This window comes from Neohoeflea coraliihabitans, from assembly GCF_019334345.1.
GTDB classification, from domain to species: Bacteria; Pseudomonadota; Alphaproteobacteria; order Rhizobiales; family Rhizobiaceae; genus Pseudohoeflea; species Pseudohoeflea coraliihabitans.
The window spans coordinates 285366-512081 of record NZ_JAHWQX010000003.1 but is presented as its reverse complement, the minus strand read 5'-3'; the positions used below and the strand labels follow the sequence as shown (position 1 = coordinate 512081).

Genomic DNA, 226716 nt, shown 5'->3' with positions numbered 1-226716 from the left:
GCCGCTGCAGCGCCGCATCGCGCGTCACGCCGATCCCGGATGTCTCGCTGAGCAGCCAGTAACCCTTGTCGCTCTCGTTCATCATCTTCTCCTCAGCATGCCGTTTTCGCGGCCCGATAGGCCATCCCGTTCTGTGCTGGACCGCTGTGCGCGACACATTCGGGCTGCGAACTGACCGCCACGTAAACCAGATGCGCATTCGCCCCGGCGACCAGTGCCAGCCCGGCGGGCACCAGCATCCAGGCAAGCCAGCGCCCACAAATCCGTCGCGGACCGCGCCGCGTCACGGCGCGTTCTCCCCGAGCCCATCGACATACAGCGCCAGGATACGGATCTCCGCATCGCTCAAACGCTCGTCCCAGGTCGGCATGTGTCCCTGCCGACCGCCGTGGACGGAGGTGACGATCGTCTGCAGATCCCCGCCATACACCCAGTAGTCATCGGTCAGGTTCGGCGCTCCGAGATCGCGCATGCCGGCTCCATCATCGCCATGACAGGCGGCGCAATTGGTCGCAAAGACCTCGCTACCGGCCGCAATGCGCTCGGCCGTATCCGGCGTTTCATAGTCCGGGTTGCTCAGGGCATAGACATAGGCGGCGACACTGCGCACCTCATTGCGCGCCAGCATCCCGTCCTGTCCGAAAGCCGGCATCTGCGCGATCCGGCTGTCGGGATGGGCACTGTTGATGCCGATGCGCAATGTCTCCTCGATCAGCTGCGGCCCGTCACCCCATAACCAGTCATCATCGGTCAGATCCGGGTAATTCGCCGCGCCTTGGCCGTTGATGCCATGGCATGCCGCGCAATTGTCGCCGAACAGCTGCCGCCCCGTCGAGCGGACGATCTGCATCAATTGCGCATCGGCGCGGATGGTCTCATAGGGCTGGCTTTCAATGCGGCCCATCCATTCGGCGCGTTGCGCCTGCGCCGTCTCGAGACGCTCCTCGACAGCCTGTTGCTGATCCAGCCCGAGCAGGCCCTTGGTATAGGTCACGCCAAGCGGCCAGGTGGGCGCCAGAAACCACCAGGCGATGGCCCACAGATGCGTGACGATGAGAAAGATCAGCACGCCGCGCGGCACCGGCGTGTCGAGCTCCCTGATGCCGTTCCACTCGTGACCGGTGGTCTCGCGACCGGTGACGGGGTCCCGTTCGTTCACTTCCATGGCTTGTCGTCCCGCTCGAGAATGCTGTGCTTGGCGCGTGTGAAACGTTTCCGGTTCGACGGCCAGAAGGCGTAGATGATCACGCCTATGAAGAACGCGAAGAGGTAGAAGAGACCCCAGCTCTTCGAGAAGGCCACCAGTGTCGTGTGATCAAGCTCCATCATCGGCCTCCTCAATCGCTCGCGTCAGGCATCTGCTCGGTCGCCGCCGTCGCCTGATAGGCAACATCCGTCAGCCGTCCGAGCACTTGCAGATAGGCCACCAGCGCGTCCATTTCGGTCACCTGCGTGGTGACCCCGTCAAAGCCGCGCACCGAGGTGTCCTCGCCATAACGTTGCATGACACCGTCGGCGAATTCCGTATCGGGCGTCGCCTGGCCATAGGCATCGCGCCCCGCATGGGCGATCATCTCGTCGGTATAGGGAACACCGAGCGCCTGCTGCGCCGAAAGGTGGGCGGACAGATCATCGGTGCGCAGTTCGGTGCGGGCCAGCCAGCGATAGGCCGGCATGTTCGATTCCGGCACCACATCGCGCGGATTGGTCAGATGCGCCACATGCCAGAAATCGGAATATTTGCCGCCGATCCGCGCCAGATCCGGCCCGGTCCGTTTCGACCCCCACAGCATCGGACGGTCATATTTCGATTCGACAGCCAGCGAATACGGCCCGTAGCGCTCGACCTCATCGCGCAGGGTGCGGATCATCTGACTGTGGCAGGCATAGCAGCCTTCGCGCACATAGATGTTGCGCCCGGCCAGTTCGAGCGGCGTGTAAAGCCGCATGTCTGGCGCCGTCTCGACGGTCTCGTCGATCGTGAACAGCGGCGCGATCTCGACGATCCCCCCGACGCTTGCCGCGACGATGATGGCGAGCACGAAACCGATCGCCGAACGCTCGAGTTTGCGGTGAAACAATTCGGACATCGCCCTATTCTCCCGGAACCGCTGGAGCCGGAGCGGCGGGCAGATCCTGCCCGCGCGCCGCCGTCGATGGCATGGAGCGCACCGTCATCCAGATATTGTAACACCCCACCACCGCTCCGATCAGGAACAGCAGGCCGCCAAAGGCGCGCGCGATATAGTAGGGATACATCGCCACCAGCGAATCCAGGAAGGAATAGGCCAGCGTGCCCTCTTCGGTGTAGGTCCGCCACATCAGCCCCTGGATGATGCCGGAATTCCACATCGCGAAAACGTAGATCAACGTCCCGGCGATCGACAGCCAGAAGTGCACTTCCACCAGCCCGGCCGAATACATCCGCTCGCGCTTCCACAGGCTCGGCACCAGCGTGTAGAACGAGCCGAAGGTGATCAGCGCCACCCAGCCCAGCGCCCCCGCATGAACATGCCCGATGGTCCAGTCGGTGTAGTGCGACAGGGAATTGACAGGCCGGATCGCCATGAACGAGCCTTCGAAGGTCGACAGGCCGTAAAACACCGCCGCCGCCATCATGAAGCGCAACGTCGCATCATCGCGAACCCGGTGCCACGCCCCGTTCAGCGTCAGCAGCGCATTGCCCGCCGAGGCCCAGGACGGCACCAGGAGCATCACCGAAAACGTCATGCCGAGGGTCTGCACCCAGTAAGGCAAGGCCGTGTAGTGCAGATGATGCGAGCCGGCCCACATGTAGAAAAACGTAATGCCCCAGAAACTCAGGATCGACAGGCGGTAGGAGAAGATCGGCCGCTGCGCGCGCACCGGCAGGTAATAATACAGCATGCCGAGAAACCCGGCCGTCAGGAAGAAGGCCACGGCATTGTGGCCGTACCACCATTGCACCATGGCGTCCTGCACCCCGGCCCAGACGGTGTAGCTCTTGGCTTCCCCGAACGAGATCGGCAGCGCCAGATTGTTGACGATGTGCAGCATCGCCACGACCAGAATGAAGGCCATGAAGTACCAGTTGGCGACGTAGATATGCGGCTCCTTACGCCGCGCGATGGTCCGCACATAAAGAAGGAAATAGGTCACCCAGACGATCACCAGCCAGAGATCGGCGTACCATTCCGGCTCCGCATATTCCTTGGACTGCGTGATGCCCATGAAATAGCCGGTCACCGCGACGATACAGAACAGATTGTAGCCAAGGAGCACGAACCAGGGGCTGATCTGCCCGGCCAGCCGCGCCCGCGAGGTCCGCTGCACGACATGGAACGAGGTGGCGATCAGCGCATTGCCGCCAAAGCCGAAAATCACCCCGGTGGTGTGGGTCGGGCGTAGGCGCCCGAAACCGGACCATGCCGCATCGAACGCCAGATCCGGCCAGGCCAGTTGCGCGGCGACCCAGACGCCCATGAACATGCCGAACACCGCCCAGGCCATCGCCAATCCGATCCCGACTTTGATCGGATCATCGTAATAGGCGCTTTGCCGATCCTCGTCGGGCTCCGGGGCGTAGAGCGCCGAGAGCACGTAAAACAGCAATCCTCCGGCCAGAACCGCGGTGATCACACCGTGCACGGCGAGCGCATTGCCATAGCCGAGCACCGCCAAGGCCAGCCCCGCTAGGGTGACACCCAGCAGGAGGACTGCCGCCGTCTGGCGCTCGCTTGAAGTCAATTGCCTGATCATGATCCGGTCATCCCCGTTTTTCCGGTCTTGCGAATGTGGTCGGGTTCCGCCCGCGCCCCGCTCGTGGTGCAAAGGTCACGCCCCGTTTCCGGTCCAGCGGTCTGCAAAAGCTCGACCAGGAGCTCCCGGTTGCGCGTCAGATCGGCGATCGTGTAGCGGTCAAGGACGGCCAGAAAGGCTTGCATTGCCTGCTGCACCACCCCTTTCAGGCGGCAGACCGGAGCGATGACGCAGGATCCGCCGTCGGCGCGCAAACACTCGACCAGGGAAAAATCCTCTTCGATGGCTCGCACCACCGCGCCGAGATTGATCTCACAGGCCGGACGCGCAAGCGAGATGCCGCCATTGCGCCCGCGGCTTGTAGTCACGTAACCCAGGCGCGAAAGGTTGAGCGCCACCTTCAAAAGGTGATTGCGCGACAGACGGTAACTGGCCGCAACGTCCGAGACACGGCTGGCCTGCTTTTCGTTGATCGCCAGATAGACCAGCATCCTGAGGGCATAATCGGTGTGAAGGGTCAGCCGCATCGCTCAAACCCCCCGCAGTCGCCGCAGGGCGCGGAAGCCGATTACCGCCAGCACCACGGCCTTGCCCGCCTCGAGCGCGGCATAACCGAAATGATGCCGCGAAGCCGGAAGCGGCGCGCCGGCGATCACCGCCTCGATGCGCGCATCGAGCACCGGCAACAACCACAGGCTCTGCAGCCCGACGGCTGCGACGAGCAGCGCCCCGGCAATGAGATCCGCCGCGCGGCGAAACGCGGCGAGCAAGGCAATCATCAAAAGCGCCGCCAGCGCGATTTCCACCCGCGAAAACAGCTTAAAGGTCACGTGGCCGACTTCCAGCGCCACCGGAAGCGACAGGGACGGCGCTTCGAACTTGACCGGAGTTGCCAGGAACGACACACCGATCAGCATGCCGAGCCAGACAAGGGCAAGGCTTGCCGTCATGCCCGAGGCCAGAGTGGGACGGGGACCGGTGGTCATCGGCTTGATCCCACGTTCTGCGCCGGAGAGGCTTGCGGAAGTCGAAAGAACATCGCCAGTTTCAGGCTGTGCGCGATGCGTTCGGCCCGGTCGACAAAAGTCGCAGCCAGCTCCGGCCGGCACAGATCCGCGGCTGTCTGGCGAAACAGCGCCAGCCAGATTTCGAAATCCTCTTCCCGCACCTGTTTCAGCTTCAGATGCGCGGGCACCGGCCGGCCCTTATAGGCGCCATTCTTCAGCATCACGGCGCACCAGAAATCGGTCATCTTCTCCAGATGCGGCTCCCAGTGATCGCCGATCACGCCCGCAAAGATCGGTCCGAGCCGCTCATTGGCGCGGATCCGGCCGTAGAATTCGCGCACCAGCCGGCCGATGAAGGCCCGATCGACAGAGGGATCCGTGACCGGCAATTCCGGAGGCGGCGGCACAGGACGAGAGCATGCAGACATCATCGAATCCTAAAGTGGTATTTCGAATGCTAGTTATAGGAGCCTGTCAGATACCCTGGCAATGGACCAATCTGTCGCACCCATCCCCGCCGCGCCGCAGCGGTGACAATCATGCTCCACAGCCGTCATTCCCGCTGCCAGTTTGCGTTGGCGCAAAGTCCGAGGTTCCGGGCGCGTTTATTCTCGGAGGTTTGTGGAGCAACGAAAACATGCATGATGCAATGACTGACCCGCACATGTCCCTTGAGGAGATCATGCGGCGCTGGCCGAGCACGGTTCGGGTGGTGATGCGCTACCGCATGCTGTGCATCGGCTGTCCGATCAGCCCGTTTCACACGATCGCCGACGCCTGCGCCGCCCACAAGGTCGACGAGAAGACATTTTCAGACCATCTGCACGCGGCGATCCGCCGCGATGAGCAGACCAAATCCGTCTCTGCATTCGGGCGCAGCCCGGAGGCAGGCGCCGCACCGCACGGCTCCCCCCGGCGTCACGGCTGAGGCTTGCCGGCGCGCAGCGCCTCTTCAACGCCGGTGTTCGGCAATCAGCATCAAGCCGTGCGGGTCGGTGACGATGACTTTCTGGCGGCCGCCGCGCACAAGGCCCGCCTCTTCCCAGGCGCTGAGAATACGGCTGACGGTGTGTAGCGTCGTTCCCGTCATCTCGGCGATGTCCTGACGCGTGATCGGAAAATCGATCTCGATGCCATCCGCGACCTTGCGGCCCGATTGCCGCACCAGCCGCAACACCGTGTGCGCGATGCGCTGCTCGACCTGTTGCGTCGACAGCTCCATCACCCGCGATTGCGTGTCCTGCAGCCGCGCGCCGATGGTCTGGTAGGCTGCGCCGCCAAATCCCGGTATTGTTTTCTGCAATTCCGCCGCGGCGCTGTTCGGCCATGTCAGCACGACACAATCCACCGCCGCCACGGCATCGGCCGGATAGTCGCTTCGGCCCAGAAAGATGGCCAGGCCGAACAATTCACCCTCATTGATGTAGCGGGCGATCACCTGATGACCTTCTGGCGTGGTCTTGACCACCCGCACGTGCCCCGAAAGCAGAAGGAAGAACGAATGCGCCTCCTCGCCCTGAGCGAAGATCGTCGCATCCTTCTCGAACCGTGAGGCATGCGCCAGAGACAGGACCCTGTCGAGATCCGCCTCGGACAATCCGGCGAAGCCGGGAATTTCGCCGATCAACGACCGGTCGAGCGCTGGCATGACACTATCCTTCGTGCTGCCGTCCCCAGGGGACGCATCGTTCTTTTTATCGCGTGTTTGCGGCAGCGCAAACAATGGCCCCGGCAAACCGCCTAGGACGGGGACGACACATGGTGAAACGCCCACAAGAAAGGCAAACTCATGCACCCGATCGTCACCCGCCTGGCCCTTGCCGCCACGCTCACTTTCACAATTGGCGCCGTGCAGGCCGCCGAGTTCGAAGTCAAGATGCTCAACAAGGGCGCGGCCGGCACGATGGTGTTCGAGCCGGATCTGATCCGCGCCGCGCCGGGCGATACGGTCCGCTTCATACCGGTCGACAAGGGCCACAATGCCGAGACCATCAAGGGCATGCTCCCCGACGGGGCCGAGCGGTTCAAGAGCAAGTTCAACGAGGATTTCACCGTCACCCTTGATCAGCCCGGGGTCTACGGCATCAAATGCACGCCACACTACGGCATGGGCATGGTGGCGCTGATCATTGTCGGCGACGAAACCGGCAACCTTGAAGCCGCACAAGGCGTGCGCCAGCCCGGCAAGGCCAAGGGGCGGTTTGCCGACATCTTTGCCCGCCTTGGCGAAAACTGACCAAGGTCAGGCGTCATTGTCCCGGCAGGAGGCAGCCGGCGCGGCACGCGCCCGGCTGTCTCCGCGCTTCATCCTGCCGCAGCCGGCAACACTTGACAGTTGAGCTGCAAGTGCCAATCTTGGCTTCATGTTGATGTTCGCACCGTCCATTCCTGCCACTTACAGGGTCTGTCCCATCGCGGGACACTGACCCCCGGCCCGGTTGCGTCGCGCACCGGCCGCGGGGCATGGCCGAACCGGCAGCGCAGCAACGCGTTGCCACGACCGGACTGGCGACATCGTTTTCCAACGAACTGAAATCTGACCGCACTGCGACCCCGGCCGCCGTGCGTGAATAAATGCAAGGAGCGCGCCATGGCCGCTGCCACGAAGAAAACCCGCAAGCCGGCGATCCGTCTTTGCGAAACCGATCATCAACGCCTGTCAAGCCTCGCCGAGGCTGCGCTCGCCGGGGGTGCGCTGAGAAATGCCGGCGCGGCGGCGGAAACGCTTCTCGCGGAACTGGATCGGGCCCGCGTGGTCTCTGACAGCAAGCTGCGCGACGATGTCGTGCGCATGGGATCGGACTTGCGTTTTTCCAGCGATCTTGGCGAGGATCGCACCATGACGCTGGTCTATCCCGGCGAAGCCGACATTGCCGCCGGCCGCATCTCGGTCCTCACCCCGATCGGCGCCGCGCTGATCGGGCTGTCCGTGGGCCAGTCGATCGACTGGACCGCGCGCGACGGCCGCGTCCACCGCTTGACGGTGCAATCGGTCGGCGCATCCGAGCCGCTGCGTGAGGCGTCCTGATGCCTCTCCCGCCCTGTCGTCTCTCCCTCTACGGAGGCAGCCTCATCGCAGGATCGTGACCCCTGAGCCATGCGTGTGGCCAGGGGATTTCTCGAACCATTGTCAATCAGCCGCTTTTGCAAGCGCGATGGAGACCTGTGATGTCCATGCACCAACCCTGCGTCCTGACCACCAAGGATTTCAGCATAATCGAGACGATGCGCGAGCGCTGCCTCGGTCAGGATGATCCACTCGCCCCGATCCTCAAACAAAAAATCGAGACGGCGCGTGTCGTCTTCCGCGAAGATGTCCCGGAAAATGTGGCAACGCTCAGCAGCCGTGTGACCTTCACCATCAATGACGGCCCGCCCGGCACCCGGGTGATCTCGCATCAGCACATGACCACCCCGGTCGGCATGTTCCTGTCGATCGCGACCCGCCGCGGTCTGGCGCTTCTCGGGCTTGCGGAAGGCATGCAGTTTCAGCTTGCCGGGATGCATGGCGGCATCGAGACCGTGCGTCTGATCGCGGTCAACTACCAGCCCGAGGCCACCGCGCGGGCGCGTGACCTTGCCGCGCACGCGGCGCCGCGGCCCGCCAATGCCGTCGCCGCTGAACACCGGATACCGGCTTTGACGCTGGTTCGGTCCGCGTCTCCCGCGCCGCGCTCGCACACCCCCGCTGCCGATCTCCCCGACGATCCGGGACCCTCGGCGGCATAGCGCTTGGCTGCCCCATTAAGACCGCATGTCCGGCGTGGTGCCTGACGCCACGCCGGGCTAGCGCCCTGCCCTGTGATCGATTCGCGCCGCAAACAGCTTCGGACCATAGCTCAGCGCGAAAATGAGGAACGCGGCGCTCCAAAGGGCACCGCCGGCGATCAGCGCCGCGGCGCTGCCCTCTTCGAGCAGCGGCGCCAGCACCCGCAGAGCAGCACCGATTGTCACCACCGCATAGAGGATGAGCGTTGCTGCATCCGCCGCTATCGGGCGGCCGGTGTGACCAAGGCTGGCACGGCTCATCACTGCAAGCGTCATGGTGCCGACCGCCCCGGCGGTCAGCGCATGCACCGCCATGCTGGCCGGCAGCGCCGCGATGAACCGCCCGGCGCCGAGCAGAAGCAGGGCCAGTCCCAGCCAGCCATAGCCCAGATGCAGGACGATCAGCATCGGCTCGCGCCAGGCCAGCCAGCCGCGCCAGCGCAACAGACGCACCAGCACCAGCAGCCCGGCCCCGATCAGCATGCCACCGGTCAAGGCGGCTTCGGGCCGAAAGATCCAGTTGCCTAGCGCAATGACTGTGACCGCGAGTGCCAGCCGGTCCAGCGCTGCGAAGGGCACGGGCGGGCGTTTGCGTCCTGCTTTCGCCAGCCAGTTGCGTGTGAAACTCGGCACGATGCGCCCGCCGATCAGGGCGATCATCAGGGCGGCCACCGCGAGCGCTAGCCGCACGCCATAGCCCTCCAGCGCCGGAACAAGCCCGGCTGCGTGATGCCCGGCATTGGCCAGGGTGAACAGCGTCAACAACACGGCAACCGGCGCGTTGCGCCAGTTGTTTCCCGCGCGGACCTCGCGCCAGACCGCCAGAGAGAGCAGCGCCGGAAAAGCCAGATCGATCCCCATTGCCAGCCAGGGATCGGGAACGGTGGCGACCGCCACCCGCCCGGCAAGCCACAGGATGATGAGCAGCAGAAGCGGCCAGCCACTCAGCGGCAGCCGGCCGGTCCAGTTGGGAATCGCCGTCAGCACAAATCCCGTCAGCACCGCCAGAAGATAGCCGAACAGCATTTCGTGCACATGCCAAGCAAGCGGCGAAAAAGGGCCGGCGAGCGCCACGCCGTGAAAATACATCGCCAGCCAAAGGGGAATGGCCAGCCCGGCATGAACAGCGCCAAGCAGGAAAAACGGCCGGAATCCGTAATGCAGGATCGGCGGCATCGCCCTGTCGCGACCCCGCCCGTCATGCCGTGTGAAACCCGAGGCGAGCAGTCGCCTTGGGACTGAACGATCATTCTGGCTCATGCCGACTGCCTTTCCGCGCGCACAAACGGCCCGGCAGCGGGCCGCCGGGCCGAAACCTCCCTGTCATTCAGTTGGTCCGGATCGGTCCCGGCGCCTCGACCTGTTTCATCAGATCGTCATTCCACTCGCCCTCGACCTCGAAATGCGCCACCGCGCCCAGTTCGATCGCTTCGATCAGATTGTGGTTGACATAGGCATACAGACCCGGCTGCAGGAAGGTGTAGAGCGCCGATCCCGCGGATCCGCCGCGGATGAACCATGTCTCCAGGTTCTTGGCGGGCGGGTTGGCGAACTTGCCCTCTTCCCAGACATAATCGCCATGTCCGCCGATCAGGTGCGGCCGCGTATCGCGGTTGGCCTGCGCATGCACGATCAACACGGTCTCGCCGACCTTGGCGCGCAAGGCATTGTCACCCGTCAACGCGCCCTTGGCCCCGTTGAAGACCACATGCGTCGGCACCAGCCCGATCATCACCTCGCGCGTATCGGCGTAGCTGTCGCTGACCGTCTCATAGGACTTGTAGGTCCCGTCCGCATCGCGCGGGATATAGAGGTCGTTCTCGCCGATATAGACGACCTTGTCATAGCGCAGCGGCGCGCCGTTCTCATCCTTGAGCCCATCGCGCGGCAGCACCATGATCGTGCCGCTCATTCCGGCCACCACGTGCCAGGGGATCATCGGTCCGCCCGGAGCGCAATGATAGACGAATGTTCCGGCGCGGCTCGCCTTGAAGCGCAGCTTGACCTGCTCGCCGGGATCGATCAGCGTCAGTTCGCCGCCGCCCATCGCACCGGTCGCGGCATGAAAGTCGATATTGTGCGGCAACGCGTTGCTGGCAGGGTTGATCAGGGTGAGTTCGACATAGTCGCCCTCATGCACCACCATCATCGGCCCGGGGATCGAGCCATTGAAGGTCATCGCCTGCATCAGCGTGCCCTCATCATCCACCACCACCTGTTTTTCCTCGATCGGCAGGTTGAATTCGATGAGTTTCGGTCCGCCCTGCGCCACCTGCTCATGGGCATGAACGAAAGGCGGGGCGACGAGGCTGACGCGCTCGCGCGGCAGCGCCGCAATGTCGCTGTCCGTCACCGCAGCGGCCTGCGCGATCTGCGGGGATGTCTGCAGCGCCGCCGCACCGAGGATCGCAGTCGCGGCCGTGCTGATCATTGCTTGTCGACGCGTGAACATGGTCTTTCTCCTTGAGGTTCACCATTGCGTTGACCCCGTGATAGCGCGACGGAACAAACCGTTCTTTGTGCCAGCACAAACAACCAGGCAATCGCTCCACCCGCCGCCATGTCCCGGCGTGACGGCCCGCCGGTTCTTGTCCCGTGCCGTAGACTGCGCTACGCCATAAGCCCGTTGCCTGTTGCGCTGATCGCCGGGCAGTTACCGAAGCAAGTAACAGCGCTGGCCCGCCCAATGTCAGTCCACCCTACGCCCGGAGGAGCCCTTGACGTCCGATCTCATCTGTCTCGGTGAACCGCTGGCGGAGTTCAATCAGCAGCCCGATGGCACCTACCGTTTCGGGTATGGCGGCGATACGTCAAACTGCGCCGTCGCCGCCGCCCGCCAGGGTGCGCGCGTCGGCTATGTCACCCATCTCGGCGCCGACATGTTCGGCCAGGCCTTTCTCGATCTCTGGCAACGGGAAAATATCGACACCACCGGCACACGCAGCGTTGGCGATGCCCCGACCGGCCTTTACTTCGTCACCCACACCGCACGCGGCCACACCTTCACCTACAGGCGCGCCGGGTCGGCGAGCAGCCGCATGCGCACTGAGGACCTGCCCCGGCAGGTGCTGCGGCAGGCGCGCATCCTGCATGTTTCGGGCATCAGCCAGGCGATCTCGCCACAGGCCACCGATGCCGTCCTTGCCGCCATCGACGAGGTGCGCAACGCCGGCGGCCGGATCTCCTACGATACCAACCTGCGGCTGGCGCTCTGGCCGCTGGACCAGGCGCGCGCCGTCACGCATCAGGCCATGGCGCACTGCGACATCGCCTTGCCGGGGCTCGAGGATGCCGGACAACTGACTGGCCTTGCCGATCCTGATGCCATCGCCGATTTCTATCTCACCCTCGGAGCCAAGGTGGTGGCGCTGACGCTCGGTGCCGAGGGCGTGCTTGTCGCCACGCATGACGAACGCCGGCGCGTCAGGGGATATCGGGTCGCGGCGATCGATGCCACCGGCGCCGGCGACACTTTCGACGGGGCCTTCCTTGCCCGCCTTCTTGCGGGTGACGACCCCTTTGCCGCTGCCCGTTACGCCAATGCGGCCGCGGCCCTGTCGACCCTTGGCTACGGCGCCGTTGCGCCGATCCCGAATGAAAAGGCGGTGCTTGCCTTTCTTGCCGATCATCAGGAATGATAGCCTGTGCCTGCCACGGGAGCGGGCCCATCGGCCGACACCGTGGCCGCCCCATCACCGCTGCGCTTTGAGGACCGGATCATGACCGAGAACGCCAAACCGGATCGCAGCATCAATGGCGTCAACGGCATGGTCGTCTTCACCTATACGGACGATCTTGCGAAGGGCTGCCGTCTCTGGGAACAGGTCCTCGGCTTGACCTGCGCCGTCGACCAGGGCGTCTGCCGCATCTATCAGACGGCCCCGACCGCCTATGTCGGCGTGTGCACCCTGTCCGACCGCCCACGCGATCCTGCGGGCGTCACCATCAGCCTGCTCGCCGACGATGTCGATGCCATGGCCGGCAAGATCATCGCCGCCGGTTATCAGGTGATATTTGGTCCCGCCTACGCCGAAGAGTTCGACGTCTACACCTGCATCTTTCTCAATGATGACGGCTATCGCGTCGAGATCCAGCGCTTCGGCCGCTAACGGCGCGCAAGAACATCGGCCGGCGCGCGTGGGGCGTTGCGCAGCCGGCCGGCACCCTCAGCCAAGCAACATCCTGAGCGAGGTGATGGCGAGAAACAGCGCAAAGGCCCGCTTCAATGTGCGTGCATCGAGCGCGTGCGCCAGCCGCGCACCGAGCGGCGCTGCGAAAAAGCTGACCGGTGCGATGATCAGCGCCGCCGGCAGGCTGACATAGCCAAAACTGCCCGGCGGCAGGTCTTCTATGCCCCAGCCCGCATAGATGAACCCGATGACGCCCGGCACGGCAATCACAAGGCCGAGCGCCGAGGCAGTGCCCACGGCGCGGTGCGGCGGAAAGGAAAAAGCATTCAGGGTCGGCACCGACAGGGTTCCGCCACCGATCCCCATCAGCGACGAGATCAGGCCGATGATCGCCCCGATCACACGGTTGACCAGACCGCTCTGCGGCAGATGCGCGGCAATGACCAGGGTCTTCGGGATGGCCATGTTGACGGCAACGGCGAGCCCGACAACGCCGAACAGAAACCGCAGGCCGGCCCCGGAAACGATCATCGCCATCCCGCCGCCGATCAGTGCGCCGACGAACACGGCGGGGCCCCACAGTTTAAGCAGATCCTTGTCGACCGTGCCGCGCTTGTTGTGGGCGCGCATCGAGGAGATCGATGTGGGAATGATTGTCGCCAGAGACGTCGCCACGGCCAGGTGACTGGCGTGCTCTGGCGCGATCTGCAAAAGCCCGAGCACCCAGAACAACACCGGCACGATGACGATGCCGCCGCCGACACCCAGCAGACCGGCCAGCGTGCCGCTCACCAGACCGGTGACCGCCATGCCGGCAATCAGCATGGCGACCGTGACGGCATTCAAGGTCGAAGGATCGAAAACTGTGGGCACGGGCATAATTCCGAGGCAAAAGAGAGAGGCTGCCGGGGCGCGATAAAAGGCCGTGCCCCGGCACTACGTGCGTTGGAAAACGCGGATCGGTTTAGTGGCGCACCATGCCGGCGTCGACATTCAGCGTCTGGCCGGTGATCCAGCGCGCATCATCGGAGGCCAGGAAGGCCACCACATCGGCGATATGCGCCGGCTGTCCCTTGCCCTTCACCGCCTGCAGCATCTCGACGAATTCGAAGGCATTGTTGTGCGGGCTGTCCTTCACGCCATCGCTCTCGATCAGGCCGGGCGTCACCGCATTGACGGTGATGTTGTGCTGGCCGAGCTCCGTCGCCAGCGCCCGCGTCAGGCCGATCACGCCGCCCTTCGCCGCGACATAGGCCGCCATGTTCGGCGTGCCGGCAAAAAAGGTGTTCGAGGAGATCGAGATCACCCGCCCGGCCTTGCCATTGGCGCGCATCTGATCGGTCGCCGCCCGCGTCACCAGGAAGGTGCCGGTCAGATTGACCGAGATGATTTTCTGCCAATGCGCCAGATCGACATCATCCCAGGCGATGAACGGCACGATGCTGGCATTGTTGACCAGAATGTCGATGCCGCCATGCTTGGCGATCTCCTCGAACAGTGCCGTCACCGCTTCCGGATCCGAGACATCGGCGCCGACCGCCACGGCCTTGCCGCCGATCGCCTCTGCTGCCGCCTTGCCGCCGTCCGTGTTGACATCGCTGATGATCACGGTGGCACCATCCGCCGCCAACCGCTCGGCGATCGCCTTGCCGATACCCTGTGCCGCACCGGTGACCAAGGCCACCTTCCCCGCCAGACGTTCACTCATGACTTCATTCCCTCTTGTTCTGTCTTGAAATTTTTCAATTGGCGGCGTCGATGACCGCCATGGCGGCCGCCAACCCGGCACCGGCATCCACCTTGCGCCCGAGCGCATTCAGCGCGCCGGCATAGGCGGTCAGCCCGGCGATCGCATAAATCGGCTGCGCCGTCGGTCCCATGTGCCCGATACGCGTCAGCTTGCCGGCGGTCTCGCCACGCCCGGAGGAGAACACGACGCCGTAACGCGCCCGCGCCTCATCGCGTATCGCCTGTTCATCGAGCCCGTCCGGGGTGCGGATCGTGGTTGTCGTCGGCGAGGCGATCGTCTCGTCGGCAGCCCACAGTTCCAGCCCCATCGCCTTGATGCCGGCCCGCGTTGCCCGCGCCGTCAGATCGTGCCGCGCCCAGACATTCTCCGGACCTTCCTCGAGATAAAGATCCAGAGCCACGTCGTAACCGTTCAGTTCCGCCACCGAGGGCGTGAACGGAAACGGCTCCTTGTGCGACCAGGCATTCTCCCAGTCGAGAATGCTCAGCATCGAGGCGCGCGGGGCGCGTTCATTGGCCTTCATCTTTGTCCAGGCGCGATCCGACACGCCGACCATCGTCAGTCCGGGCGGCGCGCCGAGACACTTGTTCGGCCCGGTAACGTAAAGATCCGCCTTGCAGGCGTCCGGCGAGGTTTGCATGCCGCCGAAGGACGACACCGCGTCGACGATCAGATAGGCGCCATGCTCGGCAACGATCGCGCCGATCTCGTTGATCGGATTGATCGTCCCCGACGGCGTGTCATGATGACAGGCGCACACCACCGAGATTTCCGGATGCTGTCTCAGCATCTCGGCCACCGCCTGCGGATCGATCGCCTCATTGTACGGCACTTCGATCTCATGCAGCTCGTTCCCGGTATAGCGCGCCGCCCAATAGCCGAACCCCTTGCCATACACACCGGATGCCAGATTGAGCACGGTGTCCTCAGTCGCGATCAGTGACGCGGCCGCCGCCTCCAGCCCGAGCACCGGCTCGCCCTGCATGATCAGGGGGCGCGTTGACAGCCCCATCACCTTCTGCGTCTTGGCGACCAGCTCCTCGTAAAACAGCTGGAACGCCGGATCATAATCATAAAGCACCACCCGGCCGAGACCGCGCAGCACGTCCGGATAGGCGTTGACCGGCCCGGATGTCAGGGTGATCACCGGCTGCATGTCGTTGCTATAGCGCATCGTCGTCTCCTTCGCGTGTCAGCTCAGCCGTAATATTGCGTGCCGGTCTTGTAGGTCTTGAAATTCTCCATGTCGTGCGAATAAATCAGTTCCGCATCATGGTCTTGCGCCAGTTTCTTGATCTTCTGCATCGACTCGACGCCCGCCACCGGGTCGATGTGGAAGGACGCCTGGCACAGGGTCTCCAGGCTCTTTTGCGTATAGGCGACATCGATGGTGAACAGGATCGGCCGCCGGTTGGCGAACTCCACCATCAGGCTGTAATGGCCGATCGAGTGACCCGGCGTGAACAAGAGCTTGACGCCCTTGGCCAGTTCGACGTCCCCCTCGACCCCTTCGAAGGTCGAGTTCTTGGCCGTCGTGCCGGCCAGCAACTGATCGGTGGCGCCGCGTGCCTCGGCGACTTCCGCCGAAAAGCTCAGATCCGAGTAACCGAGAATTTCGAAGGGTTGCGGCTTGGCCGCCTGCGGCACTTCCAGCTTGTGACACATCTTCTTGGCGTCCGGAAAATACTTGTTGCCGCCGCAATGGTCGAAATGGAAGTGCGAGTTGAACACCACGTCGATGTCCTTCGGCTCGAGACCAAGCAGCCCGAGCGCACCGGGAATGGTCTGCTCCTTGGTCTGCATCGGCTTTTCGAACGGCAGCACCTTCATGACATGGTCGTAATCATAGCCGGTGTCGATCAGGAACCGGCCCTCGGCATGCTCGATCAGGATCGAATAGACCGGAAAGCGCACCTCGCCGCCCGGCCCCTTGTTCCAGAAGACGTGAAAGCCATCGAGCACCAGCGAGCCGCCGTCGAGCAGGTAAACCTTGGTATCTGACATGCTATTCTCCTCTTTATAGCGACTGCGACGGCAGCCGTTTTCGTTGATTCAAGTCAGCGCGCGCCGCGCTCATAGGGCAGGCCCAGCGCGGCCGGCAGGCTCGAGCGGCGCCCGAACGCCACCAGCATCGCCATCACGGCCAGGAACGGGATCATCTGGATCACATCGGTCGGGATATTGATGCCGGCCACCTGCAGCGCCGTGGTCAGGCCCAGGCAGATGCCGAACAGCATGGCCCCCAACAGAACCCACAATGGCCGGCCGCGCGCCAGCATGGCGAGCACGATGCCGAGAAAACCGGCGCCATTGGTGATGAACGGCACGAACAGACCGGCGCCGATATTGGCGAGATAGGCGCCGCCAAGACCTGCCATCGCGCCGGTGAACACGACGGCGATGGTGCGCGTGCGGAACACATCGACCCCGGCCACATCGAGCGCCGCCGGTTTATCGCCGGCCGCCTGCAGATTGAGACCGAGCTGCGTGCGCCGGTAGAGAAGGCTCATCACGATGACCAGCACGAGCGCCAGATAGACAATCAGGTGATGCCGAAACAGCGCCGGCCCAAGCACCGGAATATCGGCGAGGATCGGGATCGGAAATGGCTCGGCGGCCGGCAGCCGCGGATAGGTGCGCGAGAACTGGAAATGGTGCAGAAGCGCCGTCAGCCCCTCAAAGCCGAGGGTCAGACCGATGCCGATGACGATCTGATTGAGCCCGTAGCGCACGCACAGGACGACCATGATCAGGGCGACGAATATGCCGCCGAGCATGCCGGTGGCAAAGCCGAGCCACAGCGATTCCGACAGATAGGCGCCGAGAAAGCCGGTATAGGCGCCGAAGATCATCATCCCTTCAATGCCGATATTCAGCACGCCTGCCTTTTCCGACATCTGTTCGCCGAGACCCGCGAGCAGCAGCGGCACCGCGGCCGTCACCGCACCGAAAAACAAGGCTCCGAGAAAGACTGTCGTGAAGAGATCACTCATGGGTTCAAACCTTCGCCGCCTTGCTCAGCCGGTGATCGATATATTCGGCGATCGCCAACACGATCAGCACGATGGCCACCAGAAGAAGTGTGAAATCATTGGGCACGCCGAGCCGTCGCGCCGCGCTTTCGCCACCGATCGACAGGACCGACAACAGCCCGACAAAGGCGATCGACGCGTAGCCGTTGAAGCGCGCCAGGAACACCATCGGGATCACCGTCAGCGCATAGCCGGGGTTCCAGTCGGCCCGCACATTGCCCTGCACGCCGAGCACATCCAGCGCGCCGGCGATGCCGCACAGTCCCGCTGACAGGGCAAACACCGCGACTGTCAGCTTCGGCACGCTCAGACCGGCATGGATCGCGGCGCGCGGATTGGCACCGACGATGCGCAGTTTCAGACCGAACGAGGTTTTCACCATCATCAGATGCACGGCGATGATCGCCGCCAGCCCGAACAGCAGCCCGCTTGAAATCGTCGTGTCGAACAGCCGCGGCAACCGGTCGGCGACCGGCAGGGTGCGGGTTTGCGGCACCGTCGTGCCGGGATCGAGAAAGATCAGCTTGACCAGTACATTGGCGAGCGAAGCCCCGAGAAAGGTCATCATCAGCGTCGTGATGATCTCGTTGACGCCCTGATAGCCCTTGAGCAGGGCCGGCACCAGCGACCACAGCATGGCCACGACAATGGCAATGACAAACGCGATCGCCACGGCGAAACCGGCCGGCATGATCATCGCCAGCAGCGGCGCGCTGGCCGCCGCCGCGACGGCACCGAGCAGGAACTGCCCGTCACCGCCAAGATTCCAGATTCCGGCCCGGAACGACACGATCAGCCCGGCAGCGAGAAACAGAAGCGGCCCCATGCGCGTCAGCGTCTGCTGCACGCCGCTCGGCGACAACAGCCCGCGCTCGATCACATAGGTATAGTAGGTCAGCGGATTGACGCCGAGCGCCATCAAAAGCAATCCGGCCAGCGCCAGGGCGACCAGCACCGGGCCGACGGTCATCGCCAGGCGCTTGCCGACGCCGCGCGCCGCCGGGGTCGCCGGCTGCCCGGCCTCACCTTCCGGCGCTGCCTCGGTGGTGCTGGGGCGTGTGGAGATATCCTGAGCGCTCATTGCGAGATTCCGATCATCAGCCGTCCGACATTCATGCGCGCGTCCGGACCGTTATCGACAAATCCGGTAATGCGCCCCTCCGCCATCACCGCGATGCGGTTGGCAAGACCCAGCACTTCCTCAAGCTCGGTGGATATCAGGATCACCGCCTTGCCTTGCGCCGCCACTTCGCGGATGCGCTGGCGGATGCTCAGCGTGTTGTTGAGATCAAGGCCATAGGTCGGCTTGTTGTAAATCACCACGCGCGCGCCCTCGGCCAGTTCGCGCGCCAGCACCACCTTCTGCACATTGCCGCCGGACAGTTGCCCGATTGGTGTCTGCCGGCTCGGCGTGCGCACGTCGTAGTCCTTGATCAGCTCGGCGGCGCGCTGATCGATCGCCGCGCCGCGCTCGAACGCGCCTTTCCAGTACGGCGGCGCGCCGACCTCCTTGATGAAAAAATTGATTGCTACGGGAAAGCTGCCGACGGTGCCCTCGCCCAGCCGGTCATCGGTCAGATAACGCAGCCCCCGCGCCCGCCGTCCGCCGACCGTCAGACCGTCGATTGCCGCACCGTCCAGTGTGATGGACCCCTCGGCATCAGCCCGCTGCCCCGCCAGCGCTTCGGCCAGTTGCTTCTGCCCGTTGCCATCGATCCCGGCAATGCCGAGGATCTCGCCCGGCCGGACATCGAAGCTGATCTCGCTCAGGCCCGGCGCATTCGGCCCGGCGGGCAGCGCCAGGTCGCGAACCGAAAAGAGCGGCGCGATCGTGTCATCGACCGGGCCCGGCACCTGCGCCACGCTCTCGGGATCATCGCTGCGGATGCCGAACATCATCTCGACGATCTCCGCCATCAGCGTGTCCTCGTCGAGCTCGCGGAACCGCCCGGGCTCGATCTCGCCGACCTTGCGTCCAAGCTTGAGCACCGAGATACGGTCGCCGAAGGCCGTTGCCTCACGCAATTTATGGGTGATGAACACCAGCGCCATGCCGCGTTCGACCAGCCGCCGCATCAGGGCGCCAAGTTCCTCGACCCCTGCCGGTGACAGCATCGAGGTGGATTCATCAAGGATCAGCACCCGGCTGCCGCGCAACAGGGCGCGCAGGATCTCGACCATCTGCTGCTCGCCGAGCGACAGATCCGCCGCCAGCGCATCGAGCTTGATGCGCATGCCGAGCTGCTGCGCCAGGGTCTCGACCTTTTCGACCAGACCCTCCTTGTTCGGGCGCCGCCACCACGGTCCGCCAAGCAGAAGATTTTCGGCGACCGTCAGCGTGGGAACCAGCATCGCGTGCTGAAAGACCGTGCCGATACCGTGGCCGAGCGCCTGGCTCGGAGAACCGATGCTCTGCACTTTGCCGTCAATGCGGATCTGGCCGGCATCAGGCTGCAACAGCCCCGACAGCATGCCGATCAATGTCGATTTGCCGGCGCCATTCTCGCCGAGCAGCACGTGCACTTCGCCGGGCCGCAGGGCCAGATCGACGCTGTCATTGGCGATGATGCCGGGAAAGCGCTTGGTTACGCCGTCCAGCTCGATGATCGGCGCGGCTTCGCCGGGATGATGCGCGGGAGAGAGCATGTCTCCATCCGATTCTGGTATGCGTGCGGATCGCCTGGCGGCCCCGTCTCTGGCGCCCGATCCTGCCCCTGGAACTGAAAGCTTGGAGAGGGGCCCCGGCCCCTCTCCTTTGGCTAGAGCTGCGAGCCTATTCTTCGACTTCGCTCATCAGCTTGCGCACTTCGGCGGCGTCGAACACCGGATCAATCGACAATTCGCCGGAGACCATCTTTTCGCGCACGGCCTGCACCTCTTCCCAGACGGCCTCGTCGACCTGCGGGGTCTTCAACAGCCGCACGGAATCATCCTTGATGCCGATGGCATAGGACTTGGTGCCAAACGTGTCGTCTTTCAGATCCTGGATCATCGCGGAGTAGACCGGTTCGATGTCCCAGATCACCGAGGAGAGCAGATAGCCCTTGTCGATCGAGGACTTGTCGCCGATCACGTCGATGAACATCACCTTTTCGCCGTCGGCCGCCTTGGTGGTTTCCACCGCCTGCAGCATGCCGAAGCTCGAGCCATTGCCCTGGCCGAAGATGACATCGGCGCCGGCAGCGATGACACTTTCGGTGACGCGCTTGCCGCCGGCCGCATCGGAATAGGCCGCCGGTCCGATCACCGCATAGATCACCTTGATGTCGGGATCGGTGGCCTTCACGCCCTGGGCGAATCCGGCCGACTGCGAGTTCCAGGACGGCGGCTCACCGGACACGACAACGCCAACCGTCTTCGAGCGCGTCGTCTTGGCGGCGAGAACACCGGCCAGATAGGCGCCTTCATGTCCTGACAGCGTGTAATCGGCGATCAGGCCTTGCTTCAGCGCTTCCGGCGTGTCGACGATGGCCACCGCAACACCGGTTTCCTCGGCGATCTCCGGAGCCGACGTGTTGTAGCCGCTGGCATGCGCGATCATCAGATCCGCACCTTCCTCGGCCAGTTCGCGCAGCGTCGGGCGCACATCGCCATAGCCAAGGCCCTGGGCGACGATCAGTTCGACGCCGGCCTTCTCGGCAGCCGCACGCGCCGCATCGACGCCCTGCTGGTTCCAGCCGTAGTCGGTGCCTTCTTCCGGCGTCAGGATGGCGATGGCCTCCACGTCCGCCGCAAGGGTTGCGCTGTAGCTCATGCCGAGAACAGCAAGAGCGCTCACCGTAGTCATGATTAGCTTTTTCATATTCGCCTCTTTAGGTTCTGGATTCGTTGCATAAAGTGTGCAGAATTTACATCTATCCTGTTCTTTTTATTGGGTTGTCTCTGTGAAAATCACTCCTCCACTATGTTGCATTGCCATGCTTTGGCTGTCCTCCCCCGCCGCGGCGGTGGAATTGCGTGAAATCGAAGTCCGGCGTGGCACCGACGGGCTGGTCGAAGCGCCGCTGACGGTATCCAATGCCTCGCCCGAAGTGTTGTCCTGCACCGCAGAGCTCGCCCACTGGTACTCAAAGGACATGGGCACCATCGCCCCCGGCGCGCGCTCCACCTTCGCCCTCTGGTTCGATCCCGAAAGCGGCACATTCTCGTTGCTGAATGCCGGTGAAGACAACATGCCGGTCGAAAAGTTGTGGTGCGGATTTGCCGGCCGGGCATACGAGACGCGCGCCGCATTCAGCCTCGCCCGCGCCGCCGCCAGGGAGCGCAGCGTCGACTGCGCGCCCTCCGGTGACCATGCGAGACTGGAATGCGAATAGGCCGGCATCGCTGCGTTACTCCTTGCCGCCGGCGTCAACCAGCGCTTTCAGCTTCTCATATTCCGCCTTCACCGCCGGGTCGGCATCGACCAGGGACGTTGCCAAGGCTGCGAAATCCTCTTCCATCTTCGCCTGCTCTTCATCGGAAAGCTGGTTGATGGTACCGCCATTGTCGCTCCAGATCTTGTAGGTCCGCTCGACATTCTCGACCCCCCACGGGAACACCTCGGTTTCCGCGGCGCGTCCTGCCTCGATGATCGCGGTTTTCACTTCGTCACTCTGACTTTGGAACCACGCCTCGTTGACGACCGTGACGGAGACGATCTCGGCAAAACGCAGATCGGTGATGTTCTTGCCGATATCGTAGAACTTGAAGGCCGTCAGAATCGGCATGCCGACCAAGAGGCCGTCGAGACCGCCATTTTCCAGTTGCGGCACCACTTCCGACAGGGCCAGCGGCAATGCACTGGCGCCCAGTTGCTCCATCGGCTTGACCTGCATCGGTGAGGCGAAGGTGCGGATTTTCAGGCCTTGCATGTCGGCGAGGCTGGTCACCGGCTCCATGGTGAAGACCACGGTGGGGCTGTTGTAGATCGCACCGATGACCCGCAGGCCCTTGTCGAGGAACATTGTCTCCAGATGATCACGATAATCCGCATCATGGATGGCCCGGTCGACATCCTCGGGGGTTTTGAACAGGCCCGGCACATCGAATGCCTGGAACCGCGGATCGACATTGGTCATGAACGAGGTCGGTGTCGTGAACGCCTCGATGGTGCCGAGCAGCACGCCTTCGGCCATGCGCGGGATCGGGCCGAGCTGGCTGGCCGGATAGATCTCCGTCTTCACCTCGTCGCCGACGCGCTCCGCCAGTTCCCGGGCAAAGACCTTCTGCCATTCGTGCTGAACGTCGTTGATCGTTGCCGAGGCCAGCTTCATGGTCGATGCAGCGACCGCCGGACCCTGCATGGCAGCAAGCGGCAGCGCGGCGATGGCAACGCCCAGAAGTGCCTTGCGCAGGAATGATTTCAACATTGTCTTCCCCTTTGTCTTGTTCTCAGTTGGCGGCGCCGAGCGTCAGCGACAGACCCGGCATGTAAGTGATGATCAAAAGCGCGATGATCTGCACGCCGACAAACGGCAGCACACCGCGATAGAGCTCGTGCGCCGAAAGCCCGGTGACGCTTTGCGCCACGAAGATGTTCAGGCCGAAGGGCGGTGTGAACATGCCGATCGCCAGATTGACGGTCATGATCACGCCCAGATGGATCGGATCAACGCCAACCGACACAGCAATCGGCACCAGAAGCGGCGCCAGCACGAGGATGGCGGAGGTCGGATCAAGCACGCAGCCGATCAGCAGAAGCACCGCGTTGACGCACAGCAGGAATGTGAACTGATCCATCTCGAGCGCCTGGATCCATGCGACCAGCGCCTGCGGCACGCCCTGCGCGGTCAACAGCCAGGTCAGCGCACCGGCGGCGGCGACGATGATCAGGATCTGCGCCGAAAGCATCGCCGCATTGGCACCAGCCCGCACAATGTCGGCGAAACTCATCGAACGGTAGATGAAGCGGGCCACGATGATCGCGTAGAAACAGGCAAATCCGCCCGCCTCGGTCGGCGAAAACCAGCCCTGATAGATACCGCCGAGCACGACGACCGGCATCAAGAGCGCCCAGAAGGCCCCCAGCGCCGCGTCCCGGATCTCGCGAAAGTCAAAACCGCCGGAGCGCGGAATTCCCTGCCGGACGGCGATGTAGACGATCAGCACCGACATCAGGGCGGCAATCAGCAGACCGGGCAGGATGCCGGCGAGAAACAGCCGCGAGATCGACTGCTCGGCAGCCAGCCCATACAGGATCATCGCGATGCTCGGCGGAATGACGATGTCGATCGCGCCCGAGGCGGCGATCAGGCCACCGGCCCGCTCGCGGCCATAGCCGCCGGCAGTCAGCTTCGGAAACAGGGTTTTGCCAAGTGCCGCGACAGCCGCGGCGCTGGAGCCGGAAATCGCCCCCATCATCGCCGATGCGCCGACCGTCGCCACGCCGAGGCTGCCGGGCACCCGCCCGGTCAGGGCCAGGACAAGCCGCACCAGCCGCGCGGCAATGCCGCTGGTCGACAGCAATTCACCGGCAAAGATGAAAAACGGCACCGCCAGCAGCGCGTAATTGTCGAGCCCGCCAAACAATGTCTGGTGCAGGACCAGCGGCTGCATTGGCACGAAGAACATCAGCGCCAGCACCACCCCGGCCAGCAGCGCCAGGAACACCGGCGTGCCGATCGCCAGCAGCGCCATTGGAACGAGGGCCAGGGCGGCGGTCATCGCGCACCCCCCGCGATCAGCCGCAGAATGCCGCGCCCGACGCGGATCAGCGCGATGAGCGAAAGGCCGGCAAAACCAAACAGCAGGGCGCTGTGCGGAATTGTCATCGGCAGGCCGAGCGCCATACTCTTGGTCGCCAGCCGGTTGATGGTGGTCACATAGCCAAGCGACGCGTAAGTGGCAAACAGGGCGATGCAGAGCGCGACGAGATCCTGGACGAGGAACAGCAGCTGTTCGGTGCGTCCGCGCGCATAGGACGGCAGCAGATTGATGGCGATATGACTGGCCGACCATGCCGCCGTCACCATGCCGGCCATGACGATGAACACCATGGCAAAGACCATCAGTTCATCGGCTCCGGCGATCGCCCGACCAAACACATAGCGTCCGGCCGCATTGGCGACATTGACCAGGACGATCGCGATCAGCGCCAGCCCCACGACCCACTCGACCGCAACCGACAGTCCGGACGACACCCCGCGCCGCGTTCCGTCGCCGGTCGCCCTGTCCATTCCGATCTCCGGGTCGCGCGCCATGTCGGTCATCCGATCAGTCCCGCCCCTCCAGAATCCGCCGCACCGCGATCAGCTTGCGGGCCCGCTCGGCCTGCAATTCGGCGCTCTGTTCCGGGGTGTAGGCATAAATGCCGCCACCCGACTTGATGCCGAGATTGCCGGCCTCGATTTTCTCCTTGATGAGCGGCGCCACATCCTCGCGGCGCGACAGATCGCTGTTCAGGAACGATGAGACCGAGCGATAGATATCAAGACCGGCCATATCGAGCAGCGCCATCGGCCCGACCACGGCGATCTTGTAGCCGATGCCCCACGACACGCAGGTGTCGATATCTTCCGGCTCGATGACCCCGCGCTCGACCAGATCGACCGCCTCGCGCAGCAAGGCATACAGCACCCGGTTCTCGACAAAGCCCGGCACATCCTTCTTGACCACCACCGGCAACAGCCCGAGTTCGCGGATGAGATCGCGGATCGTCGCGACCGTCTCCGGCGCCGTCTGTTCGCCGGCAATCACCTCGATCATCGGAATGATATGCGGCGGGTTCGACCAGTGCATCCCGACGAACCGGCCGGGATGGCTGACATGCGCCTGCAATTTGGTGATCGGGATGCCCGACGTGTCGGATGCGATGATGACATTCTCACCGACCAGAGGCACGATCTCACCATAGGTCGAAGCCTTGATGCTCTCGTCTTCGGGCACATTCTCGATCACCAGATCGGCGCCCTCGACGGCCTCGGCAAGCGTGGCCGCGAAGCTTATGCGCCCCTCGCCCTGCTCCGGCGCGCCGATCTCCAGCCGGTCAAGCGCACCGCGCGCGATCTCCAGCATGCCCTTGGCGCGTTCAACGGCCGCCGGCGCCGTATCATAGGCGGCGACGTTGAGGCCGCCGCGCGCCAGCCGCGCGACGATGCCGGGACCCATTGTCCCGAGACCGATTAGGGCGACGGAACGGATGGACATCAGGCCGCCTTGCCGGCGTCGGGCGACAGCGCCCGCTGGAACGCCGCCTCACTGTCGATCGCATTCATCCAGCGCTCGAGTTCGACAAGCTCAGGCCGGTCGATCTTGAAGCGGAGGCAGCGCTTGACGATCGGCGCCAGGCAGATATCGGCGATCGTCAGCTTGCCGAGCGCCAGGAAATCGCGCCCCTTCAGATGCCCATCGACAATCTTCAGCTGGTTGACCAGATCCTTGACCATTCCCTCATACTCCGGGGCCCGCTCCTCGGGGGCCAGCTTGCCGCCCTTGAACGCGGCCATGTAGCCCGGATTGATCGCGGCCAGCTGGAAATCCATCCAGCGCTCGACCTCGGTCTTTTCCGCCGCCGAAGCACCGGTCAGCTGCGGCCCGTCCTTGTCGGCAAGGTAGCGCAGAATGGTGTTTGATTCCCAGATCACCTTCTCGCCATCGACAAGGGTCGGAACCTTCGACGTCGGGTTCATCGCCTTGTATTCGGCGGTGGCGGTGTTCTCGAACTGCCGGCCGTAATCCTCACGGCTGTAGGAGGCTCCCGTCTGTTCGAGCATGAACAGCACTTTCTGAACGTTTCCCGAGGTCTGACGGCCTAGAAGCTTGTACATTCTGCGTTCTCCTGTTGTGCCCGCTCAAGCCTTGTCGGCAAGCGGTTTGTAGACAATGGCATCCATTTCGATCTTGGTATTGATGACGGCCCGGGCCTCGACGGTGGTGCGCGCCAGAACAGCATCGCCGATGCCCTGCAGGAAGGCACGGTTGTAGCGCCCGAAATCGCGCACATCCTGCAGATAGGTGGTGATCCGCACGACATCCGACAGCGTCGCCCCTTCATGCGCGATCACACGCTCGATGGTCTTCAGCGTCGCCAGCGTCTCTTCCTCGATCGTGCCGTCGATCATGTCGTTGTTTTCATCCTTGGGCACCTGGCCCGAGACGAAAATGTAATCGCCGGCGCGCACCGCCGGATGAAACGGCAGGTTCGGGTTCTTGTTGCCGATGGCATAATGCCGGTCCGACTTGGCTGCGTTGTCGCTCACATCCTGCTCCTTCAAACTTCACTCACACCCCGTTTCGCCCCAGGCCGGCCGGGAAAACCCTGACCCTAGAAAACCGAGGTCTCGATGATATCGACGCCGCGCACCCGGTCGATCAGATAGACGATGCCGCGATGATCGATGGTCACATCGTTGGACGAGGACCGCTCGGCACCGGCTGGCGGATCGGGCATGAAGTACCCGACCTCCGTCGGCGCGAAGGGATCGGCGATGTCGACCAGCCGCAGCCCCTGCGCGAACCAGGCAAACGGAATGATCGAGCCGGTAAAGCGCTCGGAGGGCTGGTGACAGCCCATCATTGGCGGTTGCGGCGCGCCATCGGGATCGAGCCCCGGCACCTGCCAGGTCGAGATCGGCAGCGGATTGGTCTCATCGGTGATGTCGTAGATCCAGGTGAAGGACGGTGCCGCCGGATACAGCTTGGCCACGTCCTCATCGGCCACCACCATGATGTTGCGGCCCTTCAGCTTCTGCGGAACCGGCAGGCAGGTATGCGTTGGATGCGGGAAGCTCGGGCTGGAATTGATATGCGCGATGGCGCGCGGCTTCGACATGTCGGAGATGTCGAGGATGAACAGGCCATGATGCCAGTAGCTGACATACAGCCGATCGCCCATGCGGATCGGATGATGGCACCGCGGCGTCACATATTCGCCCCAGGGATACTCTTCGCCGCCGCCGACCCACTGGCCGGGAATCCACCAGCGGCCGACCTCGACCGGGTTTGCCGGATCGATCAGATCGAGGATCATCACGAAATTGCCGACATAGCCGTCCTCGGTCGGCGAGATATAGGCATAGCGTCCGTCATAGTCATACCGGTGCACGCCCTTGCCGCTGGTGATCCACTTCGAGATCTGCTTCGGCTCCGCCGGATTGCTGGTGTCGTAGATCGCCAGCCCGCCGCCGAAATCCGCCGGCCCTTCATTGCCGAAGCGCTCGTGATTGATGATCATCACGCCGTCCTGGGCCCGCACCTTGTGCGAATGCCAGCCCGGCGGCACGTCGATTGTGGCGAGCTTCTTCGGATTGCGCGGATCGGAGATGTCGACCAGCGTCGTGCCGCTCGGCGGCCGCATGTGGCCGATATACAGAATGTCGCCATCGATCCAGACCTGCCCGCCGCCGGGACAATCGACATGGCCGATATGCTTGGTATTCAACGAGGATGCCACGGAATGAACGCCTTTGTACTCTTACGGAAAAAAGCCACCCCCCGCCGGTGCGGGAGATGGCGCAACAGTCTTACGCAAGGCGCAGCAGATCACCCGCCTGGTTGCGGCCCCAGCGCTTGTAGAGCAGCAGATGCTTCTGCGTCGGCGCATCGGTGGCCCCGAAGAAGATCACCGGCTCGCTCGACGAGGCGTTGACATGCTCGACCCAGCAACCGCCTGGCACCGCCAGCGTGTCGAACTGGTCCCAGTCATAGCGTTCGCCATCGATGATCGAATGCCCCTTGCCGCGGAACGGCGACAGCAGCAGGCTCGCCGTCTCGCGCTGCGGCAGGGTCTTCTCGCCGGGCCGCAGCATCTGCACATAGAAATTGATCGTCTGGAAAACCGGACCGCCGGTGGTCGGGTCGGCATAATCGACGACAAGGCCTTCGTGCGGATCGCCGTCCCAGTCCTTGTGCGCATCGAGCAGCGCTTCCATCTTCTCCCAGCGATAGACATACATCGGCGAAGACAGTCCGCCGCCGCGCTTGTGATCGACGAAGCGCGGCAGCATGCCGCCTTCGCCATAGACACTTTGCGAATAGTCGTCGGTGAAGCGGGCCGTCTGCACCTTCTTCTCGACTTCCTTGCCGTTCTCCATCTCGGTGTAGCGGTGATCGAAATGCACCGCGTGCAAGGTTTCCACCAGCGGCAGATCGAGGATCGAGAGATTGACCGCCTGCTCGCCGCCGACCGTGCCGTGATTGTGCCAGGCATCGTTCGGCGTCAGCACCATGTCGCCCGGCCCGAAGGTGACATCCTCGCCCTCGACGCCGGTGAAATTGCCCTCGCCGGTCAGCCCGAAGCGGATGGCGCTCGGCGAATGCTTGTGCGGCGGCATGATCTCGTCGGGATCGTTCAGGCGGTAGGCCGTATACATGGTCGAGACCGAGGCCCGCTTCGGCGCCAGGCCGGGATTGACCAGGATCAGCGAACGGCGCTCGCTGTCATCCATCGTCACCAATTGCGCGGCACGCTGCAGCAACGGCTCGATGTCGGTGTATTTCCAGACGAACGGCACCGCTTTCGGCGTCGCCATCAGCTGCTTGATCTCGTCGTGATCCACCCCTTCCGAGGTCGCCCAGAACGGGAACATGTTCTTGGCGTAAAGATCGTCGTACAGCCCTTTCAAGGCGGCCTTCTTGTTGCTGCTTCCGGTATCGCTCATCGTTGCAACCGACATATCAACCATCCTTTGCGGTCGAGATTTTGAATTAGAACCAGCTCAACCGTATCAAACTGGTTGAGACCCGCAACCATAAAATAGCCGGGGCTGGAAGAAATTTCCGACGCGCATCACAGCGCGTGGTCAACCAAGCTCAACCAAGCTATTTTTATCACAATTCTGTGGAAAAACAGATGTATAGACAGACGCGACGAATTTCACAGGCAGCATTGTTCATGCCTCTGGACCCGTCGTCTGCGGCTTTTCAACCAGATTAACGCTTGGTCAGGGCTGGCTCAGGCAGCCATCCGCTCCGCCCGGCGCGCGGCGCGGATGATATCGGCAGCCTTTTCGGCGATCATCAGCACCGCCGCATTGATGTTGCCGCTGACGAGATCGGGCATTACCGATGCATCGACGACCCGCAGACCCTCAAGGCCGTTGACCCGCAGTTGCGGATCAACCACCGCATCCGCATCGACGCCCATCCGGCACGTGCCGGCCGGGTGATGCACGGTGATCGAGGTGTTGCGGATATGCGCATCGATATCGGCTTCGCTCTGACAATCCGGCCCCGGCAGGAACTCGGCACCGACGAAAGGCTGCATCGCCGGCTGTGCCGCCAGGGTGCGCGCCACCTTGATCCCGGCGCGCAATGATTGCCAATCGCGGTCCGAAGACAGGAAGTTCTGATGGATTTTCGGTGCGGCGAGCGGATCGGAGGAGGTCAGCGCCACATGCCCGCGGCTTTCCGGCTGCGTCGCCACGATGCGGGTCGCGAACCCGTCCGCGAAAGGCTGCTTGAACGGCGGCAGATAAGGCCAGGCGGCAAGCGGTGCGGCGGTGAACAGCAATTGCACATCCGGCACCGGGCGATCGGCGTCGCTCTTCAGGAAGGCCACCACGCCGCCCGGAACATCGGCGGAAAATCCCTTGCCGGTCAGATAGGTCTTGAGAAAATCCAGGCCGATGCGGTCGGCCCGCATCATGTGATGAAAGGGACCATTCTCGCGGCGGCGGTACATCAGGATGACCGACACGTGATCCTGCAGGTTGGCGCCGACGCCGGGCGATGAAACAATTGTTTCAATACCGTGCTCGGCCAGTTGCGCGCTCTCGCCGATGCCCGACAGCATCAACAGTTGCGGCGTGTTGATGACACCGCCCGAGAGGATGACCTCGCAGCGCGCGCCGACATGGGTGATCTGCTCGCCGCGGCTGTATTCGAGTCCGGTGGCGCGGCCGTTTTCCATCACCACCCGGCGCGCCATCGCACCGGTCACCACCTTGAGGTTCTGCCGCTTCATCGCCGGCCGCAGATAGGCAGAAGCCGCCGAGGCCCGCCGCCCTTCGGAAATGGTCATCTGCAAGCGGCTGAAGCCTTCCTGTTCGGCCCCGTTATAGTCCTCGGTCTGCGGATATCCCGCCTGCCGGCTAGCCTCCGCGAAGGCATCGATCAGCGGATCTTCGTAGCGACAATGCTGCGTTCTCAGCGGCCCTTCGCCGCCGCGATAGGCATCGGCGCCGCCCTCCCAGCTCTCCGTCTTCTTGAAATAGCGCAGCACCGATTCGTACGACCAGTCGCGCAGCCCCGCGGCGGCCCACCGATCGTAATCCCGGCGGTTGCCACGCACATAGGCCATGGCATTGGTCGAGGAGCAGCCGCCGATCACCTTGCCGCGCGCGCATTCGACGCTGCGTCCGCCGACATTCGCTTCCGGCTCGCAGAAATACATCCAGTCATGCCGGCGCTCGGTCAGGATCTTGCCCCAGCCGAGCGGGATATGGATCATCGGATCGCGATCCCAGTCGCCCGCCTCGATCAACAACACCGAGATGTCGGCATCCTCGGTCAGGCGATTGGCAAGCACGCAGCCGGCCGAACCCGCCCCGACGATCACATAGTCGAATGTCTCGGAAAACGGCATGCACATCCCCGCGGTACGGCTGTCGGAACCATCCCGGACCGCCTGTTTCAACCAAAGTCAACCATGCGCTTGACGCGATTGTCAACCAAGAAAAAACCAGTTAGTGTGGTTGAGAATTGAATCATCCTTCGGCGACGCTATCTGTGCAGCGAACCGAACAGCGCGCCACCAGCGCCAACCAACCGCGACCAAGGAGACAGGGCTTTGACCAATTTCGATGAAGCTTCCACGAAGGGGTCAGTGGATGAAATTGTCGAGGCCGTGAGGCAGTTGCAACGCACCGACGGCACCTTGCCGTCCGAACGCGCATTGGCCGAGCGGCTGCAGGTCAAACGGCACCAGTTGCGCAAGGCGCTCGTGCATCTGCGCGAGACCGGCGATGTCGAGGTGCCGCGCCAGCGCGGCAGCGGCACCGGCCGCGCGCCGATGAACGAAGATCTCGTGCGCATTACCAATCCGCTGGAAATCCTTGAGCTGCGCATGCTGCTTGAACCGGGTTTCGCGCGCCTTGCCTCCCTGCGCGCCACGGCCCTGGAAATAAAGGCCATCAAGGCGGCCGCGGCAACGCCGGCGGACGCCAGTTCGGGCGAAGCCGATTTGAGTTTTCACCTGGCCGTGGTCAGCGCCGCCCGCAACCACCTGGCGCGCGAATTCTACAAGATGCTGCGTAATGTCGGGGTTGATACGCGGGTGCGCGTCGCCTCGTCCTCGCCGACCACCTGCCCGAAACGCATCGCCCAGCGCGACGCCGAGCATCGCCGCATCGCCAATGCCATAGCCAAGCGCGATCCCGACGCTGCCGAGGCCGCGATGCGCGAACATCTGCTCTCGGTCGAGCAGCAGATCAACGATCGGGCACGGGCCTTTGCCGCCTGAGCGCGGCAGGACCTCTCCGCACATGCTTTTCAGCGGTGAATTTGCGTGACGCGCCATTTCGACTGGCTGGTGCTTGGTGCCGGCTCCGCCGGTTCCGTGATCGCCCGCCGTCTGAGCGACGATCCTGGTCTTTCGGTAGGCCTCGTCGAGGCCGGAGGCTTTCCGGCAGATCCCGATATCGACGATCCCCTGCAGTGGCCGGCCTTGCCGGGCCGGGCGTTCGACTGGGCCTACAGAACCGAGCCGCAGCCGCACACCGCCGATCGCTGTCACGACTGGCCACGCGGCCGGCTTGTCGGCGGATCGAGCTGCATGCATGCCATGGCGCATGTGCGCGGCCACCCCGAAGATTTCGAGCCCTGGCGCCACGCCGGCGGCGACCGCTGGTCCTACGCCTCCCTGCTGCCCGCCTTTACGAGGAGCGAATCGTTCAGCGGCGGCGACACCAGCGGACGCGGCACCGACGGCCCGCTCGATGTCATCCTGCCAGATGACGCGGTCAGCCCTGTGGTGCGCGCCTACATGGCTGCCGGCAACGCGCTCGGCGCCCCCGAACTCGGCGATCACAACAGGGGGCGGCTCAATGGCACCGCGCCCAATTCGCTGACCCTCCGCAACGGCAGGCGTCTGAGCGTTGCCACCGCCTATCTCGACCCGCAGATCCTGGCGCGCGACAACCTCACGCTGCTCACCGAGCATCGTGTCGACCGGCTGCTGATCGAGGGGCCCAGGGCCACCGGCATCTTGGCCCGGCACACCGGCCAGCCGGTAACGCTTACCGCGGACCGCATCGTCATCTGCGCCGGCGCCATCGCCTCGCCAATGCTCTTGATGCGCTCGGGCATCGGCTCGGCCGATACGCTCAGGCAGATCGGCGTCGATTGCCGCTTCGACAGCCCGGAGGTGGGGCGCAATCTGCAGGATCACCTGCTCGTTCTCGGCAATGTCTATCGCGCCCGCCAATCGGTTCCACCCTCGCGCCTGCAGCACTCCGAATCGTTGATGTATCTCGACAGCTCCGATCTGAGCGCCCGCCACACGCAGCCGGATATCGTTTTGGCCTGCGTCGTGGCGCCGTCTGCCGCGCCGGGCTTTGAAACCCCGCCCTATGGTACCGCCTACACGCTGCTATGCGGCGTGACGCATCCCGCCAGCCGTGGTGTCGTCAAGCCAGGCAGCGCCGATCCGGACCAGCCGCCGCTCATCGATCCGCACTATCTGTCGACCGATCATGACCGCGCCACCTTCCGTACAGCCTTGCAGCTTGCCCGTCAGCTCGGCCATCACAAGGCACTCGAGGCGTGGCGCGACTGTGAAGTTCTGCCCGGAGCGGACATGCGTTCGGACGCCGAACTCGATGCCTTCATCGCCCGCACCGCCTCGACCCATCATCACCCGTGCGGCACCTGCCGCATGGGCCGCGATGAGACCGCCGTCGTCGACCCCGACTTGCGCATCAACGGCCTCGGCAACGCCTTCATCGTCGATGCGTCGATCATGCCGGCCATCCCCAGCGGCCCGATCAATGCCGCTGTTGTCGCCATCGCTGAGCACTGGGCGGCCGGTCTAAAAACGCCCTGAGCGCGACGCGGCAGCAAGAGCCGCGGCGGGCTTTATTCTTTCACGAGTGAATATCTAAATGCCGGATTGGGTTGTTTCGGCGGCCGTAGAACGCTACGCCGGAAGCTACAGCGCCGAACATGGCATCGGCCGCCGCAACCAGGCCTATTTTGACCGCTACACACCCGCCGCACTTCGCCGCATCGCCGCCGGATTGACAGGCACATTGACACAAGGTTCCTTCGCCGCGGTCCGCTTCCAGACAGAGCCCGGGCGCGATACACCAGGACAGCAACTGAATAAATGACGGAGCATTCCATGGCCCAATCACTCGATCTCAAGCACGAAACGGTTACCCTCATGCAGCGGCTCGGCGTTTCTGCCGATGTTCTGTCCGGCGGCGACATGCCGACCTACTCTCCGGTCAGCGGCGCCGAAGTGGCACGTCTCAAGACCTGCTCGGCAGAAGAGTGCAACGCGGCCATCGAGGCCGCGCACACCGCCTTTTCCGCCTGGCGGCTGGTTCCGCCACCGCGCCGCGGCGAGTTGATCCGCCTGCTTGGCGAGGAACTGCGCGCCGCCAAGGCCGACCTCGGACGGCTCGTTTCGATCGAGGCCGGCAAGGTCCCCCTCGGAAGGCGAAGGCGAGGTTCAGGAGATGATCGACATCTGCGATTTTGCCGTCGGTCTGTCGCGTCAGCTTTACGGTCTGACCATCGCCACCGAACGCCCCGGCCACCGCATGATGGAAACCTGGCACCCGCTCGGCGTCGTCGGTGTCATCACGGCGTTCAACTTTCCCGTCGCGGTCTGGTCCTGGAATACGGCGCTGGCGCTCGTCTGCGGCAATGCGGTCGTCTGGAAACCGTCGGAAAAGAGCCCGCTGACGGCGCTGGCCTGCCAGGCCGTGCTTGACCGCGCTCTGGCCCGCTTCGGCGATGCGCCGGACAACCTCTCGCAGGTCTTGATCGGGGACCGGGTTGTCGGCGAGGCGATCGTTGACCATCCGAAGGTGGCGCTGGTATCGGCAACCGGCTCGACCCGCATGGGCCGCGAGGTCGGACCCCGCCTGGCGCGCCGTTTCGCCCGCTCAATTCTGGAGCTTGGCGGCAACAATGGCGGCATTGTCGGACCCACCGCCGACGTCGATATGGCGCTGCGGGCCATTGCCTTCGGCGCCATGGGCACCGCCGGCCAGCGCTGCACCTCGATGCGCCGGCTGTTCGTGCACGAGAGCCTGTACGATGCGCTGGTGCCGCGCCTGAAAGCCGCCTATCAGAGCGTCTCCATCGGCAGCCCGCTGGAAACCGATGCCCTTGTCGGCCCGTTGGTCGACAAGGCGGCCTATGACAATATGCAGAAAGCACTCGAGGCGGCCCGCGCCGAGGGCGCTACGGTGACCGGCGGCGAACGCATCACCGATGCGGGCCCTGAGACGGCCTATTATGTCCGTCCGGCGCTCGTCGAAATGCCGCGCCAAACCGGGCCGGTGCTCGAGGAGACCTTCGCACCGATCCTGTATGTCATGAAATATGATGATTTCGACCAGGCGCTGGCCGATCACAATGCCGTCGCGGCTGGATTGTCTTCATCGATCTTCACCCGCGACATGCAGGAGGCGGAACGCTTTCTCTCCGCCGATGGCTCCGATTGCGGCATCGCCAATGTCAATATCGGCACGTCCGGTGCGGAAATCGGCGGCGCTTTCGGCGGTGAGAAGGAAACCGGCGGCGGACGCGAATCCGGCTCGGACGCGTGGAAGGGCTACATGCGCCGTGCCACCAACACGATCAATTATTCCCGCGATCTGCCGCTCGCACAGGGCGTCTCCTTCGACATCGGTTGATAACCAATGGCGCTGCACACAAGCCAACGGGAGACGGGCGCAACGCCCGCTCCCCACCTCGCCGAGCCGGCCTCGGCAGCCTGCCGGCGGCTGATCTGAGATGCCGGCCGTGGAGGAAGCAGCGCAGAACGCCGCACTCCATTCCAGCCTGTGGGCCCGGACGGCGCGCGAACAGTTCGATGCGCCGCCCCTGACGCGCAACCACGCGGTCGATCTGCTGGTGATCGGCGGCGGCTTTACCGGCACGGCCGCGGCGCTTGAAGCGGCAAGACGCGGCGCCTCGGTTTGCCTTCTGGAGGCCGAAACGGTCGGACATGGCGGTTCCGGCCGCAATGTCGGGCTGGTCAATGCCGGCCTGTGGCTCCCGCCCGATGCGGTGCTGAAAGCGCTCGGTGACAAGGAGGGCGGGCAGCTGGTCTCGGTTCTTGGGCAAGGGCCGCAGAAGGTGTTTTCCTTAATCGAGCGCGAAGCGATCGACTGCGAGCCCGTGCGCCGCGGCACGCTGCATCTCGCCCATGCGGCGAAGGGTCTTGCCGATCTCAGAAAGCGCCTTCGCCAGGGCAATCGACACGGCGCCCCGCTGTCGATCCTCGACCCGGCCGAAACCGCCCGCCGCACCGGATCCGGCGCCTTTCTCGGCGCCCTCTTCGACCCGCGCGCCGGCACTATTCAGCCGCTCGCCTATTGTCGCGGCCTGGCCCGCGCCGCCACAGCGCACGGCGCTCAGGTCCATGAACAGTCGCCGGTCACCGCGCTGACACGCAGCAATGACACCTGGTGTGTTGTGGCCAATGGATGCACGGTGCGCGCCGGACACGTTCTGATTGCCACCAACGCCTACCATTTCGGCTTCGAAGAACCCTGCAAGCCGGCCTATGTCGCATTCAACTACTGCCAGTTCGCCACCGTTCCGATCCCGCCCGACATGCGCCGCACCATCCTGCCCGGCGGTGAGGGCTGCTGGGATACGGCCATGGTGATGTCATCGATCCGCATCGACGGCGCCGGACGGTTGATCGTCGGCGGGGTCGGCAGCCTTGAAGTGCGCGGCGCCTCGGTCCACCACGCCTGGGCCCGGCGCAAGCTGCGCGCCCTTTATCCGGCCCTGGCCGATATTGCCTTCGAGCAGGCCTGGAGCGGCCGCATCGCCATGACATCCGATCATATTCCGAAGATCGTCGCCTGCGGGCACAATGCGCTGGCCTGTTTTGGTTATTCCGGGCGCGGCATCGCGCCGGGGACCCTGTTTGGCACACAGGCTGCGACGGCGCTGCTTGACGGCGACCCCGGGTGCCTGCCGCTCCGGCCTGTCGACAGCCACGTCGAGCGTTTCGCCGGCGCCCGTGCGGGCTATTACGAATTTGGCGCCAAGCTGATTCATGGCCTGTCGGCACGCCGCCGACCCGTCTGAGCGGTCTCCGGCGAAAGCCCGGTCTAGGCGTTACCGGACAGGGCGATCTCCAGACCATCGGTGCCGACCGTCAAGGGCCCGGCCCAGTGCTTGCGCACTTCCTCGACCCAGCTCTGGTTCGTGATCTCGGGATCATCGGCCGGCACCAGGTGGTTGAGAACGAGATGCCGCACCTGCGCACTGGCCGCAAGACGCCCGACATCGGCAGCCAGCGTATGACTGGCCATCAGATGGTCCCGCAGGCGCGCACCATTGCCGGTCCGCGCCACCAGTCGGTCGACGCCTGCCGGGTGCATCGCCTCATGCACCAGAATGTCGGCCTCACGCGCGAAATCGGCGAGCGGCGGGAAATAGGCCGTATCGGCGGAGAACACGATCGACCGGCCACCGAAGACGAATTTGAGCGCAAAACAATCGTCCACCGGCGGATGATCGACCCGCAAGGCCTCCACGCCGAGATCGCCCTCGCCGAGCACCGGCCCTTCGCCGCGCTCTTCGATCATCACCAAATCGCGCAGATCCGGTCGTCCCTCATCAATGATCCGCAACTCGATATCAAAGGTCATCGACTGGCAGAACCCATCCCAGACGGCGCGCGTCCCAGGCGGGCCGAACACGCGAACGCGCTGCGCCAGTCCCGCCGTCCAGGCCGTGTGCAACAGTGGCCCCAGTTCCAGGACGTGGTCGGAATGCAGATGCGTGATGAAGATCAGATCGATGCGCGGCAGCGCCACGCCCGCATCGACAAGGCCACGCGCCACGCCGAGCCCGCAATCAATGACGATCCGGCGCCCGCCGATCTCGAGCAGGCTGGCGGTCGGCGACGGGCCGCCGGGACGGATGGCCGGCCCGCCCTTGGTGCCGAGCAGCACAAGGCGGTCGCCCGAAATCCGCTGCGGCTGCGCTGCGGCTGCATTCACAGCCTCAGGCGTCCCTGCCCTTGCCGCTCAGCCACGGCAGCACGGCGGAAAAATCGCGCCCCTTGCCGCCCTCGCCGACAAAGGCCTCGTAGATCTCGGTCGCATGCTGGCCGAGCGGCGTCGGCGCATTCGCCGCGGCGGCCGCCTGCTGTGACAGGTTGAGATCCTTGAGCATCAGGTCGGCGGCAAAACCCGGCTTGTAGTCATTGTCCGCCGGGCTTTGCGGGCCGACGCCGGGCGCCGGACAATAGGTGTTGACCGACCAGCACGAGCCCGATGAAGTCGACACCACATCGAACATCTTCTGCCGGTCGAGGCCGAGCTTGTCGGCCAGCGCGAATGCCTCGCACACGCCGATCATCGAGATGCCGAGAATCATGTTGTTGCAGATCTTTGCCGCCTGACCGGCGCCCGCCTCACCGCAATGCACGGCTTTCTGACCCATGATGTCGAACAGCGGCGCCGCCTTCGCAAAGGCCGCGTCCGATCCACCCGCCATGAACGTCAGCGTGCCAGCAGCCGCGCCACCGATACCGCCGGACACCGGTGCATCCACTGAAAGCAGCCCGGCCTTGGCGGCAAGCTCATGCGCGGCGCGGGCACTGTCGACATCGACGGTCGAACAATCGATGAAGCTGGCCCCCGGCGCCCCGGCCGGCACGATCTCCTCATACACCGATCGCAGGATCGCGCCGTTCGGCAACATGGTGATTACCGCCTCCTTGCCGTCCACCGCGTCCACCGCCGAGGCCGCCATTTTGACGCCGTCGACGCTGACTCCGGCCACGTCGAAGCCGGTCACCTCGTGGCCGGCCCTGGCCAGATTGACGGCCATCGGGGCCCCCATATTGCCCAGTCCGATAAATCCGATCCGCATAGCTTGCTCCCGTCTGCGCCTGTCTCAACCCGTTCCGTAGTGCCGCCGGTCTTAAAGCTCGATATCGCCGCCCGGCGGTTCCGCCAGCATGGAGGCGACATCCTCCTGCGTCACTGCTTCAAGTCCCGGCTTGGAGAATTTCGGCTGCCGGTCCTTGTCGATCACCGCGGCGCGGATGCCTTCGAGAAAATCACCATGCTCCATGCAGCGCGAGGAGAAGCGGTATTCGCGCTTCAGCGAATCTTCCAGCGTCAGATCGGTCCGCGAGGCACGCACCATCTCGAAGGTGCAGGCCAGCGAGATCGGCGAGCCGCCGCGAATGGCCTTGGCGGCCTTGGCGGCCCACTCCTCGTCCCGGCTTTCAAGCATCCTCAGGCAGTCGAGCGCCGATCCCTGCTCGAACACCTCGTCGACATCGACTTCGATAGCCGCAAGCCGCCCTTCCGGCGGCTCCCCGGCAAAGTCCTCGATCACCGCCGGGTCGCCACTGTCGAGAAGCGCCGCGCGCAAGGCCTCGAGCCTGTCCAAAGGCACATAGCTGTCCGCAAAACCGGCATAGATGGCATCTGCCGCGCCGAGCCGGGTGCCGGTCAGGCCGAGATACTCGCCGAGCCGGCCGCGCGCCCGCGCCAGAAGAAAGGTGCCGCCAACGTCCGGGATCAGGCCGATCGCACATTCCGGCATTGCCAGCATCGTCGTGTCGGTGACAATGCGGTGGCGCCCATGCGCCGACAAGCCGACACCACCGCCCATCACGATGCCATGCATCAGTGCCACGAAGGGCTTCGCATAGCCGGCGATCTTCGCATTGAGCCGGTATTCGTCAGCCCAGAAACGCCGCGCGTAATCGTAGTCGCCGTCCTTGCCATGCCGATACATCGCCTGGATATCGCCGCCGGCGCAGAACGCCTTGTCGCCCGCCGCGTCAATCAGCACCATCGCGATGTCCGGATCATCGCGCCATGCATCGAGCGCCTCTTCGAGCGCCAGCACCATATCGTAGGTCAGCGCATTCAGCGCCTTCGGCCGGTTCAGCGTGACATGCCCGACACGTCCTTCAACCTTGATCAGAATGTCCTTGTCTTCACTCACGCCTGACGCTCCTGCAACATGGCCCGCGATACGATCAATCGCATGATTTCATTGGTTCCCTCGAGAATCTGATGCACGCGCAGATCGCGCACGATCTTCTCGATGCCGTAGTCGGCGAGATAGCCATAGCCGCCATGCAACTGCAACGCCTGATTGGCGACGTCGAAGGCCTGATCGGTGACCAGCCGTTTCGCCATGGCGCAGTATTTGCTCGCATCCGCCGCCTGCTGATCGAGCTTCCAGGCCGCCTGGCGCAGGAAGGTCCGGGAGGATTGCAGCGCGATCTCCATGTCGGCGAGGCGGAACTGCAGCGCCTGGAACTGATCGAGCGGCTGACCGAAGGCCTTGCGTTCGCCCATATAGGCCAGCGCCTTGTCGAGCGCCGATTGGGCGCCACCAAGCGCACAGGCGGAAATGTTCAGCCGGCCGCCGTCAAGCCCCTTCATGGCGTAGCGGAACCCGGCGCCTTCTTCGCCAAGCAGGTTGCCGGCATCCACCCGGCAATTATCGAAGAGCACATCCGAGGTGGGCTGGGCGCGCCAGCCCATCTTGTCTTCCGGCGCGCCGAAGGACAGGCCGGGCGCATCGCTTTCCACCAGCAGCGTCGAGATCCCTTTCGGGCCCGAACCGCCGGTGCGGCACATCACCAGGTAGACATCGGAATAGCCGCCACCGGAAATGAATGCCTTGCTGCCGTTCAGCACATAGCCTTCATTGCTGCGCTCGGCCTTGGTGCGCAAAGCCGCCGCGTCCGAACCCGAACCCGGCTCGGTCAGGCAGTAGGAGGCGATCGTTTCCATCGAGATGATCTTTGCCAGCCACTTGGCCTTGAGCTCTTCCGATCCCCAACTCGCCACCATCCAGGCGCACATATTGTGGATCGACAAGAACGCCGCGACCGAGGGACAGGCCTGCGACAGGGACTCGAAGATCAGCGTCGCGTCAAGCCGCGACAGGCCCGAGCCGCCATCCTCTTCCGGCACATAGATGCCGCCGAGGCCAAGGCCCGCCAGCGCCTCGAAGATCTCGCGCGGAATGGTGCCCTGCTGTTCCCATTCATGAGCATGCGGGGCAATCTCCGCGGCGCCGAATTCACGCGCCATCTCGTAGAAGGCGCCCTGTTCTTCACTCAGTGCAAAATCCACGTCATTCCCTCCCGCTTGGTATTTGCGACCTGTCGGAGAACCCGCTCCCCGGCGCGGCCAGTTCGCGCCGGGTTGTGGTTTTCCGGCTCACGGCCAGGATCAGGACCCTAGTTCATGGTCGGAATGACGAACTCCGCGCCTTCCTTCACACCCGACGGCCAGCGGGAGGTCACTGTCTTGGTTCGGGTATAAAAGCGGAATGCGTCGGGGCCGTGCTGGTTGAGATCGCCGAAGCCCGATTTCTTCCAGCCGCCGAAGGTATGATAGGCGAGCGGCACCGGGATCGGCACATTGACGCCGACCATGCCGACATTGATGCGGCTGACGAAATCGCGGGCCGCATCGCCGTCACGGGTGAAGATCGCCGTGCCGTTGCCATAGTCGTTTTCCATCGGCAGGCGCAGCGCTTCCTCGTAATTCTCGGCCCGCGCCACGCACAGCACCGGACCAAAAATCTCCTGCTTGTAGATGTCCATGTCGCGGGTGACACGATCGAACAGGCAGCCGCCAACGAAATAGCCGTTTTCATAGCCCTGCATCGAAAAATCGCGGCCATCGACGACAAGCTCGGCACCCTGCTCGACGCCGGAATTGACAAGGCCCAGTACCCGGTCGCGCGCCTGCGCCGTCACCAGCGGGCCGAAGTCGACATCATTGCCATCCGTATAGGGGCCGATCTTCAGCGCCTCGACACGTGGCGCCAACTTTTCCACCAGCCGGTCGGCGGTCGCATCGCCAACGGGGACCGCCACCGAAATCGCCATACAGCGTTCGCCAGCCGCACCGTAGCCTGCCCCGACCAGCGCATCGACCGCCTGGTCGAGATCGGCATCGGGCATGATGATCATGTGGTTCTTGGCGCCGCCGAAACACTGCACGCGCTTGCCGTTCGAGCAGCCACGTCCGTAAATATACTCGGCGATCGGCGTCGAACCGACGAAACCGATGGCCATGATCAGCGGATGATCGAGAATCCCGTCGACCGCCTCCTTGTCGCCATTGACCACGTTGAGGATACCGTCCGGAAGGCCGGCTTCGCTCATCAGCTCGGCGAGCATCAGCGGCACAGAGGGATCGCGTTCCGACGGCTTGAGGATGAAGGCATTGCCCGCCGCAATCGCCGGGCAGAACTTCCACATAGGGATCATTGCGGGAAAATTGAACGGCGTGATGCCGGCCACGACGCCGAGCGGCTGGCGCAGCGAGTACATGTCGATCCCCGGTCCGGCGCCCTCGGTGAATTCGCCCTTGAGAAGATGCGGCGCGCCGAAGCAGAATTCCGCCACTTCCAGGCCGCGGATGATGTCGCCCTTGGCATCGGGAATGGTCTTGCCGTGCTCCCGCGACAGCGCTTCGGCGAGCTTGTCCATGTTCTGATGCAGAAGATCGACGAATTTCATCAGCACCCGCGCCCGCTTCTGCGGGTTGGTCGCCGCCCAGCCGATCTGTGCCTCAGCGGCGATCGCCACCGCTTCATCCAGTTCGCTGCCATTGGCCAGCGGCACCTTCGACTGCACTTCGCCGGTTGCCGGATTGTAGATGTCCGCAAAACGGCCCGAACGGCCCTTCACATGCTTGCCGCCGATATAATGGGTGAGTTCGTCCATGCCTGCATCCTCCCGAATGATCAGCCGGTCGAGCGCCACTCCGGGACGGGGGATCGACCGGCACATTTCTGCTCGGCCGCCACAGTGCAGCCGAAAGGAGTGCAATTCAAGCCGCGATTCTCGGCATCCGTTGTGCAGAATTTATAGTTCGGGCGAGGTCAGCCGCCCGGATTGCGCCGTGCAGCCAAGCTCCGGCGAACTAGTCCGCCGCGTCGATCACCGCGCAGGCCATCTGCGCCATCAGCGGCACCGACTTGCCGATCTCGCGGGCCCGCTCGGGGTTCGAGGCATTGCCGTCGAGCGCCCGCTTGTAAACGCCTTGCAGAATCGAGGCCAGCCGGAAGAAGGAGAAGGCGATGTAGAATGGCCAGTTGTCGATCCTCGCACCGGTGCGCTCGGCATAGCGCGCCACATATTCTTCCTCGCTCGGAATCCCGAGTTCGGCGCGGTCGAGGCCGCCCAGGCCCTTGAACCCGCTGTCGTGTGGCAGCCGCAACTGCATGCACTGATAGGCGAGATCGGCGAGCGGATTGCCGAGCGTCGACAGTTCCCAGTCGATCACCGCCAGGACCTCCGGCTCGTGCGCCGCGAAGATCATGTTGTCGAGGCGGAAATCGCCGTGCACCACCGAGGCGGCACCCTCATCATCGACGAGATGATCGGCAAGCCAGGCCATCAGCCGGTTCATGTCCGGCAGATCCTCGGTCTTGCTGTTCACATACTGCTCGCTCCAGCGCTTGACCTGCCGCCCGAAATAATTGCCGGGCCGGCCGAAATCCGCAAGCTCCGCCTGTTCCGGGTCCACCATGTGCAACTTTGCCAGCGTTGCATTCATGGCGTCATAAATGCCGCTGCGGTCGGCATTCGACATTCCCGGCAGCGTCGGATCCCAAAAGATCCGGCCCTCAACCAGTTCCATGACGAAATACATGCGCCGGATGGCGCTGTCTTCACCGGCCAGCGCCAGCATCTTCGGCACCGGCACGCCGGCGGCGCCGAGCGCTTTCATGACGCGATATTCGCGATCGACCTGATGCGCCGATTTGAGAAGCTGTCCGGGCGGCTTGGCGCGCATCACATAGGTGCCGCTGTCGGCGACCACCTTGTAGGTCGGATTGGATTGGCCATCGCTGAATTTTTCCAGCGCATGCAGGCCGGAGAAACCGGGAACGATCTCGTGCAATTCGTCGGCGAGCGCCTCGAGATCGAATGTGCTGGTGTCCGTATCCATCAGTGGGCGTCCTGAAACAGCGTGATGCCGTGACTGACCGACAGGCCGCCATCAATCGGCAGGATGGCACCGGTGATATAGGCGCCGGCTTGCGAGCACAGATAGATCGCCGCACCGGCAATGTCTTCCGGCGCACCGATGCGCCCCAGCGGTACATTGGCGCTGACCTTGTCCACCTGATCCTCGGTGGTCGTGGCAAAGGCGGTCATCTTGGACTGAAACGGGCCCGGCGCAAAAGCGTTGACGGTAATGTGCCGACCGGCGAATTCCTCGGCCAGGATGCGCGTCAGCTGGTGCACCGCCGCCTTCGAGGCGGAATAGGAATAGGCACCGTCGGCAAGCGGCGCATCGCCCATGATCGAGCCGAGATTGATGATGCGTGCCGGATCATCGGCCGATGCCGAAGATTGCAACAGCGGCATCAGCTCGCGAGTCAGATGAAACAGGCCGGTGACATTGACGTTCATGACGCGCGCCCATGCGCTGTAGGGAAACTCTTCGAACGGCGCCCCCCAGGATGTGCCGGCATTGTTGATGAGAATATCAAGCCGTTTCGTGCGGCCCTGCACCGCCGCCGCCAGATCCGCGACACCCTCCTCGCTGCCGACATCTCCGGCAAAACCTTCGGCAGAACCGGCCAGCCCCAGCGCGTTGATCTCGCCGGCAACCGCCTCGCAATCGCCACCCTTGCGCGATGCGATCAGGACATGCGCACCGGCGCTGACCAGGCCCGTGGCAAGCATCCGGCCGATCCCGGTCGCGCCGCCGGTGACCAGCGCCACCTTGCCCTCGAGGCCGAAAAGGTTTCCGAGATAGGTCTGTGCGGCCGCGTTCATAAAGGAAATCTCCACATGCATTCCGGTGAAGGCCACCAGAGCGCCAATTGACAACATACTCCATAGTATGTTCATCTTGCCCGGCTTCGCAAGCCCCGATGCAATTTCAATCCGCCGGGCGCACGACCGGCCGGGATGCCGGGCAAGGATAACGCATTTCCGATGACTTCGCCGGCCAAACCGCACCGATACCGCCGCCAGCAGGACAGCCAGCTCTCGCGTCTGGAAATCCTCAAGGGCGCCGCCCTGTGCTTTCAAAGGCATGGATTCGCGGCGACGAGTCTCGACGCGGTCGCTGCCGCCATCGGCTCCACCAAGGGCCGCATCTACCACCACTATGCCTCCAAGGCGGACGTCTTCTTCGATGTCTACCGCGCCGGCATGGCGGCCAATTTCGAAGCCATCGAACCGCTCATCACCGCCGCCATGCCACCGGGAGATCGCCTGGCCGCGATGTGCCGCGCGCATGTCATGTCGGTCATCCGCACCCAGCCCTTCCAGAAGGTGGTCGCCGAAGGGGTCGAATTGATGCGGCGCAGCGCCCTGCCGGCCCGCGAACATGCCACCCTGGAAGAACTGGCCGGATTGCGCGACGCCTACGCCGAACATTTTCTCGCCGCCCTGCAGGCCGCGCGGCGCAGCGGCGACATTGACTTCCTCACGCCGAAGATCGCCCTGAACCAGCTGTTCAGCGCTCTCAACGGCCCGATCACCTGGTACACCCCGCGTCCCGGGCAGGACGATGCGGCCATTTCTGCCCTGGCTGACGAATGCACGTCCTACAGCCTGCGCATGCTCGCTCACGGCGGCCAAACTCCGGTGCCGGGCGCAAAAGCGCGCCCGCAAAACAAGGTATGAACTTATGAAAGCGATCATCTGCAATCAGTACGGATCCGTTGACGATCTGGTTTACGGCGAACGGCCCGACCCGCAGCCCGCCGCCGATGAGGTCGTCATTGCCACGCAGGCCGCCGGCGTGAATTTCCCCGATGGCCTGCTCGTCAAGGGCCTCTATCAGGCCCGCCCCGAAACCCCCTTCGTTCCGGGCATGGAAGCCGCCGGAACCATTTGCGCGGTCGGCGACAAGGTCACCGGCCTGAAGGTCGGCGATCGCTGCGTCGCAACCGTTGCCCTCGGCGGCTACGCGGAAAAACTGGCCGCAGCGCAGGACAGCGTCTTCAAGATGCCGGACTCGATGCAATACGGTGAAGCCTGCGCCTTGATGTGCGCCTGGGGCACGTCGCACTATGCGCTCAAGCAGCGCGGCGCCCTCAAGGCCGGCGAAACGCTGGTGGTGCTCGGCGCTGCAGGCGCCACCGGCATCGGGGCCATCCAGTGCGGCAAGGCGATGGGCGCCCGCGTCATCGCCGTCGCATCCTCGCAAGCCAAGCGCGACACCTGCCTGAAAGAGGGCGCCGATGCCGCCCTGCCCTACGACGATCTCAAGACTGCGCTGAAGGAAGCCACTGGCGGCAAGGGCGCCGATGTTGTCTTCGATCCGGTTGGCGGGGCGGCATTTGACGCGGCCAGCCGAGCCATGGCGCGGCATGGCCGTTACCTGGTCATCGGCTTCGCCTCCGGCGAAATCCCGAAACTGCCCGTCAATATTGCCCTTCTGAAGGAATTTTCCCTGGTCGGCGTGTTCTGGGGCGCCTTCACCCGGCATCAGCCGCGTGCCTTCGCCGACAACATGCGCGAGCTGTTCGCCTGGCATCAGGAAGGCAAGGTGCGGCCGCATGTCGAGGGCGAATGGCCGCTTGCCGAAGCGCCAGCGGTTCTCAACCGCATCCTCGAGCGCGGCGCCATCGGCAAATCGATTCTCGTGCCGTAAACCGACTTGGCGCGTCCGCTCCGCCTGCGCCGCACCTTTTCTGTCGATAGAGCCTGACGGGCAGCCATCAACGCCTGTTCTTGCGCTGCGTCATGTTGTAACCATCGGCTGTTGGTCCGAGAACCTGCCGCAGCGGAAGCTGCGCCAGGACCGGACGGGAGACTTTCGGAGAACGAAAAATGTCTATCAGAGATATTGTATTTATTGCCCTTTTTGCTGCCATCATTGCCGCCCTGGCGCTGTTTCCGCCAATCATCATTCCGTTGATCAACGTCCCGATTACCGCCCAGTCGCTCGGCATCATGCTCGCCGGCGGCGTGCTCGGCGCCACGCGCGGCGGCCTGTCGGTCATCCTGTTCCTCGTTCTTGTCGCCATCGGCCTGCCGCTGCTGTCGGGCGGGCGCGGCGGTTTCGCCGTCTTTTTCGGCCCGACCGGCGGCTATCTGATCGGCTGGATCGTCGCCGCTGTGGTGATCGGCTTTCTCACCGAACGCTTCTGGCACCGCCTGAATTATGTCTCCTCCTTTCTCATCTGCGTGTTTGGCGGCATTGTCGTTCTGTATGCCATCGGCATTCCGTGGAGTGCCGCCGTCGCCGACATCCCGGTCGCCACGGCCGCGGCCGGCTCGGCGCCGTTCATTCCCGGCGATATCGTCAAGGCCCTGATTGCCGCGGTGGTCATCGTTACCGTCAAGCGCTCCTATCCGCTGATCGAAGCCGAGCGCGCCGACCGCCCTTCGGCCGCCTGAGCCACGGACCGGGCGGGCGATGATCGTCTTTGAAAACGTGTCGGTCGCCAAGGGCGGCCGCCCGGTCCTGCATGACATCAATCTCACTCTTGGCGACCGACGTATCGGCATTATCGGCCGCAACGGCTCGGGCAAGAGCACTCTTGCCCGTCTGTTCAACGGGCTGGAAAAACCGACGCGCGGCCATGTCCGGCTGGGCTCCGCACCCGTGGCTCCAGACCAGGGCGCAGGCCCGGATCCAAAGGCAGGTGACAGCGCGGCGGACGCCTTGCGACATCTGCGCCGCCACGTCGGCTTCGTGTTTCAGAACCCGGACAACCAGATTGTCTACCCGATCGTCCGCGAGGATCTCGAATTCGGCCTGAAGAACCTGAAATTGCCGCCGGATGAACGGCGCCGGCGCATTAAGGCAACGATGCAGCGGCTCGGCATCGCCGAGCTCGCCGATCGCTTCACCCATGAACTCTCGGGCGGCGAAAAACAGCTTGTCGCCCTCGCCGGGGTTCTGGTGATGCAGCCGGCGATGATCGTTCTCGACGAACCGACAACGCTTCTCGATCTGTGGAACCGCCGCCGCTTGCTCACCGTCCTCGAAGCGCTCGAACAGCAGGTGGTGCTCGTCACCCACGACCTTGACCTGCTCGACGGGTTCGACCGGGTTCTCCTGATCGATGAAGGCAGGGTGATCGCCGATGGCCCGCCGCATGAGGTCACCGACCGCTACCGGTCGCTGGCGGCATGATCACCGATCTGTATATTTTCGGCGACACTGTCGTGCACCGGCTTGGCCCCGGCAAGAAGTTGCTGGCCTTGCTCGTTCTGTGCTCGCTGCTCTTCATCTTTGAAAGCTGGCTGGCCCTTCTCCCTGCTGCGCTTTTGGTGCTCGCCGGTTTCTGGCTCGCCGGCCTGAGCGCGCATCACGCTTTTGCAGCCCTGCGGCCGGTCCTGTGGATTCTTGCGGCGATCTTTCTCATCCAGCTGTTCTACAGCGGGGTTGTCGGCGCCGGCTTCGTCGTGATGCGCTTTGCCGTCCTAATTCTTGCCGCCAGCCTGGTTACCCTGACCACCCGCACCAGCGAATTCGTCGATGGCATCATGGCCGGCCTGCGCTATGCGCCCCGCTTCGTGCCACGCGAGAAGATCGCCCTTGCCATTGCCATGACCATGCGCTTCATCCCGCGCCTGCGCGCCCAGTTTGACGAGATCCGCGAGGCGCAGCGCGCCCGTGGCCTTGAGCGCAACCCGATCGCCCTGCTCGTGCCGCTGATCGTGCGCACCCTCAAGGACGCCGATGAGATCGCCCAGGCGATCGAGGCACGCTCGGTCGATTGAAACCGGCGGATGTCTCCTCATTTCGCGCACGAGACGCGAAACTTTCCTTCCGCCGCCACCGTCCTATCTTCGAGACAGGAGGCCAGACATGACATCAGCAACCGCTATGAGGGCGTTCTGCGCCGTAATTTTGCTCACGCTGTCCGCAGCCGCCGGCGGGATCACACTCGGTCCCGCTGCCGCCCAGGAGACGGGCAAGAGCGCCGTGGAGCTGGCACGCGAGGTGATTGACGGGCAGATCCAGGCCTTTCTGGAGGATGACATTGCCACCGCCTACAGTTTTGCCGCCCCCGATATCAAGGCCATCTATCCCACCGAGGAGCAATTCGGCGCCATGGTCCGCAAGGGCTATGGACCGGTGTTCCGGCCCGGAAATTATGCGTTTGGCCGCGCTCAGGAAGCGGGCGACGGCTCAATCATCCAGGAAGTTTTGATCTCGGCGCCGGACGGCAAGGACTGGACGGCGCTCTATGTCATGCAGCCGCAGCCCGACGGATCGCTGAAGATCAGAGGTGTCCACATGCTCCCCTCGGCCCCGACCGGAATCTGAGGCTGCCGACCAAGCCCACCGGCCAACCTCAGAGCGGCGGCAGATCGCCCCGTGCCCAGCCGGCCTGCATCTCCGCCGTAAAATCAGCAAAGCGGCCGGCTTCGATCGCCGCACGGGTTCCGGCCATAAGGTCCTGATAATAGGCGAGATTGTTCCAGGTCAGAAGCATCATGCCAAGCATTTCGTTCGAGCGCACCAGGTGATGCAGATAGGCGCGCGAATAATCGCGCGTCGCCGGACAGGCGCTGTCCGCATCGAGCGGCCGATGATCTTCCGCGTGGCGTGCATTCTTCAGATTGATCTTGCCGTGGCGCGTATAGGCAAGACCGTGCCGCCCGGCCCGGGTCGGCATGACGCAATCGAACATGTCGATGCCCTTGGCCACCGATTTGAGAAGATCGTCCGGTGTCCCGACACCCATCAGATAGCGCGGCTTCTCCTCAGGCAGCAGCGGACAGGTCACCGCCAGCATGTCGAGCATTACCTGTTGCGGCTCGCCGACAGCCAGCCCGCCGACCGCATAGCCCTTCAGATCGAGATCGCTGAGCACCCGCGCCGAGCGCTCGCGCAGACCGGCATTGTCGCCGCCCTGGACGATGCCAAACATCGCCTTGCCCGGCTGATCCCCGAAGGCGCGCTTGCAGCGCTCCGCCCAGCGCAGCGACAGTTCCATCGCCCGCTCGATCTCCGCTGCGCTGGCCGGCAGCGCGACACACTCATCCAGCTGCATCTGGATGTCGGAATCCAGCAGACCCTGGATCTCGATCGAGCGTTCCGGCGTCATTTCATGTTTCGAGCCATCGATATGCGACTGGAACGTCACCCCTGATTCACTCAGCTTGCGCAGGCTCGACAGCGACATCACCTGGAACCCGCCGGAATCGGTGAGGATCGGGCCGGGCCATCGCGCAAATTCGTGCAGGCCGCCAAGCCGCGCCATGCGCTCGGCACCCGGCCGCAGCATCAGGTGATAGGTGTTGCCCAGGATGATGTCGGCGCCGAGATCGCGCACCTGGTCCATGTACATCCCCTTCACCGTGCCCCCGGTGCCGACGGGCATGAAGGCCGGCGTGCGGATTTCACCGCGTGGCATGACGATCCGGCCGCGCCGCGCCGCGCCATCGCGCGCCAGCACATCAAAGGCAAAGGAGGGTGTGGACTGCATCATGGCGCTCCCCTGAACAGCAGGCTGGCATCGCCATAGGAATAGAAACGGTAGCCCGATGCAATGGCATGCTGATAAGCCGCCTTTATCGTCTCGGCGCCGGAGAAGGCCGACACCAGCATGAACAGGGTCGAGCGCGGCAAATGAAAGTTCGTCATCAGCACGTCGATGGCGCGGAATTGGTAGCCGGGGGTGATGAAAATGTCGGTGGCCCCGGACCACGGCCTGATGGTGCCGTCCGCCGATACGGCGCTTTCCAGTAACCGCAGCGAGGTGGTGCCCACCGAGACGATGCGTCCGCCCCTTGCCCGCACCTCGTTCAGCGCCGTCGCCGTGGCCTCGCTGACCACACCGATTTCCGCATGCATGCGATGCTCGCTGGTGTCTTCGGCCTTGACCGGCAGGAAGGTGCCCGCCCCCACATGCAGGGTCACGAAATGCTGCGAGACACCGCGTGCTTTCAGCGCCGCGAGCAGGTCCTCGGTAAAATGCAGCCCCGCCGTCGGAGCCGCCACGGCTCCGTCCTCGCGCGCATAGATGGTCTGGTAGTCGGTGCGATCGCGCGCATCCTCGCCGCGCTTGGAGGCAATATACGGCGGCAGCGGAATGTGTCCCGACGCCATGATGGCCTCGTCGAGCAACGGCCCCGAGAGATCGAAAATCAGCTCGATCTCGCCACCCTCGCCGCGCGGACCGGCAACAGCATCCAGCACCCCGGCAAGGCACGCTTCGCCGTCGCCGCCGAACCGCAGGCGGTCCCCTTCGCGCACCCGCTTGGCGGGACGCAGGAAAGCCTGCCATCGGTTCGCACCGGTGCGCATATGCAGCGTCGCCGAAATCCGCGTCCTGTTCTCACCGCGCCAGCGCTCGCCTTCAAGCTGCGCCGGAATTACCCTGGTATCGTTGAAAACCAGCGCATCGCCCGGTTCGAGCAGGGCGGGAAGATCGACCACCCGGTGATCGGCAAACCGGCCATCGGCATCAATCCGCAACAGCCGCGCACTGTCGCGCGGCTCGGCCGGACGCAGCGCGATCCGCTCTTCAGGCAGCTCGAAATCGAACAGGTCAACGCGCAAGATGCGACCCCGCGGTCAGAGAGTGGCGGATCGCGCCGCCACCCCGGTCTCAGGCGAATGCGCCCCTCAGGCGTCGGCCGCCACTTTCAACGACACGATCTTGTCGGGATCGACAACCGGCTCGCCACGCTTGATCTGATCGACATTGTCCATGCCCTCGATCACCTGGCCCCACACCGTATATTGCTTGTTGAGAAAACCGGCATCCTCGAAGCAGATGAAGAACTGCGAATTCGCCGAATTCGGGTTCTGCGCGCGCGCCATCGAGCAGACACCGCGTGCATGGTTCATGTTGGAAAATTCCGCCTTCAGGTCAGGCTTGTCGGAGGCGCCCATTCCGGCCCGGCGCGGATCGAAATTCGGCCCGCCGGACTTGCCGAACTTGACGTCGCCGGTCTGCGCCATGAAGCCGTCGATCACGCGGTGAAAGACCACGCCGTCATATTCGCCGGCCCGCGCCAGTTCCTTGATCCGCTCCACATGCCCGGGAGCCAGGTCCGGAAACATTTCGATGACGACATTTCCCTTTGTCGTTTCCATGATCAGGGCGTTTTCGGGATCTTTGATTTCGGCCATGCTGTTCTCCTAAATGGCTTTTGCGGGCGACGTTTCAGCCGCCGGCTTTCATGGTGATGATCTTGTCGGGGGCGCTGACCGCGCCGTTTGGCGGACTGCCGCGCTTGATTGCATCGACATGCTCCATCCCCGAAACCACCTCGCCGACAACCGTGTACTGGCCGTTCAGATGCTCTGCGGGCGCGAACATGATGAAGAATTGCGAATTGGCGGAATTCGGATCGGCGCTGCGGGCCATGCCGACGGTGCCGCGCTTGAACGGCTGGTCGGTGAACTCGGCGTTCAGATCCGGCTTGTCGGACCCGCCGGTGCCGGCCCGGCGCTCATCGTAACCGTCTTCCATGTCGCCGAATTGAACGTCACCGGTCTGCGCCATGAACCCTTCGATTACCCGGTGAAAGGCGACATTGTCATAGGCGCCGGCGGCAGCCAGTTCCGACAGGCGTTTCGCGTGCTTGGGCGCCTGATCGTTCAATTCGATGACCACCGGTCCGTCGGCCAGCTGCATGGTCAGCCGCTCGGCGGCCTGCGCCGCGCCCATGCCGCCTGAAAATGCAGTCAGGGACAGCGACAGCGCCACGGCCGTTGCCGCTGCGGTCAGATATTCACGTATGCGCATGAAAAACCTCCAATGCCGCCCGCTTGCGGGCGCTTGCGTGTGCCATACCGGGCGCCGCTTGGCAATGCCGCCACGCCGCCCTGGACAGGACCATTCGCCTTCAATCCGCCGTGCCGGCACGGCTCTGCATTGCCTTGAGCACGGCCCCGGGAACGAAGGCGCTGATGTCGCCGTCCATCGCCGCGATCTGCCGCACCAGCGTGGCGGTGATATGGCGATGCGCGCTACGCGCCGGAAAGAAAATGGTCTGCACCGCTGGCGCCATTTGCGCATTCATGCCGGCAATCTGCATTTCATAGTTGAAATCCGTCGTGTCGCGCAGGCCGCGGATCATCGCGACGGCGCCGGCTTTTTGGGCCGCCTCGACAGCCAGCCCGGAAAAGGTCTCGACCCGGATGTCATCGACCCGTTCGGGCAGCACGTCCGACAGCGCGGATCGGATCATCTCGGCGCGCTCGTCAAAGGAAAACAGCCCCTTTTTCGTCGCGCTGACGCCCACGCCGACGCAAACCGTCTTGAACACCGCCAGCCCCTGCACCAGCACATCCAGATGGCCGTGGGTCATCGGATCAAACGAACCGGCATAATAGGCGATCGGCATGAGCATTCTTCTCCCTTGCTTTCAGATGCCGCCCGGCTGCCGCAAAGCGGCCGGTCCGGCTCTCCCCATGTCTTTTGCCACGCGCCGCAAGCTGCCGGCAAGCCGCAAGCCGCCAGAGGCCGCGCGGCGCCCCGGCCCGCCGTTCAGACTTCATTCATCGGCAAGGCGCACACTGCCTGTCAGTATCGACCTGCGTATCGAGGAGTCCATGCCATGATCGAAGCACTCGGATTGATGACGGCCCTGGTGGCCCTGGCGTTCAGCGGCCTGACCGTGGCGGCGCTGCGCAATCAGATGATGCCGGCCGAATACCTTCCGCACCAACAGGGTGAAAACGAGCCGCATGACGAAGCGGCCCGCCGGGCCCGCTAAGCGCCTGTCCCTGCGGTCAGGCCCCTAGCTGTCCGTCTCGTCGGATCCGGCTGCATCGGTTGAGCTTTCCGGATTTTCCGCCGCGCCATCCGTCTCGGGCACGATCACCGTATCGACGCTGTCGGAAATATCTCCGTCGGCATCGATGGCTTCTTCCTCCGGCTCGCGAATGCTGTCCACCGACACGACCCGCTCGCCCGGTCCCGTGTTGAAGATCGTCACGCCCTTGGTCGCGCGACTGGCCATGCGAATGTCATGCACCGGCGTGCGGATCACCTGCCCGCCGTTGGAAACCATCATGATCTGATCCGCATTGTCGACCGGGAAGCAGGCGATCAGCGGTCCGATCTCGGCGGTCTTCGAGGTATCGGTGGCGCGGATCCCCTTGCCGCCACGCCCGGACGTGCGGAAATCATAGCTTGACGAGCGCTTTCCATAGCCCTTTTCGCTGACGGTCAGGATGAACTGTTCGCGCTCCTTCAGTTCCTCGTAGCGCTCCTGCGTGAGTTCGCCCTCGCCCGCCTCTTCGCCGACCAGGTCGACTACATCGACATCCTCGCCGGTAACGGCGCGGCGCTCGGCCGTCGAGCGGCGCAGATAGGCCGCACGCTCCCAGGGCTCGGCATCGACGTGATGCACCACAGTCATCGAGATCAGGCGGTCACCATCGGCCAGCGAAATCCCGCGCACGCCGATCGAATTGCGACCGGCGAACACCCGCACATCACCGACGGAAAAGCGGATGCACTGGCCGAGCGCCGTGGTCAGAAGAATGTCATGCGCCTCGCTGCACGTCTCGACATTGAGAATGGAATCATTCTCGTCCTCGAGCTTCATGGCGATCTTGCCGTTGCGATTGACCTGCACGAAGTCCGACAGCTTGTTGCGCCGCACCGTTCCGCGCGTCGTCGCGAACATCACGTCGAGCTGCGCCCAGCTGTCCTCGTCCTCCGGCAGCGGCATGATCGAGGTGATGCGCTCGCCCTGCTGCAACGGCAGCATGTTGATCAGCGCCTTGCCCTTCGATTGCGGTGTGCCGATCGGCAGGCGCCAGACCTTCTCCTTGTAGACAATGCCGCGCGAGGAGAAGAACAACACCGGCGTATGGGTATTGGCGACGAACAGCCGCGTGACGAAATCCTCGTCGCGCGTCGCCATGCCCGAGCGGCCCTTGCCGCCGCGCCGCTGCGCCCGGTAGGTCGCCAGCGGCACGCGCTTGATGTAGCCCGCATGACTGACCGTCACCACCATGTCCTCGCGGGCGATCAGGTCCTCGTCATCCATGTCCGGACCACCCTCGGTGATCTCGGTACGCCGCGGCACGCCGAACTCGTCGCGCACCGCGATCATCTCGTCCTTGATGATCTGATGCACCCGATCGCGCGAGGCGAGAATGTCCAGGTAATCCTTGATCTCGTCCCCGATGGTGTTGAGCTCGTCGCCGATCTCATCACGGCCAAGCGCCGTCAGGCGCGACAGGCGCAGTTCCAGAATGGCCCGCGACTGCTCTTCCGACAGATTGTAGGTGCCATCCTCATTGATGCGGTGACGCGGATCATCGATCAGCCGGATCAGGGATTCGACATCGCGCGCCGGCCAGCGCCGCGTCATCAGCTGCTCGCGGGCCGTGGCCGGATCGGGCGCATTGCGGATCAGGCTGATCACTTCATCGATATTGGCAACGGCGATCGCCAGTCCAACCAGCACATGTGCCCGCTCGCGCGCCTTGCGCAAGAGATATTTCGTGCGGCGCGTGACCACCGTCTCGCGAAAGCTGATGAAGGCGCGCAGCACATCCATCAGGTTCATCAGTTCCGGCTTGCCGCCGTTCAGCGCCACCATGTTGACGCCGAATGACGTCTGCAGCGGCGTGTAGCGATACAACTGGTTGATGACGACGTCGGCAACCGCGTCGCGCTTGAGCTCGATGACGACGCGGTAGCCCTGACGGTCGGACTCATCGCGCAGATCGGAAATGCCCTCGATGCGCTTGTCGCGCACCAGTTCGGCCATCTTCTCGATCATCGCCGCCTTGTTCACCTGGTAGGGCACTTCGGTGATGATGATCGCCTCGCGATCCTGGCGGATCTCCTCGACATGCACCCGGCCGCGCATCATCACGGAGCCGCGCCCGGTCTCGAAGGCGGAGCGGATGCCCGCACGTCCGAGAATCAGGCCGCCGGTCGGGAAATCCGGTCCGGGAATGATCTCCATCAGTTCCGGCAGCTCGATCGCCGGATTGTCCATCAGCGCCATGGCGGCGTTGCACACCTCGACCAGATTGTGGGTCGGAATGTTGGTCGCCATGCCGACGGCAATACCGCCGCCGCCATTGACCAGCATGTTGGGAAAGCGCGCCGGCAGCACCTTCGGCTCGGAGCCGGAGCTGTCATAGGTTTCCTGGAAATCGACGGTATCCTTGTCGATGTCCTCGAGCATCTCGTGCGCCAGCTTGCTCAGCCGCGCCTCGGTGTAACGCATGGCGGCTGGCGGATCGCCGTCGATCGAGCCGAAATTGCCCTGCCCGTCGATCAGCATGGCGCTCATCGACCAGTGTTGCGCCATGCGCACCATGGCGTCGTAGATCGACTGGTCGCCATGCGGGTGATATTTACCCATCACGTCCGAGACGGGGCGCGCCGATTTGACGTATTTCCGGTTCCAGTGATAGCCGCTCTCATGCGAGGCGTAGAGAATGCGGCGATGCACCGGCTTCAACCCGTCGCGCACGTCCGGAAGCGCCCGCGACACGATCACGCTCATCGCGTAATCGAGGTAGGACCGCTGCATCTCCTCGATGATCGAAACAGGCTCGATACCGGGTGCGGAAGGCGTGTTGCCGCCGTTGGTCTGGTCAGTCAAAGGGGTTCACATTCCATTTCAGAATCACTGACGCCTGTATAGCGGAAAGCCGCCGCCGCCGCCAATTGCACGGGCCGCGTCCTCGACTTACCCACCGCATTTCCACACGCACTCGCGTCCACATGCAGCCAGAGCGAGCACCGCGGCACGCAACCCTTGGCGGTTGACAGCGGCCCGCGAACACCGGACGGTTCCCAGACCGCTCACAGGATCGCCTGCCATGACCGTCGAAACGCTCGTCAACGCCTTCATCACCCTGATCGTCATGTATGATCCGCCCGGCATGGCGGCGATCTTTCTCGGTCTGACCGTCGGCATGACCGGCGCCGAGCGCGCCCAGGTCGCTTTGCGCGGCATCGTTTTGGCCACAGTGCTGCTGATCATCTTCGCGCTGGCCGGCTCCACCATCCTCGCGGCTCTCGGCATCTCGCTTGATGCCTTCCGCATCGCCGGTGGCATCTTGCTGTTTGTCATCGCCTTCGAGATGATTTTCGAAAAACGCCAGGAACGTCATGAGAAAAGCGCCGAGCGCGCGGTGACCAAGGATCACATCGCCAACATCGCCGTTTTCCCGCTCGCCATTCCGCTGATTGCCGGACCCGGGGCCATTTCCGCCACCATCCTGCTTGCCGGAACCTTCGCCTCGCCGCTCGATCGCATCGGCCTGATCGGCGTCCTCATCGCTGCCGGTCTCGTCCTGTTCGGCTCGCTGGTCATTTCCGACCGCCTCGACAAGATGCTCGGCAACACCGGCCGCGCCATCCTCACCCGCCTGCTTGGCGTTCTCCTCGCCGCACTGTCGGTGCAGTTCGTCGTCGACGGGCTGAAACAGTCCCTGTTCGCGGCCTGATCTGCCGGCAGATCCTCCATCAGCCGCGCAACCACGCGCAAAAAGACCGGCCGTTTGCAGCGGCCGGTCTGGTGAATTGGACGGGTAAGCGGCGCTGGCGCCGCCGCCATCGATCAGAACGGAATATCGTCGTCGAGATCGCGCGAGAAGCCGCCGCCCCCAGAGCTGCCCGAGCCAGCCGAGCCGCCGCCCGAGCCTCCCGATCCACCACGATCATCGTAGTTTCCGCCACCGCCGCCGCCGCCGCCGCCGCCGCCGCCGAAGTCGCGGCCGCCGCCACCACGACCGCCCTCGCCGTCGCCGCGGCCATCAAGCATCGTCAGCGTCGAATTGAAGCCCTGCAGGACCACCTCAGTGGAATACTTGTCCTGGCCGGACTGATCCTGCCACTTGCGCGTCTGCAGCTGCCCCTCGAGATACACCTTGGAGCCCTTGCGCAGATAATTTTCGGCGATCTTGCACAGGCCCTCGGAGAAGATCACCACCCGGTGCCATTCGGTCTTTTCCCGACGCTCGCCGGTATTGCGGTCGCGCCAGCTTTCCGATGTCGCCACCGACAGATTGGCAATCGGGCGACCATCCTGCGTCCGCCGAATTTCCGGGTCCGCACCGAGATTGCCCACCAGTATGACCTTGTTGACGCTACCTGCCATTGTTCTTGCCTTCCGCTATTGCTGCCGCCGCCCGGCTGATCCTGCCCGGCCCGAATGAATTGTCATCACTCTACAGGAACGCCGACCGCCACTCACAGCGGCAGCCGACAATCCACAACGCTTTTTTGTTCCATTTTTGTTCTGCGTGTCAACCGGTCGCGCTTCACCCTCCGAGGCGCAACCGTTCTGACGGCCCTCAGGCCAGGCCGAAATTACAGCGCCTCGCCGACATTCACCCGCCGCCAGATGGCTTCACAGAAAGAATAGACGGCAAAAAGGATGATTCCGATCCCCATGGCGCCGAGAAGGACGCTGCCCATTGGCAATCCCTGCAGGAAAGACATCGCATCCTTGATGTTCGGCGGCGAACTGCCATTCTCTCCCGCTTCGGCGCCGCGGTAAAACAGCAGGAACGCCAGGATGAAGAACACCATACCGCGCGCGATCAGACCGCTGACCGCGATCGGGCGAAGCACTTTCATGGTCGATTCCTGCGCCACGAAATGCTCTTCGAACTTCATCTTGACCGCTTTCCACAAATGCGCGCCACCGACGATCAAAAAAATCGCCGCCAGGATCAACGCCACCGGACGCGCGCCGACGAAGGACGTCATGGTCTGGGCGAAACCGCCACCCGACCCGGACCCACCGCCACCACCGCCAGAAAACAGCCCGATCTGCGAAATGGCGAACAAAGCCAGCGTCGAATACACCACAGCGCTGGTCAGCAATCCGGCGCGCACCGCCAGCCCCTTTGCCGAGGTGCCGTGATCATCGGCGTCAGCAAGAGACTGGATCAATCGCCACATCGCGTAGCCGATCAGCCCGACGATCATCAGCGCCACCAGGATCGTCCCGAAGGGCTGCGAGAGCAGGTTCTGCAGGGCGCCTTCACTGTCCTTGTTTTCGCCGGCGCCGATGGCCGCCAGCAGGGCAAAGATGCCGATAATCAGATACACGATGCCGCGCGAGGTGTAGCCGGCACGGGCCAGATGTTCGATCACGGTGCGATGCTTCTTCACAATTGTTCCTGCCCTCTGATGCGGATCACGATGTCTGACCCAATTCATTTCTGCGTCTGAAAGTTCGCCCGATCATGTTGGCGGCCATCCAGCACATGCCCGCCCAGGCGGCGCCGAACAGCCAGCCGGCAAGCACGTCGGTCGGCCAGTGCACGCCGAGATAGACCCGCGTGATCCCGACCATCAGGGCGATCGTCACCGCGCCGACCAGGATGAAGACGCGCAGCGCCGGGCGCGAGACGAACCGCACCGCCACCGCCGCCAGCGTCAGCCAGGTCAGCGCTCCGACCATGGCGTGCGCGCTGGGAAAGCTCGATGTGAAGGTCACATCCATATGGTTGACGAGATCCGGCCGCGCCCGGTCGAAAACCCGCTTGGCGAGCGTCGAGACCAGGCTGCCGGTCACCACCGCCGAGATCAGGAACAGCGCCGCCGTCATCTTGCGCGCCAGCATCAGGGTGACAACCGAGATGAACACGACCACCGAAAGGATCGTGTAGCCGCCCAGCGCCGTCAGTTCGGCGGCAGATTCCTCGATCCACGCCGGGCCGAGAGCGTCAGCCGTGTCGTCGAGACTGCGGAAGAACAGGAGAATGGAGCGATCAAGCGATTGGCCGACATCGTAGAAGACGCCGATGGTCAGAAGCACGAACAGCGAGAAGCTGATCACCGTCCCCGCGGCAACGATCCGTTCGGTGCTGTTGGGCCGTCGGGACCATGTCCGCGCATGCTGGTTCACGACTGCATTTCTCTTGTCTCAATCCGCATGCCGGTGCCTTCGGGTTTTCGTTCGGTCAAGCAAAAACCCTCCGCACCGCCATAGGTTCCGCTGCGCCGCCGTGATCGTCGGCGCCGCGGAGAAGCGACCTTGCTCGCCAGCCAGCCCTTGCCAGCCGGGTCCGAATCGCCGAAACATTCCGTGTTCCTTGTTTGTTCTTTTTAGTTGAGGGCCTTCCGCCGGGTTTCAGGCCTTGCAGACAAGCCGCAAAAGAATGGCAGGGCAGACCCTCGAATTTGCTGATAAAGCACCTATATTGGCGAGGCGCGGCACAGAGCGGATGCCTGCGAAATCCGAAACACCAGTCTTGACGGCCAGTCCGGGCCGATCAGCTTGAGCAGATAGTCGAAGGCATGAGCGAACAGAAATTCATCTCCATTCGTGGCGCGCGCGAGCACAATCTGAAGAATATCGATCTCGATCTTCCGCGCGACAAGCTGATTGTCATGACCGGCCTGTCCGGTTCGGGCAAGTCATCGCTCGCTTTTGACACGATCTATGCCGAGGGCCAGCGCCGCTACGTCGAGAGCCTGTCCGCCTATGCGCGGCAGTTTCTCGAAATGATGCAGAAGCCGGACGTCGACCAGATCGACGGCCTGTCCCCGGCGATTTCCATTGAACAGAAGACCACCAGCCGCAACCCGCGCTCGACTGTCGGCACGGTGACCGAGATCTATGACTATTTGCGTCTGCTGTTCGCCCGTGTCGGGGTCCCGATCTCGCCGGCCACCGGCCTGCCGATCGAAAGCCAGACCGTTAGCCAGATGGTGGACCGGATCCTGGCGCTCGAGGAAGGCAGCCGACTTTACCTGCTGGCGCCGTTGGTGCGCGGACGCAAGGGCGAGTACCGCAAGGAACTTGCCGAACTGATGAAAAAGGGGTTCCAGCGCGTCAAAGTCGACGGCATCTTCTATGAGATTGCCGAGGTGCCGCCGCTCGACAAGAAGTACAAGCACGACATCGACGTCGTCGTCGACCGGGTGGTGGTTCGCGACGATGTCGCCGCGCGTCTGGCCGACAGTCTCGAAACCTGTCTGTCGCTGGCCGACGGTCTGGCTGTCGCCGAATTCGCCGACAAGCCGCTGCCCGACAGCGAGACGGCGGGCGGTTCGGCCAACAAGTCGAAGAACGAGACCCATGAGCGCATCGTCTTCTCCGAAAAATTCGCCTGCCCGGTCTCCGGCTTCACCATTTCCGAGATCGAGCCGCGCCTGTTCTCCTTCAACAACCCACATGGCGCCTGCCCGTCCTGTGACGGTCTCGGCAGCCAGAACAAGATCGACGAAGCGCTGGTCATTCCCAATCGCGATACGGTGCTGCGCGCCGGTGCCGTCGCGCCCTGGTCTCGCTCCTCCTCGCCCTATTACACCCAGACGCTCGAAGCCCTCGCCCGGCATTTCTCCTTCAAGCTCGGCGACCGCTGGTCGGATCTGCCCGAGGCAGCTCAGAATGCCATCCTGTACGGCACCAGCAACAAGATCGAATTCCGCTACGACGACGGCCTGCGCTCCTACAAGACCTCGAAGACCTTTGAAGGTGTGATCCCCAATCTCGAGCGCCGCTGGAAGGAAACCGACAGCGCCTGGGCGCGGGAGGAGATCGAGCGCTACATGTCGGCAGCCCCCTGCCCGGCCTGTCTCGGCTATCGCCTGAAACCCGAGGCGCTGGCGGTCAAGATCGACAATTGTCACATCGGTCAGGTCACCGAAATGTCGATCCGCAAGGCCAATGACTGGTTTGCCGACCTGCCCGAGCGCCTCAACGCCAAGCAGAACGAGATCGCCACCCGTATTCTCAAGGAAATCCGCGAGCGGTTGCGCTTTCTCAACGATGTCGGGCTCGAATATCTGACCCTGAGCCGCAATTCCGGCTCCCTGTCGGGCGGCGAAAGCCAACGCATTCGCCTCGCTTCGCAGATCGGCTCCGGACTGACCGGCGTGCTCTATGTGCTCGATGAACCGTCAATCGGCCTGCACCAGCGCGACAATGCCCGCCTTCTCGAAACCCTCAAGCATCTGCGCGACATCGGCAACACCGTGATTGTCGTCGAGCATGACGAGGACGCCGTGCTGTCGGCCGACCATGTCGTCGACATCGGACCGGCGGCCGGCGTGCATGGCGGCGAGATCATTGCCGAGGGGCGGCCGGGCGACATCCTGGCGCATCCGAAATCCCTGACCGGCCAGTATCTCTCCGGCGCACTGGAAGTGGCCATTCCAACCGAACGCCGCAAGCCAAAGAAAAAGAAGGCGCTGAAGGTCGTCGGGGCCCGCGGCAACAATCTCAAGAACGTCACCGCCAGCATCCCGCTCGGCGTGTTCACGGCCGTCACCGGCGTCTCGGGCGGCGGCAAGTCGACCTTTCTCATCGAGACGCTGTACAAGACGGCGGCGCGCCGCATCATGGGGGCCCGCGAAAATCCCGCCGAACACGACAGCATCGAGGGTTTTGAGCATATCGACAAGGTGATCGACATCGATCAGTCGCCGATCGGTCGCACGCCGCGCTCCAACCCGGCCACCTATACGGGCGCCTTCACCCCGATCCGTGACTGGTTTGCCGGCCTGCCGGAAGCCAAGGCCCGCGGCTATCAGCCCGGACGCTTTTCCTTCAACGTCAAGGGTGGGCGCTGCGAGGCCTGCCAGGGCGACGGCGTCATCAAGATCGAGATGCATTTCCTGCCGGATGTCTATGTCACCTGCGATGTCTGCCATGGCAAGCGCTACAATCGCGAGACGCTCGACGTCACCTTCAAGGGCAAGTCGATCGCCGACGTGCTCGACATGACCGTCGAGGAAGGCGTCGAATTCTTCGCCGCCGTCCCGGCCGTGCGCGACAAGCTCAAGACGCTCAATCGCGTCGGCCTCGGCTACATCAAGGTCGGTCAGCAGGCAACGACGCTCTCGGGTGGCGAGGCGCAGCGCGTCAAGCTGGCCAAGGAACTGTCGAAACGCTCCACCGGCCGCACGCTTTACATTCTCGACGAGCCGACCACCGGCCTGCATTTCCATGATGTCGCGAAACTGCTCGAAGTGCTGCACGAACTCGTTGACCAGGGCAATTCCGTCGTTGTCATCGAGCACAACCTCGAGGTGATCAAGACCGCCGACTGGGTGGTCGATCTCGGCCCCGAGGGCGGCGATGGCGGCGGCGAGATTGTCGCCGAGGGCACCCCTGAGGACGTCGTCAAGGTCAAGCGATCCTACACCGGCCGCTTCCTCAAGGACCTGCTTGAGCGCCGCCCGGGCAGCAAGCGCGTCGAGGCGGCGGAATAACCTAGCTGTCGTCCGCCGTATCGGACGCACCGGCCCGGTTGAGCGCCAGCGGTTCCTTGAAGGTCAGGGTCCGGTACGGGAACGGGATCTCGATGCCGGCCTCGTCAAGCGCCCGTTTGACCGCCGCCACCACCTGGTCGCGGGAGCGGCGCAGATCGACGGGTTTCGAGCCGGTCCACCAGGTCACCTCGAAATTGATCGAGGAATCGGCGAATTCCTGTGCGAAGACCTGCACCGGGCGAGCGTCGCTGATGACCGTGTCGCAGCTTTTGACCGCCTTGGTGATGACCTCACGCGCCTGATCGACATCCTCGTCATAGGCCACCCCGCAGATCACCGTGGTGCGCCGCTGATCGAGATCCGTGCGGATTGTCAGGGGATTCTTGAACAACACCGAATTCGGCACGATGACCAGTTGCCCGTCGGTCTGGCGGATATGGCTTTCACGAATGGCGATCGCCTCGACCTTGCCCTCCAGACCCTCGCATTCGATGAAGTCGCCGATCCGCATTTCCTTGCGGAACAGGATGATGATCCCGGCGAGGAAATTCTCGAAGATATCCTTGAAGGCGAAACCGATCGCCACCGACCCGAGCCCGAGACCGGCCAGGATGCCGGCCGGCGTCAGCGTCGGAAAGACGATCACCAGCGCAATCGAAATGCCCAGCGCCCAAAGCCCGATGCTGATCAGGGTGACGAACAGGCTTTGCAGGCTCGGCCGCAGGCGGGTGCGCGCCAGCATCCGCGCCGCCAGCCGCGACGCCAGCGCCACGAACAGCGCCGTCACCACCAGGACGACGATCGCCACGGCCAGTTGTGGCAGCAATGCGATGGTGCCGCGCGCGATCGCATTGACCTGCGCCATGACGATCTGCAGCGGATTGAGATCTTCGGTCAAGCGAGCTTCCCTCTCTTTTCTCGTTGGCCGGCGGCGGTCGGCTTTCGGCTTGACTTGCAAGCTAGCGCCGCCGAAACGATTATCCAACACTTGGATCTGCGGCGGGAGGATGGTCGATGCACGGCGGGGGCAGAATACGCAGCGGTATTGGCGGCTGGAACTTCGAGCCATGGGAAGGCACATTCTATCCCGACGACCTGCCGAAGAAGCGCCAGCTTGAATATGCCGCCGGCAAACTGGCGACCATCGAGGTCAATGCCACCTATTACCGCGGCCAGAAGCCGGAAACCTTCGCCCGTTGGGCCGCCGAGACGCCCGAGGATTTCATCTTCGCAATAAAGGGCAACCGCTTTGTCACCAACCGCAAGGTTCTGGCCGAGGCTGGTCCGTCGCTGGACAAATTCTTCGCACAAGGCATCGAGGAACTGGGCAGCAAGCTCGGTCCGCTCGTCTGGCAGTTCGCCAACAGCAAGAAATTCGACCCCGAGGATTTCGAGGGCTTTCTTCACCTGTTGCCGGACACCCATCAGGGTTTGACCCTGCGCCACGTCCTCGAGGTTCGGCACCCCTCCTTCATCGACCCGGATTTCGTCGCCCTGGCACGCCGGCACAATGCCGCCATCTGCTACGCACACCATCACGACTATCCGGAAATCGCCGACGTGACCGCCGATTTCGTCTATGCCCGCCTGCAGAAGGGCGAGGACAGCGTCCCGACCGCTTATTCAAAACCGGATCTTCGGGCCTGGGCCGCCCGCACCGCCGCCTGGGCCGCCGGAGGAGAGCCGGATGATCTGCCGCGCGCCGCCCCTGAGCAAAAACCGCCAAAGACGCCGCGCGATGTCTTTCTCTACATCATCCATGAGGGCAAGGTGCGTGCGCCACAAGGCGCCATGGCGCTGCAGGAGAACGTTCACGCGCTCGCGTCTGAGGACGAATAGAAAGCCGGACTTCGGCCTGCTTCAGGCCGCCGTCAGGGGCAACGGCCGGACGGCGGCAATCAGATCCTCCGCCGTCAATCCCGGCCCGTGCCGCCGCGCCGCAGCCGCATGCATGGCCACCCCGGCACAGGCGGCCTCGAATGCCGGCATGCCCTGCACAAGCAGCGCGCCGATCAGGCCGGCGAGCACATCGCCCGACCCGGCGGTCGCCAGCCACGCCGGCGCATCGACATTCACCGCCGCCCGCCCATCCGGCGCCGCGATCACCGTATCGGCCCCCTTGTAGACGACGATCGCGGCGCCCCGTGCGGCTGCAGCCTGCGCCCGCTCGATCTTCGAAAGGGTCTTATCCTCCGCCAGCGGCGCGAACAGCCGCCGGAACTCGCCCTCATGCGGCGTCAGAACCAGAGGAATGGCGGCCCCGATAGCGTGCAGCGTCTCCCCGTGCCCGGTAAAGGCGCTCAACCCGTCCGCATCCAGCACCAGCCGGCGTCCTGCCGAAGCGACAGCGGCGGCATAGGCACGCGCCCGGGCCGCGCTTGTCGCATCGGCCCCGAATCCCGGTCCGAGGATGAAGGCGGCAAGGCGCCGGTCGTCGAGCCATCCTTCAAGCGTCTCCAGACCATCGATCGAGCGCTGCATCACGGCGGTTACATGCGCCGCCTGCGCCATTACGGCGGCCGGCGGCGTGGCCAGGCTGACGAGCCCCGCACCGGCTTTCAGGCCGGCCTCTGCCGCCATGCGCGCCGCGCCGCCGGAGATCAGCGGACCGGAAAACACCACCAGGTGACCGCGCGAATATTTGTGCGCAGCCGCATCCGGCCCCCGCAGATGCGGCAAATACAGAGCCGGGTGATTGATCGACACCGGTGCAGGGGCGGTCAGCATGCGGGCCGGAAAACCGATATCCGCCACCTCGACCGCTCCGCATAGCGCGCGTCCGGGCAACAGGACGTGTCCTGGTTTCTGCGCCGCGAAGGTTACCGTCCGCTCAGCCGTGAAACAGGGGCCGGTCGGACGGCCGGTGCGGCCCGACACCCCGGACGGAAGATCGACCGCCAGCACCGGCACCGCCGCCGCATTCACCCGTTCGATCAGGACCGCCACATCCCCCTCGAGCGCGCGGTCGAGACCGGCGCCGAACAAGGCGTCGATCACCAGATCGCCGGCCTCCGGCCGGCACAGGGCAAGATCCGCCACTGCGCCGGGAAAGCGCCCCAGCGCCCAGGCCGCGTCGCTGCCGGCTTTCGCCGCCAGCCCGAAGCGCTCCACCTTGACCCCGGCGGCCGAGAGGTGCCGGGCCGCCACATGGCCATCGCCGCCATTATTGCCGGGACCGCACAGCACCAGTGCCCGTTTCATCTCCGGCCAGTGCCGCAAGGCCGCAGCCGCCACCGCCGCGCCGGCCCGTTCCATCAGGCCGCGCCCGCACAGACCATTGGCAATCGCCGCGGCGTCAATCGCCTGCATGGCGCTCGGCGGGAACAGATCGGTGTGATTGACGGCCATTCCACCGGCGTGCCACGGCCCTGCCGGCCGGTCAAGCCGGACCCTCTGCAAAGGGAGCTCCTGCGAGAATGCGCATCGTCCAGACCGTTGCAACACCGCGCCGGCCACGCGATCTGCACAGATATTAGGCAAATTGCCTATTCTTGTGTCGGCCCACGCTTCTGCAGCACCTGTATTCGCCCCGGCCGGCCCCCGCGCCGCCGGGACCACCCTTTTTTGCCGGCGTCATCAGCCAATGGACCGGCACCCCTTCGGCATCCCTTGCCCGGCGTTTTGCCGCTTAATCGTCCCGAAAACCGGCATGCCCCTGCCGCGGCAGCAGGTTTTTCGCCGTTTCTGTAGCCGCAGCGGCGAATTTCCGTCAATCTGGCACGTTATGTGCTTACAGACAGTCGAGCCGGCACGGCCCGTCCTCGGCTCGTGACTGCAAACAGCGGAGGCAAGCTGCATATGAAGAAGATCGAAGCGATCATCAAACCCTTCAAACTCGATGAGGTGAAGGAAGCGCTACAGGAGGTCGGGCTGCAAGGAATCACCGTCACCGAGGCCAAGGGCTTCGGACGCCAGAAAGGCCACACCGAGCTCTATCGCGGCGCCGAGTATGTCGTTGATTTTCTGCCCAAGGTGAAGGTCGAGATCGTGCTGTCCGACGATGCCGTGGAAACGGCGATCGAGGCGATCCGCAATGCGGCCCAGACCGGGCGCATCGGCGATGGCAAGATCTTCGTCTCGAGCATCGAGGAAGCCATCCGCATCCGTACCGGCGAGACCGGCGACGAAGCGATCTGACCACCGCCCCATCAACCCGCCGCCGATGGCGGCACTTCAATTTTGTCAAACAGGAAAACTGCCAATGTCGACTGCCAACGAAATCTTGAAACAAATCCAGGAAAACGACGTCAAATTCGTCGATTTGCGCTTCACCGACCCGCGCGGCAAGCTGCAGCACGTGACAATGGATGTTTCCGCCGTCGATGAGGACATGTTCGCCGATGGCGTGATGTTCGACGGCTCATCGATCGGTGGCTGGAAGGCCATCAATGAATCCGACATGGTCCTGATGCCCGACACGACCACCGCGCATATGGACCCGTTCTTTGCCCAGTCGACGATGGCGATCGTCTGCGACATTCTCGACCCGGTCTCCGGCGAAGCCTACAATCGTGACCCGCGCACCACCGCCAAGAAGGCCGAAGCCTATCTGCAGGCCGCCGGCGTCGGCGACACCGCCTATTTCGGCCCCGAGCCGGAATTCTTCGTCTTCGACGACGTCAAGTACAAGGCCGACCCCTACAACACCGGCTTCAAGCTCGATTCCTCGGAACTGCCGTCGAACGACGACGCCGATTACGAGACCGGCAACCTTGGCCACCGTCCGCGCGTCAAGGGCGGTTACTTCCCGGTGCCGCCGATCGACAGCTGCCAGGACATGCGTTCGGAAATGATGACCGTGATGGCCGAGATGGGCGTCACCGTCGAAAAGCACCACCACGAAGTGGCGGCCGCCCAGCACGAACTTGGCGTCAAGTTCGACACGCTGACGCACAATGCCGACAAGGTGCAGATCTACAAATACGTCGTGCACCAGGTCGCCAATGCCTATGGCAAGACGGCCACCTTCATGCCCAAGCCGATCTTCGGCGACAACGGTTCGGGCATGCACGTGCACCAGTCGATCTGGAAGGGCGGCAAGCCGACTTTCGCCGGTGACGAATATGCCGGCCTGTCGGAAAGCTGCCTGCATTACATCGGCGGCATCATCAAGCATGCCCGGGCGATCAATGCCTTCACCAACCCGTCGACCAACTCCTACAAGCGTCTGGTCCCGGGCTATGAGGCGCCCGTGCTTCTCGCCTATTCGGCTCGCAACCGCTCGGCCTCCTGCCGTATCCCGATCGGCTCGTCGCCGAAGGCCAAGCGCGTTGAAGTCCGTTTCCCGGACCCGACCGCCAACCCCTATCTCGCCTTTGCCGCCCTCCTGATGGCCGGCCTTGACGGCATCAAGAACAAGATCAACCCGGGCAAGGCCATGGACAAGGATCTGTACGACCTGCCGGCCAAGGAACTCAAGCGCATCCCGACCGTGGCCAGCTCGCTGCGTGAGGCGCTCGAGGCCCTCGACAAGGACCGCAAGTTCCTGACCGCCGGCGGCGTGTTCGACGACGATCAGATCGATGCCTTCATCGAATTGAAGATGGAAGAAGTGCTGCGTTACGAAATGACGCCGCATCCCGTCGAGTTCGACATGTACTACTCGGTCTGACGCCCGGCAGCGACAACCGACAAAAAAGAACCCCGGCGCCAGGCGTCGGGGTTTTTTCTTTGGCCATGCGGTCTGAAGTGAAGCGCCTCAGCCCACCTGCGCGCCTCTCAGCCGACTTGTGCACCGATGAAATCGCGCACGATGCGCGCCACGCCGCGCGCCAGCACCTGGTCGAGTGCTGAAATGAACGCATCGACATGCGCTGTCTCGCAGGTCAGCGGCGGTTCGAGCCGAATGACATTGCGGTTATATTCGGTAAAGGCGACCAGCACGTCATGATCGCGCAACAGTTCGGCGCCGACAAAGCCCGACAGCGAGCCCTTCAGCTTGTCATCGAGCATGCCCACCATCGGACGCAATAGCGCCGGCAGGGTCTGGCTGAAATCCTGGAATTCCAGTCCGACCATGAAGCCGCGCCCGCGCACATCCTTGATGATCTGCGGATATTTTGCCTGAAGGCGCTTCAACTCGCTGATCAGATAGTCCCCCACCCGCTCGGCGTTGCCCATCAGGTCTTCGTCATACATGACGTTGAGACCCTCGATCGCGGTCACGCAGGCTTCGCCGATGCCGCCAAAGGTGGCCTGGGCGTGGATCATCGCCGTCTTCGGCGTGCCATAGGCCTTCATGTAGACCTCGCGGCGCGCGATCATTGCCGCCATCGCCGTCTTTCCGCCGCCCAGTGACTTGGCGAGCGCCGTCACGTCCGGAACGACGCCGGCAAATTCGAAGGCAAAGAAGCGTCCGGACCGGCCCATGCCGCATTGCACTTCGTCGGCGATCCACAACACATCGTGCTTGTCGCACAGCGCCCGCAACTGCTGCCAGAACGTCGCCGGCGCCTCGATGATGCCGCCGCCGCCCTGGATCGTCTCCAGGACGATGACGCCAATTTCCGGATCGGATTCGAACGCATTGCGGATCGCCTCGATGTCACCGAACGGCACCTTGATGCCATTCTCGGTCAGCCGGAACTCACCGCGATACAGCGGCGAGTCGGTCACCGACAGCACGCCCTTGGTTTTCCCGTGGAAGGAATTTTCCGCGTAAACGATTTTCGGCCGCTTCGCTCCGGCGGCGCGTTCGGCAACCTTGATCGCCGCTTCCATCGCCTCCGAGCCGGAAGAGCCGAGAAACACCATGTCGAGATCGCCCGGCGCGATTTCCGCGAGGTTTTTCGCCAGCGCCGCCGCATACTGGCTCATGAAGGCGATGGCGATCTCGTGCCGCTCTTCATCCTGGAAGGCCTTGCGCGCCGCGATCACCCGCGGATGATTGTGTCCAACCGCCAGTGACCCGAATCCACCGAAGAAATCGAGGATCCTGCGTCCGTTCTGGTCGGTGTAATACATGCCCGAAGCGGTCTCGATCTTCACCTTGTGAAAACCGAGAAGTTTCATGAAGTGCAGCTGGCCCGGGTTGATATGGCTCTTGAACAGATCGGTCATCGTCGCAAGGCTCATCGCCTTGGCATCGTCGACACTCAAAAGGTTGGGTTTGCGCACGGCCGGCTCATCGGCAAGCGGCGGCGCTTCAGTCGTCATTCGTGCAGGCACGTCAAGCATGGCAGTTGTTCCCTTTGTCGGCATTTCAGCGCCATCGCTGTGTCGGCGGAAGGCCCTCATTCGGCGGGGGCCACCTGGGCGGCGTCCTGCGCGCGGACACCGGCCTTTTTGGCGCGGTATTCGTCATAGGCCGCCATCAGCATGGCGATATCGTCATGCTGCGGCACGAAATTCAGGTCGCGCTCGGCGCGATCGGTCTCGCGCACGCACATCTCGTCGGCGATCAGATACTGTTCCGGATCCATCAGCGGCTTGTTGATGAGATCGAGCAGCGCCAGCGTTTTCTTGACCGCGAATCCCGGCGTCGGAACAAGGATCGATTTCGAGCCCGCGTGCCGGATCAGGGTGCCGAGCAAAGTGCGCACCGACGGCGGATTTTTCGATCCGAGATTGTATTCGCTGTTGGGGAAATCATGTTTCCAGGCAAGCCGTGCCGCCTCGGCGCAATCATAGACCGAGATGAACTGGTAGGGCGCCTTGCCCGATCCGATCATCGGCACCGGCAGATTGAGATCGACCAGCTTGAACAGCTTTTCCAGAATGCCCAGGCGCCCCGGGCCGATGATCAGCCGCGGCCGGAAGATCGACACGTTCATGCCGCGCCTGCGCCATTCTTCGCACAGCTTTTCCGTCGCCAGCTTTGATTTGCCATATTCGCCAAGCGGTGCTTGCGGATGATCCTCGGTTTGCGGTGAAACCACCGTGTGCCCGTAAATCATGTCGGTGGTGAACTGCACCAGCCGCGAGGCGCCGCGCGCATCCATCGATTTCATGATATTGCCGGCGCCGTGAAAATTGACCGGCCAGAAAAATTCGTGACGCTTGGCGCGCACCTGCAGCGGCGAGAGCATTTTTGCCGACATGTTGTACACCGCGTCATCGGCATCGATCGGCACGGCACGCACCGCCTCGATGTCGCGCACATCGCAGTCGATAAACTTCACCGCGCCATAATGGCTGTGCTCGGACCGGCTCACATCCGCGACAATCACCTCCTGGCCTTCCGCCAGCAGCTTCTTGGCCAGGTGATTGCCGACAAACCCGTCGCCGCCGAAAATGATGTGTTTCATCGCGAAGCCTCGCTTGCTGCTGCTGCTGTGACCGAAGAAATCTTGACCTCGTCCGCGTTACGCGCGTCCGGCGTCGTCCGTCCCGACTGCGCGATCAACACGGTGCCGACGCAGATGAAGGCGATGCCGCCGATGCGCCAGGCATTGAGGTCTTCGTGAAAGACGAAATAGGCGAACACCGCCACCGCCACATAGGCGAGGCTCAGGAAAGGATAGGCAAAGGACAACTCGACCTTTGAAAGCACGTACAGATGCGATGCCATCGAGATGACAAACGTTGTCAGACCGGCGAACACCCAGGGATTGAAGATCACCTGAAACACGCGCACCACCGCCGTCTCGGCGGTAAAGTTGAGCGGACCGAGCGACAGCATGCCCTGCTTGAGCATCAGCTGCGCCGCCGCATTGGTCAGCACCGTGAAAAGTATGAAGACCAGATATTTCATGGGCAGCTCGCTCCGCTTGTTCGCGACAAGATCAATAGGCGGAAAACGCCAAGAAACCGTTCAGGCCGGCTGGCGCATTTGCTTCAAATTGTCATCAGTCCCGGTCTGGAACGTTTCTTGGTTAGCAAAGGATTGCCCGCCATCCGCCGGCAGTTGCATGGCCGTGCGCCGCCAGAAATCCGACATCAGCTTCGGATCACGCATTGCTTCCAGCGCTCCCCATTCCGGGAACGAGGCAGCAAACACGTCCGGGCTCATGCGCTGGTCCTTGTAGGGATTCACCGCTCCCCCGGCCGCAACAACGATGCCGTCCAGTGCATCGAGCATGGCCACGGTCTTCCCGCCCCGATTGGCAAAATCCAGCGTCAGCGTGAAACCGGGCCGCGCAAACGACAACAGGCCCGGCTGCGGGCGTTCGCCGAACCGTTTCAACACCGTCAGGAACGAGGCATGGCCATGCGCGCGGGCGCAGGCCATCAGCTCCAGGGTCGTCTGCCGCGCAGTTTCTGCGGGAAAGACACTCTGGTGCTGGTACAGGCCGCGTGGACCGTACAGCCGGTTCCAGTTGCCGATCGCATCGAGCGGATGAAAATAGCTGCGCCAGCCAATTTGTGTGACCGTCCGGGCCTTCGGAGCGCGCCCGAAATACAGCGCGTTGAAGGCGCGCAAGGTCAGGCGGTTGAGCAGGTTGACCGGCGGCTGAACCGGCACGCTGAAACGGGGCGGAAGCGGCGCTGCTGCCGCCCCGCCCTCGGCGTCGTGATCCCCGGCCATCAGCACGCCGCGCCCGGCCGCGCCGCCAGTGGCCAGCTGGTCGATCCAGGCCACCGAATATTCATGTTCGGCATCAACCGCATCGATGGCATCGAAATAGCCGTCAAGCGAGAAAAACCGCCAGGCGCGCTGCCGGATATTGGCGGACGGCACGCGCATCAACTGCAGGCGCACGCGGCCGATCACGCCGGTCAGCCCCATGCCGCCGATGCTGGCCTTGAACAAGGCGCCATTGTCGCTCGGGCTGCACGACACCCGCCCCTGATCCGAACGCATGAGGTCGAACGCCAGCACCGAATGCCCGAAACTTCCGCGCCGGTGATGATTCTTCCCGTGCACGTCGTTGGCTATGGCGCCGCCGAGGGTCGCTTGCGCCGTACCGGGCGTTACGGCAAGAAACCAGCCCTTCGGCATGACCTCTGCAAGGATCGCCGCCAGCGTCACGCCGGCATCAGCCTCGAGGATGCCGGTATCGGCATCGAAATGATGAATGACGGCCCCTGGCTGCATCGGCATCAGCCGGCCCGCATCATTGTGACAGCTGTCGCCGTAGGAGCGTCCATTGCCGAAAGCGAGAAGACCGGCCGGCGGCGCATCGGCAGCCGTCAGGGCCGCGGGTTCGCAATGGGCCCGCTGCTGCCGCCTGATCCGACCCCAGCTGTCGAAACGCATTGCCCTGTCCTTGGCGGCCTTGCTCACAGGACGGCCGCCACCAGCACCAGAATGGCACCGGAAAGCGTCACCACCTGGCTGCGCCAGTCGCGCAGGATGAAGATCACCGGATCGTCGTGCATCTGCGACCGGCTGGCCAGCACCCAGATGCGCATCAGCATGTAGAGGATCAGCGGACACAGCGGCCACAGCACCCACGGCGCGCCATACATTTCGACCACCTGGTCAGAATTGACATACAGCGCCAGAACCATCGCCGCCGAAAAGGCCGAGGCGATACCGCCCTGCGCCACCATGTCCTTGTCCGAACCGAGATAGCTGCGCCCGTTCAGTTTCTTGCAGGCATCGATTTCCGTCTCGTCGAGTTCGACAAACCGCTTGACCAGCGCCAGGCTGAGAAAGAAGAAGATCGAGAACGCCAGCAGCCAGAACGACGCGGCTGTCGCCGTCGCCGCGATCCCCGCCAGGATGCGCACTGTGTAGAGCCCGGCCAGCGTGAACACATCCACCAAGAGCTTGCGCTTGAGCACGAAAGTGTAGGCGGTCGTCACCAGGCCATACAGCGCCAGCACCGCCCAATAGGCTGGCGGCAACAGACTGGCCAGCGCCAGCGAACCGACAAGCAGGGCCGCGGCAATCGTCAGAGCCGAGGGAATCGATACCGCCCCGCAGGCAATCGGGCGGAACTTCTTGCGCGCGTGCCGCCGGTCATTGCCCAGATCGATGATGTCGTTGAGGACATAGACCGCCGAGGCGAAGAAACTGAAGGAGAAAAAGGCGCAGGCCACGGCGATCAGCAGCGGCAGGCTGGCATATTCGTGGTTGAGCACCAGCGGCACGCCGATCAGCACGTTCTTCAGCCATTGATGCACGCGGATCGCCTTCAGCGGCGCCAGGCGCGATACCCGCGTCGTCTCGATGAACGTGCCGCCATTCGTCAGCCCCCAGGAGCGCGCCGCACGGTCCGGAGCGACGATCAGCGCCCGCCGCGCCGCATCGAACACCTTGATGTCGTCGCGGCTGTTGCCGACATAGTCAAATCCGCCCTCGCCGCACAGCTTGATCAGCGCCTGACGCTTGTTGCCGGAGGTCAGATTGGTCTTGTCGCAGGAGTGCAGGACCCGATCGAAGAGGCCGAGATGGCTGGCAATGTCGGTCGCCACCTGTTGCGCCGCGCCGGTGACCAGCCAGACTTCGCGGCTCTCGTCGCGCGCGGCGTCGATCAGCGCGAGAACCTCGTCGCGATACGGCCAGTCCGCCGCCTGGCGGCCGCATCGGCGCGCCACTTCCCGCTTGAGAACATGCTTGCCGCGCAAACCCCACAGGAACGCCGGAAAAATCAGCCACGGCTTGTGCAGGAGCAGAACAGCCAGACTTTCCCACAGGCTGTCGGCCGCGATCAACGTGCCGTCCAGGTCGATGCAAAGTGGTATCTGTCGCGTCTCTGCCCGAGTGTCCATGGTCGTCCCCAAATTTGGCGTCGATGACACCTATGCGGGAAACAGGCTGCGATTTTACAAACACGGGACGCTTCGCGCCCAGCTTTTGTCTTCTATGGTTAAGGCACATCAAAACCATCTCGGACGGCGAATTCCTAAAATGACATGGGAAATACCACCGGTGAGCCCCGTCGGACGGCCTAGTTTTTGAGCATCTGCGTCAGCACGGCCTTCCAGTCAATCATCCGGATGGGCGTGCCATGCGACCCTGAGTTGAACAGGACAAAGCGCGCCGGGTAATTGGAGGATTGATTGCGGATCCGGTCAAACACCGCTTTCTGCGCCTGCCAGGGATAGACGCTGTCATTGCTGCCATGCGCAAAGGTGATCGGCACCCGCGCGGCCGCCAGCGGTGTTGCCGCAAGGCGCGCATCGGGCATCCCGCCAAGCAGGGCCATGCCCGCCAGTCGCGGCGCCAGCTCCGGGTCCTCTGCCACTCCCTGACAGATCATGGATCCCATCGATGCGCAGGCGACAATCACCGGTGCCCCGCCGCTGCCGGCCCGAAATTCGCCGATCAGCGCTTTGACGTCGGCAAGTCCGGCCGGCGAGAAGGCACGCACACTCGGCACGATGTAGCTGCCGCCATTCCTGACCACGAGGTTTTTCAGCCGGTTGAAATTGCCGCCGAAACTGTAGTCATTTATGCCGAGCCGCCGGTCGCCGCCGCGGCCGTGAATGAACACCACCGCGAACCGCGCCGTTGACCACCGTCCGACACGCCCGATCTCGACAGTCCGGCCACTAGCCTCGAGCGTCAGATTTTTCGTCTGCCGCCGCACGGAAAGATCGACATATTGCCGCTTGACGCGCCGCTCCGGCACCTGATCGCGGCCATTGATATCGCGCATCTCGCGGTAGTCGATCACCTTGAACGCACCGCTGTCCGATTGCGACAACACCGGCGGCGAGGCAAACAGCCGGTCCTTGTGCCCGGCGATATCGGCAGCAAAGGCGCTGCTCAGCAGACCGGCACTGACAAGCAGGGCTGGAAAAACAGCGCTGAACGGCTTGAATTTGCGCCCGCCATATCGCTTGACGCCGCGCATTCTGGCACACTCGCATTGATTCGGCATAGGCCCGTCTCACCCCTCTCTGACCGGCAGGATAAAGCGACGCATGGACGATTCCAACGATCTCTTTTCGCAATTGAACGGACCCGCATCCAATGAGGCGGCAGGTCCCTCAAAGCCTGCCCGGTCCAGCGCGAAAACGGACCCTGCGAAAACGACCGCCCCGCCCAAAGCGCCAGCCGCTTCCGCAGCGCCGGCGCGCGCCAGTGCGCCCGCCGCCAACCGGCCTGCAACTCCGGCGGCCCATGGCGCCGAATACGACGCCTCGACCATCGAGGTGCTTGAGGGACTGGAGCCGGTGCGGCGCCGGCCGGGGATGTATATCGGCGGCACCGATGAACGCGCCCTGCACCATCTGTTCGCCGAGGTCATCGACAATTCCATGGATGAGGCCGTGGCCGGCCACGCCAATTTCATCGAGGTCGAGCTCGACGCCGAAGGCTGTCTGACGGTGACCGACAATGGCCGCGGCATCCCGGTCGAAAACCATCCGAAATATCCCGGCAAATCGACCCTGGAGGTGGTGCTGACCGTCCTGCATGCCGGCGGCAAGTTCGATTCCAAGGTCTATGAGACCTCGGGCGGGCTGCATGGCGTCGGCGTCTCGGTCGTCAACGCTTTGTCCGATGTTCTCGAGGTCGAGGTCGCCCGCAATCGCAAGCTCTACCGCCAGACCTTCTCGCGCGGCATTCCGCAGGGACCGCTCGAAGAGATCGGCGATGTGCAGAACCGGCGCGGCACCCGCATGCGCTTTCATCCCGATGCGCAGATCTTCGGCGCCGGAGTGAAGTTCGATCCCGGCCGCATCTACCGCATGGCGCGATCGAAAGCCTATCTGTTCGGCGGCGTCGAGATCCGCTGGTCCTGCGCCCCGGAACTGGTCGAGGGCAGCGAGACGCCCGACAAGGCGGTATTTCATTTCCCCGGCGGGTTGAAAGACTATCTCGAAGCCTCGCTCGGCAAGGATCACCGCGTCACGCGTGAGATCTTCGCCGGCAAGAGCGAAAAGACCGGCGGCCACGGCTCCCTCGAATGGGCCGTTGCCTGGTATGGCGGCGATAGCGCCATCTCCTCCTATTGCAACACCGTTCCCACGCCCGAGGGCGGTACCCACGAGGCCGGTCTGCGACTCGCCTTGACCCGCGGCCTGAAGGCCTATGGCGAACTAACCGGCAACAAGCGCGCGGCGCAGATCAGCACCGACGATGTGATGATCTCGGCAATGGGCATGCTGTCGGTGTTCATTCGCGAACCGGAATTCGTCGGCCAGACCAAGGACAAGCTGGCCAGTGTCGAGGCGCAGCGCATCGTCGAAAACGCCCTGCGCGATCCCTTCGACCATTTCCTTGCCGATTCTCCGGCCGAGGCGGACAAGCTCCTGGACTGGGTCATCGAGCGCGCCGAGGAGCGCGTCCGCCGGCGCAAGGAAAAGGAAGTCAACCGCAAGACCGCGGTGCGCAAACTGCGCCTGCCGGGCAAACTGTCAGACTGCACCCAGACCACCGCGCTGGGGGCTGAGCTGTTCATCGTCGAGGGCGATTCCGCCGGCGGCTCGGCCAAGCAGGCGCGCAACCGCGCCAACCAGGCGATCCTGCCCCTGCGCGGCAAGATTCTCAACGTCGCCAGTGCCGGCCGTGAGAAACTGTCCGCCAACCAGCAGATCGCCGATCTGGTGCAGGCGCTGGGCTGCGGCACGCGCTCGAAATATCGGGACGAAGACCTGCGCTATGACCGCGTCGTCATCATGACCGATGCCGACGTCGACGGCGCCCATATCGCGTCGCTGCTGATCACGTTCTTCTATCAGGAAATGCCGGAACTGATCCGCAATGGCCATCTCTATCTGGCCGTGCCCCCCCTCTACAAGATCTCGCAGGGCGCCAAGACATTGTATGCGCGCGACGATGCGCACCGCGCCGAGCTGATCGAGACCGAGTTCAGCGGCAAGGGCAAGATCGAGATCAGCCGCTTCAAGGGCCTCGGCGAAATGCTGCCGGCGCAGCTCAAGGAAACGACGATGGATCCGCGCAAGCGCACGCTGCTGAAGGTCGCGATCGACATCACCGATCCGCAATCGACCCGCGACGCTGTCGACAATCTGATGGGAACCAAGGCTGACGCCCGCTTCCGCTTCATTCAGGAACACGCCGCTTTCGCGGAAAATCTCGACATTTAAAGCGAGCTGCATTCACCCTTGAAGGTGCTCAGGCCGCCTCGGCAATCAGCCGCGCCGCATGCGAGCGATGCGCCTGCTGCTGCCATGCGTGCTGCATCGTCTCGACAAGCCGCAGGATATCCATCAGCGCCGGCTCGTCCGCCATCGCATCGGCAAATTGCGCCATGAGCTGCGCGGCGATCCGCTGCGGATCGACCGGCTCTGAATGCCGCAAGGCCCGGCGCCACATCAGGGTGGCCGCCACGAACAGATCGATCAGAGCGCCGTCCAGTCCGCTTTCGCGGAACAAGGCGCGCATCGCGGTCTCCCGCCCATCGACAAGAATGCCGCGCACTCGCCCGGCGCCAAGACCCGACAGCGACACGAGCGCCGAAGCCAGGAAATCGATATTGCCGGCGCAGACCGCATGCATCAGAAACCCCGGCGTCAGGCGGCCGGACACCCGCAGATGCTCGACCAGCGCCGGCATTTCCGGCAGCGGCACCGTCTCGGCCAGCGTCAGCGTCGCCGTGCGGCAAGCCTCGTCCGTGACCCTCTTCAAGCGCTCTTCTCCGACGCTCGACCGGCCGAGATCAAAGGTGGCAAGGGCCATGCCCAGCTCTTCGATCAGCGCCTGCCGCGCAACGAAAGGAAGGTCCTCACGCTCAAGCAGCCGGGCCCGGATGTCCGGATGCGCGCCGAATCGTTCGACAAGGCGCTTCAGCGATATCGCGGCCAGCGTGGCCGTACGATTGTCCAGCATCTCGAGGACCGCCGCCGCGCTGCCGACTTCCGCCAATGCGGCGCAGACGGCGAGGCTCAGCTTGTGCCGGCAGGCAGCCAGGATCTGCACCGGCGCGCGTCCGCCCGCAACCAGGTCGACAAGATCGCTGTCGCGCAGCACCGGCGAAATCGCCACCACCCGTGCCGCGACCTCGATCTGGTCGCCCGCCAGCTTCAGGATCAGGCTGCGCGGCGCATGCGGCGCGTGTGCCACCCCTTCGGCAAGAGCGATGCGGACAGCTGGCGCCGGATCTTCGGTCAGCATCGCCATTGCCGCTTTGGCGGCCCGGCGCTCGTCTTCACTCATCCGGCTGCAGGAATAGGCGCGCGCCAGAGCTCCGGCCGCACGCGCCCGTTCCGACGCTTTTGCGGTTTCCGTCCATTTGAGAAAAGATTGCACCAACATGAACTTACCTTGTCCCCCACGAGCAACTGATGCCGTCAGGCTAGCGCCAAAAGGTTTACGTTCTCTTCACCATGTCCATTAACGGTGCGCTAAGCTTCAAAGCGCTGCTCGGGGCTTGCGGACCACCCGCAAAATGGCAATGATCGCGCCCGCTCGCGAGGCGGCCATTTTGCCACGCGGCCAATGCTTTGAAGGGGGTGGGACAGCCATGGCGGGATTGTATTTCGAGGATCTGACCCCCGGCCGCGAGATCGCCCATGAATTGCGGCGCACGGTGACCGAAAGCGACAACATGTTGTTTTCCAACATGACCCTCAATCCGCAGCCGCTGCATATCGATCACGATTTCGCCAGCCGCACCGAATGGGGCAAGCCGCTGGTCAACTCGCTGTTCACGCTCGGGCTGATGATCGGCATTTCCGTCAGTGAGACGACGATCGGCACGACGATCGCCAATCTCGGCATGACCGACGTCACCTTCCCGCATCCGCTGTTCCACGGCGATACCGTGCATGTGCTGACCCGGGTGGTATCGGCACGTCCGTCGAAGTCCAAGCCCGATCGCGGCATCGTCGAATTCGAACACCTCGCCTACAACCAAAACGACGTCCTGGTCGCACGCTGCATTCGCCAGGCCTTGATGAGAAAGAAACCCGACTGATGCTGCGATCCCTCCTTTTCGTCCCCGGTGATTCGGAAAAGAAACTCGGCAAGATCGCCGACAGCGAGGCCGATGCGATTCTCCTCGATCTCGAGGATTCCGTCTCCGCCGCCCGCAAGCCCGAGGCGCGCCGCATGGTGGCCGAGTTTCTCGCCGCATCGCCGCGCGGCAAGGAGCGGCCGCGCCTGATCGTGCGCGTCAACGCCTTCGACACTCCCTTTACCGACGACGATCTCGCGGCTGTGGTCAGGGGCCGTCCCGACGCCATCCTGCTGCCGAAAGCGGGCTCTGGTGCACAATTGCAGGACCTGTCGCAACGATTGGCGCTGCACGAGGCCGACGCAGGGCTCGAGGAGGACAGCATCGCCATTCACGCGCTGATCACCGAGACGGCGCGCGGCATGCTGAATGCGCCAAGTTTCGCCAACAAGACAGCGCGGCTTGAAGCCATCGCCTGGGGCGCCGAGGATCTGGCCGCCGATGTCGGCGCGTCCGCCAACCGCGACGACAAGGGTGTCTATACCGATGTCTTTCGTCTGGCGCGCACGCTGACGCTTCTGGTCGCCGCCGACGCCGGGGTCGATGCGATCGACACGGTGTTCACCGATTTTCGCGACAATGACGGCCTCGAGCGCGAATGCCGCGCCGCCGTGCGCGACGGGTTCTCCGGCAAGATGGCCATCCATCCCGGCCAGGTGGCGACCATCAATGCCGCCTTCACGCCGCCCCCGGCCGATGTCGAGCGCGCCAGGCAGATCATTGCCCTGTTCGCCGAGGCGGGACCGGACGCCGGTGTGCTTTCCCTTGATGGCAAGATGATCGACATGCCGCATCTGCGGCAGGCCGAGCGCGTCGCCCGTCGCGCCGGACTTGATCCGCAGGCGCTTGCTGGCCGCTGACTAAGCGTCCGCGGCCTGGCCCTGCTCGTTCCATTTCGGGCGGCGCTTTGAGAAGGTCTCCGCCGTCACGGAATAATCCATGTAGCCGAGCCGCGCCACCGGCGCCGCTTTCGCCATGTCGACCAGCCCATCGGTCAGCACATCATCGCGTATGTGCACGCCGACCACTTCGCCGAAGACCACCCAGCTTTCGCTGAGCTCATCGTTCAGCGCCTTCGGCTGCATGATTTCCGTCACCCGGCATTCGAGAGCGGCCCAGGCTGCCGCCACGAAGGGCGCATCGACCAGCCGGGCCTCTGCCATTTCAAGCTCCGCATAGGTGAACTCGCTTTCACCATGCGGTGCGTCCACCGACGTGGCGACCATCTTGTCGGCCAGCTCGCGGCTGACCAGGCTGCTGGTAAACACGCCGGTCTCACGCGCATTATGCAGGCTGTCGGTCGGCGTCGAAGCGGAGAACATCAGAATTTTCGGCCTGTCCGAGACCGCGTTGAAGAATGAATAAGGCGCAATGTTTGCCGCCCCGTCGCGGCTCCTGGTGCCGATCCAGCCGATCGGCCGCGGCGCTATCAGCGCCTTGAACGGATCGTGCGGCAGACCATGCGCGGCGCGGCCTTCATAAAACATCGTCTTCTCCTGAAAAGTGCACGAGCTCGGCAAGCGTCGGGCGGGCTCGTTCGCTGACCGGCAATTGGGCCGTGCCGATATGCACGAAGCCGGCAATCTTCTCGCCGTCCGCAACGCCGAGCAGCGGATAGACGCTCTCATCATAGGCATACCACTCGGTCAGCCAGTTTGACGAATAGCCATGCGCATGCGCCGCCATCAACAAATTGAGGCACACCGCACCGGCGCTCAGCACCTGCTCCCATTCGGGAATTTTCACATGCGGGCGGGCGCGCGAGACAACGGCGATCACCACCGGCGCGCGCGTCAGACGGCTGCGCTCGACGGCTTGCATCTCCTCGGAAAGATCGGGCTTGTTGCGCATCGCCACCGCGCTCAGTTGCAGCGAAATGCGCTCGCGTTCAGCGCCGCGATAGACGATGAACCGCCACGGCGCCAGCTTGCCATGATCGGGAACCCGGCTCGCCAGCTGCAACATGGCAAGAATCTCATCGGTGTTCGGGCCGGGATCACCCATCTGGAAGGCGGGAGATGACCGCCGGGTCTCGAGATAGGATTTGAGAGCGGGATTGGGGTCCATTGATTTCTCTGGGTTTGTCGCGTGGGAGGGTGAACAGGATGCGACCGCGGTGAGCGCGGCCTTGAAATCGCCCTACCCTTTATGCTTTGAAGTGACCTCGGCGCAATGGGAAGTCAACCGCACATGCATTCGCAGCCTCTTCTTTCGCTATTGCCGCGCCATGGCCTCGGCCTCGGTCTGCTTCTGGCTGCGCTCATCACGCCTGCCCTCGCCCAGAACGGTCCGCCACCGCCGATCCCGCAGGCGCGCCCGGCGCCACCCGGTCCGGGTGGTGGAGCGATCGCTCCCCGCCGTCCGGGCCCTGAGGGCCGTGCAGCGCCGCAGGGCCGGCTGCCGGCTTTGCAGCCCTTCACCGCCGAACCGGACCCGCAGATCGATCTGCCCGGGTTGAGCAGCTATGCGCCGGCGGACAGCGATACGACCGCAGCGAATGCAACCCGCAGCGTCTCGATGCAGGCCCTGCTGACCCCGGATGGCGAGCCGCTGCGCCAGGGTCTGACCTGGCGGGTCTTTCATCCGATTCCCGGCGCCGACGGCAAGCTGCCCCTGCTCGCCTCGGCCGAGGGCGGCACCGCCACGCTGGAATTCGCCCCGGGCGACTATTTCATCCATGTCGCCTTCGGCCGCGCCGGCGTGACGAAAAAACTGCATGTGCCGGCGTCCGGCCCCGTCGAGACGCAGCAGCTCGTACTCAATGCCGGCGGATTGCTGCTCAATGCCGTGTCCGGCAACGATGTGAGTATCGCCGCCAATCAGCTCTCCTTCAGCATCTACCAGGCCGGCATCGACGGCGCCGACATCGAGCAGCAGATGGTGGCGGAAAACATCGGGCCGAACACCATCATTCGCCTCAATGCCGGCATCTATCACATCGTCTCGCACTATGGAGACACCAATGCCGTCATCCGCTCGGACATCCGGGTCGAGGCCGGCAAGCTGACCGAGGCGGTCATTCAGCACCGCGCCGCCGAGCTGACGCTCAAGCTGGTTTCGGAAAGCGGCGGCGAGGCGATCGCCGACACGGCCTGGTCTATCCTGACATCCGGCGGCGATGTGGTCTCCGAAACAGTCGGCGCCTTTCCCTCCATCGTGCTCGCCGAGGGCCAGTATGTCGCCGTGGCGCGCAACAAGAACAACACTTATACCCGCGACTTCGAAGTCACCGCCGGGCGCAATTCCGATCTCGAAGTGCTGCTGCAATAAAGCAGGCCCCGGCCCGACAACGCCCGGCCGCGCCCGACAGCGCCCGACAGCGCCCGACAGCGCAAGTCGGACGGGATCGAAACGCCCGGTTCAAGCGAAGAAGATTGAACGGCCCGATGCGGCGGTCAGCCCGCGCGCCGCGCCGCCCTCTTCGCCTGCCGGCGTTTCACGTCCGGCGGCGTGGCCTCCGATTCAAGCAGCGAGATGGCATCGTCGAGGCTGTAGGAGGTCTGCTCCCGGCTGCCCAGCCGGCGCATGTTGACCGTCCGCTCTTCCGCCTCGCGCATGCCGATCACCAGAATGACCGGCACTTTCCCGACCGAGTGCTCGCGCACCTTGTAATTGATCTTTTCGTTGCGGAAGTCCGTCTCCACCTGCAGACCGGCCTCGCGCAGCAGCTGAGCCACTTCCTCGCCATAGGCATCGGCGTCCGACGTGATGGTCGCCACCACCACCTGCAACGGCGCAAACCACAACGGCATGTGGCCGGCATGGTTTTCGATCAGCATGCCGAGAAAGCGTTCCATTGAGCCGCAGATCGCCCGGTGGATCATCACCGGCTGGCGCTTTTCCGAATCGCGGTCGATGTAAAACGCCCCGAAGCGCTCCGGCAGGTTGAAATCGACCTGCGTCGTGCCGCACTGCCATTCGCGGCCGATGGCATCGCGCAACGTGTATTCGAACTTCGGACCATAGAATGCGCCCTCGCCTTCGAGGACGCCGGTGCGGATGCGGCCGCCCGACTGCGCCTCGATGGTTTCGAGCACCTGCATCATGACGCTTTCGGCCTTGTCCCACAGATCATCGGAACCGACCCGCTTTTCCGGGCGCGTCGACAATTTGACGACGATCTCCTCGAAGCCGAAATCCTGATAGATAGCCAGGATCAGATCGTTGATCCGCAGGCACTCGTCGGCAAGCTGCTCGTCGGTGCAGAACACATGCGCATCATCCTGCGTAAAGCCGCGCACCCGCATCAGACCGTGCAGGGCGCCGGACGGCTCATAGCGATGCACATTGCCAAATTCCGCAAGCCGAATCGGCAGTTCGCGGTAGGATTTGAGACCATGCTTGAAGATCTGGATGTGGCCGGGACAATTCATCGGCTTGAGCGCGAACACCCGGTCGTCCTCGATCTCGTCATCGGCACAGGTCACCTGGAACATGTTTTCGCGGTACCAGCCCCAGTGTCCGGAGGTCTCCCACAAAGCGTGATCGAGCACCTGCGGCGCGTTGACCTCCTCATATGTGCCTTCAAGCTGCCGGCGCATATAGGACACCAGGCTCTGGAACATCCGCCAGCCCTTGGAATGCCAGAACACCACACCGGGACCCTCTTCCTGGAAATGGAACAGATCCATCTCCCGGCCGAGACGCCGGTGATCGCGCTTTTCCGCCTCCGCCAGCATGTGCAGATAGGCATCGAGTTCCTTCTGGTCGGCCCAGGCGGTGCCATAGATCCGCGTCAGCATCGGGTTGTTGGAATCTCCGCGCCAATAGGCGCCCGCCACCTTCATCAGCTTGAAGGCGGAGCCAATCTGCCCGGTCGAGACCATGTGCGGGCCACGGCACAGGTCGAACCAGTCGCCCTGCTTGTAGATCTTCACATCGTCGCCGGCGGGAATCGCGTCGATCAGTTCGACCTTGTAGGTTTCACCCTTCTCGGAAAAGACTTGCTTGGCCGCATCGCGATCCCACACTTCCTTCGTGAAGGGTGCGTTGCGGGCAATGATCTCGCGCATCTTCTTTTCGATCTTCGGCAGATCATCCGGCGTGAACGGCTCCTCGCGCGCGAAATCATAATAAAAGCCGTTCTCGATCACCGGCCCGATGGTCACCTGCGTGCCGGGCCACAGCTCCTGCACCGCCTCGGCCATCACATGCGCCGCATCATGGCGGATCAGCTCGAGCGCGCGCGCATCGGTACGCGTCACGATCTCGATGGTGCCCGGGCGCACCGGATCGGCAAGATCGGCAAGCAGGCCGTCGATGGCGATAGCGACCGCCTTCTTGGCGAGGGATTTTGAGATTGATTCGGCAACCTCGCGGCCGGTCGTACCGGCGGCGTAGTCGCGTTGTGAACCATCGGGAAAAGTCAGCGAGACGGCATCAGCCACGGCTCTGCTCCTATCCAGTCCCGCCAACGAACGCGGGTGGTTGATCGGAAAATTTGCGTCCCGCTCTTAGGGGATTCTGCCGGCAGGGGCAAGATTGCGCGTCTCAGCCATCGGCATCGCCCGGCTTGCGGGCCGAAAGATGCCAGAATCGCCAGGGCCAGGTCGGCCGGGCGCCGCCCGCAAGCTGCTCCGGCACCGGATCAAGGCCATGCGTGCCGCCGGGGCCGCAGCGGGCAACGCGAAACAGCGCCATGAAGCCGCCATTCCACAATCCGTAGCGGGCAATCGCCTCGTAGCCATATTCCGAGCAGGTCGGAATATGCCGGCATGAATGGCCGACAAAGCCCGACAGTGTCAGCTGGTAGAGGCGAATCACACCGGTTCCGAACACCCGGCCCGGCGTTTTGCGCCACGCTCCGGCCCAGTTTCGGCCGCGCCGACGACCCGCGGGCACAGGCTCGCGCCCCATCAGTTCCGCGCGCCGCCCGCACCGCCGGCTTCGATCTGGTCGAGACAATCGACGACGGCGTCGAACGTCAGCATCGTCGAGGCGTGCCGCGCCTTGTAGTCGCGCACCGGCGCCAGAAAGGCGAGATCGGCAAAGCGTCCATTCGGCGCCGCCCCGCCCTCTTTCAGCATAGCCAGCATCTCCCTGCGCACCTGGCGCAATTCGCTGGCCGAGGCGCCGATCACATTGCGCGCCATGATCGATGACGAGGCCTGTCCGAGCGCGCAGGCCTTCACATCATGCGCAAAATCGATCACCTGATCGCCATCCATCTTCAGCCACACCCGCACCTTCGAGCCACACAGCTTTGAATGCGCATCCGCTTCCGCGTCCGCGTCAGGCAGCGAGCCCAGGCGCGGGATGTTGCCGGCGAAATCGAGTATCTTTGCATTGTAGACGTCGTCAATCATGGCAATCAATTCCGGTTTGTCGCCTCTGGACGCGCCGGAACATCTCGACGCGGCCTCTTACGCCACCTATATAAGGCGTCGACCTGACCTTCGAAAGGGAAGGAATGGGGAGGTGACAAGGGTGGGCCATGTCAGCCGATGCCGGACCGTCGCATCGGGCAGCACGCGCCTTCGCATGCAGGGGGCGAGATGCCATGCCAGGGCAGTCGAACACATCGCTCCACGCCATCTCGGGCGAGAAGGCCCAGAATATCACGGAGAAGAAGATGGACGCCATTGCGGACCGCGAAACGAAACTTGATCCGGCGCTCGAGGCGGCCACCGACCTGACCCCAGCGGCGCCACATGACCGGCCGAGCCGCGCCGACGCCGAAGACGCCGTGCGCACGCTGCTGCGCTGGATCGGCGAAGATACCGGCCGCGAAGGCCTGCGCGACACGCCGCGCCGCGTCGTCGATGCCTATCGCGAAATGTTCGGCGGCTATGATCTTGACCCCGAGGAAGCGCTCGGTCGCACCTTCGAGGAAGTCTCCGGCTACGACGATATCGTGCTGTTGCGCGACATCGAGTTCTCGTCCCATTGCGAGCACCATATGGTGCCGATCTTCGGCAAGGCGCATGTTGCCTATCTCCCCGATCAGCGCGTGCTCGGCCTGTCCAAGATCGCCCGTGTCGTCGACATCTTCGCCCAGCGACTGCAGACGCAGGAAGCCATGACGGCGCAGATCGCCCGCACCATCGATGAGACACTGCGCCCCCGGGGGGTGGCCGTGATGATCGAGGCCGAGCACATGTGCATGTCGATGCGTGGCATCCGCAAGCAGGGTTCGACCACCACCACCACCACGCTGACCGGTCTGTTTCGCTCCGACGCTGCCGAACAGACCCGTTTCTTCAACCTGGTACAGCGCCACAGCTGAGCGCAGTCGAACTGCGAGACGAAAGTTCAGGGCCCATGGTAACGCGTTTCCCCCCGCCTCTGGCTGACAAGCAGGAACAGGAAGAGGGCGATCGTCTGGCACCGCGCTTCGATTCCGATGGGCTGGTGACGGCGATCACCGTCGATGCCGCAGACAATGCGGTCCTCATGCTCGCCCATATGAACGCCGAGGCCCTCGCCCGCACCATCGACACCGGTATCGCCCATTACTGGAGCCGTTCGCGCCGCAGTCTCTGGAAGAAGGGCGAAACCTCGGGCAATCTCCAGCACATCGAGGAAATCAGCGTCGACTGCGATCAGGATGCGATCCTGTTGCGTGTCCGCGTCGCCGGCCATGATGCCAGTTGTCATACCGGGCGCCGCAGCTGCTTTTTCCGCTCCCTCACCCGCGGCGAGGATGGCAGCCTGCGTCTCGTCACCGGACAGGACCAGCGATTTGAACCCAAAGCCGTCTACGAGCGTTAACGTTGTGAGCTGCTTGGGCTGGACCGTGACGCCATCCTTTAACATATTGGAAACCATATAGGTCTCTACTGGGCAGTTAACGGAAACGTTCAGCGAGAGGAACGCACATATGCTGAACTGGGCCATACATCGTCAGCTCGACCCGTCCCGCGGTGGCGGTGGCGCGGGCGGTGAGACGTTGGAGCCCATTCCGCAGGAAGATCCGCCCAAGCCGATCGCCCTGGCGCTGGGCGGCGGTGCGGCGCGTGGCTGGGCGCATATCGGTGTGTTGCGTGCGCTCGACGAAGCCGGCATCGAAATCTCGATGATCGCCGGGACCTCGATCGGCGCACTTGTCGGCGGATCCTATCTTGCCGGTCGCCTTGACGAACTGGAAGAATTCGCCCGTTCCCTGACCATGCGGCGCATTGCCGGCTTTCTCGATTTCGCCGTCGGTGGCGCGGGACTGCTTGGCGGCATGCGCCTCAACGATCGGATGCAGCAGCACATGAAGGGTGTCGAGATTGAAAGTCTCGACCGCACCTTCGTCGCTGTCGCCACGGAAATCGAGACCGGGCACGAGGTCTGGCTGCACTCCGGCTCGCTGATCACCGCCATGCGCGCCTCCTATGCCTTGCCGGGCATTTTCGAACCGGTGACCTGCAACAACCGGACGCTCGTGGACGGCGCGCTCGTCAACCCGGTCCCTGTCTCCGTCTGCCGCGCCTTCGAGCAACCTTCGGTCGTCGCGGTCAATCTCCATTATGACCTGTATGGCCGCTCGGCGGTCGTCAAGCACATTGCCCGTGATGGCAGCGCCGAAGTGCTGCAGCCCGAACGCGGACGGTCCTCGCGCAAGAACCGCCTCGGCGTCACCGGCAACATGGTGCAGGCCTACAACATCATTCAGGACCGCATTTCCCGCGCCCGCCTGGCCGGCGATCCGCCCGATCTGTCGCTGCAGCCGCGCCTGTCCGATATCGGTCTGTCGGAATTCCACCGCGCCGCTGAAGCGATCGATCGCGGTTATGAGGAAACGACGCTCAAGCTGGCGGAGATCCGCCGCATGCAGCGCGCCGGTATTCCTGGATTCTGATTGCGGCAAGCGCCTGTCACAGCCACCAGCAAAGCCCCGGGCGCAGCCTCAGGCGCCCGGGGCCGTCGGATAGCGCGGCGCGCTCCGGCAGGCGGCGATCAGTTGGCAATCAGCTGGCGATGTAAGCCTTGATCTCTTCGGCTTCGCGCTCGATCTCCTCGATGCGGCGCCGCACCACGTCGCCGATCGAGATAATGCCGACGATCTTGCCATTTTCGACCACCGGCAGATGTCGGAATCGGCCGCGGGTCATGATTTCCATCACCTGATTGACCGTGTGCTCTTCGCTGCAGGTCACCACTTCCTTGGTCATGAAGGTGGCGGCGCTGGCCTCGAGCGCGGCGGCGGATTTTTCAGAAACGGCCCGCACGATATCGCGCTCCGACAGGATGCCGGCGATCCCATCCGCGCCATCGCTGACAACAACCGCTCCGATCTTTTGCTCCGAGAGAAAGCGCGCTGCGGAAATCAGCTCCATCTCGCGCGGCACGGTCACGACGTCGCGCCCCTTCTCGTCGAGAATCTGTCTTACTTTCACGCCGTTTCCTCCTCAGTTCCAGTCTGGTGCGGGAAAAGCCGTGCGGCCCTTCGCGAAGACACGTTCGCGGTCATCGTGCGCCAGATTGGCGGGCCTGACAAGACGTTACAGCAGCATGGCCACAGGTAAGGTGTAGGCTGCGGCCAATGCAACCGGACGCGACTATCCTCCGCCGCGCGCGGCTCGGGCGCTCAGCGGGGCTTCGCCACCGGATCAAACAGCGCAAACGCCAGAAAGCCGAACAGAAAGCCGCCGACATGCGCTTCCCAGGCGATCGCCGTGGCGCCATCACTGCCCGGGGCCACGCCGAATGCGGTGAGAAAATTGATGCCGAACCAGACCGCCAGAAAGGTGATTACCGAGCGGTTCGACAATGCGTCACGCACCGACAAGAGCGGCAAGCCCTCGCTCCCCGCCGGGATCAGCCCGCCCCGTCCCTGGAAAGCAAAGCGCGCCGCCGCGCCCATCAGACCCGACACCACGCCGGATGCGCCGACCATCACCGTCACCTCGCCCCAGTGCATCAGGCCGAAGAGACCGGCTGACGCCAGCGCCGATAGCACCCAGAAGAGGCTGAAGCGCAGCGCGCCGATGCGCCGCGCCACCACCGCGCCGAAGGCGGCCAGCCAGAAAGTGTTCAACAGCAGATGCATCCAGCCGCCATGCAGGAGGGAATAGCTGATCGGGCTCCACAGCCAGGCACCGTCCACCGCCGTGCCTTGCGCCGAGTAGCGGGCCGGAATGAACGCGAATTGGAAGAGAACCTCCCGCAGCATGGCCGGGCTGAAGACGAACGCCTGCAGCGCTTCAATCGCCACCATCACGGCGATGACGACAACGACGGCCGTCGGAAGATTGAACATCGGCTGCCGACCGCCACCGCCATCCGGAGCCCCCGGCCCGCCCGGCCAGTTCGGTCCACCCGAACCGGAAGGTCCTGTCGGCCCATCAGGCCCGTCCGGTCCGCCGGGCCGCAGCTCATCTCGCTCACCGTCCGCGGCGCCGGAACCGTTACCCCTTTGCATCGAGATCCGGCGCCATGAAGCGCCGCCGCGCGCAGTGGCGGGCAAGCGTGCGTCTGCACCTATCTCTAAAGGGTATCTAGGGCTCTCTGCGCTCTGAAATCGGGTGGGTATCATCGTGGTCTTTCGTCTGGCCGCGCGGCGAAGCTCGCCATGGCGTAAGGGGCACAGATGCGAAGTGCCCGTTTTGCCTGGCGACCGCAAGGCGATCGGAAAAAAAAGCCGCTCGCAATCTGCGAACGGCCACATGACGGACACTCCCGTCGAAACATTGTGCTGAAGGTTCCACCTTTGCGAAGCGCGCCCCAACCCGGCTGCCCGTCCCGGCTGCTCGACCCCGCGAAACCTGAGCCGGACCATGCCACCGGCCCCTTCGTCTTGCAATGAAAGGGGTCCGTTAACCTTAACGGAGGCAGCGCGGCATGGTCTTCGCATGGAAGGGTGAGAAACACGAAATCGATCCCGATCTGTGCCATGGCGGCACAGGCGCTTCTCGAAAGGTCCCAATGCGACACGCCAACTCGCTCGCCCTGTTAACTTATTGGAACCGCCGTCGCGGCAACCGGCCCTATCCTCTGCGCTCGGAAATCGAGCCCGGCGATATCGCACGGCTGCTGCCGCACGTCTTCATCGGCGAGCGCAGCACCGCGCAACCGGGCCGGCCGCGCTATACCTTTCGCCTGGCGGGCACCGCCATCTGCACCCTTGCCGGCGGTGAGCTGAAGGGCACCGCCGTGTCGGGGCTGTGGCTGAGCGAGAACCAGCGCAACATCACCAGCATCCTTGACGCCGCCGGCAACGGCACCCCGGTTGTTCTCGCGCTTGACGGCTTGTCGGAGGACGCCCGGGTTCTCAAGGCCGAGGCCGTGATCCTGCCGCTTGGCGGGCTCGACGGGCGCAGCGAGCGGCTGCTCGGATGCATCTCGGTCTTTTCCCCGCCCTACTGGATCGGCCATGATGTGCTGGCCGGTTTTGCCACCACCGGCATGCGCTTTCTCGATCCCGAAAAGACCCACCAGTTTCTCGAAAACAGGCCCGAGGTCGCCCTTCCCGCTTCACCCCACACGCCGGCCTTCGCGCCGACACAGGCCAACAAGCGCCATTCCGCGCGCCTGTTTCTGATCGAGGGCGGCCGCAAGGACTAGGGACAGGACCCATTAATCTCAGGATGCCGCATGACAGCTCCGCGCCCATTCTGACGATGCCGTCAAAGGAATCGAATGTCCCCATGGTGTGGCATCATGCGGCGATGTGGCTATTTCATAAAGGACCTGCTCGGGCCGAATCGGGTGCCTATCGAACAAGTTGACGAGCGCTTTCAGGATTGTCAGAAAGCAGAGCTTGGTAGTACGCTTCTTCCGAACGCGGTTCCCGGGAGCTGGGCATGTATATCAAGACAATCGAACCAAACGAGGCTACCGGAGATATCGCGAAACTCTACGATGCGGAAGTTGCATCGATGGGACGTGTCATGGAAGCGACCCAGTGTTGGTCAGCCCGACCCGACATCATCGTCCCGGTCGAGGCTCTCTTGCACCAGATCAGGGATGGTTTCTCCCTGGACCTCGTTGATTTCCGGCTTATTACCTTCGTTGCGGCGCGTCATGTTCCCTCCAGTTACTGTTCGCACGTATATTTCAAGATACTTTCGGAGATGCTCGATCGTGAAACCGCGCTCGCCGTTCATCAGGATTACCGGAATGCCGGATTGAGCGAGCGACGGGTCGCGATGCTTGAGTATGCCGAGAAGATAACCCGAAACTCGTCAAAAATCTCCGAGCAGGACATCGACAAGCTTCGAGCAGTGGGATTCAGCGACCTCAATATCGCTGACATCGCACTCGTGGCTTCGTTCCGGAACTTCATGAGCCGCTATTTCGACGCTGTCGGCGCATCTCCCGAAGCAGCTTTCCTCGACGCTGACCCGGCAGTCAGGGAAAAACTGGCCGTCGGTCGGAAATAGCCTCTTCCGCAGACTCCCATCCCTTAGGCAGGTTCACCCCTCCGCCGGCAAGAAATCTCGATCAAGCTTTCTGCAATATTCTAACGACTTGTTAAGTCGCGATACCTATCTTTCACGTATCGAATGGCGGACGAAGAACGAGACAACACCGATGCTGAATACAGCGGCCCGAAAACTTCGCGACAGCCCGGCTCTACCAAATCCCGGGCAGTACAACCGCGTCGGCGTCCATCTCCACGCCCGCCTCATGCGCGCCGATCATTCCGAACACGAATGCATTATTGAACTGATGTCGCCGGGCGACGCGGTCATATCCTGCGAGTCCCTCGCCGAGGTCGGAGAGCGCATCGTCGCCTATGTCGACCATATCGGCCGCATCGAAGGCCGCGTCTCGGAATCGGGCGAAGCGCGCTTCACATTGGCCTTGATGGCCACTGAGCGCAAACGCGACAAACTGGCCGCCCAGCTCACCTGGCTGGCCAACAAGCATGAGCTCGGCCTGCCCGAGGACCGGCGTCACGAACGCCTCTCCCCCGACCGCGCCGCCTCCGAAATCCACCTCGACGATGGCCGCCGCTATCCCTGCCGCATCATCGACCTTTCGATGTCCGGCGCCGCCGTGGAAATCGACGTGCGACCGGCAACCGGAACCATGGTCACCCTCGGCCAGATGCGCGGCCGCGTCGTGCGGCACTTCCAGGAGGGCATCGCCATGGAGTTTCTCCGGGTCTACACCCCCGAACAGGTGCGCCAATTCGTCTGACCGCCGCCATCCCGGCCGTCGCCAGCGCAACACCCACACCGCTCTTACCCAATCACGCCTCATGCCGAGGACGGCTGAAGCTTCCAGCGCCAGCGGAAGCAACGCGCGCCTTCACCCGCTCTGCAGCTTTCCTGTTACCGCGCGCGTGAGAAATATCGGCGTTCGCGAACGGGTGCTGATCTTCAGCGCTGCCAAGGAGCACCGCGAGCTTGGCCCCGCAGCTGCAAACAGGGTTAGCCGAACCTTTCCAAAAACAACCCGTCCACGCACCTTGTGATCAGTTTCGCAACAGCCTGCGCTTCGGCGCGACGCAATACGACGCCCTGTGCTGCGATCCGAAACCACTGCCGGCGTCCAAAACAGCGCTGAAACCGCCGGTTTCGCCGCAAAAACCGCCAAAAGCGCGAAAACCCCTACCGGAATATGAATGCAAAGCCGACATTTTTATACTTGTTCTAATCGTATTTAGTGCTTTTTTTCTGAGATTTCGCTGCGTGTTTTACTTTAAAGCTACTTCGCAAATCGACCTGATCTAAAAAGCTTCATGTGACAGTTCCCCTCAGAAACGGGGAGAACTGAAATGACGCCGACATTCTGTGCCAGACACCTTATACGCGCCGGCCTCGCGCTGATCGCCTTGTGCGCCATCACCACGACAGTCAGTGCCGCGCCGGTCAATCTGGTGTCCACCGGACGCACCAGCCCGCCGGTCGGTCACTACGAATTTTGCCGCAGCAATCCCGGAGAATGCCGTGCGCTTGGCCGCGATGCCGGCCCGATGCAACTGACCCGCGCCGCCTGGCAGCACATGCTGACGGTCAATGCCAGCGTCAATCAGCAGGTCGCACCCGATACCGATGAACGCATTTATGGTGTTGCCGAACTGTGGATCTATCCGGATGCGGTCGGCGATTGCGAGGATTATGTGCTGCTCAAGCGCAAGCGCCTGATCGAGCGCGGTTTCTCGCCGTCCAATCTGCTGATTACCGTGGTCCTGCAGCCCAATGGTGACGGCCACGCCGTTCTCACCGTGCGCACCGATTACGGCGACTACATTCTCGACAACATGCGCAGCGACGTGCGCCTGTGGTCGGAGACCGGCTACACCTTCGTCAAGCGCCAGTCACCGGCGCATGCCGGACACTGGACCAAGCTGGGGCCGGGCACTGCCAATTCCGTGGCCGCCATCCGGTAATACGTCAGCACTGCGGCCGCAGCCCAGCGGTTCCGCCACCAACCTGCCTGCCGCCGGAAACGGCAGGCCACCGAGATCCGGACCTGCTCACACAGTTCGGATAAACCGAGCCTGGAACGCACGGACTTCCCCAACTTTCCAGGCAAGAGCCGGCCCCAGTCCCCAGGGGTCGGCTCTTACGGTTTTTGAAAAGCTTCAGTCCAGCCGCCGCAGTCCCGCTGCGAATCGCCGTGCATTGGCGACATAATGGGCGGCAGCATGACGCAATTCCTCCTGCGCCTCCGCATCCAGCGTCCGTGCCACCTTGCCCGGCGCCCCCAGCACCAGCGAATTGTCGGGTATCACCTTGCCTTCGGTCACCAGCGCCCCGGCCCCGATCAGGCAATTATTGCCGATCCGCGCGCCGTTCAGTACCGTCGCCCCCATGCCGATCAGCGTATTCTCACCGAGCGTGCAGCCGTGCAGCATCGCCTTGTGGCCGATCGTGCATCCGGCCCCGATCGTCAGCGGAAAGCCGATATCGGTGTGCATGACGACATTTTCCTGCACATTGGTGCGCTCGCCCAGCGTGATCGGTTCATTGTCCCCGCGCAACACGACATTGAACCAGATGCTCACATCCTCACCGACGCGCACCTGCCCGATAACCGTCGCATTGTCGGCGATGAAACTGAAACCGTCGGGCAGCGTCGGCTGATGATCGTCCAGGCTGTACAAGGCCATAGGGTCCTCCATGTTGTCAGGGGTATAGCCGCTTGGCGAAAGGTCGATCAAGCCCGGCCGGGTTTCACGCCGGTCCCGTGCGCATCACCTGCCCGGGTACAGACCATACGACAGCAACTCAAGGGCAATGATGCCGATCAGCATCGCCCAGCCTCCGGCGATCAGAAAGAGCGTCAGGCACCACCCGGCATGCAACTCGCCCCGTCGGACCCCGGCAACCGTCACGCCGCATAAGAGCTCCGGACCGGCAAGGCTGGCAATCAGCAGGTCAGCGAACCGGAAAAGCTCGAACCCCTCACCGGTGTGAGCCGGCGGCTGCCAGCCGCCGATCCGCACCAGCCGCGATGCTATCCACGACACCGTCGCGCCAACCGCCAAAACGCCAATCGCAAGCTGTATTCCGGTCAAATTTACCATGCCTTAACCATGTTTGATCAGTGTTGAAACGACAGGCACGCAGCAAGAATCATGCCGCGCGCCAATGTGCCAATTTGAAACGCCAGTGCGGATCCGATCATGACCGAGCAGACGGCAGATTACGATCAAGCCCCTTTGCTGTCCCCGCGCTTTGTCTGGAAACTGACGGCGGGGGTGGCGGTGCTCTGCCTGCTCACACTTGCCATCAGCATCGGCGGCCGCATGTTCGGCCGGACGGTGCTGCTCGCCGGCCATACCGCAGAGACGCATCCGGTGCACATCCGGATCGGGGCGAACGACATCACCCTGCCGGCCAACGTCATCCGGTTCCAGGCGGAACGCCGCGATGGACCGCGCGATGCCGTTGATACCTATTTTGCCTGGCCGGGCATGCGCGGCTACAGCCCCCGGACGCGGCCGATTTTCGATCAGACCGATCCATCGAGCCGCGACAGGGGTTTGCTGTTCGCGTCCCTTGCACAATCGACCATGTCGCGCGACATGTCGGGCCGCTACCGGCCGATCTACAGCCGTCTCATCGAGGGTCCGGCGGCAGCCGGCCCGGGCGGCCTCGTCTCCTATCGCCTGCGCGCCACCACCGGCTATAGCAATGAACTGCTCTATGTCGATCCGGCTGGCGGCGACACGCCCTATGTCGTGCGCTGCCTGGTGGCAGCCCCCAACGAGCCGACGCTCGACACCATGACCGGCTGCCAGCGCGATGTCTTCATCGGCACCGGACTGACCATGACCTATCGCTTCTCGATCAATCTTCTCGCCCATTGGCGGCAGATCGAGATTGATCTGCGCAACCGCATGCAGACCGCTCTCTCGCCGTCGAACTGAAGGCCGCAACCAGCGCCCCCTCGCGCGACAACCGTTTCGGTTACTGCGCGATCGGCCGGTGCGGGTGTCAGCAAAAAGCCGCCCCGGTTTAGGAGCGGCTTTTTCACTGTCTGCTTGGCTCTTTCACGTCCATTCTCGGACGCCGCGGCGCCTCAAAGGTCGACGTCGAGTATCGCCATCGAGAAATTGTAGGAGCGGTCGCCGTCTTCGTCATCCAGGTAGAGAATTCCGAGAAATTCCTCGCCCAGATAGACCTCGGCCGAATCGTCCTTGCGCGGCCGGGCGCGCACCTCCAGCTGCGGGTTGAGAACGCGCTTGAAATAGGCTTCGAGCTTGCGGATTTCTTCTGGCTTCACGATCGGCTCTCCAAAGTCTGAATTGAGTGCGGGCTTGTGGCATGCCCGGCCCATGAAAGCAAATAGCCTGAAATCGCGAAACGAAAACCCCCTGTCAGGATGAGCCGCTCAAAAGTTGATCCATCGAGCGCGATGGTTCGCGGCAACCGGCCTCGCCGACAACCCGCGCCGGCACGCCGGCCACCGTCTTGCAGGCCGGAACCGGCTTGAGCACCACCGAGCCGGCGGCAATGCGCGAGCAATCGCCCACTTCGATATTCCCCAGAACCTTGGCGCCGGCCCCGATCAGCACACCATTGCCGATCTTCGGGTGCCGATCGCCCTCCGCCTTGCCGGTGCCGCCTAGGGTGACGCCCTGCAGGATCGAGACATTGTCGCCGATGCGCGCCGTCATGCCGACCACCAGCCCGGTCGCATGATCGAGAAAGATTCCCTTGCCCATCGGCGCGGCCGGATTGATGTCGGTCTGGAAAATCGCCGAGGCGCGGCTTTGCAGATACAGCGCGAAATCCACCCTGCCCTGTTTCCACAGCCAATGCGCCAGCCGGTGTGTCTGAATGGCGTGAAAGCCCTTGAAGTAGAGGACCGGCTCTAAGAACCGCGTGCAGGCCGGGTCCCGATCGTAGACCGCCTGGATATCGACGCGCAGGATCTTGCCCCATTCTGTGAAGGAGTGACGCATCTCGTGAAAGGTCTGGCGCAGCAGATTGGCCGGAATGTCGGGATGGTCAAGCCGCTCGCAAATGCGTTGCACCACGGCTTCCTCAAGCGAATCCTGGTTGAGGATCGTCGTGTACAGAAAAGCGGTCAGCAACGGATCCTTCTCCGCTGCCGCCTTCGCTTCACTGCGAATGCTGTCCCAGATCGGATCGATCGGTTCGATCCTGCGTTCGGTATCGGCGTGCGGCGTGGCCGGCATGGCGCTCTCCCGTAAATCGCGGCGCTGGTCGGCCGGCAATTGCTTCGGCCCTTAAGATAAGCGACAAGACCGAAAATACAAATGGACATCTCTTATGCATGCTTCAGAAAAATTGGCCGAGGGCGGCCTCGATCTGGCGGTTGAGGAGGGCATCGGCCGCCTGCGCCTTGACCGGCCGCACCGCAAGAATGCCGTCAATCAGGCAATGTGGCAGGCGATTCCGGCAGCGCTCGCCCTGCTGAGCGGCGACATGCAGGCGCGGATCATTGTCCTCTCCGGCGCCGGCGGAAGCGATTTTTCCGCCGGCGCGGATATCACCGAGTTCGATACCGTGCGCCGGGATGCCACAACCGCCCGCGCTTACGAACGGGCCAACTCCGAGGCCTTCGCAGCCCTCCGGACAGCATCGGTTCCGGTGATCGCCAGTCTGCGGGGCGTCTGCTTCGGCGGTGCTTTCGGCCTCGCCGCCGCCTGTGATCTGCGCATCGGAGACACATCCTGCCGCTTTGCCGTTCCAGCCGCCCGCCTCGGCCTCGCCTACCCCGCCGACGCTGTGGTCGATATGGTGACTGCACTGGGCGCACAGCGCGCCCGGCATCTGCTCCTGACCGGCGACGAGATGGACGCAGAAACCGCCCTTGCCGCCGGCTTTCTGCTGACGCGGACCACGCCCGACGCCCTTGAGGCGGAAACAGTGCACCTCGCCCAGCGCATCGCCAGCGCCGCGCCGCTGTCGATCGCTGCCGCCCGCGCCACGGTGGCCGCCGCCCTGAGCGGCGATCAGGAGCGCATGCACGCCGCGCGAGAGCTCGGGGACACCACCTTTGAAAGCGCCGATTATGCCGAGGGCCGCGCCGCCTTTCGCGACCGGCGCCGCCCCGTCTTCACCGGCCGCTGAAGAACCGGGGACACCTTCTATCCGGCAAGCTTTTACGCCGCCGCAAGACTGTCGAGAAAACCGGCAATCGCATCCGTGAAGACGTCGTTGCGATCGCCGGCCACCATGTGCCCGGCGCCCGACACGTCGACATAGCGCATCGATGGTACGAGGGCGCGAAAAGCGTCCACCGCCGCCTCGGAAACGAGTTCCGACTGCTGGCCACGCACCAGGAGCACCGGCATGTCCAGCTGCTGTGCCGCTTGCACGAGATCCTCCTGGATCGCCGCATCTCCGGTGGAAATCGGGCGCGGCCCCTTCAGGAAGGACGGGTCCCAGTGCCAGCGATAGCGCCCGTCCGGATCCCGCCGCAGGTTCTTGGCAAGCCCCGCCAGGGAACGCGGCCGCTTGCGGTTCGGCAGATAGGCCGCAATGGCGTCGGCCGCCTCCTCCAGCGTCGCAAACCCCTCTTCCAGCCGCTCCGCCATGAACCCCTGCACGCGGCCAATGCCGTCCGGGTCCATATGCGGCGTGATGTCCACCAGCACCAGACCTGCCAGCACCGCATTGCCGGCATGCCGCACGGCGAGCAGGCCGGCGATGCCGCCAAGCGACGCGCCGACCAGCACCGGCGGGCGGCCGCAACGGGCCGTAATCTGTTGCGCCAAGGCGATCGCGTCCAGGGCGAAATCATCGAACGCATAAGCGCCGCTCGGCACCCAGGCACTTTCGCCGTGGCCCCGCTGATCGACGGTAAACGCCCGATGCCCATTCGCAGCGAGACGTCCCGCCGCGCCGCCCCAGGCATACCGGGTCTGACCGCCGCCATGCAGCAACAATACCGGCGCCCCGTGTACCGGCTCCTCGCTCGGTCTGATCTCGTCGGCAATCAGCGCATTGTCTTCCGCGCCGCGGAAACTGAGCGTCTCGCTAATCGGTTCGCTCACGCCTTTGCCTCGCCATGCTCGCCGAGAAAGTCGAGAACCGCCGCCTTGAACGACTTGTCGCCGACCGCCAGCATGTGATCACGACCGGCGATCTCGAAAGCGCGGCCATTCGGCAGCATGTCGGCCAGTGCGCTGGCAGAACCGGCAATTTCGTCCTTGCTGCCGACGCCGACCAGCGCCGGGGCCTGCAGCTGCTCCAGCTGTGCCGCCGTGACCTCCTTGCGCGAAGTGCGGATGCACGCGGCAAGCGCCTTGCGGTCGCTGCCGGTCTGCTCGGCAAAGGCCCGGAACATGCGGCCGCGCTCATCCTCCACATCGTCCAGCGATGGCGCCAGCAGCGCCGCGGCAATCGCGTCCCAGTCGCCGACCCCGTCAACCAGGCCGCTGCCAAGGCCGCCAAACACCACCCGCGCGACGCGCGAAGCGTGATCGAGCGCCAGGAAGCAGCTGATCCGCGCGCCCATCGAATAGCCGAACACATGCGCCCGCTCGACCCCTGCCGCATCGAGAACCGCCGCCGCATCCCCCGCCATGATTTCCGGCGTATAGGCGGCCGGATCATGCGGCTTGTCAGAGTGTCCATGACCGCGATTGTCGAGCGCGATGACGCGATAGCCGCCGTCCCCGAGCGCCTTGAACCAGCCGGGATGCACCCAATTCACATGTGCGGTCGAGGCGAAACCGTGGATCAGCAGCACCGGAAAGCCGTCCGGAGAGCCGCCCTCGTACCAGGTGATGCTAAGGGCGCCATTGTGCGCCACCTTCGGCGCGTAGGGTGTCAGGTTCATGATGCATCCTTTTTCTTCCGCCTAGCCGAAAATGCATCTCTTGCAAAGCCGGGATACGGATAGCGCAACCCGCGCCGGGCATTTCAAACCAGATTCCGCAGCTGAATTTCGCCCTACACATTTGCCGGAACCGCGTATATGGTCGCCGCGAAAATCATGCCAGGAAAACGCTGCGACGGAGACGATGATGGCCGGCGACCGGATCCCCCATTTCCAGAATGAAGACGGACATGCGTCGATCGAGATCGGCGTCAAGGAATTCATGTGCGTTGGCGCCAATCCGCCCTTTGACCATCCGCACGTCTTTCTCGACATGGGATCGGACGCCGAGAAGGTCTGCCCCTATTGCTCGACACTCTATCGGTTCAACGACACGCTTGATGCCGTGACCACGATTCCCGCCGGCTGCAGTTTCCGCCAGCTGGTTGCCTGACCGCTGGCCGGCGCCATGGCGCCTCCTCCTCTCCACATCGCCGGGGCCGGGATCGCCGGCCTGACAGCCGCCCTGGCACTGAGCCGCCGCGGCTTCAAGGTGTGCATTGCCGAACGCGCCGACCGGCTCGCCGAAGTCGGCGCCGGCCTGCAACTTTCTCCCAATGCCAGCCATGTGCTCGAGGCCCTTGGCCTCGGCCCTGCCCTTGCCAAGGTGATGCACCGGCCAGCGCGGATCACCCTCGCCGACGGCCGCTCTCTCGCCACGCGCGCGATGCTGCCGGCCGGCATCTTTGCCGAACAGCGCTGGGGGGCGCCCTACGGCGTTCTGCATCGCGCCGATCTGCAAACCATCCTGTTCGACGCGGTCGAGGCCGATCCGGCCTGCGATCTGCAATTTGGCCGCCCCGTCTCACCACAGGACCGCACAGCGGCCGTCACGGTTTTCGCCGATGGCGTCTGGTCGGACAACCGCAGATCAATTCCCGGTGCCGGCCGCCTCGTTCAGACCAGGCACACGGCCTGGCGTCTGACGCTGCCGGCGACCGCCCTGCCCGCCGCCGTCGATCCGGCCAGTGTCAGCGCGTTTCTCGGGCCTGACAACCATCTCGTCGCCTATCCCGTCCGCCAAGGCGAATTGATCAACCTGGTTGCCATCACCACCGGGACGATGGCTGAACGAAACTGGGCCGGCAATGCCGGTCACGACGGGCTTCAGCAAGCTTTTCGCCGCTGGCATCCCGACGTGCGGCGTCTTCTCGAAGCCACGGACGAGATCACCTGCTGGCCCCTCCATCAAGTGACCGATGGCGCCTATCACGATGGAGCTGCAAGACTGCTGATCGGCGATGCGGCGCATGCCATGACGCCGTTTGCCGCCCAGGGCGCCGCCATGGCCATCGAAGATGCCTGGGAACTGGCCGCTGCCCTCGCCATTCAAGGACCGGATGCATCTGCGCAAAGCCACCGGCAGGCCTTGCAGCACTGGCAAAGCGCTCGGCGCGCCCGCATCGCCCGTGTGCGCCGCCGCGCCGCCCTCAACCGCTTTGCCTACCACGCAAGCGGGCCATTTCGCCTCGGACGCGATCTGGTGCTTTCGCGGCGCAGCCCGCAAAAGCTCGCCGCCGATCTCGATTGGCTGTATGGCTGGCGCGGCACGGAGCTATGAAGGACGGCCGCTCGGGGGCGACCGCCGCCGGTTTTTGCCCTAGTGCAGGATCTGGCTGAGGAACAGCTTGGTCCGCTCATGCTGCGGGTTGTCGAAGAACTCGTCGGGTGCGTTCTGCTCGACGATCTGTCCCTGGTCCATGAAGATCACCCGGTTGGCGACCTGCCGCGCAAATCCCATCTCGTGCGTCACGCACAGCATGGTCATGCCTTCTTCCGCCAGGCCGACCATCGTGTCGAGCACTTCCTTGATCATCTCCGGGTCCAGCGCCGAGGTCGGCTCATCGAACAGCATGATGCGCGGGCTCATGCACAGCGAGCGCGCGATCGCCACGCGCTGCTGCTGTCCGCCGGACAACTGGCCGGGATATTTGTGCGCCTGCTCGGGAATCTTGACCCGCTCGAGATAGTGCATCGCCACTTCCTCGGCTTTCTTCTTCGGCATCTTGCGCACCCAGATCGGCGCCAGCGTGCAGTTCTCGAGAATGGTCAGATGCGGGAACAGGTTGAAGTGCTGGAACACCATGCCGACTTCGCGGCGCACCTCGTCGATCTTCTTGATGTCGTTGGTCAGTTCGATGCCATCGACGATGATCTTGCCCTTCTGGTGCTCTTCCAGCCGGTTGATGCAGCGGATCATCGTCGATTTGCCCGACCCGGACGGCCCGGCAATGACGATCCGTTCGCCGCGCATCACCTTGAGATTGATGTCGCGCAGCACGTGGAACTCGCCGTACCACTTGTTCATGTTGATGATTTCAACGGCAACTTCGGTGTCGGAAACCTGCATGTTCGAGGTTTTGACGGGCGCCGTGGCGGTGCTCTGGTCAGCCATTTGCTGTTCCCTTTTTGATTAGCTTCGGTGTCCGGTGTCCAGGCGCCGCTCCATGAAGACGGAATAGCGTGACATCGAGAAACAGAAGATGAAGTAGACGAAGGCAGCGAAGATCAGACCCGTGGCCGGCGTCACCGGAGTGATCCAGTTCGGGTCGGTGAAGTTCTGCTGCACGATGCCGAGCAGGTCGAAAATGCCGATGATCAGCACCAGGCTGGTGTCCTTGAACAAGCCGATGAACGTGTTGACGATGCCCGGGATAACCAGCTTCAGGGCCTGCGGCAGGATGATCAGACGCATGCCTTGCCAATAGGTGATGCCCATGGCGTCAGACGCTTCATATTGCCCCTTGGGGATGGCCTGCAGCCCGCCGCGCACCACTTCCGCCATATAGGCCGAAGCAAACAGCGCCACGCCGATCAGCGCCCGCAGCAATTTGTCGAAGGTCACGTTTTCCGGCAGGAACAGCGGCAGCATCACCGAGGACATGAACAGGACGGTGATCAGCGGCACCCCCCGCCAGAACTCGATGAACACCACCGACAGCGTCTTGACGATCGGCAGATTGGACCGGCGCCCGAGCGCCAGCAGGATGCCGAAGGGGAAGGACACGACGATGCCGACGATCGCCACCACCAGAGTGACCAGCAGCCCGCCCCAGCGCGAGGTCTCGACCGGGACAAGGCCGAACTGGCCGGTCAGCAGGATGAAGGCGAGGATCGGGAATACCACCAGCAGATAGATGGCGTTCTCGCGCTTGTACGGCACGCTCGGAATGGCGATCGGCACCAGACCGATGATCAGCAGAACCGCCGTCAGATCGACGCGCCAGCGCTCCTCGAGAGGATAGCGGCCATAGATGAACTGGCCGAACTTCGCCTCGACGAACGCCCAGCAGGCTCCGACATCCGGTCCGAGACAGGCCTCGCGGCCCTCCCCGGTCCATACCGCGTCGATGAACAGCCACTGCACCATCGGCGGGATCATCCACACCAAGAGCAGCAGCACCACGATCGACAGCACGGTGTCGCGCGGCGTGGCGAACAGATTGGTCCGCATCCAGCCGCCGAACCCGCGCTGTGATGTTGGCGGCGGAAGTTGCGGCAGCTCTTCCCGGGCCACGTAATAGAACGGATTTGCGCTTTCGATACCGGGCATCTTAACGCTCCACCAATGCGACGCGGGAATTGAACCAGTTCATGAAGGCCGAGGTCAGAAGCGAGATCCCCAGATAGACGAGCATCGTGATCGAGATCACCTCGACCGCCTGGCCGGTCTGGTTGAGCACCGTCCCGCCGAACACCGCCACCAGATCCGGATAGCCGATGGCCACCGCCAGCGACGAGTTCTTCGTCAGGTTGAGATACTGGCTGGTCAGCGGCGGGATGATCACCCGCATGGCCTGCGGAATGATAACCAGCCGGCTCGTCAGGTTGGGACGCACGCCCAGCGCGAACGCCGCTTCGGTCTGCCCTTTCGGCACGGCAAGGATACCGGCACGCACGATCTCGGCGATGAACGAGGCGGTGTACAGCGACAGGCCGAGCAGCAGGGCCATGAATTCCGGCCGGATAACCCAGCCGCCGGCCATGTTGAAGCCCTGAAGGCTGGCGTATTCGAGATAGAACGGAAAACCGCTGATCAGCAGAGCCAGGAGCGGCAGGCCGAACAGCAGGCCAAGCCCGGTCCACAGAACCGGGAAGCGTTGCCCGGTGGCCATCTGCCGCTTGTACGACCAGCGGCCGATCACGAACCACAGGGCCAGCGCCACGAGAACCGAGATGAAGACGATCGCCGAGCCATCTTCGGGCACCAGCCGCGGCAGATAGAGCCCGCGATTGTTCAGGCTCCAGACAAGGCTGACATCCTGTTCGATCCCCGTCTGCCGGGGTGACGGCAGCACCGCGAGAACGGCCTTGTACCAGAACAGGAGCTGCAGCAGCAGCGGGATGTTGCGCAGCGTTTCGACATAGACGGTCGCCAGCTTGCGCACCAGGTAATTGCGCGACAGGCGCGCCAGCCCGACGATGAACCCGACCACCGTGGCAAGAAAGATGCCCATGGCCGCCACGACGAGCGTGTTGAACAGTCCGACAAGGAAAGCGCGGAAATAGCTGCTGTCATTGGTGTAATAGATCAGCGACTGGCCGATATCGAAGCCGGCGCGCTCATTGAAGAATCCGAAACCGGAAGCAATACCGGCGCGCGCCAGATTGTTGGCGGCATTGGAGATCCCGACATAGACAAGATAGCCAACAATCAGGATCAAGATCACCTGAAAGAACAGGCCGCGCACCTTTGGATCGTAAAAAGGTGATACGCGTTCGCTGTCCTCGGCGCCGTCTGCGACGCCATCGGTATGAGCCATTAAAACTGTCCCCATTTTGATATCCGGTTGTTGCCACCGGATTGATCGTGAAGCCGCCCCTACGGGTCATTCTTCATGTCGAAACGGCGCGGGGAAATCCCCGCGCCGTCCCTTGTTCGTTTAGCGTACCGGCGGAGCGTATTGCAGGCCGCCCTTCGACCACAGTGCGTTCAGGCCACGGGCAATGCCGAGCGGTGTCGTTTCACCGACATTGGCCTCGAAGACCTCACCGTAGTTGCCGACATGCTTGATCACCTGGTAGGCCCAGTCGTTGGTCAGACCGATGTCCTCGCCGAACTTGCCTTCCTTGCCGAGCAAACGCATGACGTTCGGATCCGTGGATTCGCGCATCTCGTCGACATTCTCCGACGTGATGCCCATTTCCTCGGCATTGATCATCGCGAAATGCACCCACTTGACGATGTTGAACCACTGGTCGTCGCCCTGACGGACGACCGGGCCGAGCGGCTCCTTGGAGATCACTTCCGGAAGAACGATGTGCTCGTCCGGCGAACCAAGGCCGAGACGGATCGCGTACAGGCCGGACTGGTCGGTCGTGTACACGTCGCAGCGGTTGGAATCATAGGCTGCGTTCACTTCTTCAAGCTTTTCGAACACGACCGGGTTGTAGGTCATGTTGTTGGCCTTGAAGTAGTCCGTCAGGTTCAGCTCCGTGGTCGTCCCGGTCTGCACGCAGACCGAAGCGCCGGACAGCTGCAGCGCCGAATTGACGCCGAGCGACTTGCGCACCATGAAGCCCTGGCCGTCATAATAGTTGACGCCAGCAAAGTTCAGGCCGAGTTCGGTGTCGCGCGACATCGTCCATGTGGTGTTCCGCGACAGAAGGTCGATTTCGCCCGACTGCAGCGCCGTGAAGCGTTCCTTCGCTGACAACGGCGAGAACTTCACCGCGTCCGCATCGTTGAACACCGCAGCAGCGACCGCGCGGCAGAGATCGACGTCGATGCCGTTCCAGTCCCCGGCATCATCCGGTGCGGAGAAGCCGGCCAGGCCGGTCGACACGCCACACTGCAGGAAGCCTTTGCCCTTCACGTCATCGAGTGTCGCGGCAGAAGCAGCCGTCGCGCTCAAACCGGCGGCGACGGCTACGCCGGCGACAGCCGACAGGATCGAATACTTCATATGATACAACCTTTTTTCTGTTGCCCTTTTACAGGCGCCCACAGACGGGCGACAGCGTTGATCCACTGCCCTCCCGTGGCGCCCGGGGCCCATACCATTCCGAATTGACCTATGCGTCAAGTGTTCCTCCGCGAAAACGCTCCGAATTCAACTAACAGCTGATGATCATTCACATATGGACGCAGCGCGAAGACGGTCTGACGCCATCGTCGAAAGTCCGTTGATACCCCTGCTCTTCATGGTTGTTTCCGCCGCACAGCCGCGTTAAGCGTGAGCAGGTTTTCATGCGCCACCACGCAGAAAAAAGCGGCGAATCGGACAGGATCAGGATGAGCAAGAAAGATTATCTGGCGCAGGCAGGCGTCAACACGCGGCTGACCAAGATCGGGTATGAACCGAGATCATTTCACGGCTTCGTCAATCCGCCGGTCGTGCATGCCTCGACCGTGCTTTTTCCCGATGCGGGGACCATGGAACGCGGAGATCAGGCCTACACCTACGGCACGCGTGGCACGCCAACCACCGACGCCCTGGCGTCCGCCATGGACGCCCTGGAAGGATCGGCCGGCACCGTTGTCGTTCCGTCCGGCCTCGTTGCGGTGACACTGCCGTTTCTTGCCTGCCTGTCAGCGGGCGATCATGCGCTCGTCGTCGATTCGGTCTATGGTCCGACCCGCCGCTTCTGCGACACGATGCTCAAGCGCCTTGGCATCGAGATCACCTATTACGACCCGATGATCGGCGCGGATATCGCCAGCTTGATGCAGCCGAACACCCGGCTCGTGCACACCGAGGCGCCCGGTTCAAACACCTTCGAGATGCAGGACATTCCTGCCATTGCAAAAGCGGCACATGCCGGTGGCGCCGTCGTCACGCTGGACAACACCTGGGCGACACCGCTGTATTTCCGGCCGCTGGAGCATGGCGTCGACATTTCGATCCACGCCGCCACCAAGTACCCTTCCGGCCATTCCGACACTCTCATCGGCACCGTCTCGGCCAATGAGCAATGGTGGCCGAAGCTGCATGACGCCTTCGTGACGCTGGGGGTGTGCACCAGCTCCGAAGATGCCTACACGACCCTGCGCGGCTTGCGCACCATGGGCGTACGTCTCGAGCGCCACGCCAGCAGCGCGCTCTCGCTTGCCCGTGAACTCGAGACACGCGCCGGCGTCGCCCGGGTTCTCCATCCGGCGCTCGAATCCTTTCCCGGCCACGCGCTCTGGAAACGCGATTTCTCGGGATCGAGCGGCATCTTCTCGATCGTCCTCGACATCCCCGATCAGGCGCGCCACAAGCCGGCGGCCCACGCCTTTCTCGATGCCCTGCAGTTTTTCGGCCTCGGTTACTCCTGGGGCGGCTACCAGAGTCTGGCCGTGCATGTCTGGCTCGCCGACCGAACCGTCGCCAAGGCCCCTGCGGAGGGACCGGTCATCCGCCTGCAGATCGGGCTTGAAGACGCCGAGGATCTGCTCGCCGACATCGATCGCGGCTTGGCGGCGGTGCGCAGCGCCTGAGAATCAAACGCTATCTTGGTTTCGGCAGGCGCAATGCGGCCTTTCCGCCAGCCCGCCTGCGCACAAAAATGCCGGATTCCGATGGGAGGAGAACGAAGCCGTAAGAAACCGTGGCATTGGACTGGCATTCCCAGCGCCAAAAATGATAGTCTTTCGAATTATTCTTTCATTTATCTATTTGATATTTCTAATATATTTAAGGCTTCTCACAAATGTCTGCGCATATATTTGCCCATTCCATGTGGCGCACCGGCTCGACGGCACTCGCCCACTGTTTCCTGCAATCTGACGCCTACATGGTCTTTTATGAGCCCTTCCACGAATATATCGGCTCGGAAAAAGCAATTCTTCACCTAAGGGCGAAGTCTGCAGCCACCGCGCGAAACCTTCGCCATCCCCGCTGGGAAGGCGGCTATTTCGACAACTATCTCCTCAAGGATCCTGAGACCGGTCAGACGCTCTCCGCCCTGTTCGATCGCTCCGCTTCCGAACAGACCGTCTATGCCGACGCGCCGTCAGACCGGACGCTCGCCTATCTCGACGCCTGCCGGCGGGTCGCCGAACATCACGGAAAGCGGGCCTTTTTTGGCTTTTGCCGGTCCGGCACGCAAATGCGCGGCATCCCGTTGCGGCCGGGCGAAAGGGCGTTTTACCTGGTGCGCGATCCTCAATCTCAGTGGCGCAGCTATGGCTGGCCGGCCAACCGCTATTTCGTCAACAAGTCCTACGCCCAGGTCGCGGCCTCTCCGAACATAAGCGCTGCTCTCGGTCAGATCGAGACCATACGACCACGCCTTTGCGGCCGCCTCCTGCGCCGCCTGCCGACCCTCGCCACCAATGATCGCCTCATCAATTTCGCGTGCCGGAACCTGTCAGCGACCGATGCGCGCCTTCTCCTGGCGGCAACCCATGCGACAACGCTGCAGGCGGCACGCGAGATCGGCCTCGAGATCCTCTCGGTGACCGACATCGCGACCGGCAGCAATGCCGGCCGGGATTTCGGAGCAAGGTTCGAGGTCAACACGCAGACGCTGCAGCCGCTTCCCGGCTCACAGGACCAGGAGTCAAATGCACTCTCGGGGAGTGGAACGCCCGGTCACTGCGCGGGATCGCACCGGAATTAGCGCGCTCAGAAGCGGACGGTGTAGTGATCGCCCATATCCGGGGTGTCGCCGGTCATCTTGGACTTGGCCATTTCCACCATGAAGCCGATCGAGTTGGTCGTCTCCCAGATCTCGGCTTCGGACGGGATGAATTCGATCAGGCGGATATCCGGGTCATCGATCCCGTCGAACCAGCTGGAGGCCACGGGATTCCACAGATCCTCGAGCTTGCCGCGATCGCTCGACAGGCTGGCGCGCCCCTCGATGCGGGCATAGACATGATCGGCACCGGTGACGATCAGCGAGCCATCGCTCTGCCCGGCATCAAGCGCCTCGACAAGATCGGTGCCGGCCGCGCCGATGAACCACATCCGGTTCCTGTCCGCCTCCGGGTAAGGCGACATCGGGACGTGCCGCGCCGAACCGATGGACAGCATCGCGGCCCGCACATCATCCATTGCTTCCCAAAAACGTTTGTCCGACATGAAAACTTCCTCGCTGGTTGCTGCTGCGCCGCGCCGTGGCCAAGCCTTGATCACCGCGGCACTTCTCATCTCCCAACGCGCGACGCAAAGCCTTCGTTGCATCGCACCGCGGCGGGCACATCCAGCCCGCGGCAAAACAAGGACGAATAACCCCGCACCTCAGGTCTCGGTGCGGGATTAATTCGAAATAATTAAGCGAATTCAGCGCATTAAAAAATAGATGGCGACCCCTGCAGGATTCGAACCTGCGACCATCGGCTTAGAAGGCCGGTGCTCTATCCAGCTGAGCTAAGGGGCCACTCGTAACTGCGCCACGCCAGGCGCGGCGCGCTGCTGATCTTTCGGAAGGTCAATGCGTCCAGGGTTGCCGGCGGTCATAGCGGAAATTGTCCGCATAAGCCATCTTGCGGCGTTTTGCCACTTTCGGCTCGACCACACGATAGGCAATGCCATGCTTTTTTGCGTAGGCCACCGCTTCGTCGAGCGAATCGAACCGCAGATTGATCTGCTGTTTCATGTCGCCGGATGACGTATATCCCATCATCGGGTCGATCTTGCGCGGCATTTCCGGATCGAATTCCAGTTGCCAGTGACGCGTATTGCCGCGGCCCGATTGCATTGCCGTTTTTGCAGGCCGATAGATTTTCGCCGACATGCCTTGTCTCCGCCTTCATTCTCGCGCGCTCGCGGCGTCAAACGCTGCAGGCGAGCCCGCGGTTCCGCACGCGCCTGCACCCCCGTCGTCGCCGCGCGGGCTCATGCAAGCTGTTTGTCCGCCCCGGCAGGCGATGTCAAGCTTGGCGATCCCGGTCAGCGCCGGGAAACCAGCGTCCTAGCCCTCTGCCTGGCCGGACATGTGAATGCCGCCGGCGCTGCGCGTGTGAAAAGAGCCGGCGTCCTGCGGCGCCACGCAGACATCGAGTCGCCGCCCGCCGATTGCCGGTAACTGGCCGCGATAGCTGAAACGCGTCGGCGTATGACCCAGCGTCGTCGCGACCCCGTTGAGCAGCAGGCTGGCCTGCAAAGGCCCATGCACCACCAGCCCCTCATAACCCTCCACCTCGGTGGCATAAGGCAGATCGAAATGGATGCGGTGCGAATTGAACAACAGCGAGCAATAGCGCACCAGAAGCGTCGGCGGTGTCTCCACTTGCCACAACACCGGCAACCGGTCCGGCTCGGCGCCGGTTTTCGCCTTTTGGCCGGCCGCGGGTTTCGCCTTGGGCTCGACCGGCGCCCGGTAGACGATGTCCTGCCGCTCGCGAATGGCCACGCCGCGATCGGTGTCATAGACATGGTCGACGGCCATGAACCACAATTCGCCGCTGCGTCCCTGCTTGTGCTGAATGTCCGACAGTGTCGTTGTCCGCCGCACCTTGTCTCCGATGCGCAAGGGAGACACGAATTCCAGCGATCCGCCCGCCCACATGCGCCGCGGCAAGGGCGGCGGCGGCAGATGCGGATAGGTCTTCGGGTGTCCATCGTCACCGAGTTCGGCCATCGGCGCTTCGGTCGGAAACAGGCACCAGTGGCTGGCCAGCGGCGCTTCGCCGTCACCCACCTCGGCCAGATACGGCGCGAGGGTGGCCCGATAGGTGGCAATCAGCCGCTCCGACAGCACTTCCTCGGCAACGAAAGTGCGCCCCTTCCAGCTGTCGATGTCCTGTTCGTTCATGATCTCTCCTCAAATGAAGGGCCGGCGGTGCCCATCTGGTCTGTCGCTAGGTCCGGCACGACAAGTCAGCTCTTGCGATCTGCGCCGGCCACCACGCTCCAGGTCTCATAGGTTTCGTCGCCGACACCGGCCAGCATCTTTTTCAGCGCATGCGTCATCGGCAGCGGTCCGGAGTTCTCGCCGATCGACAAGGCGAGGTCGATGTCCTTGCGCAGGATCGATTGCAGCGAATCGAAGTCGCGGCGCGTTGACGCCCACGCCGTGTAGGCTTCGGCCGCATCATTCGGCCCGGCGGTCAGGAAATTGCGCCCGGTGCCGGCCTCGAACACCTCCATCGCTTCGGGCAGGAACAGCCCGTTGTCGAGCCCGATGCGATAGGCTTCCGCAGCGGTCATCAGGATCGAGATCCCGACCAGATTGTTGACGATCTTCGTCGCCTGCCCGGATCCCAGCGCTCCGCAATAGAAGATCTTCTCGCCCATCGCCTGCATCAGTGGCCGCACCGCATCGCAGTCCTCTCGCGCTCCGCCCATGATGATCGCCAGCGTTCCCTCGCGGGCCTTGACGACGCCGCCACTGATCGGCGCATCGATGATCGCCAGCCCGTAGGGCTCGATCTGGCGCGCGAAGTCCTGCATCGAATCGGGGGCAAGCGTGCCCATCAGCACGATCATCGGCTTGGCATCGCCCAGGCCGGATATCACCCCGCCCTCCCCGAACAGCACGGAGCGTGCCTGATCAGGCGTCGCAACGAGTATGATCACGACATCGCAATTTGCGCAGGCGGCGGCACTGTCGGTGGTGGCAATCCCTTTTTCCGAAAATGGCGCCAATGCTTCTGGGCTTCGATCGCACACCGTCAGCGTGAAACCGGCCGCGTGGATGTTCATCGCCATCGGCGCGCCCATGGCGCCGACGCCGATCACCGCAACGCTTTTAACGCTCATTGCGCGCCTCCGTGAATGGTCACCCCGGAATCCACCGACAGCACCTGGCCGGTGACGACGCGGGATTCCTCGGCAGCCAGATACACCGCCATCTCGGCAATATCGATCGGCTGGCACGGGCCGAGCAGGTGAATGTCGGCCAGAAGCCGGATTTCCTCGCGCTCGGCCATGATGCGCTCGGCCCGCGGCGTCAGCACCAGGCCCGGCGCGATGGCGTTGACGCGGATCCGGTCCGGTGCGTATTCCACCGCCATCGAGCGGGTCATCGACGCAACGCCCCCCTTCGCCGCCGTATAGCAATCGCGCTCGGTCAGCGCCATCAGCGCCGCCATCGAGGACATGTTGATCACCGATCCGCCACCGGCCCTGGCGATCTCCGGAATGGCGTATTTGCAGCACAGGAAGGTGCCGTACAGATCAAGCTTGATCACCCGCCAGAACTCCTCGTCCGGCGCCTCGGTCACCCGCCCGTCCGCCCGGCTCGAGCCGCCGGCAATGTTGCACAGCGTATCGAGCCGCCCGAAGCGCTCAATGGTGCGCGCGATGCCCGCCTTGACGCTGTCCGGGTCGGTGATGTCACAGACGAGACCGAGACCGTTGTCGCCGGCCTCGGCTTCCGCCAGCGTTTCCTCGACGCTGTCGGCGCTGATGTCGGCCGCCACGATGCGCGCCCCCTCCTCGATATAGCGCCGGCACACCGCCCGGCCGATACCGCCTGCCGCCCCGGTGATGAACGCCACCTTGCCCGCAAGTCTTGCCATTTATCTCTCCTCCCCGATCATCCATCCGGCGCGTTCGCCATCGACGATCGCCACATCCGCCTGCCGCGGCGCCAGCGCATCGCCAATGATGAAGGTCTCAAGGCCCAGCGCTTCGCAGTCTGCCGCCATGCTGTTTTGCGCCACATTGCCCATCGCCAGCACCACTGGGCCGCCATGCGCCCTGAAATGCGTCCCGCCACCGAAGCGGTCTTCGCATTCGAGCCCGTCTTCGGTCACCGCCGTGACGAAGGTGGAGGCCATGGTGGCGATGCCGAGCGACGCCAGACGCCGGTACAGATGCGGCGCATGGTGCACCGGCAGATCGGCTCCCGCATGCATGTGCGGCGTGATGATTGTCACCCGGCAGCCTCTCCCGGCAAGCTTCTCCGCCGCCGCCGTGCCGGACAGATGCGGATCATCCTCGATGACCACCACGTCTCCGGCAAACAATTCCGGCCGCTCGAAGACATCGAAAACCGTGTGCACACGCGCGTCATCGGCACCACCTATCCCCGCGGCGCCGGGCCTGAGCGACGTGTAGCCATCGCGGCGCGGCACCGAGCCGGTGGCAATGATCGCGGTCTCGAAACCCGCCCCGGCAATCCCTGCCGCATCGGCGTCTTGCCCAAGCCGGATCTCGACCCCGGCGCGCCGGAGCATTTCCTCCTGCCACAGGTGAATCTCGGCATAGCCGCGCCGTGACGTCACCGACGCCGTCATCAGGTTCTGGCCACCGAGCGCTGCGTTCCTTTCGAACACCACGACCTGATGGCCGCGCTCGGCCGCCACGCGTGCCGCCGCCATTCCCGCCGGGCCGCCACCGATCACCGCGACCTTCCGCGCTGTTTGCGCTGGCCGCATCGATCCGATGCCGATCTGCGCTTCGCGTCCGACCGCCGGATTGTGGATGCAGCCGACACCGCGCCCCCGGTCGAGACCGACAATGCAGGTCTGGTTGGAATAGGTGCAGATGCGGATCGCCGCCCGGTCGCCACGCTCGGCCTTCACCGGCAGTTCCGGATCCGAAATCAGGGCGCGCGCCATGCCGATGAAGTCGGCCTGGCCGGCAGCCAGCACCGCCTCGGCATCCTCGGGCGTCGCAATGCGCGAACTCACGCAGACCGGCAGACCGGCAGCAGCCTCCCTGATCTGCCCGGCATAGGAGGCAAATTGCGCTTCCGGCGCCGAAATGTCGGATATCCAGCCCGGATAATGCAGCGACGTCAGACCGCTGACATTGACATAGCTGGCGCCCTGATCGCGCAGCCGCGTGGCAATCTCGATCGAATCCTCGATCTGCAAGCCGCCCGGCACGTCATCGACACTGTTCATGCGCACGCCGATCAGGAAATCGCTGCCCGCCGCCTTGCGCACCGCCGCCAGGGTTTCGCTGAGAAACCGCATGCGGTTGTCGAGATTGCCGCCGTACGCATCGCTGCGCTTGTTGGTGGCCGGCGACAGGAATTCATGCAGCAGGTAGCCCTGCGCCGCAAACAGTTCGACACCGGCCGCGCCCGCTTCCTGCAGATTGCGCGCCGCGTCGACCATCGTCTCGATATATTCGGCAATATCGCCGTGGTCCATTTCCTTGGGGATTTCGCCGGTGCGCGGGCATGGCAGCGGCGATGGCGCAAACAGCGGCAGCGAGAACTGCGTCGTGCCGGGTGAGCGCAATTGCCGTCCGCTGGCATTCAGCTGTGAGACAAAATGCGCGCCTTGCGCCTTGATATCGCTGATCATCTGGCGGTAGTGCGGCTGCAGGGAGAAATCATTGGCCAGATCGAGACCGCCGAACGGCGTCGTCTCCAGTGCGCCGCCCCAGCTGCCCTGCCGCCGCCATGAATCCGGCATCAGGAAATTCGACATGATGATCAGGGCGGCGCCGCCCTTCGCCCGCTCGACATGGTAGGCCATGGTGCGCTCGATCGCCGACCCGTAGCCGGCGCCGAACATCACCGCATGCGGCATCATCGCGATGCGGTTGCGCAAGGTCACATGACCAAGCTCGAACGGCGTGAACAGACGGCGGTACGGGCTCTCGGTCATCGGCTCAGAACGGCGCTTTTTTCGGAAAATTCGGCGGCCGCTTCTCGCTGAACGAAGCCAGTCCTTCGCGCGGATCGTCACCGGAGAATCCGAGCATTTCCAATGCCAGCGACGTATCGAAGGTCGGACCGGCCATGCGCAGCCAGTTGTTCAGGGCGTATTTCGTCCAGCTGATCGCCGCGGGCGCGCCTTCGGCCAGGCGCGTGGCCACCTCCAGCGACTTGGATTCGAGCTCGTCATCCTCGACCGCCAGCGCCACGATGCCGAGCCGCTCCGCCATTTCGCCGGTCACCGGCTCGTTGAGCAAAAGATGATATTTTGCTTTCGCCATGCCGCATAAAAGCGGCCAGATGATCGCCGCATGGTCGCCGGCCGCCACCCCGAGCCGCACGTGCCCGTCCACCAGCTTGGCCTTGCGGGTAGCGATCGGAATATCCGAGACCAGCGCCGCGGCAAGCCCCGCACCGACCGCCGAGCCATTGATCGCCGAGACGATCGGCTTTGAGCAATTGATGATGTTGTAGACGAGATCGCGTGCCTCGCGCCACATATTGGCGCGTTCCTCGAAACTCTGCGTCAGCTTGTCGACGACCGCGAAATCGCCACCCGCCGAGAACGCCTTGCCCTTGCCGCACAGGAGGACGGCGCGCGTGTCCGCATCGCGGTCGACGACACGCCAGATATCGGCCAGTTCCCGGTGGCCGTCGGCATCGAGGGCATTCAGACGATCCGGACGGTTGAGCGTCAGACGCAACACGCCGTCAGCCGGGCGATCGACCAGGATCGACTTGAAAGGCGCATAGGCTTGCTCGGTCATGAAGGGCTCCAGGTCTGCGAGTGGGTCAGATCGAGCGGCGCGACGTCAACCCGCCATCGATGGTGATGATTGTGCCGGACGTGTAGCTCGAGCGCGGAGACGCCAGGAAGGCGAACAGATCGGCGACCTCGCGCACCGATGCGGCGCGTCCGAGCGGATAGGCTTCGAGAAGTTCCGTATAGCGGCTTTCATCGTCCCATTGTTCGATGGCGCGCTTTTTCATGATGTTGACGATACGATCCGTGGCAACCGGTCCCGGATTGATGCCGAGCACCCGGATTTTGTCGTCGAGGCTGCGTCCGCCGAGCGCCCGGCTGAAGCCCATCAGCGCCGCATTGCCGGTCGAGCCGGCGATATAGCGGAAATCGAAATTCTCGCCGCCATTGCCGATATTGTTCAGGATGACGCCGCCGCCCGCCTCCTTCATGCGCGGATAGACGGCCCGGCACAGGTCGATATAGCCAAAGACCTTGACCTCCCAGCCCTTGCGCCAGGCCTCACCGTCGACCTGCCAGAGATCGCCGCCGGGGATCGCGCCGGCATTGTTAACCAGCACATCGATCTGTCCCGCCGCCTCGATGATCGCCTGCGCCGCGTCGGGCGCTGCGATATCCTGCTCCTGGGTGATCACCTCAACGCCATGACTGCCCTGCAACCGTTCGGCCAGCGCCGCCAGCTTGTCCCGCGAGCGGGCCACCAGATGCAGCTTGCAGCCTTCCTCGGCAAACACCTCGGCCAGTCCTTCGCCGATGCCCTGCGAGGCACCGGTTATCACCACCGTCTTGCCGCTCAGCTTCAGATCCATGCGCGCCTCCTATGCCATCTCGATTGTCTTGGCGATGTCATCGATCGCTTCCGGATTGACCAGCGACGACAGATCCCCCGGCGGCTGGCCGGAATAGACGCTGCGGATGACCCGCCGCATGATCTTTGAGCTGCGTGTCTTGGGCAGCTGATCGACAATATAGATGGCGCGCGGCTTGAACGGCCGCCCGAGCCGCTCCTGAATGCGCGCCGCCGCCAGCTCCCGGATGTCCTCGCGCGCGCCTTCGCAAGTGATGAAGGCGACGATCGCCTGCCCTTTCGTCGCGTCCTCGGCACCGATCACCGCCGCTTCGACGACGCCGTCGATCTCCACCAGGATTTCCTCGACCTCGCCGGGGCCGACGCGTTTGCCGGCCACCTTGATCGTGTCGTCGGAACGTCCGAGCATGAAATAGTGACCGTCCTCGGTCCGCATGGCCAGATCGCCGTGGATCCAGATCCCCGGCACCGTCTGCCAATAGGTCTCGAGATAGCGCTCCTCGTCCTGCCAGAACGCCGCCGTCATCCCGGTGAACGGCGCCCGGATTGCCAGTTCGCCGATCGTTCCGGTCACCGAAGCACCGCTCGGGTCGACCACATCGACAGCCACGCCCGGCGAGCGCGCATTGAATCCGCCCGGCACGATCGGCTTGGTGACGACACTGGAGAGCAGCCCGCCCGACACTTCCGTGCCCCCCGTGTAGTTGATCAGCGGGCATTCGCCGCGCCCGAAATGTTTCTCGAACCAGACAAAATGCTCCGGCGCGATGGCCTCGCCGGCGGTGATCAGGATCTTCAGGCGCGACAGATCGGCGCTGGTGGCGATGTCCTGGTGCGCCGCCAGGCCGCGGATCAGCGTCGGCGCCGAGCCGAAATGCGTCGCCTTGTGCCGCGCGACCAGCTTGCCCATGCGCGACCAGTCCGGATAATCCGGCGCCCCGTCATAGCACACCAGCGTCGCACCGCGCAGCAGCGCCGCCGACAGGATCAGCGCTCCGGCGATCCAGCCCATATCGGCGGGCCAGCAGAACACGTCGCCCGGCCCGACGTCGAAATGCACCGCCGAATCATGCGCGATCTTCACCGGGAAACCGCCATGCACATGCACCGCGCCCTTCGGCTTGCCGGTGGTTCCCGAGGTGAAGATGACCATGAAGGGGTCATCCGGCGACATGCGTTCCGACGCTCCGGCATCGTCCGACGTCTGCGCCAGGCTGTGCCAGTCGACACTGCCTGGCGGCGTGTCGCCAGGCGCGGAAGGATCGTCGGCGGACCGCTTGAGAATGAGAAACTCCAGACCATTCAGGTCCTCTTGCACCGCCGCAAGCGTCTCGGCGGTCGCCACGAAGCGGCCGCGCCGCTGGAACCCGGTTGTGGTGATCAGCGCCCGCGCGCCGCAGGGCTTCAGGCGCGAGACGATCGCGTCGCTGCCAAAGCCGCTGAACAGCGGCACCACGATGGCACCGATATAGGCAATGGCCAGCAGCGACACCGAGGCCTCGATGCCGTTTTCCATCAAGAGCCCGATGCGATCGCCGCGTTTCAGCCCCAGCGACTTCAGGCCAGCGGCGAAGGCGCGTACCTCGTCACCGAGTTCGCCATAGGTCACGCTGCGGCAGGCGCCGCTCTCGCTCTCGCCGACAATGGCGGTGCGCTCGCGCGCCTCCGCATTGTCGAGCACCATGTCGACCCAGTTCAGTTCGCCGCCGACAAACCACGAGGGAAAAGGGGCGCCGCGGGAGACATCGCAATAACGCTGATAGTCCTTGCTGAAACGCACGCCGCAGAAATCGACGATCTCGCGCCAATAGGCTTCCGGCTGCTCAAGCGAGAAATCGTACAGCGCTTCGAAATCCGCAACGCCAAGGCGCTTCGCCAGCGCCGTCACCTGGGCGTTGTCGATATAGCCGGAGGTCGGCTGCCAGATATTGTCTGCATCAAGGGCCATGCTCAGATTCCCAGATAGGCGCGCTGCACCTCTTCGCTTTCCGCCAGAATGCTTGCCTTGTCGCTGCTCACGATTGCGCCGCCTTCGAGAATATAGCCGTAATCGGCCACATCGAGCGCCGTCTCGGCATTCTGTTCGACCAGCAGGATGTTGACACCGCTGGCGGCAATCGTCGTCACCAGTTCGGCAATCCGGTCGACGATCGCCGGCGCCAGTCCGATCGTCGGCTCGTCGAGCAGCAGCATTTTCGGCGCGCTCATCAGAGCGCGCGCCACGGCGATCATCTGCTGCTGACCGCCGCTGAAGGTCGATGCCTGCGTCGACAGCCGATCACGCAGTTCGGGAAACAGATCGAGCACCCGCTCGAGATCGGCGCGCACCGCCTTGGCGTCGTTGCGAGAGAAGGCGCCCATTTCGAGGTTTTCCAGGAGCGTCATCTCGCCAAACAGGCGCCGCCCCTCGGGCACGACGGAAAGCCCCTTGGCCACCAGCTTGTCGGGCGCCTGACCGGTCACATCCTCGCCGAACAGTTCAACGCGCCCGGCGGTCGGCGCCACCAGCCCGCAGATCGTCTTGATCAGCGTCGACTTGCCGGCGCCGTTGGCGCCGATGATGGTGACGATCTGGCCCGTCTCTACCGCCATGTCGATCGCGTTGATCGCCGGCACGACACCGTAGCGCGCCGAAAGCCCGCTGACTTTCAGAGGAAGAGGATCAGTTTGCATGGCGGTGCCCCAGATAGGCTTCGATGACCGATTTATCGGCACGGATCTCGGCAGGCGTGCCGGAGGCCAGCACCTGCCCGTGATGCAGGACGACAATGCGGTCGCACACCTTCATCACGGCTTTCATATTGTGTTCGACCAAGAGCACCGAGCAGCCATGCTCGTCGCGGATTTTTTCAAGCACCGCCAGCGTGTTGGCAACCTCCGTCTGGTTCAGGCCGGTCAGCGGCTCGTCAAGGCACAAAAGGCGCGGCCGAGCGGCAAAGGCGATGCCGATCGACACCAGGCGCTGGATGCCATGCGGCAGGGTACCTGCCTCCTCGCTCAGATACGGCGTCAGACCGAGCATCTCGGCGGTCTCGGCGGCGCGTTCGCGCCGCTTGCCGGCGCCGCGGACCCCGTGGATCGTGCCGAGCAGGATATTGTCGCGCACGCTCATGCTCGGCATCAGGCTGCCATGCTGGAAGGTGCGCACCAGACCCATGCGGCTGATGGTCAGCGGTGACTTGCCGGTGCAGTTCTCGCCAAACACTGTCAGCTTGCCCGCCGACGGCTTGTAAAAGCCGCTGATCAGATTGAACGTCGTCGACTTGCCGGCGCCGTTCGGACCGATCAGCCCGAGAATTTCTCCCGGAAGGATATCGAAATCGACGTCGGAGACCGCCACCAGACCGCCGAAGCGGCGGGTCAGTCCCTCGGTGCGCAGAAGCGCTTCCTTGCCCTCATGCTGCATGTCGCTTGCCTTTCCCCATCAGCCGGTCACGGCCGCGCCGCAACAGGCCGGTGATTCCCTCGGGCATCAACAGGACCGCCAGGATGACGGCGGCGCCATAGAAGATGTGCTCGTGTCCGCCAAGGCCGAGCGCGTAGCTGCCGAGAACGACCAGCAAGACCGCGCCGACCAGCGGACCGACGATGTTGTCTTCGCCGCCCACCTTGACATAGGCCAGCGCGAAGGCCGCCAGCAGGAAGCTGAAATCGCCGGGGCTGATGACATTGTTGGTCACCGCGTGCAGGCTGCCGGCCATGCCGGCGGCGAACGAGGCGATGGCAAAACAGGCGATCTTGACGAACAGGATGTTCAGCCCGACCGTCCGCGCCACATCCTCATTGTCGCGGATGGCGGTCAGGATCTTTCCGAAGTCGGAGCGCTCGAGCAGATAAAGCCCGAAGATCATCAGCGCCACGACCGCCATGACGAAGGTCGGCATCCAGGGATCGAAGGCGATCGGCGGAAAGATCCCGACCATGCCGGAATTGCCACCCAGCACCATGCTTTTCGAATAGACGATGCGCACCGCCTCCGTGAAGGCGAAGCCGATCAGCAGGAAATAGGGTCCCTTGGTGCGCAGCGTGATATAGCCGAACACGATGCTGACCAGCGCCGCGACGATGCCCCCGAGCACCAGCGCCACCAGGAACGGCCATTCGAGGATGGTGATCGCCGATCCGGCCGTATACGCCCCGATGCCGACAAAGGCGGCGGTGGCGAAATTCAACTCGCCGATCAGCATCACGAAGCGCAGGCTGACGGCGATCAGCGCGGCGATCGACACGATGTTGACGACGCTCGCGACATAGGGATCGCTGACCAGCAGCGTTGCGCCGAGCACCAGGGCGATACCGAAGAACCAGTATGGAAGCTTGAGATTCTCACCCATGGCCGAGCAGCCCCTTCGGTCTTACGAGCAGGACGACGATCACCAGGACAAAGATGGCGATGGTCGCGGATGTCGGGTCCAGATAAAAGCCGCCGAAAGTTTCGATGGCCGCGACGAACAGCGCGCCGAGAATGGCGCCCGGAATGCTGCCCAGGCCGCCGACGATCACTGCAATGAACCCCTTGATCAGATAGTCGGCGCCGATGACCGGCGTGACGATGGAAATCGGCGCGATCAGGGCTCCGGCGAGCGCCGCCAGAGCGGCGGCGATCATGAAGCCGGCAAGCGCCATGCGATTATACGGCACGCCCTGCAGCATCGCCGCTTCGTGGTCGAGTGAGACCGCGCGCAGCGCCTTGCCGAGTTTCGTCTTGGTCAGCGCCCAGTACAGGATGGCGGTAATGAGTATCGCCATGGCGCACAGGAACAAGCGCTGGATGGTCACCGAAGCACCGAGAATTTCGGCGTTGCCGGGCAAAATTTCCGGCACCGGACGGACGGCACCGCCGAAAATTTCCAAAAGGATGCCGTCCAGAAGCAGAACCAGGCCGATCGACAGGATGAAGGACCCCACCATGTCGCGTTGGAAATACTTGAATCCGAACACGTACATGACGTAGCCCAACGCCATCGAGACGGCCACGCCGGCCACCACCGCAAGCAGATAGGCAGGCAGCACGGGAAACCCCCGTGCTGCAAGCCATGAGACCACCGTAGCCACAACCAGAGCCGACACGGCGAACAGATGTCCGTGGGCGAAGTTCACGATCCGCATGACGCCAAAGATGATCGTCAGGCCGAGCGAGAACAGGATGTAGACGGCGCCGATCTGCAGGCTCGTCAGAATGAGCTGTATTGCGATTTGCATGGCCAGCGTCGCTTTCTCAGTTCACACGTACCGGCGTTACTTGCCGGACGGGACGACTCGGTCCAGTTCGACCAGTTCGCCATCCTGAATCTGGGTGACGATCACCGGCAGCTGCATCTGCTGCTTGGAACCGTAGGAATCCACGCCGTAAAAGCCGATTTCACTGCCGTAGAAGGTGCGGAAGGTGACATCGGGCATCACTTCTGCCACTTCCTTCGGATCGACGCTCTGCGCCTTCTCCATGGCCGCCTTCAGGGCATAGACCGAATCGTAGAAGCCGATATGGATGGCGTTCAGCGATTCACCGATATCCGCCTTGGCTTCCTCGTTCACCTCACGCTGGTGATCCGAGATGTCGTCGCCGGCAAAGGACACGGCAGCGCCCATATACACGCCCTCGACCGCATCGCCGCCGGTGGCCTTCAGCGCATCGGCGCCCGTGCCCACTTCGACGACCTTGACGCCATCCCAGCCGAGTGCATCGAGTTCGCGAAACACGGCGCCGGCATCAGCGGGAGGCGAACCACCCAGATCGATGATGTCGGGGTCAAGCGCTGCAAGACGCGTGGCGATCGGCTGGAACTCGGTGGTGCCGCGCTCATAGAAATCGCTGGTCAGGATCTCGATACCGGTGTCCTGCCAGACCTTGTTGGCGACTTCTTCGGTTTCCTGGCCCGAGGCATCGTTCGGGTTCAGCATCGCCAGCGTCTTGGCCTCCGGATGCGCTTCGCTCACATAGGGGATGAGGTTCGGCAGAATTTCGAACGGTGTGTTCATCTGCGTGAAGGTGAGCGGGTACTTCGGACCCTTGATGCTCGAACCCCAGGCTGTGGTGAACAACAAAACGCCCTGGCGCTCGGTCAGAGACTGCATCGCCTTCACCGGCGCGGTGCCGAGGCTGCCCCCGATGAACTTGACGCCTTCGCGATTGAGCAGCGTCTGCGCGACCTTGGTGCCTTCGGCGGCATTGTACTTGTTGTCATAGGCGACGCATTCGAAATTGTAGCTGGTGTCACCGACCTTGACGCCGCCAGCCTCATTGATTTCGCTGGCTGCCCGGTTGCACATGAACACCGAGCCCTTGCCCCAGATGGCACCACCACCCGAAAGCGGGGCCGACAGGCCGAGCTTGATCGTTTCCTGCGCACTGGCGATCGCCACCGAGCCCATCAGCCCGAGTGCGACGCCGAGAGCAAGCCTCTTGACGGTATTGGCTTTTGTCATTCCATTTCCTCCTCGTTGGCCGGACGGTTCCCGCCGCCCGGTTGACAGCCCTCAAAGGGCTGGTTGTGCAGACACCAGCCTGCGAATTTCATCTGGACCGTAGCCAAGTCCGGACAGCACCTCTTGCGAATGCGCACCAAGCCGCGGTGCCGTCTGGCCCCGCGTCTGCGATGCGGCCCGCGTCCGAATCGCCCTGGCGGCAATCGGCACCTCGACGCCGCCGTCGATGGCATCATTGCGGAAGAACCCGCCCGTGACGTTCTCGGGGGCTGTCAATGCGCCGGCCGGCGACAGAGCCGGACAGGCCGGAATACGCGCCGCCTCACATTGCGAAAGACACTCGGAAACGCTGCGTTCGCCGCACCATTCCGCCATGATCGCGCTCAGCGCGGCACCATTCTCGCCGCGCGCCAGATCCGAAGGAAAACGCGGATCCTCGGTCAGCTCCTCGCGTCCGACCAGACGCGTCCAGCGTGCGAACATGCCCTCGCCGATCACCTGCACCATCACCCAGCCGTCACGCGCCGCGAAAAGATCGGAAGGTCCGGCGATCGGACTGCGGTTGGCCTGCGCCTGGCGCTGCCGGGCCCCCGTCGCTTCCTCGATAAGCATCGGGTTCATCATCGTCAGCGCGGTCCCGAGCAGCGACGCCTGCACATGCTGGCCCTTGCCGGTCCGCTGGCGTTCATAGAGCGCCGAAACCGTTGCAAACGCCGCTGCCATCGCCGAACTGTAATCGACATAGGAGACCGCCGCCCGCATCGGCTGCGATCCGTCGCCGGTCAGATGCATGGCGCCGCTCAGTGCCTGCCCCGTACCGTCGAAGCCGATCCGGTCCTTCGACGGCCCCTCGAAGCCGAGGGCGGCGATCGTCGTTAAGATGATGTCCTCGCGCAGTGCGCGCAGCGTGTCATAGTCAAGACGTGCCCTCTTCAGGGCTGCCGGCGGCAGGTTGACGATGACCACATCCGATTGCGCCACCAGTTTCTCGAACGCCGCGCGTCCAACTTCGCTGGCAATATCAAGGGCCAGCGACTTCTTGTTGCGATTGACCTGCAGATACAGCGCGCCGCGGTCTTCAACGCCGATCGGCATGACATTGCGATCCGGCGCCCCGTCCGGCGTCTCGATGCGGATGACTTCCGCGCCCTGGTCGGCAAGCAGTGCCGCACAATAGGGCGCAGCGATGTAACGGCCGAGATCGAGCACTCTGATTCCCGCCAGTCCAAGCGCGCCCGAACCGGACCCGTCGCTCGATACTGCTTGCTCAGCCGCCTCTGAAACCCTGTGGTTCGACAAGTACTCGGTCCCGCTTTTCTTGCTTTGGGGCTTCACACAGCCGCTGCGTCTGTGCTAGCTATTCTCTATAGCGAATGCCATTCACGTTTTTCTGAAAGCCATTCATACATGAGTGTCACCGACGATCAAGCCCCCGCGACGAAATTGGTTGGAGCCGTCTCCAACGCGGTTTCGATCCTGCGATCGCTGGCCCAGGCGAGCGAGCCGGCGGGGGTTGCAGCCATTGCGCGCAACACCAATGTCAGTGTCTCCACGTGCTTCAACATCCTGCGAACGCTGGCCAGCGAGCGGCTGGTGGATTTCGATCCGATCGACAAGTCCTATCGCATCGGCCCGGGCGTGCTCGAGTTCTCGGTACCGCTGCTCGGCGTCAACCAGGTGGATCTCATCCGTCCCGAATTGCAGCGCCTGTCGGACCGGCACAACAGCCTGATCTGTCTGTGGCAGATCACCGAGAGCGAACGCGTCCTGCTCGTCGATCGCGTCTCGGCCGGCAAGACGATTCGCGTCGACATGTCCTTCGGCTCGCGGCTGCCGGCCTATGTCGGCGCTGTCGGGCGCTGCTATGCGGCACTCGCCGATCTCGACCGCAAAGAGTTGAAGAAGCGCTTCGATACCGTCCAGTGGCAATCGCCCCCGACCTTCGAGGCCTATCTCGAGGATGTCGAACGCGCCAAGTCGAACGGCTTCGCCTTTGATTTCGGCCAGTTGTTCATCGGCCTCGAGATTGCCGCCGCCATCGTCACCGACAGCACAGGCAAGACGCGGCTGGGGATCAGCGGCATCAATATTGCCGGTCAGTTGCAGCGCCGCGATGTCGAACGTCTCGCCGTCGACCTGCGCGATTCGGCCGATTGGATCAGCGAAACCCTGTTCGGCGTCTCCAAGGGCGTCCGCCAGGCCGGGCGCCGCGCCGCCGGTGCCGAGCCGGCCCCACCTTCGAGGCGCCCATGATGAGTGAAAGCCAAGCCCTCCCCCCAGCGCAGGACGAGGTCTGGACCTTCGAGCGCTTTTCGCCCGGCCTCGCTTTCGGTGAAACAACAATCCGGCTCGACCGTGCCCGGCTCGAACGCTGGCAGGCGATTTACGGCAAGGCCGGCGAAGATTCCGTGCCGCGCGGCCTGCTCGTCACCGCCATGATGGAGGCCTATCTCGATCTCATCCAGCCTCGCCCCCCGGGCAACATTCACGCCAGCCAGAAATTGACCTTCGGTCCGCGCGCGGCCCGCCTTAACGAGCCTCTGGCTTTGCATGTCACCTGTGGCGACAAGACAACGCGCAAGGGCCGCGGCTGGGTGACATTCGAGGTCACCGTGAAAGCCGGTGAGGACATGCTTCTGCGCGGCGAAATTCGCACCATCTGGGCGCGGTAGAGACCGGACGGCCGATGCGCCGCACGCAAAACAGACGAAAGACACACTATGGCGCACGCCCTCAATTCGCCTCTGCCGCAATCGATCATCGCCAGACAGATTGTCACCAGCGCCGCGATGGCCCAGGCCTATGCCGAATTGACCACCGACTTCAATCCGATCCATCTCGATCCGGACTTCGCAGCCGGCACGGCGTTTGGCGGACCGATCGTACATGGCACGCTCAGCCTCAATTTGCTGGTGACGGCCATCGAAGAGACTTTTGGCAACAATGCCGAACTTGCCGTCGATGTGCGCTTTGTCCGGCCGGTCCCGGTCGGCAGCTGCATTCGCGCCGGCGGTCACCTGCGCGACGCTGACACGCGCACCTACGAGATTTTTGTCGAGATGGAAGCCGGGGAGCGCGCCGTCGAAGGCACCTGCACCCTCGGCGCCTTGTCCCCGCCCCCGGCGGCCCCTGAAAATCCCCCGCCCCCGGCGCCCCCCGAAAACGGAGTATCTGCACCATGAGCGACGCCGTCGACGACGACACATTCAACCAGCTCAGGGACATGATCCAGCGCTTTGTCACCGAGCGGCTGGTGCCCAATGAACATCGCCTGGAAATCGATGACGAGATTCCCGAGGAGATCGTCGATGAAATGCGCCAGCTTGGCCTGTTCGGCCTGACCATTCCGCCCGAATATGGCGGCATCGGTCTGAATGCCCGCCAGGAAACCCAGATCGCCCAGATTTTTGGCCACACGGCCCTGGCCTTCCGCTCGCTGCTTGCCACCAATATCGGCATCGGTGCGCGCGGCCTGATCTTCGAGGGCACCGACGAGCAGAAGCAGCAATATCTGCCGTCTCTGGCCAGCGGCGAACTGATCTGTGCCTTTGCGCTGACCGAGCCGGACACCGGCTCCGATCCCGCCAACCTGACCACCCGCGCCGTGCGCGACGGCGACGATTACCTGATTTCCGGCACCAAGCGCTACATCACCAATGCCGAGCGCGCCGGCCTGTTCACCGTCATGGCGCGCAGCGAACCCGACAAGCCCGGTGCCGATGCGATCTCCGCCTTTCTCGTGCCGCGTGACACGCCCGGCGTGACGATCGGCAAGAAGGATCGCAAGATGGGACAGCGCGGCACCACGACCTCGGATGTCATGTTCGACAATGTCCGTGTCCCGGCCAGTGCCATCATCGGCCATCAGCCCGGCCGCGGCTTTCGCCTCGCCATGCGCGTTCTTGATCGCGGCCGCATTCATATCGCGGCGCTGGCCACCGGCGCCTGCGACCGCCTGATCACCGAAATGGTCAATTATGCCAAGGAACGCCGGCAGTTCGGCAAGGCGATCGCCGAATATCAGCTGATCCAGGCGATGATTGCCGACAGCTACACCGAATATCGCGCCTCCAAGGCCCTGGTCGAGGAAACGGCGGCGATCTACGACGCCAACGGCGCCGCGCGCACCGAGGCTTCCGCCGCCAAATATTTTGCCACCGAAGCGGTCGGCCGCGTCGCCGATCGCGCCGTGCAGGTGCATGGCGGCGCCGGTTACATGAGTGAATATGCGGTCGAGCGGTTCTACCGCGATGTGCGCCTGATGCGCATCTATGAAGGCACCAGCCAGATCCAGCAATTGTTGATCGCCCGCCAGGTTCTGAAAGGAGAAGGCTGATGAGAGGTCCATCCATGCTTGAGGATAAGGTCATCCTGGTCACCGGTGCCGGTGGCGGGATCGGCCGCGACATTGCCCTGATGGCCGGCGCCCACGGCGCCAGGGTCATCGTCAATGACATCGGCGCCAGTCTCAGCGGCGAAGGCGAGGATCGCGGACCGGCCGAAACCGTGGCCCAGGAGATCCGCGACGCCGGCGGTACCGCCACGATTAGCCTCGACAGCGTCGCCGATGCCGCCGGAGCGGGACGCATCGTCGAGACGGCGATGGACACCTATGGCCGCCTCGACGGCATCGTCAACAATGCGGGAATTCTGCGCGATACCTTCTTTCACAAGATGACTGAAGAGCAATGGGACCCAGTGCTCAAGGTGCATCTTTACGGCTCGTATTACGTCTCCCGCGCCGCCGCGCCGATCTTCAAGGCGCAGCAATCGGGGAGCATGGTGCACATGACCTCGACCTCGGGTCTGATCGGCAATCTCGCCCAGGCCAACTATTCCGCCGCCAAGCTCGGCATTGTCGGCCTGTCGAAATCCATCGCCCTCGACATGCAGCGCTTCGGCGTGCGCTCCAACTGCATCGCGCCCTTTGCCTGGAGCCGCATGATTTCCTCGATCAAGGTGGATTCGCCCGAGCAGCAGGAACGCGTCGACCGCCTGCAGCAGATGACGCCGGCGAAAGTCGCGCCGCTCGCCGTCTATCTGCTCTCCGATGATGCCGAGACCGTCTCGGCGCAGATATTTGCCGTGCGCAACAACGAGATCTTCCTGTTCAGCCAGCCGCGCCCGGTGCGCTCGGTCCACAACAGCGAGGGCTGGACCCCTGAGCAGATCGCCAGCCAGGCCATGCCGGCCCTGTCGGCGAGCTTTCATCCGCTCGAAGTGTCCGCCGACGTCTTTTCTTGGGACCCGATCTGACAGTTTACTGCCCGTCCGGACCTGCATGCTGGTCACAACAACAAGGAATTTGCCATGCGCCGCGCCGCGATCATCAGCCCTCTACGCACCCCCGTCGGCCGGTTCGGCGGCGCTCTCAAGGGTGTTCCGGTCGAGCATCTCGGCGCCACCGTGCTGCGCGCCCTCATCGAGCGCACCGGCATTGATCCGGCCCTGATCGAGGACGTTGTCTTCGCCCAGTCCTATGCCAATTCCGAAACCCCCTGCGTCGGTCGCTGGGTGGCGCTGGAAGCCGGCCTGCCGGTCGAGGTGCCCGGCATGCAGCTTGATCGGCGATGTGGCGGCGGCCTGCAGTCGATCGCCACGGCGGCGATGATGGTCGAGACCGGCGCCTGTGATGTCGTCGTCGCCGGTGGTGTCGAATCGATGAGCAATATCGAGCACTACACCACCGGCATGCGCTGGGGCACGCGCTCCGGCTCGCCGCCCCTGTACGACCGCCTCGACCGCGGCCGCGAGCGCTCGCAGCCCGAGCACCGTTTTGGCTACATCTCCGGCATGATCGAGACCGCCGAGACGCTGGCCCGCAAATATGACATCTCGCGCCAGGCCGCCGACGCCTATGCCGCCCGCAGCCAGCAACGCGCCGCGGCCGCCTGGGACGATGGCCGCATGGCCGAGGAAGTCGTGCCGGTCTCCGTGCCGCAGCGGCGTGGCGATCCGGTTCTTTTCGACAAGGACGAGGGCATTCGCCCCGACACCACGCCAGAGACATTGGCCAAGCTCAGACCACTGCAGAAGGATGGCACGGTCACCGCCGGCAACGCTGCCCAGCAGAACGATGCCGCCGCCGCCTGTCTGGTGGTCGCCGAAGATCGTCTTGAGGCTCTTGGCCTGACCGCTAACGCCTTTCTCGTCGGCTGGTCAGCCGCCGGCTGCGAGCCTGCCGAGATGGGCATTGGCCCGGTTCCGGCCACCGAGAAGGTGATGGCGCGCACCGGCATGACGCTCGACCAGATGGACCTGATCGAGGTCAATGAAGCGTTTGCCTGCCAGGTGCTCTCGGTGCTCAAATGCTGGGGCGATGTCGATCAGGGCAAGGTCAATGTCAACGGCTCGGGCATTTCGCTCGGCCACCCGATCGGCGCCACCGGCGTGCGCATGATGACGACGCTGTTGCATGAAATGCAGCGCCGCGACGCCCGCTTCGGGCTTGAGACCATGTGTATTGGCGGCGGTCAGGGCATGGCAGCCATCTTCGAACGGCCGTAGGCAGCGAAAGATGGTACAGACCCTGACCCTGGCAGCGCTCGATTTTGCCCGGCTCGTCGAGCCGGGTGATCACGTCGTCTGGGGCCAGGCCTGCGGCGAGCCGCTGGCCCTGACGGACAAGCTGATGCAGCAGCGCCAGCGCATCGGCCATTTCGAGGTCTTTCTCGGCATTTCGCTCGCAGGCAGCGCCGATCCGGCCTTTGCCGATCATGTGCGGTTTTCGTCATTCTGCGCCACGGCGGGCAATCGCCGCCTGGCCGCCGCCGGCAAGCTCGACATCCTGCCGCTTCATTATTCGCAGCTGCCCGGCGTTCTGGGCAAGCGCGTCGATGTGCTTCTCCTGCAACTGGCCCGGCATCCGGGCGGCAGCTTCCGTCTTGCCGCCTCCTGCGACTATCTCCTCGATCTCATCCCGCGGGCGCGGCTGGTGGTCGCCGAGGTCAATGCCCAGGCGCCCTGCTCCGATGTGCCGATAGATCCGGCGAGCATCGATCTGCTGATTGCCACCGACTATCCGCCCGCAACGCTGAACCCGGTTGCCGCCACGCCACTCGACGAGGCCATCGCCGGTCATGTCGCGGCGCTGGTCGAGGATGGCGCGACGCTGCAATTCGGCCTCGGTTCAACGCCGGAAGCGGTCGCCCGCCTGCTCGCCGACCGCCGCGATCTTGGCCTGCACGCAGGTATCCTGTCGGATGCGGCGATGGACCTGATCACCGCCGGCGTGATCACCAACGCGAAAAAGCCGTTCGATCAGGGGCTGTCGGTCACCGGCGGCCTTCTCGGATCATCGGCGCTGCTCGCCTTTGCCAATGACAATCCGGGACTGGCCATGCGGCCGATCAGCTATACTCACAATCTGCAGACAATCGCCCGCCTGCCGCGCTTCACCGCCATCAACTCGGCGATCGAGGTCGATCTCTCCGGTCAGGCCAACACGGAAACGGTCGGCCGGCGCTATGTCGGCACCATCGGCGGCGCGCTCGATTTCGCGCGCGGCGCCGCCGCCTCGAAAGGCGGCAAGGCCATTCTCGCCTTGCCCTCCACCGTCACATTGCGCGATGGCTCCGTCAAAAGCCGTATCGTCCGCTCGCTCGCCGGTCCCGCCACGATCCCGCGTGCCGATGCCGGTATCATCGTCACCGAACACGGCATCGCCGACCTGCGCCAGGCGTCTCTCGCCGAGCGCGCCCGGCGCCTCATCGCCATCGCTGATCCCCGCTTCCGCGACGAGCTGGCCGGGGATGGGGGCGAACCCTCAAACTGAGCGCAGGAGGAAACACCATGTTCGCACTCGACATGACCGAAGGCTGGGAGCCGGTGCCCGGCCTGAAAGGCATATTCATCAAGCCGTTAAGTGGTGAACTTGATGAATCGAGCCAGAAGGGGTTTCGCACACGTTGCGTGCGCGTCGAGCCGGGCGGAGAAACGTTCGAACCCTTTTCCCATGACTACTGGGAGGAAGTCTTTATCCTCGAGGGCGAACTGACCGCCAAGGCCGATGGCTCGACCGTCACGGCGCCGGCCTATGTGCTGCGCCCGCCACACACCCCGCATGGGCCGCTGATCTCCGAGACCGGCTGCACGCTCCTCGAGGTGCAGTATTTTGCCGAGCGCGCCATCGGCATGCGCGCCCATCTCGACCCGCAGGCCCCCGAAAGCGCCGCCTGATCCGGCCCCGCCGCATCAGGCCAGCTGCAAGGCCCGGGTCCGGTCAGCTTTGCTCAACCATCGGCGCCAAAGCTGCCGCGTCGCGATCACCATAGATGCGCCGGCCTTCGGTCAGTCCGGCAACGGTGCGCACGATGCTGTCTGTATCAAGGCCGTAATGCGCATGCAGATCGGCAATCGTGCCGGTCTGGCCGAAATGTTCGACACCCAGCGGCACCGTGCGGTGCCCGCCAACCGCCCCGAGCCAGGCAAGCGTGGCCGGATGTCCGTCGATCACCGTGATCAGCGTGCAGTGGTTCGGCAAGGCGCTCAGCAAGGTCTCGATGTGGCCGCGCGCCGCCTGATTGCCGCGTCGCCGCGCCCGCTGCGCCGCCGTCCAGCCGGCGTTCAGCCGGTCGGCGGAGGTCACTGCCAGCACGCCGATATCGCGCCGCCATTCGCTCAGCTGGCCCGCTGCCGCGATGACTTCCGGGCCGACCGTCCCCTGATAGGCCAGAACGACATCGGCATTCGGCCCCGGCTCACGCAGCCAGTAGGCGCCGTCGATCACGCCCTGGCGGAAGGCCGCATCCTCGCGCCGCACTGGTTGTTCGAGCGGCCGCGTCGTCAGGCGCAGATACACCGACCCCCCGGTCTCGTCGCGCAGCCAGGTGCGTTCATTGGGCTCGCCTTCGCCGTCGCGCTGCATGTAATCGAACGCCCAGTCCATGATCACCGACAATTCATCGAGAAACGCCGGCTCGAAACTCGCCAACCCATCCTGGCTCATGCCGATCAGCGGCGTGCCGATCGACTGGTGCGCGCCGCCCTCCGGCGCCAGCGTGACACCCGAGGGCGTGCCGACGATCATGAAACGCGCATCCTGGTAGCAGGCATAATTCAGCGCATCGAGGCCGCGCGCCACGAAGGGATCGTACACCGTGCCGATCGGCAGGACCCGGTTGCCAAACAGCGAATGCGACAAGCCGGCCGCACCGAGCATCAGGAACAGGTTCATCTCGGCAATGCCCAGTTCGATATGCTGGCCATCGGGAGAGAAGGTCCATTTCTGCATCGACGGCACCTGCTCGGAGCGGAATGTGTCCGGCCGGCTGTTGCGGGCAAAGCAGCCGCGCCGGTTGACCCACGGTCCGAGATTGGTCGACACCGTCACATCCGGCGACACCGTGACGATATGATCGGCGACCTCGGTCTTTTCCTTGCTCAGCGCATCGAGAATCTTGCCGAAACCGGCCTGGGTCGAAAGCACCCTGTCGTCGAGCAGCACCGGCCCCGGGGCTGCCACCTTGGGTGCCGAATACCGCCGCGGCCCGTCGCGGAAGAACGACACTTCGGCAAGGAACGCGCGCAATGCCTCGCCATTGCCATCGACAGTCGACAACGGCTCCCATTCCCGGCCTTCACTGACACCCATCGCCTCTTGGAACGCGGCCATCTGCGCCGGCGTCATCAGTCCGGCATGATTGTCCTTGTGACCCGCCAATGGCGTGCCCCATCCCTTGATCGTATAGGCCAGGAAGACCGTCGGCCGGTCATGATCGATGCTGTCGAACGCATCCGTCAGGCTTTGAAGACAATGGCCGCCAAGATTGTTCATCAGGTCCGACAACTCACTGTCGGTCCGGCGCGCCAGAAGGGCGCTGAACTCCCCCTGGTCGCCCAGCTCATCCTCCAGGCGCGCGCGCCATTTCGCGCCGCCCTGGAAGGTCAGCGCCGCGTAGAGCTGGTTCGGGCAATTGTCGATCCATTCGCGCAGCTTGTCGCCGCCCGGCTCGGCAAAGGCGGCGCGCTGCAGGGCACCGTGCTTGAGCATCACGACGTCCCATCCGAACGAACGGAACACCGCTTCGATCCGCTGCCACAGCCCCTCGCGGACCACGCCGTCGAGACTCTGGCGGTTGTAATCGATCACCCACCAGGTGTTGCGCAGATCGTGCTTCCAGCCTTCCTGCAAACATTCGTAGATATTGCCCTCATCCAGCTCAGCATCGCCGATCAGCGCCACCATGCGCCCCATCCCGGACCCCTGCCCTTTCGCCGCGCCGGACTTCGCGCCCCAGGGTTTTTCGGCCCAGGGCTTTTCAGAAAGATAGTCCTGCATGATCGAGGCAAAGGCGGTGATCGCCACACCAAGTCCGACCGAGCCTGTGGAAAAATCGACGTCATCGACATCTTTGGTGCGCGAGGGATAGGACTGCGCGCCGCCGAACCCGCGAAAATTCTTCAGCTTGTCGAGACTCTGATTGCCCATCAGATATTGCATGGCATGAAACACCGGCGAGGCATGCGGCTTCACCGCCACCCGGTCGCTGGCGCGCAGGGCATGGAAATAGAGGGCCGTGATGATCGACACCATCGAGGCGCAGGACGCCTGGTGACCGCCGACCTTGATCGCGTCCTTCTCGCGCAAGGCATTGGCATGATGCACCATCCAGGCGGAAAGCCACAGGATCTGCCGTTCGATATCCTTCAAGTGCCCGAGTGTCTGCGCCTTCATAAATCCTCCCGCCAGATGTCTGAGGCCATCCTAGCAAAGCCGCCGCCGCAGGTGTTGCCGAACCGGTTGAGCTTCACGGCTTTTTCCGCATATTATGCTGCAAAATAGAAAAAAGAGGACATAATATGCCGAATGTAGAATTTGATGAAACCAATGTGCGCATTCTCAACGAGCTGCAGCGCGATGGTCGCCTGACCAATCTTGAATTGGCCGAGCGCGTCGGCCTGTCGCCTTCGCCGTGCCTGGCGCGGGTTCGCGCCCTGGAGCGCGCCGGCATCATCTCCAGCTATGTCGCATTGCTCGATGCTGAAAAGGTCGGGGCCTACATCTCGATCTTCATTCAGGTGACGCTCGAGCGCCAGACCGAGGCGGCCCTCGAGACGTTCGAGGCGGCGATGAACCGCATTCCCGAGGTGATGGAATGCTATCTGATGACCGGTGATTCCGACTATCTCCTGCGAGTCATGGTCCCCGATACCGTCGCCCTGCAGCATCTGATCGTGGAGCGCCTGTCGAAAACGCCGGGGGTCGAGAACATCCGCTCCAGCTTCGCTCTCAAACAGGTGAAATATCAGACCGCCCTCCCGATCGCGAGCGACCCGGCAGCCCGGTCCCTACGCCGCCGACAGAGCCGCAATCGCTGATCATCAAGGCGTTCTGAGCTTTATAGCACCTGCATTTGACAGCCCGTAGGCAGCAACTTTGCCTGGCGCCAATCCGGCCACCCCGGGCAACCGCACGCCGGCAGCGAGAAAAAAACCGCTTGACATTTAGTTTTGAAAACTAATTAATTAAGGAATGAAAAATAGCCCCGTTGATCTGCACAACCTTGAGCTTGATCTCGATCCCGGCCTGACGGTCAGCCGCGAGGATCTGCTCGTCGATGGCAGCGATGCCGAATTCCGGGCCATGGTGCATGACCTGCTTGCCTTCGCGGCGCGCCTTGAACAGATCCGCGCCCGCTTCGGCCGCTTCATCGGTCTTTCGGGCGTCCAGTACACCATCCTCATCACCATTCGGCAGCTGCAGGGCGAAAATGGCGTCGGGGCCAAGGCGATTGCCGAGCACCTCGCCTTTTCGCCGCCCTTCGTCACCACCGAGACGACCCGCCTCGTGCGTCTCGGACTGGTGGCCAAGCGGCCCAACCCCGAGGATCTTCGCCGCGTCTATCTCACCGTCACCGACAAGGGCATCGCCCTCCTGACAGAGCTTGCCCCGGTGCAGCAGGAAATCAACGATCTGCTGTTCGAACCGGTGACCGGAGACACGTTCGAAATGGTCCGCCGCATGGCGCGAGACCTGCGCGCCAGCTCGGAACGGGCAGCTCTGCTTTCCGAATATCTCACCGATGCCGGCAAGGAAGAACGCTAATGGCTGAACCTCAGATCGATCCCCGCCAGTTGCGCCAGGCCCTCGGACAGTTTCCCACCGGTGTGTGCATCGTCACCGCGTCGGTGGATGAGGAAGCTGTCGGCATGACCATCTCCTCGTTCAACACCCTGTCGCTGGATCCGCCGCTGGTGCTGTTCAGTATCGATCGCCGCGCCAAGAGCCTTCCCCTGTGGGAAAAGGCCGGCGGTTACGCGATCAACGTTCTGAGTGAAAAACAGCGCGATTTGTCCAACCGCTTCGCCCGTTCGCTCGGAGACAAGTGGTCGGGCACGCGTTTCGAGCGCGGCTACGGCGACGCGCCTGTCTTCCACGGCGTTGCCGCGGCATTCGAATGCAAACCCTTTGCGATCCACGAGGGCGGCGACCACCTTCTGTTCATCGCCGCCGTACAGCGCTTCCGCCACGATCCTGACCGGGCACCGCTGGTGTTTTCGCAAGGCCGCTACGCCACTCTCAAATCAACCGAAACGGCAGCCCCTTTGTGGCCGCTCGACATTCACTATTAAACAACGGAGGAGCCCATCATGATCAAAACCGGCTCGCAACATATCGAAACGCTGAAGGATGGCCGCCAGGTCTATATCAACGGCGCGCTCGTCGACGATGTCACCAGCCATCCCGCCTTCTGCCGCTCGGTGGCATCGGTCGGCAAGCTGTATGACTTCCAGTCCGCCCGCACCAATCTTGATCTCATGACCTACGAGATCGAAGGCAGCGGCGGCGAACGCGCCAACCGCATCTGGGAACTGCCGCGCTCGCACACTGAGCTGGTCGAGCGGCGCAAGGCACTCGAAGCCTGGACCGAGATCCATGGCGGCTTCCTCGGCCGCGCGCCCGACCACGTCGCCTCGTGCATCTCCGGCATGTATATGGGACTGCCGGTTTTCGAACAGTACGATCCGGCGCGGGCCGCAGCGCTCGCCGACTACTATCGCTATGCCCGCGACAACGAACTCTATCTCACCTATGTCATCATCAATCCGCAGGCCGACCGCTCGAAGGGCGCCAATGAGCAGAGCGATCCGCATCTGACCGCCGGCGTCGTCGACGAGGACGGCGAGGGACTGACCATCCGCGGGGCCAAGATGCTGGCCACCGGCGGCATCATGGCCAACGAGGTCTTCGTCACCTGCATTCAGCCCCTGAAGGAAGGCGAAGAGCCCTACGCCGTGTCCTTCGTCATCCCGATGAACACCAAGGGTCTGAAGATCCTGTCGCGCAAGTCCTATGAGCAGAATGCGCCGAGCGTCTTCGACAATCCGCTGGCCAGCCGCTACGACGAAAACGACGCGGTTCTGTACTTCGACGATGTCAAGGTGCCGTGGGACCGCGTTTTCATCAACCAGGACACGGCGATGTGCATGCGTCAGTTCCATGCCACGCCCGCGCATGTCTATCAGAATTACCAGGCGCAGATCCGCCTGATGGTCAAGATGCGCTTCCTGATGGGCATCGCCCGCATGACCGCCGAGACCAATGGCGTTGTCGGCTTCCCGCAGGTCAAGGAAATCCTCGGCAACCTCGCCGCGCAAAGCGCCATGGTGGATGCCATGGTGCATGCGATGGAGATCAAGGGCGGCATGTATGGCGAGTATTTCGTGCCCGACCGCCATACGCTCTACGCCGCACAGGTGCTCACCCAGCAGCTTTACCCGCAGGTCATCACCGCCTTGCGCGAGCTCGCCGGCGGCGGCCTGATCATGCTGCCGTCCTCGGTCGCCGATTTTGCCAATCCCGAATTGAAGGAACTGATCGGCAAGACCCAGCAGTCGCCGACCACGTCGTCGGAGGGACGCGTCAAGTTCTTCAAGCTGGCCTGGGATGCCGTCGGCTCGGAATTTGCCTCGCGCCACACCCAGTACGAGATGTTCTATGCGGGGGCGAATTTCGTCACCAAGGGCCACAGCTTCCGCTCCTTTGATTGGGATCGCTGCACGCATCTGGTCGACCAGATGCTCGACAGCTATTCCCTTGAGGAGCAGCTTTCCGAAACCAAGATTGCAGCCGAGTGAGGACAGAATGACCATCAACAAGGAACACAAGGAATTTCACAGCGTCGACATGGGCAGCGACGGCTGGCATGTGCCCCCGGGCTACCCGGAAGGCATCGAGCAGAAAATTCTTGCCGGCAGCCTCGATGAAACCGGCAAGACGGGCAACCGCACGCGTCTTCTGCGCTTTGCGCCAGGCGTCTTCACCACGGCGCCGTTTGTCCACGATTACTGGGAGGAGGTCTATCTGGTCTCCGGTGATCTGACCGTCGGCAATGATGAGCACGGCGAAGGCGGCGAGAAATTTGCGCCCAACACCTATGCCTGCCGTCCGCCGGGCGCCTATCATGGTCCCTTCAAGTCGGAGGGCGGCTGCGTGCTGCTCGAAATCCACTATTACGATCAGGCAGCCGAATGAAACCAATCGCCGACCTCGTGCGCGCACTCGATGAGGGTGAGGTGACCGCCCTCACCCTCGTCGAGGACTGTCTTGACCGCATTGCCGACCCGGAAGGCGAAGGCGCAAGAACGTTCATCGCCCTCGATCCCGAAGACGTGCGCACCCAGGCCAAAGCCGTCGACGCAGCCCGCGGCGCCGGGCGCGCGCCCTCGCCGCTGGCCGGTATTCCGGTCTCGATCAAGGCGCTGTTTGACGTTCAGGGCATGGTGACGACGGCCGGTTCCGCTGTTCTGCGCGACAAGCCGCCGGCCAGCGAGGATGCGGTCGCCGTGGCCCGCCTGCGCGCCGCAGGGCTGGTTGTCATCGGCCATACCAACATGACCGAATTTGCCTATTCGGGTCTCGGCCTCAACCCGCATTATGGCACCCCGAAAAATCCGCATGGCCCCGGAGGAGGATCCGCCGGCGACGCACGCATTCCCGGCGGATCGTCTTCCGGAGCAGCCATTTCAGTCACCGATGCCATGGCCGCTGCCGGGCTTGGCACCGACACCGGCGGCTCGTGTCGCATTCCGGCGGCGTTCTGCGGCCTTGTCGGTTACAAGCCGACAGCAAGGCGCGTCCCGCTGGATGGCGCGTTTCCGCTGTCGAAGAGTTTCGATTCCATCGGCCCGTTGGCCCGCACGGTCGACTGTTGCGCGCGTCTCGACGCGGTTCTCGCCGAGGACACGGCGCCGCTCGCACCGCCGCAGGATCTGTCCGGCATGCGCTTCGCGGTCCTGCGCAATTATGTCCATGACGGAATTCAATCGGTCGTCGCCGAGGCTTTCGACCACGCCCTGCGCCGGCTCGAACAGGCCGGGGCCACACTGGTCGATCTGACCTTGCCGCGGCTCGATGAACTTCCCGCACTGAACGCCCGGGGCGGCATCATCGCCGCCGAGGCCTACGCGGTGCACCGCGATCTGATCGCCGCGCGCGGCGAGGGTTACGATCCGCGCGTGCGCGTGCGCATCGAAAGGGCCCTCGAGCAGGAGGACGGCGAATACGAGGCGCTGCTTGCCGCGCGGCGCGAGATGATCGCCGCAGCCGACCGCGCCACGTCCGGTTTCGACGCCGTGCTTTTGCCAACCACCCCGATGCAGGCACCCTTCTTCGCCGAACTCGAGGACGAAGCCGAATATGGCCGCCTCAACCTTCTCGCCCTGCGCAACCCGACGGTCGCCAACCTGCTCGACCGCTGCGCCATCTCGCTGCCGATGCCGACCGGCAACAATGTGCCTGCCGGTCTGATGCTGATGGGCAACACGATGGGAGACCGCCACCTGCTGGCTGTATCCGGTGCGGTCGAAGCGGTTCTCGCCGCCTCGGCCTGAAGCCGCGCCTGAGCTGAGATGACTGTTTCGCGCTGATGAACAATCGGCTCCCTCGTTCGTTGACCAACGAACAACAGGAGCGATGCGAAGCGCATGACAGGCACAAAACCGGTTGTCATCATCACCGGCGCCGCCGGCAATATCGGCAGCAGGCTGAGCAGGAAACTGGCGCGCAGCCATCGCGTCATCGGGCTTGATCTGCCGGCCGCCAGCGAGAAGCGCGATGATGTGATCGGCTGTGACATCACCGATCCGGATTCCATGGCGCGCGCCGCCGGCGAACTGGCGCACAGGCTTGCGGGCAGCGCCATCGCCTCGGTCATTCATCTGGCCGCCTTCTTCGATTTCAGCGGCAAGGACCGTCCGCAATACAAGGCGGTGAACGAGGACGGCACCCGCAACCTGCTGCGCGCCCTGCAGCGCTTCGATGTCGAGCAGTTTGTGTATTCCGGGACGATGCTGGTGCACCGGCCCGGTCGGCCCGGAGAACGCATCACCGAGGAGACACCGCTCGCGCCCGCATGGGCCTACCCGCAATCCAAGGCGCGCACCGAGGAGATCATCCGCCAGGAAGCCGGTGACATCCCGACGGTTTTCCTGCGTCTGGCCGGGCTTTACGATGATCGCACCGCCGTGCCGACACTCAGCCATCAGATCGCCCGCATCTACGAACGCAATCTGAAAAGCCACCTGTTTTCCGGTGATCGTGACGCCGGGCAGGCCTTTATCCATCTCGAGGACATGCTGGACCTGTTCAAGCGCGTCGTCGATCGCCGCGGCGAACTGGCGCCGGGTGAGGTCATTCTCGCCGGCGAACCCGATACGCTGAGCTATGACGCCCTGCAGCAACGTATTGCGGAGCTGATCCATGGCGACAAGAGCTGGTCGACGCTCGTCGTACCGGCGCCGGTGGCTAAACTCGGCGCGAAACTGGAAACCAAGATGGAACCGGTGGTTCCCGACGCGTTCGATCAGGGCGAGAAGCCGTTCATCCGGCCGTTCATGATCGATATGGCATCCGATCATTACGCGCTCGACATCTCCAGGGCGCAGGATCTGCTCGACTGGCAGCCACAAAAACGCATCGACAGCCATCTGCCGACGCTGATTGCCGCGCTCAAGGACGATCCGCCCGGCTGGTACCGCGCCAATGGCATCACCGCCCCGCCGTGGCTGGCCTCCGCGGAAGCACGCGTTACCGACACCGAAGCGCTGCGCGCAGAGCATGAGCGCGCCTATCGCAAGGCGCATCGCGCAAATCTCTGGGGCGGCTGGGCCAATGCCGGGCTCGGCCTCTGGCTGCTGACTTCACCACCCCTGCTCGGCATCGCGCAAACAGGCCTGATCGCCAGCAATTTTCTCGCCGGACTATTTCTCTTTGCCGCAGGTCTCATGTCCCTGTCCTGGCGCCTGCCCGCGGCGCGCTTTGCCGCCGCTCTGACCGGCTGCTGGATCATGCTCGCGCCGCTGATCTTCTGGACGCCGAATGCGCCAGCCTATCTGAACGGCACGCTCATCGGGATGCTGGCCGTAGCCTTTGCGCTCTGCCTGCCCCCGATGCCGGGCGTCGCGCCGGTCGCCGCCCGCACCGGACCGACGATCCCCAAGGGCTGGAGCTACTCGCCATCCGACTGGTTTCAGCGCCTGCCGGTGATCTTTCTCGCCATCATCGGCCTGCTCGTCTCGCGCTACCTCACCGCTTATCAGCTCGAGACCATCGACGCGGTCTGGGAACCGTTTTTCCCGGGCACGATCGAGGGCAAGAACGGCACCGAACAGATCATCACCTCGTCGGTGTCGAAAGCCTGGCCGGTGCCGGACGCCGGGATTGGCGCCATGACCTATGCCCTTGAGATCGTCGTCGGAGCCATCGGGTCGGCGCGCCGCTGGCGCACCATGCCCTGGCTGGTGGTCCTTTTTGGAATCATGATCGTCCCGCTCGGCGCCATCTCGATCTTCTTCATCATCATCCAGCCGATCGTCATCGGCACCTATTCGACACTGGCGCTGATCGCCGCCGCCGCCATGGTCTGGCAAATCCCCTATTCCCTGGATGAACTGGTGGCGACCTATCAGTTCCTGCGCCGCCGCCACAAGGCGGGCCAGCCCTGGCTGCGTGTCTTCTTCAGAGGCGATACCGACGAAGGACCGGACGACAACCCCATCGACGACTTCGAGCGCAGTCCGCGCGCTATTCTTAGAGATATGCTCACCGGCGGCATGACGTTTCCCCCAACGCTGGTCGCGTCCATGGCGCTCGGTGCCGTGCTGATGCTCTCGCCTCTGGTTTTTGGCTGGGGCAGCGGTATCGCCGCTACCAATCATGTCGTCGGCGCTCTCGTCATCACCGTGGCGGTCGCCGCCCTCGCGCCGGTCGCCCGGCTTGCCCGGTTCCTCAACCTTTTGATGGGCATCGTCTTGCTGTTTGCGCCCTTTGTCACCGGCGCCGCATGGGGCGCGCTCGGCTTTTCGGTGCTGTGCGGCGCCGCCCTGATCGCCCTGAGCATCCCGCGCGGCGCGGTCAACAGGAATTTCGGAACCTGGGACCGCTTCATCCGGTGAGAACGATTCTCACATCCGGTACCGGGGTGATTTGATATCTTCAGCTGCGCAGGATCTGGCTCGACGCATTGGCATGGAAGGAGGCGATGTGCTCGCGCATCGCCGCCTCGGCCTGTGCCGGATCATGGTTCTTGATGCCGCCGAGAATGTCCGCATGCTGTTGGCAGACGCGAAGATTGTGGTCCGGCGCCCGCAGCGAGATGAACCAGAACCGCAGCGCCTTGTCATGCAGATTGCCGAGAAACTCGCTGAGAATGGAATTGCCGGCGGCCCGCGAGATCAGCCGGTGAAATTCGCGGTCAAGCTCGATCATGCGGTCGATATCGTGCGCCCGCGCGGCCGACCAGGCACCATCGAGATTGGTCTGCAACCGCTCGATCTGGGTGCGATCGGCCTTTTCCGCCGCCCATCGCACCGCCTGCGCCTCGTTGACCAGCCGCATTTCGATGATCTCGACAAAATCGTCGAGACTGACCGGACTGACCACCACGCCCTTGCGCGGCATCACCTCGACAAGTCCGTCAACCGTCAGCCGGTCGATGGCCTGGATGACCGGTGTGCGCCCCATGTCGAGCGCTTGTGCAAGCTCGGTCACCGTCACCGCTTCGCCGGGCTTGAGCTCGCAATTGACGATCTGCCGCTTGATCGCCGCATAGGCTGTATCGCGCATCGATTGCCGCTTGCTCCTGGCGGGAGCGAAACTGTCGGGCGCTGCTGTATCGCCGGCGAGAGGCCGCATCACTTTAATCCAGTCTGCTGATTCTAGTCCGCTATTTCGAGTTCCCTGACCTGATAACCCAGCTTCAGTTCGCGTGAAAGCACCGGGTCACAGAGCCGAGCTTCGAACGCACGCGCCGGCCGCACGCCGCCAAGCGCCGGCAAGGTCCCGCAAAACATCGCGGTGCCGTCCGCCAGCGTGTCGCCACCCGTGTATTTCCGGATCAGTTCTTCAGGATGCAGGAGACCGGCCACCGAGCCTTCCTGGTAGGGGACCGTCTCGCCATCGATCGTCGCGAAGCTTGCGATGGTCAGGTCGTCCCAGTGATCGGCGACCTCGTCCCAGGGCCAGAAGACCGAAGAGACCGGCTTGTCACAGATCTGCTTGGACACCGTCACGCCGTAGGCTTCCACCTTGCGGTCGGTATGGTCCGATCCGACCCCGACGAACAGCCGGCCTTCGCTTGCCACAAGCACGCATTCAACCTCACCGCTCGAATCCCCACCGACAACGTCGAGCACTTCGGAAGTCGCCAAACGTGACGCGGAAACACGGTAAAACAGCGGCGTGGCGCGCGGCCGGGCAATTCCCAGCTCCTCGAGTTCGCGGATATGGTGCTCCATGGCTGCCACGTCGCGGCCCGCCCAGCCGGCAATCACCAGCTCGGAGACCTCGAATCGCCGCTGTTCTCTCGCGTTGCGGGTTTGCACTTCGACGTTCAAAGTCACCATGGCGAACAAGTCCCTTCCTGCTGTAGCGCACCGCATCGGCATGGCTTCGACTGTATGCGTCGCCCTGCCCGGCACAATTTTTGCAACCTCTCCCGACACGACACTTGACAAACAGCCGGGGTAATGTTGCTGTGATATATCACATGTGTTTTATTCATGTCCTCAGACAAATGTCAACGCATGCTGAATGAAACTCCGCACCAAGCCGGCTTCCCAAAGCCCGGTCAACAGGGGAACGCAAATGAAGAAGATACTCCACCACTGGACCACCGCCGTCCTGCCCGCCGCGGCCATCGCGCTGGCCGCGACAGTCGCCACCGCCCAGGAAAAGCCGGAGGCCCTGTCCATCGGCGTCTTCACCTTCACATCCGGCCCGGCCGCAGCCTATGGCATGCCCGGCAAACAGGCCGCCGAATTGATGATCGAACGGATCAACGCCGATGGCGGCGTCGCAGGCGTGCCGATCGAGGCGACCTACGTCGACGAGGCTCAGGGCGCCGAGGGTGTGATCTCCGAATACCGCAGTATGGCTGAGGATCAGGACAACCAGGTGATGATCGCTGCCCTTTCGAGCGGCAACTGCCTGGCCCTGGCGCCTCTCGCCGAGCAGCTGAAAATGCCGACGATCGCCTGGAACTGCGACACCCATCAATTGCTGCGCGACAGCGAGCTGAAATACACCTATCGCCCGAACGGCAACACGCTGCCCGAGTTCACCGCCTTCGTCGCCTATCTGCTCGAGCGTCAGCCCGACGTGAAGCGCGTTGCGATCATCAACCCGGACTACTCCTTCGGTCATGATGCCGCCGATATCGTCAAGACGGCGCTCGCCACCTTTGCACCGGACGTCGAGATCGTTGCGGAACTCTTCCCCAAGCTCGGCGCCTCCACCTACCAGACGGAAATCTCCCGCCTGTCATCGGCCCGCCCGGACGCCATCTTCTCCAACCTCTGGGGCGCCGACCTTGAGAACTTCGTTCGCCAGGCCGGACCGCGCGGCATCTTCCAGCAGAGCCAGGTCATCCTCGCCCTCGGCGAAACGGTGCTGCAGCGCGTCGATCTGCCGGACGGCGTCATTGTCGGCATGCTCGGTGACGGCTACTGGCTGTCTCCCGATGCCCAGTCCAAGCCGGACACCGTCGCTTTCGCCGAAGCCTATCATGAGCGTTACGGCGAATACCCGGTCTTCCCGTCGATGAAGATGGCCAACGCCCTGGTCGTGATGAAGGCCGCCGTCGAGAAGGCCGTCGAAGACAAGAACGGTGAATGGCCGAGCCGTGACGAAATCGTTGCAGCCCTCGAAGGCATGACGGTTGAAACCATGACCGGCGAGACAAGCCTGCGCGAAGACAATGATGGCATTGTCGATCAGGTCATCGGCGTCACCACCGCATCCGACAGCCATGAATTCAAGGTCATCGGCGACATGGTGCGCTATGATGGCGAGGCCTTCATGGCTCCGGTCGGCGAAGAGCCCGTCGAGTGGATCAAGTCGCTCGAGCCGAGCTTCCTCGACACGCTGCCCGCCGCCGGCAGCTACAAGTAAGCAACCCTCCCCGCTCCGCTTCGGCGGAGCGGGATTTCCGGAAACCGCCGGGCCGCCATTGCGCAGCTCGCGCATATCACCGGTTCTCAGCTTCGAGACCGCATAGAGTCCCTTGATGCTTCAATCCCTTCTCCCATTGCTGATCGACGGCCTTGCCAACGCGGCGCTGATTTTCTTCGTCGCCGTCGGGCTGACGCTGGTCTTTAGCGTCCTGCGCATTCTCAACGTCGCCCATGGCAGCTTCTATTCCATCGGCGCCTACGGTGCCGCCACCCTCGGCCTGTGGCTGGTCAGCGCCGGCGCCAATCCCTGGCTCTCCTATCCGGCCCTGCTGCTCAGCGCCGTGTTCGTCGCGGCCTTGTTCGGCCCGGCCATCGAGCGGACCCTGATCCGCTGGACCTATGGCAAGGGCGAAGCGGTGCAGATCCTCGTCACATTCGGACTGTTTCTGATTCTCGAAGACCTGCAGCGCATGGTGTTCGGCGTTCAGTCTCTTTACCAGGACACGCCGATGACCCTGCTCGGCATCACCCAGATCGGCAATGTCGTCTATCTCAATTATCAGATCCTCCTGATCGTGCTTGCCGTGCTGGTGCTGGTCGGCCTGCGGCTCCTGATCAAGCACACGCGCATGGGACGCCTGCTCGCCGCCGTGGTCGCCGACCGCGAGGTCTCCGAGGCGATGGGCATCGACACCGACCGCATGTACATGATCGCCTTCTCGATCGGCGTCTTTCTCGCCGCTCTCGGTGGCGCCCTGGCAACGCCGACCACAGGTGTGGCGCCGGGGCTCGGCGCCGAGACCATGGTGCTGGCCTTCGCCGTCGCAGCCATTGGCGGTCTCGGCCAGATCGAGGGCGCCGCCATCGCCTCGGTCATCGTCGCCACCGCCAAGGTGCTTGCCGTCTATTTTGTTCCGGCCCTCGATTCCGTGGCGCCCTATCTGGTGATGCTCCTCGTCCTGATGGTGCGTCCGCAGGGGCTGTTCGGCGTCGCTGAAACGCGGAGAGTGTAATGTCGCGTCTTCTTGTCCTGTTCGCGGCCGCTGCCGTACTGGCCCTCCTGATCCTGCCGGCGGCAATGCCGTCCTCGCAATTCATCATGACGATCGCCATCGCCAAGGGCTTCGCCGCCCTCGGGGTCGCGCTGCTGCTGCGCGGCGGTCTGATCTCCATCGGCCATGCCATGTATTTCGCAATCGGAGCCTATGCGACGGCGTTCATGATGAAATTCGGCGTTCTCGCCGACCTCGCCTTGCTGCTGATCGGTTCCACCCTGGTGACCGCCGTGTGCGGCCTGGTTTTCGGCACCTTTCTCGTGCGCTTCCGCGCCATCTTCTTTGCGATGCTCAACCTCGCCGTCTCGATGGTGCTGTTCGCACTGTTGTCCAAGCTTTACGGCCTGACCGGCGGCACCGATGGCATGCGCGTCGCCACGCCCGCCGTTTTCGGTCTCGAACTCGACAAGGCCGCCTTCGACGACATTCTCTATTATGTCTGCGTCGGCCTTCTTGTCGCTATCGGCCTGCTCATCCGGGCCTATCTCAAATCACCGCTCGGCTATGCCCTCATGTCCATCCACACCAACGAAATCCGCCTAGAATATCTTGGCGTCTCGGCCTGGTCGGTGACCCTGATCGCCTACACGATCTCGGCGGCACTTGCCGGCCTCGGCGGTGCCATGGCGGCCCTGACCATCGGCCATGTCCTGCCCGAATACGCCTACTGGACCGAATCGGGTCATCTCGTTCTGACCGCGGTGCTCGGCGGCATCGGCGGTGTCGCAGGCCCGTTCATCGGATCGGTGTTTCTCGAGGCGGTTCACGTGCTCGCGGTCGATGTCGCTGCCGATGCCTGGAACATGATCCTTGGCGCCGCGCTGCTGGCGGTCATCTTCTTCCTGCCGCATGGCCTGCACGGACTGTTGGAAAAGCGTGCAGAGCCCAGGAAAAGCCAGGGAGTGGTCGAATGAACAAGCCCGTTCTGAGAGCTGAAGGGCTCGAGCTGTCCTTCTCCGGCGTCAAGGCCGCCGACAATGTCAATCTGGAGGTCCGCGAGGGCGAATTTCTCGCCATCATCGGCTCCAACGGCTCCGGCAAGACCACCTTTCTCAACATGTGCACCGGCTATCTGCGGCCGGAATCGGGCAAGGTCTATCTCGGTGATGCCGCCATCACCGGCATGGCGCCGCGTCGCATTGCCCGCCGCGGCATCGCCCGCGCCTTCCAGATCCCGCAATTGTTCACCGATCAGACCTTGCTGACCAACGTCATGCTGGCGATCGCCTCGCGCCGCGGAATCTTCCAGGGGCTGCGGCGCCTTGACCGCACCGCCTATATCGATGAGGCGCACGAGCTGCTCGCCCTGTTCTCGCTCGAGGATCATGCCGAAACGATTGCCGGCACCCTGCCCGAGGGCCTGCGCAAACTGGCCGACATCACGCTGGCGCTGGCTCTCAACCCGCGCCTTCTGCTGCTCGACGAGCCGACCAGCGGCGTCAGCGCCCTGGAACGCTTCACCCTGATGGAAAAGCTGATGGCGGCGCTCAAGGCGCGGCAGATGACGGCCCTGTTTGTCGAGCATGATATGGAAATCGTCACCCGCTATGCCGACCGCGTGGTGGTCTGGGACGCCGGGCGCATCATCGCCGAGGGCGACCCGAAGCAAGTTCTGCGCGACCCGCAGGTGATCGAACGCGTCGTGGGAGCGGTCTGATGCTGTCAGTGAAAAATCTGAATGTCGAAATTGCCGGTGCGCTGATCCTGCGCGGCGTCACCTTCGATCTCAAGGCCGGGCGCACCACCGTGCTGATCGGCCGCAACGGCGCAGGCAAGACGACGACGCTGCGCGCCATCATGGGACTGCAGCCGAAACGCGAAGGCGAACTGCGGCTCGCAGATACGGATCTCGGCGCCGTTCCCGGCTATGCCCGCGCCGGTCTTGGCATCGGCTATGCCCCCGAGGACCGCCGCCTGATTCCGGCCTTCACCGTTGAGGAAAACATCCTGTTGCCGGCCTATGCCATTAATATGAACCGCCAGGAACGCCAGCGGCGACTGGAGGAAGTCTATGAGCTGCTGCCGCAATTGCGCGTCATGGCCAGCCGCCCCGGCGGCGGCGTCAGCGGCGGACAGGGCAAGATGGTGGCGCTCGGTCGCGCCATGATGACCGCCACGCGCGTGCTGCTGCTTGACGAGCCTTTCCAGGGCCTCGCCCCGGCCCTGGCGCTGGAATATGCGCAGGCCCTCAAGAGATTGCGCGCCGCCCATCCGGACGTGGCATTCCTGATCACCGAATCCAGCCCCGAGCTTCTGGCCGCCATCGCCGACGAGTCGCTGCAGATCGAGCGCGGCATGATCGAGACCGCGCAGACGCAACCGGCCTGAACCGGCGGTTCGTCACGCCGCGCCTGGGATTTGGCCCCCTGGTCGGCGTGGCACCTTTGCGACGCCACAGGCGCTACCAGCTCAGCACGATCCGCCCCTTGCGGTTCGAGGCCAGGAGATCCCTTGAAAGCTGCGCCACATCCTTGAAGCCGTGCTCGAAGATCATGTCGTCGAGCGGCCGTGCCTTGACCGCTTCGCCAATGCGTGTCCAGGCCGCCTGGCGCCGCGCCTGTGACGCCATCACCGAATCGACGCCGAGCAGGCTGACGCCGCGCAGGATGAACGGCGCCACCGATGTCGGCAGATCCATCGACTGTGCCAGGCCGCAGGCCGCGACGGCGCCATTGTACCGTGTTGTCGCCAGGATATTGGCGAGAATCTTGCCACCTGCCACGTCGATGCCGGCACTCCAGCGTTCCTTGGCGATCGGCTTGGCATCCTGCTCGAACTCGGAGCGCGCCACGATTCCCTTCGCGCCCTGGGCCCGCAGATAATCCTCCTCCTCCGGCCGTCCGGTCATCGCCACGGCATGAGCGCCGGCCGCGTCGAGCAGCCGCAGCGCGAAACTGCCGACCCCGCCGGTGGCGCCCGAAACGACAATCTCGCCCTCGCGCAGAGCGATCCCATGCTTTTCGAGCGCATCAAGGGCCATCGCCGCCGTCAGCCCGGCCGTGCCCACCGCCGCCGCATCCCGCGCCGAAAGCCCGTCGGGAAGCGGCACCAGCCAGTCGGGCTTCAGCCGCGCCTGCGTCGCATAGCCGCCCCAATGGGTTTCCCCGAGACCGAAACCGGTGGCCACCACCCGCGCGCCGGCGGCAAAGCGGCCGGAGCGGTCCTCGCGCACCGTGCCGACGATATCGATCCCCGGAACCATCGGAAACCGCCGCGAGATCGGCGCCGAGCCGGTAATTGACAGCGCATCCTTGTAGTTGATCGCCGAATGCGCGACATCGATCAAAACGTCTTCGTCGGGCAGATCCGCCTCGGCATGGCTGACCCAGCCGCCCGCGTCGCCCTTTTCCTTGAAAATCCAGCTCTCGACCACGGCTCGTCCTCCTGCAAAATGTTTGCACGCATGGTAGCGACGCGATCGGGACGGCGAAAGGCCACCTTTCGGCGCACTCGGGCGCCATCGGCGCGAACACCGGCATGGGCACGCAATCAGAAGGGCACGGCGCACCCGACGGACGCACCCGACCGACGCGACACGAAAATATTGGCTTATTTGGAAAATGGTCGGAGCGGAGAGATTCGAACTCCCGACCCTCTGGTCCCAAACCAGATGCGCTACCAGGCTGCGCTACGCTCCGAGCTTTGAGTTCCCTAGAGATACCGGGCAATCATGGCAACCCCGAAAATGCATCCCCTCGCCTCTGCGCTGCATCGGCCTCAGCGATAGGCTGCCGCGCGCCCTCCGCTCAGTCGCTCATCCCGACCGCCGGATGCACCACCTGATCACCGACGGCGATGCCCTTGGTTGCGGCGGTGCCGGCATTGACTTCCAGCACGTAGCGCACCGGACCGGGCGAGGAAATCAGCGCTTCCGAATGCGGTACCGTGTCGGCGGCGATGCCGGCCACCCGTCCGTCCGGCGTGATGAAAATCATGTCGAGCGGCAGCAAAGTGTTCTTCATCCACATCGTCACCAGCCGTGTCGTCCCGAAATCGAACAGCATGCCCTGATCGGCCGGCATTTCGGCGCGGTTCATCAGGCCCTGCGCCCGGCTGGCGCCGTCCAGCGCCAGTTCCACCTTGAAGGAGACGGCGCCGCCTTCGGTCTCGATGAGCAGCGGCTCCGCCGCCATTTCGAACGTCACCTCGCCAGCCTGAGCAGGGCCAGCCAAAACAACAGGCGCCGCCGTTGCCACGAAAGCAGCCGGCATTGCCGTGAGAACAGCCGGCATTGCCGTGAGAACAGACGAGATTGCCGTGAAAACAGCCGACATTGTCGTGAAAGCAAATGCGAGAAACAGGCGTGCGGCACTGCCGCGGCGCGAGGGCTGCGCCATCAGTGCGACCGTGGCACGGCGTCGACATCCGGATGGATCTCGGCCGCCATCAGGCCCTTTTCGCCATCTCCGTAGCGCACCAGGACGGATTGCCCGGGCCGCAGTTCCGTCAGGCCATAGCGGCGCAGGGTTTCCATGTGGATAAAGATGTCCTCGGTGCCCTCGCCGCGCGTCAGGAAGCCGAATCCCTTGGTCCGGTTGAACCATTTGACGATGGCGCGCTCAAGCCCGCTCGTCGGCTGCACCTGCACATGCGTGCGCACCGGCGGCAATTGCGACGGGTGCACCGCCGTCGAGGTGTCCATGGAGAGAATGCGAAAGGCCTGAAAGCCCCGATCGCGCTTCTGGATCTCGCACACCACCCGCGTCCCCTCGAGCACGGTCTGGTAGCCATCCCGGCGCAGGCAGCTGACATGCAGGAGGACATCCTCCTGGCCATTGTCGGGCACGATGAATCCAAACCCCTTGGCGACGTCGAACCACTTGATCACGCCGGTGATCTCAACGAGATCGACCGGCTCTCCAGGTGAACCGGCTGCGATATCGTCTTTCTCCCAGGATCGTTCCCCCAATTCGGACCCCTTTCCGATACGCGCCACACAATGGAATTGATTCTCAATTGAAACAATAGCAGTGCATCCGCGCCAGAAAAGCAAGGGCTGACCGACAATCTTCCCCAAGGTCAACTGAATTCTTTGCTTCCCGCGTTGTCTTTTGCGATTTCAGCCCTATCGTTTGGCAGGCGAAATCGACGGAGGTCTTCAATGCGCTATCTGCATACCATGGTGCGCGTGTCCGATGTGGACGCGTCACTCGATTTTTATTGCAACAAGCTCGGGCTTGTGGAGGTGCGGCGCATCGACAATGAGGCGGGGCGCTTCACGCTGATTTTCCTTGCCGCTCCTGACGATCGCGAGCAGGCGCACGCCAACGCCGCACCAACCCTCGAACTGACCTACAACTGGGACCCCGAATCCTATGAGGGCGGGCGCAATTTTGGTCATCTGGCCTACGAAGTCGAAGACATCTATGCTCTCTGCCAGAGCCTCATGGACGCCGGTATCACCATCAACCGCCCGCCGCGCGACGGGCATATGGCCTTCATACGCTCGCCCGACGGCATTTCCATTGAACTGCTGCAGAAGGGAGAATCGCTGCCGCAACGCGCCCCCTGGCAGAGCATGGAGAACACCGGCAGCTGGTAATACGCACGGCATAAGCGGCAAAAACCCTAGGAAATAAGGGCAAATTCGTTATTTTTCGCACCGAGACGCAAGCTTCGGGCGATGCGGACGGGATACAGGTTCTAAAGTCATCCTTTCGCCCGATTTGACTTTCATTCCCTCAGGCGGCTTAAAGCGGATGACCCTATCGCGCGATCGGTGCGATGGGCGAGGCATCCGCCCGAGGGGGCCATACCGGCACAGTGGATGCCGCGAGCAACTAAGTGGGGACTCGATGAACGACACACCGGGATCGGAACGCCAGACTACGGGTGCCAGTTCGCCCGCACGGCGTCTTGTTCCCCTGGTCTGTGTCCTGGCGCTCGGCGGCTGTGTCAGCGCGGCTGACACGATGATGGTGACCGGCTCGAGCTTTGCACCACCGCAGCCGATAGCCAGTGCCGACGCCGCCGGCGACAGCCTGTTCCCGGCCACCTCCGACCTGGCGGCGACAGATACAGGCGCCTCGGCGGCCTCACAAACCACCACCGCGATGACGACGGACAGCGCGATGCCCGAAGGCATCGACGCGCGCACGCGCGGCATCACCCAGTCGGCGCCGGCGCGCTCGATCGGCAATCTGTTCGCGGCCAACGCGCCAACGGTCCCGGTCCCGGCCACCGATCCGGCGACGACCTCCGCCCTCAGCTCTGAAGCCGTCGCAGACGGCTATGCGCAGCCCGCAGCGAATTCGGATGATGCGGCCGCACCCGCGACTGCCGAACAGACCCCGGCTGCCACCGACGCCGAGCCCGCCGCCGCCGATACCGCCGAGACCAACGAGACCGAACCGCCGGTCCAGGCATCGGCGCTGGCGGAGCCGGATCGCCAGCCATCGATTTTCAACCGGTTGTTCAATGCTCCGACGCCGTCCGATGCCGCTGCGCGCGGTTCGAACAGCGTGGCGGCAGCGCCGCGGCCGCAACGCGCGCAGCCGAAAGCCGCAACGCCCTCGCTGCGTGAGGACATCCGCGTCGTGCGCGCCGATGCGAAGAACGATGCCCGGCGCGGCGGGCTGCCAGGGGTGCGGCGGCTGTCTTCCCTGTTCGAGATCAAGACCGGCAATGACGAGGACGGGGAGAATGCCAGCGGCGTCGAGATGGCGTCGGCAGCCGGCCTTGCCCGCCTGGCGCCCAACGGCCTGCACATTCAGACCAGCCGCGTCGACACCTCGTGCCTCAAGCCGCGCCTCGTACGCCTGCTGAAAAAGACCGAGCGCCACTATCGCCGTCCCGTGGTCGTCACCTCCGGTTTCCGCAGCCCCAAGCACAATCGCCGCATTGGCGGCGCCACCAATTCGCGCCACACCACCTGCGAGGCGGCCGACATCCAGATCGAGGGCGTCAGCAAGTGGGAACTGGCGAAATATCTGCGCTCGCTGCCCGGACGCGGCGGCGTCGGCACCTATTGCCACACCAAATCGGTGCATGTGGATGTCGGCACCAGCCGCGACTGGAACTGGCGCTGCCGGCGTCGCAAGAAATAGCTTTAAATTCGCGATTCTCTTGATTTTTCCGCCAGCCGGGCGCCAACGCGCGGCGGGCATTTGCCGCGTTCCGCCGCACCGTTGCGGCTTTTGCAAGTTTTTTTGATTATCGTGCGATTCAGAGGTTGCGGGACGGCAATCGGCTGACTATAAAGCGCCTCGCACGCGCCCTTCGTCTATCGGTTAGGACGCCAGATTTTCATTCTGGAAAGAGGGGTTCGACTCCCCTAGGGCGTGCCACTCTTTCCCTGCTGATTCCCAGATTTTCGCCGTTCTTCGCCGCGCAGCCGGCGTCCGGTCGCGCGCTCGGCCAGGGCTGTTGCGTAATCTCGTGCTAACGTGCCGGCGCCGCGTCAAGCAGCCGCAACTGCACGCGCTTGATTCCCTGCCAGTAATCGGCGCCGAGCGTACCGGCAAAGTGGAAGGTCTCGCCCTGGCCCTCGAGCAAGCCTCTGCCCAAAGGCGATTCGGCAGCCCGGAACGCAATGCCGTTCAGGGTCCGCCCGTCAGCGCCCGCCAGGGTGATCTTGACGTGCTGCCCGCCGACCACCCGCACATCGCGCAGAACGTGGCCGGGAAAGGCGAAGATCGGCTGCGAATGACCCGAGCCGTAAGGGCCGGCCCGCTCCACCAGATCGACCAGGTCGAGCGTCGCGCCGGCGGCCGCCAGCGCCGCATCGATCTTCAGCCGATGACCGTCGCGCAGACCGGCCACCATTTTACCCGCAGCATCCTCGAAGAAAGCCCGCAACGGACCTAGACGCTCCTGCCGCACGGTCAGGCCGGCCGCCATCGCGTGCCCGCCGCCCTTGTCCAGCAGCCCGTCCTCGACCGCCTTGCGCACCATGCGGCCGATATCGAACCCCGGGATCGACCGACCTGATCCGGTCCCCTTGCCGTTGGCGTCGAAGGCAATCGCAAATGCCGGGCGGCGATTCCGCTCCTTCAGCCGCGCCGCAATCAGACCGACGATGCCCGGATGCCAGCCGGTCTTTTCCGTGACAATCACCGCCGGGCCCTCGCCGGTGCCGATTTCCGCCTCGACTTCCGCCAGGGCTTCCTCGAGCATCGCCTTCTCGATGGCCTGGCGTTCGCGGTTCAGCTCATCCAGGCGTTCGGCGATCGTTTCCGCTTCCGAGCGGTCACCGAGGGTCAACAGATGCGATCCAAGCGCCGCATCGCCGATGCGCCCGCCGGCATTGACGCGCGGCCCGACCAGGAATCCGAAATGATAGGGATTGATCGGCCCGTCAACGCCGACCTTGCGGATCAGGGCAGCCAGGCCCTCATTTTCCATCCGCCGCGCCGCAATCAGGCCCTTGACCACGAACGCCCGGTTGAGCCCCTTCAGCGGCACCACATCGCAGATCGTCGCCAGTGCCACGAGATCAAGCTGGGACAGCAGATCGAAATCGGCCTTGGCGATGTCGTCACGGCTGCGCAGGGCCCGCATGGCATTGACCAGCACCATGAACACCACGCCACAGCCGCACAGATAGCCGAGCCCCGACAGATCGTCGGCGCGGTTGGGATTGACCAGCGCCCGGCACAGGGGCAGCTCCGTGCCCATCTGATGATGGTCAAGCACGACGACATCAACGCCGCGCTCCGCCGCCACAGCCAGCGCCGCATGGCTGTTGGCGCCGCAATCAACGGTGACGATCAGCTTGGCGCCACGATCGATCAACTCGCCGATCGCCGGACCGTTCGGCCCGTAGCCTTCGAAAATGCGGTCGGGAATATAGATCTCCGCGTCCAGCCCGTGCGCCCGCAGAAACCGTGCCAGCAGCGCCGAGGACGCCGCCCCGTCGACATCGTAGTCGCCGAAGATCGCCACCCGCTCACCGCTGGCAATGGCCGCCACCAGGCGCATCGCTGCGGCATCGCAGTCGGTCAGCGTCGAGGGATCCGGCATCAGGGCCTTGAGGGTCGGATTGAGAAAATCCTCAGCCGCATCGCGCTCGATGCCGCGCGCCGCCAGAACGCGCGCCACAATGTCCGGCAGGCCAGTCGTCTGGGCGATGCTGACGGCCCGGTTTTCACCCGCCGCATCCAGCCGCGCCACCCAGCCCTGCCCGCACAGTGATGCTTCGACGCCGAGAAAGGGCCTCTGCTCGCTCGTGGTCATCAGCACCGCTCCCGCAGCCTTTGCCAGCTGCGATCAGGTCAGCTGAACTTGTCGAGATCCTGGTGGCGCGCCTTGATCTCGCGCACCGTCTTCGATGAGGACCGCATGACGATAGTATGCGTTGAAATGCCGTCATGCGCGAATTTCACGCCCTGCAGCAGGTTGCCGTCGGTGACGCCGGTCGCCGAGAACAGGACATCCCCGGTGGCCATTTCGACCATCGTGTAGATCTTGTTCGGATCCTCGATGCCCATCTTCTTGGCTCGCGCGATCTTTTCCGGCGTATTGAGCTCCAACCGGCCTTCCATCTGCCCGCCGATGCAGCGCAGCGCCGCCGCGGCCAGAACGCCTTCCGGCGCCCCGCCGATGCCGAGATAGATGTCGATGCCGGTTTCCTCGGGGTCGGTAGTATGAATGACCCCCGCCACATCGCCATCGCCGATCAGCCGGATGGCTGCACCGGTGGCACGCACCTCGTCGATCAGCTTGGCATGCCGCGGCCGGTCGAGAATACAGGCCGTGATCTCGTGCACCGCCACGCCCTTGGCCTTGGCCACGGCGTGAATGTTGTCCGTCGGACTGGCATCGAGCTTGACCGTGCCCTCGGGGTAGCCGGGGCCGATGGCGATCTTTTCCATATAGACATCGGGCGCATACAGCAGGCTGCCGCGTTCCGCGATGGCGATCACCGCCAGCGAATTCGGCAGATTCTTGGCGCAGATCGTCGTGCCTTCCAGCGGATCGAGCGCGATATCAACCGCCGCCCCGTCCTTGGTGCCGACTTCCTCGCCGATATACAGCATCGGCGCTTCATCACGCTCGCCCTCGCCGATCACCACCGTGCCGTCGATCGGCAGCCGGTTGAGCTCTTGGCGCATGGCATCGACGGCCACCTGGTCGGCCGCCTTTTCGTCGCCGCGGCCGCGCAGCCGCGCCGCCGCCACCGCCGCGCGCTCCGTCACGCGGGCGATCTCGAGTGTGAGAATCCGGTCCAGACCGGTGCCTGAAGTCGTGTTGTCTGCCATCAAAACCCCCGTCTGTAATGTCGATCGGTCGCCGACCGGAGCCGACATATAGCCGCTGGTCCCGCCGATGCAATCGTAAAACCGAGCGCAGCCCGCTCGAAAGCTTTTATCTTTCCGGTCCTTGGCGCTTTTCCCTGCCTAAATCGATTAGACCGGAAGCAATATTCCTTGCCGTGCTTCAGGCGGCCTGGGTGCGCTCGATGCGGATCACCTGCGGCTCACCGCGCAGATAGCCCTCGCCGCGCACGGCCTCGACGGCGGCACGCACCGACGCCTCGGTCGTCGCATGCGTGACGAGAACAATGGTCTTGACGGTGGGGTCCGTATCCTTGCGCAGCGGCGCGCGCTGGACAATCGATTCCAGCGAGATCTTGGCGTCCGCCATCTGTTTGGCGATCGAAGCGAAAACGCCCGTCCGGTCCTCGACCTTCAGGGAAATGAAATAGCCACCTTCATGGCTGCGCATGCGCGCCCGCTGATAGGGGGCCAGATGCGCCGCCGGGCGGCCGAGCGCCGGTCCGTGCTGGTGACCGGGACGCGCCTTGGCAATGTCGGCGATGTCGCCGAGCACCGCCGAGGCGGTGGCATCGCCCCCCGCACCCGGGCCCGACAGCACCAGCTCACCGACGATGTCCGCCTCGATCGACACCGCATTGGTGACGCCATCGACCTGCGCGATCATCGAATCGAGCGGCACCATGGTCGGATGCACGCGCTGCTCGATCCCCGAGGCGGTGCGCTGGGCGACACCGAGCAGCTTGATGCGATAGCCAAGCTCTTCCGCCGCGTGGATATCCTCGATCGAGATATTCGTGATTCCTTCGAGATAGATGTCGTCGCCGGCGATCTCGGTGCCGAACGCCAGGCTGGTCAGGATTGCCAGCTTGTGCGCCGTGTCATTGCCCTCGATGTCGAATGTCGGGTCGGCCTCCGCATAGCCGAGCCGCTGCGCCTCCTTGAGACATTCGGCAAAGCCCATATTGTCCTTCTGCATGCGCGTCAGGATGTAGTTGCAGGTGCCGTTGAGAATGCCGTAGACGCGGCTGATCGCATTGCCGGTCAGGCTTTCGCGCAGCGCCTTGATCACCGGAATGCCGCCGGCCACCGCCGCTTCGAAATTCAGCAAAACGCCCGCATCTTCCGCCGTCCGGGCCAGTTCGACACCATGCCGCGCCAGCAGCGCCTTGTTGGCGGTCACCACATGCACACCGCGCGCCAGCGCCACCTTCGCGGCGGCCAGGGCCGGATCGCCCTCCCCGCCGATCAGCTCGACGAGCACGTCGATATCCGCGTCGCGCGCCATCGCCACCGGATCATCGAACCATTCAACCTTGGAAATGTCGATGCCGCGGTCGCGGCTGCGATCGCGTGCCGAAACAGCGACGATCGTCACCGGCCGGCCGCAGATTTCCGTCAGCATGTTGTGGCGTTCGCCGATGATCCGAAACAGCGCGCTGCCGACCGTACCGAGCCCGGCAACGCCGATTTTGAGCGCATCCGTCATAGAAAATTCCACCGTGTCGAAATCAGGCAGCCGGGAACTCGGCGCCTTCGTATTTGCAGGCGGGTTTAACGGCACACCCCTTTTCGGTCAACGCCGGGCACTGAGTTGCACGACATTGGCGCTGCCATTGCTGCGCGCCGACGCCAGGAACCGCTTGATGTTGCGCGCCGCCTGGCGGATGCGATGCTCGTTTTCAACAAGCGCGATGCGCACATGCGTGTCGCCATGTTCACCGAAGCCGATGCCCGGGGCGACCGCCACATCGGCCTTTTCGACCAGCAGCTTGGAGAATTCAAGGGAGCCGAGATCACGAAAATCCTCGGGGATCGGCGCCCAGGCGAACATCGTCGCCGGCGGCGGCGGCACCTGCCACCCGGCCTTGCCGAACGCATCGACCAGCACATCGCGGCGCTTGTGGTAAATGCCGCGAACCTCGTCAATTTCGCTGCCGTCGCCATTCAGCGCAGCGGTTGCCGCCACTTGAATCGGCGTGAATGCGCCATAGTCGAGGTAGGATTTGACGCGCGCCAGAGCCGAAATCAGCCGCTCGTTGCCGACCGCGAAACCCATCCGCCATCCCGGCATGGAGAAGGTCTTCGACATCGAGGTGAATTCGACGCAGACATCAATCGCGCCCGGCACTTCCAGCACCGAAGGCGGCGGCACGTCATCGAAATAGATTTCCGCATAGGCGAGATCCGACAGGATCAGCACATCGTGCTTTTTCGCGAAGGCCACCACTTCCTTGTAGAAATCAAGCGTCGCCACCATCGATGTGGGATTGGAAGGATAGTTGAGGATCAGCGCCAGCGGCTTGGGAATGGAATGCCGCACCGCCCGGTCGAGGGCCCGGAAAAACGCCTCATCGGGCGCCACATCCATCGAGCGGATGACACCGCCGGACATGATGAAACCGAATTGGTGGATCGGATAGGTCGGGTTCGGGCACAACACCACATCGCCGGGAGCGGTGATCGCCTGCGCCATGTTGGCGAACCCTTCCTTGGATCCCATTGTCGCGACGATCTGCGTTTCGGGGTTGAGCTTGACGCCGAAACGCCGCTCGTAATAGGCCGCCTGCGCCCGCCGCAGACCGGGAATGCCGCGCGAAGTCGAGTAGCGATGCGTACGCGGATCCTTCACCACCTCGATCAGCTTGTCGACGATCGACTGCGGCGTCGGCAGATCGGGATTGCCCATGCCAAGATCGATGATGTCGGCGCCGCCCGCTCGCGCCGTCGCCTTCAGGCGGTTGACCTGTTCGAAGACGTAGGGCGGCAGACGCCGGATCTTGTGAAATTCTTCCATGGGATGGTCTCGATCAGCGGCTCGAACGATAACTTCCGGCAGCGGCGCCGCATTCCAGCCGCTGTGAAAGAAAGGCTCCAAAAAGCAGGATCACTGTACGATTTCCTGCTCCGTTGTCTGCTCATGACTGCGCGCAATGGCCTGCAATTCATTGTAGCGCCGGCGATAGGCGGCAGCATTGCCACCCCCTCCGCTTGCCCCAGCTTTCGCCACGGCCATTTCCCGCTTCAGAGCCGCCGCTTCCGCCGCGGACAACTGTTGCAGGGCCGCTTCCCGTGGCGTTCCGAGATTGGGATATTCGCCCTCCGCGGAATTGCGCGCTGCCACGAATTCTTTCGCCTCCGGCTCCGGCCCGGCATTGCGCGGCAATGGCACCGGCGATGGCACGCGCAGCACCGGTGCCGTGTCCGCCGTCGCCTCGCTCGCTGCGCTGGCGTCGGCCTTCACCACCGCCTCGCGCGGCGCTGCATCTTCCAGCGACGCCGTCTGGCAGCCGGCGAGCGTCAGGACGAGGGCCGCCAGCCCGGCGGGGGCAAGCAGCCCGGCGCGGCGCCTGCAGAGCCGTGGCGCGTCCGTTCGCACGCGTGGTGAAGCCTTCATGCGGTAGTTCCCCGTGGCGGTCATGACAATGCCAAAAAAACAATCTATCAATGGCATATACGGCCATTTCAAGTCCAGCGGCGGCCCGCTGCCGGGCGGTCGTCAGAGGTCCGATCCGCTCCGCAATGCGCCGGATCGGCGTCAAGGTCAAGGTGCCGCGCACGAGGAGCGCCGCGGCACGCGCGCAGGAGGACAGGAATGGCGGACGACAAGGCGAATGGCGCCGACAAGCCTGCCATACCCAACATCGAGGCCTATACGGTCAAGGATCCCGAGCTGTTCGCCCGCAACATCGCGCACATGCTCGAAGAGCTCGGGCACGCCGCTTCCGCCTGGGTCGATCCGCGCGAACGCGGTGAAATCTCCGATTCCGTCTCCGCCCCGATGGCCGATATGGTCAAGACCTTCTCGCGCGTCGGCGAATACTGGCTGTCGGACCCCAAGCGCGCCATCGAGGCGCAGACCACGCTGCTCGGTGGCTATTTCACGCTTTGGAGCCAGTCGATGCACCGCCTGGCCGGCGAAGACGCCGCACAGCCGCAACCGGATGAAGACGCAAAAGCCGCAAAGCCGGCGCGGCCCGACAAACGCTTTACCGACCCGGACTGGGATGACAATCCGTTTTTCGAGTTCCTGAAGAATGCCTACACCCTGACCTCGGGCTGGGCCGAAGGCCTGGTCAGCGGCGCCGATGGTCTCGACGAACGCACCCGCCACAAGGCGGAATTCTATCTCAAGCAGATCACCAGCGCCCTCTCGCCATCGAATTTTCTCGCCACCAACCCGGAACTCTACAAGGAAACCGTGGCGACCAATGGCGAGAACCTGGTGCGCGGCATGCATATGCTGGCCGAGGATATTGCCGCCGGCAAGGGTGAACTGCGTCTGCGCCAGTCGGACGCCAGCAGCTTCAAGGTTGGCGAGAACATTGCCGTCAGCCCCGGCAAGGTCGTCGCCGAGAACGATATCTGTCAGATTCTGCAGTACCAGCCGACCACCGACAAGGTGCTCAAGCGGCCGCTGCTGATCGTTCCGCCATGGATCAACAAATTCTATATTCTTGACCTCAACCCCAAGAAATCCTTCATCAAATGGGCCGTCGATCAGGGTCACACCGTGTTTGTCATATCCTGGGTCAATCCCGACCGGCGGCATGCCGACAAGGATTGGGAGGCCTATGCGCGCGAGGGCATCGGCTTCGGCCTCGACACGATCGAGAAGATCACCGAAGTCAACAAGGTCAATGCCATCGGCTATTGTGTCGGCGGTTCGCTGCTCGCCGCCACCCTCGCCTTGCACGCCAAGGAGGGCGACAAGCGCATCGCCACGGCAACCTTCTTCACCACGCAGACGGACTTCACCCACGCCGGGGATCTGAAAGTCTTTGTCGATGAGGAGCAACTGGCGGCGATCGAGGCCCAGATGAAGAAGAACGGCTATCTCGACGGCTCGAAAATGGCCACCGCCTTCAACATGCTGCGCGCTTCCGACCTGATCTGGCCCTATGTCGTCAACAATTACCTCAAGGGCAAGGATCCGATGCCCTTCGACCTGCTCTACTGGAACTCCGACGCCACCCGCATGCCGGCGGCCAACCACGCCTTCTACCTGCGCAACTGCTATCTCGAGAACAATCTCGCCGAGGGGCGCATGGAGATGGGCGGCCATCGCCTTGCATTGGGCGACGTCAAGATCCCGGTCTACAACCTCGCCGCCCGCGAGGATCACATCGCCCCGGCGCGATCGGCCTACAAGGGCGGACGCCTGTTCGGCGGCAAGACCACCTATGTCATGTCCGGCTCCGGCCATATTGCCGGGGTGGTCAATCCGCCGGCCGCCGGCAAGTACCAGTTCTGGTCGGACGGCCCTGACAGCGACGATTTCGATGCGTGGCTGGCCGGCGCCACCGAGACGCCCGGCTCCTGGTGGCCGCACTGGCACGAATGGATCAAGGGCCACAATGACAAGACGGTGCCGGCGCGCCAGCCCGGCGGCGGCAAGGTCAATCCGATCGAGGATGCGCCCGGCTCCTACGTCAAGGAACGCATCTGAACGATGCGCTTTCTAAGACCCCTCGTGCCGGCGCGGCTGATCCGCCGCTACAAGCGCTTTTTGTTCGACGCCGAGCTCGACAGCGGCGAGATCATCACCGGCTCCTGCCCCAACACCGGATCAATGGCGGGCCTGACCACGCCCGGCTCGCGCATCTGGCTCGAACCGCATGACAGCCCGACGCGCAAATACCGGCACAGCCTCGAACTCGTTGAAGCCGCCGGCACGCTTGTCGGCATCAATACGGGCCGTCCGAACCGGCTGGCGGAAGAAGCGATCAGCCTCGGTCTTGCCGGATCACTCTCCGAGTACACCACTATCCGGCGCGAACAGAAATACGGACGCCAGTCGCGCATCGATCTTCTGCTGAGCGGCGATGGGCTGCCCGATGCCTATGTCGAGGTCAAGAATGTTCATTTCTGCCGTGGCGACATGCTGGCGGAGTTTCCCGACAGTGTCACCAGCCGCGGCGCCCGCCATCTGGACGAACTGGGCGACATGGCCGAAGCTGGCTATCGCGCCGTCATGCTGTATCTTATACAAAGGCAGGACTGCGACAGGCTCTGTCTGTGCCGCGATCTCGACCCGGCCTATGCTGCGGCTTTCGACCGCGCCATGAAACGCGGGGTTGAAGCTTGCGCCATTCGGTGCAAAATCACATCTGAAGAGATAACGCCCGAAATTCGCGTACCGATCGATGAAACGCGCCTTAATGCGCTCGTTTGACCGGGCCGGGCCAACCATACCAAGCTGACAGAACGGATACGTCCCCGATGGTCACCTATATCGATGCCGATCAGGCAGTCATGAAAAACACCGGCCAGATCCGGCTGTACGGCGAGGACGCGTTTGAAGGCATGCGCAAGGCCTGTCAGCTGACCGCCCGCTGTCTTGACCAGTTGGTCGAAATGGCCCGGCCCGGCATCACCACCGCCGAGATTGATCGCTTCGTCTTCGAATTCGGCATGGATCACGGCGCCCTGCCCGCCACCCTCAATTATCGCGGCTACACCAGGTCCTCCTGCACCTCGATCAACCATGTCGTCTGCCATGGCATTCCCAACGACAAGCCGCTGCGCGACGGCGACATCGTCAATATCGATGTCACCTACGTGCTGGACGGCTGGCACGGCGATTCAAGCCGCATGTACCCGATCGGCACCATCAAGCGCTCCGCCGAGCGGCTGCTGGAAATCACCCATGAATGCCTGATGCGCGGCATCGCCGCCGTGCGGCCCGGCAACCGCACCGGCGCCATCGGCGAGGCCATTCAGACCTATGCCGAGAACGAGCGCTGCTCGGTGGTGCGCGATTTCTGCGGCCACGGTCTCGGCCGGCTGTTCCATGACGCGCCGAACATTCTGCATTACGGCCGCGCCGGCGACGGCCCGGAAATGCGCGAGGGCATGATCTTCACCATCGAGCCGATGATCAATCTCGGCCGCCCGCACGTCAAGGTGCTCTCCGACGGCTGGACCGCCGTGACGCGTGACCGTTCCTTGTCGGCGCAATATGAACATACGGTCGGCGTCACCGCCGATGGCTGCGAAATCTTCACGCTTTCGCCGGCCGGTCTCGACAAGCCCGGCCTGAGCGGATGACCGCCTGGCCGCCGCACCCGGCGGACGAGGCCGATCCGCATCCGGCGAACAATGACATGCGCCCCCCTGAGACCCGATCCCCGGGAACAGAAGTCACTGCTTCCCAATCATCCGAACCGCCGGATGAGCGCGGCTATTTCGGCGAACATGCGCCGTCGCCGGGCGCGGCATCAAAATCGCCTGCCGCCTCCGCTGAGGACCGTTCCGCCAGCCATGCCAGCGACAGCGCGGCGCATTACCACGGCCACCGCGACCGCCTGCGCGAGCGTTTCCGCCAGTCGGGCGAACAGGCGCTGGCCGACTACGAATTGCTCGAACTCCTGCTTTTTCGCCTCATTCCCCGCCGCGACACCAAGCCGATCGCCAAGGCGCTGATCGCCCGCTTCGGCTCACTGCCGGAAGTGCTCGGCGCGCCGGCGTCGCGCCTGACTGAAATCAAGGGCGTCGGCGCCACCGTCGCCAGCGATCTCAAGCTGGTCGCAGCCGTTGCCCAGCGCATGCTGAAATCCGAGATCAAGGACCGGCAGGTGCTCGCCTCCTGGTCCGCGGTGATCGAATATTGCCGTGCCGCCATGGCGTTTGAGGCCCGCGAACAGTTTCGCGTCCTGTTTCTCGACAAGAAGAACGCCCTGATCGCCGACGAGGTGCAGCAGACCGGCACCGTCGATCATACGCCCGTCTATCCCCGCGAAGTGGTCAAGCGGGCGCTGGAACTGTCGGCGACGGCGATCATCCTGGTGCACAATCACCCGTCCGGCGATCCGACCCCCTCGCGCGCCGACATCGACATGACCCGCATGATCATCGACACCGCCAAACCACTCGGCATCACCATCCATGACCATATCATCATCGGCAAGGAGGGCCATGCCAGCATGAAGGGTCTGCGCCTCATCTAACTCGGCACTGCGCGGCGCCGCTGCCTGCCGACCACATGTTCGCGCCACATGGTAAAGATACCGGCGCCGACCACGAGGCTCGCTCCGGCGATGAGGAACGGCCCGAGCGTCTCGCCAAACACCAGAACACCGACGAACGAACCGACCACCAGCTGCATATAGGTCATCGGCTGCACGGCCGCCGCGTCCAGCCGCGTGTACGCCTGGATGAGCAGATAGTGGCTAGTAAAGCCGGTGATGCAGAGCAGCGCCAGCCACAGCCAGTCGCCCAGCGGAAGCGTCTCGTAAAAGAACGGACCTGCAAGTGTCAGGAAGATTGCGCCGGGCACCGCCAGGTAGAAGAAGCTGGTCTGCGACGAATCGTGACGCGAGGCCAGCCGCGTCAGCAGGGCGTAGACGGCCAGCAGCAAGGCGGACAGCACCGGCAGCCATAACAGCCAGGCATTGCCGTCCTCCGCTTCGCCCGCCATGGCGCCGGGCAGAAGCAGCACCAGCACGCCGACGAGGCCGACCAGGATCGCCGCCCAGCGCCGCCAGCCGACCCGTTCACCAAGCACCGGCATCGACAACAGGGCCACGAAGATCGGCGCGGCCGCGAAAATCGCCTGCGACTGCACCAGCCCCACCTGCGCAAAGCAGACGATCGCCACGATGATCTGCACCGCCAGCAGGATGCCGCGGCACCATTGCAGCACCGGCTGGTGCGAGCGGGCCGCGGCGCTTATGCCGCCCGGCCGCCGCGCGGCGATCGCCAGCACGAAGGCGGCAAACGCCAGATAGCGCACCAGGACGATGAACACCGGAGAATAGGATTCAGCGAGATATTTCGAGATGCCGTCCTGCAGCCCGAAAATGGTCACGGCACTGACCGCGCAGAGATAGCCGATGCGGGTTGAGTTCAACATATCTTTCATTGCTCTGCCGTCGGCCCGGCCGACACCGAATTGGGGTCGCTCCCCGGTCCCCCTCGGCACGCGTCCGCTTCGCCACAAGACCGAAGCGTGGGCATCCGGCCCCTCACCAACGGGTTGCCGTGCCCCCCGGCCAGCACGCGGGATCCCGGCCACAAAAAACCCCGCCAGATGGCGGGGCTTTTCGTTAAACCAACCTTGGATCACTCCGCGGCATCGTCCTTCTTCGCGGCCTTCTTTTTCGGCGCCGCCTTCTTTTTCGCCGGCTTCTTCTCTTCCGCCGCCGCTTCCTCGTCATCGGCCATCAGCTCTTCCTTGCTGACCGTCTTGTCGGTCACCTTGATCTCGCCGAACATGTGGTCGATGGTCTTTTCTTCGAAGATCGGCGCCCGCAGCGAAGCCACGGCCCCGGGCGTCTTCTGGAAATATTCGTAGATCTGCTGCTCCTGGCCCGGGAACTGCCGCACCTGCTCGTAAAGCGCCCGCTGCAATTCCTCGTCGCTGACCTCGATATTGGCCGTCTCGCCGATCCGCGACAGCACCAGGCCGAGGCGCACCCGCCGCTCGGCGAGCTTGCGGTAGTCCTTGCGTGCCTCTTCTTCCGTCGTGCCTTCGTCCTCGAAGCTCTTGGAATTGTCGGTCAGTTCCTGGTTGATCTGCCGCCAGATGTTTTCGAATTCCGCGTCAACCAGTTTTTCCGGCGATTCGAACTGATGCGCCTCGTCGAGCTGGTCGAGAATCTGCCGCTTCAGCTTCTGCCGCGTCATCTGCCCATACTGGCTTTCGATCTGCGATTTGACGATCTCGCGCAGCTTTTCGAGCGAATCGACGCCAAGCGACTTGGCAACCTCGTCATTGACCTCGAGCTTGCCCGGAGCCGCCACTTCCTTGACGGTGACGTCGAAGGTGGCTTCCTTGCCGGCCAGATGTTCGGCCTGGTACTGCTCCGGGAAGGTGACGGTGATGACCTTCTCATCGCCCGCCTTCAGGCCGATCAGTTGCTCTTCGAAACCCGGAATGAAGCGGTTCGAACCGATCACCAGTTCGGCATCCTGGTCGGCGCCGCCGTCGAACGGCTCACCATCGACCTTGCCGAGATAGTCAAGCGTCACACGATCGCCATCGGCGGCCTTGCCATCCTTCTTCTCAAAGGAGCGGGCGCTTTCGGCGACGCGCTGCACCTGCTCGTCGATCTCGCTTTCGGGCACATCGACGATCTCGCGCGTCACCTCGATCTTCGAGATGTCCATCATGTCGAAGGCCGGAATCACCTCATAGGACATCGAGAATTCGAAATCGGCGTTGCCCGACAGGATCTCCTCGGCTTCCTTCTCGTCCTCGGTCATCGAGATTTCCGGCTGCGTCGCAGCCTTCTCGCCCCGTTCGGACAGGATCTCGGTCGGCTTTTCCTGCACCATCGTGTTGACCAGTTCGGCCATGATCGACTTGCCATACAATCTCTTGAGATGGCTCATCGGCACCTTGCCGGGGCGGAAGCCGTTGATGCGGACCTTGTCCTTGGCATCGGCCAGCTTCTCGTTCATCTGCGATTCCATATCCTTGGCGGGAACCACGATTTTCAGCTCGCGCTTCAACCCTTCGGACAGAGTTTCAGTAACCTGCATCTTCAAACCTTCATCTGCTGGCGGGCGCTTCACGGCATGTGCGCGCAAAGATCGCTCCGAACAATTCGACACCCGCTTGTGGCATCCGTTTCTGCCTGCACCGATCTCGCCGGGCTCCTGCCCCGCTGACCGGCTGCGCAATTCTCCGGAAATCTCCGGCACTCACTAGGTCCCGAACCGTCCGGCAAACGTGGTCCGGGAGCCTTCCCGTTGCACACGTCCGGACCGCCGGACCGGTGGATCTGGTGCGGGTAGAGAGACTTGAACTCCCACGCCTTGCGGCACCAGAACCTAAATCTGGCGTGTCTACCAATTTCACCATACCCGCTCGCGCCGCATCTTTTGCAAGATGCCGCTCCGCGACGCGCGCTCTATATCACCCGTTCCCTGCGGTTCAAAGGAAAAATCGCCGCATTCGCACCCGCGCCCCTATGCATCCCCGCCTGAGCATGACAGCCGATTAACGCCGCAGCGCCGCGCGCCTCCGTCTTGCGAAAGGTGCCCTGTGCCCGTCCCTGCGTTGGAGCTGCGCGATGCCCTTCGGATCGCATTCGCTTCTGCCGTTCGCAGGCATGCGCTTTCCGCATACCTATTATGAAAATATTGCACTGCACAAAATTGATTGTCTGGTCTATACAGGGATCAACGGAACGCAGACATGCAGCGTTCAAGACCGCAGCGCCCGCCGAGACCAGGTTCCAAGGAACAGGACAAGGCCCGCGGCGCAGGCCTCCCGGCCCGTCTGGAGCTTAGGCTCTGGTAACGGGTCTGGCGATCTCGGGACACAACCCGATGCGGACGTCTTGGCACGCATGGAAGCGCTCCGACAAAATTCGGAACGGCGAACTCCTCCTCCCATTGCCGTTTCGATGTGATTGGCAACCGCTCCTCCTCCCAGGTTGTCAATTGTCAAAAATGGCGCCCACCGGATCCTCCTCCCCCGGTGGGCGTTATTTTTTTGCGCCCGCGCCAGCGGATTCGCCTTCGCCATCCTGTACTCCGCGACCAAGGGGGTAAGACGAGGCGAGAACTCAAGCCCCTTGAATCGCAGGGCTAATTAACTCGATCTGCAGTTTCCGCATGCCTGCTTTGCACTTTTTTGCACTGCACAATTCCCTGTAAGGCACCTATATCGAGATCAACCACACGGACCCGGTGCAATCCGGCCCGGGCAACTCGAAAGGATACCACCATGAACATCCGTAAATCTTTCCGTGAATGGCGCCAGTACCGCGAAACCGCTTCGCAGCTGTCGCGCATGAGCGACCGCGAACTTTGGGACCTGGGCATCACCCGCTCCGACATCCCGTTCGTTTCGCGCCACGGCCGGTAATACACCGGCCCCCAGCGCACCGAAGCACGGCGCCCTCGCGGGCGCCGTTTCTTTTTGTGGCGTAATGCGCCCCCAATGACTTGCCGCCTTTGCCTATTTTTTGGGCGCCTTTTCCGAGATGCCTGAGGGCAAGGCGAGCCCTGCGCAATTTGCATGTCAGGATTTTCTTTTTCGCACTGCACAATTTGCAGTCAAATGCCTATGTATGATGCATCAACCGAGGCGACAGACGACCAGCATGGCCGCATCGCCGTTTTTCAGGGATCGACATCATGAGCATTCTCAACACCGCCCGCAGCTGGATGCGCAGCCGCCGCACCATGCATGAACTGGCCAGCCTGTCCAACGACGCCCTTGCCGACATCGGCCTGACCCGGCACGATATTCGCCGCGTTGCCCGCCGGCTCGCCAACTAACCGACCAGGCAGTTCAATGCCGCTCGCAGCTTTAACCTGCGAGCTCAGCAGGCCGTATCTGGCGCCTCCGGGCGCCATTGGCATTTCTGAAGCTGCGTCACGATCGCCCGCCAACCGACCAGTCCAAGGCCGCTTGCCGCTTGCACCCGGTGAGAAGCGTGCTATCTCAGCCGGCATGACACACAACAGCATCTCTCCCGTTCACATCATTGGCGGCGGCCTGGCCGGCTCGGAAGCCGCCTGGCAACTGGCACGCCACGGCGTCCCGGTGATTCTGCATGAAATGCGCCCGCTGCGCGGCACCGACGCGCACAAGACCGACGGGCTGGCGGAACTCGTCTGCTCCAATTCCTTCCGCTCCGACGATGCCACCGCCAATGCGGTCGGCGTCATCCACGCCGAGATGCGGCTGGCGGGTTCGCTGATCATGCGGGCTGCCGATGCCAATCAGGTGCCGGCCGGCGGCGCCCTTGCCGTCGATCGGGAAGCCTTCAGCGACGCCGTCACCAAAGCCCTGGCGGCCGAACCGCTGATCACCATCTCGCGCGAGGAAATCACCGGCCTGCCGCCGGCGGACTGGGGCCGCACGATCATTGCCACCGGACCGCTGACGGCACCGGACTTGGCCGCAGCGATCAGCGCCGAGACCGGTGAGGAAGCGCTCGCTTTCTTCGACGCCATCGCGCCGATCCTGCATACCGATTCGATCGACATGTCGACCTGCTGGTTTCAGTCGCGCTACGACAAGATCGGCCCCGGCGGCACCGGCAAGGACTACATCAACTGCCCGATGGACAAGGCGCAATACGAGGCTTTCATCGCAGCGCTGATCGCTGGCGACAAGACCACGTTTCACGAATGGGAAGGCACGCCCTATTTCGACGGCTGCCTGCCCATCGAGGTGATGGCCGAGCGCGGCCCCGAGACCCTGCGTCACGGACCGATGAAGCCGATGGGCCTGACCAATGCCCACAAGCTGGATGAAAAGCCCTATGCCGTCGTGCAGCTGCGCCAGGACAACGCGCTCGGCACGCTCTACAATATGGTCGGTTTTCAGACCAAGCTGCGCTATGGCGAACAAACCCGCATCTTCCGCATGATTCCCGGGCTCGAGAATGCCGAATTTGCCCGGCTGGGCGGTTTGCACCGCAACACCTATCTCAATTCGCCGCTGCTCCTCGACGCCACCCTGCGCCTCAAATCGCGGCCCGATATCCGCTTTGCCGGCCAGATCACCGGCTGCGAAGGCTATGTCGAGAGCGCGGCCATCGGCCTGCTCGCCGGCCGCTTTGCCGCCGCCGAGGCGCTTGGCGTGAAGCTGGCCCCGCCGCCGCCCATTTCGGCCTTCGGCGCGCTGCTCAACCATATCACCGGCGGCCATCTCGTCAGCGACGACGAACCGGGCAAGCGCTCCTTCCAGCCGATGAATATCAATTTCGGGCTGTTTCCGCCGCTCGATCCCGGCGCCATTGAAAAGCCGGAGGGCCGGCGCTTCCGCGGCAAGGAAAAGGCGCTGGCAAAAAAGAACGCCATGGCGCGCCGCGCTCTGGCCGCCTGCGCCGAATGGCTGGAGGAAGCCCGACCGCAAGCCGCCGAATGAGCCGCTACTCCTGCGGCTGCTCCGCGGCGGGCCGGCGCACACCGAACCAGGCGAACAGAACGGCAAGACCGGCCAGCGTTGCCGCGCTCAGGGCCACGGCGGCCATCGCCTGATTGTTGGCCGACTGGTGCACGCGCATCGCCGCCAGCGTGCCCTCGAGTGGCAGCCCAAAAGCCCCGGTGGCGTCACTGACGGCAAAGCGCCATGCCACCAGCGGACCCATGGCGGCCACGGCCATCAGACCGGCGACACGGCTGACAGCGTTGTTGACGCCCGAGGCGGTGCCTGAATCGCGATCATCCAGCGCGCCCATCACCGCCGCCGACAAGGGCGCCACGACCAGCCCCATCCCCACCGCCATCAACACGATACACGGATAGACATGGCTCCAGTACCGGTTCAGATCGAGCCCGGCGGCCAGCAGAAGGAATGAGACGGCCACCAGCAGCGCGCCACCGGCAATCAGGACTGACGCACCGAACCGGTCAGCCAGCCGCCCCGCCGGCCCGGAAAGGGCGGCGATCGCCACCGTCATCGGCAGGAAGGTCGTGCCGACAATCGCCTCCGACAGGCCCCAGCCGCCGATCAGCGTCATCGGCAGATAAAACAACACCGCTGACATCGCGGCATACAGGCAGAACGTCGCCAGATTGGCGGCCACGAAGGTGCGGTTCGTGAAGATCGACAGCGGCATGATCGGCGCCGCCACGCGCCGCTCGGTATAAATGAAACCAGCAAGCGCAAGCGCCGAGACAATCAGCCAGATCAGTTGCGACGGTCCGGCAACGCTGCTCTCGGCATTGCCTTCCGCCGCGCTCAAAGCCCAGGCAAGGCTGCCGAGAAAGATCACCGCCAGCGCCGCGCCGGGCAGGTCAAGTCGCTGCCGCTTTGACGCCGCATCCGCCGGCACCTTGGTCAAAAGCATCCACAGCGCCGCACCGCCCAGCGGCAGGTTGATGGCAAAAATCGCCCGCCAGGTTTCCGTCGTGCCATAGGCCAGAGCCAGACCGCCAATCACCGGTCCCGCAGCGGTTGTCACCGCCGCCGCCGCGGCCCAGGTGCCGATCGCCCGGCCCCGCTCGGCACGCGGATAGGCCTTGGAGATCAGCGCCAGGCTGCCAGGCACCATCAGCGCCGCACCGGTGCCCTGCAAAGCGCGGAAGATGATCAGGCTTTCGACGCTCCACGCCAGCGCGCACAACAGCGACATTGCCACGAACATCAGGATCCCGGCCGAGAACACCCGTTTCAGACCGAATCGGTCGCCGATCGCGCCCCCAAGCAGAATGAATGCCGACAGGGTCAGCATATAGGCGTTCGACACCCATTGCGCCGCAATCAGCGAGGCATCGAAGCTGGCGCGGATCGCCGGCGTGGCGATGGCGATCACCGATCCGTCGATGAATCCCAGCGCCGAGGCCAGGATGGCGGCATACAGCACATATTTACGCTTGGGCTGCGGACAGAAGGTGGATGGACCAGGGGTGAGAGAACTCGACAAGAGAAGACAACATCCTTTCCGCGACGGCGTTCATCGCGCTTTTACTCACCGCCGTCGCGGCGATCAGGGCTGCCGGTACCGGCGCCGGCATCGCCGTTTGCGGCTGCCTCCCCGGCGGCCAGGACATAAGATCCCATCAGCCACAGGCTGACTTCCGCCGCATCCTCGGGGCTCCGGAACACGTAGCTGCGCGTCGGCATGTCCGCATCGCAAAAATCGATGGTCAGTGCCGGGGCATCCTCAACGGCCGAAACGCGTGTGCTCGCCGGCTGGATCAGCAAGGCTTCATTGACCCGTCCGGCGCGATGCAAAAAACCGGTCATGCCGCTCGCCAGCCGGAAGAAACGCGTGCTCCTGTCGCTGGTGCTGATCACCGACCGTACCGCCTCACCGGGAAAGATCGAAGCGAATTCGATCAGCGACGTCCCGGTGTCCGGATCATCGCGCCGGCGCCAGCGGCCGGCCACATGCACCATGAAGGTAATGAAGACGATGCCGCCGAGCATGATGCCAGCCAGAATGTCGAGCGTCATGGCATCTCCCTTCCGCAGCGCTTCCGGTCACACTGGAGAACTTTCCCGCCGCTCCCCGCCGGCCAGACCGAAACGCGCCGGCCGATTCGCACCGCCCGTGCCGCGTGCGAGTATGCCGCCGCGCCAATGCCTTTCGCAAGCGTTGCGATTTCAGCCCTCAGAGCCGTCCGGACAGGGCCGCGCGCCATATCCGCCATTGCCGCTGCAGCGGCGAGGGTTGCGGCGAGCGCGTCAGGCAATCGCCTTTCAGAACCTCTGCCCGCGCAAACACGCCGCCGGCAATCGCCACGGGCAGAAACACCCGCCGGACCTCTTTCGGTACATCCGCCAGCGCCTCGCGTGCCTTGCCGAGATGTTCGCGCCCGAGGGCGGCGAACGCATCGATCGCACTGTCGAGCTTGGTCCGCTCGTCGCCGGCCAGGAATGAAGTGCGGTCAAGCCCGGTCGCCGCCAGCAGGTCGCCGGGAACGAAGACCTGGCCACGGCTGCGATGGATGGGCAGCAACATGAGATGGCCCGCCACCGCCTGCGCCACGCCGGCATGGCCCGCAGCGTCGGCATGCGCCGCAGCGTTTGCAGGATCGGCAATGGACACCGACAGCTGCAACACGGTGCTGGCCGTCTCGCCCGCATAGGCCTCATAGGTGGCGCGGTCGGGCATCGGATCGTCATACAGATCGAAGATGCGGGCGTCGAGAAGCCGCGTCAGCGCCGCTGTCGCCAGCCCGCGCCGCGCGATCAGCTCCAGGAGCCGCCCGGCGAGCGGATGCCCGGCCGCCTCGGCCGCGCGCCCCCCCTCGATCACCTCGCGCCACCACTGCAGCCGCATCTCGCCGGCCATCGGTTCGGCTGTGCGATCGCGGATCGATGCCACCTCGGCGTTAAACAGGAACAGTGTCGTGACATCGGCGCGAATGGCCGGCGGCATCAGCAGGCTGGCGAGATAGCGGTCACGATCGATCTCGCGCAGCGCCTCGGCCGGCCCGCTGCCCGTGTCAGTGCCAATACCCGTCGCAGGCGGTTCCATCACACCGCAATCAGCGCTGCAGCAACAGGGCGCGATTCGGCAAGCATCACATTGAAGGTGCGCACCGCCGCCCCGGTGCTCATCGGATCGGCTGAAATGCGCGCCGCGCGCAACGCCTGGCGCAGATCATCCGGTAGGGGCACGATCTCGGTACCGGTGCCGACCAGCAGGAATTCGACCTCCGAGCGCTCGGCCATCACCTTGGCGAGCGACTCGACCGACAGATCGGATACCGCCTCGACCGGCCAGCCGTAGATGCCGGAGGGCAGGCACAGGATCGAGCCGCGATGCGACATCTCCGCGAAGCGGAAACCGCCATTGCCGTAGGCATCGATCGGCGAGCGGCCGGGGAAATGCGCCTCGCGAATTTCCAGTCCACCCGCCATGTCAGCTCACGCGCGCCGGTGCCGTTCCCTCCACACCATCGCTCGTCTCGTCGGTGTGGAAGGTATCGGTGCGCAGCTTGAACAGGATCAGCACCGGCGCCGCGATGAAGATCGACGAATAGGTGCCGACCACGACGCCGAAGATCATCGCGAAGGTGAACGAGCGGATCACCTCGCCGCCGAAGAGATACAGCGCCGAAAGGGCCAGCAACGTCGTCACCGAGGTCAGGATGGTGCGTGACAGCATCTGGTTGACCGACAGGTCGAGCAGTTCAGGCAGCGGCTTCTTCTTGTAGCGCCTGAGATTCTCGCGCACCCGGTCATAGACCACGACCGTATCGTTCAGCGAATAGCCGACGATGGTCAGCACCGCCGCGATACTCGAAAGATTGAACTCGACGCCCGACAGGACGAAGATGCCGATCGTCAGCACCACGTCATGCAGCGTCGCGATGATCGCCCCGAGCGCGAATTGCCACTCGAACCGGAACCAGATGTAGACGAGGATGGCAAACAACGCGCCGATCACGGCGATCGTACCGGCACGCGCAAGTTCGCCCGAGACGGTCGGCCCGACCACTTCAACACGCCGGAACGTGTAGGCCTCCTCCAGCTCGCCGCGAATCAGGGTGATCACCGATTGTTCGGCATTGTCGCCGCCATCCTGCGACTGCACGCGGATCAGCACTTCGCGCGGCCCGCCGAATTCCTGCACCTGGATGTCGCCGAGATTGAGCTCTGACAGCTGCGTCCGGATCGCGCCGATATCCGCCTGCGGCGCTTTCGACTGCACTTCGATCATCGATCCGCCCTTGAAATCGATGCCGTAATTCATGTTGACCGTGCCGAACAGCACCATCGAGCCGACCGCTGCCACCGCCGACAGCGTGAAGGCTATGCGCCGGAAGCCCATGAACGGAAAGGTGAAATTCGGCTTCAAATAGTCGATAAGTCCCTTCGGCAAGGCCTTCGGGCGTTTGCGGCGCACCCATTCGGAGACCATCCAGCGCGTCAGCGTGAAGGCCGTGAACACCGTCGTGACGATACCGATGGCCAGCGTCACGGCAAATCCGCGCACCGGCCCGGTGCCGAAGTAGAACAGGATGACCGCAGCGATCAGCGTCGTCACATTGGCATCAAGGATGGTGCCGAAGGCGCGGCTGAAACCCGCGTCGATCGCCTGGATCAGCGATCTGCCGGATCGGAATTCCTCGCGGATTCGCTCATAGATCAGCACGTTCGAATCGACCGCCATGCCGATCGTCAGCACGATGCCGGCAATACCCGGCAGGGTCAGCGTCGCGCCGAGCAGCGTCAGGATGGCGATGATCATCGTCACATTGGCGATCAGCGCGATATTGGCGACGATGCCGAGGAAGCCGTAGGCAAAGATCATGAAAGCAATGACCAGCACCGCGCCGATCATGCTGGCAATCTGGCCTGCCTCGATGGAATCGGCGCCAAGCCCCGGTCCGACCGTGCGCTCTTCGATCACCGTCAATGTTGCCGGCAAGGCACCGGCACGCAAGAGGATCGCCAGATCATTGGCGCCCTGCACGCTGAAATTGCCGGAAATCTGCCCCGAGCCACCAAGGATCGGTTCACGGATCACCGGCGCCGAGATTACCTGATCGTCAAGCACGATGGCAAACGGCAGGCCGACATTCTGCTGCGTGATCTGACCGAAGCGCTGGCCACCCTTGGTGTCGAACTTGAAGGTGACGATCGGCTCGCTGGTCTGCTGGTTGAAGCCGGCCTGCGAGTCGACGAGATTCTCTCCCGAAACTTCGACGCGCTTCTTGATCAGATAGGGAATCGGCGGATCGTCGGTGGAATAGAGCACTTCCGAACCGGCCGGCGGACGGCCCTGAATGGCCTCGGAGACCGGCATCGTCGTATCGACGAGGTGGAAGGTCAGCTTGGCGGTCTGGTTGAGCAGGTCTTTCAGCCGCTGCGGATCTTCCAGACCCGGCACCTGCACGAGAATGCGGTTGCTGCCCTGACGCTGGATGACCGGCTCCGTCGTGCCAAGTTCATCGACGCGGCGCCGCACCACCTCGATCGATTGCGTCACCGCGCTGGACACGCGGTAGTCGATGCCTTCATCCGTCAGGCGCAAGCGCAACTGACCCGGCTGACTCTCCTCGATCTCGACTTCGCTGATCGTGCCGGCCGTAAACTGGCTCGCACTGACCGGTTCGGCGAGTTCATCAAGCAGCGTCCGCGCCTCTTCGACGCGCGCATCGTCACGAATGCGCACCTGGACGAGCTGCCCGGTACCCGACAGGCCCGTATAGCCGATGCCGGCAGCGCGCAGGATGCGCCGCACTTCATCCGCCATTGTCTCCAGCCGCTCGGTCAGAATGTCGTCGCGGTCGACCTGCAGCAGGATGTGCGATCCGCCCTGCAGATCGAGACCCAGCGTCATCTGGCTCGAGGGAACGAAGTCCGGCAGGTTGGCCGCATCGTCCTTGCTCAGCAGGTTCGGAAAGGCGAACATCACGGCGAGCACCACCGAGAGCCAGATCAGGACGGTTTTCCAGCGGGAGAAATAGAGCATCGGGCCTCTCAGGGCGTAAGGAACCGGCATTGGGCCGGTCGCAGGGGTCGGAAAGCGGACAGCTGCCCGCTTTCCGCGCGGGTCTCGGACTTACTCTTTGACCGGCTCGGACTTCGAACGCACGTCGCTCAGCATGGAACGCAGCGCCCGGACCTTCATGCCCTCGCCGAGGTCGATTTCCAGTTCGCGATCGTCAATGACCTTGGTCACCTTGCCGACCAGGCCACCGCCGGTCACCACCTGATCGCCGCGGCGGACATTGTTCAACATCTCCGTGCGCTTCTTCATCTGCTGGCGTTGTGGCCGAATGATGATGAAGTACATGATGACGAAAATCAGCAGGAAGGGCAGGACCGACATCAGAATGTCGCCGCCGCCGGCTCCGGCAGTCTGCGCAAAGGCAGGGGTTACGAACATGAAAAGCTCCTGTGCAAGCGGCGCCCCATCCGGACGCCTGAAATCGAGCGGAATATAGTGATAGAGGCCGTGAATGCAACGCATTGCTTGATCCGGCCCTGCCGAATTCCCGCCTTTTCGCTCTTTTCGCCCGTGGCATGCCGTGCTACCGCCGCGTGCGAAGGCAGCAATCCGCAGGTGATCGACACGTGACGGACATCGGGAAGAACGAAATGGACGAGGCGACGGCAACACGCATCCTGGAACGCATTGACGCGCTGACCCTGGCCGTCGAGCGGATCGCCGGGCCGCCACGCGCCGAAAATGACATTGCCGCCGCGGATTGTTTCATCTGGGAGCCGAGGACCGCCTGGCTGCAGCCGGTGGCGCAGCCGAACCGCGTAGCCCTCTCGCTGATCCGCGGCGTCGACCATGTGCGCGATATTCTGCATGACAACACCGAGCGCTTCGCCCGTGGCTTCGCCGCCAACAATGTTCTGTTATGGGGCGCCCGCGGCATGGGCAAATCCTCCCTGGTCAAGGCCGTGCACGCCGACATCGCGGCTGCAGACACCTGCGCCGCGCCGCTCAAGCTTGTCGAAATCCATCGCGAGGACATCAACACCCTGCCCGCCCTGATGAGCATCCTGCGCGACGCCGAGGCGCGCTTCATCCTGTTTTGTGACGATCTCTCCTTCGACCATGACGACACCGATTACAAATCGCTGAAGGCGGCGCTCGACGGCGGCATTGAGGGGCGGCCGGAAAACGTCATTCTCTATGCGACATCCAACCGCCGTCATCTGCTGCCGCGCGACATGATCGACAATGAGCGCTCGACCGGCATCAATCCGCATGAGGCGGTCGAGGAAAAGGTGTCCCTGTCCGATCGTTTCGGCCTGTGGCTCGGCTTTCACAAATGCAGCCAGGATGACTATCTCGCCATGGTCAATGGCTACGCGGCGCATTATGGCTTTGAAATCGCCGAAGACGATCTGCGCGCCGAGGCCCTCGAATGGGCAACGACCCGCGGCGCCCGCTCCGGCCGCGTCGCCTGGCAATTCGTTCAGGACCTCGCCGGGCGGCTGGAAAAAAGCCTCTGACAGACGAAAAGCCCGGCATCTGCATGCCGGGCTCTAAAAGGATGAGGGACGCGGGCTTGGGGCCTATTCGAGATAGGTGCCCGGATTGACCGGCGTCGCATTCTTGCGCACTTCGAAATGCAGCCGCGGCGTCTTGGCTGCCCCGGACATGCCGGAAGCGGCAATCACCTGACCGCGCTGCACCTTGTCGCCCCTTTGCACATTGAGCTTGCTGGCATGCGCATAGACGGTTACCAGGCCGTCATCATGGCGCACCAGCACCGTGTTGCCGTACTCCTTCAGACCATCGCCGGAATAGATCACCACCCCGTTTTCGGCCGCCTTGATCGGCGTTCCGACCGGCAGCGACAGATCGATGCCGTCGTTGCGCTTGCCGTCCTCGCTCTTGGCAAAGCCGGTGATCACCTGCCCGCGCGCCGGCCAGCGCAGCTTGTCGATGCCCGACGCTTTCGGCGCATTGGCGCCGGCGTCGACCTTTGCCGTCTCCTGCAGGCTGGCAGATGTCTCAGGCGCCTTGTATCCCTGTGGCTCGCCGGCTTTCGGCGTGACCGCCGCCGTAACCACCGGATCGGGCTTGATCGGCGCATCGGCGGTGCGCGAAGAGGCTTGTGCTGTCCCCGAAGCCGCGCCCGGAATGATCAGCGTCTGGCCGATTCGGATCACCGTGTTCGACAGCCCGTTCGCCTGTTTCAGGCTCACGACGTCTGTTCCATGCTGGCGGGCGATACGGCTGAGCGTATCCCCCGACTGCACCACATATTGTCCGCCGGATGCACCCGTTGCGACGCGGCCGCTCTTTTGATCCGAACCCGTGGTGTTGCTGTTCGCGCCGGCACTGACCGGGCGGTCACGCAAGGAGGAGGAGGCCGGCAGCACGGCAACCTGGCGCTCCGGCGCCCCCGACGGCGCCGGCACGTCGTTCGGATCGGCTTCCCCGAGCCGGCCGCGTGAAGCGCGCGCCGCCCGCACCTGCGGGTCGGCGTCGGGCGCCGAGACCGGCGCGCCGCTGGAATAGACGAAGATCGGCATGACCAGCTGCTGGCCCGCTTGCACGCGGGTCGGATCGCTGATGTTGTTGGCCTTCATGATTTCCTTGACCGGAACGCCGTAACGCTTCGACAGATTGTAGAGCGTTTCCCCTTGGCGCAGCGTGATTCCGGTGCCGCCGGTGGTCGTCCAGCCGCGACTGTCGGAGCCGCGCGCCGGCGGCGTCGTGCCGGTGATCACCGGGTCCGGTGACCCGGCAGGCGCCAGCGTCGCACTCGACGTCTGGTTGGCAGTGGAACGTTCTGCCGGAGCCGGCGGAAAGGCTTGCGATTGATCTGTGGTTACCGCGCCGGTGGCCGGGCCGACGGGGATGCGGGCGGCGGAAGCCTGCGGCGTGACATGGCGTACCGGAGCGCCAAGCGGCGCACGTGCCACCGGGGCATTGCCGAGAATATCCGAGGACGAGGCTGCTGAGCGTGCTGCCGAACCGGACATGCCGCCCGGAACCGAGCCGGTGACCGTCTGATCGTAGCGTCCGAGCGCCGGCTGCCGGCTGTCGCCCGGATAGGCCTGCGACAGAGCAGCCGAATTGGCACCGACCGGCTGCAGATCCTGCGCCGCCGGCGCCGGCACCGAGGCCGTCGTCAGATTGTCCGTGCCGTAATACATGAAGCGGCTGGTATCGGATCCGCACCCCGCCGCAGTTCCGGCCAGAAGCGTGATTCCGACCAATCGCAATGTCGAGCGATGCTTGAGTACCGACGATTTCTGACGCATGACCCACCCACTTGTACGCAATACCAACTGGGTTGAATTAAAGCGTGTTAATGTTACCGCTGGGTTAAGCGCCGCGATTTTCTTGCCATAGCCGCAAATCGGCCAACTTCGCCGGCGCGCGAGAAAACGCTCCGATGCCCCTAAAGAGCCGCGGAAACGCCGGGCACGAGCGGCAGATAGGGCGCGGCAAAAAAGTCCTCGCGCTCGAAGCGGTTGCCGATCCGCGTCAGACGCGCCATGCGCACCACGCCGTCCTTGTCGCGCAGCGGCGCCACCATGACGCCCTCGCTCACCAGGAAATCCACGTAGTTGCGCGGCATCGACTCGAAAGCGGCGGTGACGATGATGCGATCGAACGTGCCCTCACCCGGCACGCCCTGCAAACCGTCACCCTGGCGCGCCACCACATTGGCGACGCCCAGATGCTGGTAGCGTTGCTGCGCCAGCGTCGTCAGCGTCCTGTAGCGATCAATGGTCATCACCCGTTCGGCAATGCGTCCCGCCACCCCGGCAAGAAAACCGCTGCCTGTGCCGACATCGAGCACCCGGTGCCCGCTTTTCAAACCGGCCAGATCGAGAATGCGGGCCACCAGGTCCGGGCTTTCCGCGAAGCTGCCGCAATCGAGCGGCATCAGCCGGTTGTCATAGGCTTCCGCCGCGTGCGCCGGCCCGATGAAAAGGCTGCGCGGCGTCTGCTCGAGAGCGGCCAGCAGCCCCGGCTCGCCAATCCCCTGCGAGCGCAGCCGCAACACCAGTGCGGCAAATCCCTCTTTTTCGAGCAGCCGCTGGTTCACCCCGTCAATCCTCGTCGATCGCCTTGGCCAGTGTGTCTTTGAGATCGTGATCGGTCAGATCGAGCTTCAACGGCGTCACCGAGATGCAGTCATTATACAGCGCGCTCAGATCGGTCTCTCCAGCGTCCGGGATGCCGCGCCGCCCGAATTTCAGCCAGTAATAAGGCAGGCCGCGGCCGTCCTCGCGCTCGACAATCTGCAGCGCATGCGTCAGCTGTCCCTGCTGCGTCACCTTGATGCCCTTGACCTTGTCCGGGGCGCAATTGGGGAAATTGATGTTGATCAGCCGGCCTTTCGGGATATCGGCATCAATCAGCTTCTCAAGCAGGTCCGGGCCATGCTCTTCAGCCACTTCCCACGGCACGACGCGGCCTTCGCTCTCCCAGTTATAATGCTGGCTCAGGGCGAAGGAGCGAATGCCGAGCAGCGTACCTTCCATTGCCCCGGCGACAGTGCCGGAATAGGTCACGTCATCGCCGGCATTGAGGCCGGTATTGACCCCTGAAAGCACGATATCGGGCGGACTGTCCATCAGGTTGCGCACCGCCATGATCACGCAGTCGGTCGGCGTGCCGCGCAGCGCATAATGCTGATCGGCCACCTTGCGCAGGCGCAGCGGTTCGGAGAGCGTCAGGGAATGCGCCAGACCGCTCTGGTCCGTTTCCGGCGCAACGATCCAGACATCATCGGACAGCTTGCGGGCAATCTTTTCCAGCACCGCCAGCCCGGGAGCGTGAATGCCGTCGTCATTGGTCAAAAGGATGCGCATAGCGCTCTCTCTCCTTGTCGCCTCGCCTCAGCCGGCGTTCTCGATCCGCGTCACGCCGCCCATATAAGGCTTCAGGACATCCGGTACGGTGATCGATCCGTCGCTGTTGAGATAATTTTCCATCACCGCGATCAGCGCCCGTCCGACCGCAACCCCCGAGCCGTTCAGCGTGGTCAGGAAGCGCGACCCCTTGCCGTCCGGATCGCGGTAGCGGGCATTCATACGCCGCCCCTGGAAGGCGCCGCACAGCGACACCGACGAAATCTCGCGATAGGTCGCCTGCCCCGGCAGCCAGACCTCGAGATCATAGGTTTTTTGTGCCCCGAACCCCATGTCGCCGGTGCACAGCGTCATTACCCGGTAATGCAGGCCGAGCCGCTTGAGCACCTCTTCGGCGCAGGCGGTCATGCGCTCGTGCTCGTCAACCCCATTTGCTTCGTCGACGATCGACACCAGTTCGCACTTGTTGAACTGGTGCTGGCGCAGCATGCCGCGCGTATCGCGCCCGGCCGAACCGGCCTCCGAACGGAAACAGGGTGTCAGGGCCGTGTAGCGCAGCGGCAGATCGCCCGCATCGAGCAATGCACCATTGACCATGTTGGTCAGCGGCACCTCGGCCGTCGGGATCAGCCAGCGCCCATCCGTGGTGCGGAACAGATCCTCATCGAATTTCGGCAATTGCCCGGTGCCGAACAGCGCGTCGTCGCGCACCAGAAGCGGCGGAATGACTTCGGTATAACCATGCTCGCTCGTATGCAGATTGAGCATGAACTGCCCGAGCGCCCGCTCCAGCCGCGCCAGTGGCCCCTTGACGATGGTGAAGCGCGCCCCCGACATGCGGGCCGCCGCCTCGAAATCAAGCCCGCCCAGCGCCTCGCCGATCTCGAAATGCTCACGCGCCGGGAAATCGAAAACAGGCTTTTCGCCGACAGTGCGCTCCTCCCGATTGTCCGCTTCATCGCTGCCCACCGGCACGTCGTCGAGCGGCAGGTTGGGCAGACGCATCAGAAGATCGTTCAGCGCCGCATCGGCGGCACGCGAGGCGTCCTCCGCCTCCTGCATGCGGCCCTTCAGATCCTGCACCTCGGCCTTCAGGGCCTCGGCGCGGTCCTTCTCGCCCTGGCGCATCGCCTGGCCGATCTCCTTGGAGGCGGCATTGCGGCGCGATTGCATGTCCTGCAGCGACTGCACCAGCGCCCGCCGCTTCTCGTCAGCGGCGATCAGCTCCGCTGCCTGCGCGCCGGCGCCGCGTTTCTTCAGCCCGCGGTCGAGCGCCTCGGGATTGTCACGTATCCATTTGATGTCAAGCATAGCGGCGTCCCGGACGGAATGGGGCTTCCGGCCACGGGCAGTGCACCTGCGGCGCGATCAGCCTTCCGGCTGGTCGGTGGAAGCAGCGTCCTCTTCGTTTTCGGCAAGTGCGGCGCGCTTGCGTTCGACGAGTCGGGCGCAATAGATGGCAATCTCGTAAAGAAGGATGGTGGGCAGCGCAAGACCGATCTGGGAGACCGGGTCCGGCGGCGTCAGGATCGCCGCGGCGACGAATGCAATCACGATGGCGTATTTGCGTTTTTCCGCCAGCCCCTTGGCGCTGACAAGCCCGACCCGCGCCATCAGCGTCGTCACCACCGGCAACTGGAAGACCAGTCCGAACGCGAAGATCAGCGTCATGATCAGCCCGAGATATTCCGACACCTTCGGCAGCAGCATGATGCTCGCCTCGCCGGTGCCGCCGGTCTGTTCCATCGACAGGAAGAACCACATCACCATCGGCGTGAAGAAGAAATAGACCAGCGCCGCACCGAGCAGGAACAGGATCGGCGAAGCGATCAGGAACGGCATGAAGGCATGCCGCTCGTTCTTGTAGAGCCCCGGCGCCACGAATTTGTAGATCTGCGCCGCGATCACCGGAAACGCCAGCACCAGACCGCCGAACATGGCGATCTTGATCTGCGTGAAGAAGAACTCCTGCGGCGCCGTATAGATCAGCTCGATGCGCCGGTCCGCCAGCCCGGCCCAGTCCACCGCCCAGGTGAACGGGATGACCAGCAGGTTGAACAGTTCCTTGGCAAAGAAGAAGCAGACGAGAAAGGCAATGAAGAAACCGCCGACCGCCCACATCAGCCGGCCGCGCAGTTCGATCAGATGCTCGATCAGCGGCATCGGCTTGTCGTCGATCTCACCGCTCATGTCTTGTCCTTCGCTGCCCTGGCGGCAGCCGGTTTGCGTGCACTCGCAGCTGATTTCTTAGCTCCCGCGGCGCCGGCGCTGCGCGCCGCCGGCTTGGAAGTGCTCGCTTTCGGCGCGGACTTACCAGTCGCCTTGGTGCCAGACGGTTTGCTTCCAGACGGTTTGGCAGAGGCTGCTGGGGCCGAAGGTCTCGACGTCGTGCTCTTTGCCGCAGATGACTTGGAAGCTGCCGATGTCCCCTGCCCGGCCCGGCCGCCACCGCGCTTTGCAGCCGATGTCTTTGCGGCCGATGTCTTTGCAGCCGGCTTCTTGGCCGGTGACGAGGCGGTAGCGCCGGCCTTTGCGCCGGGTTTCGCCTTTGCCTTGGCCGTCGACGTGGCGCCGCCAGCCGCATCGCTACCGGCGGGGGACGCTTTTTCTTTGTCGGACGGTGCCGGAAACTCAGGGGGGCCGTCCGCCAGCGCAATGCCCGGATCCGGAACCGCCACCGGCGTATCCGACTTGACGCTTTTCTCGAGATCGGCGCGGATGTCCCGGCCGGCCTGTTTGAGCGGATTGACCGCATCGCGGATCTGATTCATCGGGTTGAGCGAGCGGGCGTCGGAAATCGTCTTGCGCACATCGTCCAGCTCCGCATCGCGCAGAGCTTCATCCAGCTGTCCGCGAAAATCGCCAGCCATGGCGCGCAATTTCTTGGTCGTGCGTCCGAACGAGCGCAACATTCCCGGCAGATCCTTCGGACCCACCACGATGATCAGCACGATGGCGACGACCATCAGCTCAGGCCAGCCGATATCGAACATCCAAACCCCTTTCGCCGCAACACTCTGCTGAAGGGCCGGCCAGCCTCGCCCTCAGGCGGAGCATCGCCGGTCCGCAGTCAGACCTTGTCTTTGCGCTCGACCGGGTCAGCCGGCGTGTGCTCGACTGTTTTCGGCTCCTCGGAGGGGGTGTTGTCAGAGCTGTCGTCGTCGGTCATCCCCTTCTTGAAGCTCTTGATGCCCTTGGCGACATCTCCCATCAGTTCGGGAATCTTGCCTCGCCCGAAAAGCAGAAGCACGACCACCAAAACGATGATCCAGTGCCAGATGCTGAAGGAACCCATGCCACTCTCCTGTTCAAAATCTCTGTTGATCTAAGACGTTTGCGCCGAAGATTCAAACACCAATATGTCCTTGTCACTCAGTTCTAGGCTGACTTCGCGCTGCCCCGGCGCAACCTGCCCGGCGCGAACCCGCGCCTGAACCTTGTTGTCACCCTCGGCAATTGCCAGCGTCATGTGCTCCTCGACCCCGAGAAAACGTCGCGCCACGATACGCGCCGGAAGTCCCTGATCGTCATTGCGTATATGCACGCCCGAATGCCGGATGGCCACATCAACCAGCGTTCCATCGCCAAATTGCGGTACCGCAACCGGACCGAGCGGCGTTACCGCCACCGCGCCCGCCACCCGCGCCTGGAAGACATTCAGCTCTGAGAAGAACGCGGCGGCGAAGAGATTGGCCGGCCGGTGATACAAATCCTCGGCCGTGCCGGTCTGAATCAGCTCGCCGCCCCCCAGAAGGGCGATCCGGTCGCCCATGCGCATGGCCTCCTCGGCATCGTGCGTCACGACAATGGCCGTCGCCCGCGCCTCCCGCAAAATCGCAAGCGTCTGCGCCCGCACGGAGTCCTTCAGGCGCGAATCAAGCCCCGAAAACGGCTCGTCCATCAAGAGCACACCCGGACGCGGCGCCAGGGCCCGCGCCAGCGCTACCCGTTGCTGCTCGCCGCCCGACAACAGGTGCGGATAACTCATGCCATGGTGCGCCAGGCCAACCCGGTCGAGCGCCACCATCGCCTCTTCCCGGCCGGCGCGGCGCGACAGCTGCGTCAACCCGAAGCGCACATTGTCGACGATCGTCAGATGCGGAAACAAGGCAAAATCCTGGAACATCAGGCCGATGCCGCGCTGTTCGGGCGGCAGATCCGCCTCGTCGCCGGAGATCTCGCGGTCGTTGAGCACCAGGCGGCCGCTGCTCTGGCGCTCGATTCCCGCCGCGATCCGCAGCAGCGTCGTCTTTCCCGATCCCGACGGTCCGAGCAGGCACAACACTTCCCCCGGCTCGGCGGTCAGCGACACCCCCTTCAAGACGTGGCGCGCGCCGTAATGATGATGGATGTCGGCAAAGGTCAGCCGCGCCGCGAACGTCACGCCGGCCGATCGCCGTCCCCCTGTCATCTGCCGCTGCTGTGCTGCCAAAATCTGCCGACCCGCTACTCAAAAACCCGGTCGCGAGCCATACACCGGATCGTTGCGTGGCGAAACCGCCTGTTGCACGGCATGGCTAATCTTCGCCCTCGTCGCCCCTGGGGCTGAGCAGGCCGAGCTCCTCGAGGTCCATCTGCGTGATTGGATCCTCGTCCTCTGCAAGATCATCATTGGCCGGCGGCTGCGGCATGCTGAAATGCGCAGGAATGCGGCTTGAAAGAAGGCCCGCCCCTTTCAATTCGTCCATGCCGGGCAGATCGCGCACGTCCTCCAGCCCGAAATGATCGAGAAACTCCGCCGTTGTCCCGTAGGTCACCGGACGCCCCGGCGAGCGTCTGCGCCCGCGCATGCGCACCCAGCCGGTTTCAAGGAGCACGTCCAGCGTTCCCTTCGACGTCGCCACGCCGCGGATTTCCTCGATCTCGGCGCGGGTGGTCGGCTGGTGATAGGCAATGATCGCCAGCACCTCGAGGCCGGCGCGCGACAATTTGCGCACCTCGGTCTGCTCATGCCGGATGACGAAGGACAGATCCGCGGCGGTGCGGAACGCCCAGGCGTCGCCGACGCGGATCAGATTGACGCCGCGCGCCGCATAAAAGCGTTCGAGCCTTTGCATCACCGTCGCCACGGAAACCCCGTCCGGCAGCCGTTCGCCGATCAGCTTCTCCGGCACCGGCTCGGCCGACGCAAAGACGATTGCCTCGGCAATGCGCAGGCTCTCCGCATAGACCGGGCTGTCCGGAGCGTCCGAATCAGCCTGCTCTGCAAAAGCAGAATCTGCTGCATCACGCGTTGACGACGGAGTCTGCTCACTCATGCGGATTCACCATTGCCGGCTTCACCATTGCCGGGTTCACCATTGCGGCCGCGCCGCAGATATATCGGCGCAAAGGCAGCGTCCTGGCGCATTTCAAGCTTGCCCTCGCGCACCATTTCCAGCGATGCGGCAAACGAGCTGGCCATCACCGTGTTGCGTTCCTCGGCTTCGCTGAGATAGCGCAGGAGAAACTGGTCGAGCGCCGTCCAGTCGGCAAGGGTGCCAAGCATCCGCGTCAGGATCGTGCGGGCGTCGGTCAGCGACCACACCTGGCGCCGCGCGATCGTCACATGCGACAGACTCTGGCGCTGGCGCTGCGAGGCATAGGCGGTCAACAGATCGTACAGGCTGGCGGAGAATTTCGACCGCCGGTCCACGACCAGCGGCTGCGGCGCACCGCGCGCAAAGACGTCGCGGCCGAGACGGTTTCGGTTGATCAGGCGCGTTGCGGCATCACGCATCGCTTCCAGCCGCTTCAGCCGGAACGCCAGTTGCGCCGCCATCTCCTCGCCGCTCGGCTCGTCACCCTGCGCCTGTTGCGGGATCAGCAGGCGCGACTTCAGATAGGCCAGCCACGCCGCCATCACCAGGTAATCGGCCGCCAGTTCTAGCCGCAATTTGCGGGCCGCTTCGATGAAGGTGAGATATTGTTCGGCCAGCGCCAGAACCGAGATTTTCGCCAGATCGACCTTCTGGGTGCGCGCCAGGTGCAAAAGCAGATCGAGCGGCCCCTCGAAACCCTCGATATCGATGACCAGGGCCGGGTCACTCTGGGTGCGTGAGGTAGCGTCCTCCCACAGCCCGTCCATCGGCAAACCGGAGGCCGGCGCCGGTTTTTTCGCCGGCGTCTGCTCCCATCCGCTGCTGTCCGGCATCTGCCGCCCCGGTGCTGCCACTGGCCGGTCCTTCCCTTCAGGCTGTCGCCATCAATTGCGCGAACGCCTCACGCAGTTCGTCCCCGTCGCTGTCGTCAGGCGTTGAAAATGCTGCCGTCACCGCTTCGGCGCGGCGCAGTGCCTTATCCGCGAGGACAGGCGTTTGCCCCGCAACGGCGCGCATCTCAGCCATATCGCCATTGCAATGCAATACCACGTCGCATCCCGCTGCGAAGATGGCCCGTGTCCGCGCTGCGAAATCACCCGACAGCGCGTTCATCGACACATCGTCGGACATCAGCAGCCCGTCGAAACCGATCTCGCGGCGGATCACCTCGCCGATGACCTTGGATGAAATCGTACCGGGCGCCTCAGCATCGATGGCCGTGTAGATCACATGCGCCGTCATGGCCATCAATTCCGTCCGCAAGGCATGAAACGGCGGGAAATCCACTTCCGCCAGCTCCTCGTGCGTCGCCCTCACGCGCGGCAGTTCGAGATGCGTGTCGGCATCTGCCCGTCCGTGACCGGGGATGTGCTTGATGACCGGCAGCATCCCGCCGGCCTTCAGACCGTCAGCGGCCGCCTTCCCCATCGCCGCCACCACCTCGGGGCGCGTGCCATAGGCGCGGCTTCCGATCACCTCATGGCCGCCGGGCGCCGGCACGTCGAGCACCGGCAGACAGTCGACATTGATGCCGCAGGGCACCAAATCAAAGGCGTGCAGGCGCGACAACAGCCAGGCCGCCCGCAGACCCTTGTCCCGGTCGTTGCCGTACAACGCGCCGAGTTCGGCACCAGCCGGATAATTCGGCGCCAGCGGCGGACGCAGCCGCTGCACCCGTCCGCCTTCCTGGTCGATCAGCACCGGCGCATCCGGTCGCCCGGCACATTCGCGCATCTCGGCGGTCAGGTCTGCAATCTGCGCTTTTTCGACAATGTTGCGGCCGAACAGGATGAAGCCCCAGGGTCGTTCATCCCGGAAGAACGCCTTTTCATCGGCGCTCAGCTGCGGTCCCATGCTTCCGAAAATGACAGCCTTTGATTCGCTCATATGCAAATCATAGCCCATCGCCCGCAACTCCCCGAGCGCCCAGAGGGCTCACAGCGCCATCAAGAGGCGCAATCCACAGCTGCGGGCCTTGTCGGCGGGTGGGCGGCCTGTGACAGCGCCTTCAATCAGCGCGTCACGAAGCAGCTGCCGCCGGCGCTCTTGTAGCGCGAGCACAGGCGATTGGCATCATCACGGCTGCCGCCGGGAATGCGCACACGGTGATAAATGCCCTTGCCGGGGATATCGGCACGCTGATAGTCGACGCCGCGATTGCCGATGATGCCGGCGTAGCGCTGCGACAGGCTGGCATAGGTGGCCTCGGCGGCATCGCGGCTCGGTTGCGATGCGATCTGCACATAGTAGCCGCCGGGATTGACAACCGCCGGCGCCGAAACCGTCTGGGCGGGCTCCGTGGCCTGGCCATTGCCGGCGACCCGGCCGACAACATTAACCGGCTGATCGGCGGGGCGGCTTTCCGGCACCGGCGCCGTGAATGTCGTCGCCGGCGGCGTTGCGGCAGCCGTTTCCGTCACCGGCGCAACCGGCTCGGCGGTTTGTGTCTCGTCCGTGGGCGCTGCCGCCAGATCCGCCAGGGCCGCATCCGATGCGGCCACGGCGCCCTCGCCGGGCGCCTCGTCGGTTGCCGCTGCGTCGGGCTCGGCAGCCGCGGAATCCACCGCTGCATTTGCCGGTGCAGTGTTCTCCGTCACCGGCGCGGCCGGACGCGTCGCTGCCGGCGTGGCGTCCGCGGTCTGCGCGGCTTCCTCGCCGGCGGCAGGGGCCGGATCGCTCGCCGCGCTGGCAGCCGGAACGGGGTCTTCCTCGCGCGGCACGATGGTGCCATCGGGCCGGACGATCATTGTCTTCACACGGCGCGGCGCCAAAAGGGTGCCGCTCGCCGCACTGTCACTTGCAGGTTCCGCCGTATCGGCCTCGGTCAGCCGGTCCTCATCCTTTTCCGCGCGCCCCTCGAGCGGCAACGCGTCCGCCGGCAGCACATCCGGTTCCAGCGTCCGCTGCACCACATCCACCGGTTCTTCGGCGCTCTCCACCAGCCGTTCCTGGCTCGGGGCGCCATCGGTCTGGCCGGCCACCTGCTCGTAAACGGCCTTGTCCTGGTTGGGAACGGTTGTTCCGCCGGGATCCTGCGGTGCGACCTTGACCGGATCCTTGTCGGCACGAATGATCTGCGGACCGCCCTCGCCGTCTCCCTCGCCGGAGAGATAGTTCCAGGCGATGGCAACGCCGCCGAACAACACCGCCACGCCGAGCACCACGCCCGCCGCCAGCGGCCCGCGCTTCGAGCTGGCGCCGGCGCCACGCGCCGCCGGTTGAACCGCGACCGCTTCTGCTGCATCGGCATCGACCGGCACCGGGCGCGGCCGAACATTGCTGGCAGCCGCCTCCCCGTCCTTGTCGTCGAGCGTCGCGGCCAGCGCCGTGTAATCGGGATCGTCAAGAGCGGCAGCGCCGGCCACCGGCATGATTGCGGCGGCCTTGGACGCATCGGACCCGACGGCAAAATCCTTCTCGGTCTCGCTTTCCACCAGACGGGCAAATTCCCGGTCCAGTTCGCTGTCAAACGCGTCGCCGGAAAGCTCGCCTGCTTCCGGCTCGTCGATCGGCAGCGTCGGAACATCGATCTCGCCGGTCAGCTCCGGCTCGCCGCCGGTTTCCCCGATATCCCTGGCATCGAAGACATCAAGGCCGGGTGTCGCGCCTTCCGACGGTGATGACTCCGACACTGCCTCCGCCGATGACGGCTCGGGCTCAGCGTCGCTGCTGGGGTGCGAATGCAGCCAGTCGACATTGGAAAACAGCGCGTCTTCAGGATCGGTGTCGCTAACGGAAGCCGCCTCGGAAGACGCCGCCACATCCTCTGCCCGAGCCTCCTGGTCGCCAGCCGTTGAGGGGGCCAGCGGCAGGGCCGCATCCGCAGTGACGGCCGCAGTGTCGCCCGCAGTCTCACCGATCACCGGCTGCTGCGGAAAGAATCCGTCAAACGCGGCGGCGCTGGCCGCGGCTGCCGCCACACCGGGCGTCGAAACGTCCTCGCGGGGCGTCTCGGTGCTGTCTTCCTTGGAAGCAGCCTCGATTTCCGGCGCCTCGGTCAGTTCCGCGTCAAACTCCGAAGTATCGAATTCCGTGGCGTCGATCTGCCCCGGGTCAAACTGCTCTGTATCCAGCTGGGCCCGTTCGACAGCCGGAGCCGTCGCGTCGGCGTGAGTCGTAAGCTCCGCATCGCCGGCGTCAGGGAAAACCGAGGGCGCATGATTGTCATTGCCCCCGACCGTGGTCGCGCCGGCGCGCCAGTCTTCCGGCTCGGACGAGGTGGCAGCACCGCCCTGCCCGGGCTCAGCATCCGGCTCGGCATCCAGCTCGGAATCCGTGGTCTCAAGGGCGTCGGTGGTCTCGAGGGAATCCGTGGTCTCGAGAAACTCCGCGGCCGGATCGTCGAACTCCACCTCGAGTTCATCAAACTCCGCTTCGAGCTCATCGAACATCGGATCGGTGTCGGCAGGCGCCATGACCGGCGCATCCACGTCGTCACCGGCAGCGCCATCCGGGACATCATCGTCCGGCGCGAAATCAAGGGGCTCGGCCTGTAAACCGTCCGGATCGATCTCATCCGTCACGCCATCGCCGAACAGCTGCGCATCCACCTCGTCCCCGAGCACAGGGACCGGCGAGTCGGAGCCGGCTTCACCGTGCATCGCAACGACCTCAGGCGCGGCATCGCTCCCCGCCGCCGCATCTTCCAGCCCCGGGCCGAGCGCCAAGCTGCTGGCAATCTCGCCGGCTTCCGGCAGATCGAACTGCGACATCTCGGCGAAGATATCGTCATGATCATTGGCCATTGCCGCATCGTGATCATTGGCCATTGCCACATTGTGATCATTGGCCATTGCCACTTCGTCCGAACCGGCAAGATCGGTCTCGTCCGGCAGGACGTGCGCAATCTCCGGATCTGCGTCCGAGCCCGTTTCGCCAGTTTCGAAACCGGGGTCAGGGTCGGCCTCATCGGAGACAGACCATTCCTCCTGCGGCGTGCTGTCGGACGCAGGCGCCGGCTCGCTGTCGGCAGAAAGCTCGACCGTGTCAGCCTCGGAGGCCACAACGTCTTCTTCCGCGGCCCAGTCATTGCCGACCCAGTCTCCATCAAATTCATCATCCGCGGCGACGCTCTCACCGGATCCGACGCCGAGATCGGCTGCGGCGGCATCCTCGGCCATCAGATCCGAAACGGATTCATCGATCACGTCCTGCGATATCGCCAACTCGCTTTCAAGCGCCGCGAACAGCTCGTCCTCGGCCAGCAGGGAGTCGGCATCGCTCAGGAAAGCACTGTCCGCTTCGTCATCCACACCGACGGATTCAGGGTCCTGAACCGCATCTTCGGCGGACCCATCCGGGCCATCGGTGAAGTTTGTGAAATTATTATCCGCCACGACATTAACGCTGTCGTCGAGAAGTTCCGGCTGCCATACGTCACCCTCGGCCTCGACGGCCGGCTCTTCAGCGCCTCCGGCGCCTTGCAAAGCCTCAGCTTCGATGGCGGGCGTAAACTCAGGGAGCGCATCCGGCTCGGCAGCGAGATCACTCGCGCCATTCTGCGGATCGTGCGTGGAGAGATCCTCTTCCGGCTCCACATCGCCGAGTGTGGGCGGCAAGGCAGAGGCATCGGGCGCCGCAGCAAGGGCCTGATCACCCTGATCACCGGACAGATCATGGTCCGGCTCCACGTCGCCGAGCGTCTGCGGCAGGTCCTGCGGCTCCGCCGGCGCCTCGGTCAGCGCGGGATCGTCTGATGCAGCCATACCGTCGCCCTCAGGCTCGGTCAGATCGTCGGAAACGGCGGGATCGTCCTCTCCGGCTTCGAACTCGGCGAGCAGCTCGGCTTCGAGATCGATGCCCTCTTCTTCCGATGTGGCTGGGCTATCGGCTGACGCCGGCGCGGGCTGCGCCTTCGCCGGCGGCTGATCAAATCCGATAATGCGCGCCAGCTCCGCCAACGGATCGTCGTCGGGCAACTGATCGCCGGTTTTGCTGCTGTTTTCGTCGAATCGATCTGCCATTTGCACTCACATACACAACCAGGGCGTTCCTGCCAGAGCATTGTGAGGAAATGGTGGCGTTAGCGCATTTCCTCGGGCGCGTCCGTACCGGTGATCTGCAGTCCGGCTTTAAGGACTGAAGCAACGGCATAGACCAGGCCCATCCTGGCGATGGTGAATTCTCTGTTTTTATCGTTAACAAACCGTAATTCAGGCACATCACGGCCTTTGTTCCAGTGGGAATGCAGCGCATTGGCCAACTCGTACAGGTAGAAAGCCACGCGGTGCGGCTCGTGCCCGTGCGCCGCTGCCTCGATCATGCGCGGGAATTCCGCGACCTTGCCGATCAGCGCCAGTTCGCTCGCATCGCGCAGCGGTGTCAGATCGGCGTTCGCCAAAGCTTCGCCGCTCAGATCGAGATCCGGGAACATCTCTTTCGCCTGTCGGAACACGGAATGGCACCGCGCATGCGCATATTGCACGTAAAACACCGGATTGTCTTTGGATTGCTCCGTCACCTTGGCGAAATCGAAATCCAGCGGCTCGGAGCTCTTGCGGTAAAGCATCATGAAGCGCACCGAGCCGGACCCGACCTCGTCGACGACTTCGCGCAAGGTCACGAACTCGCCGGAGCGCTTCGACATCCGCACCGGTTCACCGTCGCGGTACAGCTTGACCAGCTGACATAGCAGCACCGTCAGCTGCACCTTGTCGCCGGACACCGCCCGCGCCACAGCTTCCAGCCGCTTGACGTAGCCGCCATGATCCGCGCCGAGCACATAGATCATCTCGTCATAGCCACGCGCGAACTTGTCGTAGAAATAGGCCACGTCAGCCGCGAAATAGGTATAGGTGCCATCCGACTTGATCAGCGGGCGGTCAATATCGTCACCCACTTCGGTCGAGCGAAACAGCGTCTGGTCGCGGTCTTCCCAATCCTCCGGCAACTGGCCCTTCGGCGGAGGCAATTTGCCCTTGTAGACATGCCCCTGATAGGTCAGCTCGTTGATCGCCTTGCGGATCGCCTTCTCGCCATCGGCGTGCAGGAGCTGCTCCGAGAAGAAGATGTCATGCTTGACGTTCAGGGCGGCCAGATCGCTGCGGATCATCGCCATCATCATCGCAATCGTGCGATCCCGCAAAATCGCATCGCGCTCGTCGTCGTCCATGCTGAGCAGCCGGTCACCGAACTCGGCTTTCAGCGCTTCGCCGACCGGCACTAGATAATCGCCCGGATACAGGCCGGACGGGATCTCGCCGATCGTCTCTCCCAGCGCTTCGCGATAGCGCAGCATCACCGAGCGTGTCAGCACATCGATCTGCACGCCGGCATCGTTGATGTAGTATTCCTTGTCGACCTTGTAGCCGGCAAAGGCCAGAAGATTGGCCAGGGCATCGCCGACTACGGCGCCGCGGCAATGCCCGACATGCATCGGTCCGGTCGGATTGGCCGAGACATATTCGACATTCACCTTGCGCCCGGCGCCAAGTTCGGAGCGGCCGTAATCGCTTCCCTGCCGGCAGACCTCGGCCGTCAGGCGCTGCCAATAGGCGGGCGCCAGCCGGAAATTGAGAAAGCCCGGCCCGGCAACGCTGGTCTCCGCCACGTCCGCATCATCGGCAAATTGTGCCGCGATCGCTTCTGCCAGAGCCCGCGGGTTGGACTTCAGCGGCTTGGCCAGCACCATCGCGGCATTGGTCGAGATGTCGCCATGCGCACTGTCGCGCGGCGGCTCCACCGTCAGGCGGTCGAAATTGCAGGCAGCATCATTTTCGCGAACGACATCAAGCGCTTCGATGGCAGAATTGATTCGTTTTTGGAAATCCCTGAAAAGATTCATGAGGTCATGTCCGGAAATTAAACGACCCTCGCCGCGAGGGTCGCCGTCAATTGCGCGCTGCCTAACGCAAATCAGGGGTGTGGTCAAACAACCGCCGGTGCGCGGCAAGCGCATAGGTATCGGTCATGCCCGCCAGGTAATCGCAGACCAGCCGGCGGCGACTTTGCGCGCTCAAACGTTTCGCATCGGGAGCCTGCCGCGCCTCGCCCATCAATCCAGGATCTTGCATATAGGCGTGAAACAGGTCCTCGACGATTGCGCTGGCCTGGGCGCGCACCCGCATGACGTCGGGGTGGCGATACAGGTTGGTGTAGAGGAAATCCTTGATCTCCTTCTCGGCGGCGGCCATGGCTTCGCTGAACTGGATCAGCGGACGCCCGGCATGCCGCACCGCGTCGGCCGAATCCGGGCGTACCTCGTCGAGATTGGCAAGAGCAGTGGCAATCACGTCCTCGACCATCACCGTGATCTGCCGCCGCGTGATCTCATGCACCAGCCGCGCCTCTTCGAGCCCGGGATAAGCGTCGCGAACACTGCGTATGAAGCCCGACAACAGCGGCAAATCCTCGAGCATCTCCACCGACAGCAATCCCGACCGCAACCCGTCATCGATGTCATGCGTGTCATAGGCAATGTCATCGGCAATCGCCGCCGCCTGGGCTTCAAGGCTGGCATGGCTCGACAACCACAGATCCTGTTGAAGATTGTAATCGCGGATCGGCGCCGGCACCGGTTTTCCGGAAAGAGCCGTGCCGTCGGCCGACAGCAGCGGCCCATTGTGCTTGACCAGTCCCTCCAGCGTTTCCCAGGTGAGATTGAGGCCGTCATAGGCGGCATACCGCGCTTCCAGACGCGTCACGATCGCCAGCGACTGGGCGTTGTGATCAAACCCGCCATCATCGCTGAGCAGCGCATTGAGCACATCCTCGCCGGTGTGCCCGAACGGCGTGTGGCCGAAATCGTGAACCAGCGCCACGCCCTCGGCCAGGTCCTCGTCCAGCCGCAGGGCCCGCGCCAGCGCGCGGGCGATCTGCGCCACCTCGATCGTATGCGTCAGCCGCGTGCGGTAATGGTCGCCCTCATGCGCAACGAAAACCTGCGTCTTGTGCTTGAGCCGGCGAAACGCTGTCGAGTGGATGATGCGGTCGCGATCGCGCTGAAATTCCGAGCGCGTCAGGCTTGCCTTTTCCGGATGCAGGCGCCCGCGGCTTCTTGCTGAATCGCAGGCATAGGGCGCGCGCGCGCCATTGCCAAACCCCAGTCTGCCGCGGTCAAGCTGCATGCCATTGTCCGTCCCGTTGGCTGCCCCGGTATCACGCCGTCAGGCAAGCGCGGCATCCGTGCGGTGCGCCGACCAACTTCCGGGTCACCTGCCGGTCACCTGCCGGTCAACTGCCGGTCACCCGCCGATCACCCGCCGATCACCCGCCGATCACCCATTGACGCCCGTCCCCCGCCTTCATACCTATGATGAACACGAATTCAAAGACGACATTGCCCGCTTTGCGCTGGCAAGGAGCAAACGATGAGCGAACAGACGTCCGTGACCATCACCGAATCCGCCGCCCGGCGCATTGCCCAGATCCTCGCCTCCGAGGAGGGCAAGACCGCTTTGCGCGTCTCCGTCGAAGGCGGCGGCTGTTCCGGCTTTTCCTACAAGTTCGACCTCGCCGAAGCACCGGTCGGCGACGATGTCGTGCTTGAACGCGACGCGGCCCGCGTCATCATCGACCAGATGTCGCTGCTTTACATGGGGGGCTCGGAAATCGATTTCGTCGATGATCTGATGGGCCAGTCCTTCCAGATCCGCAATCCGAATGCTGTTGCCGCCTGCGGTTGCGGCACCAGCTTCTCCATCTGACATCGCAGGATCTGCGCGCTTTATGAAAATCGCCACATGGAACATCAATGGCGTCAAGGCGCGCATCGACAACCTCGTCGCCTGGCTGAAGGAAAGCGATCCTGACATCGCCTGCCTGCAGGAGTTGAAATCAAGCGACGAAACGGTTCCGCGACAACCGCTTGAGGACCTCGGCTACCATGTGGAAACCCATGGCCAGAAGGGGTTCAACGGCGTCGCTATCCTGTCCAAGATCAGTCCCGACGAAGTGATGCGCGGCCTGCCGGGCGATGATGAGGATGAGCATTCCCGCTACATTGAGGCGGTGTTTTCAACCGCCAGCGGCGTGCTGCGCGTCGGGTGCCTCTATTTGCCCAATGGCAATCCGGTCGACAGCCCGAAATATCCTTACAAGCTGCGCTGGATGGATCGCCTGCAGCGGCATGCCATCGATCGCCTGGCCCTGGAAGAGCCGCTGGTGTTCGCCGGCGACTACAACGTCATTCCCGAGCCGGTCGATGCCCGCAATCCCAAGGTGTGGGAGGGCGATGCACTGTTCTTGCCCGAAACCCGCGCCGCTTTCCGCCGGTTTGAGAATCTCGGTCTGACCGACGCCCTGCGCGCCGTCAGCACCGACAGCGATCTCTACACCTTCTGGGACTACCAGGCCGGCGCCTGGCAGAAGAACAACGGCATCCGCATCGACCATCTGATGCTGTCGCCGGAAGCTGCCGACCGTCTGCGCTCCGCCGATGTCGAAAAGCATGTTCGCGCCTGGGAAAAACCCTCCGACCACGTCCCGGTGGTCATTGACCTCGATCTCTAGCTGACCCGCAGCACAGCGGTCGGCCCCCGGCGCTGCTTGCCTTTTTGCTGAGCGAGGCGCATTCTTGTCCGATGATGCCGATCCGCTTTTGCTTGCGGTCGGGACAGCCGATCCTGGCGGCACTCATTCTGGCAACAGGCGCCCCCGCGGCGCTGCGGGCGGAGTCTGCGCATCAGACCGCCGCGCCCGATTGTCAGTGCGTCACAAAGGGCCAGCGTGTCGCGCTCGGCAGTATCGTCTGTCTCGAGATCGGCCCCGGCAATCGCTATCTGGCGCGCTGCGAACGCGTCCTCAACAATACCAGCTGGAAAAGATTGCAGGATGGCTGTCCGACGGCGATGCGGGGATCGCTGCGCGGATACCGGCTCGCCGACCGTCTCTGATTGTGAATTTTGCTTCCGAACGGAAAGCGACGGGACCGGCCGGCCGGCTCAGTTCAGGCCCTTGGCGAGCATGTCCTGCGCCAGCGCCACAGCGGTCCGCCGGTCGGCCTCGCCGGCCAGCGAGAACGCTTCTTCCTGCATGGAGCGGATCCACACCTTGTCCTGCGGTTCGCTGCGCTCAAGCGCCGCCGTCATGAAAGCCAGGCCGCGCACGGATTCGCCTTCCTGGAAGATGACATGGCCGAGCATCGCCGCGGCCCCGGCATGGCCGTTCATGCGCGCGCGGTTCAGCCACTTCTTGGCCTGCTGCGCACTGTTGGCGCCGCCCTGCCCCTCGAGAATCATGCGCCCGAGGCGAAATTGTGCTTCCGGCACGCCGAAAGCCGAGGCCGCCTGGAAATACAGTTGCCGCGCCGCGCCGAGATCCGGCTTCACCGGGCTGTCGGGAATGCCGTTCTGGTAATAGTTGGCCAGCGAGATCAGCGCATTGATGAAATAGCCGGTGTCGGCGGAGCCCGGCTCGACACCCTGCCGGGCAATCTCATCATAGATCTTGAAGGCCTCGTAGTCGTTCTCGGTCACCCCGTCGCCATAGGCATACATGTTGGCCAGCGCCCAGCGCGCGCCGCGATGACCCTTTTCGGCGGCATAGCGGTAAGCCTCGACCGCATCGTCCTTCTTGCCCTTGCGGTAGGCTGAAAAGCCGAATTTGAAGAGCGCCAGCGGGTTGGATTCGCGCGTCACGCCGCTGTCCGGATCGAAAGCTGCTGCCGGGCCGGATGCGGCCCCCGCCATCATGGCGGCAGCCAGCACCAAGCCGAATGTTGGACGCTTAGATATCGGCATAACTCTGTTTTTCTTTTGCACCGCCCGGATGGGTGACCGCGCCCCAGCGCGCCGACCCCACCGTCTGGGCATATTTCCAAAGAACGCCGGAAGTCGAATCATTCTCCTTCGGGGTCCAGTTTTCTTTTCGCGATAGCAGTTCAGCCTCGCTCAATGCCACATCGATCGTGCCCTTCGTTGCATCAATGGTGATCATGTCACCATCGCGCAACAGTCCGATCGGACCGCCGACCGCAGCTTCCGGCCCGACATGACCGATACAGAAACCGCGCGTCGCGCCGGAAAAACGGCCATCGGTGATCAACGCCACCTTGTCGCCCATTCCCTGGCCGTAGAGAGCCGCCGTCGTCGACAGCATTTCGCGCATGCCGGGACCGCCGACCGGGCCTTCGTAGCGGATCACCAGCACTTCGCCTTCTTCATAGCCGCGGTTCTTGACCGCTTCGAAACAAGCCTCTTCGGAATCAAAGCAACGCGCCGGGCCGGTGAACACCAGATTGCTCATCCCGGCCACTTTGACGATCGCCCCATCGGGCGCCAGGTTGCCGCGCAGGCCGACGACACCGCCATTCTCGGTCAGGGGCTTGTCAGCCGGCCGCACCACGTCCTGATCCGGGTTCCAGGTCACCTTTTCCATGTTCTCGGCGAGGGTCCGGCCGGTCACCGTCATGCAGTCGCCGTGCAGATAGCCATGCTCCAGCATGGTCTTCATCAACAGCGGAATGCCGCCAGCCTCGAACATGTCCTTGGCGACATATTTGCCGCCCGGCTTCAGGTCCGCCATGTACGGCGTCCGCTTGAAGATCTCGGCGACGTCAAACAGATCGAATTCGATACCGCATTCATGCGCGATCGCCGGAAGATGCAGCGCTCCGTTGGTCGAACCGCCGGTGGCCGACACGACCGCGGCCGCATTTTCCAGCGCCTTGCGGGTGACGATATCGCGCGGCCGGATGTTCTTGGCCAGCAGCTCCATCACCTTCTCGCCCGAGGCGTAGTTGAACCGGTCGCGCATTTCATAGGGCGCCGGCGCTCCGCAGGAATAAGGCAGGGCCAGACCGATCGCCTCAGCGACCGTTGCCATGGTGTTGGCCGTGAACTGCGCTCCGCATGAGCCGGCCGACGGGCATGCCGCCTGCTCGATCTCCAAAAGATCGTCGTCGCTGATCGAACCGACCGAGTGCTGCCCGACCGCTTCGAACACGTCCTGCACGGTGATCTGCCGACCGCGATAGCTGCCGGGCAGGATCGAGCCGCCATAGATGAAGATCGACGGCACGTTGAGGCGCACCATCGCCATCATCATCCCCGGCAGGGACTTGTCGCAACCGGCCAGGCCGACCAGCGCGTCGTAGCAATGGCCGCGCATCGTCAGTTCGACGGAATCGGCGATCACGTCGCGGCTGACCAGCGACGACTTCATCCCCTGGTGTCCCATGGCGATGCCGTCGGTGACGGTGATGGTGCAGAATTCACGCGGCGTGCCATGCGCGGCGGCAACGCCCTTCTTGACGACCTGGGCCTGGCGCATCAGCGAGATATTGCACGGCGCGGCCTCGTTCCAGCAGGAGGCGACCCCCACCAGCGGCTGTTCGATCTCCTCGCTCGACAGGCCCATCGCGTACAGATACGAGCGATGCGGCGCGCGCGCCGGACCCACCGTGGTGTAGCGGCTCGGAAGTCTGCTCTTGTCGATTTTGGAATCAGTCATCAATACCTCGATACGCCTGTGAAATTCACTGCGGCGCGGTGCTGTTGTGGGTGCGCCTTGTTTGTGGCGCAAAATGGGCATCCGCGCTGCCGCATCCCCTTAGCAGAGCAGAGATAAAAAGTGTGTTGCGATTCTGTCACAATCTGTGAGGACGAGACGGATAATCACAATTTGCTGTCGTGAAAAGATAAGTCGTCAAAACGAAAAAACCCCGCTCGAAAGCGGGGTTTGCAAAGTCCGAAGTGCGCTGCTGAGTTAGAACTTCAGCTTCGCCGCGGCTGATACGGCAGCCACCAGATCATTGCCGTAATCATAGGTGATGCGGCTGTCGGCCGAAGAGCCCGAGGTCAGCACGCCGAGCGCGCCGCCGAGGCGGATCCCGAGATTCTCGTTGGCAGCGAAGGACGCACCGGTCGACACGGTCCAGGTATCGGACTGCGTGCCGAAGCTCGTCGAGGTGCCGCGATCCCATGTCAGGGCAACCAGCCCGGAGATCTGGTCGTTGAACTTGTGGCCGACACCGCCGGTCACCGTCCAGCCGTCCTGGTAGCCGAGTTCGAGCGAGGTCGCTTGCGTCGACGAAGAGCAGCTTGCCGTACCGACGGTGCAGAGCGGGATGGACTGCATCTGGCCCCAGTCGACCCACTTCACCGAGCCGAATGCCAGCCAGCCCGGGGCGATACCGGACTGCACCTTCAATTCGACAAATTCCGGCAGTGCCGTATTGCCGAAGATCGGCGAGACTGCACCGACAAGCGGCAGAGCCGATGTGTCGAGAACGCCGTCAATATCGACATCGACCTCGGAATAGTACATCAGGCTGGCCCGGAAGGCGATTTCCGGAATTTCATAGGCAACGCCGGCGCGCCATCCCACTCCGTCGCCCTCAAGGTCAACGCGCGCCACGCCGGTGAACGTTGTCGGACCAGGAACGGTAAAGCCCGCCAGCCGCTCCTTGAAACCGCCGATCTCCAGATAGGAAATGCCGCCGATGAACCGCAGCTGTCCCTTGCCCGCCTGAAATTTGTAGGAGCAGGTCGCGGCGTAGCCGTCACTGTCGATCTTGGTCTCGATATTGGAGTTGCTGCCCGCATAATTCGAACCGGGGTTGGTGTGTGCGCCGAACGGCTGCGAATAATCCACCAGACAGTCTACATTCTCGCCGATGCCGGCCTTGGCGCCAAGGCGCGGAACAGCATAGCTTTCCGTGTCGCGCACCGATGTTGCACCGGTTTGCGTGCCATCGCTCGAATCGATATCGGTGACGTTCTCCAGATCGCGCTGCGGCATGACGTAAATGACGCCCGCTTCCGTGGCGAAACGCGAGGTGTCGAACAGCAGATCGATATTGTAGCCGCCGCGCTCCAGGCCGCCGGCCATCGCGCTCGTGCTCATCGCCGTTGCTGCGATCAGCGCCGTGCCCATCATCCTGACAGGATTATTGATCATGTACCCCATTCCTCCCCACAAAAACCTTACCTAAGACAAACCTTGGTCATGTTTTTACCATGTTGCCGCAGGGAGGCAATATGCGGATTCTAGCACTGCAGGGTGCGACCCGGCGGGGCAATTTTATTACAAGGCAAAAACAGCTGAAACGCGCCGCAAACGACTTAAAATGCCTCGGGTGACACGGCGGAAAAGAGAAAAACGACCCGAATTTGATGGATAAGCCCGGTTTTGTTGCAAAACCGTCACAAGCAGCGCCTTTTCACGCAAAGTCGACTGTTGCACCGCGATGATTGCGATCCGCAGCGAAAAAGCCGGCCGGATCTCAAGCGAATCATCTGGCCTCGCTGACCCGTTGACGCGCCTGATCGAGCAGAGCCTTCTGCCCTTCGAGGTCGGCGAGCTTGTCGCGCTCTCCGGCCACAACCTCCGGCTTTGCATTGGCGACGAACTTTTCATTATCCAGCTTGCGGCTGATCTTGGCGATATCCGCCTCGATCTTGCCGAGCGCCTTGTCGAGCCGCTGCGCTTCCGCATCGAGATCGACCAGATCGCCGAGCGGCAGACAGGCGGTCACATCCCCGACGATGATCTGCGCCGATCCCGCCGGCGCGGCCTCGGCGGTGACAATGTCGCTGGCCCGCGCCAGGCGGCGGATTGCCGCGTCATGGGTCGCCAGCCGCGCCGTGATCGTCTGATCGGCGCCGACGATGACCAGCGGCGCCTTGGCGGCCGGCGGAACATTCATTTCGGCACGCACCGAGCGCACGCCGCCGACCAGTTCGATCAGCCAGTTGATCTCATCGGCCGCCGCGGCCTCGGCAAAATCGGCCTCCGGCCAGTCGGCGTGGCACAGCAGCCCCTGTTTGCCGTCCGTGAAATGCGCCCACAACTCTTCGGTCATATGCGGCATGAAGGGATGCAACAGCTTGCAGGTCTCGACCAGCACATGCGCCGCGCAGGCCCGTGATTCCGCCTGATCGGCCGCCTCGCCTTCGCTGAACACCGGCTTGAGCAATTCCAGGTACCAGTCGCACAGATTGTTCCAGATGAATCGGTAGAGCGCCCCGGCGGCCTCGTTGAAGCGGTAGGTCTCGATTGCCTCGCGCACCGCATCCGTGGTGCGGCTGAGCTCCGTCAGGATCCAGCGATTGGTTGTCAGCCGGCACTCGGCAGGTTTGAAATTCGGGTCCAGCGCCGCCCCGTTCATCTCGGCAAAGCGGGTCGCATTCCACAATTTGGTGCCGAAGTTCCGGTAACCGGCAACGCGCGTCGGGTCGAGTTTCACATCCCGGCCCTGCGCCGCCATGATCGCCAGCGTGAAGCGCAGCGCGTCGGCGCCATATTCCTCGATCAGCTCCAGCGGATCGATGACGTTGCCTTTCGACTTCGACATCTTGGCGCCGTGCTTGTCCCGCACCAGCGCATGCACATACACCGTATGGAACGGCTCGCGCCCGGTGCCGGTGCCATCCTTCATGAAATGCAGGCCCATCATCATCATACGGGCGACCCAGAAGAAGATGATGTCGAAGCCGGTCACCAGGACGCTGGTCGGGTAATAGGTCTTCAGCTCCGCCGTCTGCTTTGGCCAGCCGAGCGTCGAAAACGGCCACAAGGCCGATGAAAACCAGGTGTCGAGCACGTCATCGTCGCGGGTCAGGATCTCGCCGGGCTGATAATTCTCCAGCTTCTCCTCGACCCAGGCCTTCCACGGACCCTCATGCGCAATGTAGTGCTGGATCGCCGCCTGCAGCGCCTCTTCCTCATCTTTTTCGACGAACACCTGTCCGTCCGGGCCGTACCAGGCCGGAATGCGGTGCCCCCACCACAATTGCCGCGAGATGCACCAGGGCTGGATATTCTCCATCCATTCGAAATAGGTCTTTTCCCAGTTCTTCGGGACGAATTCGGTGCGCCCCTCGCGCACGCTTTCGATCGCCGGCTGCGCCAGACGATGCGCATCGACATACCACTGATCGGTCAGATAGGGCTCGATCGGCACACCGCCGCGGTCGCCATGCGGCACCATATGCGTGTGCGGCTCGACCGCCGCCAGACAGCCGATCTCTTCCATTTTTTCGACGATCACGGCGCGCGCCGCGAAACGATCGAGGCCGTCGACCTCCGCCAGCACCTCGAGCAGCTTGCCGGACTGATCCAGCCCCTCGAGAAACGCCTCATTCTCCTTCAGCGTCACCGACGCGTTTTCGGTCAGCACATTGATGGCCTCAAGACCGGCCCGCTTGCCCACTTCAAAGTCGTTGAAGTCATGCGCTGGCGTCATCTTCACCGCCCCGGTGCCCGCTTCCGGATCCGGATAGCTGTCGGCGACAATCGGAATGCGGCGGCCGACCAGCGGCAGGATCACATGCTTGCCGACCAGCGCCTTGTAGCGCGGATCGTCGGGATGCACCGCCACTCCGGTGTCGCCGAGCATCGTTTCCGGGCGGGTCGTCGCCACCACCAGATAGTCGCGGGTCTCGGTGCCGGCCGGCTCGCCATCGGACGGTTTCCAGGGCAGACGCTCGCCGTTCTCGTCGAGGCGATAGGGATGCTCGTAGGTTTCCCCGTCGGCCAGCGGGTAGCGGAAGTGCCACAAATGGCCCTTGACCTCGACCTGTTCGACCTCGAGATCCGAGATCGCGGTCAACAGCGCCGGGTCCCAGTTGACCAGACGCTTGTCCTTGTAGATCAGGCCTTCCTTGTAGAGGCGCACGAACACCTCGCGCACCGCCTCCGAAAGGCCCTCATCCATGGTGAAGCGTTCGCGCGACCAATCGCACGATGCGCCCAGCCGCTTGAGCTGGTTGAAGATCATGCCGCCGGATTCGTCTTTCCACTCCCAGACCCGCTCAACGAAGCGCTCGCGGCCCATGGCATGCCGATCGGGCTCACCGCGCTGGGCCAGTTGCCGCTCGACGACCATCTGCGTGGCGATCCCCGCATGATCCATCCCCGGCTGCCACAACACGTTCTTGCCCTGCATGCGCGCGAAACGCACCAGTATGTCCTGGATGGTGTTGTTGAGCGCATGGCCCATATGCAGCGATCCCGTCACATTCGGCGGGGGGATGACGATGGTATAGGGATCAGCGCCCGGCTTAGCTCCGGCGCCGGCGCGAAACGCCTCGGCCTCGGCCCATTTGCCGGCGATTTTCGGCTCAACGGCCGCAGCGTCGTATGTCTTGTCGAGCATCGTGCATCCCTGGGGTCGATCGTCACTGAACGGGGTTCCGCCGCAGGCGCCGTCAGTGCCTTCGCACCTTGCCAGCTGCAACGCCGCAAAGGGCGCCCGGAATGCAATGGTGTAAAGCGGAAGGTCCCGGCGAAGTCAACACGAGGCAGGCCGGCCATAGCCGTGCGGACATTACGGTCCCGACCCTAGCGGCGATTGCCGCGCGACACCCGCTCGATCTCTTCGCGCACCAGCCGTTCGACCATTGTCGGCAGATTGTCGTCGAGCCAGGCCTGCAGCATGGGCCGCAGCAGATCCTCGGCGATCTCGTCAAAGCTGCGCCGTGTTTCCGCTTCCAGCGCCTCGTTGAGCGCGGCGAAGGATTGCGCCACCTTGTCGCGCGCATTCACCGAGATCAGCGGATTGGCCATCGCAGCATCCGCCCCCGCGGCAGATACTTGGCCAAGTGCCGGGCCAGACCCGGAGCCAGATGACGGCGCGTCACCATCATTGGCTGCGGCCGCGGCCGCGGCCTGCGACGAGAAAGACGGCGCGACCCGCGTCTCGGGAGCGCGGTCCTTGGCATGCGGCGCTGCTGCAGACGTGGCGGCTTGCGGCAGCGCCGCTGCGCGCGGCGACGCGGCGGCGGGTGGCGCGGCAGCTGGCGTCGCATTTTGGGCGGGCGCCTGAGAAACGCGTTCTGCCGCGGCAACAGCAGCCAGCGGCGGCCGTGAACTCGCGGCGGCCGGTGCCGGCGTGCCGGCAATTGCCGTGGGAGGGTTCGGCTTGGCCGCAGCACTGTTGCCACGCTCAAGCTCGGCCAGGGCGCGCGCGACATCCTGCAGCCCTTCCGCCGCCGGTTTCTGCGCCGTCATCGGCCGTGCTGTTGCCGCAAACACGTCCTTTGCCGCTGGCCGGTCCTTTGCCGCTGTCCCGTCCGCTGAAACGTCGGCGCTGCTTGCCGCAGCCTCGGCCGCATCCGCCCCCTCTTCACCGTCCTCTTCATCAAAGATCGCTTCGAAGGAATGACCGCCCGCAAGCGCATTCGTGCCTGGAGCTTTTGCCGCCTCGCCACGCATCTGCGCGGCGATGTCGGCCAGCGACACCGGCTCGCTGCCCTGCGCGGGTGCCGCGGCCGCCTTATCCGTATGGGCCACCTTATCCGCCGGGGCTACCTTCTCCGCCTGAACTGATGCCGCCGACCGGCCGTTCAGGCCGCCCTCGACGGGCGTGAGAACCGGCGCAGCCGGGCTCGCCGCGAATATCGCGTCATCCTCATCGTCATCGGCTGCGCCCGGTCCTGTCGCATCAGGCTTTGCATCCGTCTGCGCCGTAACCGTCCGTGCAGAACTTTGCTCACCCGCGCCGGCGCTCCCGCTGTCTTGCGTGCGGTCTTCTGCCCGGCGGGCTGAGCCGCCCGGCGTGACCGCAGCATCGTCGCGCCCGGCACTGGCCGGCCGGCCACTCTCAGGGGGTGTGGCGCCGGTCTCATTGTTTTCGATGATCTTGCGGATGGAAGCCAGTATCTCTTCCATCGACGGCTCGCGCTGTGCGCCTGCCTGTCCCATGACATACTCCCGTTGCGCGGCCAACCGGACGGGGCCAGGCCGAATCACAACGATACTAAGCGCATCCCGGGGAAAATTGAATCCGTCTTGGCGCCGCAGCAAACGCTCGTGCACATCTTTTGCGTGCGGCTCTCAGGCCAGCATGCGCGTCTGCGCGGAAGCCCCGAACCATTGAAATGCCGATGCCAAAGCCAGGCGGCTTGCCCGCGTCTGGCCTGCGTCTAGTCTGCGTCTGGCCTTTGCCGCGTCATCGCCCGTCTGGCGTGCGCAACCCGTACCAGCGGTCCTTGGTGGCCTCGTAGTGCTCTTCCGGCCGGTAATGCGCCACCTGCAGACCCAGCCGGCGCACTGTCAGCCGGCCCGTATACGCCAGCACGGAATAGGCCGCGACGATGGCATTGCGCTCCGACTGCGCCAGCGATTCGCGCGCTTCCAGCACCGATTGCTGCGCAACCAGCACGTCGAGCGTGGTGCGCTGGCCGACGCGCCGTTCCTCGACCACGCCGTTCAGGGCGAGATTGGCGGCGCGCAATTGCGCCCGGTTGGCGTTGATCGTCGCCCGCGAGGCTTCCATCTGCGCCCAGGACGAGATGATCGCCTGCTCGATGGCGCGATGGATGCTGTCAACCTGAATGCGTTGCTGTCCGAGCAATTCCTTGGCCTGGCGCACCCGTGCCGAGGCGGCGCCGCCCTGGTAGATCGGCACCGACACCCGCGCCTGCACCTGACCGACCGTCACGCCGCCTTCCAGCTCATTGACCGAACCGGTCACCGACACGCCCGGCAGCATCGTGCCTTCCGCCGCCTTGACGTCGAAGCCGGCGGCATCGACGCTGAATTTCGCCGCCAGGATCGAAGGATGTCCCTTCAGCCCGATCGCCACGGCGCGATCAAGCGAACCGGGCAGTAGCCGCGTCGGCAGCGGCGCCGCCTTCATGTTCTTCGGCATGGTCCCGACGATCTGCGCATAGACTGCCGCCGATGCCTTCGCCTGCGCCACCGCCGCCGTCAAGAGCGCCCGCGCCCCCGCCAGTTGCGCTTCCGCCTGGCTGACATCGGTGCGCGTGCTCTCGCCGACATCGAAACGCGCCTGCGCCGCCGTGAACTGCTCTTGCAGAAAGGCGATGTTCTGACGCCGGAAACTGACGATCTGGTTGTCGCGATTGACATTGGCATAGGCTTCCGCCGCCGCCAGAAGGATATCGATTTCCGTGCCGCGCAGGTTCTCGCGGCCGGCAAACACCGTCGCTTCGGCGGCGCGCACATTGTTGCGCGTCTGAAATCCGTCAAACAGGGTCTGGGTCACCGACACGCCGACCGAGGCTGTATCCGTCGTCACCCCGTCGCGGTTGGTGATCGTCACCGACCCCTCCGCCGCGACGGTGGGCCGATAGCCGGACTTGGCAATCGCCACGCCCTCATCGGTGGCGCGCAGCCCGGCACGGGCGGCGTTCAGATCCGGATTGTTGGCATAGGCCCTGGCCATGGCCGCATACAGGGATTCGGCGCTTGCCACGGCCGGCGAGCACGCAAGTCCGACCGCGGCCATCGCCGCGACCAATGTCGTCTGAAAGGTTTTCAACAGCACATCCCCATTGGAAGACGATAAACTTGCGTCCAACTCGTCCGTGACCGACTATATCTTCGACGTCGTGCCAAATCGCAACGCAACCCAAGGCGCGACTTCGACTTTTCCACGCCGCGTTGCACACGCGTCACAGCAGGGCCGAGTGTATCACCCTGGATGCAAACACAAGCTTAACCATCGCTGCGAACCTGAAAACCACGAATACGGGCCCGCCGCAAGCGTCGTTTATTGATACTGGCTGCACATATTTGTTGAGCCGCAGGAGCCAGCCTAGAAGACGAAAGCTGCCTCACGCTCGAAACCGGGGAGGATCGGAACGGCGGCGTTGAACACCGGCCGGCCGGACAGCGTCTCGCCGGAGCGCAGCAGGAGATGCGCCTGCGCCGCGCCGCCACGCCCGATCACGGTGACCAGGCGTCCGCCCTCGCGCAGCTGGCTCGTCAGCTCCTCGGGAACCTCGTCGATGGCGCCATTAATGAAGATCACGTCGAACGGCGCCTCGCTGGCATAGCCCTCGCGCAGCGGGCCGGTGACCACCGCCACATTGTCATAGCCATTGGCGCTGAGCGTCTCGGTGGCCTGTTGCGCCAGCGCTTCGTCGCTTTCCAGCGTCACCACGGACCCAGCCAGCAGCGACAGGAGCGCCGCCGTATAGCCGCAGCAACCGCCGATTTCCAGCACCACATCGTTCTTGTCGATCGCCGCCAGTTGCAACAATTTGGCCAGCGGCGACGGCTCCATCAGATAGCGTGCCGGCCGGCCCTCGTCGGCGGCCACGACCTCGATATCGCTGTCGATATAGGCCAGCGCCGCCTTGTTGGCGGGCACGAACTTCTCGCGCTCGACGCTCAGGAACGCCTGCAGGACCGAATGCGACGTCACATCCGTCGTCCGGATCTGATTGTCGACCATCTTCTGGCGCGCGCTTTCGAATTCCTGTGCCATGACCGTCTCTCCGCTAAGCCTTGGCGGGCGTCTTAGAACGCGCGCCGGCCAAGTTCAAGCATCCTTGCGGCCGGCCGGTCAAAACTTCGCCTGCGGCGCCGCTTTGCGCCCCCCGCACCGCCGGCATGAATGTTTTTGCTTTTGCCTCTTGCAGGCAAAAAGCGGAGCGCTTATTGAGATGGCCGCGAGTTTACCGCCGGGTTCGTCCTCGTGACGCAATCACATCCCTTTGAATTGTCGGTAATTTCGCGATGAGGCCTCGTGGCGGAGTGGTTACGCAGAGGACTGCAAATCCTTGCACCCCGGTTCGATTCCGGGCGAGGCCTCCATTCACTTCTTCCTCGTTGTCTCGCCGCCCTTCCCGGCGCCACGCCGGCGCCCGTATCTGAGCGCCGCCTTGCGCCGCCAGCGCCTGACGGACGGGATTTCGCGCGACAGGACGAGGAGCCCGAGCGGAATCATCCAGAAGCCGAGCACCGGCAGGAACCCGAACAGGCCAAGCACCACAAGCGCCACACCGAGCGCGATGCTGGTCCTGCGCTGGCGCGGCAGTTGCACCACCTTGCCGAAAATCTCGATTTCGCCCTTGCCGGCGCGGTATGCGAACATGCTGGCCAGATGCCCTTTGCTTTCAAACCTTGCAGCGCAGCCGGCCAACGGCCACAACACCATTCCCCGCCACAATACCATTCCCCCATGTGGCGCCGCGGGCACGCAACTGCAAGCGGCCCCAACCTTTCAGCGGCAACGAACGTCCACAACCCTCCGAATTTGATAAAAAGCCCTTGGCAAAGGGCCGATCCTTTTGTAATACGCCGCTCAAGTCCGAACGCGCATCACCGACCTTGCGCGCCGCGACGATGGTCCCCGGTAGCTCAGTGGTAGAGCAATCGACTGTTAATCGATCGGTCGCTGGTTCGAATCCGGCCCGGGGAGCCACTTTTTCACAAAAATCACATGATCCCCCGGTAGTCGTACCGCCGGCTGTCTGCCGCAGTCCTTTGCGCGATATACGCATCCGCGACCACTTATCCCACAAAGGAAAAAGGCCGCAGACAGTGCCGCGGCCTTTCTCATACGTCCCCCGCCGAAAGGTTTGGCGCGTAGGCTAGAACGCCTGCAAGACGCTCCGGAAGGTATCCATTGTCGCACCGTTGCGATCTTCGTCGAGCAAGGTTCCCGCGCCGAAGGTCACCCGCACACCGGCCGTGAACTTGTGCGTGTCGAATTCGGGGCCACCACCGCTGACACTTGTGTGATCGAACTGGTAGCGCCCGAACAGGGAAAACGGCGTGCCGTCGAAACGATAGGCCACTTCCGTCGCCGCAATGAAGGTATCCAACGATCCGGGACCGAAATCGGCCGTGCGGTAGCCGAGCTCCGCATCAAAGCGCAGATTCTCGGTCGCAAAATAGCGCACTTCACCGCGCACGCCCCAAATATCGGCGTCCGGGCCGCCATAATCGGCCTGTCCGAAGAACGCCTGTCCGTAAAGCGTGATATTGCCCAAATACAGTTGCGCTTCCGGCCCGACCGTGTAGCTCGTAATGTCGTCGCTAACCAAATCGACCCCTTCAATCGTCGCGAAGACACCGACGGCGTAGGCTGACGGATCGCGCCAGAACACATGGAACGCGCCGCCGACGCCCGTTAGATCGTCGCCATCGTCGGTGATGATGTCGACGAAAAGATCGCCCTGCACGTTCCAGCGTTCGCTGAACCGGCAATGGGCCCGCGCCGCGCCGCCATAACTAAAGAAGGTCTCATCGGTGCCGAAAGCGTTGATGTTCACGCCGCCGAGATACGCTTCAATATGTCCCGAGCAGGTGTTTGCCGGCTCGACCATGACCGGCGCTTCATAGCTGATGTCAGCCGCATAGGCCGCTGACGACAACGCGGCCGCAGATAGTCCGATAAGAATTGATTTCACAGTTGAACTCCCCGTTGCATTGACCCTGCCCCGAGCCGGAAATCCGCCCACGCAATCAGATTGCGAAGTCAAAAACTGAATAGCGATATTACCAGTTATTTTTATAGGGTTTCGCAAGTAAGCATTTTCTGAATCTCAACGTTAACCCATGAAATTCGTAGGATTTGGTGCAAAAATACAACAGCCCCCCGAGGGCGGGTTCCGCACCGCGCGAAACCACCATCCGCCAGCCGGGGCCGCATAAATTTTTCCAAAACTTGAAACTTTGTGCCGCGCCGCCACGTCTAGCACTTGGTAACGCGAACAGCTCAGCAGCCAAGACAGGCCGAAAGTGGACCAGATGCCCGGAAACGACGCGCAGGACATCGCTGTTCACTGGTTCAGAACCGATCTGCGGCTTACGGACAATGCCGCCCTCGCCGCGGCCGCGCGCTGCAAGGCCATTGTGCCGCTCTATATTCGCGAAACACCCGCAGCGGGCCGGGCAATCGGCGCTGCGAAACAATGGTGGCTGCACCATTCCCTCACAGCGCTCGATGCTGAGCTGCGCCGTCTCGGGGCGCCGCTGATCCTCGCCACCGGCGAGCCTTATCTCATCCTGTCGGCCCTGGCGCGCGACAGCGGTGCCACCCGCCTTGTCGGCAACCGCCGCTACGAGCCAGCCGCCGCTGCCGCCGACGAAGAACTGGCTGACCGCCTGCGCGCCGATGGGCTCGAGGTCGATTTCCATGCCGGCTTCCTGCTGCACGAACCGACCCGCCTGAAGAGCAAATCCGGCAAATTCTACAGGGTTTTCACACCGTTCTGGCGAACACTTGAATCAGAGTTGCAAGTTGCGCCGCCCGCCCCGGCTCCGGGTGCGCTGAAAGGTGTTTCAGGCATTGCCTCGGAAGCGCTGGCCGATTGGGCCTTGCTGCCGCAAGGACCGGACTGGGCCGGCGGTCTGCGCCAGATGTGGACGCCGGGCGAACAGGGGGCCCGGGATCGGCTTTCGGCGTTTCTGAACGGCGGCATCGAGAATTACGCCGAGGGACGCGATGTGCCGTCCCGTGAGAACACATCCCGCCTGTCGCCGCATCTGGCGCTCGGCGAGATCAGCCCGGCACAGATCCTTCACGCGCTGCGCCAGCCCTCGACGCGGGGCAGCCAGGAGGACAGGGAAACGCTGCGCAAGGAAATCGGCTGGCGCGAATTCTGCTGGCACCTGCTTGTCAATGAGCCGTTTCTGCCCGAGCGCAATCATGATGCGCGCTTTGACGACTTTCCCTGGCACGCCGATGACGATGCGCACGCCGCCTGGCAGCGCGGCCGCACCGGCTATCCGATCGTTGATGCCGGCATGCGCCAGCTCTGGCGGCATGGCTACATGCACAACCGCGTGCGCATGATCGTCGCCTCGTTCCTCACCAAGCATCTTCTCAGCCACTGGCAGATCGGCGAACGCTGGTTCTGGGACACGCTGGTCGATGCGGACCCGGCTTCCAATGTCGCCAACTGGCAGTGGGTGGCCGGCACCGGCGCCGACGCCGCGCCCTATTTCCGCATCTTCAACCCGATCCTGCAGGGCGAGAAATTCGATCCCGACGGCGCCTATGTGCGCCACTTCGTTCCCGAAATCGCCGCCCTGCCCGACCGCTATATCCACAAGCCGTGGGACGCGCCGGAGCAGACGCACGAAACCGCCGGCATCACGCTGGGGGTCACCTATCCCAAACCCCTCATCGAACACCGCGCCGCGCGCCAACGCGCCCTCGCCGCCTATCAACAGATCAAGGACGCTGCATGAACGCTCCAGTCAAACCGCCTCTCCCCGATGCCCAGCCTGTCAGTGACGGCAGGGAGTCGCCGCCGCGGCGCCAGCGCATTGCCATCATCGGCAGCGGCGTTTCCGGCAGCGCGGCGGCCTGGGGATTGCATCGTGCGCATGATGTGGTCCTGTACGAGAAGGCGGCGCGCCCGGGCGGCCATACGGCCACCGTCGACATCGACTATGACGGCCGCCCGATCGCCGTCGACACCGGCTTCATCGTCTACAACGAGGCCAACTATCCCAATCTGACGGCGCTGTTTCAGCATTTTGGCATCGCTACGCATGGGAGCGACATGAGCTTTTCCCTCTCCCTCGACGGCGGCAGGCTGGAGTGGAGCGGCGACAATCTTGCCACGCTCTTCGCCCAGAAGCGCAATCTGCTGCGTCCGTCGTTCCTTTTGATGCTGCGCGAGATCCTGCGTTTCAACCGCATCTGCCTGAGCGATCGCGCCGCCGGCCACCTGGCGTCCCGCTCGATCGGCGACTATCTCGACTGGCGTGGCTTCTCGCCGGGTTTTCAGAACAATTACCTGGTGCCGATGGCCGCCGCCATCTGGTCGACACCGGCGCGCCAGATGTTGGAGTTCCCGGCATCGCGTTTTGTCAATTTCTTTGAAAACCATCGCCTGATCCACGCCCGGCGGCCAGAATGGCGCACGGTCAATGGCGGCAGCCGCACCTATCTCGACAAGCTTCTCAGCCCGCTCGGTGACCGGCTGCGTCTCAATTGCGGTGTCGTCCGCGTGCACCGCACTGCTGCTGGCGTCGACATCGAGGATACGACCGGCCGCACGGAACGCTTCGATCAGGTGATCTTCGCCTGTCACACCGACCAGGCTCTGGCCGCTCTGGCACAGCCGGATGCGGCCGAACGCGCCATCCTGTCGGGCGTGCCCTACCGCGCCAACCGCGTTATTCTGCACCGCGATGCCGATCTGATGCCGAAACGCCGCAAGGTCTGGGCCTCATGGAACTATCTCAGGTCGAGCGCTGCCGATGACGGCGCCGAGGTGGCGGTCAGCTACTGGATGAACCGCCTGCAGGGCATCGACGAGGATTGTCCGCTTTTCGTCACCCTCAACCCCGACCGCGAGCCGGCGGCCGACAAGGTGTTTGCGGAATTCAGCTATGATCATCCGCAGTTCGGGCGCAAGATCATCGCTCTGCAGGACAGGCTGGCCGGCATTCAGGGCGCCAACCGCACGCATTTTGCCGGCGCCTGGACCGGTTACGGCTTTCACGAGGACGGGCTGAGCTCCGGTATCCGTGCCGCCGAAGCCCTCGGTGGCACCTTCCCCTGGCGCCCGAATGCCTCGACAGCCCCGGCCCCGGTCCAAGCCCCCGCCCTGGCCGCCGCTGCGACTGACGTGACCCGCCCGTCACTTCAGGGCGAGCCGGCCTGATGCGCCACGTTGCCCCACCCACACGCCGCATGGCCGCTGCAGCCCGCCTGTATCACGGGCCGGTCATGCATCAGCGTCTGCGCCCGGTGGGGCACCGGTTCACCTACCGGGTCTTTTCGCTGCTGATCGACATTGATCGCCTCGACGAGGCCGACCGTCTGTCGCCGCTGTTTTCGGTCAACAAACGCAACCTGGCCGCCTTCATGGAAACCGACCACATCCGCGGCAGCACCGCCGCCACCCTGCGCGGCCATGTCGATAACCTGATGCGCGCCGCCGGCCGCCCGGCGGAGACCGGACGCGTCCTCCTGGCCTGCTATCCGCGCATGTTTGGACTGGTTTTCAATCCGCTTTCGGTCTTTTATGTTTATGATCGCTACGATGCGCTGACCGCACTGATCTATCAGGTGCGCAACACTTTTGGCGAGGATCACACCTATGTCTGTCCGATCGCGCCCGGAGAACAGACCGCCGCCGGCATCCGCCAGCACCGGCGCAAACGCTTCTATGTCTCGCCTTTCATCGACATGGAAATGACCTATCATTTCCGCATGAACGAGCCCGGCGACACGCTCAGATGGCGCATTCTCGAGACCGATGCCGAAGGTCCGCTTCTCTCGGCAACCTACTCTGCCGTTGCCGAACCGCTCTGCACAAAATCGGTGCTGCGCAATCTGGCGCGCGTTCCGCTGCTGCCCTTGAAGATCGTCGCCGGCATCCATTTCGAAGCGCTTCGCCTGTGGCTGAAGGGCGTGGCGCCGGTCACCCGGCAGCCGGCCGGCGAACGCATCAGCGCCATTGATATCCCCCATCCCGCGCCAGCAACGGAACCAGCAAACAATGACCATGGCAGTTGAACCGGAGCTTGACGACGGCGAGTTGCTGTCGCCCGAAACCTTGTCGCGGCAGCTCAAGGGCCTGCCGGCGCAGGCGCGCTTTGCCTTGCGGCGTCTGATCAAGATGAAACACGGCACGCTGGTGATCCGCCTGCCCGAAGGCCGCACGGTGCGGGTTGAGGGCGCCAAGGCGGGACCGCAGGCGGTGCTGATCCTGCACAATTGGAATCTCGCCCGCCGCGCCCTCGCCAGCGGCACGATCGGCGTCGCGGAAAGCTATATCGATGGCGACTGGGAAAGCCCGGACGTCACCGGATTTCTGGAGTTCTTCCTGGTCAACATGGACATCGGCGATCGCCTGTCAAACGGCGCGCAGGGGGTGTTGCGCCTGATCGAACGTTTCCGGCACTGGATGAATGCCAACACCCGCGGCCAGGCCCGCAAGAACATTTCGGCGCATTACGATCTGGGCAACGCCTTCTATGAGACATGGCTCGATCGCACCATGACCTATTCCGCCGCGCTGTTTGAGGATGGCGCCAACGATCTCGCCAGCGCGCAGCAGGCGAAATACCGTGCACTGGCCCGCGCCGCCGGCATCAAGCGCGGCGACCGGGTTCTCGAAATCGGCTGTGGCTGGGGCGGGTTTGCAGAATTCGCCGCCAGCGAGCTCGGATGCCACGTCACGGGCCTGACCATCTCCAGCGAGCAGTTGCACTTCGCCCGGGAGCGCATCGAAAGGGCCGGCCTGTCCGGCAACGCCGAATTCAAGTTTCAGGATTACCGCGACGAGACGGGTCAATACGATGCTGTCGTCTCGATCGAAATGTTCGAGGCCGTCGGCGAACGCTACTGGCCGACCTATTTCTCCAAGGTCCGCCAATGCCTCAAGCCCGGCGGCCGGGCCGGCCTGCAGGTCATCACCATCCGGCCCGAGGCCTTCGAGGATTACAAGGCCAGCCCCGATTTCATCCAGCGCTACGTGTTTCCCGGCGGCATGCTTCCCACCGAGACGCATCTTGCCGAATACGGCCAGAGATCCGGGCTCGAACTGATCGGTCAACGCGCCTTCGGCGCCGATTACGGCCAGACGCTGGCGCTTTGGCGGGACCGGTTTCGCGCCGCCTGGAGCACCATCCGGCCGCTCGGCTTTGACGAGCGTTTCCGGCGTCTGTGGGAGTTCTACCTGCACTATTGCGAGGCAGGTTTCCGCTCCGGCCACATCAATGTGCGCCACGTGGTGTATCGCTGACCCGCGCCGCTGAGCGCGCCGGGGCGCCGGACCCGCCTTCGCTGCGCCGTGCGCAACTCCTGGCCTATGCCCTGCCGGCCCTGCCGCTCGCCGCCCTGACCCTGCCACTTTATGTCCTGGTGCCGACATTCTACAGCGAAACACTCGGCCTGCCGCTTGCCGGCGTCGGCCTGGCGCTGTTGCTGGTGCGCCTGTTCGACGCGCTGTCGGACCCGCTGCTTGGGTGGGTGGCCGATCGCATTCCCGGCCGCCTCGGCCGCCGCCGCACCTTGTTCTCGCTCGGCGTTCCGGTCGCCGCCCTCGCCTCCTATCTCCTGTTCGCGCCGCCGCCGGCTGCCGGGCTCGCCTGGCTCACCGCTTGCGGACTTGCGCTCTCGCTCGGCTATACCGCGACCCTCATCCCCTATGCCGCATGGGGGGCTGAACTTGCCGGCGATTACCACGAGCGCTCGCGTGTCGCCGCCTGGCGCGAGGGTTTCACCCTGATCGGCACGCTGCTTGCCATCGCGCTGCCCTATGCTTTTGGCTTTGCCACCGCCGGCGGCTGGCATGGCTTGGCCGTGCTCGGGCTGCTTGTCGCGCTGGCCCTGCCCCTCTTCGGCACGGTCACCGTGTTGCGTGTGCCCGAGCCGCCGGATCACACCCGCACAAGGCTGTCCTTTCGCGCTGGGCTGCGGCGTCTGGCGCGAAACCGGCCGTTCATCCGGCTGGTCAGCGCCTTTTTTCTCAACGGACTCGCCAACGGTATTCCCGCCACCTTGTTTCTTTACTTCGTGTCGGCGCGGCTCGGTCTGCCCGAATGGCGCGGACCGCTGCTGTTTCTCTACTTTCTCTGCGCCATTGCCGGTGTGCCGCTGGCGCTTCAGGCCGCGCGCATGACTTCGAAACACCGCGCCTGGGCGCTGGCGATGATCGTTGCCTGCATAGCCTTCGCACCCGCACCGCTGCTGGCCGGGCCGGAAGCCGGCCCTGCCTTCGCCGCCATAACGGTGATCACCGGCCTTCTCCTCGGCTTCGATCTCGCCTTGCCCGCATCGATCCAGGCCGATGTCATCGATGTCGACACGGCAAGCGGCGGCGAACAGCGTTCGGGCCTGTATTTCGCCCTGTGGTCCCTGGCCACGAAACTGGCGCTGGCGCTCGGGGTCGGCATCGCATTCCCGTTGCTCGCGATTGCCGGTTTCAATCCGGACGCCGCCGCCGCCGGGCCAGGCGACAACGGCGTCTGGGCCCTGGCCATCGCCTATGGCTGGGTCCCGATCGCCGCAAAGCTGACCGCCATTGCCCTGATGTGGAATTTTCCGCTCGACGAGGCGCAGCAACAGACCCTGCGCCGCCGGATCACCGCCAATGATTGAGGCGCGGCTCAGACCAGACTAATCGCTGCGGTGCGAGACCCCGCCGGACGCGGCCTCCTTCTGCCGCCGGCCCTCATCCTGTGGCGCCTCGGCCCCGCCGGAGCTGCTGCGCGGCCGCAAGGGCTTGTCGTTCCAACCGGTGCCGCGGCTGACGAGCGAGAAGAAAATAAGATAAGGCAGTTTCTGCAAAACCTTCAGGAACCAGGTGAATCGCCGGGGAAAAGTGATTTCAAAGCCGCCGCGCTCGAGACCCTTGACCAGACGCTCCGCGGCGTCCTCGGGCTCGATCAGCGCCGGCATGGGAAAGGGATTGCCCTCGGTCGCCGGCGTGTCGACAAAGCCGGGATCGACCACCTGGATCCGGATGTTCATCTTGTCGAAATCGAATTTCAGGCTTTCGGCGAGGTTGATCAGGGCAGCCTTGCTGGCACCGTAGGCCGCGCTGGTCGGCAGGCCGAAATACCCGGTCACCGAGGCGACAATGGCGATCTGCCCGCCCCCTTTCCGGTGCATATGGGCCGCCGCCGGCACAAGCCCCTTGATGACGCCGAGCAGATTGACGTCGAAGGTCTTTTCGAACCGGTCCACCGTCAGCCTTTCGCCATGCACGGGCAGGAACACGCCGGCATTGAAGACGCAGAGCGCCAGCCGCGTGTGCCGCGCCTCGATCGAGGCCATGATATTGGCCATCCCGGTCTCGTCGGTCACATCGCCGGGCATCGGAACAATGCTGCCACGCAGCGATGCCGCTTCTTCCGCAAGCCGTGACAGCGCCTCCTCGCGGCGCGCCGTTGCCACCACCGTGAAGCCGCGCTGCGCCAGCTTCAAAGCGACGGCGCGGCCGATGCCGCTCGACGCCCCGGTCACCCAGACAACACCATCCTGCGGTCGCGCTCTGTAAAGATCCATCTGCAATATCTCCTGGTAAAAGCGCCGAACCGGCAAGACGTCTTCTGCGATGTGCGAAACGCACTCTGACGGGTGATGTGGGCAGAACCGCGTCACACTGGCTTGGTTCCGCTTGCCCCGCTTGCGTCATCCAAGGCTGAGTCGGAGGGGCGAGGATCTTCGCAACAGAAATAGCTGGTGTGCTTTTCCGCGAGATATGCGGCCGCAAGTCTTATTTTCCGCGATGACGCCCGATTGCGAAACGATTTTCTTTCACAACCGTTGATGCAATAGTGAGAATGCGCCCCTCGCGGGGGTGACAGTAAACAGGAATGAACCATGCTCGACACCGTTCTAGGCGCCATTGGCAACACGCCGCTGATCAAGCTCCGCGCCGCCTCCGAAGCCACCGGCTGCACGATCCTCGGCAAGGCGGAGTTTCTCAATCCCGGACAATCGGTCAAGGATCGCGCCGCCCTTGAGATCATACGCGATGCCGAACAGCGCGGCGCCATCCGGCCGGGCGGCACCATTGTCGAGGGGACCGCCGGCAATACCGGCATCGGTCTGGCGCTGGTGGCGCGCAGCCGCGGCTATCGCACGGTCATCGTCATTCCGGAGACCCAGAGCCAGGAAAAGAAGGACGCGATACGCCTGATGGGCGCCGAACTGGTCGAGGTGCCGGCGGTGCCCTATCGCAATCCCAACAATTATGTCCGCATCTCCGGGCGTCTTGCCGAACAGATGGCCGCAAGCGATCCGAACGGTGCCATCTGGGCCAACCAGTTCGACAATGTCGCCAACCGTCAGGCGCATGTCCGGACCACCGCCGCCGAGATCTGGCAGCAGACCGACGGCAAGGTCGATGGCTTCATCTGTGCGGTCGGTTCCGGTGGCACCCTTGCGGGCGTTGCCGACGGCTTGCGGGCCAAGAACCGCGACATCAAGATCGGCCTTGCCGATCCCGACGGCGCGGCGCTGTACAGCTACTACACGACCGGCGAATTCGCCTCGTCCGGCAATTCGATCACCGAGGGAATCGGCCAGGGACGCATCACCGCCAATCTCGAAGGTTTCACACCCGACATGGTGTTCAACATTCCCGACCGCGAGGCCCTGCCCCTGATCTTTGACCTGGTGCAGGATGAAGGCCTGTGCCTGGGTGGCTCCTCGGGCATCAATATCGGCGGCGCCATTCGCATGGCGCGTGAACTGGGTCCCGGCCACACCATCGTGACCGTGCTCTGCGACTACGGCAACCGCTACCAGTCGAAGCTGTTCAATCCCGAGTTCCTCGCCTCCAAGGATCTGCCGGTCCCGCCATGGCTGACAGAAAGCAGTGACATCTCGGTCCCCTTCGAAAACGTCGAATAGACCTCCGCACCGATTTGCAGATACGATCCCGCGGCGGGCACTCTTGCCCGCCATGATGATGCGGCGCCGACAGCGGTGCAGCTTTAAAGGCCGCCTGAGGACGACAAGACATGACCGCGCTGTTTACCGATGACGCCTATCTCTCGACCTGCGAAGCGGTGGTCACCGGCATCACGCCGGACGGTGCGATACGCTGCGACCAGACCTGTTTCTACGCCACCTCGGGCGGACAGCCCGGCGACACCGGCTTCTTTGAACGGGCCAATGGTGACCGCATTGCCATCGCAACGACGGTCACCGGCGACAGCAAGGCTGACATCCTGCATGTCCCCGCGGAGGACCAGCCGGTGCCGGAGATCGGCGAAAAGCTGGTGCTGCACATCGACTGGGAGCGCCGCCACCGGCTGATGCGCATGCACACCGCCTGCCATTTGCTGTCGGTCGTCTGCCCTCACCCGATCACCGGCGCATCGGTCAGCGAAACCGACAGCCGTGTCGATTTCGACATGGCCGAAACCATCGACAAGGCTGAAGTCACGGAAAGGCTGATGCAGCTTGTCCGCGACAACCATCCGGTTTTCACCCGATGGATCAGCGAGGCGGAACTCGACGCCAATCCGGATCTGGTCAAGTCAAAAAATGTCCGCCCGCCGCGCGGCCTCGGCCATATGCGCCTCGTCTGCATCGGCGCGGATTCGGCGATAGACAGCCAGCCCTGCGGCGGCACACATGTCAGCGAGACAGCCGAGATCGGCGACATTCATATCGGCAAGATCGAAAAGAAGGGGCGCGAAAATCGCCGCTTCCGCATCCGGTTTGGTCCCGCGCCGAGCTGACCATTGAAAGTTTCACAGACCCAGGCGGCGGACTTCTTCCACCGCCATTTTCAGGATCGCATGCAATGAGCGACACAAGTCCTTTCCTCGTTTCAGCAGACTGGCTCGCCGAGCGGTTGGGAACAGCCGATCTGTCGATCGTCGATGCCTCATGGTATCTGCCCGGCAGCGGCCGCGACCAGCATGCGGAATTCGCAGCCGGGCACATTCCCGGCGCCGTCTTCTTCGATCAGGACGACATCGTCGATCCGGACTCAAAGCTGCCGCATGCCCTGCCGCCAGCATCGGTGTTTGCCGAGAAAGTCAGCCGGCTCGGCATTGCCGACACCGACACGATCATTGTCTATGAAGGTCCGGGTTTCTTTGCCGCGCCCCGCGTCTGGTGGCTGTTCCGCCTGTTTGGCGCCCAGTCCGTCTTTCTGCTTGATGGCGGGTTCGATGCCTGGAAGGCCTCCGGCAAGCCGGTGGAAAGCGGCACCCCGTCTCCCGCCCTCAAGGTGTTCAAGCCCTCGGCTTCGGCGAGCAGCAGCCAGGTCGCCAGCCTGACCGACATGCAGGCGCATGTCGAAAAGGGCGACCGGCAGATTGTCGATGCCCGCTCGCATGGCCGCTTCACGGGCGCCAAGCCGGAGCCGCGCCAGGGCATGCGCTCGGGCCACATGCCCGGAGCCCGCAACGTTCCCATCTCCAGCCTGTCCGAGCAGGGCAAGGTCCGCTCCCTGAGCGAGCTGAGAGAAATATTCGAGAATGCCGGTGTCGATCTGAGGCAACCGGTGGTGACCACCTGCGGCTCGGGGGTGACGGCAGCCGGGCTGAATTTTGCCCTGCAGTCCCTCGGCCATGACGGGGTCACGCTGTATGACGGCTCCTGGTCGGAATGGGGCGCTTTGAAGGACACAGCCGTGGCCACCGGGGACGACTGACATGGCCCGGGGCCCACGCAGGTCAAAGGATGCTGTCTCGGCCGAAAGCCCGCCGGCGCGCAAGGCAACGGTGACCTGGCTCGAATGTGCCCGCCCGCCGCGCCGGGTTCCGCCCCTGCCCATCAACCTGCATGCCACCTTGCTGCGCACCAGGAAGATCCCGCTGCATTTTTACCGCTATCTCTACTGGCAGATCGGCCGGCACTGGCACTGGGTGCACCGGTTGCGCCTCAGCGACAGCGAACTCGCAGCACTGGTGCATGCCCCCGGCGTCGAGATCCGGGTTCTCAGCCTGGACGGCGCGCCGGTTGGCTTGTTCGAATTGAACCGCGACGATCCGGCGACCACCAATCTTGTCTATTTCGGCCTGATGCAGGAAGCGCGCGGTCTCGGCCTGGGAAAATGGTTCCTTGGCCAGGCGATGATGACGGCCTGGAACGAGCCGATCGAACGCATGACGGTCTCGACCAATACGCTCGATCATCCCGCCGCCCTTGGCCTGTACCAGAAACTTGGCTTCACCCCGACCGGACAGAGCGAGGCGATGATCCTGCCGCTATCCGATGCCGAACTGCTTGCCGCAATCAAGGCCGGCGATGCAGGTGCGGAACCGCCGCCTTCCAAAAACGCATGAAAAATGGCCCGCCAATGAAACCATCGGCGGGCCATGTTGCCCGAAGGAGGACCGTTGCCGGACCGGAGGAGGCTTCGGGCAGAGCCGGTCAGGCGGCTCTGACGATCGCCGCCGCTTCGCTCAGCTCATAGCCGAGAGCTTCGGCCACGGCCTGATTGGTGACCTTGCCCTTGTGCACATTCAGCCCGGCGCGCAGATGCTCGTTTTCGGCCAGCGCCGCCAGCCCCTTGTCCGCCAGCATCAGACCGTAATGCAGGGTCGCGTTGTTCAAGGCCTGCGCCGAGGTGATCGGCACCGCGCCGGGCATGTTGGCGACGCAATAATGCACGACCCCGTCGACCTCATAGGTCGGATCGGAGTGAGTGGTGGCCTTCGAGGTCTCGAAACAGCCGCCCTGGTCGATCGCCACATCGACGATCACCGCCCCCCGCTTCATCCCGGACAGCATTTCGCGGGTGACCAGCTTCGGCGCCGCGGCACCCGGGATCAATACGGCGCCAACCACCACATCGGCATCAAAGGCTTCTTCCTCGAGCGCCTCGATCGTCGAATAGCGGGTCATGACCCGGCCGTTGAAAATGTCGTCGAGCTCGCGCAGACGCGGGATGGACCGATCGAGTATGGTCACCGAGGCGCCGAGACCGATGGCCATCTTGGCAGCGTTCAAGCCGACAACACCGCCGCCGATGATCGCCACCTTCGCCGGCAGCACGCCGGGGACGCCGCCGAGCAGAATGCCGCGCCCTCCATTGGCCTTCTGCAACGCCGTGGCGCCGGCCTGGATCGCCAGGCGGCCAGCGACTTCCGACATCGGAGCCAGCAGCGGCAGGCCGCCGCGGGCATCGGTGACGGTCTCGTAGGCGATTGCTGTCGCACCGGATTCGACAAGACCTTTCGTCTGAGCCGGATCCGGGGCGAGGTGCAGATAGGTATACAGCAGCTGGCCTTCGCGCAGCATGGCCCATTCGGCCGCCTGCGGTTCCTTCACCTTGACGATCATGTCGGATTTTTCGAACACCTCCCTGGCGGTGCCAGCAATTCGCGCGCCGGCCGCCTGGTAGGCCCCGTCATCCATGCCGATGCCGCTGCCGGCCTTCGTCTCGATGATCACCTCATGGCCGTGCGCCACATATTCACGCACCGCTCCGGGGGTCAGACCGACGCGATATTCGTGATTCTTGATCTCCTTGGGGCATCCGACTCGCATGACCATCCTCTCCATCTGGCATGTGTTCGACACCATTTCCGATGTCACTGCCGCCTATTCGATCAGGATTGGCAACGAATGTCCTTGCAAATTCGGATTGCAGACCCTCGGTTTTTCGCACATCATTGCGTCAAATGCGCAAATAATGGCAGGATGCACCAATGCATGATCTCGACGAGAAGGATTTCGCCATCCTGCGCCGGCTCCAGTCGGACGGCCGGATTTCCAACGCCGCGCTTGCCGAAAGCGTCGGCCTGTCGCAGTCAGCCTGCTCGCGCCGCCTGGCTCTTCTCGAAAGCAGCGGCGTCATCAAGGGCTATCATGCGCGGGTGTCCAACAAGGCGCTTGACCATGCGATGATGGCCATCGTGCACATTTCCCTGTCCGGACAGTTCACCAAGACCCTCGCGGAGTTCGAGGCCGCGGTGAAGCGCTGTCCGAATATCCTCGTCTGTTATCTGATGAGCGGCGAATACGATTACATCCTGCGCGTTGCAGCGCGAGACCTCGAAGATTACGAGCGAATCCACCGCGACTGGCTATCGGCCCTGCCGCATGTGGTGAAGATCAATTCGAGCTTTTCCCTGCGCGAGATCGTCGACCGCCCGAATGTCGGGCTTGGCTGAGGCTCACCGGCAGCGCGGGATTATCCGGAAATCGGTTCGCCGCCATTCGGATGCAGCACCTGCCCGGTCATGTAGCTCGAATCCTCGCAGGCGAGAAACAGAAAGCTGGGTGCCACCTCGTTGGGCTGACCGGGCCGCCCGAGCGGCGTGTCCTCGCCAAAACCTTCGATCTTGTCCGGCGGGAAGGACGCCGGAATAAGCGGCGTCCAGATCGGACCCGGGGCCACGCCGTTGACGCGGATGCCGCGCGACGCCAGCTTGTGTGCAAGCGCCCGCACAAAGGCGAGAATCGCGCCTTTCGTCGAGGAATAGTCGATGAGCAGGTCCTGACCGCGATAGGCCGTCACGGAAGTGGTGCAGATGATGGTTGCGCCTTCCTTCAGATGCGGCAGTGCCGCCTGCGCCATGAAGAAATAGCCGAAAATGTTGGTCTGGAAGGTGCCGCGCAATTGCTCTTCGGAAATATCCTCAAGCGACGCCTGCGCATGCTGTTCGCCGGCATTGGTCACCAGCACGTCGATCTGCCCGAAACTGTCGAGCACCTTGCGCACCGCCGAGCGGCAGAAAAGCTTGTCCCCGACATCGCCGCGAATGGCGAGCGCTTGCGACCCCTCAGCCTCCACCATCCCTACGGTTTCCTCGGCATCCCGGTCCTCGTTCTTGTACACGATCGCCACCTTGGCGCCCTCGCGCGCAAACAGGATCGAGGTCGAGCGTCCGATCCCCGAATCGCCGCCGGTGATCAGCGCCACCTTGCCGTCGAGGCGGCCCGATCCGCGATAGCGTGGTGCGTGTTCCGGGGCCCGGTCCATCTCGTGCTCGCGGCCCGGCTGGCGCAGGGGGGGACTGTCCATGGGATGGCTCCTTTTCATCAGTCGCCGAAGGGATTGCCCGCAAAACGTGTCGCACCGGCAATTGTTCCGCAGCTGGCATTCTGATGGGAACCCCTCCCGTCCCCCTCGCGTTCACCGAAACCACGCAGAGAAAGGAGTTTTGTCATGCCCGCTCAGTCGAAAGCACAGCAGAAAGCCGCCGGCGCGGCGCTGTCCGCCAAACGCGGCGATACCAAGGTCAAGGATCTGCAGGGCGCCTCGAAGGACATGTACGATTCGATGTCGGAATCGCAGCTTGAGGACTTTGCCGAGACGGACCGCAAGGATCTGCCCGAAAAGAAATCGGATTAGGGCGCCTGATCGGCACGCCTGCTCAAGACGCCTGAGATGTTTGGGACCATGTGCGGCGGCGGGGCCTTATCCAAGGTCCGGCCGCCCGCTGCAGTCAGGCACTTATTCCGCGAACAATCGGCTGCCCATTTCATCGACCAGGCGCTGACCCTTCTGCAACGCCGTCGCTTCCGCGTCTTCGCGCGATGAAAACATGTCGGCGCGCACGAAATTGTGCTCCTTGCCCTCCGGCGAGATGACGCTGCCGGCCACACGGAATTGGCCGCCCTCGGAAATCGGCTGCGCAACGATCTCGTGATCCTTGTAGATCTCCCGCCGCCCGCTCGTCTGACCGTCGCCGGAAGACGCCGCCCGATCGCCGGTACCGAGCACCGACTTGAAGAAACTGAAAATGCCGCTCACCAGATCTGCTCCTGTAAAGTCAAAGAGAAACCTATTCGGCGCGCAGATAAATGCAAGGCGAGCCGCCGTCACTCTTTGTGTGCGCCTGCTTTATCGAGAACCGCCGCCAAGAGCCGCAAAATCGAACAGGCTGGTGTCGAGAAGATGCGAGGCGCGGACATGCCCGAGAGCCCGGATCATCGTGTCCTTTCGCCCCGGCATGCGCCGCTCGATGTCGCCGAGCATCGCCTTCATGGCATTGCGCTGCAACCCGTCCTGCGAGCCACACAGATCGCAGGGGATAATCGGGAACGCCAGCGCCTCGGCAAAGCGCGCCAGATCCTCTTCCGCACAATAGGCGAGAGGCCGCAGGACCATCACATCGCCATCATCATTGAGGAGCTTCGGCGGCATTGCCGCAAGGCGCCCGCCGTGGAAGAAATTGAGAAAGAAGGTCTCTAATATGTCGTCGCGATGATGCCCCAGCACCAACGCTTCGCAGCCCTCCTCGCGCGCGATGCGGTAGAGATGCCCCCGCCGCAACCGCGAGCACAGCGCACAATAGGTGGCGTTCTCGGCGATTTTTTCCGTGACGATCGAATAGGTGTCACGGTACTCGATGCGATGCGCAATCCCGTGCTTTTCCAGATAATCGGGAAGCACATGCTTGGGAAAGTTCGGCTGCCCCTGATCGAGGTTGCAGGCAATCAGTTCGACCGGCAGCAGTCCGCGCCACTGCAACTCGCTGAGCACCGCCAGCAATCCGTAGGAATCCTTGCCGCCCGACAGCGCCACCAGCCATTTGCGCGGTCTCGCCCCGGCTGGTCCGGCAGCCTCAGGGGTCGCCAGCATGGCAAAATCGTCAATCGCCTGCCGCACTTGCCGCACCAGCCGCTTGCGCAGCTTGTTGAACGCGACGGTCGACGGCGCGCCGGCCAGCAGTGACGGCCCGTCACCGGTCTGCACCCGTTCATTGCCGCCATCCTCGACAGACAATTGTTGCGGCACGTCAGGCGCTCCAAACCGCGCGTCCTGCGCCTCGACCTGCTTGTCCATCTGTTTCGCTCCGTTCAAGGCGGTCAGTGTTACAGCGCTGACCACAAAAGAAAAAGCCGCCCCGAAAGGCGGCTTCGAAACTCTTGATCGTTCGGCGGGCGATCAGCGCGAATAGAATTCGACCACCAGATTCGGCTCCATCACCACCGGGTAAGGCACCTCGGCGAGATTCGGCACCCGGGTGTAGGTTGCCGTCATCTTGTTGTGATCCGCATCGATGTATTCCGGCACGTCGCGCTCGGCGAGCTGCACCGATTCGAGCACGATGCCGAGCTGCTTCGACTTTTCCTGCACTTCGATGACGTCGCCCGGCTTGCAGCGGAAAGACGGAATATTGGTGCGGCGACCGTTCACCTTCACATGGCCGTGATTGATGAACTGGCGCGCGGCAAATACGGTCGGAACGAACTTGGCGCGATACACCACCGCATCCAGACGCGATTCCAGAAGACCGATCAGATTGTCCGGCGTATCGCCCTTTAGACGATCGGCTTCGGCAAAGATGCCGCGGAACTGCTTCTCGCGGATATCGCCGTAATAGCCCTTCAGCTTCTGCTTGGCGCGCAGCTGCACGCCGAAATCGGACATTTTGCTCTTGCGGCGCTGACCGTGCTGGCCCGGACCGTATTCGCGGCGGTTGACCGGAGACTTCGGCCGACCCCAGATGTTTTCGCCCATACGGCGATCAAGTTTATGCTTGGACGATTGGCGCTTGCTCATCGCATTTCCTCTCAACAAGTTGAACCGGCCTGTTGCCAAGCCGGTTTAAGGGAAACGCGCCCTCCTCTGGTTTCTATCTGAAACCTGACAGGGCAAATCACGCACGCTTTGTGATGATTGCCCACGGGACACGTGTGTCTGCCCGACGGGAAGACCGCCGGCCTATAGCGCTTCGCTGGCAAGACTGTCAAGCGCAGCCTCGACAAGGACCGGGCGGGAAGCTAAAGACCAAGGCAGCAAAGCCCGCCCGAATTCCATCAGAAAACGCAGATGCATGACCGATTTCGCCGACCAGTTTCGGACCCTTGCACTCGGCTTGAAGATCAGGCGCCGCGTCTGGCGCAGATTGCGCAGCTATCCGGGCGGGGCACCGTCCCTGCGAATCCGTTATTCCCGGCAATCTCCCTTCCCGTTGATACTCGACATGCGCCGCAAGGGACATCGCCTGGAACTGGATTTCCGCTCGCGATTCCCTGACACGCACGTACCGGCCATGATCCATCGCACAACGGCAATGGTCCGCCTGATGACGCTGTGTCCGGAAGATATCGACCGGATTCATGTCGATCTTTCTGATGGCAACGACGTTTACGCCGCCCCCCTCGGATTTTCCACCGCTCGCCCCGATGTCGGCTTGCTGCCCGATCCCTACTTCCTCGAAACCGACAATTTCGCACACCTGCGCGCCGTTGCAGATGCCGCCACGCATCCGTGGCGCGATCGCCGGCAGACCCTGCGCTGGCGCGGCACCGACACCAGCGCCGGCCGTTGTGCCTTCGGCCTAGAGCACGCCGCAGATCCGACGGTCAAGCCGCGCATTCGCATGTGCACCATAGCCGCGACACTACCGGACACCGATTGCCTGTTCGCCGCCACCGAAAAACAGCACATGCGCTCCGTCTATCGCTATCATGGACTTCTTGGCACGCCCATTCCGGAGGCAGATTGGATCAATGATCGCTTTGCTATCGATATCGATGGCCACACCAACACCTGGTCGAACATGATCGCCCGCATGCATCTGGGCTGCTGCGTGCTCAAGGTCGAAAGCCAGTTCGGCTACCGGCAATGGTATTATGACCGCTTGAAGTCCGGCATCCACTACGTGCCCGTCCGCGCCGACATGGCCGATCTTGGCGAAAAGCTCGCCTGGGCGCGCGCCCATCCCGCCGAAGCCGAGGAAATCGCCCGCAACGGCCAGCAACTGGTGCGCTCGATGACGCTCGAAAGCGAGGCGCAGGTGGCCGCCGAAACAATTCGCCGCTTCAGCGCATAACGCTCAGCGCGCTGCCGCGAGGATCATGTCAGCTGCCTTTTCGGCAATCATCAGCGTCGGCGCATTGGTGTTGCCGGAGGTGATCGACGGCATCACCGACGCATCGGCGACGCGCAATCCGTCAACGCCGCGAACGCGCAATTGCGGATCGACAACCGCCTGCGGATCGGCGCCCATGCGCGCCGTGCCGACCGGGTGGAAGATCGTTGTGCCGAT

Annotated in this window: 220 protein-coding genes, 6 tRNA genes and 1 pseudogene (2 of these 227 running past the window's edge); 90 read left to right on the top strand and 137 right to left on the bottom strand. The window is 63.7% G+C overall.

Features of this window, described 5'->3' with window-relative positions:
- From KY465_RS13535 to KY465_RS13500, 8 genes are all read right to left on the bottom strand, one after another.
- On the bottom strand, positions 1-82 hold the 5' end (the start) of the coding sequence (locus KY465_RS13535; protein ID WP_219202215.1) for a DUF2189 domain-containing protein. It extends 740 nt beyond the left edge of the window; 82 of the gene's 822 nt are visible here — the first part of the coding sequence; the start codon lies at positions 80-82; its stop codon lies off the left edge, out of view.
- 201 nt (positions 83-283) lie between these two features.
- Entirely contained in the window at positions 284-1165 is an 882-nt protein-coding gene (gene ccoP / locus KY465_RS13530) for a cytochrome-c oxidase, cbb3-type subunit III (RefSeq protein ID WP_219202214.1), read from the bottom strand.
- Entirely contained in the window at positions 1156-1326 is a 171-nt protein-coding gene (locus KY465_RS13525) for a cbb3-type cytochrome oxidase subunit 3 (protein ID WP_219202213.1), read from the bottom strand. The genes ccoP and KY465_RS13525 overlap by 10 nt, the downstream gene beginning before the upstream one ends.
- Positions 1327-1337: 11 nt before the next feature.
- Positions 1338-2090, bottom strand: coding sequence for a cytochrome-c oxidase, cbb3-type subunit II (ccoO, locus tag KY465_RS13520; protein WP_219202212.1), 753 nt, complete (start codon positions 2088-2090; stop codon positions 1338-1340).
- Between the two features lie 4 nt (positions 2091-2094).
- Positions 2095-3738 (bottom strand): cytochrome-c oxidase, cbb3-type subunit I, encoded by a 1644-nt coding sequence (gene ccoN / locus KY465_RS13515; RefSeq protein WP_255561665.1) that lies wholly within the window; start codon positions 3736-3738, stop codon positions 2095-2097.
- A complete protein-coding gene (locus tag KY465_RS13510) occupies positions 3735-4265 on the bottom strand; it encodes an Rrf2 family transcriptional regulator (protein WP_219202211.1) in 531 nt (176 codons plus the stop codon). The genes ccoN and KY465_RS13510 overlap by 4 nt, the downstream gene beginning before the upstream one ends.
- Positions 4266-4268: 3 nt before the next feature.
- Complete coding sequence (locus tag KY465_RS13505) at positions 4269-4724, bottom strand: DUF4149 domain-containing protein (RefSeq protein WP_219202210.1); 456 nt, start codon at positions 4722-4724, stop codon at positions 4269-4271.
- Complete coding sequence (locus KY465_RS13500) at positions 4721-5173, bottom strand: group III truncated hemoglobin (protein WP_219202209.1); 453 nt, start codon at positions 5171-5173, stop codon at positions 4721-4723. The genes KY465_RS13505 and KY465_RS13500 overlap by 4 nt, the downstream gene beginning before the upstream one ends.
- Positions 5174-5394: 221 nt before the next feature.
- On the opposite strand from KY465_RS13500, the gene KY465_RS13495 reads away from it, so the two are divergent.
- Entirely contained in the window at positions 5395-5673 is a 279-nt protein-coding gene (locus KY465_RS13495; protein WP_346432641.1) for a DUF1858 domain-containing protein, read from the top strand.
- Between the two features lie 24 nt (positions 5674-5697).
- On the opposite strand, the gene KY465_RS13490 is transcribed toward KY465_RS13495, so the two are convergent.
- Positions 5698-6393, bottom strand: coding sequence for a Crp/Fnr family transcriptional regulator (locus KY465_RS13490; RefSeq protein ID WP_219202207.1), 696 nt, complete (start codon positions 6391-6393; stop codon positions 5698-5700).
- Positions 6394-6534: 141 nt separating this feature from the next.
- On the opposite strand from KY465_RS13490, the gene KY465_RS13485 reads away from it, so the two are divergent.
- From KY465_RS13485 to KY465_RS13475, 3 genes are all read left to right on the top strand, one after another.
- The gene (locus KY465_RS13485; protein WP_219202206.1) at positions 6535-6981 is read left to right on the top strand and encodes a pseudoazurin; all 447 of its coding nucleotides are present in this window, start codon (positions 6535-6537) and stop codon (positions 6979-6981) included.
- A gap of 354 nt (positions 6982-7335) precedes the next feature.
- On the top strand, positions 7336-7773 hold the full coding sequence (gene rnk / locus KY465_RS13480; protein ID WP_219202205.1) for a nucleoside diphosphate kinase regulator: 438 nt from the start codon (positions 7336-7338) through the stop codon (positions 7771-7773).
- Between the two features lie 140 nt (positions 7774-7913).
- Entirely contained in the window at positions 7914-8474 is a 561-nt protein-coding gene (locus KY465_RS13475) for a GreA/GreB family elongation factor (protein ID WP_219202204.1), read from the top strand.
- Positions 8475-8531: 57 nt separating this feature from the next.
- On the opposite strand, the gene KY465_RS13470 is transcribed toward KY465_RS13475, so the two are convergent.
- Together KY465_RS13470 and nirK are read right to left on the bottom strand one after the other, a co-directional pair.
- On the bottom strand, positions 8532-9773 hold the full coding sequence (locus KY465_RS13470; protein ID WP_219202203.1) for an NnrS family protein: 1242 nt from the start codon (positions 9771-9773) through the stop codon (positions 8532-8534).
- Between the two features lie 67 nt (positions 9774-9840).
- Complete coding sequence (gene nirK / locus KY465_RS13465; RefSeq protein ID WP_219202202.1) at positions 9841-10965, bottom strand: copper-containing nitrite reductase; 1125 nt, start codon at positions 10963-10965, stop codon at positions 9841-9843.
- A gap of 265 nt (positions 10966-11230) precedes the next feature.
- Between nirK and KY465_RS13460 the strand changes: the two genes are divergently transcribed.
- Both KY465_RS13460 and KY465_RS13455 read left to right on the top strand, forming a co-directional pair.
- The gene (locus KY465_RS13460; protein ID WP_219202201.1) at positions 11231-12151 is read left to right on the top strand and encodes a sugar kinase; all 921 of its coding nucleotides are present in this window, start codon (positions 11231-11233) and stop codon (positions 12149-12151) included.
- 81 nt (positions 12152-12232) lie between these two features.
- Positions 12233-12622: a VOC family protein gene (locus KY465_RS13455; protein ID WP_219202200.1), complete on the top strand. Its 390-nt coding sequence runs from the start codon at positions 12233-12235 to the stop codon at positions 12620-12622.
- Between the two features lie 57 nt (positions 12623-12679).
- Here the strand turns inward: KY465_RS13455 and KY465_RS13450 are convergent, their stop codons facing one another.
- The 8 genes from KY465_RS13450 to KY465_RS13415 form a co-directional block, all read right to left on the bottom strand.
- Positions 12680-13522, bottom strand: coding sequence for a sulfite exporter TauE/SafE family protein (locus tag KY465_RS13450; protein ID WP_219202199.1), 843 nt, complete (start codon positions 13520-13522; stop codon positions 12680-12682).
- Between the two features lie 85 nt (positions 13523-13607).
- The gene (pldH, locus tag KY465_RS13445) at positions 13608-14351 is read right to left on the bottom strand and encodes a pyridoxal 4-dehydrogenase, SDR-type (RefSeq protein ID WP_219202198.1); all 744 of its coding nucleotides are present in this window, start codon (positions 14349-14351) and stop codon (positions 13608-13610) included.
- Between the two features lie 34 nt (positions 14352-14385).
- Positions 14386-15567 carry a pyridoxamine--pyruvate transaminase gene (ppaT, locus tag KY465_RS13440; protein ID WP_219202197.1) on the bottom strand — a complete coding sequence of 394 codons (1182 nt, stop codon included), beginning with the start codon at positions 15565-15567 and terminating at the stop codon, positions 14386-14388.
- 23 nt (positions 15568-15590) lie between these two features.
- Positions 15591-16397 (bottom strand): 4-pyridoxolactonase, encoded by an 807-nt coding sequence (pldA, locus tag KY465_RS13435; RefSeq protein ID WP_219202196.1) that lies wholly within the window; start codon positions 16395-16397, stop codon positions 15591-15593.
- Positions 16398-16450: 53 nt separating this feature from the next.
- Positions 16451-17386: a putative B6 ABC transporter permease subunit 1 gene (locus KY465_RS13430; RefSeq protein WP_219202195.1), complete on the bottom strand. Its 936-nt coding sequence runs from the start codon at positions 17384-17386 to the stop codon at positions 16451-16453.
- A 4-nt stretch (positions 17387-17390) separates the two neighbouring features.
- On the bottom strand, positions 17391-18506 hold the full coding sequence (locus tag KY465_RS13425; RefSeq protein ID WP_219202194.1) for a putative B6 ABC transporter permease subunit 2: 1116 nt from the start codon (positions 18504-18506) through the stop codon (positions 17391-17393).
- Entirely contained in the window at positions 18503-20071 is a 1569-nt protein-coding gene (locus KY465_RS13420; protein WP_219202193.1) for a putative B6 ABC transporter ATP-binding protein, read from the bottom strand. The genes KY465_RS13425 and KY465_RS13420 overlap by 4 nt, the downstream gene beginning before the upstream one ends.
- Before the next feature lie 127 nt (positions 20072-20198).
- Positions 20199-21227, bottom strand: a complete 1029-nt coding sequence (locus KY465_RS13415; RefSeq protein ID WP_219202192.1) for a putative B6 ABC transporter substrate-binding protein — start codon at positions 21225-21227, stop codon at positions 20199-20201.
- Positions 21228-21342: 115 nt separating this feature from the next.
- Here KY465_RS13415 and KY465_RS13410 point away from each other — a divergent pair, with 115 nt between their 5' ends.
- Entirely contained in the window at positions 21343-21741 is a 399-nt protein-coding gene (locus KY465_RS13410) for a hypothetical protein (RefSeq protein ID WP_219202191.1), read from the top strand.
- Between the two features lie 15 nt (positions 21742-21756).
- On the opposite strand, the gene KY465_RS13405 is transcribed toward KY465_RS13410, so the two are convergent.
- The 9 genes from KY465_RS13405 to KY465_RS13365 all read right to left on the bottom strand — a co-directional run bounded on the left by KY465_RS13405 (position 21757) and on the right by KY465_RS13365 (position 30929).
- Positions 21757-22776: a TRAP transporter substrate-binding protein gene (locus KY465_RS13405; RefSeq protein ID WP_219202190.1), complete on the bottom strand. Its 1020-nt coding sequence runs from the start codon at positions 22774-22776 to the stop codon at positions 21757-21759.
- A 22-nt stretch (positions 22777-22798) separates the two neighbouring features.
- Positions 22799-24070, bottom strand: coding sequence for a TRAP transporter large permease (locus tag KY465_RS13400; RefSeq protein ID WP_219202189.1), 1272 nt, complete (start codon positions 24068-24070; stop codon positions 22799-22801).
- Positions 24067-24615, bottom strand: coding sequence for a TRAP transporter small permease (locus KY465_RS13395; protein ID WP_219202188.1), 549 nt, complete (start codon positions 24613-24615; stop codon positions 24067-24069). The genes KY465_RS13400 and KY465_RS13395 overlap by 4 nt, the downstream gene beginning before the upstream one ends.
- A 4-nt stretch (positions 24616-24619) precedes the next feature.
- A complete protein-coding gene (fhmpcd1, locus tag KY465_RS13390; protein WP_219202187.1) occupies positions 24620-25552 on the bottom strand; it encodes a 5-formyl-3-hydroxy-2-methylpyridine 4-carboxylate 5-dehydrogenase in 933 nt (310 codons plus the stop codon).
- Positions 25552-26172 (bottom strand): glutathione S-transferase family protein, encoded by a 621-nt coding sequence (locus tag KY465_RS13385; protein WP_219202186.1) that lies wholly within the window; start codon positions 26170-26172, stop codon positions 25552-25554. The genes fhmpcd1 and KY465_RS13385 overlap by 1 nt, the downstream gene beginning before the upstream one ends.
- Before the next feature lie 24 nt (positions 26173-26196).
- Complete coding sequence (locus KY465_RS13380) at positions 26197-26604, bottom strand: RidA family protein (RefSeq protein WP_219202185.1); 408 nt, start codon at positions 26602-26604, stop codon at positions 26197-26199.
- Positions 26605-26669: 65 nt separating this feature from the next.
- Positions 26670-27797: an LVIVD repeat-containing protein gene (locus KY465_RS13375; RefSeq protein ID WP_219202184.1), complete on the bottom strand. Its 1128-nt coding sequence runs from the start codon at positions 27795-27797 to the stop codon at positions 26670-26672.
- A 70-nt stretch (positions 27798-27867) separates the two neighbouring features.
- On the bottom strand, positions 27868-29019 hold the full coding sequence (locus tag KY465_RS13370; RefSeq protein ID WP_219202183.1) for a cupin domain-containing protein: 1152 nt from the start codon (positions 29017-29019) through the stop codon (positions 27868-27870).
- 278 nt (positions 29020-29297) lie between these two features.
- On the bottom strand, positions 29298-30929 hold the full coding sequence (locus KY465_RS13365; protein ID WP_219202182.1) for a GMC family oxidoreductase: 1632 nt from the start codon (positions 30927-30929) through the stop codon (positions 29298-29300).
- A 204-nt stretch (positions 30930-31133) separates the two neighbouring features.
- On the opposite strand from KY465_RS13365, the gene KY465_RS13360 reads away from it, so the two are divergent.
- From KY465_RS13360 to KY465_RS13340, 5 genes and pseudogenes are all read left to right on the top strand, one after another.
- Positions 31134-31805 (top strand): FadR/GntR family transcriptional regulator, encoded by a 672-nt coding sequence (locus tag KY465_RS13360; protein WP_219202181.1) that lies wholly within the window; start codon positions 31134-31136, stop codon positions 31803-31805.
- A gap of 45 nt (positions 31806-31850) precedes the next feature.
- Positions 31851-33386: a GMC family oxidoreductase gene (locus KY465_RS13355; RefSeq protein ID WP_219202180.1), complete on the top strand. Its 1536-nt coding sequence runs from the start codon at positions 31851-31853 to the stop codon at positions 33384-33386.
- A gap of 58 nt (positions 33387-33444) precedes the next feature.
- Positions 33445-33672: an FAD-linked oxidase C-terminal domain-containing protein gene (locus tag KY465_RS13350; protein ID WP_219202179.1), complete on the top strand. Its 228-nt coding sequence runs from the start codon at positions 33445-33447 to the stop codon at positions 33670-33672.
- A gap of 53 nt (positions 33673-33725) precedes the next feature.
- Positions 33726-35211: pseudogene (gene amaB / locus KY465_RS13345) on the top strand (L-piperidine-6-carboxylate dehydrogenase).
- Positions 35212-35311: 100 nt separating this feature from the next.
- Entirely contained in the window at positions 35312-36622 is a 1311-nt protein-coding gene (locus tag KY465_RS13340; RefSeq protein ID WP_219202178.1) for an NAD(P)/FAD-dependent oxidoreductase, read from the top strand.
- A 23-nt stretch (positions 36623-36645) separates the two neighbouring features.
- Here KY465_RS13340 and KY465_RS13335 read toward each other — a convergent pair whose 3' ends face one another.
- From KY465_RS13335 to KY465_RS13305, 7 genes are all read right to left on the bottom strand, one after another.
- Positions 36646-37542: an MBL fold metallo-hydrolase gene (locus KY465_RS13335; RefSeq protein ID WP_346432640.1), complete on the bottom strand. Its 897-nt coding sequence runs from the start codon at positions 37540-37542 to the stop codon at positions 36646-36648.
- 4 nt (positions 37543-37546) lie between these two features.
- Positions 37547-38419, bottom strand: a complete 873-nt coding sequence (gene mmsB / locus KY465_RS13330) for a 3-hydroxyisobutyrate dehydrogenase (protein ID WP_219202177.1) — start codon at positions 38417-38419, stop codon at positions 37547-37549.
- A 51-nt stretch (positions 38420-38470) separates the two neighbouring features.
- The gene (locus KY465_RS13325; protein WP_219202176.1) at positions 38471-39511 is read right to left on the bottom strand and encodes an enoyl-CoA hydratase/isomerase family protein; all 1041 of its coding nucleotides are present in this window, start codon (positions 39509-39511) and stop codon (positions 38471-38473) included.
- Entirely contained in the window at positions 39508-40656 is a 1149-nt protein-coding gene (locus KY465_RS13320) for an acyl-CoA dehydrogenase family protein (RefSeq protein ID WP_219202175.1), read from the bottom strand. Before KY465_RS13320 ends, KY465_RS13325 begins: the two co-directional genes overlap by 4 nt.
- A gap of 107 nt (positions 40657-40763) precedes the next feature.
- Positions 40764-42263 (bottom strand): CoA-acylating methylmalonate-semialdehyde dehydrogenase, encoded by a 1500-nt coding sequence (locus KY465_RS13315; protein WP_219202174.1) that lies wholly within the window; start codon positions 42261-42263, stop codon positions 40764-40766.
- Between the two features lie 199 nt (positions 42264-42462).
- Complete coding sequence (locus KY465_RS13310) at positions 42463-43494, bottom strand: phosphotransferase (RefSeq protein WP_219202173.1); 1032 nt, start codon at positions 43492-43494, stop codon at positions 42463-42465.
- Positions 43494-44330 carry an SDR family oxidoreductase gene (locus KY465_RS13305; RefSeq protein ID WP_219202172.1) on the bottom strand — a complete coding sequence of 279 codons (837 nt, stop codon included), beginning with the start codon at positions 44328-44330 and terminating at the stop codon, positions 43494-43496. The genes KY465_RS13310 and KY465_RS13305 overlap by 1 nt, the downstream gene beginning before the upstream one ends.
- Positions 44331-44492: 162 nt before the next feature.
- On the opposite strand from KY465_RS13305, the gene KY465_RS13300 reads away from it, so the two are divergent.
- The 6 genes from KY465_RS13300 to KY465_RS13275 all read left to right on the top strand — a co-directional run bounded on the left by KY465_RS13300 (position 44493) and on the right by KY465_RS13275 (position 48792).
- Positions 44493-45188: a TetR/AcrR family transcriptional regulator gene (locus KY465_RS13300; RefSeq protein WP_219202171.1), complete on the top strand. Its 696-nt coding sequence runs from the start codon at positions 44493-44495 to the stop codon at positions 45186-45188.
- Between the two features lie 4 nt (positions 45189-45192).
- Positions 45193-46161: an NADPH:quinone oxidoreductase family protein gene (locus tag KY465_RS13295; RefSeq protein WP_219202170.1), complete on the top strand. Its 969-nt coding sequence runs from the start codon at positions 45193-45195 to the stop codon at positions 46159-46161.
- 179 nt (positions 46162-46340) lie between these two features.
- Entirely contained in the window at positions 46341-46910 is a 570-nt protein-coding gene (locus tag KY465_RS13290; RefSeq protein WP_219202169.1) for a biotin transporter BioY, read from the top strand.
- A gap of 19 nt (positions 46911-46929) precedes the next feature.
- Positions 46930-47652, top strand: coding sequence for an energy-coupling factor ABC transporter ATP-binding protein (locus KY465_RS13285; protein ID WP_219202168.1), 723 nt, complete (start codon positions 46930-46932; stop codon positions 47650-47652).
- Complete coding sequence (locus tag KY465_RS13280) at positions 47649-48242, top strand: energy-coupling factor transporter transmembrane component T family protein (protein ID WP_219202167.1); 594 nt, start codon at positions 47649-47651, stop codon at positions 48240-48242. Before KY465_RS13285 ends, KY465_RS13280 begins: the two co-directional genes overlap by 4 nt.
- A gap of 106 nt (positions 48243-48348) precedes the next feature.
- The gene (locus KY465_RS13275) at positions 48349-48792 is read left to right on the top strand and encodes a DUF4864 domain-containing protein (RefSeq protein WP_219202768.1); all 444 of its coding nucleotides are present in this window, start codon (positions 48349-48351) and stop codon (positions 48790-48792) included.
- Positions 48793-48820: 28 nt separating this feature from the next.
- Here KY465_RS13275 and tgt read toward each other — a convergent pair whose 3' ends face one another.
- The 5 genes from tgt to coaD form a co-directional block, all read right to left on the bottom strand.
- On the bottom strand, positions 48821-49957 hold the full coding sequence (tgt, locus tag KY465_RS13270) for a tRNA guanosine(34) transglycosylase Tgt (protein ID WP_219202766.1): 1137 nt from the start codon (positions 49955-49957) through the stop codon (positions 48821-48823).
- On the bottom strand, positions 49957-51033 hold the full coding sequence (gene queA, locus KY465_RS13265) for a tRNA preQ1(34) S-adenosylmethionine ribosyltransferase-isomerase QueA (protein ID WP_219202166.1): 1077 nt from the start codon (positions 51031-51033) through the stop codon (positions 49957-49959). Before queA ends, tgt begins: the two co-directional genes overlap by 1 nt.
- A 66-nt stretch (positions 51034-51099) precedes the next feature.
- Complete coding sequence (locus KY465_RS13260) at positions 51100-51609, bottom strand: peptidylprolyl isomerase (RefSeq protein WP_219202165.1); 510 nt, start codon at positions 51607-51609, stop codon at positions 51100-51102.
- Between the two features lie 34 nt (positions 51610-51643).
- Positions 51644-52228 (bottom strand): peptidylprolyl isomerase, encoded by a 585-nt coding sequence (locus tag KY465_RS13255; RefSeq protein ID WP_219202164.1) that lies wholly within the window; start codon positions 52226-52228, stop codon positions 51644-51646.
- Positions 52229-52328: 100 nt separating this feature from the next.
- A complete protein-coding gene (gene coaD, locus KY465_RS13250; RefSeq protein WP_219202163.1) occupies positions 52329-52829 on the bottom strand; it encodes a pantetheine-phosphate adenylyltransferase in 501 nt (166 codons plus the stop codon).
- A 213-nt stretch (positions 52830-53042) separates the two neighbouring features.
- Between coaD and KY465_RS13245 the strand changes: the two genes are divergently transcribed.
- The gene (locus KY465_RS13245) at positions 53043-53201 is read left to right on the top strand and encodes a hypothetical protein (protein WP_219202162.1); all 159 of its coding nucleotides are present in this window, start codon (positions 53043-53045) and stop codon (positions 53199-53201) included.
- Positions 53202-53225: 24 nt separating this feature from the next.
- Here the strand turns inward: KY465_RS13245 and gyrA are convergent, their stop codons facing one another.
- Positions 53226-56063 carry a DNA gyrase subunit A gene (gene gyrA, locus KY465_RS13240; RefSeq protein WP_219202161.1) on the bottom strand — a complete coding sequence of 946 codons (2838 nt, stop codon included), beginning with the start codon at positions 56061-56063 and terminating at the stop codon, positions 53226-53228.
- 220 nt (positions 56064-56283) lie between these two features.
- On the opposite strand from gyrA, the gene KY465_RS13235 reads away from it, so the two are divergent.
- Complete coding sequence (locus tag KY465_RS13235; protein WP_219202160.1) at positions 56284-56913, top strand: MarC family protein; 630 nt, start codon at positions 56284-56286, stop codon at positions 56911-56913.
- A 113-nt stretch (positions 56914-57026) separates the two neighbouring features.
- Here KY465_RS13235 and KY465_RS13230 read toward each other — a convergent pair whose 3' ends face one another.
- The 3 genes from KY465_RS13230 to KY465_RS18810 all read right to left on the bottom strand — a co-directional run bounded on the left by KY465_RS13230 (position 57027) and on the right by KY465_RS18810 (position 59327).
- Entirely contained in the window at positions 57027-57566 is a 540-nt protein-coding gene (locus KY465_RS13230) for a single-stranded DNA-binding protein (protein WP_219202159.1), read from the bottom strand.
- A 212-nt stretch (positions 57567-57778) separates the two neighbouring features.
- Positions 57779-58588: a DUF1206 domain-containing protein gene (locus KY465_RS13225; protein ID WP_219202158.1), complete on the bottom strand. Its 810-nt coding sequence runs from the start codon at positions 58586-58588 to the stop codon at positions 57779-57781.
- Between the two features lie 25 nt (positions 58589-58613).
- On the bottom strand, positions 58614-59327 hold the full coding sequence (locus tag KY465_RS18810) for a phosphatase PAP2 family protein (protein ID WP_219202157.1): 714 nt from the start codon (positions 59325-59327) through the stop codon (positions 58614-58616).
- A 392-nt stretch (positions 59328-59719) separates the two neighbouring features.
- On the opposite strand from KY465_RS18810, the gene uvrA reads away from it, so the two are divergent.
- Entirely contained in the window at positions 59720-62641 is a 2922-nt protein-coding gene (uvrA, locus tag KY465_RS13215; protein ID WP_219202156.1) for an excinuclease ABC subunit UvrA, read from the top strand.
- A 1-nt stretch (position 62642) separates the two neighbouring features.
- Here the strand turns inward: uvrA and KY465_RS13210 are convergent, their stop codons facing one another.
- The gene (locus KY465_RS13210) at positions 62643-63539 is read right to left on the bottom strand and encodes a mechanosensitive ion channel family protein (RefSeq protein ID WP_255561662.1); all 897 of its coding nucleotides are present in this window, start codon (positions 63537-63539) and stop codon (positions 62643-62645) included.
- Between the two features lie 116 nt (positions 63540-63655).
- Here KY465_RS13210 and KY465_RS13205 point away from each other — a divergent pair, with 116 nt between their 5' ends.
- A complete protein-coding gene (locus tag KY465_RS13205) occupies positions 63656-64480 on the top strand; it encodes a DUF72 domain-containing protein (protein ID WP_219202155.1) in 825 nt (274 codons plus the stop codon).
- Positions 64481-64501: 21 nt separating this feature from the next.
- Here KY465_RS13205 and KY465_RS13200 read toward each other — a convergent pair whose 3' ends face one another.
- The gene (locus tag KY465_RS13200) at positions 64502-65989 is read right to left on the bottom strand and encodes an NAD(P)H-hydrate dehydratase (protein ID WP_219202764.1); all 1488 of its coding nucleotides are present in this window, start codon (positions 65987-65989) and stop codon (positions 64502-64504) included.
- A 450-nt stretch (positions 65990-66439) separates the two neighbouring features.
- Here KY465_RS13200 and KY465_RS13195 point away from each other — a divergent pair, with 450 nt between their 5' ends.
- Positions 66440-66778: a P-II family nitrogen regulator gene (locus KY465_RS13195; RefSeq protein WP_219202154.1), complete on the top strand. Its 339-nt coding sequence runs from the start codon at positions 66440-66442 to the stop codon at positions 66776-66778.
- Between the two features lie 64 nt (positions 66779-66842).
- Entirely contained in the window at positions 66843-68252 is a 1410-nt protein-coding gene (gene glnA, locus KY465_RS13190; RefSeq protein ID WP_219202153.1) for a type I glutamate--ammonia ligase, read from the top strand.
- A 107-nt stretch (positions 68253-68359) separates the two neighbouring features.
- Here the strand turns inward: glnA and KY465_RS13185 are convergent, their stop codons facing one another.
- From KY465_RS13185 to KY465_RS13160, 6 genes are all read right to left on the bottom strand, one after another.
- On the bottom strand, positions 68360-69796 hold the full coding sequence (locus tag KY465_RS13185) for an aspartate aminotransferase family protein (protein WP_255561715.1): 1437 nt from the start codon (positions 69794-69796) through the stop codon (positions 68360-68362).
- Positions 69797-69873: 77 nt separating this feature from the next.
- Positions 69874-70887: an NAD-dependent epimerase/dehydratase family protein gene (locus KY465_RS13180; RefSeq protein ID WP_219202151.1), complete on the bottom strand. Its 1014-nt coding sequence runs from the start codon at positions 70885-70887 to the stop codon at positions 69874-69876.
- Positions 70884-71333, bottom strand: a complete 450-nt coding sequence (locus tag KY465_RS13175) for a DMT family transporter (protein ID WP_255561661.1) — start codon at positions 71331-71333, stop codon at positions 70884-70886. The genes KY465_RS13180 and KY465_RS13175 overlap by 4 nt, the downstream gene beginning before the upstream one ends.
- Positions 71334-71393: 60 nt before the next feature.
- Positions 71394-72779, bottom strand: a complete 1386-nt coding sequence (locus KY465_RS13170; protein WP_219202150.1) for an FAD-binding oxidoreductase — start codon at positions 72777-72779, stop codon at positions 71394-71396.
- 23 nt (positions 72780-72802) lie between these two features.
- Positions 72803-74239: a UbiA family prenyltransferase gene (locus KY465_RS13165; protein WP_219202149.1), complete on the bottom strand. Its 1437-nt coding sequence runs from the start codon at positions 74237-74239 to the stop codon at positions 72803-72805.
- Positions 74240-74418: 179 nt separating this feature from the next.
- Positions 74419-75327 (bottom strand): lysophospholipase, encoded by a 909-nt coding sequence (locus tag KY465_RS13160; protein WP_255561660.1) that lies wholly within the window; start codon positions 75325-75327, stop codon positions 74419-74421.
- Between the two features lie 70 nt (positions 75328-75397).
- Between KY465_RS13160 and parE the strand changes: the two genes are divergently transcribed.
- Positions 75398-77527, top strand: coding sequence for a DNA topoisomerase IV subunit B (parE, locus tag KY465_RS13155; protein WP_219202148.1), 2130 nt, complete (start codon positions 75398-75400; stop codon positions 77525-77527).
- Positions 77528-77555: 28 nt separating this feature from the next.
- Here parE and KY465_RS13150 read toward each other — a convergent pair whose 3' ends face one another.
- Complete coding sequence (locus tag KY465_RS13150) at positions 77556-78695, bottom strand: DUF2336 domain-containing protein (RefSeq protein WP_219202147.1); 1140 nt, start codon at positions 78693-78695, stop codon at positions 77556-77558.
- A 208-nt stretch (positions 78696-78903) separates the two neighbouring features.
- Here KY465_RS13150 and KY465_RS13145 point away from each other — a divergent pair, with 208 nt between their 5' ends.
- Both KY465_RS13145 and KY465_RS13140 read left to right on the top strand, forming a co-directional pair.
- Entirely contained in the window at positions 78904-79356 is a 453-nt protein-coding gene (locus tag KY465_RS13145) for a MaoC family dehydratase (protein ID WP_219202146.1), read from the top strand.
- Positions 79356-80255, top strand: a complete 900-nt coding sequence (locus KY465_RS13140) for an HpcH/HpaI aldolase/citrate lyase family protein (protein ID WP_346432639.1) — start codon at positions 79356-79358, stop codon at positions 80253-80255. Before KY465_RS13145 ends, KY465_RS13140 begins: the two co-directional genes overlap by 1 nt.
- Here the strand turns inward: KY465_RS13140 and KY465_RS13135 are convergent, their stop codons facing one another.
- Together KY465_RS13135 and KY465_RS13130 are read right to left on the bottom strand one after the other, a co-directional pair.
- Positions 80256-80882: a flavin reductase family protein gene (locus KY465_RS13135; RefSeq protein WP_219202145.1), complete on the bottom strand. Its 627-nt coding sequence runs from the start codon at positions 80880-80882 to the stop codon at positions 80256-80258. It lies immediately after the preceding gene.
- Positions 80872-81462: a nitroreductase family protein gene (locus KY465_RS13130; RefSeq protein WP_219202144.1), complete on the bottom strand. Its 591-nt coding sequence runs from the start codon at positions 81460-81462 to the stop codon at positions 80872-80874. The genes KY465_RS13135 and KY465_RS13130 overlap by 11 nt, the downstream gene beginning before the upstream one ends.
- A gap of 123 nt (positions 81463-81585) precedes the next feature.
- Between KY465_RS13130 and KY465_RS13125 the strand changes: the two genes are divergently transcribed.
- Positions 81586-82665 carry a hypothetical protein gene (locus KY465_RS13125; RefSeq protein WP_255561659.1) on the top strand — a complete coding sequence of 360 codons (1080 nt, stop codon included), beginning with the start codon at positions 81586-81588 and terminating at the stop codon, positions 82663-82665.
- A gap of 125 nt (positions 82666-82790) precedes the next feature.
- Here the strand turns inward: KY465_RS13125 and thrS are convergent, their stop codons facing one another.
- The 3 genes from thrS to KY465_RS13110 form a co-directional block, all read right to left on the bottom strand.
- Entirely contained in the window at positions 82791-84782 is a 1992-nt protein-coding gene (gene thrS, locus KY465_RS13120; RefSeq protein ID WP_219202143.1) for a threonine--tRNA ligase, read from the bottom strand.
- A gap of 103 nt (positions 84783-84885) precedes the next feature.
- A complete protein-coding gene (gene yidD, locus KY465_RS13115) occupies positions 84886-85251 on the bottom strand; it encodes a membrane protein insertion efficiency factor YidD (RefSeq protein ID WP_219202142.1) in 366 nt (121 codons plus the stop codon).
- Complete coding sequence (locus tag KY465_RS13110; protein WP_219202141.1) at positions 85251-85700, bottom strand: iron-sulfur cluster assembly scaffold protein; 450 nt, start codon at positions 85698-85700, stop codon at positions 85251-85253. The genes yidD and KY465_RS13110 overlap by 1 nt, the downstream gene beginning before the upstream one ends.
- Before the next feature lie 266 nt (positions 85701-85966).
- On the opposite strand from KY465_RS13110, the gene folE reads away from it, so the two are divergent.
- From folE to KY465_RS13095, 3 genes are all read left to right on the top strand, one after another.
- On the top strand, positions 85967-86620 hold the full coding sequence (folE, locus tag KY465_RS13105; protein WP_219202756.1) for a GTP cyclohydrolase I FolE: 654 nt from the start codon (positions 85967-85969) through the stop codon (positions 86618-86620).
- A 35-nt stretch (positions 86621-86655) separates the two neighbouring features.
- A complete protein-coding gene (gene hisI / locus KY465_RS13100) occupies positions 86656-87105 on the top strand; it encodes a phosphoribosyl-AMP cyclohydrolase (protein ID WP_219202140.1) in 450 nt (149 codons plus the stop codon).
- A gap of 109 nt (positions 87106-87214) precedes the next feature.
- On the top strand, positions 87215-88180 hold the full coding sequence (locus tag KY465_RS13095) for a patatin-like phospholipase family protein (RefSeq protein WP_219202139.1): 966 nt from the start codon (positions 87215-87217) through the stop codon (positions 88178-88180).
- Positions 88181-88289: 109 nt separating this feature from the next.
- On the opposite strand, the gene KY465_RS13090 is transcribed toward KY465_RS13095, so the two are convergent.
- Together KY465_RS13090 and KY465_RS13085 are read right to left on the bottom strand one after the other, a co-directional pair.
- On the bottom strand, positions 88290-88718 hold the full coding sequence (locus KY465_RS13090) for a CBS domain-containing protein (protein ID WP_219202138.1): 429 nt from the start codon (positions 88716-88718) through the stop codon (positions 88290-88292).
- 191 nt (positions 88719-88909) lie between these two features.
- Positions 88910-89581 carry a rhomboid family intramembrane serine protease gene (locus KY465_RS13085; protein ID WP_219202137.1) on the bottom strand — a complete coding sequence of 224 codons (672 nt, stop codon included), beginning with the start codon at positions 89579-89581 and terminating at the stop codon, positions 88910-88912.
- Between the two features lie 665 nt (positions 89582-90246).
- Here KY465_RS13085 and KY465_RS13080 point away from each other — a divergent pair.
- From KY465_RS13080 to KY465_RS13060, 5 genes are all read left to right on the top strand, one after another.
- Positions 90247-90885, top strand: a complete 639-nt coding sequence (locus KY465_RS13080; protein ID WP_219202136.1) for a PAS domain-containing protein — start codon at positions 90247-90249, stop codon at positions 90883-90885.
- A 239-nt stretch (positions 90886-91124) separates the two neighbouring features.
- Positions 91125-91703, top strand: a complete 579-nt coding sequence (locus KY465_RS13075; RefSeq protein ID WP_219202135.1) for a carboxymuconolactone decarboxylase family protein — start codon at positions 91125-91127, stop codon at positions 91701-91703.
- A gap of 151 nt (positions 91704-91854) precedes the next feature.
- Positions 91855-92466: a PilZ domain-containing protein gene (locus KY465_RS13070; RefSeq protein ID WP_255561657.1), complete on the top strand. Its 612-nt coding sequence runs from the start codon at positions 91855-91857 to the stop codon at positions 92464-92466.
- Positions 92467-92675: 209 nt separating this feature from the next.
- Positions 92676-93002: a hypothetical protein gene (locus KY465_RS13065; protein ID WP_219202134.1), complete on the top strand. Its 327-nt coding sequence runs from the start codon at positions 92676-92678 to the stop codon at positions 93000-93002.
- A gap of 44 nt (positions 93003-93046) precedes the next feature.
- A complete protein-coding gene (locus KY465_RS13060; RefSeq protein ID WP_219202133.1) occupies positions 93047-93661 on the top strand; it encodes a transglutaminase-like cysteine peptidase in 615 nt (204 codons plus the stop codon).
- Between the two features lie 195 nt (positions 93662-93856).
- On the opposite strand, the gene KY465_RS13055 is transcribed toward KY465_RS13060, so the two are convergent.
- Positions 93857-94384 carry a gamma carbonic anhydrase family protein gene (locus KY465_RS13055; RefSeq protein WP_219202132.1) on the bottom strand — a complete coding sequence of 176 codons (528 nt, stop codon included), beginning with the start codon at positions 94382-94384 and terminating at the stop codon, positions 93857-93859.
- 84 nt (positions 94385-94468) lie between these two features.
- Positions 94469-94801, bottom strand: coding sequence for a DUF6949 family protein (locus KY465_RS13050; RefSeq protein ID WP_219202131.1), 333 nt, complete (start codon positions 94799-94801; stop codon positions 94469-94471).
- A 99-nt stretch (positions 94802-94900) separates the two neighbouring features.
- Here KY465_RS13050 and KY465_RS13045 point away from each other — a divergent pair, with 99 nt between their 5' ends.
- On the top strand, positions 94901-95647 hold the full coding sequence (locus tag KY465_RS13045) for a hypothetical protein (RefSeq protein WP_219202130.1): 747 nt from the start codon (positions 94901-94903) through the stop codon (positions 95645-95647).
- Positions 95648-95799: 152 nt separating this feature from the next.
- Here the strand turns inward: KY465_RS13045 and KY465_RS13040 are convergent, their stop codons facing one another.
- Together KY465_RS13040 and cysE are read right to left on the bottom strand one after the other, a co-directional pair.
- On the bottom strand, positions 95800-96003 hold the full coding sequence (locus KY465_RS13040; protein ID WP_219202129.1) for a DUF3126 family protein: 204 nt from the start codon (positions 96001-96003) through the stop codon (positions 95800-95802).
- 94 nt (positions 96004-96097) lie between these two features.
- Positions 96098-96922 carry a serine O-acetyltransferase gene (cysE, locus tag KY465_RS13035; RefSeq protein ID WP_219202128.1) on the bottom strand — a complete coding sequence of 275 codons (825 nt, stop codon included), beginning with the start codon at positions 96920-96922 and terminating at the stop codon, positions 96098-96100.
- A gap of 94 nt (positions 96923-97016) precedes the next feature.
- On the opposite strand from cysE, the gene KY465_RS13030 reads away from it, so the two are divergent.
- Complete coding sequence (locus KY465_RS13030; RefSeq protein WP_219202127.1) at positions 97017-97820, top strand: enoyl-CoA hydratase-related protein; 804 nt, start codon at positions 97017-97019, stop codon at positions 97818-97820.
- Between the two features lie 32 nt (positions 97821-97852).
- Here KY465_RS13030 and KY465_RS13025 read toward each other — a convergent pair whose 3' ends face one another.
- Together KY465_RS13025 and KY465_RS13020 are read right to left on the bottom strand one after the other, a co-directional pair.
- On the bottom strand, positions 97853-98746 hold the full coding sequence (locus KY465_RS13025) for an alpha/beta fold hydrolase (RefSeq protein ID WP_346432638.1): 894 nt from the start codon (positions 98744-98746) through the stop codon (positions 97853-97855).
- Complete coding sequence (locus KY465_RS13020; protein WP_219202126.1) at positions 98743-99534, bottom strand: alpha/beta fold hydrolase; 792 nt, start codon at positions 99532-99534, stop codon at positions 98743-98745. Before KY465_RS13020 ends, KY465_RS13025 begins: the two co-directional genes overlap by 4 nt.
- A 187-nt stretch (positions 99535-99721) precedes the next feature.
- Between KY465_RS13020 and KY465_RS13015 the strand changes: the two genes are divergently transcribed.
- Both KY465_RS13015 and KY465_RS13010 read left to right on the top strand, forming a co-directional pair.
- Complete coding sequence (locus tag KY465_RS13015; RefSeq protein ID WP_219202125.1) at positions 99722-99967, top strand: zinc-finger domain-containing protein; 246 nt, start codon at positions 99722-99724, stop codon at positions 99965-99967.
- 15 nt (positions 99968-99982) lie between these two features.
- Positions 99983-101134: an FAD-dependent monooxygenase gene (locus KY465_RS13010; RefSeq protein ID WP_219202124.1), complete on the top strand. Its 1152-nt coding sequence runs from the start codon at positions 99983-99985 to the stop codon at positions 101132-101134.
- Positions 101135-101173: 39 nt separating this feature from the next.
- Here KY465_RS13010 and KY465_RS13005 read toward each other — a convergent pair whose 3' ends face one another.
- The 4 genes from KY465_RS13005 to KY465_RS12990 all read right to left on the bottom strand — a co-directional run bounded on the left by KY465_RS13005 (position 101174) and on the right by KY465_RS12990 (position 105479).
- Positions 101174-101968 carry an amino acid ABC transporter ATP-binding protein gene (locus KY465_RS13005; protein ID WP_304650926.1) on the bottom strand — a complete coding sequence of 265 codons (795 nt, stop codon included), beginning with the start codon at positions 101966-101968 and terminating at the stop codon, positions 101174-101176.
- A gap of 18 nt (positions 101969-101986) precedes the next feature.
- A complete protein-coding gene (locus KY465_RS13000; RefSeq protein ID WP_428983021.1) occupies positions 101987-103117 on the bottom strand; it encodes an amino acid ABC transporter permease in 1131 nt (376 codons plus the stop codon).
- Between the two features lie 10 nt (positions 103118-103127).
- Complete coding sequence (locus KY465_RS12995) at positions 103128-104336, bottom strand: amino acid ABC transporter permease (RefSeq protein ID WP_219202122.1); 1209 nt, start codon at positions 104334-104336, stop codon at positions 103128-103130.
- A 120-nt stretch (positions 104337-104456) separates the two neighbouring features.
- On the bottom strand, positions 104457-105479 hold the full coding sequence (locus tag KY465_RS12990; protein ID WP_219202121.1) for an amino acid ABC transporter substrate-binding protein: 1023 nt from the start codon (positions 105477-105479) through the stop codon (positions 104457-104459).
- 329 nt (positions 105480-105808) lie between these two features.
- Between KY465_RS12990 and KY465_RS12985 the strand changes: the two genes are divergently transcribed.
- Both KY465_RS12985 and KY465_RS12980 read left to right on the top strand, forming a co-directional pair.
- The gene (locus KY465_RS12985) at positions 105809-106996 is read left to right on the top strand and encodes a cystathionine beta-lyase (RefSeq protein WP_219202120.1); all 1188 of its coding nucleotides are present in this window, start codon (positions 105809-105811) and stop codon (positions 106994-106996) included.
- A 212-nt stretch (positions 106997-107208) separates the two neighbouring features.
- Positions 107209-108120, top strand: a complete 912-nt coding sequence (locus KY465_RS12980) for a hypothetical protein (RefSeq protein ID WP_219202119.1) — start codon at positions 107209-107211, stop codon at positions 108118-108120.
- Positions 108121-108125: 5 nt separating this feature from the next.
- Here KY465_RS12980 and KY465_RS12975 read toward each other — a convergent pair whose 3' ends face one another.
- The 16 genes from KY465_RS12975 to KY465_RS12900 form a co-directional block, all read right to left on the bottom strand.
- The gene (locus tag KY465_RS12975; RefSeq protein WP_219202118.1) at positions 108126-108584 is read right to left on the bottom strand and encodes a pyridoxamine 5'-phosphate oxidase family protein; all 459 of its coding nucleotides are present in this window, start codon (positions 108582-108584) and stop codon (positions 108126-108128) included.
- A gap of 221 nt (positions 108585-108805) precedes the next feature.
- Positions 108806-108882 (bottom strand) — tRNA-Arg (locus KY465_RS12970).
- Positions 108883-108933: 51 nt separating this feature from the next.
- Positions 108934-109239 (bottom strand): ETC complex I subunit, encoded by a 306-nt coding sequence (locus KY465_RS12965; RefSeq protein ID WP_219202117.1) that lies wholly within the window; start codon positions 109237-109239, stop codon positions 108934-108936.
- A gap of 177 nt (positions 109240-109416) precedes the next feature.
- On the bottom strand, positions 109417-110259 hold the full coding sequence (locus KY465_RS12960) for an HTD2 family dehydratase (protein WP_219202116.1): 843 nt from the start codon (positions 110257-110259) through the stop codon (positions 109417-109419).
- Positions 110260-110324: 65 nt separating this feature from the next.
- Positions 110325-111272 carry an NAD(P)-dependent oxidoreductase gene (locus tag KY465_RS18805; RefSeq protein WP_346432649.1) on the bottom strand — a complete coding sequence of 316 codons (948 nt, stop codon included), beginning with the start codon at positions 111270-111272 and terminating at the stop codon, positions 110325-110327.
- Positions 111203-111967 carry an SDR family NAD(P)-dependent oxidoreductase gene (locus KY465_RS12950; protein ID WP_219202114.1) on the bottom strand — a complete coding sequence of 255 codons (765 nt, stop codon included), beginning with the start codon at positions 111965-111967 and terminating at the stop codon, positions 111203-111205. The genes KY465_RS18805 and KY465_RS12950 overlap by 70 nt, the downstream gene beginning before the upstream one ends.
- Positions 111968-114013, bottom strand: a complete 2046-nt coding sequence (locus KY465_RS12945; RefSeq protein ID WP_219202113.1) for an oxidoreductase — start codon at positions 114011-114013, stop codon at positions 111968-111970. It abuts the gene before it with no gap.
- Positions 114014-114017: 4 nt separating this feature from the next.
- The gene (locus KY465_RS12940; protein WP_219202112.1) at positions 114018-114830 is read right to left on the bottom strand and encodes an enoyl-CoA hydratase/isomerase family protein; all 813 of its coding nucleotides are present in this window, start codon (positions 114828-114830) and stop codon (positions 114018-114020) included.
- Between the two features lie 25 nt (positions 114831-114855).
- Positions 114856-115635, bottom strand: coding sequence for an SDR family oxidoreductase (locus KY465_RS12935; RefSeq protein WP_219202111.1), 780 nt, complete (start codon positions 115633-115635; stop codon positions 114856-114858).
- 9 nt (positions 115636-115644) lie between these two features.
- On the bottom strand, positions 115645-117582 hold the full coding sequence (locus KY465_RS12930; RefSeq protein WP_219202110.1) for an AMP-binding protein: 1938 nt from the start codon (positions 117580-117582) through the stop codon (positions 115645-115647).
- A gap of 2 nt (positions 117583-117584) precedes the next feature.
- A complete protein-coding gene (locus KY465_RS12925; RefSeq protein WP_219202109.1) occupies positions 117585-118307 on the bottom strand; it encodes an ABC transporter ATP-binding protein in 723 nt (240 codons plus the stop codon).
- Complete coding sequence (locus KY465_RS12920) at positions 118297-119040, bottom strand: ABC transporter ATP-binding protein (RefSeq protein ID WP_219202108.1); 744 nt, start codon at positions 119038-119040, stop codon at positions 118297-118299. Before KY465_RS12920 ends, KY465_RS12925 begins: the two co-directional genes overlap by 11 nt.
- The gene (locus KY465_RS12915; RefSeq protein WP_219202107.1) at positions 119030-119968 is read right to left on the bottom strand and encodes a branched-chain amino acid ABC transporter permease; all 939 of its coding nucleotides are present in this window, start codon (positions 119966-119968) and stop codon (positions 119030-119032) included. Before KY465_RS12915 ends, KY465_RS12920 begins: the two co-directional genes overlap by 11 nt.
- Positions 119961-120836 carry a branched-chain amino acid ABC transporter permease gene (locus KY465_RS12910; protein ID WP_219202106.1) on the bottom strand — a complete coding sequence of 292 codons (876 nt, stop codon included), beginning with the start codon at positions 120834-120836 and terminating at the stop codon, positions 119961-119963. Before KY465_RS12910 ends, KY465_RS12915 begins: the two co-directional genes overlap by 8 nt.
- A gap of 36 nt (positions 120837-120872) precedes the next feature.
- A complete protein-coding gene (locus tag KY465_RS12905) occupies positions 120873-122060 on the bottom strand; it encodes an ABC transporter substrate-binding protein (RefSeq protein WP_219202105.1) in 1188 nt (395 codons plus the stop codon).
- A 51-nt stretch (positions 122061-122111) separates the two neighbouring features.
- Positions 122112-123359, bottom strand: a complete 1248-nt coding sequence (locus KY465_RS12900; RefSeq protein WP_219202104.1) for a CaiB/BaiF CoA transferase family protein — start codon at positions 123357-123359, stop codon at positions 122112-122114.
- Between the two features lie 108 nt (positions 123360-123467).
- On the opposite strand from KY465_RS12900, the gene KY465_RS12895 reads away from it, so the two are divergent.
- The 8 genes from KY465_RS12895 to KY465_RS12860 are packed head-to-tail and all read left to right on the top strand — an operon-like array spanning position 123468 to position 130238.
- The gene (locus tag KY465_RS12895; RefSeq protein WP_219202103.1) at positions 123468-124313 is read left to right on the top strand and encodes an IclR family transcriptional regulator; all 846 of its coding nucleotides are present in this window, start codon (positions 123468-123470) and stop codon (positions 124311-124313) included.
- Complete coding sequence (locus KY465_RS12890; protein WP_219202102.1) at positions 124313-124732, top strand: hotdog family protein; 420 nt, start codon at positions 124313-124315, stop codon at positions 124730-124732. The genes KY465_RS12895 and KY465_RS12890 overlap by 1 nt, the downstream gene beginning before the upstream one ends.
- A gap of 48 nt (positions 124733-124780) precedes the next feature.
- Positions 124781-125242: a MaoC family dehydratase gene (locus tag KY465_RS12885; protein WP_219202101.1), complete on the top strand. Its 462-nt coding sequence runs from the start codon at positions 124781-124783 to the stop codon at positions 125240-125242.
- The gene (locus KY465_RS12880; protein WP_219202100.1) at positions 125239-126396 is read left to right on the top strand and encodes an acyl-CoA dehydrogenase family protein; all 1158 of its coding nucleotides are present in this window, start codon (positions 125239-125241) and stop codon (positions 126394-126396) included. The genes KY465_RS12885 and KY465_RS12880 overlap by 4 nt, the downstream gene beginning before the upstream one ends.
- On the top strand, positions 126396-127316 hold the full coding sequence (locus tag KY465_RS12875) for an SDR family NAD(P)-dependent oxidoreductase (protein WP_255561655.1): 921 nt from the start codon (positions 126396-126398) through the stop codon (positions 127314-127316). The genes KY465_RS12880 and KY465_RS12875 overlap by 1 nt, the downstream gene beginning before the upstream one ends.
- A gap of 54 nt (positions 127317-127370) precedes the next feature.
- Positions 127371-128567, top strand: a complete 1197-nt coding sequence (locus KY465_RS12870; RefSeq protein ID WP_219202099.1) for an acetyl-CoA C-acetyltransferase — start codon at positions 127371-127373, stop codon at positions 128565-128567.
- A 10-nt stretch (positions 128568-128577) separates the two neighbouring features.
- Positions 128578-129834 carry an acetyl-CoA hydrolase/transferase family protein gene (locus tag KY465_RS12865; protein ID WP_219202098.1) on the top strand — a complete coding sequence of 419 codons (1257 nt, stop codon included), beginning with the start codon at positions 128578-128580 and terminating at the stop codon, positions 129832-129834.
- A gap of 17 nt (positions 129835-129851) precedes the next feature.
- A complete protein-coding gene (locus KY465_RS12860; protein ID WP_219202097.1) occupies positions 129852-130238 on the top strand; it encodes a cupin domain-containing protein in 387 nt (128 codons plus the stop codon).
- Between the two features lie 43 nt (positions 130239-130281).
- Here KY465_RS12860 and KY465_RS12855 read toward each other — a convergent pair whose 3' ends face one another.
- Positions 130282-132735, bottom strand: coding sequence for a transketolase-like TK C-terminal-containing protein (locus tag KY465_RS12855; protein WP_219202096.1), 2454 nt, complete (start codon positions 132733-132735; stop codon positions 130282-130284).
- Between the two features lie 125 nt (positions 132736-132860).
- Here KY465_RS12855 and KY465_RS12850 point away from each other — a divergent pair, with 125 nt between their 5' ends.
- The 7 genes from KY465_RS12850 to KY465_RS12820 all read left to right on the top strand — a co-directional run bounded on the left by KY465_RS12850 (position 132861) and on the right by KY465_RS12820 (position 140456).
- Entirely contained in the window at positions 132861-133379 is a 519-nt protein-coding gene (locus tag KY465_RS12850) for an Lrp/AsnC family transcriptional regulator (protein WP_219202095.1), read from the top strand.
- 154 nt (positions 133380-133533) lie between these two features.
- A complete protein-coding gene (locus tag KY465_RS12845) occupies positions 133534-134106 on the top strand; it encodes a MarR family winged helix-turn-helix transcriptional regulator (RefSeq protein ID WP_219202094.1) in 573 nt (190 codons plus the stop codon).
- Positions 134106-134633 (top strand): flavin reductase family protein, encoded by a 528-nt coding sequence (locus KY465_RS12840; protein WP_255561654.1) that lies wholly within the window; start codon positions 134106-134108, stop codon positions 134631-134633. Before KY465_RS12845 ends, KY465_RS12840 begins: the two co-directional genes overlap by 1 nt.
- An 18-nt stretch (positions 134634-134651) precedes the next feature.
- Complete coding sequence (locus tag KY465_RS12835) at positions 134652-136139, top strand: 4-hydroxyphenylacetate 3-hydroxylase family protein (protein WP_219202093.1); 1488 nt, start codon at positions 134652-134654, stop codon at positions 136137-136139.
- A 7-nt stretch (positions 136140-136146) separates the two neighbouring features.
- Positions 136147-136536, top strand: a complete 390-nt coding sequence (locus KY465_RS12830) for a cupin domain-containing protein (RefSeq protein ID WP_219202092.1) — start codon at positions 136147-136149, stop codon at positions 136534-136536.
- Positions 136533-137894, top strand: coding sequence for an amidase (locus tag KY465_RS12825; protein WP_219202091.1), 1362 nt, complete (start codon positions 136533-136535; stop codon positions 137892-137894). The genes KY465_RS12830 and KY465_RS12825 overlap by 4 nt, the downstream gene beginning before the upstream one ends.
- Before the next feature lie 93 nt (positions 137895-137987).
- A complete protein-coding gene (locus KY465_RS12820; RefSeq protein ID WP_219202090.1) occupies positions 137988-140456 on the top strand; it encodes an NAD-dependent epimerase/dehydratase family protein in 2469 nt (822 codons plus the stop codon).
- Positions 140457-140496: 40 nt separating this feature from the next.
- Here KY465_RS12820 and KY465_RS12815 read toward each other — a convergent pair whose 3' ends face one another.
- Together KY465_RS12815 and KY465_RS12810 are read right to left on the bottom strand one after the other, a co-directional pair.
- On the bottom strand, positions 140497-141195 hold the full coding sequence (locus KY465_RS12815) for a GntR family transcriptional regulator (protein WP_219202089.1): 699 nt from the start codon (positions 141193-141195) through the stop codon (positions 140497-140499).
- Between the two features lie 23 nt (positions 141196-141218).
- Positions 141219-141905 (bottom strand): DUF2848 domain-containing protein, encoded by a 687-nt coding sequence (locus KY465_RS12810; protein WP_219202088.1) that lies wholly within the window; start codon positions 141903-141905, stop codon positions 141219-141221.
- 241 nt (positions 141906-142146) lie between these two features.
- Between KY465_RS12810 and KY465_RS12805 the strand changes: the two genes are divergently transcribed.
- The 5 genes from KY465_RS12805 to KY465_RS12785 all read left to right on the top strand — a co-directional run bounded on the left by KY465_RS12805 (position 142147) and on the right by KY465_RS12785 (position 146836).
- A complete protein-coding gene (locus tag KY465_RS12805; RefSeq protein ID WP_219202087.1) occupies positions 142147-143451 on the top strand; it encodes an ABC transporter substrate-binding protein in 1305 nt (434 codons plus the stop codon).
- 115 nt (positions 143452-143566) lie between these two features.
- Entirely contained in the window at positions 143567-144466 is a 900-nt protein-coding gene (locus KY465_RS12800; protein ID WP_219202086.1) for a branched-chain amino acid ABC transporter permease, read from the top strand.
- On the top strand, positions 144466-145422 hold the full coding sequence (locus tag KY465_RS12795; protein WP_219202085.1) for a branched-chain amino acid ABC transporter permease: 957 nt from the start codon (positions 144466-144468) through the stop codon (positions 145420-145422). Before KY465_RS12800 ends, KY465_RS12795 begins: the two co-directional genes overlap by 1 nt.
- A complete protein-coding gene (locus KY465_RS12790; RefSeq protein WP_219202084.1) occupies positions 145419-146165 on the top strand; it encodes an ABC transporter ATP-binding protein in 747 nt (248 codons plus the stop codon). The genes KY465_RS12795 and KY465_RS12790 overlap by 4 nt, the downstream gene beginning before the upstream one ends.
- Positions 146165-146836 (top strand): ABC transporter ATP-binding protein, encoded by a 672-nt coding sequence (locus KY465_RS12785; protein WP_219202083.1) that lies wholly within the window; start codon positions 146165-146167, stop codon positions 146834-146836. Before KY465_RS12790 ends, KY465_RS12785 begins: the two co-directional genes overlap by 1 nt.
- A 73-nt stretch (positions 146837-146909) precedes the next feature.
- Here KY465_RS12785 and KY465_RS12780 read toward each other — a convergent pair whose 3' ends face one another.
- The 4 genes from KY465_RS12780 to KY465_RS12765 all read right to left on the bottom strand — a co-directional run bounded on the left by KY465_RS12780 (position 146910) and on the right by KY465_RS12765 (position 149417).
- Positions 146910-147881: an MDR family oxidoreductase gene (locus tag KY465_RS12780; protein WP_219202082.1), complete on the bottom strand. Its 972-nt coding sequence runs from the start codon at positions 147879-147881 to the stop codon at positions 146910-146912.
- 188 nt (positions 147882-148069) lie between these two features.
- Positions 148070-148146: transfer RNA gene (locus tag KY465_RS12775), tRNA-Pro, on the bottom strand.
- A gap of 108 nt (positions 148147-148254) precedes the next feature.
- Entirely contained in the window at positions 148255-148740 is a 486-nt protein-coding gene (locus KY465_RS12770; RefSeq protein ID WP_219202745.1) for a DUF192 domain-containing protein, read from the bottom strand.
- A gap of 104 nt (positions 148741-148844) precedes the next feature.
- Positions 148845-149417 carry a cold-shock protein gene (locus KY465_RS12765; RefSeq protein ID WP_219202081.1) on the bottom strand — a complete coding sequence of 191 codons (573 nt, stop codon included), beginning with the start codon at positions 149415-149417 and terminating at the stop codon, positions 148845-148847.
- A gap of 192 nt (positions 149418-149609) precedes the next feature.
- On the opposite strand from KY465_RS12765, the gene KY465_RS12760 reads away from it, so the two are divergent.
- From KY465_RS12760 to KY465_RS12750, 3 genes are all read left to right on the top strand, one after another.
- Entirely contained in the window at positions 149610-150050 is a 441-nt protein-coding gene (locus KY465_RS12760; protein ID WP_219202080.1) for a VOC family protein, read from the top strand.
- A 253-nt stretch (positions 150051-150303) separates the two neighbouring features.
- The gene (locus tag KY465_RS12755; RefSeq protein ID WP_219202079.1) at positions 150304-151554 is read left to right on the top strand and encodes a D-Ala-D-Ala carboxypeptidase family metallohydrolase; all 1251 of its coding nucleotides are present in this window, start codon (positions 150304-150306) and stop codon (positions 151552-151554) included.
- 165 nt (positions 151555-151719) lie between these two features.
- Positions 151720-151794 (top strand) — tRNA-Glu (locus tag KY465_RS12750).
- Positions 151795-151888: 94 nt separating this feature from the next.
- On the opposite strand, the gene recJ is transcribed toward KY465_RS12750, so the two are convergent.
- The 5 genes from recJ to KY465_RS12725 all read right to left on the bottom strand — a co-directional run bounded on the left by recJ (position 151889) and on the right by KY465_RS12725 (position 158119).
- Positions 151889-153682, bottom strand: coding sequence for a single-stranded-DNA-specific exonuclease RecJ (gene recJ, locus KY465_RS12745; protein ID WP_219202078.1), 1794 nt, complete (start codon positions 153680-153682; stop codon positions 151889-151891).
- A 38-nt stretch (positions 153683-153720) separates the two neighbouring features.
- Complete coding sequence (gene glpX / locus KY465_RS12740) at positions 153721-154707, bottom strand: class II fructose-bisphosphatase (protein ID WP_219202077.1); 987 nt, start codon at positions 154705-154707, stop codon at positions 153721-153723.
- A 178-nt stretch (positions 154708-154885) separates the two neighbouring features.
- Positions 154886-156211 (bottom strand): homoserine dehydrogenase, encoded by a 1326-nt coding sequence (locus KY465_RS12735; protein ID WP_219202076.1) that lies wholly within the window; start codon positions 156209-156211, stop codon positions 154886-154888.
- 87 nt (positions 156212-156298) lie between these two features.
- Positions 156299-157519: an LL-diaminopimelate aminotransferase gene (locus KY465_RS12730; RefSeq protein ID WP_219202075.1), complete on the bottom strand. Its 1221-nt coding sequence runs from the start codon at positions 157517-157519 to the stop codon at positions 156299-156301.
- Positions 157520-157609: 90 nt separating this feature from the next.
- Entirely contained in the window at positions 157610-158119 is a 510-nt protein-coding gene (locus tag KY465_RS12725; RefSeq protein WP_219202074.1) for a hypothetical protein, read from the bottom strand.
- A gap of 198 nt (positions 158120-158317) precedes the next feature.
- Here KY465_RS12725 and phaC point away from each other — a divergent pair, with 198 nt between their 5' ends.
- The 4 genes from phaC to radC are packed head-to-tail and all read left to right on the top strand — an operon-like array spanning position 158318 to position 162671.
- The gene (gene phaC, locus KY465_RS12720; RefSeq protein WP_219202073.1) at positions 158318-160171 is read left to right on the top strand and encodes a class I poly(R)-hydroxyalkanoic acid synthase; all 1854 of its coding nucleotides are present in this window, start codon (positions 158318-158320) and stop codon (positions 160169-160171) included.
- Between the two features lie 3 nt (positions 160172-160174).
- A complete protein-coding gene (gene sfsA, locus KY465_RS12715) occupies positions 160175-160897 on the top strand; it encodes a DNA/RNA nuclease SfsA (protein ID WP_219202072.1) in 723 nt (240 codons plus the stop codon).
- A gap of 47 nt (positions 160898-160944) precedes the next feature.
- A complete protein-coding gene (gene map, locus KY465_RS12710; RefSeq protein WP_219202071.1) occupies positions 160945-161772 on the top strand; it encodes a type I methionyl aminopeptidase in 828 nt (275 codons plus the stop codon).
- Positions 161773-161828: 56 nt separating this feature from the next.
- Positions 161829-162671, top strand: coding sequence for a RadC family protein (gene radC / locus KY465_RS12705; protein ID WP_219202743.1), 843 nt, complete (start codon positions 161829-161831; stop codon positions 162669-162671).
- On the opposite strand, the gene KY465_RS12700 is transcribed toward radC, so the two are convergent.
- From KY465_RS12700 to KY465_RS12690, 3 genes are all read right to left on the bottom strand, one after another.
- Positions 162668-163585, bottom strand: coding sequence for a DMT family transporter (locus KY465_RS12700; RefSeq protein WP_219202070.1), 918 nt, complete (start codon positions 163583-163585; stop codon positions 162668-162670). The two genes, radC and KY465_RS12700, sit on opposite strands and share 4 nt — an antisense overlap.
- Positions 163586-163785: 200 nt before the next feature.
- A complete protein-coding gene (tig, locus tag KY465_RS12695; RefSeq protein WP_219202069.1) occupies positions 163786-165207 on the bottom strand; it encodes a trigger factor in 1422 nt (473 codons plus the stop codon).
- Positions 165208-165450: 243 nt separating this feature from the next.
- A tRNA-Leu gene (locus KY465_RS12690) sits at positions 165451-165535 on the bottom strand.
- 864 nt (positions 165536-166399) lie between these two features.
- Here KY465_RS12690 and KY465_RS12685 point away from each other — a divergent pair.
- The 3 genes from KY465_RS12685 to trmFO all read left to right on the top strand — a co-directional run bounded on the left by KY465_RS12685 (position 166400) and on the right by trmFO (position 168556).
- Positions 166400-166540 carry a DUF1127 domain-containing protein gene (locus KY465_RS12685; RefSeq protein ID WP_219202068.1) on the top strand — a complete coding sequence of 47 codons (141 nt, stop codon included), beginning with the start codon at positions 166400-166402 and terminating at the stop codon, positions 166538-166540.
- A gap of 272 nt (positions 166541-166812) precedes the next feature.
- Entirely contained in the window at positions 166813-166956 is a 144-nt protein-coding gene (locus KY465_RS12680; protein WP_219202067.1) for a DUF1127 domain-containing protein, read from the top strand.
- Between the two features lie 175 nt (positions 166957-167131).
- Positions 167132-168556 (top strand): methylenetetrahydrofolate--tRNA-(uracil(54)-C(5))-methyltransferase (FADH(2)-oxidizing) TrmFO, encoded by a 1425-nt coding sequence (gene trmFO, locus KY465_RS12675; RefSeq protein WP_219202066.1) that lies wholly within the window; start codon positions 167132-167134, stop codon positions 168554-168556.
- Between the two features lie 4 nt (positions 168557-168560).
- Here the strand turns inward: trmFO and KY465_RS12670 are convergent, their stop codons facing one another.
- From KY465_RS12670 to yajC, 6 genes are all read right to left on the bottom strand, one after another.
- Positions 168561-170057 carry an MFS transporter gene (locus tag KY465_RS12670; RefSeq protein ID WP_219202065.1) on the bottom strand — a complete coding sequence of 499 codons (1497 nt, stop codon included), beginning with the start codon at positions 170055-170057 and terminating at the stop codon, positions 168561-168563.
- A gap of 41 nt (positions 170058-170098) precedes the next feature.
- On the bottom strand, positions 170099-170590 hold the full coding sequence (locus KY465_RS12665; RefSeq protein ID WP_219202064.1) for a hypothetical protein: 492 nt from the start codon (positions 170588-170590) through the stop codon (positions 170099-170101).
- Between the two features lie 157 nt (positions 170591-170747).
- A complete protein-coding gene (locus KY465_RS12660; protein WP_219202063.1) occupies positions 170748-171617 on the bottom strand; it encodes a phytoene/squalene synthase family protein in 870 nt (289 codons plus the stop codon).
- Positions 171617-172003 (bottom strand): Mth938-like domain-containing protein, encoded by a 387-nt coding sequence (locus tag KY465_RS12655; protein WP_219202062.1) that lies wholly within the window; start codon positions 172001-172003, stop codon positions 171617-171619. The genes KY465_RS12660 and KY465_RS12655 overlap by 1 nt, the downstream gene beginning before the upstream one ends.
- 1 nt (position 172004) lies before the next feature.
- Entirely contained in the window at positions 172005-174563 is a 2559-nt protein-coding gene (gene secDF, locus KY465_RS12650) for a protein translocase subunit SecDF (protein WP_219202061.1), read from the bottom strand.
- Positions 174564-174653: 90 nt separating this feature from the next.
- A complete protein-coding gene (gene yajC / locus KY465_RS12645; protein WP_219202060.1) occupies positions 174654-174980 on the bottom strand; it encodes a preprotein translocase subunit YajC in 327 nt (108 codons plus the stop codon).
- Positions 174981-175192: 212 nt separating this feature from the next.
- Between yajC and KY465_RS12640 the strand changes: the two genes are divergently transcribed.
- Positions 175193-176062, top strand: coding sequence for an ATP-binding protein (locus KY465_RS12640; RefSeq protein WP_219202740.1), 870 nt, complete (start codon positions 175193-175195; stop codon positions 176060-176062).
- 63 nt (positions 176063-176125) lie between these two features.
- On the opposite strand, the gene KY465_RS12635 is transcribed toward KY465_RS12640, so the two are convergent.
- From KY465_RS12635 to KY465_RS12570, 14 genes are all read right to left on the bottom strand, one after another.
- Positions 176126-177826, bottom strand: coding sequence for a peptidoglycan DD-metalloendopeptidase family protein (locus KY465_RS12635; protein WP_219202059.1), 1701 nt, complete (start codon positions 177824-177826; stop codon positions 176126-176128).
- Positions 177827-177966: 140 nt separating this feature from the next.
- Complete coding sequence (locus KY465_RS12630; RefSeq protein WP_219202058.1) at positions 177967-178620, bottom strand: protein-L-isoaspartate(D-aspartate) O-methyltransferase; 654 nt, start codon at positions 178618-178620, stop codon at positions 177967-177969.
- A gap of 4 nt (positions 178621-178624) precedes the next feature.
- Complete coding sequence (gene surE, locus KY465_RS12625) at positions 178625-179389, bottom strand: 5'/3'-nucleotidase SurE (RefSeq protein WP_219202057.1); 765 nt, start codon at positions 179387-179389, stop codon at positions 178625-178627.
- Positions 179390-179416: 27 nt separating this feature from the next.
- Entirely contained in the window at positions 179417-180700 is a 1284-nt protein-coding gene (gene serS, locus KY465_RS12620; RefSeq protein ID WP_219202056.1) for a serine--tRNA ligase, read from the bottom strand.
- A gap of 57 nt (positions 180701-180757) precedes the next feature.
- A complete protein-coding gene (tatC, locus tag KY465_RS12615) occupies positions 180758-181579 on the bottom strand; it encodes a twin-arginine translocase subunit TatC (protein WP_219202055.1) in 822 nt (273 codons plus the stop codon).
- On the bottom strand, positions 181576-182382 hold the full coding sequence (tatB, locus tag KY465_RS12610; RefSeq protein WP_219202054.1) for a Sec-independent protein translocase protein TatB: 807 nt from the start codon (positions 182380-182382) through the stop codon (positions 181576-181578). Before tatB ends, tatC begins: the two co-directional genes overlap by 4 nt.
- Before the next feature lie 77 nt (positions 182383-182459).
- Entirely contained in the window at positions 182460-182684 is a 225-nt protein-coding gene (locus KY465_RS12605; RefSeq protein WP_219202053.1) for a twin-arginine translocase TatA/TatE family subunit, read from the bottom strand.
- 30 nt (positions 182685-182714) lie between these two features.
- Positions 182715-183800: an ABC transporter ATP-binding protein gene (locus KY465_RS12600; protein ID WP_219202052.1), complete on the bottom strand. Its 1086-nt coding sequence runs from the start codon at positions 183798-183800 to the stop codon at positions 182715-182717.
- Between the two features lie 106 nt (positions 183801-183906).
- Positions 183907-184647, bottom strand: a complete 741-nt coding sequence (gene scpB, locus KY465_RS12595; RefSeq protein WP_219202051.1) for an SMC-Scp complex subunit ScpB — start codon at positions 184645-184647, stop codon at positions 183907-183909.
- Positions 184644-185456, bottom strand: coding sequence for a segregation and condensation protein A (locus KY465_RS12590; RefSeq protein WP_219202738.1), 813 nt, complete (start codon positions 185454-185456; stop codon positions 184644-184646). Before KY465_RS12590 ends, scpB begins: the two co-directional genes overlap by 4 nt.
- 103 nt (positions 185457-185559) lie before the next feature.
- A complete protein-coding gene (nagZ, locus tag KY465_RS12585; RefSeq protein ID WP_219202050.1) occupies positions 185560-186576 on the bottom strand; it encodes a beta-N-acetylhexosaminidase in 1017 nt (338 codons plus the stop codon).
- Positions 186577-186701: 125 nt separating this feature from the next.
- Entirely contained in the window at positions 186702-190652 is a 3951-nt protein-coding gene (locus KY465_RS12580; protein WP_219202049.1) for an SPOR domain-containing protein, read from the bottom strand.
- Between the two features lie 59 nt (positions 190653-190711).
- Positions 190712-192472 carry an arginine--tRNA ligase gene (argS, locus tag KY465_RS12575; RefSeq protein ID WP_219202048.1) on the bottom strand — a complete coding sequence of 587 codons (1761 nt, stop codon included), beginning with the start codon at positions 192470-192472 and terminating at the stop codon, positions 190712-190714.
- Between the two features lie 61 nt (positions 192473-192533).
- The gene (locus tag KY465_RS12570) at positions 192534-193754 is read right to left on the bottom strand and encodes a deoxyguanosinetriphosphate triphosphohydrolase (RefSeq protein ID WP_219202047.1); all 1221 of its coding nucleotides are present in this window, start codon (positions 193752-193754) and stop codon (positions 192534-192536) included.
- 243 nt (positions 193755-193997) lie between these two features.
- Between KY465_RS12570 and erpA the strand changes: the two genes are divergently transcribed.
- The 3 genes from erpA (at position 193998) to KY465_RS12555 (ending at position 195521) form a co-directional block, all read left to right on the top strand.
- Positions 193998-194333: an iron-sulfur cluster insertion protein ErpA gene (gene erpA / locus KY465_RS12565; protein WP_219202046.1), complete on the top strand. Its 336-nt coding sequence runs from the start codon at positions 193998-194000 to the stop codon at positions 194331-194333.
- A gap of 22 nt (positions 194334-194355) precedes the next feature.
- Complete coding sequence (gene xth, locus KY465_RS12560) at positions 194356-195138, top strand: exodeoxyribonuclease III (RefSeq protein WP_219202045.1); 783 nt, start codon at positions 194356-194358, stop codon at positions 195136-195138.
- Between the two features lie 71 nt (positions 195139-195209).
- Positions 195210-195521, top strand: coding sequence for a hypothetical protein (locus KY465_RS12555; RefSeq protein ID WP_219202825.1), 312 nt, complete (start codon positions 195210-195212; stop codon positions 195519-195521).
- A 48-nt stretch (positions 195522-195569) separates the two neighbouring features.
- Here KY465_RS12555 and KY465_RS12550 read toward each other — a convergent pair whose 3' ends face one another.
- From KY465_RS12550 to KY465_RS12520, 7 genes are all read right to left on the bottom strand, one after another.
- Positions 195570-196367, bottom strand: a complete 798-nt coding sequence (locus tag KY465_RS12550) for a tetratricopeptide repeat protein (RefSeq protein ID WP_219202044.1) — start codon at positions 196365-196367, stop codon at positions 195570-195572.
- On the bottom strand, positions 196354-198078 hold the full coding sequence (gene ilvD, locus KY465_RS12545) for a dihydroxy-acid dehydratase (protein ID WP_219202043.1): 1725 nt from the start codon (positions 198076-198078) through the stop codon (positions 196354-196356). The genes KY465_RS12550 and ilvD overlap by 14 nt, the downstream gene beginning before the upstream one ends.
- Before the next feature lie 255 nt (positions 198079-198333).
- Positions 198334-199527: an OmpP1/FadL family transporter gene (locus KY465_RS12540; protein WP_219202042.1), complete on the bottom strand. Its 1194-nt coding sequence runs from the start codon at positions 199525-199527 to the stop codon at positions 198334-198336.
- 334 nt (positions 199528-199861) lie between these two features.
- Positions 199862-202726, bottom strand: a complete 2865-nt coding sequence (locus tag KY465_RS12535; RefSeq protein ID WP_219202041.1) for a valine--tRNA ligase — start codon at positions 202724-202726, stop codon at positions 199862-199864.
- A gap of 185 nt (positions 202727-202911) precedes the next feature.
- Positions 202912-204273, bottom strand: coding sequence for a DUF2497 domain-containing protein (locus KY465_RS18695; RefSeq protein WP_255561651.1), 1362 nt, complete (start codon positions 204271-204273; stop codon positions 202912-202914).
- A 247-nt stretch (positions 204274-204520) separates the two neighbouring features.
- Positions 204521-205861, bottom strand: coding sequence for a TolC family outer membrane protein (locus tag KY465_RS12525; protein WP_428983020.1), 1341 nt, complete (start codon positions 205859-205861; stop codon positions 204521-204523).
- Positions 205862-206131: 270 nt separating this feature from the next.
- Positions 206132-206806, bottom strand: a complete 675-nt coding sequence (locus tag KY465_RS12520; RefSeq protein ID WP_219202040.1) for a protein-L-isoaspartate O-methyltransferase family protein — start codon at positions 206804-206806, stop codon at positions 206132-206134.
- 255 nt (positions 206807-207061) lie between these two features.
- Between KY465_RS12520 and KY465_RS12515 the strand changes: the two genes are divergently transcribed.
- Positions 207062-207135, top strand: a tRNA-Cys gene (locus KY465_RS12515).
- Between the two features lies 1 nt (position 207136).
- Here the strand turns inward: KY465_RS12515 and KY465_RS12510 are convergent.
- Positions 207137-207415, bottom strand: a complete 279-nt coding sequence (locus KY465_RS12510) for a hypothetical protein (RefSeq protein WP_219202039.1) — start codon at positions 207413-207415, stop codon at positions 207137-207139.
- Between the two features lie 255 nt (positions 207416-207670).
- Between KY465_RS12510 and KY465_RS12505 the strand changes: the two genes are divergently transcribed.
- Positions 207671-207745, top strand: a tRNA-Asn gene (locus KY465_RS12505).
- Between the two features lie 169 nt (positions 207746-207914).
- Here the strand turns inward: KY465_RS12505 and KY465_RS12500 are convergent.
- Complete coding sequence (locus tag KY465_RS12500; RefSeq protein WP_219202038.1) at positions 207915-208853, bottom strand: hypothetical protein; 939 nt, start codon at positions 208851-208853, stop codon at positions 207915-207917.
- Positions 208854-209076: 223 nt separating this feature from the next.
- Here KY465_RS12500 and KY465_RS12495 point away from each other — a divergent pair, with 223 nt between their 5' ends.
- The 5 genes from KY465_RS12495 to KY465_RS12475 are packed head-to-tail and all read left to right on the top strand — an operon-like array spanning position 209077 to position 215395.
- Positions 209077-210522 carry a cryptochrome/photolyase family protein gene (locus tag KY465_RS12495; protein WP_219202037.1) on the top strand — a complete coding sequence of 482 codons (1446 nt, stop codon included), beginning with the start codon at positions 209077-209079 and terminating at the stop codon, positions 210520-210522.
- Positions 210519-211949, top strand: coding sequence for an NAD(P)/FAD-dependent oxidoreductase (locus KY465_RS12490; protein ID WP_219202036.1), 1431 nt, complete (start codon positions 210519-210521; stop codon positions 211947-211949). The genes KY465_RS12495 and KY465_RS12490 overlap by 4 nt, the downstream gene beginning before the upstream one ends.
- A complete protein-coding gene (locus KY465_RS12485) occupies positions 211949-212806 on the top strand; it encodes a DUF1365 domain-containing protein (RefSeq protein WP_219202035.1) in 858 nt (285 codons plus the stop codon). The genes KY465_RS12490 and KY465_RS12485 overlap by 1 nt, the downstream gene beginning before the upstream one ends.
- Positions 212796-214037, top strand: a complete 1242-nt coding sequence (locus tag KY465_RS12480) for an SAM-dependent methyltransferase (protein WP_255561650.1) — start codon at positions 212796-212798, stop codon at positions 214035-214037. The genes KY465_RS12485 and KY465_RS12480 overlap by 11 nt, the downstream gene beginning before the upstream one ends.
- Positions 213980-215395, top strand: a complete 1416-nt coding sequence (locus KY465_RS12475) for an MFS transporter (RefSeq protein WP_346432637.1) — start codon at positions 213980-213982, stop codon at positions 215393-215395. The genes KY465_RS12480 and KY465_RS12475 overlap by 58 nt, the downstream gene beginning before the upstream one ends.
- Before the next feature lie 18 nt (positions 215396-215413).
- On the opposite strand, the gene KY465_RS12470 is transcribed toward KY465_RS12475, so the two are convergent.
- Entirely contained in the window at positions 215414-216304 is an 891-nt protein-coding gene (locus KY465_RS12470; protein ID WP_219202033.1) for an SDR family NAD(P)-dependent oxidoreductase, read from the bottom strand.
- A gap of 318 nt (positions 216305-216622) precedes the next feature.
- On the opposite strand from KY465_RS12470, the gene KY465_RS12465 reads away from it, so the two are divergent.
- From KY465_RS12465 to KY465_RS18685, 4 genes are all read left to right on the top strand, one after another.
- A complete protein-coding gene (locus KY465_RS12465) occupies positions 216623-217657 on the top strand; it encodes a cysteine synthase A (RefSeq protein WP_219202032.1) in 1035 nt (344 codons plus the stop codon).
- Between the two features lie 110 nt (positions 217658-217767).
- Complete coding sequence (locus tag KY465_RS12460; protein ID WP_219202031.1) at positions 217768-218493, top strand: alanyl-tRNA editing protein; 726 nt, start codon at positions 217768-217770, stop codon at positions 218491-218493.
- 65 nt (positions 218494-218558) lie between these two features.
- A complete protein-coding gene (gene sseA, locus KY465_RS18690) occupies positions 218559-219416 on the top strand; it encodes a 3-mercaptopyruvate sulfurtransferase (RefSeq protein WP_255561649.1) in 858 nt (285 codons plus the stop codon).
- Between the two features lies 1 nt (position 219417).
- On the top strand, positions 219418-220050 hold the full coding sequence (locus KY465_RS18685; protein WP_255561648.1) for a GNAT family N-acetyltransferase: 633 nt from the start codon (positions 219418-219420) through the stop codon (positions 220048-220050).
- Between the two features lie 88 nt (positions 220051-220138).
- Here KY465_RS18685 and ald read toward each other — a convergent pair whose 3' ends face one another.
- Positions 220139-221257 (bottom strand): alanine dehydrogenase, encoded by a 1119-nt coding sequence (gene ald / locus KY465_RS12450; protein WP_219202030.1) that lies wholly within the window; start codon positions 221255-221257, stop codon positions 220139-220141.
- A gap of 161 nt (positions 221258-221418) precedes the next feature.
- Between ald and KY465_RS12445 the strand changes: the two genes are divergently transcribed.
- Positions 221419-221883 carry an Lrp/AsnC family transcriptional regulator gene (locus tag KY465_RS12445; RefSeq protein WP_219202029.1) on the top strand — a complete coding sequence of 155 codons (465 nt, stop codon included), beginning with the start codon at positions 221419-221421 and terminating at the stop codon, positions 221881-221883.
- Between the two features lie 20 nt (positions 221884-221903).
- Here KY465_RS12445 and KY465_RS12440 read toward each other — a convergent pair whose 3' ends face one another.
- Positions 221904-222737 carry an SDR family oxidoreductase gene (locus KY465_RS12440; protein WP_255561647.1) on the bottom strand — a complete coding sequence of 278 codons (834 nt, stop codon included), beginning with the start codon at positions 222735-222737 and terminating at the stop codon, positions 221904-221906.
- Between the two features lie 144 nt (positions 222738-222881).
- On the opposite strand from KY465_RS12440, the gene KY465_RS12435 reads away from it, so the two are divergent.
- Positions 222882-223067 carry a DUF3008 family protein gene (locus KY465_RS12435; protein ID WP_219202028.1) on the top strand — a complete coding sequence of 62 codons (186 nt, stop codon included), beginning with the start codon at positions 222882-222884 and terminating at the stop codon, positions 223065-223067.
- A gap of 102 nt (positions 223068-223169) precedes the next feature.
- Here KY465_RS12435 and KY465_RS12430 read toward each other — a convergent pair whose 3' ends face one another.
- From KY465_RS12430 to rpsD, 3 genes are all read right to left on the bottom strand, one after another.
- The gene (locus KY465_RS12430; RefSeq protein WP_219202027.1) at positions 223170-223469 is read right to left on the bottom strand and encodes an HlyU family transcriptional regulator; all 300 of its coding nucleotides are present in this window, start codon (positions 223467-223469) and stop codon (positions 223170-223172) included.
- 90 nt (positions 223470-223559) lie between these two features.
- A complete protein-coding gene (ttcA, locus tag KY465_RS12425; protein ID WP_219202026.1) occupies positions 223560-224504 on the bottom strand; it encodes a tRNA 2-thiocytidine(32) synthetase TtcA in 945 nt (314 codons plus the stop codon).
- A 102-nt stretch (positions 224505-224606) separates the two neighbouring features.
- Positions 224607-225224, bottom strand: coding sequence for a 30S ribosomal protein S4 (rpsD, locus tag KY465_RS12420; RefSeq protein ID WP_219202025.1), 618 nt, complete (start codon positions 225222-225224; stop codon positions 224607-224609).
- A 274-nt stretch (positions 225225-225498) separates the two neighbouring features.
- Here rpsD and KY465_RS12415 point away from each other — a divergent pair, with 274 nt between their 5' ends.
- Positions 225499-226500, top strand: coding sequence for a glycosyl transferase family 90 (locus tag KY465_RS12415; RefSeq protein WP_219202024.1), 1002 nt, complete (start codon positions 225499-225501; stop codon positions 226498-226500).
- Positions 226501-226503: 3 nt separating this feature from the next.
- Here the strand turns inward: KY465_RS12415 and KY465_RS12410 are convergent, their stop codons facing one another.
- Positions 226504-226716: the 3' end of a GMC family oxidoreductase gene (locus tag KY465_RS12410; RefSeq protein ID WP_219202023.1), read on the bottom strand. Its footprint extends 1395 nt past the window's final position; only the last 213 of its 1608 coding nucleotides appear in the window; its start codon lies beyond the right edge, outside the window; its stop codon occupies positions 226504-226506.

Coding starts and splice junctions, on each gene's coding strand:
- KY465_RS12835 (WP_219202093.1), top strand. CDS start 134,652: ATGATCAAAACCGGCTCGCAACATATCGAAACGCTGAAGGATGGCCGC.
- KY465_RS13110 (WP_219202141.1), bottom strand. CDS start 85,700: ATGATTGACGACGTCTACAATGCAAAGATACTCGATTTCGCCGGCAAC.
- KY465_RS13060 (WP_219202133.1), top strand. CDS start 93,047: ATGACGCCGACATTCTGTGCCAGACACCTTATACGCGCCGGCCTCGCG.
- KY465_RS12640 (WP_219202740.1), top strand. CDS start 175,193: ATGGACGAGGCGACGGCAACACGCATCCTGGAACGCATTGACGCGCTG.
- KY465_RS12820 (WP_219202090.1), top strand. CDS start 137,988: ATGACAGGCACAAAACCGGTTGTCATCATCACCGGCGCCGCCGGCAAT.
- KY465_RS12660 (WP_219202063.1), bottom strand. CDS start 171,617: ATGGAACCGCCTGCGACGGGTATTGGCACTGACACGGGCAGCGGGCCG.
- KY465_RS13490 (WP_219202207.1), bottom strand. CDS start 6,393: ATGCCAGCGCTCGACCGGTCGTTGATCGGCGAAATTCCCGGCTTCGCC.
- radC (WP_219202743.1), top strand. CDS start 161,829: ATGCGCCCCCCTGAGACCCGATCCCCGGGAACAGAAGTCACTGCTTCC.
- KY465_RS12905 (WP_219202105.1), bottom strand. CDS start 122,060: ATGACAAAAGCCAATACCGTCAAGAGGCTTGCTCTCGGCGTCGCACTC.
- KY465_RS13170 (WP_219202150.1), bottom strand. CDS start 72,779: ATGCGTTTCGACAGCTGGGGTCGGATCAGGCGGCAGCAGCGGGCCCAT.
- sfsA (WP_219202072.1), top strand. CDS start 160,175: ATGCGCTTTCTAAGACCCCTCGTGCCGGCGCGGCTGATCCGCCGCTAC.
- KY465_RS12895 (WP_219202103.1), top strand. CDS start 123,468: ATGAGTGTCACCGACGATCAAGCCCCCGCGACGAAATTGGTTGGAGCC.
- KY465_RS12910 (WP_219202106.1), bottom strand. CDS start 120,836: ATGCAAATCGCAATACAGCTCATTCTGACGAGCCTGCAGATCGGCGCC.
- KY465_RS13405 (WP_219202190.1), bottom strand. CDS start 22,776: ATGTTGAAATCATTCCTGCGCAAGGCACTTCTGGGCGTTGCCATCGCC.
- nirK (WP_219202202.1), bottom strand. CDS start 10,965: ATGTTCACGCGTCGACAAGCAATGATCAGCACGGCCGCGACTGCGATC.
- KY465_RS12555 (WP_219202825.1), top strand. CDS start 195,210: ATGATGCCGATCCGCTTTTGCTTGCGGTCGGGACAGCCGATCCTGGCG.
- ccoN (WP_255561665.1), bottom strand. CDS start 3,738: ATGATCAGGCAATTGACTTCAAGCGAGCGCCAGACGGCGGCAGTCCTC.
- KY465_RS13280 (WP_219202167.1), top strand. CDS start 47,649: ATGATCACCGATCTGTATATTTTCGGCGACACTGTCGTGCACCGGCTT.
- KY465_RS13185 (WP_255561715.1), bottom strand. CDS start 69,796: ATGACGACTGAAGCGCCGCCGCTTGCCGATGAGCCGGCCGTGCGCAAA.
- ttcA (WP_219202026.1), bottom strand. CDS start 224,504: ATGGACAAGCAGGTCGAGGCGCAGGACGCGCGGTTTGGAGCGCCTGAC.
- KY465_RS13020 (WP_219202126.1), bottom strand. CDS start 99,534: ATGAACCTGACACCCTACGCGCCGAAGGTGGCGCACAATGGCGCCCTT.
- KY465_RS13255 (WP_219202164.1), bottom strand. CDS start 52,228: ATGCGCATACGTGAATATCTGACCGCAGCGGCAACGGCCGTGGCGCTG.
- tatC (WP_219202055.1), bottom strand. CDS start 181,579: ATGAGCGGTGAGATCGACGACAAGCCGATGCCGCTGATCGAGCATCTG.
- KY465_RS18685 (WP_255561648.1), top strand. CDS start 219,418: ATGGCCCGGGGCCCACGCAGGTCAAAGGATGCTGTCTCGGCCGAAAGC.
- KY465_RS12590 (WP_219202738.1), bottom strand. CDS start 185,456: ATGGACGGGCTGTGGGAGGACGCTACCTCACGCACCCAGAGTGACCCG.
- KY465_RS13125 (WP_255561659.1), top strand. CDS start 81,586: ATGCATTCGCAGCCTCTTCTTTCGCTATTGCCGCGCCATGGCCTCGGC.
- KY465_RS13430 (WP_219202195.1), bottom strand. CDS start 17,386: ATGAGTGATCTCTTCACGACAGTCTTTCTCGGAGCCTTGTTTTTCGGT.
- KY465_RS12950 (WP_219202114.1), bottom strand. CDS start 111,967: ATGGCAAGACTTGCGGGCAAGGTGGCGTTCATCACCGGGGCGGCAGGC.
- nagZ (WP_219202050.1), bottom strand. CDS start 186,576: ATGAGCGAATCAAAGGCTGTCATTTTCGGAAGCATGGGACCGCAGCTG.
- KY465_RS12945 (WP_219202113.1), bottom strand. CDS start 114,013: ATGACCGAGAGCCCGTACCGCCGTCTGTTCACGCCGTTCGAGCTTGGT.
- KY465_RS12825 (WP_219202091.1), top strand. CDS start 136,533: ATGAAACCAATCGCCGACCTCGTGCGCGCACTCGATGAGGGTGAGGTG.
- KY465_RS12445 (WP_219202029.1), top strand. CDS start 221,419: ATGCATGATCTCGACGAGAAGGATTTCGCCATCCTGCGCCGGCTCCAG.
- KY465_RS13290 (WP_219202169.1), top strand. CDS start 46,341: ATGTCTATCAGAGATATTGTATTTATTGCCCTTTTTGCTGCCATCATT.
- KY465_RS13425 (WP_219202194.1), bottom strand. CDS start 18,506: ATGAGCGCTCAGGATATCTCCACACGCCCCAGCACCACCGAGGCAGCG.
- KY465_RS12570 (WP_219202047.1), bottom strand. CDS start 193,754: ATGCAGCTTGACCGCGGCAGACTGGGGTTTGGCAATGGCGCGCGCGCG.
- KY465_RS13525 (WP_219202213.1), bottom strand. CDS start 1,326: ATGGAGCTTGATCACACGACACTGGTGGCCTTCTCGAAGAGCTGGGGT.
- parE (WP_219202148.1), top strand. CDS start 75,398: ATGGACGATTCCAACGATCTCTTTTCGCAATTGAACGGACCCGCATCC.
- xth (WP_219202045.1), top strand. CDS start 194,356: ATGAAAATCGCCACATGGAACATCAATGGCGTCAAGGCGCGCATCGAC.
- KY465_RS12830 (WP_219202092.1), top strand. CDS start 136,147: ATGACCATCAACAAGGAACACAAGGAATTTCACAGCGTCGACATGGGC.
- KY465_RS12770 (WP_219202745.1), bottom strand. CDS start 148,740: ATGCCGGCTGTTCTCACGGCAATGCCGGCTGCTTTCGTGGCAACGGCG.
- KY465_RS13075 (WP_219202135.1), top strand. CDS start 91,125: ATGTATATCAAGACAATCGAACCAAACGAGGCTACCGGAGATATCGCG.
- KY465_RS13140 (WP_346432639.1), top strand. CDS start 79,356: ATGCTGCGATCCCTCCTTTTCGTCCCCGGTGATTCGGAAAAGAAACTC.
- KY465_RS13305 (WP_219202172.1), bottom strand. CDS start 44,330: ATGAACGCGGCCGCACAGACCTATCTCGGAAACCTTTTCGGCCTCGAG.
- KY465_RS12850 (WP_219202095.1), top strand. CDS start 132,861: ATGCCGAATGTAGAATTTGATGAAACCAATGTGCGCATTCTCAACGAG.
- KY465_RS13475 (WP_219202204.1), top strand. CDS start 7,914: ATGTCCATGCACCAACCCTGCGTCCTGACCACCAAGGATTTCAGCATA.
- KY465_RS12940 (WP_219202112.1), bottom strand. CDS start 114,830: ATGACCGAGCAAGCCTATGCGCCTTTCAAGTCGATCCTGGTCGATCGC.
- KY465_RS12760 (WP_219202080.1), top strand. CDS start 149,610: ATGCGCTATCTGCATACCATGGTGCGCGTGTCCGATGTGGACGCGTCA.
- KY465_RS13260 (WP_219202165.1), bottom strand. CDS start 51,609: ATGGCCGAAATCAAAGATCCCGAAAACGCCCTGATCATGGAAACGACA.
- KY465_RS12855 (WP_219202096.1), bottom strand. CDS start 132,735: ATGAAGGCGCAGACACTCGGGCACTTGAAGGATATCGAACGGCAGATC.
- KY465_RS13085 (WP_219202137.1), bottom strand. CDS start 89,581: ATGTTCAATCTTCCGACGGCCGTCGTTGTCGTCATCGCCGTGATGGTG.
- KY465_RS12755 (WP_219202079.1), top strand. CDS start 150,304: ATGAACGACACACCGGGATCGGAACGCCAGACTACGGGTGCCAGTTCG.
- KY465_RS13015 (WP_219202125.1), top strand. CDS start 99,722: ATGGCCGGCGACCGGATCCCCCATTTCCAGAATGAAGACGGACATGCG.
- recJ (WP_219202078.1), bottom strand. CDS start 153,682: ATGACCACGAGCGAGCAGAGGCCCTTTCTCGGCGTCGAAGCATCACTG.
- pldA (WP_219202196.1), bottom strand. CDS start 16,397: ATGTCAGATACCAAGGTTTACCTGCTCGACGGCGGCTCGCTGGTGCTC.
- KY465_RS12580 (WP_219202049.1), bottom strand. CDS start 190,652: ATGGCAGATCGATTCGACGAAAACAGCAGCAAAACCGGCGATCAGTTG.
- KY465_RS12800 (WP_219202086.1), top strand. CDS start 143,567: ATGCTTCAATCCCTTCTCCCATTGCTGATCGACGGCCTTGCCAACGCG.
- glnA (WP_219202153.1), top strand. CDS start 66,843: ATGTCGACTGCCAACGAAATCTTGAAACAAATCCAGGAAAACGACGTC.
- KY465_RS12965 (WP_219202117.1), bottom strand. CDS start 109,239: ATGTCGGCGAAAATCTATCGGCCTGCAAAAACGGCAATGCAATCGGGC.
- KY465_RS13160 (WP_255561660.1), bottom strand. CDS start 75,327: ATGCGCGGCGTCAAGCGATATGGCGGGCGCAAATTCAAGCCGTTCAGC.
- KY465_RS12700 (WP_219202070.1), bottom strand. CDS start 163,585: ATGAAAGATATGTTGAACTCAACCCGCATCGGCTATCTCTGCGCGGTC.
- KY465_RS12485 (WP_219202035.1), top strand. CDS start 211,949: ATGCGCCACGTTGCCCCACCCACACGCCGCATGGCCGCTGCAGCCCGC.
- mmsB (WP_219202177.1), bottom strand. CDS start 38,419: ATGCGGATCGGATTTATCGGACTGGGCAATATGGGGGCCCCGATGGCC.
- rpsD (WP_219202025.1), bottom strand. CDS start 225,224: ATGAGCAAGCGCCAATCGTCCAAGCATAAACTTGATCGCCGTATGGGC.
- KY465_RS12815 (WP_219202089.1), bottom strand. CDS start 141,195: ATGCGGCCTCTCGCCGGCGATACAGCAGCGCCCGACAGTTTCGCTCCC.
- KY465_RS12655 (WP_219202062.1), bottom strand. CDS start 172,003: ATGGCGGGTGGACTGGAAATTCGCGAGGCGCATTTCCCCGGCCGCTCG.
- KY465_RS12635 (WP_219202059.1), bottom strand. CDS start 177,826: ATGCGTCAGAAATCGTCGGTACTCAAGCATCGCTCGACATTGCGATTG.
- ald (WP_219202030.1), bottom strand. CDS start 221,257: ATGCGAGTCGGATGCCCCAAGGAGATCAAGAATCACGAATATCGCGTC.
- phaC (WP_219202073.1), top strand. CDS start 158,318: ATGGCGGACGACAAGGCGAATGGCGCCGACAAGCCTGCCATACCCAAC.
- KY465_RS13070 (WP_255561657.1), top strand. CDS start 91,855: ATGCTGAATACAGCGGCCCGAAAACTTCGCGACAGCCCGGCTCTACCA.
- sseA (WP_255561649.1), top strand. CDS start 218,559: ATGAGCGACACAAGTCCTTTCCTCGTTTCAGCAGACTGGCTCGCCGAG.
- KY465_RS13165 (WP_219202149.1), bottom strand. CDS start 74,239: ATGGACACTCGGGCAGAGACGCGACAGATACCACTTTGCATCGACCTG.
- argS (WP_219202048.1), bottom strand. CDS start 192,472: ATGAATCTTTTCAGGGATTTCCAAAAACGAATCAATTCTGCCATCGAA.
- KY465_RS12790 (WP_219202084.1), top strand. CDS start 145,419: ATGAACAAGCCCGTTCTGAGAGCTGAAGGGCTCGAGCTGTCCTTCTCC.
- hisI (WP_219202140.1), top strand. CDS start 86,656: ATGGTAACGCGTTTCCCCCCGCCTCTGGCTGACAAGCAGGAACAGGAA.
- KY465_RS13175 (WP_255561661.1), bottom strand. CDS start 71,333: ATGAAATATCTGGTCTTCATACTTTTCACGGTGCTGACCAATGCGGCG.
- glpX (WP_219202077.1), bottom strand. CDS start 154,707: ATGGCAGACAACACGACTTCAGGCACCGGTCTGGACCGGATTCTCACA.
- KY465_RS13385 (WP_219202186.1), bottom strand. CDS start 26,172: ATGTACAAGCTTCTAGGCCGTCAGACCTCGGGAAACGTTCAGAAAGTG.
- KY465_RS12985 (WP_219202120.1), top strand. CDS start 105,809: ATGAGCAAGAAAGATTATCTGGCGCAGGCAGGCGTCAACACGCGGCTG.
- KY465_RS12520 (WP_219202040.1), bottom strand. CDS start 206,806: ATGGCACAGGAATTCGAAAGCGCGCGCCAGAAGATGGTCGACAATCAG.
- KY465_RS13495 (WP_346432641.1), top strand. CDS start 5,395: ATGACTGACCCGCACATGTCCCTTGAGGAGATCATGCGGCGCTGGCCG.
- KY465_RS13180 (WP_219202151.1), bottom strand. CDS start 70,887: ATGAAACACATCATTTTCGGCGGCGACGGGTTTGTCGGCAATCACCTG.
- KY465_RS12845 (WP_219202094.1), top strand. CDS start 133,534: ATGAAAAATAGCCCCGTTGATCTGCACAACCTTGAGCTTGATCTCGAT.
- KY465_RS12935 (WP_219202111.1), bottom strand. CDS start 115,635: ATGGATCTGAAGCTGAGCGGCAAGACGGTGGTGATAACCGGTGCCTCG.
- KY465_RS13500 (WP_219202209.1), bottom strand. CDS start 5,173: ATGTCTGCATGCTCTCGTCCTGTGCCGCCGCCTCCGGAATTGCCGGTC.
- KY465_RS13400 (WP_219202189.1), bottom strand. CDS start 24,070: ATGACCGCCGCCCTGGCCCTCGTTCCAATGGCGCTGCTGGCGATCGGC.
- ilvD (WP_219202043.1), bottom strand. CDS start 198,078: ATGACTGATTCCAAAATCGACAAGAGCAGACTTCCGAGCCGCTACACC.
- folE (WP_219202756.1), top strand. CDS start 85,967: ATGGACGCCATTGCGGACCGCGAAACGAAACTTGATCCGGCGCTCGAG.
- KY465_RS13275 (WP_219202768.1), top strand. CDS start 48,349: ATGAGGGCGTTCTGCGCCGTAATTTTGCTCACGCTGTCCGCAGCCGCC.
- pldH (WP_219202198.1), bottom strand. CDS start 14,351: ATGAGTGAACGTCTGGCGGGGAAGGTGGCCTTGGTCACCGGTGCGGCA.
- KY465_RS13410 (WP_219202191.1), top strand. CDS start 21,343: ATGCTTTGGCTGTCCTCCCCCGCCGCGGCGGTGGAATTGCGTGAAATC.
- KY465_RS12725 (WP_219202074.1), bottom strand. CDS start 158,119: ATGAAGGCTTCACCACGCGTGCGAACGGACGCGCCACGGCTCTGCAGG.
- scpB (WP_219202051.1), bottom strand. CDS start 184,647: ATGAGTGAGCAGACTCCGTCGTCAACGCGTGATGCAGCAGATTCTGCT.
- KY465_RS13315 (WP_219202174.1), bottom strand. CDS start 42,263: ATGGACGAACTCACCCATTATATCGGCGGCAAGCATGTGAAGGGCCGT.
- KY465_RS13045 (WP_219202130.1), top strand. CDS start 94,901: ATGACCGAGCAGACGGCAGATTACGATCAAGCCCCTTTGCTGTCCCCG.
- KY465_RS12435 (WP_219202028.1), top strand. CDS start 222,882: ATGCCCGCTCAGTCGAAAGCACAGCAGAAAGCCGCCGGCGCGGCGCTG.
- KY465_RS12810 (WP_219202088.1), bottom strand. CDS start 141,905: ATGGTGACTTTGAACGTCGAAGTGCAAACCCGCAACGCGAGAGAACAG.
- KY465_RS12680 (WP_219202067.1), top strand. CDS start 166,813: ATGAGCATTCTCAACACCGCCCGCAGCTGGATGCGCAGCCGCCGCACC.
- cysE (WP_219202128.1), bottom strand. CDS start 96,922: ATGCCGGCCACGCCGCACGCCGATACCGAACGCAGGATCGAACCGATC.
- KY465_RS12865 (WP_219202098.1), top strand. CDS start 128,578: ATGGTACAGACCCTGACCCTGGCAGCGCTCGATTTTGCCCGGCTCGTC.
- KY465_RS13370 (WP_219202183.1), bottom strand. CDS start 29,019: ATGTCGGTTGCAACGATGAGCGATACCGGAAGCAGCAACAAGAAGGCC.
- KY465_RS13505 (WP_219202210.1), bottom strand. CDS start 4,724: ATGACCACCGGTCCCCGTCCCACTCTGGCCTCGGGCATGACGGCAAGC.
- KY465_RS12730 (WP_219202075.1), bottom strand. CDS start 157,519: ATGGAAGAATTTCACAAGATCCGGCGTCTGCCGCCCTACGTCTTCGAA.
- KY465_RS12600 (WP_219202052.1), bottom strand. CDS start 183,800: ATGACAGGGGGACGGCGATCGGCCGGCGTGACGTTCGCGGCGCGGCTG.
- KY465_RS12870 (WP_219202099.1), top strand. CDS start 127,371: ATGCGCCGCGCCGCGATCATCAGCCCTCTACGCACCCCCGTCGGCCGG.
- KY465_RS12930 (WP_219202110.1), bottom strand. CDS start 117,582: ATGGCCCTTGATGCAGACAATATCTGGCAGCCGACCTCCGGCTATATC.
- KY465_RS12685 (WP_219202068.1), top strand. CDS start 166,400: ATGAACATCCGTAAATCTTTCCGTGAATGGCGCCAGTACCGCGAAACC.
- KY465_RS12440 (WP_255561647.1), bottom strand. CDS start 222,737: ATGGACAGTCCCCCCCTGCGCCAGCCGGGCCGCGAGCACGAGATGGAC.
- KY465_RS13450 (WP_219202199.1), bottom strand. CDS start 13,522: ATGCCCGTGCCCACAGTTTTCGATCCTTCGACCTTGAATGCCGTCACG.
- fhmpcd1 (WP_219202187.1), bottom strand. CDS start 25,552: ATGTCCATCCGTTCCGTCGCCCTAATCGGTCTCGGGACAATGGGTCCC.
- KY465_RS13030 (WP_219202127.1), top strand. CDS start 97,017: ATGCATGCTTCAGAAAAATTGGCCGAGGGCGGCCTCGATCTGGCGGTT.
- yidD (WP_219202142.1), bottom strand. CDS start 85,251: ATGGGGCGCGAGCCTGTGCCCGCGGGTCGTCGGCGCGGCCGAAACTGG.
- KY465_RS12890 (WP_219202102.1), top strand. CDS start 124,313: ATGAGTGAAAGCCAAGCCCTCCCCCCAGCGCAGGACGAGGTCTGGACC.
- KY465_RS13130 (WP_219202144.1), bottom strand. CDS start 81,462: ATGGACCCCAATCCCGCTCTCAAATCCTATCTCGAGACCCGGCGGTCA.
- KY465_RS13420 (WP_219202193.1), bottom strand. CDS start 20,071: ATGCTCTCTCCCGCGCATCATCCCGGCGAAGCCGCGCCGATCATCGAG.
- KY465_RS13005 (WP_304650926.1), bottom strand. CDS start 101,968: ATGGCTGACCAGAGCACCGCCACGGCGCCCGTCAAAACCTCGAACATG.
- KY465_RS12605 (WP_219202053.1), bottom strand. CDS start 182,684: ATGGGTTCCTTCAGCATCTGGCACTGGATCATCGTTTTGGTGGTCGTG.
- erpA (WP_219202046.1), top strand. CDS start 193,998: ATGAGCGAACAGACGTCCGTGACCATCACCGAATCCGCCGCCCGGCGC.
- KY465_RS13200 (WP_219202764.1), bottom strand. CDS start 65,989: ATGGCCGTCAATCACACCGATCTGTTCCCGCCGAGCGCCATGCAGGCG.
- KY465_RS13195 (WP_219202154.1), top strand. CDS start 66,440: ATGAAGAAGATCGAAGCGATCATCAAACCCTTCAAACTCGATGAGGTG.
- KY465_RS12920 (WP_219202108.1), bottom strand. CDS start 119,040: ATGCAGCATGAGGGCAAGGAAGCGCTTCTGCGCACCGAGGGACTGACC.
- tig (WP_219202069.1), bottom strand. CDS start 165,207: ATGCAGGTTACTGAAACTCTGTCCGAAGGGTTGAAGCGCGAGCTGAAA.
- KY465_RS12880 (WP_219202100.1), top strand. CDS start 125,239: ATGAGCGACGCCGTCGACGACGACACATTCAACCAGCTCAGGGACATG.
- KY465_RS12665 (WP_219202064.1), bottom strand. CDS start 170,590: ATGACGCTCGACATTCTGGCTGGCATCATGCTCGGCGGCATCGTCTTC.
- KY465_RS12875 (WP_255561655.1), top strand. CDS start 126,396: ATGAGAGGTCCATCCATGCTTGAGGATAAGGTCATCCTGGTCACCGGT.
- KY465_RS13055 (WP_219202132.1), bottom strand. CDS start 94,384: ATGGCCTTGTACAGCCTGGACGATCATCAGCCGACGCTGCCCGACGGT.
- KY465_RS12465 (WP_219202032.1), top strand. CDS start 216,623: ATGCTCGACACCGTTCTAGGCGCCATTGGCAACACGCCGCTGATCAAG.
- coaD (WP_219202163.1), bottom strand. CDS start 52,829: ATGCCGATCGCCTATTATGCCGGTTCGTTTGATCCGATGACCCACGGC.
- KY465_RS12860 (WP_219202097.1), top strand. CDS start 129,852: ATGTTCGCACTCGACATGACCGAAGGCTGGGAGCCGGTGCCCGGCCTG.
- KY465_RS12540 (WP_219202042.1), bottom strand. CDS start 199,527: ATGATCAATAATCCTGTCAGGATGATGGGCACGGCGCTGATCGCAGCA.
- KY465_RS12785 (WP_219202083.1), top strand. CDS start 146,165: ATGCTGTCAGTGAAAAATCTGAATGTCGAAATTGCCGGTGCGCTGATC.
- KY465_RS12975 (WP_219202118.1), bottom strand. CDS start 108,584: ATGTCGGACAAACGTTTTTGGGAAGCAATGGATGATGTGCGGGCCGCG.
- tatB (WP_219202054.1), bottom strand. CDS start 182,382: ATGTTCGATATCGGCTGGCCTGAGCTGATGGTCGTCGCCATCGTGCTG.
- KY465_RS12735 (WP_219202076.1), bottom strand. CDS start 156,211: ATGACGGATGCGCTCAAAATCGGCGTTGCCGGGCTCGGTACGGTCGGC.
- KY465_RS13230 (WP_219202159.1), bottom strand. CDS start 57,566: ATGGCAGGTAGCGTCAACAAGGTCATACTGGTGGGCAATCTCGGTGCG.
- KY465_RS13145 (WP_219202146.1), top strand. CDS start 78,904: ATGGCGGGATTGTATTTCGAGGATCTGACCCCCGGCCGCGAGATCGCC.
- yajC (WP_219202060.1), bottom strand. CDS start 174,980: ATGTTCGTAACCCCTGCCTTTGCGCAGACTGCCGGAGCCGGCGGCGGC.
- uvrA (WP_219202156.1), top strand. CDS start 59,720: ATGAGCGAACAGAAATTCATCTCCATTCGTGGCGCGCGCGAGCACAAT.
- KY465_RS12415 (WP_219202024.1), top strand. CDS start 225,499: ATGACCGATTTCGCCGACCAGTTTCGGACCCTTGCACTCGGCTTGAAG.
- KY465_RS13415 (WP_219202192.1), bottom strand. CDS start 21,227: ATGAAAAAGCTAATCATGACTACGGTGAGCGCTCTTGCTGTTCTCGGC.
- KY465_RS12460 (WP_219202031.1), top strand. CDS start 217,768: ATGACCGCGCTGTTTACCGATGACGCCTATCTCTCGACCTGCGAAGCG.
- rnk (WP_219202205.1), top strand. CDS start 7,336: ATGGCCGCTGCCACGAAGAAAACCCGCAAGCCGGCGATCCGTCTTTGC.
- tgt (WP_219202766.1), bottom strand. CDS start 49,957: ATGCAGTCCACACCCTCCTTTGCCTTTGATGTGCTGGCGCGCGATGGC.
- trmFO (WP_219202066.1), top strand. CDS start 167,132: ATGACACACAACAGCATCTCTCCCGTTCACATCATTGGCGGCGGCCTG.
- KY465_RS13080 (WP_219202136.1), top strand. CDS start 90,247: ATGCGACACGCCAACTCGCTCGCCCTGTTAACTTATTGGAACCGCCGT.
- KY465_RS13365 (WP_219202182.1), bottom strand. CDS start 30,929: ATGCCGTTTTCCGAGACATTCGACTATGTGATCGTCGGGGCGGGTTCG.
- KY465_RS13150 (WP_219202147.1), bottom strand. CDS start 78,695: ATGTTGGTGCAATCTTTTCTCAAATGGACGGAAACCGCAAAAGCGTCG.
- KY465_RS13205 (WP_219202155.1), top strand. CDS start 63,656: ATGCACGGCGGGGGCAGAATACGCAGCGGTATTGGCGGCTGGAACTTC.
- KY465_RS12980 (WP_219202119.1), top strand. CDS start 107,209: ATGTCTGCGCATATATTTGCCCATTCCATGTGGCGCACCGGCTCGACG.
- KY465_RS12795 (WP_219202085.1), top strand. CDS start 144,466: ATGTCGCGTCTTCTTGTCCTGTTCGCGGCCGCTGCCGTACTGGCCCTC.
- KY465_RS12840 (WP_255561654.1), top strand. CDS start 134,106: ATGGCTGAACCTCAGATCGATCCCCGCCAGTTGCGCCAGGCCCTCGGA.
- KY465_RS13135 (WP_219202145.1), bottom strand. CDS start 80,882: ATGTTTTATGAAGGCCGCGCCGCGCATGGTCTGCCGCACGATCCGTTC.
- KY465_RS12510 (WP_219202039.1), bottom strand. CDS start 207,415: ATGTTCGCATACCGCGCCGGCAAGGGCGAAATCGAGATTTTCGGCAAG.
- KY465_RS13510 (WP_219202211.1), bottom strand. CDS start 4,265: ATGCGGCTGACCCTTCACACCGATTATGCCCTCAGGATGCTGGTCTAT.
- KY465_RS12915 (WP_219202107.1), bottom strand. CDS start 119,968: ATGGGTGAGAATCTCAAGCTTCCATACTGGTTCTTCGGTATCGCCCTG.
- KY465_RS13310 (WP_219202173.1), bottom strand. CDS start 43,494: ATGGATACGGACACCAGCACATTCGATCTCGAGGCGCTCGCCGACGAA.
- surE (WP_219202057.1), bottom strand. CDS start 179,389: ATGCGCATCCTTTTGACCAATGACGACGGCATTCACGCTCCCGGGCTG.
- KY465_RS13470 (WP_219202203.1), bottom strand. CDS start 9,773: ATGAGCCAGAATGATCGTTCAGTCCCAAGGCGACTGCTCGCCTCGGGT.
- KY465_RS12535 (WP_219202041.1), bottom strand. CDS start 202,726: ATGCTCGACAAGACATACGACGCTGCGGCCGTTGAGCCGAAAATCGCC.
- KY465_RS13245 (WP_219202162.1), top strand. CDS start 53,043: ATGATCGAAGCACTCGGATTGATGACGGCCCTGGTGGCCCTGGCGTTC.
- KY465_RS12470 (WP_219202033.1), bottom strand. CDS start 216,304: ATGGATCTTTACAGAGCGCGACCGCAGGATGGTGTTGTCTGGGTGACC.
- KY465_RS12925 (WP_219202109.1), bottom strand. CDS start 118,307: ATGCAAACTGATCCTCTTCCTCTGAAAGTCAGCGGGCTTTCGGCGCGC.
- KY465_RS13235 (WP_219202160.1), top strand. CDS start 56,284: ATGACCGTCGAAACGCTCGTCAACGCCTTCATCACCCTGATCGTCATG.
- KY465_RS13395 (WP_219202188.1), bottom strand. CDS start 24,615: ATGACCGACATGGCGCGCGACCCGGAGATCGGAATGGACAGGGCGACC.
- KY465_RS13455 (WP_219202200.1), top strand. CDS start 12,233: ATGACCGAGAACGCCAAACCGGATCGCAGCATCAATGGCGTCAACGGC.
- KY465_RS13340 (WP_219202178.1), top strand. CDS start 35,312: ATGCCGGCCGTGGAGGAAGCAGCGCAGAACGCCGCACTCCATTCCAGC.
- KY465_RS12960 (WP_219202116.1), bottom strand. CDS start 110,259: ATGAACGAACAGGACATCGACAGCTGGAAGGGGCGCACTTTCGTTGCC.
- ppaT (WP_219202197.1), bottom strand. CDS start 15,567: ATGCGCTATAGCAACGACATGCAGCCGGTGATCACCCTGACATCCGGG.
- KY465_RS13350 (WP_219202179.1), top strand. CDS start 33,445: ATGCCGGATTGGGTTGTTTCGGCGGCCGTAGAACGCTACGCCGGAAGC.
- KY465_RS12550 (WP_219202044.1), bottom strand. CDS start 196,367: ATGCCGATATCTAAGCGTCCAACATTCGGCTTGGTGCTGGCTGCCGCC.
- ccoP (WP_219202214.1), bottom strand. CDS start 1,165: ATGGAAGTGAACGAACGGGACCCCGTCACCGGTCGCGAGACCACCGGT.
- KY465_RS12885 (WP_219202101.1), top strand. CDS start 124,781: ATGGCGCACGCCCTCAATTCGCCTCTGCCGCAATCGATCATCGCCAGA.
- KY465_RS13485 (WP_219202206.1), top strand. CDS start 6,535: ATGCACCCGATCGTCACCCGCCTGGCCCTTGCCGCCACGCTCACTTTC.
- secDF (WP_219202061.1), bottom strand. CDS start 174,563: ATGCTCTATTTCTCCCGCTGGAAAACCGTCCTGATCTGGCTCTCGGTG.
- KY465_RS13300 (WP_219202171.1), top strand. CDS start 44,493: ATGACTTCGCCGGCCAAACCGCACCGATACCGCCGCCAGCAGGACAGC.
- KY465_RS13285 (WP_219202168.1), top strand. CDS start 46,930: ATGATCGTCTTTGAAAACGTGTCGGTCGCCAAGGGCGGCCGCCCGGTC.
- KY465_RS12995 (WP_219202122.1), bottom strand. CDS start 104,336: ATGGCTCATACCGATGGCGTCGCAGACGGCGCCGAGGACAGCGAACGC.
- KY465_RS12490 (WP_219202036.1), top strand. CDS start 210,519: ATGAACGCTCCAGTCAAACCGCCTCTCCCCGATGCCCAGCCTGTCAGT.
- KY465_RS13010 (WP_219202124.1), top strand. CDS start 99,983: ATGGCGCCTCCTCCTCTCCACATCGCCGGGGCCGGGATCGCCGGCCTG.
- KY465_RS12805 (WP_219202087.1), top strand. CDS start 142,147: ATGAAGAAGATACTCCACCACTGGACCACCGCCGTCCTGCCCGCCGCG.
- KY465_RS13095 (WP_219202139.1), top strand. CDS start 87,215: ATGCTGAACTGGGCCATACATCGTCAGCTCGACCCGTCCCGCGGTGGC.
- ccoO (WP_219202212.1), bottom strand. CDS start 2,090: ATGTCCGAATTGTTTCACCGCAAACTCGAGCGTTCGGCGATCGGTTTC.
- KY465_RS12990 (WP_219202121.1), bottom strand. CDS start 105,479: ATGAAGTATTCGATCCTGTCGGCTGTCGCCGGCGTAGCCGTCGCCGCC.
- map (WP_219202071.1), top strand. CDS start 160,945: ATGGTCACCTATATCGATGCCGATCAGGCAGTCATGAAAAACACCGGC.
- KY465_RS13295 (WP_219202170.1), top strand. CDS start 45,193: ATGAAAGCGATCATCTGCAATCAGTACGGATCCGTTGACGATCTGGTT.
- KY465_RS12495 (WP_219202037.1), top strand. CDS start 209,077: ATGCCCGGAAACGACGCGCAGGACATCGCTGTTCACTGGTTCAGAACC.
- KY465_RS18695 (WP_255561651.1), bottom strand. CDS start 204,273: ATGGGACAGGCAGGCGCACAGCGCGAGCCGTCGATGGAAGAGATACTG.
- KY465_RS13050 (WP_219202131.1), bottom strand. CDS start 94,801: ATGGTAAATTTGACCGGAATACAGCTTGCGATTGGCGTTTTGGCGGTT.
- serS (WP_219202056.1), bottom strand. CDS start 180,700: ATGCTTGACATCAAATGGATACGTGACAATCCCGAGGCGCTCGACCGC.
- KY465_RS12480 (WP_255561650.1), top strand. CDS start 212,796: ATGGCAGTTGAACCGGAGCTTGACGACGGCGAGTTGCTGTCGCCCGAA.